The organism is Paenibacillus sanfengchensis (assembly GCF_036864765.1).
Lineage (GTDB): Bacteria > Bacillota > Bacilli > Paenibacillales > Paenibacillaceae > Fontibacillus > Fontibacillus sanfengchensis.
This window is the reverse complement of sequence record NZ_JBAGJC010000001.1, coordinates 1-230,686: the sequence shown is the minus strand read 5'-3', so window position 1 is coordinate 230,686 and position 230,686 is coordinate 1. Positions and strand designations below refer to the sequence as shown.

General features: G+C 53.4%; 206 protein-coding genes, 2 pseudogenes and 2 riboswitches (1 of these 210 cut by a window edge). Of the genes and pseudogenes, 167 read left to right on the top strand and 41 right to left on the bottom strand.

The genetic code is table 11. The annotated features are described in order from the left end of the window. The 29 genes from dpsA to pduL form a co-directional block, all read left to right on the top strand. Positions 1-606, top strand: the 3' portion of a protein-coding gene (gene dpsA / locus V4U84_RS01035) for a dipicolinate synthase subunit DpsA (RefSeq protein ID WP_334073370.1). It extends 294 nt beyond the left edge of the window; only the last 606 of its 900 coding nucleotides appear in the window; its start codon lies beyond the left edge, outside the window; it ends in the stop codon at positions 604-606. Continuing rightward, the gene (locus V4U84_RS01030) at positions 603-1,196 is read left to right on the top strand and encodes a dipicolinate synthase subunit B (protein WP_334072938.1); all 594 of its coding nucleotides are present in this window, start codon (positions 603-605) and stop codon (positions 1,194-1,196) included. Before dpsA ends, V4U84_RS01030 begins: the two co-directional genes overlap by 4 nt. Before the next feature lie 71 nt (positions 1,197-1,267). Beyond that, on the top strand, positions 1,268-2,305 hold the full coding sequence (locus tag V4U84_RS01025; protein WP_334072937.1) for an aspartate-semialdehyde dehydrogenase: 1,038 nt from the start codon (positions 1,268-1,270) through the stop codon (positions 2,303-2,305). A gap of 50 nt (positions 2,306-2,355) precedes the next feature. Continuing rightward, entirely contained in the window at positions 2,356-3,576 is a 1,221-nt protein-coding gene (dapG, locus tag V4U84_RS01020; RefSeq protein WP_334072936.1) for an aspartate kinase, read from the top strand. A gap of 46 nt (positions 3,577-3,622) precedes the next feature. After that, on the top strand, positions 3,623-4,486 hold the full coding sequence (gene dapA, locus V4U84_RS01015; protein WP_334072935.1) for a 4-hydroxy-tetrahydrodipicolinate synthase: 864 nt from the start codon (positions 3,623-3,625) through the stop codon (positions 4,484-4,486). A gap of 262 nt (positions 4,487-4,748) precedes the next feature. Further along, a complete protein-coding gene (locus V4U84_RS01010) occupies positions 4,749-6,428 on the top strand; it encodes a ribonuclease J (protein WP_334072934.1) in 1,680 nt (559 codons plus the stop codon). 286 nt (positions 6,429-6,714) lie between these two features. Further along, the gene (locus tag V4U84_RS01005) at positions 6,715-7,482 is read left to right on the top strand and encodes a ClpP family protease (protein WP_334072933.1); all 768 of its coding nucleotides are present in this window, start codon (positions 6,715-6,717) and stop codon (positions 7,480-7,482) included. Beyond that, positions 7,479-7,703, top strand: coding sequence for a YlzJ-like family protein (locus V4U84_RS01000; RefSeq protein WP_334072932.1), 225 nt, complete (start codon positions 7,479-7,481; stop codon positions 7,701-7,703). Before V4U84_RS01005 ends, V4U84_RS01000 begins: the two co-directional genes overlap by 4 nt. Positions 7,704-7,771: 68 nt before the next feature. Continuing rightward, positions 7,772-10,438 carry an FtsK/SpoIIIE family DNA translocase gene (locus V4U84_RS00995; RefSeq protein ID WP_334072931.1) on the top strand — a complete coding sequence of 889 codons (2,667 nt, stop codon included), beginning with the start codon at positions 7,772-7,774 and terminating at the stop codon, positions 10,436-10,438. A 220-nt stretch (positions 10,439-10,658) separates the two neighbouring features. Continuing rightward, positions 10,659-11,537, top strand: coding sequence for a spore cortex-lytic enzyme (sleB, locus tag V4U84_RS00990; protein WP_334072930.1), 879 nt, complete (start codon positions 10,659-10,661; stop codon positions 11,535-11,537). 123 nt (positions 11,538-11,660) lie between these two features. Then, entirely contained in the window at positions 11,661-12,941 is a 1,281-nt protein-coding gene (yfmF, locus tag V4U84_RS00985; protein WP_334072929.1) for an EF-P 5-aminopentanol modification-associated protein YfmF, read from the top strand. 3 nt (positions 12,942-12,944) lie between these two features. Beyond that, entirely contained in the window at positions 12,945-14,225 is a 1,281-nt protein-coding gene (gene yfmH, locus V4U84_RS00980) for an EF-P 5-aminopentanol modification-associated protein YfmH (RefSeq protein WP_334072928.1), read from the top strand. A 1-nt stretch (position 14,226) separates the two neighbouring features. Further along, complete coding sequence (ymfI, locus tag V4U84_RS00975) at positions 14,227-14,994, top strand: elongation factor P 5-aminopentanone reductase (protein ID WP_334072927.1); 768 nt, start codon at positions 14,227-14,229, stop codon at positions 14,992-14,994. Positions 14,995-15,089: 95 nt separating this feature from the next. Beyond that, complete coding sequence (locus tag V4U84_RS00970) at positions 15,090-15,344, top strand: DUF3243 domain-containing protein (protein ID WP_334072926.1); 255 nt, start codon at positions 15,090-15,092, stop codon at positions 15,342-15,344. A gap of 208 nt (positions 15,345-15,552) precedes the next feature. Continuing rightward, on the top strand, positions 15,553-16,320 hold the full coding sequence (locus V4U84_RS00965; RefSeq protein WP_334072925.1) for a DUF3388 domain-containing protein: 768 nt from the start codon (positions 15,553-15,555) through the stop codon (positions 16,318-16,320). Positions 16,321-16,382: 62 nt separating this feature from the next. Next, positions 16,383-17,423: a RodZ family helix-turn-helix domain-containing protein gene (locus tag V4U84_RS00960; RefSeq protein WP_334072924.1), complete on the top strand. Its 1,041-nt coding sequence runs from the start codon at positions 16,383-16,385 to the stop codon at positions 17,421-17,423. 129 nt (positions 17,424-17,552) lie between these two features. After that, complete coding sequence (locus V4U84_RS00955; RefSeq protein ID WP_334072923.1) at positions 17,553-18,044, top strand: YajQ family cyclic di-GMP-binding protein; 492 nt, start codon at positions 17,553-17,555, stop codon at positions 18,042-18,044. Between the two features lie 150 nt (positions 18,045-18,194). Beyond that, a complete protein-coding gene (gene rimO / locus V4U84_RS00950) occupies positions 18,195-19,523 on the top strand; it encodes a 30S ribosomal protein S12 methylthiotransferase RimO (RefSeq protein ID WP_334072922.1) in 1,329 nt (442 codons plus the stop codon). After that, a complete protein-coding gene (pgsA, locus tag V4U84_RS00945; RefSeq protein WP_334072921.1) occupies positions 19,520-20,107 on the top strand; it encodes a CDP-diacylglycerol--glycerol-3-phosphate 3-phosphatidyltransferase in 588 nt (195 codons plus the stop codon). Before rimO ends, pgsA begins: the two co-directional genes overlap by 4 nt. Before the next feature lie 33 nt (positions 20,108-20,140). Next, the gene (locus tag V4U84_RS00940; RefSeq protein WP_334072920.1) at positions 20,141-21,406 is read left to right on the top strand and encodes a competence/damage-inducible protein A; all 1,266 of its coding nucleotides are present in this window, start codon (positions 20,141-20,143) and stop codon (positions 21,404-21,406) included. Between the two features lie 519 nt (positions 21,407-21,925). Continuing rightward, complete coding sequence (recA, locus tag V4U84_RS00935; RefSeq protein ID WP_334072919.1) at positions 21,926-22,984, top strand: recombinase RecA; 1,059 nt, start codon at positions 21,926-21,928, stop codon at positions 22,982-22,984. Between the two features lie 100 nt (positions 22,985-23,084). Next, positions 23,085-23,939 carry a regulatory protein RecX gene (locus V4U84_RS00930; RefSeq protein ID WP_334072918.1) on the top strand — a complete coding sequence of 285 codons (855 nt, stop codon included), beginning with the start codon at positions 23,085-23,087 and terminating at the stop codon, positions 23,937-23,939. Between the two features lie 302 nt (positions 23,940-24,241). After that, on the top strand, positions 24,242-25,783 hold the full coding sequence (gene rny / locus V4U84_RS00925) for a ribonuclease Y (RefSeq protein ID WP_334072917.1): 1,542 nt from the start codon (positions 24,242-24,244) through the stop codon (positions 25,781-25,783). A gap of 77 nt (positions 25,784-25,860) precedes the next feature. Beyond that, the gene (locus V4U84_RS00920; RefSeq protein ID WP_334073369.1) at positions 25,861-26,655 is read left to right on the top strand and encodes a TIGR00282 family metallophosphoesterase; all 795 of its coding nucleotides are present in this window, start codon (positions 25,861-25,863) and stop codon (positions 26,653-26,655) included. Between the two features lie 106 nt (positions 26,656-26,761). Continuing rightward, the gene (locus tag V4U84_RS00915) at positions 26,762-27,022 is read left to right on the top strand and encodes a stage V sporulation protein S (RefSeq protein WP_006286829.1); all 261 of its coding nucleotides are present in this window, start codon (positions 26,762-26,764) and stop codon (positions 27,020-27,022) included. A 108-nt stretch (positions 27,023-27,130) separates the two neighbouring features. Then, positions 27,131-28,084: a dipeptidase gene (locus V4U84_RS00910; RefSeq protein ID WP_334072916.1), complete on the top strand. Its 954-nt coding sequence runs from the start codon at positions 27,131-27,133 to the stop codon at positions 28,082-28,084. 226 nt (positions 28,085-28,310) lie between these two features. Then, positions 28,311-30,086, top strand: coding sequence for a 2-oxoacid:acceptor oxidoreductase subunit alpha (locus V4U84_RS00905; protein WP_334072915.1), 1,776 nt, complete (start codon positions 28,311-28,313; stop codon positions 30,084-30,086). After that, the gene (locus V4U84_RS00900; protein ID WP_334072914.1) at positions 30,073-30,939 is read left to right on the top strand and encodes a 2-oxoacid:ferredoxin oxidoreductase subunit beta; all 867 of its coding nucleotides are present in this window, start codon (positions 30,073-30,075) and stop codon (positions 30,937-30,939) included. Before V4U84_RS00905 ends, V4U84_RS00900 begins: the two co-directional genes overlap by 14 nt. Positions 30,940-31,058: 119 nt before the next feature. Further along, positions 31,059-31,631 (top strand): phosphate propanoyltransferase, encoded by a 573-nt coding sequence (pduL, locus tag V4U84_RS00895; RefSeq protein WP_334072913.1) that lies wholly within the window; start codon positions 31,059-31,061, stop codon positions 31,629-31,631. A 65-nt stretch (positions 31,632-31,696) separates the two neighbouring features. Here the strand turns inward: pduL and V4U84_RS00890 are convergent, their stop codons facing one another. Beyond that, positions 31,697-32,404 carry a DUF421 domain-containing protein gene (locus tag V4U84_RS00890; RefSeq protein WP_334076599.1) on the bottom strand — a complete coding sequence of 236 codons (708 nt, stop codon included), beginning with the start codon at positions 32,402-32,404 and terminating at the stop codon, positions 31,697-31,699. A 227-nt stretch (positions 32,405-32,631) separates the two neighbouring features. Between V4U84_RS00890 and miaB the strand changes: the two genes are divergently transcribed. From miaB to V4U84_RS00845, 9 genes are all read left to right on the top strand, one after another. Next, positions 32,632-34,182, top strand: coding sequence for a tRNA (N6-isopentenyl adenosine(37)-C2)-methylthiotransferase MiaB (gene miaB / locus V4U84_RS00885; protein WP_334072911.1), 1,551 nt, complete (start codon positions 32,632-32,634; stop codon positions 34,180-34,182). A 48-nt stretch (positions 34,183-34,230) separates the two neighbouring features. After that, positions 34,231-34,692 (top strand): YlbF/YmcA family competence regulator, encoded by a 462-nt coding sequence (locus tag V4U84_RS00880; protein WP_334072910.1) that lies wholly within the window; start codon positions 34,231-34,233, stop codon positions 34,690-34,692. 142 nt (positions 34,693-34,834) lie between these two features. Then, on the top strand, positions 34,835-35,239 hold the full coding sequence (locus V4U84_RS00875; RefSeq protein WP_334076598.1) for a PaaI family thioesterase: 405 nt from the start codon (positions 34,835-34,837) through the stop codon (positions 35,237-35,239). Positions 35,240-35,342: 103 nt separating this feature from the next. Beyond that, a complete protein-coding gene (locus V4U84_RS00870) occupies positions 35,343-36,122 on the top strand; it encodes an NUDIX domain-containing protein (protein ID WP_334076597.1) in 780 nt (259 codons plus the stop codon). Positions 36,123-36,171: 49 nt separating this feature from the next. After that, the gene (locus tag V4U84_RS00865; protein WP_334072907.1) at positions 36,172-37,626 is read left to right on the top strand and encodes a nicotinate phosphoribosyltransferase; all 1,455 of its coding nucleotides are present in this window, start codon (positions 36,172-36,174) and stop codon (positions 37,624-37,626) included. Between the two features lie 365 nt (positions 37,627-37,991). Continuing rightward, positions 37,992-38,999, top strand: coding sequence for a 2-oxoacid:acceptor oxidoreductase family protein (locus V4U84_RS00860; protein WP_334072906.1), 1,008 nt, complete (start codon positions 37,992-37,994; stop codon positions 38,997-38,999). A gap of 28 nt (positions 39,000-39,027) precedes the next feature. Continuing rightward, complete coding sequence (locus V4U84_RS00855; protein ID WP_334072905.1) at positions 39,028-41,334, top strand: thiamine pyrophosphate-dependent enzyme; 2,307 nt, start codon at positions 39,028-39,030, stop codon at positions 41,332-41,334. 50 nt (positions 41,335-41,384) lie between these two features. After that, on the top strand, positions 41,385-42,377 hold the full coding sequence (locus V4U84_RS00850; RefSeq protein ID WP_416367195.1) for an acrylyl-CoA reductase family protein: 993 nt from the start codon (positions 41,385-41,387) through the stop codon (positions 42,375-42,377). A gap of 71 nt (positions 42,378-42,448) precedes the next feature. After that, positions 42,449-42,985, top strand: coding sequence for a hypothetical protein (locus tag V4U84_RS00845; RefSeq protein WP_334072904.1), 537 nt, complete (start codon positions 42,449-42,451; stop codon positions 42,983-42,985). A gap of 86 nt (positions 42,986-43,071) precedes the next feature. Here V4U84_RS00845 and V4U84_RS00840 read toward each other — a convergent pair whose 3' ends face one another. Further along, complete coding sequence (locus V4U84_RS00840; RefSeq protein WP_334072903.1) at positions 43,072-43,584, bottom strand: MogA/MoaB family molybdenum cofactor biosynthesis protein; 513 nt, start codon at positions 43,582-43,584, stop codon at positions 43,072-43,074. A gap of 171 nt (positions 43,585-43,755) precedes the next feature. On the opposite strand from V4U84_RS00840, the gene V4U84_RS00835 reads away from it, so the two are divergent. From V4U84_RS00835 to V4U84_RS00825, 3 genes are all read left to right on the top strand, one after another. Further along, positions 43,756-44,778 carry a CobW family GTP-binding protein gene (locus V4U84_RS00835; RefSeq protein ID WP_334072902.1) on the top strand — a complete coding sequence of 341 codons (1,023 nt, stop codon included), beginning with the start codon at positions 43,756-43,758 and terminating at the stop codon, positions 44,776-44,778. 94 nt (positions 44,779-44,872) lie between these two features. Further along, positions 44,873-45,211 (top strand): four-helix bundle copper-binding protein, encoded by a 339-nt coding sequence (locus V4U84_RS00830; RefSeq protein ID WP_334072901.1) that lies wholly within the window; start codon positions 44,873-44,875, stop codon positions 45,209-45,211. Between the two features lie 68 nt (positions 45,212-45,279). After that, entirely contained in the window at positions 45,280-46,167 is an 888-nt protein-coding gene (locus tag V4U84_RS00825) for a protease complex subunit PrcB family protein (RefSeq protein WP_334072900.1), read from the top strand. A 110-nt stretch (positions 46,168-46,277) separates the two neighbouring features. Here V4U84_RS00825 and V4U84_RS00820 read toward each other — a convergent pair whose 3' ends face one another. Beyond that, positions 46,278-48,764 carry a hypothetical protein gene (locus V4U84_RS00820; protein ID WP_334076596.1) on the bottom strand — a complete coding sequence of 829 codons (2,487 nt, stop codon included), beginning with the start codon at positions 48,762-48,764 and terminating at the stop codon, positions 46,278-46,280. A 300-nt stretch (positions 48,765-49,064) separates the two neighbouring features. On the opposite strand from V4U84_RS00820, the gene V4U84_RS00815 reads away from it, so the two are divergent. The 3 genes from V4U84_RS00815 (at position 49,065) to V4U84_RS00805 (ending at position 53,228) form a co-directional block, all read left to right on the top strand. After that, positions 49,065-49,841 carry an AraC family transcriptional regulator gene (locus V4U84_RS00815; protein ID WP_334076595.1) on the top strand — a complete coding sequence of 259 codons (777 nt, stop codon included), beginning with the start codon at positions 49,065-49,067 and terminating at the stop codon, positions 49,839-49,841. 154 nt (positions 49,842-49,995) lie between these two features. Next, on the top strand, positions 49,996-51,603 hold the full coding sequence (locus V4U84_RS00810; RefSeq protein WP_334076594.1) for an ATP-binding protein: 1,608 nt from the start codon (positions 49,996-49,998) through the stop codon (positions 51,601-51,603). Next, positions 51,600-53,228, top strand: a complete 1,629-nt coding sequence (locus V4U84_RS00805) for a thiamine pyrophosphate-binding protein (RefSeq protein ID WP_334076593.1) — start codon at positions 51,600-51,602, stop codon at positions 53,226-53,228. Before V4U84_RS00810 ends, V4U84_RS00805 begins: the two co-directional genes overlap by 4 nt. 98 nt (positions 53,229-53,326) lie before the next feature. Here V4U84_RS00805 and V4U84_RS00800 read toward each other — a convergent pair whose 3' ends face one another. Continuing rightward, positions 53,327-55,396 (bottom strand): ABC transporter ATP-binding protein, encoded by a 2,070-nt coding sequence (locus tag V4U84_RS00800; RefSeq protein WP_334076592.1) that lies wholly within the window; start codon positions 55,394-55,396, stop codon positions 53,327-53,329. A 15-nt stretch (positions 55,397-55,411) separates the two neighbouring features. Next, positions 55,412-57,157 (bottom strand): ABC transporter ATP-binding protein, encoded by a 1,746-nt coding sequence (locus V4U84_RS00795; RefSeq protein WP_334076591.1) that lies wholly within the window; start codon positions 57,155-57,157, stop codon positions 55,412-55,414. A gap of 471 nt (positions 57,158-57,628) precedes the next feature. Between V4U84_RS00795 and V4U84_RS00790 the strand changes: the two genes are divergently transcribed. Next, positions 57,629-57,922, top strand: coding sequence for a HesB/YadR/YfhF family protein (locus V4U84_RS00790; protein ID WP_334072893.1), 294 nt, complete (start codon positions 57,629-57,631; stop codon positions 57,920-57,922). Positions 57,923-57,977: 55 nt separating this feature from the next. On the opposite strand, the gene V4U84_RS00785 is transcribed toward V4U84_RS00790, so the two are convergent. Next, positions 57,978-58,493 carry an ADP-heptose synthase gene (locus tag V4U84_RS00785; RefSeq protein WP_334072892.1) on the bottom strand — a complete coding sequence of 172 codons (516 nt, stop codon included), beginning with the start codon at positions 58,491-58,493 and terminating at the stop codon, positions 57,978-57,980. Positions 58,494-58,727: 234 nt separating this feature from the next. Between V4U84_RS00785 and V4U84_RS00780 the strand changes: the two genes are divergently transcribed. Continuing rightward, a complete protein-coding gene (locus V4U84_RS00780) occupies positions 58,728-60,485 on the top strand; it encodes an ABC transporter ATP-binding protein (protein WP_334072891.1) in 1,758 nt (585 codons plus the stop codon). A gap of 119 nt (positions 60,486-60,604) precedes the next feature. Here V4U84_RS00780 and V4U84_RS00775 read toward each other — a convergent pair whose 3' ends face one another. Both V4U84_RS00775 and V4U84_RS00770 read right to left on the bottom strand, forming a co-directional pair. Beyond that, on the bottom strand, positions 60,605-61,057 hold the full coding sequence (locus V4U84_RS00775; RefSeq protein ID WP_334072890.1) for a DUF441 domain-containing protein: 453 nt from the start codon (positions 61,055-61,057) through the stop codon (positions 60,605-60,607). A 49-nt stretch (positions 61,058-61,106) separates the two neighbouring features. Then, the gene (locus V4U84_RS00770; RefSeq protein WP_334072889.1) at positions 61,107-62,099 is read right to left on the bottom strand and encodes a YpdA family putative bacillithiol disulfide reductase; all 993 of its coding nucleotides are present in this window, start codon (positions 62,097-62,099) and stop codon (positions 61,107-61,109) included. A 221-nt stretch (positions 62,100-62,320) separates the two neighbouring features. Here V4U84_RS00770 and V4U84_RS00765 point away from each other — a divergent pair, with 221 nt between their 5' ends. The 3 genes from V4U84_RS00765 to rsgA all read left to right on the top strand — a co-directional run bounded on the left by V4U84_RS00765 (position 62,321) and on the right by rsgA (position 65,072). Then, positions 62,321-62,794: a DUF3939 domain-containing protein gene (locus tag V4U84_RS00765; protein ID WP_334072888.1), complete on the top strand. Its 474-nt coding sequence runs from the start codon at positions 62,321-62,323 to the stop codon at positions 62,792-62,794. Positions 62,795-62,868: 74 nt separating this feature from the next. Continuing rightward, entirely contained in the window at positions 62,869-63,573 is a 705-nt protein-coding gene (locus V4U84_RS00760) for an HAD family hydrolase (protein WP_334072887.1), read from the top strand. A 368-nt stretch (positions 63,574-63,941) separates the two neighbouring features. Beyond that, positions 63,942-65,072, top strand: a complete 1,131-nt coding sequence (gene rsgA, locus V4U84_RS00755) for a ribosome small subunit-dependent GTPase A (RefSeq protein WP_334072886.1) — start codon at positions 63,942-63,944, stop codon at positions 65,070-65,072. 18 nt (positions 65,073-65,090) lie between these two features. Here rsgA and V4U84_RS00750 read toward each other — a convergent pair whose 3' ends face one another. Next, the gene (locus V4U84_RS00750) at positions 65,091-65,885 is read right to left on the bottom strand and encodes an alpha/beta hydrolase (protein WP_334072885.1); all 795 of its coding nucleotides are present in this window, start codon (positions 65,883-65,885) and stop codon (positions 65,091-65,093) included. Positions 65,886-66,069: 184 nt separating this feature from the next. Here V4U84_RS00750 and V4U84_RS00745 point away from each other — a divergent pair, with 184 nt between their 5' ends. Beyond that, positions 66,070-67,302 carry an MFS transporter gene (locus V4U84_RS00745; RefSeq protein WP_334073367.1) on the top strand — a complete coding sequence of 411 codons (1,233 nt, stop codon included), beginning with the start codon at positions 66,070-66,072 and terminating at the stop codon, positions 67,300-67,302. A 309-nt stretch (positions 67,303-67,611) separates the two neighbouring features. On the opposite strand, the gene V4U84_RS00740 is transcribed toward V4U84_RS00745, so the two are convergent. Next, positions 67,612-67,851: a hypothetical protein gene (locus V4U84_RS00740; protein ID WP_334072884.1), complete on the bottom strand. Its 240-nt coding sequence runs from the start codon at positions 67,849-67,851 to the stop codon at positions 67,612-67,614. A gap of 358 nt (positions 67,852-68,209) precedes the next feature. Between V4U84_RS00740 and V4U84_RS00735 the strand changes: the two genes are divergently transcribed. The 5 genes from V4U84_RS00735 (at position 68,210) to V4U84_RS00715 (ending at position 71,958) form a co-directional block, all read left to right on the top strand. Beyond that, complete coding sequence (locus tag V4U84_RS00735) at positions 68,210-69,058, top strand: hypothetical protein (RefSeq protein ID WP_334072883.1); 849 nt, start codon at positions 68,210-68,212, stop codon at positions 69,056-69,058. A gap of 119 nt (positions 69,059-69,177) precedes the next feature. After that, on the top strand, positions 69,178-69,564 hold the full coding sequence (locus V4U84_RS00730) for a GntR family transcriptional regulator (RefSeq protein WP_334072882.1): 387 nt from the start codon (positions 69,178-69,180) through the stop codon (positions 69,562-69,564). After that, entirely contained in the window at positions 69,561-70,430 is an 870-nt protein-coding gene (locus tag V4U84_RS00725; protein WP_334072881.1) for an ABC transporter ATP-binding protein, read from the top strand. Before V4U84_RS00730 ends, V4U84_RS00725 begins: the two co-directional genes overlap by 4 nt. Next, positions 70,423-71,061: an ABC-2 transporter permease gene (locus tag V4U84_RS00720; protein WP_334072880.1), complete on the top strand. Its 639-nt coding sequence runs from the start codon at positions 70,423-70,425 to the stop codon at positions 71,059-71,061. The genes V4U84_RS00725 and V4U84_RS00720 overlap by 8 nt, the downstream gene beginning before the upstream one ends. Positions 71,062-71,151: 90 nt before the next feature. After that, entirely contained in the window at positions 71,152-71,958 is an 807-nt protein-coding gene (locus V4U84_RS00715; RefSeq protein ID WP_334072879.1) for an SDR family oxidoreductase, read from the top strand. Positions 71,959-72,047: 89 nt separating this feature from the next. Here V4U84_RS00715 and gluQRS read toward each other — a convergent pair whose 3' ends face one another. Further along, positions 72,048-73,010, bottom strand: a complete 963-nt coding sequence (gene gluQRS, locus V4U84_RS00710) for a tRNA glutamyl-Q(34) synthetase GluQRS (protein ID WP_334072878.1) — start codon at positions 73,008-73,010, stop codon at positions 72,048-72,050. Positions 73,011-73,034: 24 nt separating this feature from the next. Continuing rightward, a complete protein-coding gene (locus V4U84_RS00705; protein WP_334072877.1) occupies positions 73,035-74,369 on the bottom strand; it encodes a hemolysin family protein in 1,335 nt (444 codons plus the stop codon). A gap of 171 nt (positions 74,370-74,540) precedes the next feature. Here V4U84_RS00705 and hrpB point away from each other — a divergent pair, with 171 nt between their 5' ends. From hrpB to V4U84_RS00675, 6 genes are all read left to right on the top strand, one after another. Continuing rightward, a complete protein-coding gene (hrpB, locus tag V4U84_RS00700; RefSeq protein ID WP_334072876.1) occupies positions 74,541-77,096 on the top strand; it encodes an ATP-dependent helicase HrpB in 2,556 nt (851 codons plus the stop codon). Positions 77,097-77,167: 71 nt separating this feature from the next. After that, complete coding sequence (locus V4U84_RS00695; protein ID WP_334072875.1) at positions 77,168-77,710, top strand: general stress protein; 543 nt, start codon at positions 77,168-77,170, stop codon at positions 77,708-77,710. 386 nt (positions 77,711-78,096) lie between these two features. Beyond that, the gene (locus V4U84_RS00690; RefSeq protein WP_334072874.1) at positions 78,097-78,849 is read left to right on the top strand and encodes an MBL fold metallo-hydrolase; all 753 of its coding nucleotides are present in this window, start codon (positions 78,097-78,099) and stop codon (positions 78,847-78,849) included. 864 nt (positions 78,850-79,713) lie between these two features. Next, on the top strand, positions 79,714-80,214 hold the full coding sequence (locus V4U84_RS00685; RefSeq protein WP_334072873.1) for a PTS sugar transporter subunit IIA: 501 nt from the start codon (positions 79,714-79,716) through the stop codon (positions 80,212-80,214). Positions 80,215-80,238: 24 nt separating this feature from the next. Beyond that, entirely contained in the window at positions 80,239-81,696 is a 1,458-nt protein-coding gene (gene nagE, locus V4U84_RS00680; RefSeq protein ID WP_334072872.1) for an N-acetylglucosamine-specific PTS transporter subunit IIBC, read from the top strand. A gap of 144 nt (positions 81,697-81,840) precedes the next feature. Continuing rightward, positions 81,841-82,209 carry a cupredoxin domain-containing protein gene (locus V4U84_RS00675; RefSeq protein WP_334072871.1) on the top strand — a complete coding sequence of 123 codons (369 nt, stop codon included), beginning with the start codon at positions 81,841-81,843 and terminating at the stop codon, positions 82,207-82,209. A 100-nt stretch (positions 82,210-82,309) separates the two neighbouring features. Here the strand turns inward: V4U84_RS00675 and V4U84_RS00670 are convergent, their stop codons facing one another. The 4 genes from V4U84_RS00670 to V4U84_RS00655 form a co-directional block, all read right to left on the bottom strand. After that, complete coding sequence (locus V4U84_RS00670) at positions 82,310-82,606, bottom strand: metal-sulfur cluster assembly factor (RefSeq protein ID WP_416367202.1); 297 nt, start codon at positions 82,604-82,606, stop codon at positions 82,310-82,312. 18 nt (positions 82,607-82,624) lie between these two features. Next, positions 82,625-83,866, bottom strand: a complete 1,242-nt coding sequence (locus tag V4U84_RS00665; RefSeq protein WP_334072869.1) for a hypothetical protein — start codon at positions 83,864-83,866, stop codon at positions 82,625-82,627. Between the two features lie 13 nt (positions 83,867-83,879). Then, positions 83,880-84,446 carry a DUF2249 domain-containing protein gene (locus tag V4U84_RS00660; protein WP_334072868.1) on the bottom strand — a complete coding sequence of 189 codons (567 nt, stop codon included), beginning with the start codon at positions 84,444-84,446 and terminating at the stop codon, positions 83,880-83,882. 95 nt (positions 84,447-84,541) lie between these two features. Then, entirely contained in the window at positions 84,542-85,525 is a 984-nt protein-coding gene (locus tag V4U84_RS00655) for a multicopper oxidase domain-containing protein (protein ID WP_334072867.1), read from the bottom strand. Between the two features lie 305 nt (positions 85,526-85,830). Here V4U84_RS00655 and V4U84_RS00650 point away from each other — a divergent pair, with 305 nt between their 5' ends. The 4 genes from V4U84_RS00650 to V4U84_RS00635 all read left to right on the top strand — a co-directional run bounded on the left by V4U84_RS00650 (position 85,831) and on the right by V4U84_RS00635 (position 90,302). Next, entirely contained in the window at positions 85,831-86,193 is a 363-nt protein-coding gene (locus V4U84_RS00650; RefSeq protein WP_334072866.1) for a helix-turn-helix transcriptional regulator, read from the top strand. A gap of 83 nt (positions 86,194-86,276) precedes the next feature. Next, a riboswitch (cobalamin riboswitch) is annotated at positions 86,277-86,475 on the top strand. 152 nt (positions 86,476-86,627) lie between these two features. Further along, a complete protein-coding gene (gene metE, locus V4U84_RS00645; RefSeq protein ID WP_334072865.1) occupies positions 86,628-88,922 on the top strand; it encodes a 5-methyltetrahydropteroyltriglutamate--homocysteine S-methyltransferase in 2,295 nt (764 codons plus the stop codon). Between the two features lie 110 nt (positions 88,923-89,032). Then, positions 89,033-89,659, top strand: a complete 627-nt coding sequence (locus V4U84_RS00640; RefSeq protein WP_334072864.1) for an FMN-dependent NADH-azoreductase — start codon at positions 89,033-89,035, stop codon at positions 89,657-89,659. 142 nt (positions 89,660-89,801) lie between these two features. Further along, positions 89,802-90,302: a metal-dependent hydrolase gene (locus tag V4U84_RS00635; RefSeq protein WP_334072863.1), complete on the top strand. Its 501-nt coding sequence runs from the start codon at positions 89,802-89,804 to the stop codon at positions 90,300-90,302. On the opposite strand, the gene V4U84_RS00630 is transcribed toward V4U84_RS00635, so the two are convergent. Beyond that, complete coding sequence (locus V4U84_RS00630; RefSeq protein WP_334072862.1) at positions 90,280-91,170, bottom strand: putative RNA methyltransferase; 891 nt, start codon at positions 91,168-91,170, stop codon at positions 90,280-90,282. The two genes, V4U84_RS00635 and V4U84_RS00630, sit on opposite strands and share 23 nt — an antisense overlap. 374 nt (positions 91,171-91,544) lie before the next feature. On the opposite strand from V4U84_RS00630, the gene V4U84_RS00625 reads away from it, so the two are divergent. The 32 genes from V4U84_RS00625 to V4U84_RS00470 all read left to right on the top strand — a co-directional run bounded on the left by V4U84_RS00625 (position 91,545) and on the right by V4U84_RS00470 (position 124,315). Continuing rightward, positions 91,545-91,760, top strand: a complete 216-nt coding sequence (locus V4U84_RS00625) for a hypothetical protein (protein ID WP_334072861.1) — start codon at positions 91,545-91,547, stop codon at positions 91,758-91,760. Positions 91,761-91,783: 23 nt separating this feature from the next. After that, positions 91,784-92,494, top strand: a complete 711-nt coding sequence (locus V4U84_RS00620) for a hypothetical protein (RefSeq protein WP_334072860.1) — start codon at positions 91,784-91,786, stop codon at positions 92,492-92,494. Next, entirely contained in the window at positions 92,491-93,687 is a 1,197-nt protein-coding gene (locus V4U84_RS00615) for a glutathionylspermidine synthase family protein (RefSeq protein WP_334072859.1), read from the top strand. The genes V4U84_RS00620 and V4U84_RS00615 overlap by 4 nt, the downstream gene beginning before the upstream one ends. Further along, entirely contained in the window at positions 93,688-94,314 is a 627-nt protein-coding gene (locus tag V4U84_RS00610; RefSeq protein ID WP_334072858.1) for a signal peptide protein, read from the top strand. It begins immediately after the preceding gene. Next, entirely contained in the window at positions 94,311-94,706 is a 396-nt protein-coding gene (locus V4U84_RS00605) for a DUF350 domain-containing protein (protein WP_416367194.1), read from the top strand. The genes V4U84_RS00610 and V4U84_RS00605 overlap by 4 nt, the downstream gene beginning before the upstream one ends. A 27-nt stretch (positions 94,707-94,733) precedes the next feature. Further along, positions 94,734-95,762: a potassium channel family protein gene (locus V4U84_RS00600; protein ID WP_334076590.1), complete on the top strand. Its 1,029-nt coding sequence runs from the start codon at positions 94,734-94,736 to the stop codon at positions 95,760-95,762. Between the two features lie 155 nt (positions 95,763-95,917). Next, entirely contained in the window at positions 95,918-96,637 is a 720-nt protein-coding gene (locus tag V4U84_RS00595; RefSeq protein ID WP_334072855.1) for an MgtC/SapB family protein, read from the top strand. Between the two features lie 102 nt (positions 96,638-96,739). After that, positions 96,740-98,506: an ABC transporter ATP-binding protein gene (locus tag V4U84_RS00590; RefSeq protein WP_334072854.1), complete on the top strand. Its 1,767-nt coding sequence runs from the start codon at positions 96,740-96,742 to the stop codon at positions 98,504-98,506. Positions 98,507-98,511: 5 nt separating this feature from the next. Beyond that, positions 98,512-99,189, top strand: coding sequence for a response regulator transcription factor (locus V4U84_RS00585; RefSeq protein WP_334072853.1), 678 nt, complete (start codon positions 98,512-98,514; stop codon positions 99,187-99,189). Then, complete coding sequence (locus V4U84_RS00580; RefSeq protein ID WP_334072852.1) at positions 99,186-100,289, top strand: sensor histidine kinase; 1,104 nt, start codon at positions 99,186-99,188, stop codon at positions 100,287-100,289. Before V4U84_RS00585 ends, V4U84_RS00580 begins: the two co-directional genes overlap by 4 nt. Positions 100,290-100,409: 120 nt before the next feature. Further along, positions 100,410-101,105 (top strand): response regulator transcription factor, encoded by a 696-nt coding sequence (locus V4U84_RS00575; protein WP_334072851.1) that lies wholly within the window; start codon positions 100,410-100,412, stop codon positions 101,103-101,105. Continuing rightward, positions 101,095-102,222 carry a sensor histidine kinase gene (locus V4U84_RS00570; protein ID WP_334076589.1) on the top strand — a complete coding sequence of 376 codons (1,128 nt, stop codon included), beginning with the start codon at positions 101,095-101,097 and terminating at the stop codon, positions 102,220-102,222. Before V4U84_RS00575 ends, V4U84_RS00570 begins: the two co-directional genes overlap by 11 nt. A gap of 234 nt (positions 102,223-102,456) precedes the next feature. Continuing rightward, positions 102,457-103,389: a D-alanyl-D-alanine carboxypeptidase family protein gene (locus V4U84_RS00565; protein ID WP_334072849.1), complete on the top strand. Its 933-nt coding sequence runs from the start codon at positions 102,457-102,459 to the stop codon at positions 103,387-103,389. An 11-nt stretch (positions 103,390-103,400) separates the two neighbouring features. Next, positions 103,401-103,892 (top strand): RNA polymerase sigma factor, encoded by a 492-nt coding sequence (locus V4U84_RS00560; RefSeq protein WP_334072848.1) that lies wholly within the window; start codon positions 103,401-103,403, stop codon positions 103,890-103,892. Positions 103,893-104,070: 178 nt separating this feature from the next. Continuing rightward, entirely contained in the window at positions 104,071-105,087 is a 1,017-nt protein-coding gene (locus tag V4U84_RS00555; protein WP_334072847.1) for an NAD-dependent epimerase/dehydratase family protein, read from the top strand. Beyond that, a complete protein-coding gene (locus tag V4U84_RS00550) occupies positions 105,087-106,175 on the top strand; it encodes a dihydrodipicolinate synthase family protein (protein ID WP_334072846.1) in 1,089 nt (362 codons plus the stop codon). The genes V4U84_RS00555 and V4U84_RS00550 overlap by 1 nt, the downstream gene beginning before the upstream one ends. After that, entirely contained in the window at positions 106,172-108,217 is a 2,046-nt protein-coding gene (locus V4U84_RS00545) for an alginate lyase family protein (RefSeq protein ID WP_334072845.1), read from the top strand. The genes V4U84_RS00550 and V4U84_RS00545 overlap by 4 nt, the downstream gene beginning before the upstream one ends. Positions 108,218-108,391: 174 nt before the next feature. Continuing rightward, entirely contained in the window at positions 108,392-109,780 is a 1,389-nt protein-coding gene (locus tag V4U84_RS00540) for an ABC transporter substrate-binding protein (RefSeq protein WP_334072844.1), read from the top strand. Between the two features lie 120 nt (positions 109,781-109,900). Further along, positions 109,901-110,866 (top strand): carbohydrate ABC transporter permease, encoded by a 966-nt coding sequence (locus V4U84_RS00535; RefSeq protein WP_334073366.1) that lies wholly within the window; start codon positions 109,901-109,903, stop codon positions 110,864-110,866. Positions 110,867-110,891: 25 nt separating this feature from the next. Further along, positions 110,892-111,716 (top strand): carbohydrate ABC transporter permease, encoded by an 825-nt coding sequence (locus V4U84_RS00530; protein ID WP_334072843.1) that lies wholly within the window; start codon positions 110,892-110,894, stop codon positions 111,714-111,716. Between the two features lie 107 nt (positions 111,717-111,823). After that, positions 111,824-112,804 (top strand): Gfo/Idh/MocA family protein, encoded by a 981-nt coding sequence (locus tag V4U84_RS00525; protein ID WP_334072842.1) that lies wholly within the window; start codon positions 111,824-111,826, stop codon positions 112,802-112,804. Continuing rightward, positions 112,791-113,663: a sugar phosphate isomerase/epimerase family protein gene (locus tag V4U84_RS00520; RefSeq protein WP_334072841.1), complete on the top strand. Its 873-nt coding sequence runs from the start codon at positions 112,791-112,793 to the stop codon at positions 113,661-113,663. Before V4U84_RS00525 ends, V4U84_RS00520 begins: the two co-directional genes overlap by 14 nt. Before the next feature lie 19 nt (positions 113,664-113,682). Beyond that, positions 113,683-115,017: a helix-turn-helix domain-containing protein gene (locus tag V4U84_RS00515; RefSeq protein ID WP_334072840.1), complete on the top strand. Its 1,335-nt coding sequence runs from the start codon at positions 113,683-113,685 to the stop codon at positions 115,015-115,017. Beyond that, positions 115,010-116,194 (top strand): M20 metallopeptidase family protein, encoded by a 1,185-nt coding sequence (locus V4U84_RS00510; protein WP_334072839.1) that lies wholly within the window; start codon positions 115,010-115,012, stop codon positions 116,192-116,194. The genes V4U84_RS00515 and V4U84_RS00510 overlap by 8 nt, the downstream gene beginning before the upstream one ends. A gap of 87 nt (positions 116,195-116,281) precedes the next feature. Further along, positions 116,282-117,580 (top strand): hypothetical protein, encoded by a 1,299-nt coding sequence (locus tag V4U84_RS00505; protein WP_334076588.1) that lies wholly within the window; start codon positions 116,282-116,284, stop codon positions 117,578-117,580. A gap of 45 nt (positions 117,581-117,625) precedes the next feature. Beyond that, the gene (locus V4U84_RS00500) at positions 117,626-118,624 is read left to right on the top strand and encodes a dihydrodipicolinate synthase family protein (RefSeq protein ID WP_334076587.1); all 999 of its coding nucleotides are present in this window, start codon (positions 117,626-117,628) and stop codon (positions 118,622-118,624) included. Between the two features lie 92 nt (positions 118,625-118,716). Beyond that, positions 118,717-119,559, top strand: a complete 843-nt coding sequence (locus tag V4U84_RS00495; RefSeq protein WP_334072836.1) for an aldo/keto reductase — start codon at positions 118,717-118,719, stop codon at positions 119,557-119,559. Between the two features lie 635 nt (positions 119,560-120,194). Further along, on the top strand, positions 120,195-121,412 hold the full coding sequence (locus V4U84_RS00490) for an MFS transporter (RefSeq protein WP_334072835.1): 1,218 nt from the start codon (positions 120,195-120,197) through the stop codon (positions 121,410-121,412). Between the two features lie 176 nt (positions 121,413-121,588). Further along, positions 121,589-122,143: a nucleotidyltransferase family protein gene (locus tag V4U84_RS00485; RefSeq protein WP_334072834.1), complete on the top strand. Its 555-nt coding sequence runs from the start codon at positions 121,589-121,591 to the stop codon at positions 122,141-122,143. Positions 122,144-122,211: 68 nt separating this feature from the next. Next, entirely contained in the window at positions 122,212-122,985 is a 774-nt protein-coding gene (locus V4U84_RS00480; protein WP_334072833.1) for a DUF817 domain-containing protein, read from the top strand. A gap of 16 nt (positions 122,986-123,001) precedes the next feature. After that, positions 123,002-123,400, top strand: coding sequence for a hypothetical protein (locus V4U84_RS00475; RefSeq protein WP_334072832.1), 399 nt, complete (start codon positions 123,002-123,004; stop codon positions 123,398-123,400). Between the two features lie 30 nt (positions 123,401-123,430). Beyond that, positions 123,431-124,315 (top strand): NAD-dependent epimerase/dehydratase family protein, encoded by an 885-nt coding sequence (locus V4U84_RS00470; protein WP_334072831.1) that lies wholly within the window; start codon positions 123,431-123,433, stop codon positions 124,313-124,315. 39 nt (positions 124,316-124,354) lie between these two features. Here V4U84_RS00470 and V4U84_RS00465 read toward each other — a convergent pair whose 3' ends face one another. Next, positions 124,355-125,164, bottom strand: coding sequence for an alpha/beta fold hydrolase (locus V4U84_RS00465; RefSeq protein ID WP_334072830.1), 810 nt, complete (start codon positions 125,162-125,164; stop codon positions 124,355-124,357). Positions 125,165-125,902: 738 nt separating this feature from the next. Continuing rightward, positions 125,903-127,162 carry a chromate efflux transporter gene (gene chrA / locus V4U84_RS00460; RefSeq protein ID WP_334072829.1) on the bottom strand — a complete coding sequence of 420 codons (1,260 nt, stop codon included), beginning with the start codon at positions 127,160-127,162 and terminating at the stop codon, positions 125,903-125,905. A 208-nt stretch (positions 127,163-127,370) separates the two neighbouring features. Between chrA and V4U84_RS00455 the strand changes: the two genes are divergently transcribed. The 28 genes and pseudogenes from V4U84_RS00455 to V4U84_RS00325 all read left to right on the top strand — a co-directional run bounded on the left by V4U84_RS00455 (position 127,371) and on the right by V4U84_RS00325 (position 161,371). Continuing rightward, the gene (locus tag V4U84_RS00455; RefSeq protein ID WP_334072828.1) at positions 127,371-128,630 is read left to right on the top strand and encodes an MFS transporter; all 1,260 of its coding nucleotides are present in this window, start codon (positions 127,371-127,373) and stop codon (positions 128,628-128,630) included. A gap of 118 nt (positions 128,631-128,748) precedes the next feature. Then, the gene (locus V4U84_RS00450; protein ID WP_334076774.1) at positions 128,749-129,057 is read left to right on the top strand and encodes an ArsR/SmtB family transcription factor; all 309 of its coding nucleotides are present in this window, start codon (positions 128,749-128,751) and stop codon (positions 129,055-129,057) included. 18 nt (positions 129,058-129,075) lie between these two features. Beyond that, a complete protein-coding gene (locus tag V4U84_RS00445) occupies positions 129,076-130,368 on the top strand; it encodes an arsenic transporter (protein WP_334072826.1) in 1,293 nt (430 codons plus the stop codon). A 32-nt stretch (positions 130,369-130,400) separates the two neighbouring features. Then, the gene (gene arsC, locus V4U84_RS00440; protein ID WP_334072825.1) at positions 130,401-130,823 is read left to right on the top strand and encodes an arsenate reductase (thioredoxin); all 423 of its coding nucleotides are present in this window, start codon (positions 130,401-130,403) and stop codon (positions 130,821-130,823) included. A 181-nt stretch (positions 130,824-131,004) separates the two neighbouring features. Further along, complete coding sequence (locus tag V4U84_RS00435) at positions 131,005-131,952, top strand: Gfo/Idh/MocA family protein (protein ID WP_334072824.1); 948 nt, start codon at positions 131,005-131,007, stop codon at positions 131,950-131,952. A 21-nt stretch (positions 131,953-131,973) separates the two neighbouring features. Then, positions 131,974-132,906 (top strand): hypothetical protein, encoded by a 933-nt coding sequence (locus tag V4U84_RS00430; protein ID WP_334072823.1) that lies wholly within the window; start codon positions 131,974-131,976, stop codon positions 132,904-132,906. A 44-nt stretch (positions 132,907-132,950) separates the two neighbouring features. Continuing rightward, positions 132,951-134,738, top strand: coding sequence for a sensor histidine kinase (locus V4U84_RS00425; RefSeq protein WP_334072822.1), 1,788 nt, complete (start codon positions 132,951-132,953; stop codon positions 134,736-134,738). Next, the gene (locus tag V4U84_RS26875) at positions 134,713-135,474 is read left to right on the top strand and encodes a response regulator (RefSeq protein WP_416367193.1); all 762 of its coding nucleotides are present in this window, start codon (positions 134,713-134,715) and stop codon (positions 135,472-135,474) included. The genes V4U84_RS00425 and V4U84_RS26875 overlap by 26 nt, the downstream gene beginning before the upstream one ends. Beyond that, positions 135,471-135,950: a helix-turn-helix transcriptional regulator gene (locus V4U84_RS26870; RefSeq protein WP_416367192.1), complete on the top strand. Its 480-nt coding sequence runs from the start codon at positions 135,471-135,473 to the stop codon at positions 135,948-135,950. The genes V4U84_RS26875 and V4U84_RS26870 overlap by 4 nt, the downstream gene beginning before the upstream one ends. 137 nt (positions 135,951-136,087) lie before the next feature. Continuing rightward, positions 136,088-137,371, top strand: coding sequence for an ABC transporter substrate-binding protein (locus V4U84_RS00415; protein WP_334072821.1), 1,284 nt, complete (start codon positions 136,088-136,090; stop codon positions 137,369-137,371). A gap of 48 nt (positions 137,372-137,419) precedes the next feature. Beyond that, on the top strand, positions 137,420-138,322 hold the full coding sequence (locus V4U84_RS00410; protein WP_334072820.1) for a carbohydrate ABC transporter permease: 903 nt from the start codon (positions 137,420-137,422) through the stop codon (positions 138,320-138,322). Positions 138,323-138,324: 2 nt separating this feature from the next. Then, positions 138,325-139,167: a carbohydrate ABC transporter permease gene (locus V4U84_RS00405; protein WP_334072819.1), complete on the top strand. Its 843-nt coding sequence runs from the start codon at positions 138,325-138,327 to the stop codon at positions 139,165-139,167. 30 nt (positions 139,168-139,197) lie between these two features. Beyond that, positions 139,198-139,797 (top strand): annotated as a pseudogene (locus V4U84_RS00400) (rhamnogalacturonan acetylesterase); the annotation flags it as partial. 42 nt (positions 139,798-139,839) lie between these two features. Next, on the top strand, positions 139,840-140,874 hold the full coding sequence (locus V4U84_RS00395) for a glycoside hydrolase family 88/105 protein (RefSeq protein WP_334072817.1): 1,035 nt from the start codon (positions 139,840-139,842) through the stop codon (positions 140,872-140,874). After that, positions 140,867-141,253, top strand: a complete 387-nt coding sequence (locus V4U84_RS00390) for a sensory rhodopsin transducer (RefSeq protein ID WP_334072816.1) — start codon at positions 140,867-140,869, stop codon at positions 141,251-141,253. The genes V4U84_RS00395 and V4U84_RS00390 overlap by 8 nt, the downstream gene beginning before the upstream one ends. A gap of 440 nt (positions 141,254-141,693) precedes the next feature. Next, positions 141,694-143,613, top strand: coding sequence for a cache domain-containing sensor histidine kinase (locus V4U84_RS00385; RefSeq protein WP_334072815.1), 1,920 nt, complete (start codon positions 141,694-141,696; stop codon positions 143,611-143,613). Continuing rightward, positions 143,610-145,148, top strand: coding sequence for a response regulator transcription factor (locus V4U84_RS00380; RefSeq protein ID WP_334072814.1), 1,539 nt, complete (start codon positions 143,610-143,612; stop codon positions 145,146-145,148). The genes V4U84_RS00385 and V4U84_RS00380 overlap by 4 nt, the downstream gene beginning before the upstream one ends. A gap of 161 nt (positions 145,149-145,309) precedes the next feature. Continuing rightward, the gene (locus tag V4U84_RS00375) at positions 145,310-146,239 is read left to right on the top strand and encodes an ABC transporter permease (RefSeq protein WP_334072813.1); all 930 of its coding nucleotides are present in this window, start codon (positions 145,310-145,312) and stop codon (positions 146,237-146,239) included. A gap of 20 nt (positions 146,240-146,259) precedes the next feature. Beyond that, a complete protein-coding gene (locus tag V4U84_RS00370) occupies positions 146,260-147,213 on the top strand; it encodes a carbohydrate ABC transporter permease (RefSeq protein ID WP_334072812.1) in 954 nt (317 codons plus the stop codon). A 55-nt stretch (positions 147,214-147,268) separates the two neighbouring features. Then, on the top strand, positions 147,269-148,789 hold the full coding sequence (locus V4U84_RS00365; protein WP_334072811.1) for an ABC transporter substrate-binding protein: 1,521 nt from the start codon (positions 147,269-147,271) through the stop codon (positions 148,787-148,789). Between the two features lie 31 nt (positions 148,790-148,820). Beyond that, positions 148,821-151,565 carry an endo-beta-N-acetylglucosaminidase gene (locus V4U84_RS00360; RefSeq protein WP_334072810.1) on the top strand — a complete coding sequence of 915 codons (2,745 nt, stop codon included), beginning with the start codon at positions 148,821-148,823 and terminating at the stop codon, positions 151,563-151,565. Between the two features lie 150 nt (positions 151,566-151,715). After that, positions 151,716-153,662: a BglG family transcription antiterminator gene (locus V4U84_RS00355; RefSeq protein ID WP_334072809.1), complete on the top strand. Its 1,947-nt coding sequence runs from the start codon at positions 151,716-151,718 to the stop codon at positions 153,660-153,662. 123 nt (positions 153,663-153,785) lie between these two features. Further along, entirely contained in the window at positions 153,786-155,756 is a 1,971-nt protein-coding gene (locus V4U84_RS00350) for a PTS fructose transporter subunit IIABC (RefSeq protein ID WP_334072808.1), read from the top strand. A 379-nt stretch (positions 155,757-156,135) separates the two neighbouring features. Further along, a complete protein-coding gene (locus V4U84_RS00345; RefSeq protein WP_334072807.1) occupies positions 156,136-157,824 on the top strand; it encodes a glycoside hydrolase family 13 protein in 1,689 nt (562 codons plus the stop codon). A 20-nt stretch (positions 157,825-157,844) separates the two neighbouring features. Further along, positions 157,845-158,354, top strand: coding sequence for a metallophosphoesterase family protein (locus V4U84_RS00340; RefSeq protein WP_334072806.1), 510 nt, complete (start codon positions 157,845-157,847; stop codon positions 158,352-158,354). 190 nt (positions 158,355-158,544) lie between these two features. Next, the gene (locus V4U84_RS00335; RefSeq protein WP_334072805.1) at positions 158,545-159,621 is read left to right on the top strand and encodes an ABC transporter substrate-binding protein; all 1,077 of its coding nucleotides are present in this window, start codon (positions 158,545-158,547) and stop codon (positions 159,619-159,621) included. 38 nt (positions 159,622-159,659) lie between these two features. Continuing rightward, positions 159,660-160,574 carry an ABC transporter permease gene (locus V4U84_RS00330; protein ID WP_334072804.1) on the top strand — a complete coding sequence of 305 codons (915 nt, stop codon included), beginning with the start codon at positions 159,660-159,662 and terminating at the stop codon, positions 160,572-160,574. Next, positions 160,574-161,371, top strand: a complete 798-nt coding sequence (locus V4U84_RS00325) for an ABC transporter ATP-binding protein (protein WP_334072803.1) — start codon at positions 160,574-160,576, stop codon at positions 161,369-161,371. Before V4U84_RS00330 ends, V4U84_RS00325 begins: the two co-directional genes overlap by 1 nt. 81 nt (positions 161,372-161,452) lie before the next feature. Here the strand turns inward: V4U84_RS00325 and V4U84_RS00320 are convergent, their stop codons facing one another. Next, complete coding sequence (locus tag V4U84_RS00320; protein WP_334072802.1) at positions 161,453-161,809, bottom strand: DUF2512 family protein; 357 nt, start codon at positions 161,807-161,809, stop codon at positions 161,453-161,455. Between the two features lie 157 nt (positions 161,810-161,966). On the opposite strand from V4U84_RS00320, the gene V4U84_RS00315 reads away from it, so the two are divergent. The 5 genes from V4U84_RS00315 to V4U84_RS00295 all read left to right on the top strand — a co-directional run bounded on the left by V4U84_RS00315 (position 161,967) and on the right by V4U84_RS00295 (position 165,686). After that, positions 161,967-162,866 carry an NAD(P)/FAD-dependent oxidoreductase gene (locus V4U84_RS00315; protein WP_334072801.1) on the top strand — a complete coding sequence of 300 codons (900 nt, stop codon included), beginning with the start codon at positions 161,967-161,969 and terminating at the stop codon, positions 162,864-162,866. A 27-nt stretch (positions 162,867-162,893) separates the two neighbouring features. Further along, positions 162,894-163,187, top strand: coding sequence for an antibiotic biosynthesis monooxygenase family protein (locus tag V4U84_RS00310; RefSeq protein WP_334072800.1), 294 nt, complete (start codon positions 162,894-162,896; stop codon positions 163,185-163,187). Beyond that, positions 163,168-163,725, top strand: coding sequence for a GNAT family N-acetyltransferase (locus V4U84_RS00305; protein WP_334072799.1), 558 nt, complete (start codon positions 163,168-163,170; stop codon positions 163,723-163,725). Before V4U84_RS00310 ends, V4U84_RS00305 begins: the two co-directional genes overlap by 20 nt. Next, positions 163,709-164,320 (top strand): TVP38/TMEM64 family protein, encoded by a 612-nt coding sequence (locus tag V4U84_RS00300; protein ID WP_334072798.1) that lies wholly within the window; start codon positions 163,709-163,711, stop codon positions 164,318-164,320. The genes V4U84_RS00305 and V4U84_RS00300 overlap by 17 nt, the downstream gene beginning before the upstream one ends. A gap of 139 nt (positions 164,321-164,459) precedes the next feature. Further along, positions 164,460-165,686, top strand: coding sequence for an MFS transporter (locus V4U84_RS00295; protein WP_334072797.1), 1,227 nt, complete (start codon positions 164,460-164,462; stop codon positions 165,684-165,686). 67 nt (positions 165,687-165,753) lie between these two features. Here the strand turns inward: V4U84_RS00295 and V4U84_RS00290 are convergent, their stop codons facing one another. The 3 genes from V4U84_RS00290 to V4U84_RS00280 form a co-directional block, all read right to left on the bottom strand. Continuing rightward, positions 165,754-166,449, bottom strand: a complete 696-nt coding sequence (locus V4U84_RS00290; protein WP_416367201.1) for a metal-dependent hydrolase — start codon at positions 166,447-166,449, stop codon at positions 165,754-165,756. 91 nt (positions 166,450-166,540) lie between these two features. Further along, positions 166,541-168,841 (bottom strand): Ig-like domain-containing protein, encoded by a 2,301-nt coding sequence (locus V4U84_RS00285; RefSeq protein WP_334076586.1) that lies wholly within the window; start codon positions 168,839-168,841, stop codon positions 166,541-166,543. 218 nt (positions 168,842-169,059) lie between these two features. Beyond that, positions 169,060-169,965: a hypothetical protein gene (locus V4U84_RS00280; RefSeq protein WP_334076585.1), complete on the bottom strand. Its 906-nt coding sequence runs from the start codon at positions 169,963-169,965 to the stop codon at positions 169,060-169,062. 399 nt (positions 169,966-170,364) lie between these two features. Between V4U84_RS00280 and V4U84_RS00275 the strand changes: the two genes are divergently transcribed. Together V4U84_RS00275 and rpoD are read left to right on the top strand one after the other, a co-directional pair. Then, the gene (locus V4U84_RS00275) at positions 170,365-170,520 is read left to right on the top strand and encodes a hypothetical protein (protein ID WP_334072793.1); all 156 of its coding nucleotides are present in this window, start codon (positions 170,365-170,367) and stop codon (positions 170,518-170,520) included. Positions 170,521-170,796: 276 nt separating this feature from the next. Next, positions 170,797-171,693, top strand: a complete 897-nt coding sequence (rpoD, locus tag V4U84_RS00270; RefSeq protein WP_334072792.1) for an RNA polymerase sigma factor RpoD — start codon at positions 170,797-170,799, stop codon at positions 171,691-171,693. A gap of 68 nt (positions 171,694-171,761) precedes the next feature. On the opposite strand, the gene V4U84_RS00265 is transcribed toward rpoD, so the two are convergent. Then, positions 171,762-172,856 carry a hypothetical protein gene (locus tag V4U84_RS00265; protein ID WP_334076584.1) on the bottom strand — a complete coding sequence of 365 codons (1,095 nt, stop codon included), beginning with the start codon at positions 172,854-172,856 and terminating at the stop codon, positions 171,762-171,764. A gap of 161 nt (positions 172,857-173,017) precedes the next feature. Between V4U84_RS00265 and V4U84_RS00260 the strand changes: the two genes are divergently transcribed. Further along, positions 173,018-174,343 (top strand): voltage-gated chloride channel family protein, encoded by a 1,326-nt coding sequence (locus V4U84_RS00260; RefSeq protein WP_334072791.1) that lies wholly within the window; start codon positions 173,018-173,020, stop codon positions 174,341-174,343. Between the two features lie 66 nt (positions 174,344-174,409). On the opposite strand, the gene V4U84_RS00255 is transcribed toward V4U84_RS00260, so the two are convergent. Continuing rightward, the gene (locus V4U84_RS00255; protein ID WP_334072790.1) at positions 174,410-174,823 is read right to left on the bottom strand and encodes a DUF4183 domain-containing protein; all 414 of its coding nucleotides are present in this window, start codon (positions 174,821-174,823) and stop codon (positions 174,410-174,412) included. Positions 174,824-175,021: 198 nt separating this feature from the next. Here V4U84_RS00255 and V4U84_RS00250 point away from each other — a divergent pair, with 198 nt between their 5' ends. From V4U84_RS00250 to V4U84_RS00240, 3 genes are all read left to right on the top strand, one after another. Next, the gene (locus V4U84_RS00250; RefSeq protein ID WP_334076583.1) at positions 175,022-176,251 is read left to right on the top strand and encodes a DUF4183 domain-containing protein; all 1,230 of its coding nucleotides are present in this window, start codon (positions 175,022-175,024) and stop codon (positions 176,249-176,251) included. A 67-nt stretch (positions 176,252-176,318) separates the two neighbouring features. Next, complete coding sequence (gene fosB / locus V4U84_RS00245) at positions 176,319-176,738, top strand: metallothiol transferase FosB (protein WP_334072788.1); 420 nt, start codon at positions 176,319-176,321, stop codon at positions 176,736-176,738. Between the two features lie 111 nt (positions 176,739-176,849). After that, positions 176,850-177,734 carry a radical SAM/SPASM domain-containing protein gene (locus tag V4U84_RS00240; protein WP_334072787.1) on the top strand — a complete coding sequence of 295 codons (885 nt, stop codon included), beginning with the start codon at positions 176,850-176,852 and terminating at the stop codon, positions 177,732-177,734. 824 nt (positions 177,735-178,558) lie between these two features. On the opposite strand, the gene V4U84_RS00235 is transcribed toward V4U84_RS00240, so the two are convergent. Next, complete coding sequence (locus V4U84_RS00235; RefSeq protein ID WP_334076582.1) at positions 178,559-179,389, bottom strand: 1,4-dihydroxy-6-naphthoate synthase; 831 nt, start codon at positions 179,387-179,389, stop codon at positions 178,559-178,561. Further along, the gene (locus V4U84_RS00230) at positions 179,386-180,117 is read right to left on the bottom strand and encodes a futalosine hydrolase (RefSeq protein WP_334076581.1); all 732 of its coding nucleotides are present in this window, start codon (positions 180,115-180,117) and stop codon (positions 179,386-179,388) included. Before V4U84_RS00230 ends, V4U84_RS00235 begins: the two co-directional genes overlap by 4 nt. Positions 180,118-180,259: 142 nt before the next feature. Then, positions 180,260-180,365: riboswitch (guanidine-I (ykkC/yxkD leader) on the top strand. 81 nt (positions 180,366-180,446) lie between these two features. Here V4U84_RS00230 and V4U84_RS00225 point away from each other — a divergent pair. Next, entirely contained in the window at positions 180,447-180,809 is a 363-nt protein-coding gene (locus tag V4U84_RS00225) for a DMT family transporter (protein ID WP_334076580.1), read from the top strand. Position 180,810: 1 nt separating this feature from the next. Further along, positions 180,811-181,125, top strand: a complete 315-nt coding sequence (locus V4U84_RS00220; protein WP_334076579.1) for a DMT family transporter — start codon at positions 180,811-180,813, stop codon at positions 181,123-181,125. Between the two features lie 84 nt (positions 181,126-181,209). Here V4U84_RS00220 and V4U84_RS00215 read toward each other — a convergent pair whose 3' ends face one another. Together V4U84_RS00215 and V4U84_RS00210 are read right to left on the bottom strand one after the other, a co-directional pair. Then, on the bottom strand, positions 181,210-181,401 hold the full coding sequence (locus tag V4U84_RS00215) for a hypothetical protein (protein WP_148449589.1): 192 nt from the start codon (positions 181,399-181,401) through the stop codon (positions 181,210-181,212). Then, on the bottom strand, positions 181,398-182,552 hold the full coding sequence (locus tag V4U84_RS00210) for a DUF4062 domain-containing protein (RefSeq protein ID WP_334076578.1): 1,155 nt from the start codon (positions 182,550-182,552) through the stop codon (positions 181,398-181,400). The genes V4U84_RS00215 and V4U84_RS00210 overlap by 4 nt, the downstream gene beginning before the upstream one ends. A 231-nt stretch (positions 182,553-182,783) precedes the next feature. Here V4U84_RS00210 and V4U84_RS00205 point away from each other — a divergent pair, with 231 nt between their 5' ends. Next, the gene (locus tag V4U84_RS00205; protein WP_334076577.1) at positions 182,784-183,380 is read left to right on the top strand and encodes a nitroreductase family protein; all 597 of its coding nucleotides are present in this window, start codon (positions 182,784-182,786) and stop codon (positions 183,378-183,380) included. A 50-nt stretch (positions 183,381-183,430) separates the two neighbouring features. Here V4U84_RS00205 and V4U84_RS00200 read toward each other — a convergent pair whose 3' ends face one another. Then, a complete protein-coding gene (locus tag V4U84_RS00200; protein ID WP_334076576.1) occupies positions 183,431-185,257 on the bottom strand; it encodes an ABC transporter substrate-binding protein in 1,827 nt (608 codons plus the stop codon). Between the two features lie 133 nt (positions 185,258-185,390). Between V4U84_RS00200 and V4U84_RS00195 the strand changes: the two genes are divergently transcribed. Beyond that, positions 185,391-185,570, top strand: coding sequence for a hypothetical protein (locus tag V4U84_RS00195; RefSeq protein ID WP_334072779.1), 180 nt, complete (start codon positions 185,391-185,393; stop codon positions 185,568-185,570). On the opposite strand, the gene V4U84_RS00190 is transcribed toward V4U84_RS00195, so the two are convergent. The 3 genes from V4U84_RS00190 to V4U84_RS00180 are packed head-to-tail and all read right to left on the bottom strand — an operon-like array spanning position 185,545 to position 187,958. Further along, positions 185,545-186,528 carry an electron transfer flavoprotein subunit alpha/FixB family protein gene (locus V4U84_RS00190; RefSeq protein WP_334076575.1) on the bottom strand — a complete coding sequence of 328 codons (984 nt, stop codon included), beginning with the start codon at positions 186,526-186,528 and terminating at the stop codon, positions 185,545-185,547. The two genes, V4U84_RS00195 and V4U84_RS00190, sit on opposite strands and share 26 nt — an antisense overlap. Positions 186,529-186,570: 42 nt before the next feature. Beyond that, complete coding sequence (locus V4U84_RS00185; RefSeq protein ID WP_334076574.1) at positions 186,571-187,338, bottom strand: electron transfer flavoprotein subunit beta/FixA family protein; 768 nt, start codon at positions 187,336-187,338, stop codon at positions 186,571-186,573. Between the two features lie 38 nt (positions 187,339-187,376). After that, on the bottom strand, positions 187,377-187,958 hold the full coding sequence (locus V4U84_RS00180) for a TetR/AcrR family transcriptional regulator (protein WP_334072776.1): 582 nt from the start codon (positions 187,956-187,958) through the stop codon (positions 187,377-187,379). A gap of 203 nt (positions 187,959-188,161) precedes the next feature. On the opposite strand from V4U84_RS00180, the gene V4U84_RS00175 reads away from it, so the two are divergent. From V4U84_RS00175 to V4U84_RS00140, 8 genes are all read left to right on the top strand, one after another. After that, positions 188,162-190,339, top strand: a complete 2,178-nt coding sequence (locus V4U84_RS00175; protein ID WP_334076573.1) for a (Fe-S)-binding protein — start codon at positions 188,162-188,164, stop codon at positions 190,337-190,339. A gap of 18 nt (positions 190,340-190,357) precedes the next feature. After that, positions 190,358-192,754 (top strand): 3-hydroxyacyl-CoA dehydrogenase/enoyl-CoA hydratase family protein, encoded by a 2,397-nt coding sequence (locus tag V4U84_RS00170; RefSeq protein ID WP_334076572.1) that lies wholly within the window; start codon positions 190,358-190,360, stop codon positions 192,752-192,754. Between the two features lie 24 nt (positions 192,755-192,778). Next, entirely contained in the window at positions 192,779-193,960 is a 1,182-nt protein-coding gene (locus V4U84_RS00165; protein WP_334076571.1) for an acetyl-CoA C-acyltransferase, read from the top strand. Positions 193,961-193,984: 24 nt separating this feature from the next. Next, positions 193,985-195,769 (top strand): acyl-CoA dehydrogenase family protein, encoded by a 1,785-nt coding sequence (locus V4U84_RS00160; RefSeq protein WP_334076570.1) that lies wholly within the window; start codon positions 193,985-193,987, stop codon positions 195,767-195,769. A gap of 29 nt (positions 195,770-195,798) precedes the next feature. Next, complete coding sequence (locus V4U84_RS00155) at positions 195,799-197,514, top strand: AMP-binding protein (RefSeq protein ID WP_334076569.1); 1,716 nt, start codon at positions 195,799-195,801, stop codon at positions 197,512-197,514. 4 nt (positions 197,515-197,518) lie between these two features. After that, on the top strand, positions 197,519-197,941 hold the full coding sequence (locus tag V4U84_RS00150; protein WP_334076568.1) for a PaaI family thioesterase: 423 nt from the start codon (positions 197,519-197,521) through the stop codon (positions 197,939-197,941). Between the two features lie 151 nt (positions 197,942-198,092). After that, on the top strand, positions 198,093-198,548 hold the full coding sequence (locus V4U84_RS00145; protein WP_334076567.1) for a MarR family winged helix-turn-helix transcriptional regulator: 456 nt from the start codon (positions 198,093-198,095) through the stop codon (positions 198,546-198,548). Between the two features lie 25 nt (positions 198,549-198,573). Further along, positions 198,574-199,764: an MFS transporter gene (locus tag V4U84_RS00140; protein WP_334076566.1), complete on the top strand. Its 1,191-nt coding sequence runs from the start codon at positions 198,574-198,576 to the stop codon at positions 199,762-199,764. A gap of 8 nt (positions 199,765-199,772) precedes the next feature. On the opposite strand, the gene V4U84_RS00135 is transcribed toward V4U84_RS00140, so the two are convergent. Then, positions 199,773-200,918 carry a hypothetical protein gene (locus V4U84_RS00135; RefSeq protein ID WP_334076565.1) on the bottom strand — a complete coding sequence of 382 codons (1,146 nt, stop codon included), beginning with the start codon at positions 200,916-200,918 and terminating at the stop codon, positions 199,773-199,775. Between the two features lie 133 nt (positions 200,919-201,051). Here V4U84_RS00135 and V4U84_RS00130 point away from each other — a divergent pair, with 133 nt between their 5' ends. Genes V4U84_RS00130 through V4U84_RS00120 form a run of 3 tightly spaced genes read left to right on the top strand, consistent with a single transcriptional unit; the run spans position 201,052 to position 204,933 of the window. Further along, positions 201,052-202,563 (top strand): spore germination protein, encoded by a 1,512-nt coding sequence (locus tag V4U84_RS00130; RefSeq protein WP_334072767.1) that lies wholly within the window; start codon positions 201,052-201,054, stop codon positions 202,561-202,563. Between the two features lie 11 nt (positions 202,564-202,574). Continuing rightward, on the top strand, positions 202,575-203,816 hold the full coding sequence (locus tag V4U84_RS00125) for a Ger(x)C family spore germination protein (protein ID WP_334076564.1): 1,242 nt from the start codon (positions 202,575-202,577) through the stop codon (positions 203,814-203,816). A gap of 22 nt (positions 203,817-203,838) precedes the next feature. Next, positions 203,839-204,933: a GerAB/ArcD/ProY family transporter gene (locus V4U84_RS00120; protein WP_334076563.1), complete on the top strand. Its 1,095-nt coding sequence runs from the start codon at positions 203,839-203,841 to the stop codon at positions 204,931-204,933. Between the two features lie 20 nt (positions 204,934-204,953). Here V4U84_RS00120 and V4U84_RS00115 read toward each other — a convergent pair whose 3' ends face one another. Together V4U84_RS00115 and V4U84_RS00110 are read right to left on the bottom strand one after the other, a co-directional pair. Continuing rightward, positions 204,954-205,811 (bottom strand): SDR family oxidoreductase, encoded by an 858-nt coding sequence (locus V4U84_RS00115; RefSeq protein ID WP_334076562.1) that lies wholly within the window; start codon positions 205,809-205,811, stop codon positions 204,954-204,956. Positions 205,812-205,945: 134 nt separating this feature from the next. After that, entirely contained in the window at positions 205,946-206,125 is a 180-nt protein-coding gene (locus tag V4U84_RS00110; protein ID WP_334072763.1) for a hypothetical protein, read from the bottom strand. Positions 206,126-206,440: 315 nt separating this feature from the next. Between V4U84_RS00110 and V4U84_RS00105 the strand changes: the two are divergent. Continuing rightward, positions 206,441-207,610, top strand: a pseudogene (locus tag V4U84_RS00105) (glycosyl hydrolase family 8); the annotation flags it as partial. A 51-nt stretch (positions 207,611-207,661) separates the two neighbouring features. Next, complete coding sequence (locus V4U84_RS00100; RefSeq protein WP_334073363.1) at positions 207,662-208,039, top strand: discoidin domain-containing protein; 378 nt, start codon at positions 207,662-207,664, stop codon at positions 208,037-208,039. 30 nt (positions 208,040-208,069) lie between these two features. Here the strand turns inward: V4U84_RS00100 and V4U84_RS00095 are convergent, their stop codons facing one another. Both V4U84_RS00095 and V4U84_RS00090 read right to left on the bottom strand, forming a co-directional pair. Next, positions 208,070-208,921 carry an AraC family transcriptional regulator gene (locus V4U84_RS00095; RefSeq protein ID WP_334072762.1) on the bottom strand — a complete coding sequence of 284 codons (852 nt, stop codon included), beginning with the start codon at positions 208,919-208,921 and terminating at the stop codon, positions 208,070-208,072. Positions 208,922-209,077: 156 nt separating this feature from the next. Next, positions 209,078-212,404 (bottom strand): DEAD/DEAH box helicase, encoded by a 3,327-nt coding sequence (locus tag V4U84_RS00090; protein ID WP_334072761.1) that lies wholly within the window; start codon positions 212,402-212,404, stop codon positions 209,078-209,080. Between the two features lie 151 nt (positions 212,405-212,555). Here V4U84_RS00090 and V4U84_RS00085 point away from each other — a divergent pair, with 151 nt between their 5' ends. The 7 genes from V4U84_RS00085 to V4U84_RS00055 all read left to right on the top strand — a co-directional run bounded on the left by V4U84_RS00085 (position 212,556) and on the right by V4U84_RS00055 (position 219,994). Next, the gene (locus V4U84_RS00085; protein WP_334072760.1) at positions 212,556-213,536 is read left to right on the top strand and encodes an aldo/keto reductase; all 981 of its coding nucleotides are present in this window, start codon (positions 212,556-212,558) and stop codon (positions 213,534-213,536) included. Between the two features lie 166 nt (positions 213,537-213,702). After that, positions 213,703-214,467, top strand: coding sequence for a MerR family transcriptional regulator (locus tag V4U84_RS00080; RefSeq protein WP_334072759.1), 765 nt, complete (start codon positions 213,703-213,705; stop codon positions 214,465-214,467). 113 nt (positions 214,468-214,580) lie between these two features. Continuing rightward, positions 214,581-215,984 (top strand): protoporphyrinogen oxidase, encoded by a 1,404-nt coding sequence (locus V4U84_RS00075; RefSeq protein WP_334072758.1) that lies wholly within the window; start codon positions 214,581-214,583, stop codon positions 215,982-215,984. Positions 215,985-216,399: 415 nt separating this feature from the next. Continuing rightward, the gene (locus V4U84_RS00070) at positions 216,400-217,341 is read left to right on the top strand and encodes a glycosyltransferase family 4 protein (protein WP_334072757.1); all 942 of its coding nucleotides are present in this window, start codon (positions 216,400-216,402) and stop codon (positions 217,339-217,341) included. 42 nt (positions 217,342-217,383) lie between these two features. Then, positions 217,384-218,493 carry a class I SAM-dependent methyltransferase gene (locus tag V4U84_RS00065; protein ID WP_334072756.1) on the top strand — a complete coding sequence of 370 codons (1,110 nt, stop codon included), beginning with the start codon at positions 217,384-217,386 and terminating at the stop codon, positions 218,491-218,493. 18 nt (positions 218,494-218,511) lie between these two features. Next, on the top strand, positions 218,512-219,267 hold the full coding sequence (locus tag V4U84_RS00060; protein ID WP_334072755.1) for a galactosyltransferase-related protein: 756 nt from the start codon (positions 218,512-218,514) through the stop codon (positions 219,265-219,267). After that, positions 219,236-219,994, top strand: coding sequence for a glycosyltransferase (locus tag V4U84_RS00055; protein WP_334072754.1), 759 nt, complete (start codon positions 219,236-219,238; stop codon positions 219,992-219,994). Before V4U84_RS00060 ends, V4U84_RS00055 begins: the two co-directional genes overlap by 32 nt. A 77-nt stretch (positions 219,995-220,071) precedes the next feature. Here V4U84_RS00055 and V4U84_RS00050 read toward each other — a convergent pair whose 3' ends face one another. Continuing rightward, positions 220,072-222,621 carry a glycosyltransferase gene (locus V4U84_RS00050; protein WP_334072753.1) on the bottom strand — a complete coding sequence of 850 codons (2,550 nt, stop codon included), beginning with the start codon at positions 222,619-222,621 and terminating at the stop codon, positions 220,072-220,074. A gap of 198 nt (positions 222,622-222,819) precedes the next feature. Between V4U84_RS00050 and V4U84_RS00045 the strand changes: the two genes are divergently transcribed. Continuing rightward, entirely contained in the window at positions 222,820-223,569 is a 750-nt protein-coding gene (locus V4U84_RS00045; protein WP_334072752.1) for a hypothetical protein, read from the top strand. 29 nt (positions 223,570-223,598) lie between these two features. Next, positions 223,599-223,799, top strand: a complete 201-nt coding sequence (locus tag V4U84_RS00040) for a hypothetical protein (protein WP_334072751.1) — start codon at positions 223,599-223,601, stop codon at positions 223,797-223,799. A 3-nt stretch (positions 223,800-223,802) separates the two neighbouring features. Here V4U84_RS00040 and V4U84_RS00035 read toward each other — a convergent pair whose 3' ends face one another. Further along, entirely contained in the window at positions 223,803-225,134 is a 1,332-nt protein-coding gene (locus V4U84_RS00035) for a glycosyltransferase family 2 protein (protein ID WP_334072750.1), read from the bottom strand. Positions 225,135-225,295: 161 nt separating this feature from the next. Beyond that, entirely contained in the window at positions 225,296-226,528 is a 1,233-nt protein-coding gene (locus V4U84_RS00030; protein ID WP_334072749.1) for an aminopeptidase, read from the bottom strand. Between the two features lie 356 nt (positions 226,529-226,884). Between V4U84_RS00030 and V4U84_RS00025 the strand changes: the two genes are divergently transcribed. From V4U84_RS00025 to V4U84_RS00005, 5 genes are all read left to right on the top strand, one after another. Next, positions 226,885-227,685, top strand: a complete 801-nt coding sequence (locus V4U84_RS00025) for a sulfite exporter TauE/SafE family protein (protein ID WP_334073362.1) — start codon at positions 226,885-226,887, stop codon at positions 227,683-227,685. A gap of 74 nt (positions 227,686-227,759) precedes the next feature. Then, positions 227,760-228,029 (top strand): hypothetical protein, encoded by a 270-nt coding sequence (locus tag V4U84_RS00020; protein ID WP_334072748.1) that lies wholly within the window; start codon positions 227,760-227,762, stop codon positions 228,027-228,029. A gap of 50 nt (positions 228,030-228,079) precedes the next feature. Then, a complete protein-coding gene (locus V4U84_RS00015) occupies positions 228,080-228,505 on the top strand; it encodes a VOC family protein (RefSeq protein WP_334072747.1) in 426 nt (141 codons plus the stop codon). A 221-nt stretch (positions 228,506-228,726) separates the two neighbouring features. Beyond that, positions 228,727-229,251 (top strand): TetR/AcrR family transcriptional regulator, encoded by a 525-nt coding sequence (locus V4U84_RS00010; RefSeq protein WP_334072746.1) that lies wholly within the window; start codon positions 228,727-228,729, stop codon positions 229,249-229,251. 80 nt (positions 229,252-229,331) lie between these two features. Continuing rightward, a complete protein-coding gene (locus tag V4U84_RS00005; RefSeq protein WP_334073361.1) occupies positions 229,332-230,303 on the top strand; it encodes an SDR family NAD(P)-dependent oxidoreductase in 972 nt (323 codons plus the stop codon). The last annotated feature ends 383 nt before the right edge of the window (positions 230,304-230,686 follow it).

The following is a 230,686-nucleotide window of genomic DNA, read 5'->3' as shown; positions in this document are numbered from 1 at the left end:
GTATATACGGGAATGGCCAAAGCATATTTGAAACAGATCGGGGCCGAGTGCGGTTTTCGGATTATCGAGCTTTTGGAACGGGACGATGTGGCCATTTACAATTCCATACCTACCGCCGAGGGCGCGGTGATGATGGCAATTCAAAATACGGACACGACGATTCATGGTTCGAACTGTGTCGTGCTCGGGATAGGAAGGACAGGGTTTACATTGGCAAGGACGCTTCAAGGTTTGGGAGCGAACGTGAAGGTGGGCTTGCGCCGAAAAGCCGATGAGGCAAGGGCGGTTCAAATGGGCTGGAAGCCTTTTGTAGCAACGGATTTGACCGCTTATACCAGCGATATCGACTTGATTTTTAATACGATTCCGACTATGATAGTCACAGCGCAAATGATCTCTAAATTGCCTCGGCATGCCGTGATCATTGACCTTGCCTCGGCCCCCGGCGGAACGGATTTCCGTTTTGCCGAGAAGCGCGGGATTAAAGCGCTGCTTGCTCCCGGTTTACCCGGAATCGTCGCTCCCAAGACGGCTGGTATCATCATAGCGAATGCGCTTAGTCAGTCGGTTCTGGAAGAGTTTCAATTACGGGGGGATGAAGGATGAACTGGCAAGGGAAAACTGTAGGTTATGCCGTGACGGGATCGCATTGCACATTGGAAGAGGTCATGCCTCAAGTACAGCGGTTTGTCGACGGTGGAGCCAACGTGGTGCCGATCATTTCACATTCCGTGAAGATGACCGACACGCGGTTCGGCCAGGCGGAAGACTGGCAGAAACAGTTGAAAGATATAACGGGGAATGATATTATTTCATCAATTGTCGATGCCGAACCTTTGGGGCCGAAGAAACTGCTGGATGTGTTGGCTATCGCTCCCTGCACGGGAACGACGACCAGTAAGCTGGCCAATGCGGTGACCGACAGCCCGGTCCTGATGGCAGCCAAGGCGACGCTTCGTAACGGATGTCCGGTTGTATTGGCGGTGTCGACCAATGACGGTTTGGGTTTTAATATGGCGAACATTGCCAAGTTGATCGTGGCCAAGAATATTTATTTTGTACCGTTCGGACAGGACAATCCGCTCAACAAACCGAATTCGCTCGTAGCCCGAATGGAGCTGGTTCCGGAAACCTGCTATGCCGCGCTTGAAGGAAAGCAACTGCAACCGGTCATTATAGAGCGCTTCCGGGATTAAGCCATCTTCATACCAAGAGATTCATACTATTTACTATAAATCGTTATATTAGAGAAGGAGAGACGTGCCAGATGAGTAACAGGAAATTTAATGTCGCCGTTGTCGGAGCAACGGGAGCCGTGGGGGAACAAATCATCGGATTATTGGAGAAAAGGGACTTTCCGGTTGAGAAGCTGAAGCTGCTGTCTTCGGCCCGTTCCGCAGGTACCGTTCTTTGTTATAAGGGACAGGAAATTACCGTTGAAGAAGCTGGCCCGGATAGCTTTGCAGGCATCGATATCGCCCTCTTCAGCGCGGGCGGGGACGTCAGCAAGGCACTTGCTCCTCATGCCGTCCGACACGGTGCCGTTGTGATTGACAACACCAATGCGTTCCGCATGGATGAAACGGCTCCGCTTGTCGTGCCGGAAGTAAACGAGCACATGATCGGCAAACATCAAGGAATTATCGCCAATCCGAACTGCTCGACCATCCAAATGGTGACAGCTCTTAAACCGCTGCATGACCGTTTTGGCGTTTCGCGCGTTATCGTTTCGACATACCAAGCGGTATCCGGAGCGGGGGCCAAAGCGATCGACGAAATGCTGCGTCAAAGCAAGGAAGTGCTCGAGGGTAACGAGGTTAAACCGGATATCCTGCCGGTTTCATCGCTGCCGGTGAAACATCAAATCGCCTTTAACGCGGTACCGCAGATCGACAAGTTCCAGGACAACGGTTATACCTTGGAAGAAATGAAAATGGTTCGTGAGACCAAAAAAATCTTTGGCGACGATTCCATCCAAGTCACCGCAACCTGTGTTCGCATTCCGGTCGTTTACGGCCATTCCGAATCGGTTTACGTCGAATTAAAGAACGATTATGATTTGGAAGAGGTTCGCAGCCTGCTGTCCGCTGCACCGGGCGTTACTTTGGTCGATGACCCGACTGCTCAGAGCTACCCGCTCGCGACGGATGCGGCAGGTAAGAACGATGTTTTTGTCGGACGACTGCGGCGGGACCTGGACAATCCTCGCGGATTGAATATGTGGATCGTTTCGGATAACCTGCTCAAAGGAGCTGCCTGGAATGCGGTGCAGATCGCCGAAATTGTTGCAGCGGGCAAGGAATAAATCATAATTAAAGGCTTTCGGGTTGTTTTACTTAAATTGGAGGAATATCCATGCGCATTTTAGTGCAAAAATTCGGTGGCACATCTCTCTCGACAACGGAAGCGAGAGAGAAGGTCATCTCACATATCCGCCGGGAACTGGATAACGGTTACCGGCTTGTCGTTGTGGTCTCCGCGATGGGCCGCAGGGGAGACCCGTATGCAACGGACACGCTGCTCGATTTGATCGCTTCCGGCGGCGGTTCACTTCCGCCCCGGGAGCAAGATCTGCTGCTCTCATGCGGAGAGATCATCTCCGCATCCATGCTTTGCAGTCTCCTTCAAAAAGTGTCGGTCAGTTCCGTCGTTCTGACGGGTGCCCAATCAGGTTTTCGGACGGACAGCCAATACGGTAACGCCAGAATTCTCGACATTGTGCCAACGCGGGTGCTTGAGGAACTGGAGTCTAACGATGTCGTTATCGTTACCGGCTTTCAAGGGCAGAATCAGAATGGCGATTTCACCACGCTGGGACGCGGGGGCAGCGATACCTCTGCGACAGCGCTGGGTGCGGCGCTCCATGCAGAGATGGTCGATATTTATACCGATGTGGACGGTATCCTGACAGCCGATCCGAGAATTGTCGAAGACGCCAAGCCGTTGGATTACGTCAGCTATGCCGAAATTTGCAATATGGCTCATCAAGGGGCCAAGGTGATTCACCCACGAGCTGTGGAGATTGCGATGCAATCCGGTATCCCGGTGCGTGTGCGCTCTACTTTTTCCCAGAGTGAAGGTACGCTGGTGGCCAATCCCGAAGGCTTTAAGGATGTGCAAATCGGCATTGTCGATCGCTATGTGACCGGGATCGCTTACGTAGCCAATGTGACGCAAATCAAGGTTGAATCTTCCGGCAAGGTTGCGGATAACCTGCAATTACAGGTTTTTAAAGCGATGGCGGAGAATGCAATCAGTGTCGATTTTATTAATGTGACCCCTTCGGGCGCGGTTTATACCGTATTTGACAGCGATGCGGCAAAGGCGCGCACGGTTCTGGAGGGATTAGGCTTTGAGCCTCGGATTCTAAGCGGGTGCGCCAAAGTGTCCGTCATCGGCGGAGGGATCAACGGAGTGCCAGGCATCATGGCGAGGATTGTCGAGGCGCTGACGGAGCAAAATATTCAAATTCTCCAGTCCGCTGACTCCAACACGACGATTTGGGTTCTGGTCAACAAAGAGGATATGGTGCAAGCTCTCCGCGCTTTGCATGCCAAATTTGAGCTGGGCAAGTAGACGGAATGACGCTAATGAATGCAGATGAGCCAAAGGAGGAGACAGCGTGGATTTCGGAAGACTGATTACGGCGATGGTGACTCCCTTCGACAGCGAGGAACGAATCGATTGGGAGCAAACCGGACGCTTAATGGATTATTTGATCGAAGAACAGAAGTCTGACAGCCTGGTGATTTGTGGAACGACAGGCGAGTCTCCAACGTTAACGGACGAGGAAAAACTGGAGATGTTCGAATTTGCCGTCAAGCATGCGGCGGGACGATGCAAAATTATTGCCGGAACGGGGAGCAACCATACGGCTCATTCGATCCATTTGTCTAAGCAAGCCGAAAAGCTCGGGGTTGACGCTCTTTTGCTCGTAGCCCCTTACTATAACAAGCCGAGCCAAGAAGGTTTATATCGGCACTTTGAAAGTATCGCGAATGCGACCAAGCTCCCGGTCATGCTGTACAATGTACCAAGCAGGACGGTCATCAGCCTCAGCAAAGAAACTACGCTGCGGTTGGCCCAAATCCCGAACGTGGTAGCCACTAAGGAATGCGCCTCGCTGGAGCAGGTGGCAGGGATCGCTGCCGAGGCTCCGGCCGGTTTCAAAGTGTATTCCGGAGACGATTCGGCCGCGCTTCCGGCTCTGTCGGTCGGCGCCTACGGGATCGTCAGCGTAGCGAGTCATATCGTTGGTCCGGAGATGAAGGAAATGGTGCATTCGTTCCTGGCCGGCCGGGTGGAGACTGCAGCCAAGCTGCACCAAAAACTTTTGCCGGTGTTCAAAGGTTTATTTGAATGTCCGAATCCGGTGGCGGTGAAATTCGCTTTGAATGAGTTGGGCCACAAGGTCGGATCCGTGCGCTTGCCATTGGTACCGCCGAGTGAAGCGGAAGCCGAAGGAATTAGAAAACTGCTGAAATAACAATAAATTGCTGGATTTCCAAAAAACGATGCCCCCGCGGGAGGCATCGTTTTTTCGCTATAGAGCAACGTAACAGTAGGAGGCGGTAGGCGGCTCACTTGTTTTTTGCCATTTTAATCATGTATAATGATTTCAAGTGACTGGGTGCGGTGAATTTTATTTGGAAGATATAAATGGGTGAGAAGCACTGATCGGTGCGTTTTCCTTTACAAATTTACAAAAAAATTACGACGTCCAAAACATTTAGGAGGGTTAGATTCACTTGTCCAAAAAAATGAATAATGATAAACTGATGATCTTTGCCCTGGGCGGCGTCGCAGAAATCGGGAAGAACATGTACGTTGTTCAGTATGCCAACGACATCGTGGTCATCGATGCCGGACTGAAATTTCCGGAAGAGGACATGCTGGGCATCGACATTGTGATTCCCGATATTACCTACTTGACGGAAAACCGCGACAAAGTAAGGGGCATCGTATTAACGCATGGTCATGAGGACCATATCGGCGGCTTGCCTTATGTGCTCAAGAATTTGAACGTTCCGGTTTACGGAACCAAATTGACTTTGGGCCTGGTGGAGAACAAGCTGAAGGAAGCGGGGTTGCTCGGTGATACCAAACGGGTGTTGATCCATGCGGATTCCGAGATTCAGTTGGGTTCAACGATGAAGGCAACTTTCTTCCGCACGAACCACAGCATTCCGGATTCCGTGGGCGTGTGTATTGAAACGCCGGAAGGCAATGTCGTTCATACCGGTGACTTTAAATTCGATCATACACCAGTCAATGATCAATTTGCGGATTTGCACCGGATGGGCGAAATCGGGAAGAAAGGCGTACTTGCTCTTCTTTCGGACAGTACCAACGCAGAGAAGCCCGGCTTCACCCCATCGGAAAAAAATGTCGGCCTTGTTCTTGATGATATTTTCCGCAAGGCGGAGCAGCGGGTCGTGGTGGCTACGTTCGCCTCGAACGTGCACCGGATTCAGCAGGTGATCGATGCGGCGTTCTCGACGGGACGCAAAGTGACGATCATCGGCCGGAGCATGGTCAATGTCGTGACGATCGCTTCGGAGCTGGGTTATTTGAATGTGCCGGACGGAATTATCATCGAGCCCGAAGAAGTAAACAAAATGTCGGCTGACCGCGTAGTTATTCTGTGTACAGGCAGTCAGGGCGAACCGATGTCCGCCTTGACGAGAATGGCTCGTTCCACCCACCGGAAGGTGGATATTCTGCCGGGGGATACCGTAATTATCGCGGCGACGCCGGTACCCGGTAACGAGAAATACGTGGGCCGTACGATCGATGAGTTGTTCCGTCTCGGCGCGGAAGTGATTTACAGCGGCTCCAACTCGGGCGTCCACGTCTCCGGTCACGGTAGTCAGGAAGAACTGAAGCTTATGTTGAACCTGATGCGTCCGAAGTATTTCATTCCGATTCACGGGGAATATCGGATGCTGCGCAAACACGCGTTACTGGGCCAATCGGTCGGCGTGGAGCCGGACAATATTTTCCTCGTGGATATCGGGGATATCGTGGAAATTCAAGGCGGCGTCGCCCGCAAGGCAGGGAAAGTTCCGGCCGGTAACGTCCTGATCGACGGACTCGGCGTCGGGGACGTCGGCAACATTGTACTCCGCGACCGCAAGCTGCTGTCCCAGGACGGTATTCTGGTCGTGGTCGTCACCTTGAGCAAGCAGGACGGTACGATCGTATCCGGACCGGACATCATTTCGCGCGGTTTCGTATATGTTCGGGAATCCGAGGGGCTTCTGGATGAGGCCAACCGAATCGTTTCCAGTACTCTGGAGAAATTGATGAACGACAACGTGAATGAATGGGCATCGCTAAAAACCAGTGTGAAGGATGCGCTGGGTCGATTCCTTTACGAACAAACGCGCCGCAGACCGATGATTCTTCCGATTATTATGGAAGTCTAATCGGTTCGGAAGCATAAAGTACAACAAAAAAAGTTAATAACTGGGCACACAGTCGCCCCTTCTCCTGCCGGTAATATTGGACGGTTCCTTGCGGGAGAGGGGGCTTTTTTTGCGTTTCGCCAATGATATTGGGGGCTCTCAAGAATAGAGGTTGACGGAAAGTCGGCATACTAGCAGATGACAGGCAGGGGAGCAGCACAAACGCAGTAACAAAAAAGGCAGCACTCCACAAAAAACAGTAAGAGTCGATACCGCCCAGGCGGATGAAAGGAAGCGTGATGAGAACATGAATAATCAGATCGGCAAAGGATCCTCGGAGGATCAGGAGAACGATATTCCGCCGGTTCAACCTGACGGGGAGAGAAAGCCGCCGGCCGTAACCGACATGATCCAGCAATTGGGGCAAACGGCCGTTCCTACCCAGGGAGAGTCCAATGTATATTGCTTGACGATCATCGGTCAAATCGAAGGTCATCTCGTCCTTCCTCCGCAAAATAAAACGACGAAATATGAACACTTGATCCCCCAATTGGTGGCGGCGGAGCAAAATCCGCGGATCGAAGGGCTGCTCATTATTTTAAATACCGTCGGCGGTGATGTGGAGGCGGGTCTGGCGATTGCGGAAATGATCGCGTCCCTGTCGAAGCCGACGGTTACGGTCGTCATCGGCGGCGGCCACAGTATCGGGGTGCCGATCGCCGTTGCGTCGGATTTTTCGTTTATCGCGGAAAGCGCCACGATGACGATCCATCCGATCCGGATGACCGGGCTGGTGATCGGGGTTCCGCAGACTTTTGAATATATCGAGAAAATGCAGGAGCGCGTCGTTCGGTTTGTCACCACCCATTCGCGGATTCCGGAAGAAACCTTTAAGGAATTGATGTTCAAGACCGGAGAACTGAATCGGGATATCGGTACGGCGGTAGGGGGCAATGATGCCGTGAGGTACGGACTGATCGATGGTATCGGCGGGATCGGAGAAGGGCTGGGCAAGCTGAATACCCTGATCGAATCGCGGAGAGCAAAGATACCGGCAGGAGGGATGACACAGTGACCCACTACACGATTCTTCCGGAGGAGGCCTATTGGGAGCAGCCCGAGGTAGCCGACATGTACTCTGAAATCGAGATCGGCGGCGTGTTGATGCAGGTACGGATGGAATCCGGCAACCGGGCCACGATCGTAAGACTCCTTCGCTGCGGATTGGATGATTATCTGAATCCCGCTTATGCACCGGGTCGGCAAGTTGTATTCTTACCGCTGTTGTTGAAGTAAAAAAGAGAACATCTGTATGGTACCCTTCAGTGAATATGGTATAATATTCAACTGGGGGGTGTTCCTGTTTGGCACGCAAACGTAAGAAGAAAAAGGCAGCAATAGGCAGTATGCTCAAATATGAAATTTATGGGATCATCCTGATCACCTTATCCGTCATCGCCTTGTCCGGGGAGGCGGCGGTTGGACGAACTTTGTCCAAAATGTCCGCGCTGCTCCTCGGCAAGTTTTATTTTGTCATTCCTTTAATTGGTATTTACGTCGGACTGGCGGTTATGATCGGACGAAAATGGCCGAATCGGTGGTCCACGCGAAAAACCGGACTGCTGCTTGCCACACTGGCCTTCGTTCTCATGAGCACGATCGCGGCGATGAGCCAGAAGCTGGCACCGGTCGTTCCGATGACATTCGGCAATATCCTGGGCCAGATCCATCGGGATCTGCAGGGTTCCTTGTTTCATCCGTCTGCGGGAGATTCGGGTTTCAGCCTTCTCCAGTTAAACATCAGCGGAGGATACATAGGCGGGCTGGAATTCGCACTGCTTTACTCCTTATTTGGTCTGGCCGGAGCCAAGTTGATTATGATCGTGATGCTGGCGATCAGCTTTATGCTGGTGACCGGGTTATCCTATGTGGATCTGGGCCGGATGCTGCGGGGCAAAATGGGGGGCTTGGGCGAACTGCTGGGCAAGAAGATCCGCATGCTCCGTCCGGTGCCCGTACCGAGCCAGGGAAAACGGGCCACAAAATCGGTGATTCGCGAGGAGGAAGAGGAGGAGGAATTGGCAGCGGATGTACCTACCGCTCCGCCGGCCCCACTTCGAAAGAAGCCGGTATTTTTTCAACTGTTTGGGTATAAGGGGCAAGCCTCAAAGATACCGGACGAGACGGTTGTCGAAGAGGCCGAGGCTCCGCCTGCCGCATCGATTCACGACGGTAACGCCGAGGTGAATTGGAACGAAGTCGAATACGCGGGAAGCGGCAGAGCGGGCAGCCATCAAGGGGGTTATTCCGGACATGGGGAGGAGGCCGGCTCTTTCGCCGACACCGGCCCGATCATCCGTAACTTTTTCGATCACATCCAGCGGGAGGGTGAAGAGCAATCCGCAGAGGAGGAGGCCGATTGGGACGAGCCGCAGTCGTTTGAAGGCGAGCCTGCTGCCGGTGATAGCGACCCGGTCACGACGGAGCAAGGCGGAGGTCCGTTGGAAGACGGCCTGGATGCGCCATTAGAGGACAATGGCTCGTCTAAGGCAGCGCCGACCGCTGAGGCGGCCGAAATGCCGCCGGCTCCGCCCAAACCGGCCCCGAAGCCGTACAAGATGCCGCCGTTCCGGCTCCTGTCCAAGCCAGCCGGCGGGGGCAAATCCGGCGATCAGGCGGATTATATGCAAACGGCAAGGAAGTTGGAAGCCACGCTGGAGAGCTTTGGCGTACGGGCCCGCGTGCTGGAAGTCGTACGCGGACCGGCGGTGACACGGTACGAAATACAGCCTGACATCGGCGTCAAGGTGAGCCGGATTGTGAATTTGACCGATGACATCGCGCTGGCGCTGGCTGCCAAGGACATTCGGATGGAGGCCCCGATCCCGGGGAAATCGGCCATCGGGATCGAGGTGCCGAATAATGAGGTTTCGCTGGTGACGATGCGAGAGGTCATGGAGACGCCGACGTTCGTGGAGGCCGAATCAAAGTTGTCCATCGCCTTCGGACGCGATATTTCCGGACAGACGATCGTCGGCAACCTGGCAAAAATGCCCCACCTCCTCGTCGCCGGAGCTACCGGGTCCGGGAAATCCGTCTGTATTAACGGGATTATCACCAGTATCTTATACAAGGCCAAACCGGATGAAGTGAAGTTTATGATGGTCGACCCGAAAATGGTCGAATTGAATGTCTATAATGGCATCCCTCATCTGCTGACCCCTGTGGTCACTGATCCCAGACGCGCTTCGCTCGCGCTGAAGAAGATTGTGGTCGAGATGGAAAAACGCTACGAGCTCTTCTCCAAATCGGGCTCGCGCAATATCGAGGGTTATAACTTGATGATGAAGGACAATCCGGACGCCGTCTTGCCTTACATTGTCGTCATCGTGGACGAGCTCGCCGATTTGATGATGGTTGCCGCCAATGATGTGGAGGATGCGATTGCCCGGCTCGCCCAAATGGCGCGGGCGGCGGGGATTCACCTGATCATCGCGACGCAACGTCCGTCCGTGGATGTCATCACGGGGGTCATTAAGGCGAACATTCCGTCGCGGATCGCTTTTGGGGTATCTTCCCAAGTGGACTCCCGCACCATCCTCGATATGGCCGGTGCCGAAAAGCTGCTCGGGCGCGGCGACATGCTGTTCATGCCGATGGGCGCCTCCAAGCCGGTTCGCGTTCAAGGCGCGTTCATGAGCGATCAGGAGGTTGAAGCGATCGTCAATTATGTTCGCGAGCAGGGACAAGCGGAATATGACGAAAGTCTGGTGCCCGAGGTCGAAGAGGAGATGGCGGACCACGAAGAAGTCCTGGACGAATTGTATGATCAGGCCGTGCAGATTGTTCTCGAAGCCAAACAGGCTTCAGTGTCGCTTCTACAACGGCGCATGCGCGTCGGTTATACCCGTGCTGCCCGCCTGATCGATTCCATGGAGGCGCGGGGGGTTGTCGGCCCTTACGAAGGCAGCAAGCCGCGTGAGGTGCTGATGACGATCGACCAATTTAAGCAAGGCAAAATTCCTTCTTAGTGTTACGCTAAGATAGCATCAACATTATATCCATTTCATGTAACTAAAGCTTCCGTCCTGCTGGCGGAGGCTTTTTTTCGGATATCGCATCTTCTTAAAGTCTTGAGGCGATTTTCACGCTGAAGCCTTTATGTTTGTGGTGAATAGGAAGAGCCTGCTCTTGTCATAATAAGGTCAGCCAACTATGTTAATTCCACAAAAGAAAGGTAGAGCTAAACATATGAAGAACATGAAAATATGGTTTGCCGCCGGTTTAGTGCTGCTTTTGTTCGGAATCGTTTATGGGGTCAGCCAGTTCGGGCGAACGAACGATGATGTAAGCACCCATGAAGATAAGCCAAAGCATGCCTTACCCGTTTTCAGCGAACAGGTAATCGATTATGGTGCGTTTGGCAAGGACGTTTACGAGCTTCAAGGGCGGCTAAAGTTTCTCGGTTTTTATTACGGGAAACTTGACAGCTACTTTGGTCCAAAAACGAGAGAATCGCTAAAATGGTTTCAGTCGGAGTTCGGCATGAAGGTTGACGGACTGGCCGGTCCGAAGACAAAGCTCAAACTGTACAACGCTACAAAAGATTGGAAACCGGGCATGGAGTATGCGACAGGCCAAGGCCAAGGTCAAGGCCAAGGCCAAGGCGAAGGTCAGGGCCAAACTGCCGGGAATGAGAAGGCGAAGGCCGGCAATAATCAGGGACAAGCGGGAGGCGACAATAATGATTTGGCGCCGGCCAGCGCCATGGGATTATCCGAAAACGATTTGAAAATTATGGCCAACGCCGTTTACGGGGAATCCCGCGGGGAACCATTTGAAGGACAGGTTGCGGTCGCTGCCGTTATTTTGAACCGGGTCAAATCGCCGAGTTTTCCCAATACGGCTTCCGGCGTTATTTTTCAACCCGGCGCATTTACAGCGGTAGCGGACGGACAAATTTGGCTGGAGCCCAACGAAACGGCCCGAAAGGCAGTACAGCAGGCCTTGAACGGCTGGGATCCTTCCGGGGGCTGTCTGTACTACTTCAACCCCGAGACCGCGACTTCGAAGTGGATCTGGACCCGCGCGCAAGTGAAAACGATCGGTAAGCATATCTTCTGCATGTAATTCAAGAATCCAAGGAAGCAGCCTCGTTGCGCCAGGTTGCTTCTTTCCTTTGGATTGGTATAGAATGGAACTGAATTTCATTTGATTCGTGCAAACTCAGTCTCTCGTAAAGGAGTTTTGGTCTTGAACAAGACGATATTTCAACGCGGCAGCGCGGGCCATATTCGGGTTCACGTTTTGCCAACCACCCGTTTCAAGACGTTCGCCGTTTCCCTCTATGCGGGTATTCCGCTGGATAGCGAGACGGTTACCGCGACGGCGTTGACCCCATTCGTATTGAGAAGGGGGACGGTTTCTTATCCGGAAACGATTCAGTTCCGGGAACAGCTTGAGCTGATGTACGGCGCCGGATTCGGTTTTGATATTTATAAACGCGGCAATTATCAAATCGTCCAAATCCGGATGGATACGATCAATGATTCTTTTGTGCAAAGTCAGGAGTCGCTGCTGGCCAAAACCTTTGCCTTTTTGGGAGAGGTCGTAACTAAGCCCGTATTGGAGAATAGCGGTTTCCGTGCCGCTTATGTGAATACGGAACGGGAAAATGTCCGCAAGAAGCTGGAAAGCATCATTAACGATAAAATCCGCTACGCTGCTGAGCGCTGTATAGAGGTCATGTTTGAGGGCGATCCTTACCGGCTTCATCCGCTTGGGCAACGCAGCGATCTGGATACTATTACGCCTGAAACGCTGTACGAAGCCTATCGGAATTGGCTGCGCCAGGCCAGTCTGGATCTCTATGTGGTCGGTGACACTACGCTCGCCGAGGTGCAGGAACTGGTGGAGAACATGTTCGACCTGGACCGGTCGGATTCGCCGAACTACGCTCCGGAGCAGAAGAATACGCCGCCTAAAGAACTCCGTACGGTGCAAGAGCGCTTGGATGTCAATCAGGGCAAGCTCAACCTCGGGCTGCGGACGTCGATTACTTACAGGGATGATCAGTATGCGGCCGCGCTTTTGTACAGCGGAATATTGGGAAGTTATCCGCATTCCAAGCTGTTTATGAATGTGCGCGAAAAAGAAAGCCTCGCTTATTATGCCGCTTCCCGATACGACGGACATAAAGGCTTGATGACGATCCAATCGGGCATCGAGATCGCCAACTATGAGAAGGCGCTCCGAATTATTCAGGCGCAGTTGGACAGTATGCGCGCCGGGGAGATCAGCGATCTGGAAATGACGCAGACCAAGGCGATGATACGTAACAGTCTGCAGGAGATGCAAGATTCGGCGTTTGAGATGATCGCCTATGATTTCAACCGGGTTCTCTCCGGCAAAGAGCGTCCGGTCGAGGATTTGCTCGCCCAGGTGGAGAAGGTCACTGCGGCGGATGTCGTCAAAGCGGCTGAGACGTTCCAACTGGATACGATTTACTTTCTGACAGGGCCAAAGGAGGAATGACCGGTGGAAGAAATCCGCTATGATGCATTACAAGAAACACTATACCGGGAAACGATGAATAATGGGCTGCAGGTCTATGTTTTGCCGAAACCGGGATTTCAGAGAACCTACGCCACTTTCTCCACGAAATACGGCTCCATCGACAACCGATTTCAGGTGGCGGGCCAGGAAGAAGTATCGGTACCGGACGGCATCGCCCATTTTCTGGAGCATAAAATGTTTGAGGAGCCCGAAGGTGACATCTTTGCCAAATTCGCTTCCCAGGGGGCTTCGGCGAATGCGTTCACGAGCTTTGACCAGACGGTCTATCTGTTCTCGGCCACCGAGAACATATCCGCCAACCTGGAAACGTTGATCAATTTTGTGCAGCATCCCTACTTTACGGATCAGAACGTGGAGAAGGAGAAAGGAATTATCGGCCAGGAGATCGGCATGTACCGCGATAATCCGGATTGGAGAGTGTATTTTGGCTTGATCGAAGCCATGTACAAGGATCACCCGGTGCATATCGACATTGCGGGGACGGTCGAGTCCATCGGGACGATTACGAAAGAGACGCTTTATACTTGTTACAATGCGTTTTATCATCCCAGCAATATGCTGCTGTTCGTGGTCGGGGGCGTGGATCCGGAGGAGGTGTTCCGTCTTGTTCGGGATAACCAGGCCAAAAAGGAATATTCGCCGCAAGGCGCGATCGAAAGAAAATTTGATCCGGAACCGAGCGGCGTAAATGAGGTTCGCAGGGAATCCAAACTGCCGGTTTCACTGCCGAAATGCCTGTTCGGGTTTAAGGAAACCAAACTCGGCTTTAGCGGGGCGGAACTGCTCCGTCGGGATCTGGCCACCAAAGTGGCGCTCGATTTGCTGCTGGGGCCAAGTACGAAATTGTACCAGAAGCTGTATGATATGGATCTGATCTCCGACAGTTTTTCGCACGAATACAACAGCAATCCCAATTACGCGTTTTCCGCGATCGGCGGGGATACGAAGGATCCGGAAAAACTGCTGCAAATGATAACCGAGGAGATCAAGAGCGTGACTGCCTCCGGTTACCGGGAAGAAGATTTCGAACGGGCCCGCAAGAAAAAAATCGGCGGCTATTTAAGAATGCTGAATTCGCCGGAGAACATCGCCCATGAGTTCACGCGTTACCGGTTCCGGGGCGGGGACCTTTTCGACGTGCTGCCGGTTTATGAATCGCTATCGCTCGATGAGGTGAATGCGCGGCTGCGCGAGCACATCGATTGGAACCAGCTTGCCGTATCGCTGGTGGTGAGCCCTTAGCATGGCTTGGCAACATGGGATTGAGAAGAACATCGGAGAAATGACGGTGCTTATTACCGGGGCAAGCCGGGGAATCGGCGCGGAAATCGCGCAGCGTTTCGCCTCCGTCGGAATGAATGTCGTGATTCACTACATGAACTCGCACGAAGCCGCCAATGAAGTCGCCCGCAAATGTTTGGAGCTGGGGTCCAGAGTCTACACGGTATCCGCTGATTTGAGAAGCAAGGAACAGATTCTGCGGATGAAGGAAAAGCTGGAGAGCCATGGTTTCCGGCCCGATATCCTGGTCAATAACGCGGGAATTTCCCACTACGGCATGCTGGCCGATGTGGAAGAAACAGCGTGGGATGACGTCATGAACGTCAACTTGAAAAGCGTGTTCCTGTGCAGCCAGGCGTTCATGCCCTACATGGTCGCGCAGCGGTTCGGCCGAATTATCAACGTTTCGTCGATTTGGGGCATATCCGGCGGCTCTTGCGAGGTGGTTTACTCCGCGGCCAAAGGCGGCGTCAACGCATTTACCAAAGCGTTGGCCAAAGAACTGGCCCCGTCCGGAGTAACGGTGAACGCCGTTGCCCCCGGGGCGGTAAAAACGGAAATGATGGCCCGTTTCGACGCGGAGGAAATGAGACAGCTCGAGGAAGAAATTCCTGCGGGAAGACTCGCTACTCCCGAAGAGATCGCCTCGTTGGTCTATTTTCTTGCGCTGCCTGAATCCGGCTATATTACGGGACAGATCATCAGCCCGAACGGCGGCTGGGTCACCTGATGTTGTCCCCTTGTGTGTACATGAATAAAGCTCGATGAAAAGTGACATATTACGACTGTTGATTTTAAATCGCCAACCGAAGGAGGATTTAAAAAATGTCAACAGTACTCAAAAATTTCGATACTTGGAAAAAGTTCCTCGGCGATCGCGTGAAGCACGCGGAAAACGCGGGAATGAGCGAGGAAGCGATCTCTAACCTCGCCTATGAAATCGGCGGATTTCTTGACGACAAGGTCGATCCTCAAAACGAATCCAACCGCGCCCTAAAGGAAATTTGGGACGTGGGGGATGAGGAGGAGCGCAAAACCATCGCTCGTCTGATGGTCAAATTGGCGAAGAAAAACGCATAGTCTGGCTTTGAAAAGCTCCCTTGACGGGAGCTTTTCTCCCATTTCCCCCCTCGGCTTGCCTTTCATTTCTATTTTATATATCATAAAACACGTATTGATTATTTTTTTCTTCGCGGGATCGACGGAAAAGGAAAACAAGTTCACAGAAAAAGCAGGAAAATAGACCTATTTTGTCGAATGACGGTAAAGAGAGTAACGAGGTGGGAGTATGGAGCCGAAACAATGGTATTTAGAATATAGAATACATAATAACCGCCCTGGGCTGCTCGGGGATATTGCCTCCATGCTGGGGATGCTGGAGGTTAACATCTTGACTATCAACGGAGTCGAGGGGGAGACTCGCGGTCTTCTTCTGGAGTGCGATGACGACGACAAAATCACCCTGATCGACCAGATGCTGCGCAAAGCGGACAGCATTACGGTGACCGCCCTACGCAGCCCGCGTTTGGTCGATTTGTTGGCGGTCCGGCACGGCCGGTATATCGTCAGGGACTCCGACGATCGCAAAACGTTCCGCTTCACGCGGGATGAGCTTGGATTGCTTGTCGATTTTTTGGGTGAATTATTTAAAAGGGAAGGACACCAGGTCATCGGCCTTCGCGGGATGCCTCGAGTCGGCAAGACGGAATCCATTATCGCCGGAAGCGTCTGTGCGATGAAACGCTGGACTTTCGTGTCTTCTACCCTGTTGAGACAGACCGTGCGGAGTCAACTCTCCGAGGAGGAGATGAATCCGCACAATGTGTTTATTATCGATGGCATCATCAGCACTTTGCGTTCAAATGAAAAGCACTATCAGCTTTTGCAGGATCTGATGGAAAGCCCGTCCACGATCGTCATTGAACACCCGGATGTATTCGTGAAGGAAACGGAATATACTTATGACAATTTTGACATAATTATCGAATTGCGAAACAATCCTGATGAGCAAATCGTTTATGATACGTTTACGACAATTTATACCGACGATTTATAAGCGGCCGTGAGGCTGCTCCATATAGCAAACTTTAAGATGAATTACTACAGGAGGTGATGGTTGTGTCGGATTTGGGCCAGCAATTAAAGGAAGCCCGCCTAGCCAGAGGACTGTCTCTGGACGACGTTCAGGAAATGACAAAAATTCGAAAAAGGTACTTGGAAGCCATCGAATCAGGGGATTATAAGGTGCTTCCGGGGAGTTTCTATGTTCGTGCGTTTATCAAAACCTATGCCGAGACGGTCGGGGTCGATGCGGATGAACTGCTGACGGAACACAAGCAGCAGGTTCCGGACGTCGACCCGGAGCCGACAATGGAACCGGTGCTGCAGAAGCGGAGAAGTTCCCGTGTGGCGGAGCGGAATTCCAAATGGTTATCAACGACATTGATGTGGTCGTTCGCCGTTATGATCCTGGCCGTTATTTACATGTATTTTGCCGTGTGGGGAAAAAGCGACCAAGCGAAAGGGGAAGAGCCGGATCCGACTCCAGTAACCGATGTTCGCCAGGAGGGAAAAACCAATAATGCCGCTGGCCAGAACGGAAATGACAGCACAGCCGGCGGGGACACTCCGGGTGGAGGCGCCGCGACACCGAATGCCGGCGGTAATGGCGTACCCGAGGACAACGGTACGGAGGCAGGGAACGAAGGTACCGGGACGGATGGGGAAACCGGAAACACCGGCCAGCAAGGAATTGTGGTGACGCCTGACGGTAAAGACGGGAGCACGACCAAATTTTTGGTTCAGGCTTCAGGAAGCGAGCCGGTGAAGGTGGTTATTACAGCGTCCGGAAAAAGCTGGGTGGAAGTCCGCAAGGGCGATCGCCGCGGAGAGAAGCTGTACTATAGTAATACGTCCGAAGGCGACGTTTTGACGTATGACCTCGGTCCGGAAGGCCTGTATATCAAGTCTGGCGCTTCATCGAACACTGTCATCACGGTCGGTGGGCAAGTCGTGGAGGACGGCAAATCCACCACCAAAATTCAGCTCAACCTTGGTAATGCGAATGGGGATCAGGGCACCGCTTTGAACGAAGGCGCCGATGGCACCGGCGTTCAAGGCGGCGAGGAAGGTTTGAACAGCGAAGGAACCGTCGAATAACCCTTAGGAGCGTCTAGCCGAAAGCGGCAAAGGCGCTCCTTCTTTTTTTGCAAGAGGGCTCTTGCTCGACTTTGTAATTTATTTTACATATAATTAAGAAATATAAGATATGGGAAAGGATTGTGGATTATGGCTTCCGAAAGCTCATTCGATATTGTTTCCAAAATGGACATGCAGGAATTAACGAACGCCATTGACCAAACGGAACGGGAAATTGCCAACCGCTTCGACTTCAAGGGGACCAAGAGCGAGTTGAAGGTCGAAAAGGATGTCTTGGTGATTGTCTCGGATGACGAGTATAAACTGGGTGCGGTCATTGACATTTTACAATCGAAAATGATCAAGCGCGGTCTGCCGATTAAAAACCTGGACTACGGAAAAGTGGAGCCCGCTTCCTTGGGTACCGTGCGCCAGCGGATTAATTTGAAACAAGGCATCGATCAGGAGAACGCCAAGAAGATCAACGTACTGATTCGGGATTCGAAGCTTAAAGTCAAGAGTCAGATTCAAGGCGACCAAATCCGCGTGACCGGGAAAAGTCGGGATGATTTGCAGCAAATTATCCAAATGCTCAAAAAAGCCGATCTAACCGTCGATCTGCAGTTTACCAATTTTAAATAACACCGCCAGAGTCTCACGCCGCTCCCCGGATGCCGCGCGGGACTTTTTCATGATTTTGACAGGGCTGATGCATAAATATTATACTTAATTAGGTTTTAATCAATGGAAATCAACGGCAGTAAGGCGCTATTGCAATGGGGGATCGAACTCATGACGGAAAAAGTGAAAATCGTTACACTAGGCTGTGAGAAAAATCTCGTTGACTCGGAAATTATGTCGGGGCTGATCGATGAGCGGGGATACAGGTTGGTGGAACAGCCGGAGGAAGCCACGGTGATCATCGTCAACACCTGCGGTTTTATCGATGCCGCCAAAGAAGAATCCGTGAATACGATTCTGGATCTTGCGGAATTGAAGGAAACGGCAAAGCTGAAAGCACTGATCGTGTCCGGTTGCCTGACGCAGCGTTACAAGCAAGCCTTGATGGAGGAAATGCCGGAAATCGACGGGATTGTCGGGACGGGGGATTTTTATAATATCAACCAAATTGTGGATGAAGCTCTGAAAGGGAAAAAACCGATTCAAGTCGGAAACCCTGTGTTTAATTATGAAGAGAGCTTGCCGCGTAAATTGTCCACGGCACGGCATACGACATATGTAAAAATAGCCGAGGGTTGCGATAACAATTGTACGTTTTGCAGCATTCCCATCATGCGCGGGAAATTTCGAAGCCGTTCCATCGAATCGATTTTGGCCGAAGTGAAGCAGTTGGCCGGGCAGGGCGTGAAAGAAGTCAGTCTGATCGCCCAGGACTCCACCAACTACGGAAGTGATCTCTACGGGGAATACAAATTGGCCGAATTGATGAACCGGGTAACTGAAGTGCCGGGAATTGAGTGGGTCAGACTGCATTATGCTTATCCCGGTTTTTTTACGGACGAGTTGATCGAAACGATGGCTTCCAACCCGAAGATTTGCAAGTACGTGGACATGCCGCTGCAGCATAGCGAAGATGCCGTTTTGAAGCGGATGCGCCGACCTGGCCGGAATCGGGATATTCGGGAATTGATCGCCAAAATCAGGGACAGAATCCCGGGGGTATCGCTTCGTACATCTCTCATTGTCGGATTCCCGGGGGAGACGGAAGAAGAATTTAAGGCCTTGTGCAATTTTGTCCGCGAGATTAAGTTTGACAGATTGGGTGTATTTACATACTCCAAGGAGGAGGATACTCCCGCATCGCGTTTGCTTGGCCAGATTGACGAGGAAGTCAAAGAATGGCGGGCCAACACGTTGATGGAAATCCAACGCGCCATCGCGAACGAAAACAGCGGCAAATACGTCGGCCAGGTTCTCGATGTATTGGTGGAACGCTATGATGGACGCACCGACGTCTATGTGGGACGTTCCCAATATGACGCTCCGGAAATCGACGGGGAGGTTTTTGTTACCAATTATTCCTCCGGTATCGGGGAAATCACCAAGGTGCGCATTACGCACGCCTATGAATACGATCTGTCAGGGGAGGCTGTCTCGTGAATCTGCCGAATCGGATTACACTGGCCCGGATTTTTATGATCCCGCTGATGCTGTTGTTTTTGCTTCTCGATGTGGAATGGCTGAGTTATGAACTTAGCATCGGTACTTTTTCGCTTCCGCTGAATCAGCTTATCGGGGCGTTTCTGTTCATTGTGGCCGCCAGCACCGACGGCATCGACGGGTATATCGCCCGCAAGCACAATTTAGTGACGAATCTCGGCAAGTTGCTCGACCCGCTGGCGGACAAGCTGCTCGTGGCGGCCGTGCTTATTTCGCTGGTGGCGATGGGCAAGTGCGACGCCTGGATTGCGGTCGTCATCATCAGCCGGGAGTTTGCGGTGACGGGCCTTCGCGAGGTGGCGCTGCTTGAAGGTTCCGTGATTGCCGCCAGCAATTGGGGAAAAGCGAAGACAATTACGCAAATTGTGGCGATTTCGGCGCTTTTGCTGAACAATTTTCCGTTCGAATGGGTTCATTTCCCGTTCGATGAGGTTGCAATCTGGCTCGCGGCGATCATTACGATTTACTCGGGCATCGATTATTTTGTAAAGAACAGAAATGTGCTCAATTTTTCCAAGATGTAAACGGACAGGCACCCTCCCGAAGGAGATATGAGAATGAAAGCAGAAATCATCGCAGTCGGCACCGAGCTGCTGCTCGGTCAAATCGTAAATACGAATGCGCAGTACTTGTCCCAGGAGCTGGCCGCTCTCGGGGTCGATGTTTATTATCAAACCGTGGTCGGCGATAATTTGAGCCGGCTCTCCCATGCGATCACTACCGCTTTGGGGCGGGCGGATCTGCTGATTTTAACCGGCGGACTCGGCCCCACCCAGGATGACTTGACGAAGGACGCGGTCGCCGCGGTTTTGGGCAGATCGCTGCACATCGACCGGATGGCGATGGACCACGTGGACCGGTATTTTGAGGGACGGGGCATCCCGATGACGGAAAACAACCGGCGCCAGGCGCTGGTTGTTGACGGCGGAACCCCGCTGCCGAATGAAACCGGCCTTGCCGTCGGCAACGCCATCGCCCATGACGGGAAGTTTTACATTTTGCTGCCGGGTCCGCCGTCGGAGCTGAAGCCGATGTTCGAACGGCAGGCCAGGCCGTGGATACTGCAGCATGCTTTGACGCAGGAGGAGCCGTTATATTCCAAAATGCTGAAGTTCGCCGGGATTGGAGAATCCGGGCTTGAGACCAAGCTGATGGATTTGGTGGAAAATCAGACCGATCCGACGCTCGCTCCTTATGCCAAGGAGAGCGAAGTGACGGTCCGCATCTCCACCAAAGCCCGCACGGAAAGCGAGGCGATGGCGAAGCTGGACAAGCTGGAAGCCGAGATTGCCTCGCGGCTGCCCGAGCACTTGTATGCGAACGAAGATGTAACGATCGAAAAAACAATCGTAGATCTGATGACCGAAATGGGCTTGACGGTTAGTGCCGCCGAGAGCTGCACGGGCGGGCTGCTGATGCAATCCATCACCAGCGTCCCGGGCAGCGCCACCGTTTTTCTCGGCGGCATCGTCTGCTATTCCAATGGGATGAAGGAGAAGTTGCTGAACGTTCCGCACGATCTTCTTGAAGGCGAGAACGCACCCGGTGCCGTCAGCGCCGAAACCGCCCAGGTACTGGCGGAACAGGTGCGGATGATCGTGGACACCGATTTCGGTTTGTCCATTACCGGGGTAGCCGGCCCGGGGTACTCGGAGCGGAAGCCCGTGGGTCTCGTCTATATCGGCATTTCCCGCCGCGGCGGAGAAACCGAGGTTTACGAGCTCAACCTGAAAGGAAATCGCGATACGATCCGTTTGCGTTCGGCCAAAACGGTGCTGTACCACCTTTGGAAGCGGCTAAAAGCCGAGCGGGCTGCCAAGTAAGCCAGGTTTTAGGTTGGACTCGTCCCCTTGCCATTCCTTGGGCGGGGATATATAATGGGTGTACGGAAGAACCGTAGCAAACTGTTAAGTTGTGCTGCGGTTCTTTTTCGTTCTTTAGCCTTCCATCGGGTGATGAAAAGTGCTACTTCACTGCTACTCCCACCCAAAGCGGGGAATTTCCGGCGAATTGGCGCTGACTTACAAATCGGCAATAGAGAGGGCAGTACGCCTTACACCGCTGCCTTATTTAGAGTTTAAAAGGCAACCAATGCTTCATGGAAAGGAGAGGAGCTCAACGTTTCCCTTACAGGAAGAAGCCGGCAATGGAAGGATGCGCTGAGGATGCCCTCATTCGCCGGTACCTTCCAACGGACATTCCGGTTGGGTCAGAGGGCCTTTATAGGGAACAGAAAAAATTACGAATGTATGTTCGAAAAAACGCTTGGCAAACGTTCCAAAACAAGGTACAATTATAAATGTAAGAATTCCTTTATAATTATATTTAAGGATGTGAGCTGATTGTCAGATCGTCGTGCTGCGCTTGAAATGGCGCTTCGTCAAATAGAAAAACAATTCGGTAAAGGTTCGATCATGAAGCTGGGAGAATCCACCCATATGCAGGTGGAAATCGTCCCTAGTGGATCGTTGGCATTAGATATAGCACTCGGTACGGGAGGGCTTCCTCGCGGCCGGATTATCGAAGTATACGGGCCGGAATCTTCCGGTAAAACGACGGTGGCGCTTCATGCGATCGCCGAAGTTCAGAAAATCGGCGGACAAGCCGCGTTTATCGACGCGGAGCATGCGCTTGATCCCTCTTATGCCAACAAGCTTGGCGTAAACATTGACGAGTTGCTGCTGTCCCAGCCGGATACGGGCGAACAGGCGCTTGAAATCGCCGAGGCGCTCGTGCGCAGCGGCGCCGTGGATGTTATTGTTATTGACTCCGTAGCCGCGTTGGTTCCAAAGGCGGAAATCGAAGGTGAAATGGGGGATTCCCATGTCGGTCTTCAAGCCCGCCTCATGTCCCAGGCTCTCCGCAAATTGTCCGGTGCGATCAGCAAATCGAAGACGATCGCGATTTTCATTAACCAGTTGCGCGAGAAGGTTGGCGTTATGTTCGGTAACCCCGAGACCACACCAGGGGGCCGCGCCCTGAAATTCTACTCAACGGTACGCCTTGACGTGCGCCGGGTGGAAACGATCAAGATGGGCAATGATATGGTAGGTAACCGCACACGGATTAAAGTCGTCAAGAATAAAGTCGCACCTCCTTTCAAACAGGCGGAAATCGATATTATGTACGGCGAAGGGATCTCCAGGGAAGGCAGCATTATCGATATCGGCGTAGAGTTGGATATTGTGGACAAGAGTGGCGCCTGGTATTCCTATGCGGGTGAGCGCTTGGGCCAGGGGCGCGAGAATGCGAAGCAATATCTTAAAGAGCATGCGGAAATCGCCAATGCGATCGAACAAAAGATTCGTGAAGCCAGCAACCTGACGACTGCGGTGGCTCCTGCTTCGTCTAGCGACCTTGAAGCTGAAGCGCAAGAAGAGCAGGCGCTTTTCGAAGAATAATACATTTTTGCTGATGAAGCGCTCTGAGACCGGTATTTGCCGGAACAGAGCGCTTTTGTTTGGGATAGAGTTAAACATGGAGTAGGGGGCGGAACAGAAGATGCAGAGACGCTGGGGCGGAGGGGGAAGCCGGCATTCCCAAAACAGGGGGAAGGAAGAAGCAAGCGGGATCGTAGACATCTCGGAGGAAGGATTTTGGGAAGAAGACCGAGGCCGGCATTCCATAGAGCCGAAAACGGGTGGGGCTCAGACTTCCGGATCGGAAGCAGGCGGCATCGATAGCTTTCCGGAGGGTACCGAGCTGACGATTACTTCCGTATTGCTGCTGAAACGTCCCAAATTCCGTTACCGGATATCGTTCGGTCCTTACGCGCTGGAAGTCCATGAGGATGTCATGATTAAATACAGGATGATCAAGGGCGCGGTTTTTACCAAAAGCGAGCTGGAAGAGATCGTCCTCGCCGATGAAAGGCAGCGCGCCTATGCGGATGCGCTTCAATATCTCGGCCGGAAGCCGCGGACGGCTTATGAAATGACCATCCGATTAGGCGAAAAGGGATGGAACGAAGAGACAGTCGCCGGGGTCGTTGGCCGACTGACGGAAGAAGGGCTGTTGAACGATGCCGCATACGCCCAGGAATGGGCCGGACAGCGTGTTCGCAACCGCGGCAAGGGAAAGATGTGGGTCAAGCATGAACTACGCCAGAAAGGGATATCCAAGCCGCTGATCGAGGACGCCCTCGGGGCTGTCAGCGAAGAGGACGAATATGCGAGCGCCAAGGAGCTGGCCGTCAAGAAATGGCGGACGTCCACGGGGGAGGCGGCCGACAAGAAGCGGAAGACCGGTGCGTTTTTGCTGCGGCGAGGTTTTTCGGGCTCGTTGGTTTCCAGGGTGGTCCGCGAGCTTGCCCAGGGTGACGGACTGCACGAAGAAGAGGAGTGGGAGGATATCTAAGCGGGACGAGGAATGTGACATTCGCTTGACAATATCTTTCGCCAAATAATAAAATGAACATGAATCTATTTTTGTCGGGACCTTTTTTTCCTTCCAAAAATTCGGGGCCCGGAATGGATTCATTTTTTCAAACATGAAGGCCAATGTTCCGTTTGTGGCTGTTGTGGAATATGCATCATTCACACATGGAGAGCTTCGCCTAATCGGCCTGTAATGAATTCTTTGTATGATGATGATTGAGAAAATTACAACTGCAAACATCCCAAGGAATGCCTTGGAGGAAACAACGAGGAGGTGAACAGATGAATGCAGGAATCTGGATCGTTCTCGTTGCAGCCGCTTTATTCTTTGGGTTCGGGATCGGGTATTTTATTCGCAAATCTCTTGTTGAAGCTAAAATTTCCAGTGCGGAGAAAGATGCGGACTTAATCCTGGAGAATGCCAGGAAGGACGCGGAAGCACTGAAAAAGGAAACGGTTCTGGAAGCGAAGGACGAAGTCCATAAGCTGAGAACCGAAGCTGATAAAGACATTCGTGAACGTCGGAATGAAATTCAACGACAAGAAAGACGATTGTTGCAAAAAGAAGAGTCGCTGGATAAAAAATTGGAATCGCTGGAACGTAAAGAAGAGCAAGTGGCCGGCAAAGAGAAACGAATTGAAGAAACACAGCAGCAGATTGATCAGATTTACAAGAGTCAGGTTCAGGAACTGGAACGGATTTCGAATTTGACGATGGAGGATGCCCGCACCATTATTTTGAACAATGTGGAGCAGGAAGTTCGCCATGAAACGGCTCAGATGATCAAGGATATCGAACAGCAAGCGAAGGAAGAAGCGGATAAGAAATCACGCGAAATCATTACGCTGGCCATTCAACGCTGCGCGGCGGATCACGTTGCGGAGACGACGGTCTCGGTCGTTACCTTGCCGAATGAGGAAATGAAGGGACGGATCATCGGCCGGGAGGGCCGTAACATCCGGGCGCTGGAAACCCTCACGGGGATCGACCTGATCATCGACGATACGCCGGAAGCCGTCATTCTGTCGGGCTTTGACCCGATTCGTCGGGAAATCGCGCGCACGGCACTGGAGAAACTGGTGGCGGACGGCAGAATTCATCCGGCGCGGATCGAAGAGATGGTGGAGAAATCCCGTCGTGAAGTCGACGAACGGATTCGTGAATACGGGGAGCAGGCCACCTTTGAGGTCGGCGTGCATGCCTTGCATCCGGATTTGATCAAAATCCTGGGTCGTCTGAAGTTCCGGACAAGCTACGGACAGAATGTGTTGAAGCACTCCATGGAGGTGGCTTATCTGGCCGGTTTGATGGCTGGAGAGCTTGGTGAAGATATTACGCTCGCCAAACGCGCCGGGTTGCTTCACGATATCGGTAAAGCGCTTGATCATGAAGTGGAAGGATCTCATGTCGAAATCGGCGTGGAACTGGCTAAGAAATACAAAGAGCATCCGGTTGTCATCAACAGTATCGCCTCCCATCACGGAGATTGCGAAGCGACCTCGGTCATCGCCATGCTGGTCGGTGCGGCTGACGCCCTGTCGGCGGCAAGACCAGGCGCGCGCCGGGAAACGCTGGAAACGTATATCCGGCGTTTGGAGAAGCTCGAAGAAATATCCGAATCGTTCGAAGGCGTGGAGAAATCCTTTGCCATTCAAGCGGGCCGCGAGGTTCGCGTTATGGTGCAGCCTGAGAAGATCGATGACGCGGAAGCGTTCCGCCTGGCGAGAGACATTACGAAGACCATTGAGAGTGAACTGGATTATCCGGGACATATCAAGGTTACCGTGATTCGCGAGACGCGGGCGGTTGAATACGCCAAGTAAAGGTTATGCTGAAAAGTGGCCCCCTGCGGGCCGCTTTTTCATTCTAACGAGTATACGAAGACAGAGGAGGAAATACCATTAAAGTTCTGTTTATCGGAGATATAGTAGGGAACACGGGGCGAAAAGCCCTCAAAGAGACGCTTCCTCATTTAAAATCCAAATATAACCCGGATATCATTATCGCGAATGGGGAAAACGCCGCTTCCGGACGAGGCATCACGGCCAAAATCGCCAAGGAGTTTTTTGAGCTGGGCATTCACGGCCTGACGATGGGGAACCACACTTGGGACAATAAAGAAATTTTTGATTTTATCGATGATGAAGCGCGCATGGTGCGGCCCGCGAATTATCCGCCCGGAACGCCCGGGCAGGGACATACGGTAATCAAGGCAAATGGAAAAGAGCTGGCCCTTGTCAACTTGATGGGCCGCACCTTCCTGCCTCCGCTCGAAGATCCGTTCCGGATGGCGGACGAAATCGTGGGGAGCTTGTCCAAGAAAACGAAGTGCATCTTGGTTGACTTCCATGCGGAAGCCACCTCCGAGAAAATTGCGATGGGCTGGCATTTGGACGGGCGTGTGTCGCTGGTCGTAGGGACCCATACTCATGTGCAGAGCAACGATGATACCATTTTGCCGCAAGGAACGGCCTATCTAACGGATGCGGGGATGGTCGGTTCCCGGGAAGGGATTTTGGGGATGGAAAGGACGGCCGTATTGCGGAAGTTCACGACCCAATTGCCGGTTCGTTTTCAGGTATGTGAGGGCAAGTGGCAATTTCATGGATGCTTCGTTGAACTCGACGAGTCGACGGGCCGGGCCAAAAGCATCCAAAAGATACGCCTGCTGGAAGATGAGTGGATCATGAGCTGAACCGGTCGTAGTGACCCTGGGAAAAAAGAAGGAATTTTTTGAATTCCCCCGAATATCTTCTAAGTAGTGGGATCAATCAAACCATTATTCCCAGGAGGTACTTACCATGGAAGTATTAAAAGTTTCAGCAAAATCCAATCCTAACTCCGTCGCCGGTGCGCTTGCTGGAGTGTTAAGAGAACGTGGCGCTGCTGAACTACAGGCCATTGGAGCGGGTGCACTCAACCAAGCCATAAAAGCGGTAGCGATTGCCCGGGGATTTGTGGCGCCTAGCGGCGTCGATTTGATTTGCATCCCGGCCTTTACGGATATCGTCATCGACGGGGAAGACCGAACCGCGATTAAATTGATTGTAGAACCTAGATAATATAAGAAGTTTACGAATGAGGCCTGTTTACGCTAGAGTAAACAGGTTTTTTTGCATTGGTACGGCAAAAGAGGGTCATAGATTCGTGAGGGAGCGGAGGAGAAGGAAATGAAACCGGAAATATGGGATTTTCATTGTGATGTCCTTTGCAAAATGCAGATGGATGCGAGCTTGGATTTTCTCGGGGACAACCGGCTGGATGTGAATCTTGCGCGCATGGGTCAGGGCGGAGTGAAAATGCAATGTTTTGCGATTTTTTTATCGGAAAAACGGGGAAAGCCCAAGTTTGAATCCATTCTGGAGCAGCTCGAAATCTTCCGGCAAAAGGTCGTACCCAGAGGTCTGATGCCCATAACCACGGTTCAGGACCTCGATAGGGTGGAGGCGTCGGGGCAGCTTGGCGCCCTGCTCGCTTTGGAAGGGGTGGACGGCCTGGAAGCCAATATGCATTACCTGCAGCTGTGCTATGAACGGGGCGTGAGGCTTCTCGGGCTGACCTGGAATTATGGCAATTGGGCGGCCGACGGAATTCTGGAGCCCCGAGGGGGAGGGCTTACGCCGCAAGGCGTGGAACTGGTTAAAGCTTGCCACAGGTTAGGGATCATACTGGATGTATCGCATCTGTCGGTAAAAGGATTTTGGGAGGTGGCCGAACTGGCGGAAGAGGCCGGAATTCCCTTCCTCGCCTCCCATTCCAACGCCTACAGCGTCTGTCCGCATGTGAGGAACCTGCGGGATGATCAAATCAGAGCGATCATCTCCCTCGAGGGAAGAATCGGGCTAACATTTGTCCCCTGGTTTGTTAAGAAGGCGCCTCAAGTGAGCGCATCCGATCTTTTGCCGCACATCGATCATATTTGCAGTCTGGGTGGGGAGAACATCCTGATGCTCGGCTCGGATTTCGACGGGATCGATACCCATATCGAAGGTTTGAGACATGCCGGCCAGCTGAGGGAATTTGCCAATCTTCTTTTAAAGCACTATCCTGAAAACCTGGTTTATGGGTGGTTGTCCGGGAACGGGCGGACGTTTTTAAAAAAGTGGCTCCCTCAAAATAAGTAAGCGCTTTAATTGATCCAATTACGAGATTGATTTCATCGAAAACTACTATACGAAAAAGGGTAGAAAACGCTTGCTTTTTACACCCCGGAGACATAAAATTGACATGACTCTGAAACAGAATGTTCACAAATATCGGGGATTTCTATATGATCTCTCATAGGTTTTCATTCTGTTAGCACTACTATTCACTAAACTATGGTGCGATACATTAAAGGGGTGGGCGATCTTGATTAGTCAATTGTCTTGGAAGATCGGTGGACAGCAAGGGGAAGGCGTTGAAAGTACGGACCGGATTTTTTCGACGGCCTTGAACCGGTTGGGCTATTATCTGTACGGTTATCGGCATTTTTCTTCCCGTATTAAAGGCGGACATACGAATAATAAAATCCGGATCAGTACCAAGCCGATTCGCGCGATTTCCGACGACTTGGACATTTTAGTCGCTTTTGACCAGGAAAGTATCGATCTAAACGCGCATGAGCTCCGCAGCGGCGGGGTGATTGTAGCGGATGCCAAATTTAATCCGGTCGTTCCGGAAGGGACGGACGCGAAGTTGTTTGCGGTTCCGATTACGAGCATTGCGGAAGAACTGGGCACTTCGCTAATGAAGAATATGGTTGCTTCCGGGGCATCCTGGGCTCTCCTGGGATTGCCGCTCGAAGTATTCAATAAAGCGGTTGAGGAAGAGTTCGGCCGGAAAGGTCCGGCCATCGTCGAGAAGAACATCGAGGCGGTCAAGCGCGGTGCGGACTACGTTCTCGAGCTTGCGGGCGGGCCGCTGGAGGAATTTAAGCTGGAGCCGGCCGACGGCAAACAGAAGCTGTTTATGATCGGCAACGATGCGATCGGCTTGGGAGCCGTGGCGGCGGGATGCCGCATCATGAGCGCCTACCCGATCACACCGGCTTCGGAAATTATGGAGTATCTGATTAAGAAGCTGCCGAAATTCGGCGGCACGGTAGTCCAGACGGAAGATGAAATTGCGGCCATCACGATGGCGATCGGCTCCAGTTATGCTGGCGTACGTACGATGACCGCTTCGGCCGGACCGGGGCTCTCGCTGATGATGGAAGCGATCGGTCTTGCGGGGATGACGGAAATTCCGGTCGTGATCGTGGATACGCAGCGCGGCGGCCCGAGTACGGGTCTTCCGACGAAGCAGGAGCAGAGCGACATCAGCGCGCTCATTTACGGCACGCACGGGGAAATACCGAAGATCGTGCTGGCTCCGAGCTCCATCGAGGAGTGTTTCTACGATACGGTTCAGGCGTTTAACCTTGCGGATAAATACCAGGTTCCGGTCATTCTGGCTACGGATCTGCAGCTGTCGCTGGGCAAGCAATCCTGTGAAGGCCTCGATTTCGACAAGGTTCAAATCGACCGCGGGTACATCGTCAAGGATATCCCGGACCGCGAGGACTCCAGCATGTTTAACCGTTACGCCTTTACGGAAAACGGGATCTCCCCTCGGGTTCTCCCCGGTGAGAAGAACGGCATTCACCATGTGACCGGCGTGGAGCACGATGAAGCGGGACGTCCGTCGGAGAGTCCGATCAACCGGAAGAAGATGATGGATAAACGTCTCCGCAAGCTGGCGAAGCTGGAAGTGGAGAATCCGATCCATCTGCATGCGCCGCATGCCGAGCCGGATCTGCTGATCGTAGGTATGGGTTCGACGGGAGGAACGATCGATCAAGCTCGGTTGCGCCTGAACGGCGAGGGCATCACTTCGAATCATATGACGATCCGGCTGTTGCACCCGTTCCCGGTCGACGAGGTTCGGGAGCAAATGGAGAAGGCCAAGAAGATCGTGGTCATCGAAAATAACGCCACAGGTCAATTGGCCAATCTGATCAAATTGAATGTCGGACATCACGACAAAGTCGTAAATGTTCTTAAATACGACGGGAATCCGTTCCTGCCAGCGGAAGTGTTCGAAAGATGCAAAAACGCAGCCGGCAACAAAGCACAGGAGGAGTTGGTGAAGAATGGCAACCTTTAAAGAGTTCCGCAATAACATCAAACCGAACTGGTGCCCGGGATGCGGCGATTTCTCCATCCAGGCGGCTATCCAGCGTGCGGCCGCGGCGGTCGGGCTGGAGCCGGAAAACCTGGCTGTAATTTCGGGGATCGGCTGCTCCGGCCGCATCTCCGGTTACATTAACGCCTATGGTCTTCACGGCATTCATGGCCGCGCTCTTCCGATTGCCCAAGGCGTGAAGCTGGCAAACCGCGATTTGACGGTGATCGCTTCCGGCGGGGACGGCGACGGGTTTGCAATCGGCATGGGCCATACTGTCCATGCAATCCGCCGCAACATCAACATCACATACATCGTTATGGATAATCAGATTTACGGGCTGACCAAAGGGCAAACTTCTCCCCGCAGCGGAGAAGGCTTCAAAACGAAAAGCACCCCGGAAGGTTCGGTGGAATCTACACTTTCGCCGCTTGAAATCGCGCTGGCGTCCGGAGCGACTTTCGTGGCACAATCGTTTTCAAGCGATCTGAAGCAGTTGACTTCCCTCATTGAACAGGGGATTCAGCACGAGGGGTTCTCTTTGATCAATGTATTCAGTCCATGCGTCACTTTCAACAAGGTGAACACGTATGACTGGTTCAAAGAGAATATCATCAACCTGGATACAGTTCCGGATTATGATCCAAGCAACCGTGCCATGGCGATGGCTAAGCTGATGGAAACGGGCAGCATGATTACCGGTCTCATTTACCAGAACAAAGAGAAGAAGAGCTATGAGAATATGGTGCACGGCTTCAAACCCGAGCCGCTGGCCCATCAGTCCCTTCCTCTGGAGAAGAGCGAGTTTGACAATCTTGTTGCAGAATTCGTATAAGCGCAAAAAAGATGTCCTGCACCTGCGGACATCTTTTTGTTTTTGTTTGAAATAGGTGTATAATGGGTAACGATGTGAATCGTCATCGATATAGAGAATATACGAGGAGTGTTATAAACATGAGCAAAACTGTACCAGTCGGCGTTTCGGCACGTCATATCCATCTGACTCAAGAGCATATCGAAGCTTTGTTCGGAGCCGGTTATCAACTCACTGAGTTCAAACCGTTGTCCCAACCCGGACAATTTGCGGCAAATGAGACGGTTGCGGTCATCGGGCCAAAAGGGCAGTTCGACAAAGTTCGCATTCTGGGACCGGCACGTCCGGCTTCGCAATTGGAAATTTCCCGTACGGACTCATTTGCCATCGGCGTGAAAGCTCCGGTTCGTGAATCCGGGAATATTGAAGGAACACCGGGAATCAAGGTGAAAGGCCCAGCCGGTGAAATCGAACTCGAAAAAGGCGTGATCGTTGCGGCGCGTCATATTCACTTCCATACCTCCGATGCCGAAAAATGGGGCATCGCCGACAAGCAACTGCTGAAAGTGCGTCTGGGCGGAGAGCGCGGCCTTGTGCTGGAGAATGTCATTGCCCGCGTTTCGGATTCGTTTGCCTTAGACATGCATATCGACACGGATGAAGCCAATGCTGCCGGTGCCAACAATGGCGACACGGCCGAAATCGTTGAATAAATCTATAAGCATAAGCCTCCAAGGCTCGGAAGACCTCACTTTTCACAGCAGTGGGGTCTTTTTTACTATTCCGGCGATTCAGTAGACTTTATTTGATCCTCAAACAAGTCTATATATAACTCTCCATTTGCTTGGACTTGACATAGATTGACCTGTTCCGGGGATAATCCTTGTTGCTTCAACTGTTCGAAAAGCCAAGGCCGTTCCTTTCCGCTAGCCGCTAACTGAGCGTCCAGAATCTTTCCGTCCATAATGACGGTTTGAGGTTCGGAGGAAGCCGGCAGCTTGAGGCCAAGGTCGGAGGCGGTGAGGGGCTGATATTCTTTTTTTAACTTCATGTTGATACTCCCGTCGGGTTCGATCAGCGCAAATTCCACCTGGGCGGCCTCAAAAACATTCTTTTTTCTCAGTTGCTCGAGCAGCTCATCGTTTGTCAGTTTCTCCTTCCTCAGATTGCCCTCCAACACCTTCCCGTCTTTGATAAGAACCGTTGATGTGCTCTCAATCCAGGCGCGGGCTTTTTTGCTCTTGATTTGAATGTACTCGATGCCCAGCGAAACAAGAAACCAGACCACCATCGAAACGAGGCCCAAATACCAATCGGTGTCTACGTCCAGCGAAAGATAAGCGGTGATGCTTCCGATCGTAATCCCCGTAATATACTCAAAGAAGGACAATTGCGAAATCTGTCTCTTGCCGAGCAGTCGGGTCAAAATAAATAGAATTACAGCCGATGACAATGTTCTTAGAACGACTTCCAGCCATAGGGGCATTAGAGTTCCTCCGTTCTTTTTTTCGTAAGTAATTGATTTTACTTCAATTATGTACAATCGGCATGATTTTATTTAGGCAATACCTACCATACGCCCCTTGTTTCTGAGCCATCATCTGGATATCAACCATGAATCATGATATAATTTGGTGTAATGCATTTTTTGAAGTGTAAGTTGCGTATGAAGTGTGACAGTGAGATAGATAGGTAAGGGAGTGAGCCGACACCATGGCTAAGGAGACGAAGGATTACTCCAAGTATTTTGATTTCTCGGACGCCAAAGTCATTTCGGAGGACGAGCGGGGAAAGAAAATCAGAATTCGCGGAAGAGAGATCCAGATTCTTTCAGAACCGAATCACCGCGTCGAGAAGCAGCGCGGTAAAGAAGAAGTGCAAGTCTTATACGAGAACGCGGTTCCGGAGGAAATGAAGACGGTCGGAATCGGCAAACATTATATCGTATATACATTCGGCTGCCAGATGAACGAGCATGATTCGGAGACGATCAAAGGGCTTCTGGAACAGATGGGTTACACGCCTACGGAAGACCGCAAGGAAGCCGATATTATTCTTTTGAACACGTGCGCGATCCGTGAAAACGCCGAGGATAAAGTGTTTGGCGAACTGGGGCATCTGAAAGGATTGAAAACGGAAAAGCCCGGTCTTCTGCTCGGGGTATGCGGATGTATGTCACAGGAGGAAGGCGTCGTTAACCGGATTTTGCAGAAGCACGGTTTCGTCGATCTGATCTTTGGTACGCACAATATCCACAGGCTGCCTCACTTGATCCAAGAGGCCTTGTTCAGCAAAGAACTGGTGGTCGAAGTCTGGTCCAAGGAAGGCGACATTATCGAGAATCTGCCGAAGAAACGCGAAGGCATGCGCGCTTGGGTCAATATTATGTACGGCTGCGATAAGTTCTGCACCTATTGCATCGTGCCGTTTACCCGGGGCAAGGAACGCAGCCGACGTCCTGAGGATGTTATTGCCGAGGTGCGCGAGCTCGCCCGTCAGGGCTTCAAGGAAATAACGCTGCTGGGGCAGAATGTGAACGCTTATGGCAAGGATTTTACCGATATCAAATACACGTTCGCCAACCTGATGGACGATATCCGCAAAATCGATATTCCGCGCGTCCGGTTTACGACCTCGCATCCGCGGGATTTTGACGATCACCTGATTGAGGTGCTTGCCAAGGGCGGCAATTTGGTCGAGCATATTCATTTGCCGGTACAGTCCGGCAGCAGCGAAGTGCTCAAGAAGATGAGCCGGAAATATACGCGCGAGCAATACCTGGAACTTGCCCGAAAAATCAAAGCGGCGATTCCGAACGCCGTGCTGACGACGGACATCATCGTGGGTTTCCCCGGAGAAACGGAGGAGCAGTTCCAAGAAACGTTATCCCTGGTCCGGGAAGTACGTTACGATTCCGCCTACACCTTCATTTATTCGCCTCGGGAAGGTACGCCGGCGGCCGTGATGGAGGACAATGTACCAATGGAAGTGAAGAAGGAACGCTTGCAGCGGCTAAATGAAGTGATCAACGAATACAGCCGCCTGAGCAACGATACGATGCTTGGACAAGTGGTTGAAGTGCTGGTGGAAGGCGAAAGCAAGAACAATGCCGAGGTGCTGGCCGGACGGACGCGCAGCAACAAACTTGTTCACTTTGAAGGCGGCAAGGAGCTTATCGGCCAGTTTGTCAAGGTGGAAATCACAGACCCCATGACCTGGTATATCAAGGGGAATATCGTACCAGAGGCGGTCTCTCTGGCTTAACAGGCAGTCTTGTTCAGCGAATTTGTTTCTGTATGAGGAGGGAGAACCTTGGGAGAACAGCATCAGCATCATGATCATACGGATTGCGGGATACCGAAATTCGATTCCCGCGACCTCGTCATCCGTGAGGACATTATGTCGAAGGCAAAGGAATTGGCCAGCCTGATCGGCACCAGTGAAGAGGTCCGGCAATTTCAAAAAGCCGAGAAAATGATTCAGAATCACGAACGGGTACAGAATCTGATCAGTGCGATCAAGAAGAAGCAGAAAGAGATCGTGGCCTTCGAGTCGTTTCAGAACAAGGCGATGGTCGAAAAAATCGAACACGAAATCGAGGAACTCCAGGATGAGCTGGACAATATTCCACTGGTGTCCGAGTTCCAGCAAAGTCAAAGCGATATCAATTATTTGCTGCAGCTTGTCATCTCGGTCATTCGGGATACGGTTTCCGAAAAAGTGAATGTGGAGCAAGGCAGCGAGCCGGCAACGACTTCCGGCTATGGCGATTAATGAGGCAAGTCGGTGCGGGGGATTACTTCCGCACCTTTTTATTCATTCAGCGGTTGAATCGATGCCGGACATAATATAGGAATCCAAGGGGCAAGGTTCTACTCTACATAGCTGCCCAAATCAAGACGGAGGTATGCGATTCATGGATTGGAATGAAATTTTGCGTAAAGAAGAAAATTCGTTTTGGGGGCTGCTCGGCATGCGTATGATCTCGGCCGATCGCAACCGCGTAGAGCTTGGACTTACGGCGGGAGATTCCCATTTAAACTCGATGGGCATCGTTCATGGCGGAGTGTTGTCCTCCTTGATGGATCAAGCGATGGGCACATTGGTTGCCGTGATCAAGGACGGCGTCTTTGGCGTAACCACTCATTTGAACGTGAACTTTTTAAGCGCCATGCGTAAAGGGGAACTCGTGGCCTTGGCCTTTCCCGTACATGAAAGCCACCGGACGATGACGGTAAGAGCCGAGGTTCGTAATACCGAGGGAGTGCTTGGCTGTATGGCTACGGCTACCTTCCGGCTGCCCCGCCATACCGGAGCGTAATACACACTTTAGGCAATAAATTATTAATTGCATGAAATAGATGGAACGCCAGCTCGGTTAACCTGCGGGGCGGGCGTTATCAAATACTGATGTGGTGATTCGTATGAGCAATGAGGGACAGCAAGCCCAATCGAATGATGAAGTTAAGACCTACCGGACACCGGACGGCATTCCGGCGGATATCGTGATGTTTACGCTGACGAGGCAGGAACGTAAAGCTTCGACCAAATCGCTGCCGCGCTTCGATCTCAAAGTGATGCTGATCCGCCGCCGGAGCTGGCCTTTTGCCGGAGCTTGGGCGCTGCCGGGCGGCTTTTCCCAGGAGGATGAATCCTTATATGAAACGGCCCGGCGCGAACTGAAGGAGGAGACGGGCGTCGACGGGCGCCATCTGGAATATTTGGGCGTATACAGCAAGCCGGGACGGGATCCGCGGGGCTGGATCATTTCGCACGCTTTTTTTGCCTTGGTCGAGGAATGGGTGCTCGAGAAACGCCAGTCCGCCGATGACGCTCAAGAGGTCGGGCTGTTCACCGTTGAGGAAGCGTTGGAGGAACTTGACCTGGCGTTCGATCACCGTGAAATCTTGGAGGATGCTTACCGGAGGATTCAGCAGCAAATGTTGCAAACGACGATCGCCAAGCAATTTTTGCCTCCTCATTTTACGCTGGGAGAACTATACCAGGTGATTCAAACCGTCGTGCCCGATTTCGCCGAACTGAATTTTATCCGGAAGATCACCTCGACCCGAAGCCGCCAGGGAATCCTGGAGGAAGTGCGGGACGAGAACGGCAAGCCGATGCTCTCCAACCAATATTCACAGCGGCCGGCACAGTTATACCGTTTTACCGACTACACGCCTCGGCTTTCCATTTACACCTAGAGCTCAGGCACTTCACGTTTTACACGCCAGGAGAGGAAGAGAGAGAACCATGCGAAATGAACATTTGGCGCTCCATACCGATAAATACCAGATCAATATGATTTACGCCCACTGGATCAACGGTACCCATGAGCGCAGAACTGTCTTTGAGGCCTATTTTCGCAAGCTGCCCTTCGGCAACGGATATGCGGTGTTTGCGGGCCTGGAGCGGATCGTGGAGTACATCCGCCATCTTCGCTTTACGGAGCGCGATCTGGGTTATCTCGCCCGGCAGGAAGAGAATTACAGGCCGGAATTTTTGGAGCTGCTGCGGAATTTCCGGTTTAAAGGCACGCTGTTATCCTATCAAGAAGGGGACCTCTGTTTTCCCAATGAACCGTTGATCCGGGTGGAAGGCTCGATCATGGAGACGCAGCTGGTGGAGACGGCTCTGCTTAATTTTATGAATTTTCAGACGCTCATCGCCACCAAGGCCTCGCGGGTCAAACGGGTCGCGGAGCGGGACGTGCTGCTGGAATTCGGCTCGCGCCGGGCCCAAGAGGCCGATGCGGCGGTTTGGGGAGCCCGGGCCGCTTATATCTCCGGCTTCGATGCAACCTCGAATCTGCTGGCCGGCGAGACGTTCGGGATTCCGACGAAAGGAACGCATGCGCATTCCTGGGTGCAGATCTTCGATTCCGAGCAGGAAGCGTTCGAACTCTATGCCAAGGCGCTGCCGGATTATGTTTCCCTGCTCGTGGATACGTTTGACACGCTGGAAAGCGGGGTTCCGCACGCCATCAAGACGGCCAAACAGCTCGAAGCGATCGGCAAACGGCTGAGCAGCATCCGGCTCGACAGCGGCGACCTGGCGTATCTCTCGATCCAGGCCCGGAAAATGCTGGATGACGCGGGCTTGGATTACGTAAAAATCGTGGCGTCCAACGACCTGGACGAAAACACGATTTTTAACCTGAAGGCCCAGGGAGCGAAAATCGATATTTGGGGCGTGGGAACCCAGCTCATCACGGCGGCGGATCAGCCGGCATTAGGTGGGGTTTATAAACTGGTGGAGCGCGAGCGGAACGGGGTGATGGAACCGACCATCAAAATCTCCGGCAATCCCGAGAAAGTGACCTCGCCGGGCAAGAAGGATGTTCTTCGCATCGTAAGCAAGGAGAGCGGGAAAGCGATTGCGGATTACGTCTGCTTCCCTCATGAGGAGCAGGCCCGGAAGGGCGGAAAGCTGAGATTGTTCGATCCGGTCCATCCTTATCTGAAAAAATCGGTCAATAATTACGAAGCGGTGCCGATGCTGCAGCCGATTTTCGTGGAGGGAGAATTAATTTACGAACTTCCGACACTGGAAGAAATCCGCAATCATCACAAGGCCCAGTTGAACATGTTTTGGCCCGAATATTTGCGCAAGTTGAATCCGGAAATCTACCGGGTCAACCTGAGCCAGGAAGCTTGGGAACTCAAACAGAAAATGATCGAGGAACGTATGAACAATTTGGATGAATGAGATACATGGGAACAAAACAAAATAATGGAGCGGCTTCATACCAAGCCGGCTATACCCATAAAGCGAGTTAGACGGGATTGTCTCCCGTTCGGACTCGCTTTTTTTCGTATATAAATATTTCTCGGGAAAGCGCAGAAATCGAGTTTTTAGGAGCGGTTTTTCCCGCCTGTTTCGACAATGAGAGCTTTTCGTGACAACCCGTTGCAAACAGCCTGTTTGAGATTGTCCATATGACATTTGTTACATTCATCACACCCTTACTGTGATAAATTGAAACATTAAGCAAGGCTTATTTTTTTGTGACTTATTTTACTATTTCAATGTCGTTATGATTTCGAAAGACCGCGAAGAAGGGAGTCAAGCGCGTGGTACAATTGCCGAAACTGAACGAATTGGGTTTTTATGAAATCCGCCTGGAATCTATTGGAGGGCTGGGGGCCAACCTGGCCGGAAAAATGCTGGCCGAAGCCGGTGTGGAAGGTGAGGGACTGAACGGGGTCAGCTTTTCTTCCTACGGCTCGGAGAAGAAGGGATCTCCGGTCAAGGCGCATATCCGCTTTTGCGATTTGGACACGCCGATCCGCGATACCTCCCCGGTGGAAAGGCCGCATCTTGTAGGAATTTTTCAAGAAGCGCTGGCGAAAACGGTCAACGTGATCAGCGGGATTTACGAGGACAGCACCGTACTGGTGAACTCCCGCAAAACGCCGGAGCAGCTCAAGGAAGTTATGAAGCTTGCGGGCGGCACGATTGCGGTAGTGGATGCTACGGGAATCGCGCTCGAGGAGAAGAATCGGGTCAACATGGCCATGCTCGGCGCCTTGTTCCGTCTGTGCCCATTCCTCGATCCCGAGACGATGAAGAGCGTCATTCGCAAATCGTTGGAGAAAAAATACCCGCAAACGGTGGCTCCGGCTTTGGCGACATTCGACCGGGGATACCAGGAAGTGGCTTTTCAGACTTTCGCACTGCCGGAAGGCGTGACTATGCCGGAATTCGTCCGCGCCGACACACCGGTGCTGGGCTACGAAACCCAACCGCTGGGCGGGCTCGTTTCCAATCCGGGAAACAGCATTCTGAAGGATCTGAGCATCTCCCGTTCCGGAATGATGCCGCATTTCAAAGAGGAATCCTGCATCCATTGCGCCCAGTGCGATAACGTCTGCCCCGACAATTGTTTTGTTTGGAAGGAGCTTCCCGACAAGAAGGGGCGTTTGCAAATGTTTTTACAGGGGATCGATTATCAATACTGCAAGGGCTGCCTGAAGTGCATCCACGCCTGCCCGACGGACGCGTTATCCGGCGAGCGGGAAGAGGACGGGTACGCGGAGGAGCACCGGGTTCCTCATATATTTGATTTAGCGGTTCAATAATTTTTTTTGGAAAGGGCGGTATACCTAGATGGCGATAAACATGGAAAAAGAACGCAAGCAGGCCAAAGTGGAGCAACGCGTCGTTTACGAGTCGGGTAACGAGATGGCGGCTTACGCCGCCCATCAGATTAACTATCATATCATGGGGTACTTTCCGATTTCCCCCTCCACGGAGGTTGCCCAATTCCTCGATTTGATGAAGGCGAGCGGACAGCATGATATCAAGTTGATCCCGTCGGACGGTGAACATAGCTCCGCGGGGATCTGCTACGGGGCATCGACGGCCGGCGGGCGCGTATTTAACGCCACCAGCGCCAACGGCTATATGTATATGCTCGAGCAAATGCCGGTGCAATCCGGAACACGGTTTCCGATGGTCATGAACCTGGTCTGCCGTTCCGTATCGGGACCGCTGGACATTCACGGGGATCATTCGGACCTGTATTTTGCCTTGAACACGGGTTGGCCGATTTTGATGTGCCGGGATCCGCAGGCCGTTTATGACATGAATATTCTGGCGCTCAAGCTGGCGGAAGATCCGGAAGTCCGGCTCCCCGTGCTCGTCGCCTCGGACGGCTATTTTACGTCGCACCAGAAACGTCGGGTTCACACCTTTGCCCACCGGGAAGACGTGCTGAAATTTGTGGGAGAGCGGCCGCCGGCCGGATTCCCGCAGACACTGGACCGGAACAACCCGATCACGGTAGGTCCTTACATGAATGAACCGGATTATATCAACAACAAATACCAACAGTCCCAAGCGATGTACAAAGCGGAGGCCGTGTTCGAGCGGATCGCCGGTGAATATGCCGAATTGACCGGGCGCGAATATCCGATGCTGGATTTGTACCGGATGGAGGATGCGGAGGTCGCTGTATTTCTTATGAACTCCGCCTCCGAGATCATCAAAGATGTGGTGGACGAATTGCGGAGCCAAGGCATCAAGGCGGGATCGATCGCGCCGAACGTAATCCGTCCGTTCCCGCAGCGGCAAATCGCGGAGGCGCTTAAATCGGTCAAAGCCGTTACCATCGGCGACCGGGCTGATTCTTACGGGGCGTACGGCGGCAATATGAGCAATGAAATCAAGGCGGCGCTGTTTACTTTCGGCAACCGGACCACGCAGGTCATCAGCCGGGTGTATGGGCTGGGCGGCAAAGAGTTCTATGCCGAAGACGGGCTCCACTTCTTCTCGCTGGCCATGGAGGCGGCCGAGAAAGACCGGGTTGACGTGCCGTTTGATTATTACGGACATACGCCGGGCGATGCGAGCAAAACTCCGAAGCGGGTCCTCCAACCGCTGCGCTTCGAGGATCTGAAAACCGGGCTGATTACCGTGACGCGCAATGAGGAGACCGGAAAGCTCGGCGTGCGTATTCCTCCGCTCCGGGCGTTGACCAAGAAGCCGAAACGGATTGCGCCGGGCCACGGCGCCTGTCCGGGCTGCGGTATTTTCTCCGGGCTGGAGCTATTCTTTAAAGGGATTGAGGGTGACATCGTGGCTTTGTTCCATACCGGCTGCGCCATGGTTACGACCACCGGATATCCGTACTCTTCCCACAAGGCGACCTATATCCATAACCTGTTCCAAAATGGGGCGGCCACCTTGTCGGGCGTGGTGGAGATGTTCTGGGAACGCAAGCGCAGGGGGGAACTGGACGATCTCGGGCTGAAGGATGATTTCACCTTTGTCATGGTCACCGGAGACGGCGGCATGGATATCGGCATGGGCCCGGCGATCGGGGCGGCGCTCCGCAATCACCGGATGATTATCATCGAGTACGATAACGAAGGCTATATGAATACGGGGGCTCAACTGTCCTATTCCACACCGCTTGGTCACCGGACCTCGACATCCAATATCGGGGGAGCGCAGCAGGGCAAGGTGTTCCACCATAAGGATACGGCGCAAATTATGGCGGCAACCAACATTCCGTACGTGTTCACGGGCAGCGAGGCTTATCCCCAGGACCTGGTGAAAAAAGCGGCCAAAGCCCAATGGTACGCGCAAAATGAAGGCCTGGTTTATGGTAAAATATTGATAGCCTGTCCGCTCAACTGGATCAGCAAGGATGACGAAGGCACGAACATTGTGGACGCGGCCGTAAGTTCCTGCTTTTTCCCGCTCTACGAAGTGGAACATGGGCAAACAAGTATCACATATAATCCGGAGGAAAAGGGCAAGCGGGTTCCGTTGACCGACTGGCTGAAAACGATGGGCAAGACCCGTCATTTGCTAAAGCCGGAAAACGCGGAAGCGCTCCGGGCTATAGAAGGGGAAGTGGAACGGCGCTGGCAGATTCTGCTGGCGAAGCATGAACATCCGTTCCTGTGAGTATCGATTCAAAATTTACAAGGACAGGTATGACTCGAGGAGGAAGCACCTTGGAGAAATTTCAAGCTTTTCGTGTGCATCAGGATGAACAAGGCTTTCGGTCGGGGGTGGAATGGATTACCCTGGAGGATCTTCCGGAAAGCGACGTCACGGTGGAAGTACATTACTCCAGCGTGAACTATAAAGACGGGCTGGCTTCGATTCTGGACGGAAAAATCGTCCGCAGGTACCCGTTTATCCCCGGCATCGATCTGGCCGGGGAGGTCAAGGAATCCCGGGACGAGCGGTTTCGCCCGGGAGACCTTGTGCTCTGCACGGGCTATGGGCTGGGGGTAAGCCATGAAGGCGGCTATGCCAAATATGCCCGAGTCCCCGGCGAATGGCTGGTACGGCTGCCGGAGAGATTGTCGCCGCTGGAGGCGATGGCCATCGGCACAGCAGGATTTACGGCGGCGCTGTCGATCGAGCGGCTGCTGGCGAATGGGCTTCGCCCGTCCGGCGGACCGGTGCTGGTCGCCGGGGCCACGGGCGGCGTCGGCAGCATGGCCGTGAGTATGCTGGCCAAACTCGGCTTTGAGGTGACCGCCGTCACGGGCAAAACGGACGTAGCCGGGAAGCTGCAATCTCTCGGTGCCGCCGAGGCGTTGAGTCGCGAGGAAGCGGCTTCCGGCGCCAAAGGTGCCCTCGGCAAGGAACGGTGGGCCGCCGTGGTTGACCCCGTAGGCGGGGAGGTCACCGGCGACCTGCTCAAAAGCGTGAAGTACGGCGGTTCCGCCGCCTTGTCCGGGATGGCTGCGGGCGGGAGTTTCGACGCCACTGTTTATCCGTTTATTTTGCGGGGAGTGAACCTGCTGGGGATCGACTCCGTCTTTTGTCCGATGGATCTCAGACAAGAGCTTTGGAGTAAGCTGGCGGGCGAGTGGAAGCCGGAGTCGGCCTTTAAGGACTGGGTTACGGTATCCCCGCTTGACGGCCTTCCGGGGGCTTTGACCACCATACTGGGCGGCAAGGCCATCGGGCGCCAGGTGATCAAGCTGGTATAATCCGCCCAAGGCCGAGCCATTCTAACACCATCTATAGCAACCGATCCATGGAAAAAGGAGAAGGAATAGCGATGAGATGGTGTGCTTTGGGCTTGAGTGTGTTGACGGCCTTCGCCTTCACCGCCGGATGCAGTGAGAGTCATCAGCGGATGGTGCGTGAAGAGGTGGATAAGTACAATATGAAATCCTACAATGAAGGGAACGCCCGGCAGTTGAACCGGGGAGCGACACTGAATGTGCCCCTTCTAAAAGCGCTGAAAAACGAGTGCTCCGCACGCGGCATTCGATTGACCCATGAGACCTACGCGGAAGGGCTGAACGGAAATATTACGTACAGCTATTTTATCAACGGCGATGCCCGTCATTTTATCTTGGTCCATGTGTATCCCAGCCAGAGTGAGCGGGTAAAGGAAATCAAGGAAATGTACGGAGCCAGAAACGGCTCGGTCGAAATCGCGGCGGCGGAGAAAACCTCGGTGGTGGCCCAAAAAGGCAAGGCCGCGCTCATTTATACCTCCAGCGGAAACAGGATGAACCTGTACCAAGGAGATCTTGAAGAAGTGTTTGACAATGTTTTGGCCCGCATGAATGTGCAGGAACCGTCATAGGAAAGCCCCTTCGCCGGGTGATGAAGCTTGATTCCAAGCTTGGTCCCTGCTGAAGGGGCTTTTTGATGAGGCCTCCTGTGGAAAAATTACTTATAAATTTCCCGCATGACATGACGCAGTTCGGGCAGAATGATTTTCTCCATCGCGAGTTGGACCGCTCCCTGGGAACCGGGCATGGAGAACACGGCCATATTCCCGATCGTGCCGGCAATGGCGCGGCTCAGAATCGCTGCCGGACCGATATCTTCGGTGTAACTGAGAAAGCGGAAAATTTCGCCGAAGCCGGGTAGCTCTTTGTTGAGCAGGCTGCGGACCGCTTCATAAGTCGTATCGCGGGGAGCGATCCCCGTTCCCCCGCTGAGCAGAACCGCCTCAACTCCCCGGCTGGATACCGCTTCGCGCAGAAGCTGGCGGATCCCGTCATAGTCATCTTTGACGATCGCATATTTGACGACGTTATAGCCTGCTTCCTTCAGCAGCCGCATCATCAATTGACCGCTTGAATCGGTTTCTTCCGTGCGGGTATCCGACACGGTGATCACCATGCAGGCTACCTTTTTTGGGGCTTCATTACGGTGTTCGTCTACGGATCTGATCATCGCTCGTAATCCTTTCTGTTTCGGGATTTATCTATACTATACTTTACCACAAATCCTTCCATTCCTTCATTGTTGCCCAAGCCGTTTGTTTCGGTACAAAGTTGCGCGATCGTTCCGGTTGGTGTAAACTCGCTTTCATGGAAAAAGAGCGAAAGATGGAGGAAACTTGAGATGGAGAAACGGAGTAAAGCTACACCTATATATATGCTGTCCGGTTTTTTGGGCAGCGGAAAAACAACGCTGCTGCAGCGTCTTTTGGCCTTTTGGAAGGAACAAGGCCTGCGTCCGGCCGTGGTCATGAACGAGTTGGGAGAAGTGAATCTGGACGGGATGATGGTCGGTGAAGAAGTACCGATGACCGAGATGCTGGGCGGTTGTATTTGCTGCTCGATCCGCTCGGATCTCAGTACCCAGCTGTACGAGCTGATCAAGCAGGAACAACCGGATCTGGTCGTGATCGAAGCGACCGGGGCCGCCAATCCTTTGGAAATGTTCGACGCTGTGACGGAGTCGTCCCTCTACTTGGAGCTGGATATCCGCCCGATGATCACGGTCGTGGATGCGGCTCATTTGGCGGAACTGTATGCGAAGCAGCAGGGAAAAACGTATCGTTTGATGCTGGAGCAAATACGCTGCGGCTCCGACCTCATTCTGAACAAAATCGATCGGATTGGCCAGGAGCAACAGCGGGAAATGCGGGACCTGTTGGAGAGGTTGAATCCTTACGCCAGAATCATACCGGCCGTCCGCTGCGAGGTGGACCCGGTTTACCTGCTGCATGACGGGGAGCGGGCTGAGGAAGGACATCCGGCAATGGATTTATCCGGACGGAGACACGATTCGCTCCACTTCAGCGATGGGCATACTCATGATTCTGCCGACGAAACACATCCGCATCACCACTCGCATGAACATGTGACGGTTTATACGCATTATTTTACCGGACCGGTAGACAGCGTCGAGTTTGAGCGTTTTATCACCGAATTGCCCCGTGAAATTTACCGCGGAAAAGGGATACTGTCTTTCTCCGACACCGCCAGCCGATTTTTGTTTCAATATGCCTACAGGGAAGCCGACTATCTTAAAATAACGCCGCAAGGACAGGTACCCGATGTGGTGGTATTCATCGGGGAGCATTTCGACAAAACGAAGCTGGCCGAAAAATTGTCAGCTCTAGAGGGACGAACCGCTTAAAGCTGACTTTGCTGTTTCATCAAGCCGGGTTCATGGTAATACATCGAAGAGCATGTTTACAATTGCAAACTCTGGATAGGGAGGTATTGAAACGATGATCCAGGAAAAATACCGGGAGTGCATCGAAGCTTGTATATCCTGTATGAACGCTTGTAATTATTGCTATGTTTCCAGCTTGAAGGAGTATGAACTGGCCATGCTGCGAGATTGCATCCGGCTCGACCGGGAATGCGCGGAAATTTGTGCCTTTACTGCCGAGGCGTTATCCAGAAGCACCCTATTCGCCAAAGAAATCTGCGAGTTGTGCGCTAAAGCGTGCGAAACTTGCGCCGAGGAATGCTCGAAGCATGGGCACCAGCATTGTAAGGACTGCGCGGCAGCCTGCCGCCGTTGTGCGGAAATTTGCCGCAAGATGAGCGCTTCGGCTGCCTGATGTCTTTTTCGAACGCAAAAAAAGCTGCAACCTTTAGTGTGGTATCTGCGTCTAGGGGGGCAGAGGTGATGAGAATGAAAAATAAAAAATTCAAGGCGGCTGCTGCTTTGCTCATGTCCGGCTCCATGCTGCTCGCGTCTTCGGCTTCGGCCTTCAGCGACGTGGAGGGACAGGACGCCAAAATTACCGAGTCGCTGCAGAAAAAAGGAATTATCCAAGGGATTACGGCGGAGAAATTCGCTCCACGCAGCAAGTTGACGGGCGCACAGGGCGTTTATATGGCCGTTCACGCGCTGGGACTTACGCCCAAAGACAACGGCGGGAAAAAGGGGAAAGGGAAGGCACCTTGGTACACAACCGCGCAAAAGATTGCCGAAGACCACGGCATCAAGCTGCCCGATGACTTTAAGTGGACCGGAGAAATCACGAAGGAGCAGTTTGCTTACATTTTGGATCAAGCGATCTCCGCAACCGGGAATTATCCGATGATCAAGATGTATATCGATGTGGCCGATGCGGACCAAGGGAACGCGCTCTATTCCGGGAGCATACAAAGACTCTTGCTGATGAAAATTACCGAGCTGGACAAGGACCGGAATTTCCAGCCGAAAGCGTCGATGATGCGGATCGAAGCAGCCCGCATGGTTTATAAAGCGGCCGAATTCGTAGAGGCCCATAAGGACGATACGCAGCAGGTGAATGACAACGTATCGTTCAAGCTTCAAAAAGTGAACGACGAGGTGAACAAAGTCGAATTGACCCGTCATGATCAGCCGAATCCGGGCTACGGCATCCGGGTAGCCAAGATAGAGTTTACGGAGCAGAAGAAGGCGGTCGTCCACTACGAGCTGACTTCTCCTAAACCGGACAGCGCCTATGCCCAAGTCATCACGGATTCGAAAACCGAGACATATGTTCCAAGCAGTTACACCGTTGAAATTGCCCCGTTGAAATAAACGCGCCGAAAAAGAGGGTGTCCCCAAAGTAAACGTTGGAACACCCTCACCAGCAAAATTCGTAAAAAACCAAGGAGCTAAGCGGTCGGTTCTCGCCTAGCTCCTTCAAATTATCTGCCCATCGGTGTAAAGCTATTTTTCAGCGAAATACTTGAGAACTTCGCGTAATTCAGTTGTTCGATCTTATTGGCAACATCATTGCTGTCGACGGAAAATCCGACAAATACCGAACCTTCCATGGCAATATTTCTCTCGCCGATCCGCGACCATTCCTTTCCATCGGTTGAACCATACGCAAAGAACTTATCTCCCTGACGGCCCAGTTTAAGCCAATACCCTTGCGGAACCCCGTTCAACTTGAACGGTACATCCGGAAGCAGTTGAATCCCGGCTTTTTCGGCGGCGGATACGCTGTCTAAGGTTTCCGTCAATTCATCAAATGCTCCGCCCTTATCGTTTCTTCCGGCCAGATAAGATGACCAGCTGGTTTCTTTGGACAACTTCACCCAGGAGAGACCCAGGGCCGCGGCGGCACTGTCTTCTTTCAAGTCGTCCCGGATCATCAGCCCGGTAAAGGCATGATTGTCGACGGCTCCCATCTCCTCAAGTTTTGCGGTAAATTCGAAGTCACCGTCCACTTCCTTATATACGAAATGAAAATCGTCTTTGGCGGCAGAATACAGGTCGGATCCTTTCACGCTGCTTTCGCTCTTTCCAAGCTTTCCGTTACCTTTAACGGTGATCGCATCGCCATTCATGCTTTCGGAACCCTTAATGTCCGGGTCGCCGATATCCGCGGATGTCCAACTCGCCTTAGCCAAGGTAGCGGGGGAGTTATTGACATGGATGTTGGCGGCGGAAGTTTGCGTCTCATTTCCTTCCGTATCCGTCACTCTTGCTGAGATATAGTACGAAGCTTCCTTTAATCCCTTGATCTTATACGTATAATGGCTTCCTATTTTGACGGCGTCCCCAAGATATTCGGATCCGTTAAAAACAGCCACTTTCTTGATTTTGTGTCCGAATTTGGAGGATGCTTTGATCTTGACTTCGATTTCTTTCCCTGAAACAAATAGGTCATTATTATTAGGGGCCATCAGCAGGGCTTCAGGGTTTTCGGCGGCATGGTTCATATCGACAAGACCGTTAATATATAGCTCTAACCAGGTATAACCGCTGTCTGTCACCGTCTTATATGCGTCTTTGATATCCCAGATCTTATTTTCCTTTTCCCATTTGTCGCCGATACCGTTCAGATTCGTGTCGAATTGATCGTCACGCCGTTCCTCTACGGCCCCAAAATCGGAGATATAGCCGCCGACCTCATGTTCCGTGTTGATATATCTGCCCAAGCCTTGTTCCACTTCCGCCACAATTCTTGCATCGATCGCGTCGCGACGGGGATAGGTGGCGCCCGCTTGTTGCAGAATGCTTCTCATCAGGGGTTCATTGGCCTGTTTTATGCCGGTCTTCACGTAATCGTCGAATGCTTTATTGGTGATGCCGTGATTAACCCCCCGGCTGTCCGCCGATAGGTACGGCTTGGACGCAAAGGTGGTGATATGTTCGCCGCTGTCGGCACCGGAAAATTTTACGTACTCCGAAGACCCATCCAGCAATCCCGTAAGTTTGCCGTTAATTCGGTTCCCGTCGATGTAAAACCCCCCGACCTTCGTGGATTCTCCGGCATCAAGCACCCGGTTCAGCACGTTATCCCTTGTTCCAGGACCGGCCATTTCGATATTGTTCATAAAATTCGTAAACGTGAAGCCCCCGCCGTAAGTGCCGTTAAAACCCCAGTTATAAATGACGTTGTTGGAGAACTGAACCACCGCCACATGATCGGCATCCGCGGAACCGGCATAGCCGCCGCCGAGTCTGGGATTTCGGGAAGTATGGTTCGCGTACAAATTGTGATGGAACGTCGTTTTATCACCGCCGGCAATGCCGCCATACCCATGTCTCCCTTTGGAGTGCCCGGAAAGCGTCAGGCTTTCCGAAATGATGGACCATTGGATCGTTCCATTCTCGCCTCTGTATAAGGACAAGGTTTCATCCGTATTCCAACTGAAGGAACAATGGTCGATGATAAAAGTGTCGTTGTCTCTTCCCCAAAGCGCATCCATCGAATCGCTGCCGTTATAAACATGGGTAGCGCCCGGACGGAAGGCGAGATACCTGAGGATGATATTTTCCGAATTGCTGATGTTGGTATCCCAGCCGGCGATGGTGATTCCGTTACCCGGCGCGGTTTGCCCGGCGATGGTCAGGTTTTTAATATCTTTAAATCCCAGGGTGCTTTTCAGTTCGATCGTTCCGGAAACATGAAAAACGATAGTACGCCCTTCTTTAGGCGTAGATAAAACCCCATACCGCAGCGATCCTTCAATAGGTTTGTCCTTTTCGCCGTAATCCTCGAGCGTCTTTACAATGTAAACATCGCCGCCCCGGCCTCCGCTGGCATAGGCACCGCCGCCTTCAGCACCCGGAAAGGCAACGATAGGGGTACCTCCGGAAGGTTTCTTTTCCGGATTCGCCTGTCCTGCGGCCTCGAGCGGCGGGTGCCCCAAAGTTGAAAACGCTATCGAAAAACTCAATAAAACGGCTGCCGCCTTCATGAACCTTTTACCTTTCCATTTCATGTTTGACGTATAACAAAGATACACGCGAATCGATCGACGAGGATCCTGTTATACTTCCTCCTTCCAGTGGAATGTTGTTGGTACTCGGCTATACTTTAAAACTTTTAGGACTTTATTACCTGCCAAAAACAATTCTTTTTTGTGCCAATTATTGCTCTTAGTCCTTGTGTTACAGTGAGCAAATCCATAATATGTTCTTAATAGTGCAGAACTTCGCCGCTTGGTGTTAGGCATTATGCCGATAGGGAGGAAGCTATGAAAATAAAATTTCAGCATCGCGACCAGGCGTTTCATTCCTTTATTTCCACCAATAACACCTATCCTCTTCATCTCCATAAGAATGTAGAAATCGCGATGGCCTTGACAGGCAAAATTCATATCAATATCAATGGCAAAGAATATGTTTTATCCGAAGGAGACGTAGCGATCATTTTCCCCAATCAGCCTCATAGCTACAAAACCATAGAGAAGAACCAAATCTTATTGATCTTTTTTGATGCCACATTTCCCGGAGATTTTACGGGGGACTTGCTTCACCATATCCCGGACCATTCCGTAGTCGCCAATCATCAGGTGCTGCCTGATCTCATGACAACGTTGTATAAACTATATAAAGAACAGTGCGATCAGCGTTTGCTCAAGGCTTACACTTCGGTAATATTAGGACATGCTTTGCCATTATTGTTCATGAGAAAAATAGATTACAAGAAAGACATGGAGCTCATCCCCAAAATTCTGACGTATATCGATATGCATTTTTTAGAACCCATAAACCTGAATATGCTGTCCATCGAGCTCGGTGTCAGCAAGTTCATGATTTCCCGAATCTTCTCCGAACAGTTCCGCATCTCATTTCGCGATTACATCAACGGCCAACGGGCTGCCTTTGCACATATGCTGCTGTTATCCACTACCAATCCGGTCACCGATATCGCGTTCGATTCCGGCTTCAACAGCCTGCGCTCATTCTATCGCGTTTTTAAAAAGGAATACGGGGTAACCCCCAATGAATTCCGTCGTAAGGAGTTCTAAAAAGTAATTTTCGGAATTGAAGAAAATGGTGGATTCGCAACTTATTTGTAGGATCAAGTCGAAATGAAGAAGGGGTTCGGGCAGGAAGCGGAGAACTATTTACTGTAGCTGCTGGGAATATAGTACAATTCGTAATTCTGGGGGGGACGATCATATGGAAAACTTCTTCCTTGCGGAAATTCATCGGCGTTGTTTGGCAAACGGAATGCAACCAACTGATATCCCTTCTCCCTTAACGACTGTGACTGAAGATCATCTACAGAAGCAAAAAAGGCTTTATGCCGATATTTTAGAGGTGACGAAGGTTTTTGGAGAGAACACAATTAAGTTGCTCAATGGTCAAATGGTGTTATTTCTGGTCACAGATGATGAAGGGGTGGTGATTGATTCCTTCGGTGATCGGATCATGAAAGAAAATCTATCGCAGCTAAACATTAAAGAAGGGAGTTTGATGCTCGAGCGGGAAGTAGGCATTTGTGCAACGCTGATCGCACTGGACAAGAAGGTTCCTTTTCAAACCGTGGGCACGGATCATTTCCATCTGGTATTGCACGATTCCGCCTGCCAAAGCGTTCCTTTTTCATTTCCAAGCGATCATGGGGTGTTGGAAGGAACCATATCTCTAATGACGCGCGTAGCCGATTTCAGCAATTATCAGCTTGCTATGTTGGTCAATATGGTGGAATCGATGAGGCGGGAGCTAATCCTCAGAAAAACGAACCAGCGCCAATTAAATTTGCACCATCTCATGGTAAATAACCTGGATACCGGTATTCTCTTGGCCGATCAATGCGGCGTGATTGTAGATGTTAACCATATCGCGCAATCCATGATTCCGGACTTGGTTGCGGTAGGACAGTCCGCTCTTCCTATCGCGGAGCTTGGACCGCATATCGCGGAAACTATTGCGAAGGGACGGCGGCAGCGGGGCATCGAGGTCCACTATAATGTCAAAGGGAGCCATACCGTATGTCTTGTTGACATTATACCTATTTTTGAAAATGGCAGGATTCAAGGAGCTTATGCTCAGCTTCGTGATATCACCGAGCGCTATTTACTGGAGCAGCAGGTGATTGTCAGCGAGAAACTTTCTGCTATCGGGAAGTTGGCGGCCGGTTTGGCGCACGAAATACGCAACCCGCTTACCGTAATTATGGGCTTTGTGCAAATGATTCGGTCACAACAACTTGATCCCTTAACCACGAAGTATATGGGATTTGTTCATGAAGAATTGGAGCGCGTCAAGAACCTGGTTTCCGACTTTGTCACGATGTCCAAACCTTCTGTTCCGATCGTGAAGCCGATTAAAATCAATGAGTTTCTTGATAATGTGCTTCGTGTGATGGAAGGACAGGCTGCGCTGCATGATATTCGGTATGTCCGGGATTATCAAACCACCGACGAGGATATTTTATTTGCGGATGCCGCGCAGATCAAACAGGTCTTGATCAATATTTTGCAAAACGCCGTCGAAGCTTCGCAGCCTAATGAGGCCGTAACCTTAAAAACGCGGAAAAACCGTAACCATTTAATCATAACGATTTCAGACAATGGCAGCGGGATTAGTCCAGAGAATCTGACCAAAATACAAAATCCTTTTTTTACCACGAAGGAACATGGAACGGGACTGGGGCTGTCGGTCTCATACCGGATTATCAATAATCATCACGGAGAAATTACTATCGATTCTATATTGGGTACAGGGACGGATTTCAATATTCAATTACCTTTGACAAGTATATTAAAGGAGTGTTCGTTGTGAAAAACGTTGTACAGCTCTTAGTTGAGACCTTAGTCAATCTTGGCATAAAACACGCTTTTGGAATTCCGGGGAAATCGATAGCTCCTTTAGTATTGGAATTCGGGAACCAGGATATCGAATTTATTTTGGGAAGGCATGAGAGCGGGGCAGGATTTAGTGCCGGAGGCTATGCATTCACGAACCATAATTTAGGCGTGGTCGTCGCAACTTCCGGCCCGGGAGGCACCAATCTGGTCACTGCCGCGGCGCACGCAAAAATGAACTGTTTACCCGTGCTCTTTATAACAGGTCATCAATCGGCAGCCGAATTAGGGATTCCGCAATGCCAAGATTCCTCGCAATATGGCATCGATTTGGCGGAAATCATGAAGCCGGTTACTTTGTTCAGTACGATGGTTACGCGTAGCGATACTTTTCCCGCCATCCTGACCTATGCTTTGCGCGAGGCGATGACCGGCAGAAAAGGACCGGTTCACCTCTGCATTCCTTTTGATGTTATGATCTCCCCCGTCAGCGACGCATTGGTTCAGTTACCATCCGGGAATGTGAGTTACATAGCCACCAATCTGGAGGAGATGATTCTTCAGCTTCGAAATGCCCGTAAACCGGTAATTCTTGCAGGTAAGGGTGTAGTGCTTTCCGGTGCGCAGAAGGAATTGGCGGCATTTGCCGAGACTTTTCATATCCCCATTGTCACGACTCCCGGAGGAAAGGGAAGTGTTTATTCCTCGCACCCCCTTTATTACGGGCCCTTTGGTTTAGGCGGACATCAAAAGGCTATGGACCTGTTGGAATCCGGCGTCGACTTGCTTTTGGTGATGGGGTCGCGCCTTAGCGATACAGCTTTAGCAGGCTTGGACCGTTCCCATTATCCCGGGAAAATCATCCAATTCGATATTGCTCATGAGTTTATGGGGGGAATCATAAAATCGGAATACCTTCATGTTTTCGGAGATTTACGAACAAATCTGGAGGAGATTTTACGTTTATATCCTAAAGAACCCGCCAATTTACATACAGCGAAGCCCTATCATGACCCGTTGCCTGTGTTGCAAAATCTCTCCGTTGCCGAAGTCTGCCAAGCGGTTGGTGATATGATCCCCGAAAACACGACGGTTTTCGCCGATGACGGCGCCCACGGTTATCATGCCGTCCGTTGGCTGGATTTAAAGCCCGGCGTGAAATTTTTCTTCGATTCCTATTTTGCTTCCATGGCCAATGCCATCGGAATGGCGATTGGGGCGAAATTCGCCGATCAAGACCAAAACGTCATCTGTCTGACGGGGGATGGCTGTCTATTTATGTTGGGCTCCGAAATAAACACCTGTGTGGCTGAGCGGTTGCCGGTCATTTTTATTGTCATCAATAACGGACAACTGGATATGGCATTGAAAGGGATGAGGCAGTTTACCGGTCGAACGGATGGCACTATTTTCAAACAGCCTCTTGATGTTGCCGCATATGCGGCTTCGATGGGGGCGGACAGTGCATCTTGTTCGACTCGGGGCGAATTTATACAGGTGTTTAAACAGGCATTGGGTTCCAACAAGCCTTACGTGATCGAAGTCATCGTGGATAAAGAAGAAATTCCTTCCTCGTTGGCACGTGAAATGAAGCTGGACTAGGAAAAATCAAAAGGGGTTTCTTTTTGTAGGACATAATGAAGAAGAGGGTCGTCCCCCGGTCATCTATGATGACTTTAGGGACACCCTCTTTTATTTCGTTAAATGCGGCCTGTAGCCGGTTCCGTTATATGTCCGGGCATCGCGCCGAGCGCCGGGGCATCGCCGCCCGCTTGCAGCCGGTACATTTGATAATACCGGCCGCCGAGCGCCAGCAATTCCTCGTGCGTCCCGCGCTCCACGATTTCGCCCCGATGCAGCACGAGGATGAGATCCGCGCTGCGGATCGTGGACAGCCGGTGGGCGATAATGAAGGTGGTCCGCCCCCGCTTGAGCACCTCGAGCGCCGACTGGATCAGCGCCTCGGTCTCCGTGTCGATGTTGGCGGTCGCCTCATCGAGGATCAAGATCGCCGGATCGAAGGCAAGCGCCCGGGCGAAGGAGATCAGTTGGCGTTCCCCTGCGGACAAGGTGCTGCCTTTCTCCACCACGGGTTCATCCAGCCCCTTGGGCAAATGCCCGAGGATCCGGTCGGCCCCGACATCCCTCAGCGCTTTTTCGATCGTCTCCCGGGAAATACGTTCATCGCCCAGGCTGACATTGGAAGCGATCGTTCCGGTAAACAGGTACGGGTCCTGCAGGACGATCCCCATGTGCTGCCGGATCCACTGTTTAGGCAGATCCTTGACAGGTCTGCCATCGATCGTGATCGTTCCTTTTTGCGGGTCATAAAACCGGAACAGCAGGTTGATGATCGAGCTTTTCCCCGATCCGGTATGGCCCACAAGCGCTACGGTCTGGCCTTGTTGCGCCTCGAAGGAGATATTCTTCAACACATCATCCTTCTTGTAAGCGAAGGAGACATTTTTAAACTCGACGTTCCCTTGATAACGCGGCATGGAACCGTCGGTAACGGATTCGCCCGGTTCATCCATCAGGGCGAACACGCGGCCCGCGGATACCATCGACGAATCGAGGGCCGCCAATTGGTTCACCATCCCGGTAATCGGCTGGAACAGCCGTCCCAGCACATCGACGAAAGCGTACAGGACGCCCAGCGAGATTACGCTTGAACCCGTGATCTGCGCCGATCCGAAATACCAGAGCACGAGGGCAAAGGCGAGGTTGCGGATGACATTGACCAGGTTATGCGAGGTAAAAGCGTTCAAATTCAGCATTTTGTTCTGATAGGTCATGTAATCGTCGTTCAACTTCTCGAACTCCGCCTTGGTCTGAGATTGCCGGCGGAAAATCCGGATGATCGACATCCCTTGAATCGACTCGTTGATAATTGCGTTGATTTCGCTGAGCCGGGAACGAATAATCGTGTTGTACTTCGTGGCGAACTTCCGGTAAAGCACGACCCAAGCCCAGATAATCGGCACGACAAACAAACAGATTATGCCGAGCCGGACGTCGAGCAGGAAGAGGGCCACATAGACCCCGAGCATGTTGATCACGCCCGAGAAGAAGTTGGACAGCACGGCGATGAATAAATCTTTTACGGCCTCCGTGTCGTTGGTAACGCGGGAGACGACCTTCCCGGCGGGCAGATTGTCGAAGTAGTTCACCGGGAGCCGCGAGATGTGCGCGTAGACGTCGATCCGCAGCTTCTGGATCACTTTGTTCGCCGAGGATTGCAGCCAGTAGGTCTTCCCGAATTCCATCACGATGGAGATGGCCAGGAACACGAAGTACCAGCCGACCAGTGTCAAAATGCCCGGGATTTCGGGGCGGTAAAACGCGAACACTTCCGCAGCGTTCAGCTTCCGTGCCGGATATTCGGTGACCTGATCGGACTTCGACAAGACCAGCGTGCCGTCCCGGTAGCTTCGGTCGCCGGACACGTCGTCCAACTCCGCTTCCACGAAGACGAAGGAGGTCCCTACCTGAAGAATTCGGATTTCGGCTCCGCGCGCCTCTCCTTCAGCGAACCTGTCGCTGCGTTTGAAATATCGTCCGTCATAGTTGACGGTGGATTCCCCGGCAGCGGCGGTTTCGTAGAAAGGTTTCTCGATGGCCAGCATATGATCGTCGATCATAGACCGGGCGATAAACGGCCCGGCCAGTTCGGCGGCCACGCCGATGGCCAGCATGACCAGGGCCAGAATAAAGGTGTTTTTCGCCGTCAAGGCGTATTTGAGCAGTGATTTTCCCGTTTGTGATTGCATCCCAAGGACACCTCCTTAGTCTGTCAGATTGGATTCAACCTGTTGGCGTTCGTATTGTTCACGGTACCAGCCGCCGCGCTGCAGCAGCGTTTCATGGGTACCTTCTTCGATAATGCGCCCTTTCTCCAGAACGACGATCCAGTCGGCATGTTCGATCGCCGACAAGCGGTGCGTGGAGATGAGCGTCGTTTTGCCGGAACGCTTGCTCCGGATATTCTCGATAATGCGCGCTTCCGTCCGGGCGTCGACCGCGGACAAGGCGTCATCGAGAATCAGGATGTCGGGATCGGCGATAAAGGCGCGAGCCAGCGATACGCGCTGCTTCTGGCCGCCCGAGAGGGCGACGCCTTTTTCGCCGACCAGCGTATCCAGACCGTCGGACAACGTACCGAGGTCCTGATCGAAGGCGGCGGTCCGGATCGCCTCCATGATGACCTCATCCGGCGCGTCGGGACGGCCGAACTGGATATTCTGCCGGACCGTTTTGGAGAAGAGCACCTGCTCCTGCGGAACGTAGCCGATCCAGCTGTGCAGCCGGTCCAGCGCGATCCGGTCGATCGGCGCGCCGGAGATGGTGAGCTCTCCGGTGCCCAGAGGGTACTCGTGGAGCAGTTGCTTAAGCAGCGTCGATTTGCCGCTTCCGGTCCGGCCGACGACGCCGAGCGTGGCTCCCCGGGGAATGCTCAGATGAACGTTCTCCAGATTGTTCACGGTCGAAGTCGGATAACGGAACGTGAAATCTGTAAACTCAATCGCGTCGGGCTGCCGGATATCGGCAGGCTCCGCCGGGTCCGCCACGTCGGGGCGGACGTTCAGCGTTTCGTTTACCCGATCCAGCGAGGCGCCACCCCGCTGCATAATGTTGATGAGCTCGCCGATCGCGAACATCGGCCAAATCATCATCCCCAGGTACATGTTAAAGGATACGAGATCGCCCAGGGTCAATTCATTGTGAAACACGAGATAAATCCCGTAGGTCAGGCCGATCGCATAGCTGAGCCCGACGCAGAGGCGGATCGTCGGTTCGAAATAGGCGTCGACCTTGGCAACCGCCAGATTTTTCCGGTACACATCGTTCGTAATGGCTTCGAACCGCTTTTCGTCGTTGCGTTCCTGGACGTAGGCGCGGATGACCCGAACGCCGGCAACCGATTCCAGCACCTGGTCGTTCATATCGCCGAAGGCGTCCTGCGCCTCGGTGTAACGTTCGTGGATAATCTTCCCGTAAATTTTCATCGCCAAGGCGATGAAAGGGAGCGGGATGACCGCGGCCAGGGTCAGCTTCCAACTGATCAGGGTGCTCATGGCGACGAAGATGACCGTCAGATAGGCCGTGGAATCCGTCAGCGTCAGCATGCCGAAGCCCACGGTACCCGCCACGGAGCGAAGATCGTTCGTGGCCCGCGCCATCAGGTCGCCGGTACGGTTGCGTTCGAAGAAGGGCGGGGTCATGCCGAGCAAATGGTTCATAAACCGGGTGCGCAGCAAGCGTTCCACCAGATTCGAGCCGCCGAACAGCGAATGCATCCATATGTACGTGATAAAGTAGATCAGGGCCAGGATAGCGATAATCAGCGCAATATAGGTGGTCAGCGACCCCCAGGTGATCGTGCCGGCTACGATGCTGTCGATCGCGTTGCCGATCAGCCTCGGCGGAGCAAGCTCCACGATGCCGACCAAAATAAGCAAGACAAGACCGATGGTGTACCGCTTCTTTTCCCGGCTAAAAAACCAGCCGAGATTTTTCAGAACAGAAAACATGCGAAGGTTTCCTCCTTTTTCTCTTGACTTCGAGTGGACTGGATCGACTGTGCAGGATCGGTACGGACCGTTTTTCGGCCCCGTGAAAACAGCAAAAAAGGCATAGCGTCCGTGAACGTATGCCTTAAGTTTGTTTACCTATGTCGCGTACGCTACTTGACTTTCGCAAGTAACCGCCGCAAAATCGTGAAAGCTGCTTCCAATCGCGTCAAACGGCGCGAAGGGGATCAACAAAAAACTCGCTTGAAACCTGCAGGGTTACTACGGTATTCAGTTGTTTGCGGTCTGCATCGCGAAATGCAGTCAAGTACACAATCGTAAACACCGTATTCACCCCTTTCAAATGGTAATTAATGCAAAATGCGATCTCGTATGTTGACGATTTTATCACCGGGTTCGGGAAGGTGTCAATTTATTTTTGCAAAATCCGTGCTTTCGTCTAAAATAAGGAGTGTATAGGAGGGGATGCATATGATCGAAATAACGAAAGAAGCCGCCCTTTGGTTCAAAAAGGAGCTGGGGCTGCAGGAGGGGGAAGCGATTCGTTTGTTTGCCCGGTATAGTGCGGGAGGACAAATCCATCCGGGTTTCTCCCTCGGCATCCAGTCGGACATACCCGTGTCGCCGGGCATTTCCGCCAAAGAAGAAGGCATTACCTTCTTTATGGAGGAACAGGATAAGTGGTACCTGGAAGGCTATCGGCTAAAAGTGACCTATAATGCGGCGGAAGACGATATCGATTACCTGTATGAACCTTTGGTATAGAATTCAAAAAAGCACGGGATTACAGACCTTGGATCTGTAGTTCCGTGCTTTTGCATCAGTTTTGATTAAAAAAGATATTGTCCTCCATCGCAAATTCGAAATCGCCGATATCGTAAATTTGCACCGGGGCTTCGGCTTCAAGAATCCGGCGGATCAGCTCCAGCTGGTCCGTCAGAATCGGCGCATTCTCACGCTGGGCGGCAAGCACGATTTCCGTTTCGATCGGATCGAGCAGTTCCCCATACTGCTCGTTGTCCACGGCATTGACGACGGTCCAGGAAACATGGTCGCCGAACAAAATGGCCGGACTTTTGGACCAGGGAACCGTCAGGGCGCGCTCAAGCTTTTTCCGGTTGAGCGGTTCCTCAAGGTAAGCGATCAATTCACCGATTTTACGTTTGACATGGTTGTCATCCAGCGGATCATTCATCAGCGGTTCCGGGCTTTTCTGAAATTCATAGAGCTCCATGACGGTGGTGTAAGGGACGATATATTCCACAGGTGCGGATGGCACCAATAATTCACCGTAAATTGCCACCATCACGGCTTCAATCACAAATCGACGTGACATGGTTATCCTCCTAAAGCGGCTGTTGCTATTCGTGCCTGCGTTCGGTAACACTGCCTCCAGATTTTGCTTGGGCAACTTTATTCCGCAGTGACAGGCAGTGACATGTTAATATGGAGTATATCATTAATGGGGTTACAAATACAGCGTTACGCTAAAAACAAGCGTCTGTCCCGTCGTTCAGAGGGTCGCCGGACCTTGGTTTTTAATAAAGAAGAAGAGGGATGTGCAGCCAAGTTGAAGCATTGGAAAGCTTATTTTAGGTTTGTTAGGCCTTATGCGAAATGGATCGTTCTAACGTTGATCATCGGGATTTTAAAGTTCGGCATTCCGTCTTTGCTGCCGCTCGTGCAAAAATACGTGGTAGACGACATTCTGCTAAACACGGCGGCCGATTTCGGCCAAAAGGTGGACCGGCTGTTGATCGTGCTCGGCGGTACATTATTTTTGTTTGTTATTGTCCGCGGTCCGGTGGAATACGCCAGGCAGTATTTTGCCCAACTGATCACGGCGCGGATTTTGTATGATCTTCGCAACAAATTGTATGGGCACCTCCAGCGGTTATCGCTAAGGTATTACCAGAATACGAAAGTCGGCGAGGTGATTTCGCGGTTTATCAACGATGCCGAACAGACGAAGAATATCGTGGAAGTCGGGATGATGAACATCTGGCTGGATCTGTTTACGCTGATTTTTGTCCTGGGCTTTATGTTCTTTTTAAATCCGCTCCTTACGCTGGTGGCGATTGCGATCTTTCCGCTTTATGCCATCGCGGTGAAAGTGCTCTACAAACGGCTGAAGAAGCTCACAAAGGACCGCTCGGCCGCGCTCGCCGGCATCCAGGCTTATTTGCATGAGCGCATTCAGGGCATCTCCGTTATCCGCAGCTTTGCCCTGGAGCGGCATGAGGCCCGCCAATTTGAAGGCATCAACGGTACGTATTTGAAAAAAGCGATGGCCCACAGCCGCTGGAACGCCTGGACGTTCGCCGTGATCAACACCCTGACGGATATCGCCCCGCTGCTTGTCATCGGGTATGGCGGTTATCAAGTCATTCAGCACCATCTGACCCTCGGCACCTTCGTCGCCTTTTTTGGATATCTGGACAGGCTTTACGCACCGCTCAAGCGGCTGATTAATTCGTCCACCGTGCTGACGCAGGCTTCGGCCTCGTGGGAGCGGGTGCTCGAACTGTTTGAGGAACCGTACGATATGACCGACCGGAAGGATGCGGAAATCATGCCGGGCGGGATGCACGGGATCGGCTTTCGCAACGTGTGGTTTAAATACCAGGAGGAAGGGAATTGGGTGCTGAAAAATATTTCACTGCAGGTGCACCCCGGCCAAACGGTCGCGTTCGTCGGCATGAGCGGAGGCGGGAAGTCCTCGCTGGTGGGGCTGATCCCCCGTTTCTATGATGTTCAGAAAGGGATGATCGCGGTCGGCGGGAAGGATGTGCGCGACTGGACGATGGAGAGCCTGCGCAGCCGGATCGGCATGGTGCTGCAGGACAACTTCCTGTTTAGCGGCAGTGTCCGCGACAACATCAAATTGGGGGACCCTGATGCCGATGATGAAGCGGTTATCGCCGCGGCGAGGGCGGCGAACGCGCATGATTTCATCATGGAGCTGCCGCAGGGGTATGACACCGAGGTCGGGGAGCGGGGGGTGAAACTTTCCGGCGGGCAAAAGCAGCGGATCGCCATCGCCCGCGTGTTCTTGAAAGACCCGCCGATTCTTATTCTGGACGAAGCGACGTCGGCGCTGGATCTCGAATCGGAGCACCTGATCCAGCAGTCTTTGCAGGACCTTTCGCAAAGCCGGACGACGCTCATCGTCGCCCACCGGCTGTCCACGATTACCCATGCCGACATGATTATCGTGATGAAGAACGGCTCGGTGGCCGAACGCGGCACGCATGAGGAATTAATGGCCAAAGAGGACGGGGTTTACGCGCAATTATATAATATTCAAAATCTGAACCCTGTACATTAACGGGAGGTTTTCCCGTTATCCACACCTCCTCCTTGATTCGATCCCAAAAAAGAGGTTTCCCTTTCCGCAGCGCGGGAGGGAAACCTCTTTGTGCATAAATCGTCAGATTGGCTTTACGGTCACAGCTTTCCGATAAATAGAGACAGAATACCGGCCGCGATCAGGGGGCCGACGGGTACGCCGCGGAACAGGGCGACGCCGAGCACGGTGCCGATCAGCAGACCGGCGACCACGGTCGGCTGGTTGCCCATCAGCGTCGCCCCGCGGCCGCCGAGCCAGGCGACCAGCATCCCCACGGCGATAGCAAGCAGGGACTTCCAGTGAAGGAAGGAGGCCCATAGGGTTTGCAGCGTAAGCTTGCCGCTGGCCAGCGGCGTCATAACGCCGATCGTCAGAATAATGATCCCGACGGTCAGGCCGTATTTTTCCAGCCAGGGAAAAGCGAAGTGCAAATGCAGGACGCGGATGAGCAGCAGTACGATCATGGCGACGGTAATCGGCATGTTGCTGCTGAAAATCCCGAGTGCCGCCAGGAAGAGCAGGACCAGAGATATCGTATCGAATTGGTTCATGGGTTAAATTAAACTCCTTGTTTCGGCTGGAACTACCGCTTTTTCAAAATTAGGCGAGTTCTTTCAGCAGTTCGGAAATATGCTCCGCGATCAGCCGGCCATGTCCGCGGCCGCTTTCGATGAATACCTCGTTGGCGTTACGGCCGGAGGCGATGACGCCTGCGACGTAAATGCCGGGCACGTTCGTTTCCATCGTCTCCGGGTTGAACACCGGCTTCTCCATCTCCCCGGACATCTCTACGCCGGCCTCGAGCATCAGCTTGCGGTCCGGCCGGAACCCGGTGAGGGCGAGCACGAAATCGTTCGGCACGGAGCTTGTCTTCGCATCGTTCACGGACTCGACCACAATTTCTTTTTCTTTGATCTGGATCACTCTGGATTCCAGCAGAAGCTTGATTTTTCCTTTATTCACCATGCTCTCGAAAACCGGTTTCACCCAGGGCTTGACCGACTCGGACATAGCCTCGCCGCGGTATACCACGGTAACTTCCGCATCGACGCGAACAAGCTCCATCGCGGCGTCTACAGCGGAATTGCTGCCGCCGATCACGGTGACCTTCATCCCCGCGTACGGGTGGGCTTCCTGAAAATAGTGGGAGACTTTATCCGTTTCTTCCCCGGGAATTCCCAACATATTGGGATGGTCAAAATATCCCGTAGAGATTACGACGTAGCGCGCCGGGTACTCCCATTTTTCCCCGCTGCGCGTGACGGAATGCACGATGAAGGTTCCGTCCGCCTTTCGTTCAATGCGAGTAGCTTCTTCATAGGAAGCGATCTGGACGCCATAATGGGCGCTAACTCTGCGGTAGTAGGCGAGCGCTTCATGACGGTAGGGCTTCTCGTTCGGCGAGACAAAAGGAATGTCGCCGATTTCGAGCATCTCCGGCGTGCTGAAGAATTGCATATACGTAGGGTAGGAATAAATGGAGTGAACGAGGCAATTTTTTTCGATAATGAGCGTATGTAAACCGCGCCGCTGGCATTCGATGGCTGCGGACAGTCCGCAAGGACCCGCTCCGATGATGATAACGTCTTGCATGAGAGTCCTCCTAAATTTTTTGGGGTTACCTGTACTGAACATTATTCATCCTACCGCAAAAAGAAAAGAATATCCAGAGACAGGCAGGTGAGCCGGGCATGTCCCGATTATGACGAAAGTATGAAATATGGTCGGAATCGCGTTCAAAATCCGAGAATAAAGATATAATAATATTGTAAGCGCTTCCTGTTAACCGACTATGAAGTTGGGAGGTTATGCTCATGCTGTTATGGTTGAAAAATCTCCGCAAGCAACGCCAGGCTGCCCATGTCCCTTCTTCCGTGCAGGTCTCGCTGGAAGAGGTTAAGAAGGCGGTGCTGCAATACGAAGCCGAAATGCCTGACGGCATCAACCGCAAAACGCTTGTCCTGCCTGACGGAAGTTTGGATTTGAAACGATTGGCCCGCTATATGGGCGGGTCCAGTGAACAGAAGTTTTATTTATCCCGGGAAACGTATGAAATTTTTGCAGAAGCCGACCGTGAGATTCCTTATTACTTGGATATGGTGCAGGTGGCGGTGGATCATTATGTGGAACAGACCGGCAAGCTGCCCGTGCTGGGACCAAACCAACCGGATCAGGTAGATTTCCGGCTTCTCATCAGAGAGCGCTATCTGAAAGAAATCCCGCCGTTTCCCCTCTATATTACGGATCAGGAAATGCTTCTCACCCATCGGCAGAAACATGTGATGTGACTCGTGCCCCCGTCCTCGTCATTGACAGCTCCTATACAATAGATATGGGAGATAGATGAGAACGGGGGAGAATTATGGAACGGATAAAAGCGGTTTTGTTTGATTTGGACAACACGTTAATGGATCGGGACTGGACCTTTCGGCGATTCGCCGAGCAGCTTGTCCGTGAGTGCTTGCGGGTTGCCGGACCGGAGGAGCAGAAATCCATCATCGAATATATGATTGAGAGCGATGCGGACGGTTATCGGCCGAAGGAAGGCTTTTTTCGGGAACTGATCGACCGATTGCCCTGGGCTTCCAAACCGGATCTGACCGAACTAAAAGCGTACTATGACCGAAATTATATGTCTCACGCGCGGATTATGAATCATGCGGAAGAAGCGCTGGCGGCATGTAAATCGCTCGGCTTGAAGCTGGGGATCATCACCAACGGCTTCAGCCATTTGCAGTATGGCAAAATCGACCGCCTTGCGCTGCGGGGACATTTTGATGAGATTGTCGTTTCCGGTGATCTCGGCATCAAGAAGCCGGATGAACGGATTTACCGCATCGCGCTCGAGCGCCTCGGCACCAAGAGCGAGGAGACCCTTATCATCGGTGACCACCCCGTTAACGATATATGGGGGGCTGCGCAGGTCGGTATCCGCGGAATTTGGCTGTTGCGCAAACACGCCTGGCCTGACCATCTGGAAGGCGGCAAGCCATGGCGGACCATAAGGGAACTGAACGAGGTCGAGTCCTGCCTCAGGGAGTTCGCTTCGGACTGTATCGTAAAATAGTCTCATCCCGGGTTGACAAATGTTGCCTGATACCCTATGATGTAAACAAATCTTTTGAAGGAGGCTGGTAATTATGTACGAAGTATACGGAAATGTTTCTTTCGCTGCTCAACATAAGTTTACGGTCTCCGATCGGGCTTTGTTTATTTAAGGCACACACATTCCATTCATGTCAATAATGGAGTGATGATTCGTCTTGAATGAAGGAATATTGCCGTGGGACCGTAAAGGTCCTGCGGTTTTTTTCGTCCCGTGAGTGTTATTTACTGTGGGCGTAAAAGGTTATTAAGACGCAGGCTGATGCCTTGCGTCTTTTTTTACCCCAGAAAGGAATTTTGTTGAAATTTACCAAATGGAGGAATTCAAATTTGACGTTGACAACGAATCAAGACGTATATGATGAAAATGAAAAAACGGGTCTCTCCGCCTTTGGCTGGAACTCCGATTGGCAAACGGCTTTTGACGGGCTGGAGCTGGAGGACGTGCACCCGGGACGGGTGATTGCCGATTACGGTCATAAATACCGGATTGTGACAAAGCGTGGAGAAGGCTGGGCGGAGCTGTCGGGCCGGATCCAACATGAACTCGGTGACCGAAGCGCCTATCCGGCTGTAGGCGATTGGATTGCGGTGCGATTTATGGCGGAGGAGCAAAACGAAGGTATCATCCACGGCATATTGCCCAGGGCGAGCCGGATTTCCCGCCGGGCGGCCGGCTCGGTGCCGACGGAACAAATGATCGCGGCGAATGTGGATGTATTGCTGCTGGTGGCCGCCTTAAACTTCGATTTTAATTTGCGGCGGCTGGAGCGCTACCTCGTTATGGCATGGAACAGCGGGGCGAATCCGGTCATTCTGCTCAGCAAGGCCGACCTTTGCGAAGATCCCGGGCACCACGTCCGGGAAACGGAGAGCATTGCTCCCGGCGTCCCGGTCATCGCGGTCAGCGCCAAGGAGGACCAGGGCCGGGAGGAACTGGAGGCCCTGCTTCGGCCGGGGATGACCGTGGCGCTAACGGGTTCCTCGGGGGCGGGCAAATCGACGATTCTCAATTGGCTGGCGGGCAAGGAAATTCAGCTTACGCAGGGAATTCGCGAGAGCGATAGCCGCGGCCGCCATACAACCACGCACCGGGAGCTGTTTATCCTGCCGCAAGGCGCGGTGATGATCGATACGCCCGGAATGCGCGAACTCGGGCTTTGGGAGGACGGCGGCGGGTGGTCCGAAGCGTTTACCGACATCGAAGAGCTCGGCCGAAAGTGCCGGTTTGGCGATTGCCGTCATGAGCGGGAAGAAGGCTGTGCGGTAAAAGCGGCGGTAAACCGCGGGGAACTGGATCCGAAGAGGCTGGAGAATTACCGCAAAACGGAACGGGAACTGAAATTCCAGGCGTCCAAAGAACAGATACGGCAGCGAAACGACCGCAAGAGCAAAGGAAAAAAAGACGCCCGCCGCGGCAAAGGCGAGCAGCGGAGGCGTCTGACCCTGGACATGGATTAGCCATCCGAGGCTAATCCTTTATCTTTTTAGTGGAAGCCACTCCAAAACGTCTTGAATTTTAGCGTCCCAGTAAGCCCAATCATGATCCCCCGGACCTTCTTCGTAAGTCAATGTCAAGCCGGCTTGAAGACAGGTATCCCGAAAAACGAGATTGTCCTGGTACAAGAAATCTTCGGTTCCGCAGCATTGATACAGACGCGGCGCCTGATCCTGCGATCCGCTTTCCTGATACTGCCGCAGCAATGCGAGCAAATCATTCTCGGAACCGAGCGGCCCTTGCTCACCGAAGATCCGCCGGAATAATGCACTGAGTTCCCGGGGACCGTGGACATGATCGATAAAATCATGGTGAATGTCCAGGGCACCCGACAGGCTCGCCGCCGCGGCGAACATCTCCGGCTTGCGCAGCGCCAGCTTAAACGCGCCGTAGCCGCCCATAGACAAGCCGGCGACGAAATTATCCTCCCTGCGGTCGGATAAAGGGAAGAACGAGCGGCAAATGCTAGGCAGTTCTTCGCTGATGAACGTCCAATACCGGTTCCCCTGCGCCATATCGGTATAAAAGCTAAGGTCCGCCTGAGGCATAACCACGGCGAGACCGAGGTCGGCGACATAGCGCTCGATCGAGGTTCTCCGCAGCCAAATCGTATCATCGTCAGACATGCCGTGCAGCAAATAGAGGGTTGGATAGGGGCCGGACCGGGCGGTCCCGGGCATGCCGATTTGTGAAGGGGCGGACTGGGGCAAAATGACGGTCATAGAAGTGCTGAGCCCAAGCACTTCAGAAAAGAAACGGCATTGCAGAAGAGCCATGATGAAAACTCCCTTTCCTAATTTAAGTTGAAGTCTGAAAGCGTAACCAGGAAACACTATGTACAGTATATCGTGTTTTGGTATGCCAGGGGCAGATGTTTCATCGCGATTTCCCGTAAAGTGGTACAATAAAACAATAGCTGTCCATTCGGGGAAAAAACGATGCTGGGTGGGGGTGGAACATTTGGAATTTCCCTGGAAACGAAATTTATACGTGTTGTGGTTAGGTGTCTTTTTTTGCAGTACGGCCTATTCGATGGCCATTCCGTTCATGTCTCTTTTTTTGGCCCATGACCTCGGCGTGACCAAGAATGTAGCGCTTTGGTCGGGCTTCGCGTTCGGCATTACATTTTTGGCCGGCGCATTGATTTCGCCTTACTGGGGCTCGCTGGCCGATAAATACGGCCGCAAACCGATGCTCTTGCGGTCGGGCTTTGCGCTTTGCGCCGTTTATATTCTAAACTCGCTGGTTCAGACGCCGCTTCAGTTGATCGTCGTTCGGATTTTATCGGGGCTTCTGGCCGGTTATGTACCCGCGGCCATCGCGCTTGTTGCGACGAATACGCCGGAGAAGCGTGTCGGCTTCTCCCTGGGTATCATGTCGACGGCAGGTGCGGCGGGCGGCATTATCGGCCCTATGATCGGCGGCGTTGTCAGCAAGTTTTTCGGGTATCGGGAGTCTTTCTTGATGGCCGGGGCCGTGGTGTTTATCTCCGCGATGATCGCACTCATCTTCGTCAAGGAACAGAACTTTGACCGCACCAAGGAGCGGTCCCATGTTCTGGACGATCTGAAGCAGGCGAAGGCCAACGGGCCTTTTATGCGTTACCTGGGCATCGTGATGATCGTTACGGCCTCCGTCATGGTTCTCGAACCGTTGTTGTCCCTGTATGTGCTCGATTTGGGGGCTACCGAGTCGGACGCTTCATTGAGTTCCGGCATTATTTTCTCGGCGGTGGGAATCGCCACCGTGCTGGCGGCACCGGTTTGGGGGAAGATCGGGGAAAAAATCGGTTACCAGAACACCCTGCTGATCGGTCTGCTCGGCGGAGCGCTCGGCAATATGCTGCAATTGTTTTTCCATAACCTTGCGGGCTTCGGAATTTTGCGATTTATCTACGGTTTGTTCTTTGCGGCTGTTTTTCCGGCGCTTAACGCGCTGATCGTCAAGGCAACGGACCCCGAGTTCCGGGGCAGGGCCTTCAGTTTGAACCAATCGTCCAGCCAACTGGGGAATATGGCGGGTCCGATCGCCGGAGGAGCGATGGCGGGTTGGGTGGCCATTCCGGTCGTGTTTGTGCTGAATGGAGTGCTTTTGGCCGGTGTAGCCGCCTATATGCTCGCGAGTCGGGGGCGATTATCGAGAAATAAGGGAACTTCTGTCGAACCTGTGGAAACCTTGTCAGACCGGGGTTAAAGGTGAGTTTAATCCTCCCGAAAGTGGTTTATTTAGAAGTAAGAAAGGCCGACAGGAAAAAAGTTCCTGCGCGCCTTTCAAATGACCTCGTGGAGGTAGGGGATTATGGCGATAGACCGGTTTATCATTAAAAAGATTCAAACCTGTACCTATGAACCCATGCGGCAAAACCTGCTCAGACTTTTATTGATTCGGATTCAAAAGGCTATGAACGAAGAAGAGGCCATGACGTCAGTTTTATAACCGTCGTCATGGCCTCTCTATTTAGGCGATGCGAAATTTGCTGGTTTAACGAGCAGGGAAGCGTTATTAATAGAGCGAAAGCGCCAATGAATCAAATTCGCTCTTGCTGTGCAGGATCGCCTCCGAGCCTTCGATTTCAATGCTGATCAAGGAGTTCAAACATTTCTTCAAGGCTTGTTTACCGTTGCGGAATTTGTTCTCCAGCGCGCTGGTCAGCAATTTCAGGGTACGCTGAACCGGTTGTTTGGTATCGGTGTTGAAATATACGGGAACTTGATTGTTTTGGAAAGTAATGATAATTCTCATAGTTAATCACCTCTATACAGTGGTCTCATAATGCCATTCTAATGTACTTAGCTTAAAAATAGATTAAGATAACATTATAATTCAATTAAGGATTTGTAACACGCAGAATGACAGGGTTTCATTGTCATTCTGCTTTTCTATTTTATCTACGATTTTATGAGGAAATAAGTTTCAAATCGAAAAAAAAACTGATTCACCTCATTATTTTTTGGGTAGATGGTATTAGATTACCATTTTTTACAAACCGTCTTCGCGTTTGAAGAGTGGTATGATTACAACAAACCTTTATATCAACGGGATAAGTCGAAAATATACAGAGAGAAACGGAGATAAATCCATGCATGGAGGAGGTAAGCGAATGTTCTTGGCTGACACATTACATCAAAGCGCCTGGACGCTGGAAGCGAATGAAATATTTTATTTGGCCGATATGCTGGGAGCGAAGAGCCTGCTTGACATGGACAATCCACTGATTGGATATTTGCGGAGCGGAGAGAACGAAGGCTGGAATAAAGCGGAATATTCGTTAAAGTCAAAAGGGGTCCTTAACGCAGCCGCGGATTGCGAAGCAACTGCCGTTGCGGAACCTCTGCTGTCCAGCTTGTCGGCTGCCTTCGACGCGGATAAAGCTTGCTGGGTGAAATATTATGCCGAAAACAGGGTGCATGAGCAATTTTTGCACATCACCGAGGAACGGGTAGTGTCTTTGGAGCGCCTGCACGAGAATCCGGCCTTGCATCGCATCGATGAGTTTGGCTGTCTCTACCAGGCTTGCGGCATTCTTGCCGGGAAAATGAAGTGGAACACGCACAACTTGGGGGACATCCCCGCATTACTGCTTTCTAAGCGCAACTTTAAGGAGATTCTTGTCCGTCTGGACGAGATGGGGTTAAACGAAATTATGTCCCGGCTGGCCAAAGTATCCGATGATCAAGAAGGAATCATAGCCCTGGCAAAATGTATGAAAACCCGGGTAGCGCACGGAAGCTTGCGATTATATACCCGAGGAACGGACGGATGGGAGAGCCAAAGCGCCCAGTTTATTAACAATCACCATATGAATTGGCTGATTCGCAGCAGCACCAGGAAAGAGGAGGATTGGCTGATTGCCACGCCAACGCCGAATGAAGCGTTTCAGGATATGATGCGGCACTGGTTTGAGCATCCCAAAGAAGCTTTGGCAGCCGTTAAACAGAATACGAATTGAGCAGTAAGCTCCGCGATCGGAGCTTATTTTTTTTGCTTATCTATTGAACTTATCGTATACATTGTGTATATTGTATATATACATTAGCGACAGGGATTGGGCAAAAAGGAAGGTGAATTATGAAAATTTTGCTGTCCCCTTCATCGGGGGAGCCGATTTATATGCAGATTGTAAGGCAAATCCGGGGGAGCATTTTACAAGGAGAACTCCCCGCCGGTACTCCATTGCCTTCCATACGCCAACTGGCGAAGGAGCTTCAGATCAGCGTTATTACCACGAAACGGGCATATAACGAATTGGAGCAGGAGGGACTGATCGATTCGGTCGTGGGTAAAGGCTCTTTTGTATCCGGGGGGAACCAGGAATTTATCCGGGAACAGAGGATGCGCATGGTGGAGGAGAAAATTAGAGAGCTGCTCACGGAATGTCGGAATATCCCGGTTAGTGTAGATGAATTGATCGATTGGATCAAGATGTTGGATCACGATGGAGGTCATGAGGAATGAATGCGGTCGATGTGCAAGGATTATCGAAAAACTACGGGTCTTTTTACAAGCTGACGGATGTTTCTTTCTCGGTACCGAAGGGGTACATCACCGGGCTGATCGGCCCGAACGGCGCCGGGAAAAGTACCATAATCAAGGCGATCATGGGGATGGTCGTTCCTAACGCGGGGAAAATTGACGTGTTTGGTCAAAGCGCGGGCTCTGCGGCGGGGGAATACAAGCAGGAGATCGGTTATATTTCGGATGAAAATATCTATTACGACTACTTGTCACTGGAAGAAATGAAACGGATTATCGCTCCTTTCTATCCTAACTGGAATGAGGAAGTCTATCGGAAGTACATGGAGATGTTTGAGCTCCCTTCGCGTAAAAAAATCAAAGATTGCTCGAAGGGGATGAAAACGAAGTACTCGATCGCCATTGCCTTGGCTCATCACCCCTCCCTTCTGATCATGGATGAGCCTACGGCCGGGCTGGACCCGGTCTTTCGGCGGGAACTGCTTGATCTGTTGGCGGAATACATTTTGGAGGAAGCCAATACGGTGCTGTTCTCGACGCATTTGACGACGGATCTGGACAGGGTGGCGGATTTCGTGACGTTTATTCATCAGGGGCGAATCGTGTTTACCGATAATAAGGAGGATGTACTGGAAAGATATGTGATCATTAAGGGAGGAGGGGAACTGCTGGACCAGGACATTCGCCGCGAACTTTTGGGGCTCCGCGAAACGAGTTTCGGGTTTGAAGGGCTCTCGCCGAATCGGGCCAAAGCGACGGAATTGTTCGGAGACAAGGTGCTTTATCAGCAGCCTACCCTTGAGGACATTATGTATTTTACCGCCAAAGGAGGAAAACTGCGTGCCTAAACTAATTTGCCTCGTACGAAAAGATCTTCTGCTTGTCCGCCGTTACTTGTGGCTCCTGTTGATCTATGCGGTCATTTTTTCGGGATTTATTCAAAATAGCAACTCTACGCTGATCTACGGCATCTTGCCCGGTATGGTGATGATTCTGGCGATCGGTTCGGATATGCGGCAAACCAACCAGCAATTTCTGGTCAGTTTGCCGGTACAACGAGGGTATCTGGTCTTATCGAAATATGTATCTTCCCTGGTGCTGCTGGTCGTGTCCATCGTATTGTGCGTGCTGATCAGCGGAGCCGCGGATCAGGTTCATTATGGAGCTTTTCAAATCGATAAAGTCCTTGTCCTCGGTACATTGGTTTCCATGATCCTGTTTCTGTCCGTCTATTTGCCTCTTTACTTCTGGCTCGGGATCAAAGGAGCTCAATATCTGAACGTGGCTATGATGGTCATCATTTTGGGCGGCAACGGTGTGATTGCGAGTTTATTGAACAGCAGCGATATGGCATTCGTCATAAATTGGTTCTCGGGGCATCCCGTGGCCAGCGGGGTATTTGCGGTTGGCGTACTGGCGCTGGCGGGGATCGTTTCATATTTCATCTCCCGAGCCATCTTCGTCAAACGGGATTTGTAATTAGAAAGTGATTAAAACGCCCCTCTTTTTGGGTAATCTTGAGACAGGTACTTACCAGGTCCTTAACCCATGAATAGGAGCGTGTGTCATATGGCTGAAAATCACTACAACCGCCAGCGATTTCAAGGGAAGACGGCGATCGTTACCGGGGCGGGCTCCGGCATAGGCAAAGCGGCGGCGATCAGGCTGGCAAAGGAAGGGGCCAAAGTCGCGCTCTTTGATCTGATGAATGAACGCACGAAAAGCACGGAGCACCAAATTAACAATATTTATCGAGGGATTTCCCGATCCTTTGATGTCGATGTTTCGGATCCCGAGCGGATGGAGAAGGCGGTGGACGAAGTTGCCAAAGTCTTCGGCGGCATAGATATCGTATTCGCGAACGCCGGCATCAACGGCGTGCTGGCTCCTGTTGATGAGATGACGCTGGACGATTGGGAAAAAACGCTGAAAGTCAATCTCAACGGGACATTTCTGACCGTAAAATATACTGTTCCTCACTTGAAGAAACGGGGGGGCGGCAGCATTATTATCACCAGCTCCATCAACGGAAACGACCGGTTTTCCGGCTTTGGTATGTCGGCCTACAGCACGACCAAAGCCGGCCAGGTGGCTTTCACGAAGATGACCGCGCTGGAACTGGCCAAATTCAAAATTAGAGTCAACGCGATTTGTCCCGGAGCCATCGCCACCAACATCGATTCCTCGACGGAAGTCAGCGGGGAACTGGAGGAGATCATCATCCCGGTGGAATATCCGGAAGGGGCCCAGCCGCTGGCGGACGGGCCCGGACAACCGGAGAATGTCGCAGATTTGGTGGCGTTCTTGGCCTCGGACGATTCCGTTCATGTCACGGGCGCGCGGATTGTGATCGACGGTGCCGAATCCTTGCTCTAATGCAAAAAAGAAGTGTGAGTTGCCGCGGTTTGTTTCCCCGGCGATCACACTTCTTTTTATTTTTGAGTGGGGCTGTGGAAAATAAGGAATTAGGTCGAAATAAAAAAATCGAAATCTTTTTTACTTAAGTAATAGGGCTGCTTTGCGATCCGGTCCAGAGAGAAACTCCTAATCAGTTCTTTGGCGGCAACCGGCTCATACCGGTCGATCAATCCGCTGGTCTTGGCGAGCCACCCGATGATCGCCTCCGGCTGTTTTCCCGCTGCCCGCAGGGAAGCCAGGCTTAAATCTCCATGCCGTTTGGCCAGCCGCCGGCCGTCTTCGCCGAGCAGGAGGGGGGCATGCGAAAAATCCGGTGGAGCGCAGCCGAGAGCGAGGTAAAGTTCCAGTTGCCGCGGCGTAGAATCCAGCAGGTCCCCGCCCCGAAGCACATCGGTAATCCCCATCAATGCATCGTCGACGGTAACGGCCAACTGATAAGAGAACAGCCCGTCCGCACGCCGGACGACAAAATCGCCGCCGCTGCCGGGCGGAAACGATTGGGGACCGGCGATGCCGTCGTCAAAGCGGATCGGATCCTCTCCAATGGCAAACCGCAGCGAAGGGGATTTGCGTTTTTCGCGTTCTTTCCGCTCCTCGGGGTCAAGATTCCGGCAGGTGCCCGCGTACGGGGCTCCTTCCGAAGCCAGACCGTGCGGCGCTCCGGCCATGGACAATAATTCCGCCCTGCTGCAATAACAGGGATAGAGCCTCCCGGTTTGTTCAAGCTGGGCCAAAGCGTCTTCGTAATAAGACAAGCGCATGCTTTGCGTATACGGGCCCAGGCGGTCATCGGCTGCCGGTCCGAAATCCCAGTCGAGGCCCAGCCACCGAAGGTCTTCCGGGATTCTCTCCGCGATGTCGGCTCTGGACCGCTGCGTATCGATATCCTCGATGCGGAGGACAAACTCTCCCAGTACGGCGCGCATCTGCAGCCATGACAGCAGGGCGATCTTGGCATTGCCCAGATGCATCTCGCCGGAGGGAGTAGGGGCAAATCGCCCGCGTTTCATAACATTCACTTCCTTAACTAATCGTTAGGTATGGCTATATTCGTCGTTAAATTCTCCGGATTCCTCCCGTTTTTCGATCTCGATCTTCCGAATCCGGCTGCCTTCGCTTTCGAGCACCGTGAACGAAAAATCGCCATGGTTAAGCCGGGTGCCTTCCGCGATATCGATATCGTGACCGTACACCCAGCCGCCGATCGTGTCGGTTTCCTCATCTTCCAGTTCCGTGGACAGCAGGTCATTGATTCGGACGATCGACACTTTGCCGTCCACGATGAGATGATTCTCGTTCAGCACGGTTATTTCCTGCTCTTCCTCAAGATCAAATTCATCGCGGATATCCCCGACGATCTCCTCCAAAAGATCCTCGATCGTCACCATGCCGGAGGTGCCTCCGTATTCATCGATCAGCAGGGCGATATGGGAGCGTTCTTTCTGCATCCGGGAAAGGAGGGAGGTCAGCGGGATATTTTCCGGAGCCGTCATCACGGGACGAACCAAAGAAGCGAGCGGCATCTCCGGTTGATCGCCATGGGTCAGGAACAACTGCTTCGTATTGATGACCCCGATGATGTCGTCCTTGTTTTCCCGAATGACCGGAAAGCGCGTATATTGTTCGGTTTTAATGATCTCCAGGTTTTCCTCCCGGCTTTTGTGGACGTACAGGCAGACCATGTCCGTGCGGGGAACCATGATGTCCTTGGCAGTGAGTTCGTCAAAAGCAAAGATCCGGTTCAAATAGCGGTATTCATGGCTGGTGATTTCCCCGTGCTTTAAACTTTGGCTAAGCAGGGCTTGAAGTTCCGCTTCGGAATGCGCCTCTCCATCCCCGGGCCCCCCTCTGAGCCCCAGCAGGGAGACGATCCGGCCGGAAGAGGCGTTAAGCAGCCAGACCAACGGGGACATGAGACCCGTGAACCACAGCAATGGGCGCGAGGCAGCCAGAGCGAAGGTTTCGCCCTTTTGGGCGGCGAGAACCCGCGGGACCAGTTCGCCGAGCACAACATGCAGGTACGTGATCACGAGAAAGGCAAAAATAAAGGATAAAATACTTTCCAGCCGGTTCGGTAGAGGGAAGAGCCGGAAGAGCGGATGGAGCCATGCTTTCGCCAGCGGCTGCGCCAGCCAGCCAAGGATCAGCGAAGTCATGGTCACCCCCAATTGGCAGGCCGATAGCGCCTGCTGCGGCCGTTCCATCAGCCGGGCGAGCGGAACCGCGGATCTTCGGTTCTCCCGGACCAGGGAACTGGCCCGGCCGGGAGGAAGTCCGCGGAGGGAATATTCCGTAACGACAAAAAAGGAAGTCAGCGCCACCAGTAAAAGAATGAGCAAAAGATTGGCCCATGTTCCGTCCGGATTCATAATTGTTCGGATACCCTCCCAGATGTTCAGAGAACCTTTTTATTATACTAAGGGGAGTTCCCCGCTTCAAAACACGCCTTCCAAGGAAGGGGTATGTTAAAATTGAATCAACGCAGGGACGTTAAGCAAAAAAACGGCTTGGATTATAGTGTAACCCGATAGGAGAGAAAGATGAGAAATCAAGCGATGCCTATAGATGAGGTTCTTCCGGATTTGAAAAATGCATTGCGGACCAAAGGGGCGGCGGTCCTGCTGGCCGAACCGGGAGCGGGGAAAACGACGAGGACGCCGTTGGAACTTCTCCGGGAGCCCTGGCTCGAAAGTCAGCAAATTTTGATGCTGGAGCCCCGGCGGCTGGCCGCGAGGTCGGCCGCCTTCTACATGGCGAAACAACTGGGCGAAGCCGTGGGTGAAACGGTAGGGTACCGGATCCGGACGGAGTCCCGCACTTCTTCGCAGACCCGGATCACGGTCGTGACGGAAGGGATTCTGACCCGGATGCTGCAGCGCGATCCGGCTTTGGCCGGAACAGGGCTCGTGATCTTCGATGAATTCCACGAGCGCAGCATTCATGCCGACTTGGGCTTGGCCTTGGCGCTGCAGAGCCGGGAACTGCTGCGCGAGGATTTGCGCGTCCTCGTCATGTCCGCCACGCTGGACGGCGATCCGGTGGCGGCGCTGCTCGGCGGCGCGCCGGTGGTGCGAAGCCGGGGACGGATGTACCCGGTGGAAACGGTGTTTGCCGCCCGTTCGCGGGAGGAAACGCCGGAGGCGGCGGCAGTGCGGACGGTGCAGCGGGCGCTGGCCGAGCGGGATGGCGGCCTGCTCGTGTTTCTGCCCGGCGCGCGGGAAATCCGCCGGGTCCAATCGGCCCTGGCGGGGCGCGTTCCGGGGAATGTGATCGTCGCCCCGCTGTTCGGGGCGCTGCCGCAGGAGGAGCAGCAGCGTGCGATCGAGCCGGCACCGGCCGGGCAGCGCAAGGTCGTCCTGGCGACGTCGATCGCCGAGACGAGCCTGACCGTGTCCGGCATTACGGTCGTCATCGACACCGGGCAGCGCCGGACCTCGTTGTTCTCGCCGCGCACCGGAATGAGCCGGCTCGTCACGGTGCGCGCGGCCCGCGACGCGGCCGATCAGCGGCGCGGCCGCGCGGGGCGCACGGCACCCGGGGTTTGCTACCGCCTGTGGAGCGAGGCGGAGGACCGGGCGCTGCCCGGGAGCACGCCTCCGGAAATGCTGGAGGCGGATCTGACGCCGCTGGCGCTGGAGCTGGCGGCCTGGGGCGCGGCTGCGCCGGCCGAGCTGGCCTGGCTCGACCCGCCGCCGGCCGCGCCGTACGCGGAGGCGGTCCGGCTGCTGCGGCAGCTCGGCGCGCTGGACGAGGCCGGCCGCATCACCGCCCACGGCCGGCGCATGGCCGAGCTCGCCCTGCACCCGCGGCTCGCGCATATGCTGCTGCGCGCGCAGCCGCTCGGCCTCGGGCGGGCCGCCTGCCGCCTGGCCGCGTTGCTGGAGGAGCCCGGTCTGTTCAAGGACCGGGCCTCCGGGAGCGGCGGCGACCTGCGCAGCCGGCTCGCCGAGTTCATGGCCGCGGCCGGAGAGACCGGCCCGCGGGGAAGCGGCGCGTCCACCGGCGCCGAGGCGGCCGACCGCGGGGATCTCGAGCGGTTGCTGACGATCAGCCGCCAGTGGGAGCGCCTCCTGGCGTCCTTCTTCGCCGGAACCCCTAATCCCGGCGAGGAACGGGACTTCGGAGGCTATTGCGGGCTGCTCGTTTCCTTCGCTTACCCCGATCGGATCGCCATGCGCCGAACGGACGGACGCTACCTGCTGCGAAGCGGAAGGGGCGCTGTTTTCACCCGGCCGCCGCAGAGCTTGGCGGGAGAAGCGTTTTTGGCGATTGCCGATGTGGACGACGAAGGGACCGAGGGCCGGATTCGGTTGGCCGCCCCGTTTGAAGAAAGCTGGCTGGCCGACTATTACGGTGATGATCTTCGGGTCGAGCGAACAGCCGAATGGGACGACGCGGCCGGCGCGGTACGCGCCCGGATCCGCCATTTCTTCGGCGCCATCGTTTTAAAGGAGTTACCGGATCCCCGGCCTTCATCCGAAATGATCGCCATGGCGCTCCTGCGCGTGGTAGCGGAACAAGGGCCGCGGATTTTACCGTGGAACGCCAAATCCCGGCAGATCCAGGCCAGAATCCTGTTTCTTCGCCGACTTGATGAAAGCTGGCCGGATGTCTCGGACGAAGCGCTTGCCGCGGAGGCTGAGGATTGGTTTGCCCCGTATGTTGCCGGCTTCCGAAAAAAATCCGATCTTCAGGCCCTGTCCCTAACCGGCATATTGGAAAACCGGTTAGGCTGGCAGCGAACGCAGGAATTGAACCAAGAGGCTCCCACACATCTCGTCGTCCCGAGCGGATCAAAAATTCCGATTCAATACGAAGGGCCGCAAGCTCCTTATGTTGCCGTTCGCCTGCAGGAGGTCTTCGGCCTGATGGAGACGCCGCGGATTGGTTACGGAAAAGTGCCCATAACCCTGCATCTTCTATCTCCCGCCAGCAGGCCCGTACAGGTTACCTCGGATTTGAGAAGCTTTTGGCAAGGGACCTACTTTGACGTCAAAAAGGATCTCAAGGGACGGTATCCGAAGCATTATTGGCCGGATGATCCCTTTGCGGCAATCGCGACCCGGCGGGTCAGACCGGAAGGCGGCGGCAAATAGCCGCATGTGGTTAGAATCCCTGTTCCTCGGGTAATGAAATGGAAACCAGGAACATAAGGAGGCTGATCACAATGAGCAAAAAAATAGTTGGCGTATTCGAAAACGAAAGAGAAGCGACGGCAGCGATCGAGTCCTTACAACAGCAAGGGTTTTCGGCGGAAGAAATCTCCGTGCTTTCCCGCGATCGCCGGGACAGCGAAGCGATTCAGGATGAGACCGGAAGCAAAGCGCCGGAAGGGGTGGCCGTGGGGGCCACGACAGGCGGTGTGCTTGGCGGTGTCGCAGGCTTGTTGGCGGGGATCGGAGCGTTGGCGATTCCCGGCATCGGTCCGGTGGTGGCGGCGGGACCGATCGCGGCCGCATTGACCGGCATGGCGGCCGGCGCCGGCGCCGGAGGTCTGGCCGGCGGTTTGATCGGCCTCGGCATCCCGGAAGATGAGGCCAAAACCTACGAAAGCTATCTCGACGAAGGGAAGATTCTTGTCCTGGTCGATGAGGATGACCGCAGTACAGGCGTCTACGACACGTTCCGGACCAACCGGTCCTTGAATTCCGATATCTATGCTTCCGGCTTGGCGGATCCGTATCGCGAAGACCCTTCCAGCCGTTTGTAATTTTTTTGGCTTCCATGCGATATTCCATAAATGACTAAAGCGGGGCGGTGCTCAGTGGATCAAATGGCCGGATTTGGCCTTCCGAATTCACTTGGCAGCCGCCTTGTTTACGTGCCGCTTCAAATCTAACCCTAAAATCAGGGACAGTGCGGCAAAAAGGAGCAGGGCCATAATATCCCGGGTCATGATGTCCACAACGCTTCCGCCAACCGCTTCCCGGCCGGCTACCTGTACTTAACCCCTTAATTTAAAAGAGTTCGACCTGTAAAAACCGGTTGAGCTCATAATATGAACTGGGATTTAAAAACTATACATAAATGTAGAGTATCTTTTTAAACTACTCCTTCGTTTTCTATTATGAGGAACTTGGAGAGGAGATAGAAAAAATGAAAATCAGTAATGGTGTGGAAATGCTCGAAATACAAATTGATTCTTTTGGAAACCCAGCCATGATAAACCCAACCTTGATTTGGGATGATGATACTACCATTCTGATTGATACAGGCACCCCAGGAAGCCTGGAGCAAATAAGGATTGCTATGAATGAGATCGGAATCCCTCTGAACAGGCTTAAAGTTATTATATTGACACATCAAGATATTGATCATATCGGTACACTACCAGATTTAATCCATGAAAAAGGAGTAGAAATTGAAGTTTATGCTCATGAAGCAGATAAGCCCTATATTGAAGGCACTCTGCCTTTATTAAAATTAAACGCCGAGAGTATGGCTTGGCAGATGGAAGCCATTCCCGATGAAGTACGCAGAAGCTTCTTGGAAGAATTAACGAATAATCGACCGAAGGCAAAGGTCACACAAACATTGGTCGATAATCAGGAACTTCCTTATTGTGGGGGAATTCGAGTGATCTCTACGCCTGGGCATACACCCGGCCATATCAGTCTTTATTTTCAGGAAAGTAAAACATTGGTGGCTGGTGACGCGGTATTCAGTGTGGATGGAGTTTTGTATGGACCTCATCCAGAGTCAACTCCGGATATGCAGACCGCATTACATTCTCTAGAGAAGTTCCTCTACTTCGACATTGATACGATGATTTGCTATCACGGTGGAGTAAGCCGGCACAATGTAAACAAGCAACTTAAGGAACTTGTCGCAAGAAGAACATCCTCTTAACAGTTGAAGTTAACTGCAGGCTCTTACAAGATTTGATTTGGATTTTTGATTTATATAGGTTGAACTAAAGAATTGGCGTTGGGCAAGGATGTGATAGGGTTTCGGATATACGTTGCCAACATCCACATTTGTAGATATAAAGTCCCATCGTCGGAGTCTACATCATTAACGGGAAAATTTCCCGTTAATGTACCGCTCTTAGCTCCTCAACCGGATTTAGCTGGAAAAGCTCCATCTATTTCGCGGGCCTATTGCTGATATACACAATTTCAGGCGAATTAGCGGGAGGTTTTCCGGCTAACTCGCCTCTGCAGCCGCATATGTACCAAATTAACGGTAAGAATTCCCTTTAATTCGAACCAAACCATTAGTTGCAGGTCAAGAGTTTGAAGAGAGCTCTTTACACCGCTGTCTAATATGCAAATCAATAGTTCAACCTATATAGGATTAATAATATAATGGACCAGTAAGGGGTGGAATCATAATTCATTGAAAAGTCGATAAGCTATTGAAAAAACCAGTAGTACAGCAATTTTTTAAGTAGGTTCAATGCCGTCGAACCTATGGACAGCGCTTTCAAAAAAACGGTTGACGAGATGCGCTCCCATGATCTAAGATTTAAACAAAATCATAAAACCGATTTCATACGGCGTGTTACCGTTAAGATTTAATGGGCATAAGCCAAGAGAGGATAACCTGATTTTCTCAGGTTTCTTTTCTTGGCCTTTTTTATTGCCTCCGCCAATGCATACCGGAAACCGCCGGGCATAATACTAATTCATGTCATGTGTGAATCGGGATCAAGCTTACGGAGATGGAGCGGGAACCGCCTTCTTGAACCGTTTGGGATAGGAGAGATTTCATATGTTCGCAAAATGGAGAAAAAAAACTGCTGAGAGCAAGACGGTTGAGGTATTTGCACCGTTGACGGGCCGGGCCGTTCCCTTGACCGAGGTTCCGGATGAGGCCTTTGCCGGAGGGCATATGGGCCAGGGAATAGCTATCGTACCAACGGAAGGGGTGCTCATCGCACCGTTTGACGGGAAAGTGGCGCATGTGATTAAAACGAGCCATGCCGTCATGCTCGAAAACGAAGCGGGCCTGCAATTTCTGTTCCACCTTGGCATTAATACGGTTTCTTTGAAAGGAGTGGGATTTAAATCTCATGTTTCTGTGGGGGATCGCGTGAAAGCCGGTGACGTCCTGATCGAATTTGAACTCGACACCATTAGAGGAGCCGGCTTTCCTGTGATTTCACCGATTATCGTGACGAACGCCGGGGAGACGACAAACGGTTTGGAAATGGTCACCGGACCTGTGACGGCAGGCAGAGACCTCGTGCTGAAGGCAGTTTTGAAATCCTAAAATAAAGGGAAGGATGATTGCTTTATGCTGGCTTTTCTCCAAAAGATAGGGAAGTCATTAATGCTGCCCGTCGCCACCTTGCCGGCGGCGGCTATATTGCTTCGATTCGGGAGTATCGATTACATTAAAGACTTTCATATGGGGGAAGGGGTAGGAGGATTTATAAACACCTACATTGCCCCATTTCTGGCAGCCGGCGGAGGAACCATCTTTGATAACTTGCCTTTAATTTTTGCCGTAGGAGTAGCGATAGGCTTGGCGGGCGACGCGGTTGCGGCGCTTTCGGCCGTGATCGGTCAACTAATTTTGCTGAATGTTCTGGAGAGAGTTCCGGGCATTTTTCCGAAACTCATGGCTTCCCCCGATACGAAACTGAATATGGGGGTGCTTGGGGGAATATTGGTCGGCTGCATCGCCGCTTATCTTTACAAAAAGTATCATAATATCAAGCTGCCGGATTGGCTCGGCTTCTTTGGCGGAAAACGGTTTGTGCCTATGATTACCGCGCTGACCATGGTTGTGGTCGGCTTGATTTGCGGTCTGATATGGGGGCCGATTCAAAGTGCGCTCGACGTCTTCGGCAATTGGGTGACCGGACTCGGGGGGATCGGCTCGGCGGTTCATATTGTCGCCAATCGCCTGATTGTTCCTTTCGGTTTACATCACATTATCAACTCGATTGTCTGGTTTCAAATCGGCGATTTCACGAACGCGGCCGGAGAAGTGGTACACGGCGACCTGACCCGCTTCTTTGCGGGAGATAAAACCGCCGGAATGTTTATGACCGGATTCTTCCCCGTCATGATGTTCGGTCTTCCGGCGGCCGCCTTTGCCATCATCCATACCGCTAAACCGGAAAAACGCAAAACCGTGGCCTCGATTTTTATCGGCACAGCCTTTGCTTCGTTCCTCACGGGGATCACGGAACCGCTCGAATTCGCGTTTATGTTCGTAGCCCCTGTCCTGTACGGGGTGCATGTGGTGCTTTCGGGGCTTGCCGCCTACGTGACCTACGCGCTCGGGATGAAGCTCGGTTTTGGCTTCTCGGCCGGGTTTATCGACTACGCGATCAACTACCAGATTTCGACCAAGCCGCTGTTGTTGATTCCGGTAGGTCTGGGTTTTGCCCTCTTGTACTATGTACTTTTCAGGTTATTCATTGTTAAAATGGATTTGAAAACACCAGGCCGGGAGGACGAAGCTTTGGAATCGGAAATGGAGCAAAATACAACAACATCAGCAACCGGGGACAGCCGCGCCGCTAAAATTTTGACGCAGATCGGCGGGCCCTCCAATATTGAATCCGTAGATGCGTGCATTACCCGTCTGCGGTTGGTGGTGAAGGACGACAAGGCGGTCAACGATGCCGCATTGAAACAGCTGGGCGCCTCCGGGGTTATGAGACTCGGTAAGGGAGCGGTCCAGGTGGTCTTCGGACCGCAGTCCGAAGCGATCAAAGACGAAATCAAAAAAATGCTTTAACATGAAAAAGCGGGGAGAGGATCAATCTTCCCGCTTTTTCATGTTGTGAGGGGAATCACCTTTCTCCCGGCCTATTGGATTTACACTAAAATCAGGTCAATGAGGATCATTAAATCAGCCCAGGCCAGAACCGGGAGGGAATATATGAATAAAATCAAATACGTATTATATATTTGGCTTATCGCGCTAATGGTGTTGCCGGCTTGCGGCAAAATCGGTGATCCGGCGGCGGACGTGAAGGGAAGCGGACCGGTCAAGGAATTTACCGTTCAGGCCCAAAGTAGCGGTTATGACATTCAAGAGATCAAGGTCAAACAAGGGGACACCGTGAAGATCACCCTCAAGAATATGCAAGGCATGCATTCGCTGAAAATCAAAGGCTATAACAAGGAGGTCCGAGGCAACAAAACGATTACGTTTGTGGCGGATCGCGCCGGAACATTTGAGTATGCCTGCAATATTTCCTGCGGAAAGAATCATAAAGAAATGGTCGGTAAATTGATTGTGCAATAATCATTGGCCGCCAATAGTACGGTTTAATAAAAAAGCGCGGGTCGCTAAGGAAGAATCCTTGCAACCCACGCTTTTTGGTTTGCGTCGTTGGTTTGCATCGTTAGAAATGTCCCAGCTCTCTTTTGGCTTGATCGGACATCATAAGGGGAGACCAGCGGGGCTCCCAGACGAGGTCGATTTCGACGTCGGAGATCCCCTGTGCCATCAGGGTTTGTCTGACGCCTTCGATCATGGTGTCGTGCATCGGGCAGCCGGGGGTGGTCAGGGTCATCTGTACGTAAATACGGTCCGGCTCCTCCCGGATATCATAAACCAGGCCAAGGTCCACGATATTGACGCCCAGTTCGGGGTCAACGACGTCGGACAGCCACGCGCGGATTTGATCGATTCGGTTCATCATGAATAACCTCCTTAATTATCGTGAGAAAACGAGCCCGACAAGCGAAATATAACCTATGGAGACGAGCGAGAACAGCATGCCGGCAATCATCACGACCGGCTGGCTTTCCAAAGCCAGGCCCGCCATGACGGCCAGGGTGGTTGCGGCGATGCAAGCCAGTCCAATGCCGGCTTTTCGTTCATCCAGCAGATCGGCCATCACCGGTGTGCCGGGCTTGCCGACCATTTTCCCGTATTTATGCGTCCACCAAAGGAAAGGAACGATTTTTGAAGCATAGCAGAGCACCATAAACGAAACCCAGCCGCTTAAATAGGTCCATCCGATGATCAGTATCGTCTTTTCGGCTAACATTTGTTCGGGCGCAAAGAACAGTTTAATCATCAACGCCAGGGCAAATAGGGCAAAGATTTGATTGCCATGGACGGACCAGGCGATGCCGACCCCCGGGCTGCGCTTATGTCTTTTACTGCGAATTTGCCAAAGATGGACGTTATAGATCAACAATGCGGCTACGACCAGCGGCAGCGAAATGCGGGCCACCAGAGAATCGGCTCCCGTCAAAAATAGAACGGTACCGGACAGAACGCCCGCATTCCAAACCGTGAAGGTGATGTATTGAAGCCGGGTTTTGTAATCATGCGACAGGTAAAACATCGGCAGCAATTTATAGCTGAACCCGGTAATCAATGATCCGAACCAGCCCAGCGTTCCCAGCCAAATATGGGCGTGAAACAGGTTCTCGTGAGCGTCTCCCAACCAGCCTGTGCCGAAATCGATTCCCATGAGCATGCCGGTCAGTCCGGTGAGCAGCAGATAAAATACTGCACAAGCGGTGCTGAGCGTGATGGAGTTCCACTTGCCGGCCCTAAGCAGCGTAACTGCCAGATTTACGGAAAACATCAGGATTCCGGTAAAGGCCAGGGTGGCAAAGCCGGCGATCCATAAAATATCGCCCTGAATAAAACCGAACAGCAGTCCGAACAAACCTACCGTAAAGAACAGAAAGTGCAGGTAACCCAGACGTTCGCTAAAAACGATCGATTGCAGAATGACATGGATCAGCTGGTATACCGCCCCCATGGCAAGCATGGTGGCCCAACCGAGAACAAAAATATGCGTTTGAAACCATCCGGCCGGTCCGCGTATTCCGTCTCCCAGCCAGCCGGTCAGTGACAAGAGGGACGTAGCATGAAAAAGGATGAACCCGAAGATGGCGGTTGCGATGAAGAGGAAGGGAAGACGGGATACGCTCGACATGGTACTTGCCTCCTTACGCCTTGATGATATACACTTTGGCGGTTCCGTCCGTCTGTTCTTCCACCGTAAAGGTGCAGCCTAATGTGTTCAGTTCCTCGATCAAGAATACGGGCACCCGGTCATTATGAATATGGACCTCGTCCCCCGGGCGGCATTTGCCCAAGGCGGCCAGGGTGCGGACCATCGGTTGCGGCGGCTCCAGGCCGCGATTGTCCAGCTCTATCGTTTTGCGCTTGGCCTGGTCATCCGGCTCATCCGTCGGCAAATCCGCCGGACAGGAGGCTGCGGCTGGCGTCTGCGCCGCTCCGGGCTTCGGCGCATCCAGCCAATCCTTATTTTTTTTGCTGACAAACGTAGTAATCCAGTGATCTTTGTCTTCCTGCTGTTCGGATTTGCCGACAAAGCCTTTCATTTTGAGCAGCCCCAGAAGGGGAGTGGGTTTAAAAGTGGCATGCAGAACGAGAATATCGTCCTGTCCCAGCGTTTTAACGGTATCCATGATGATTTGGAACGGCTCCAGCTTGTTTCGCAGCTGCTCCCTTACATCCAGTTCAACTACTTTAGCTTCATTTCGGTTCATATCAATTCACCTCGATCTCATTATAAAAGTCCGGCAGGATAACCTTGTGATTTCTATCACATTGGTTTTGAATTAAAATCGTTGATTTTTGCGGACTAATGCGCCATGGCGGGTTCGTTCGTATCTTTGCCGTCCGCGGTTACCCGCAAGATCGCGGTTGCGCCTTTGGAGGCATGCTTCAATTGATGGCTTAAAATGGGGTAATCGCCTTCCTCCTCCACGGTAAACTCGACGACCGCCGAGCCGCCCGCGGGAATGAGCACCGTTTGCAGGCCATACATCCCGTTCTTGGGGTGCCCGTTCATATAGACAATATCAAACGTGGCGCCGACGACATGAAACGAGGAAACCTCGTTCGGTCCGGAGTTGGAGACGTACAGTCGGACCCGGTCGCCGACCTTGGCCAGCAGCGGATGATTTTTCAAGGAAAAATCATCTCCGTTGAACACCACATATTCCGGTTCCTCATGCAGAAAAGCCTCTTCGTCATGCTCCCTGTACCATTCGCTTTGGACGAGCGTATATTCCTTATCGATCAGCGAATCCGTCGCATAACCGTTTTTCGGCTCCACGATGATAAGGCCATGCATTCCGTTAGCGACGTGCATCAGAACGGGGCTTGTGCCGCAGTGGTACATAAACACCCCCGGCGTCGCCGCAGTATAGGTGAAGCTGCCCTTTTCATTCGGCATCACATCGATAAATTTCTTGCTGGGAGCCGCATGCACCGCGTGAAAATCCATCGAGTGGGGCATATTGGGGTCCAAATTCGACAAAGTGAACTGCAGCATATCCCCCTCTTTGACCCGGAGGACGGGACCCGGAACAGTGCCGTTGAAGGTCCAGGCGTTATATTCGACGCCTTCGGAAATCTCCACATTCGATACTTGGGCGGTGAGTTCGATATGAACGACCTGACCGTCGCGGCGGACCACCGGCTCGACCGGAGGCTGATCGAGAGTCTTTGCTTCCTGGGCGGGTTCGGCCTCTCGAACGGGCTGAGCGGAACCCGAAAACCAAACGGTCAACAGCACGAGGAGACTGGCCAGGACGAAAAAAGCGGGCTTTAGAAACTTCATGGATCGATTCCTCCTCTTATCCGATAAGTCAAGGGTACAAGGGAATTGAACACTCAATTGTGATATAAATCACATAAGTAAAAATAGTTCATTTGGCTACGACCAAAACCTTAATTATGCAATTTCAATATATGAAAAATTCACAATAGAAAAAGCATTTTGCGCGTACCCAGATCCTCACAATTTTAAGTTAAGACCACCGTATCTTGTTCTTTTACCAATCCAGTAAAACAGGGGAAGATGGTCCGGTTGTACAAATTTTAGACTTCAGTTATATTGATCTATAAGAAACAGGGGGGACGGCTATGGCATTTATGCTTGCGCAGCGGGCTTATCTGAAGCTATTTCTGATCACGAAAGTGGAACAGCGCAGGGGTTACGGCTATCAAATGCTGGAGGAATTGAAAGAAGAGTTCAAGCCGTTCGGCTACGTACCGCCGCAGAGCGAAATCTACCGGGCCCTCCACGAACTGGTGCAGGAAGGGATTCTATACAGGACCAAGCATTTGAAAGGCAATGACCCCAGCGTCGATTTTCAAGAGATCGTGCTGTACCATTTTACCGACGATGGAGCGGAAAAAGCCAAACTCTACAAAAAGCAGGTCAAAGCGGATCTTGACCGCTGCATCGGCATGCTGAACAAAGCGGTAGCGGATAACTTTAATTAATTTTAGTTGAAACTAGTAGATCCCGATAAGATTACTGTTGAATTATCCGGCGACATCCGTTAGTATTGAGTTCATACTTAAAACTGCATAATGTGGGAAGAGGTGCTTCAGCCGCGGCTGAAGCTTAAAAGGGAAGTCCGGTGAAACGCCGGCGCGGTCCCGCCACTGTAACGGAGGAGCCGTCATGCGAGAAATGGCCACTGATGTCGAAAGACACTGGGAAGGCAGCGTGATCGGCGATGACTCCGAAGCCAGGAGACCTGCCTTTTCCGGCAACACTGCTGTACCTACGGGAGATAGGGAGGTGTTAGAGATTCGATCCATCGGACAATTATACGAAGGTCTTCTTTAGCATTGCCTAAAGAGGGCCTTTTTGATTTCTTGCCGCATTTATTGCTATTTTCGAAAGACATATGTTGAGGAGGCTTATAATTATGGGTAAAATATCGAGCGGAAATTTGGGTTTCCCCAGAATCGGCAAACAGCGGGAATGGAAAAAAGCGATCGAAGCGTACTGGAGCGGAAAATTGGAGGAGGCGGAGCTTCACCGCCAGTTAGCCGAAATTCGCAGCGAACATTGGAAATTGCAAAAGGGGAAAGGGATCGATTGGATTCCGGTGGGGGATTTTTCCTACTATGATCAGGTTTTGGATACGGCCGTAATGTTCGGACTTGTGCCCGAACGCTTTGAATACAGCGGCGGACCTGTTCCGCTCGAAACATACTACGCGGTGGCCAGAGGCAGCAAAACCGCTGCTGCCAGCGAAATGACCAAATGGTTTAACACGAACTACCATTACATCGTCCCCGAGCTGGGAAACAGGGAGCCGGAGCTTACGGCGAATCTCCCGCTCCAAGCCTACCGTGAAGCCAAAGAGAAGCTGGGAATCGCCGGCAAGCCGGTCGTTCTCGGATTATATTCTTTTCTGAAGCTGTCCAAAGGCGCGTCCGGAAGTCTTCGGGAATGGAGCCAAAAGCTTTTGCCTTTGTACGTCACCGTTTTGCGCGAACTGGACCAGGAAGGTGCGGCATGGATTCAAGTCGATGAACCGGCGCTCGTTACTTTCGTATCGGATGAGGATTTGGCGCTGCTTCAGGAAATCTATAGTGCGATTTCGGCAGAGCTGCCGCAAGCCGGGATCTTGCTGCAAACGTATTTCGATGCCGTCGAACGGTACGAGGAGATTATTGCACTGCCGGTTCGCGGGATTGGCCTGGATTTCGTGCATGGGCGGGAAGGCAACTTGCAAGCCCTTCGGCAACACGGTTTCCCGGCCGGCAAGACGTTGGCTGCGGGAGTGGTGGACGGCCGCAACATTTGGCGGTCCGATCTGCCCGCGGTCCAGGATTTCATCGGCGAGATTGCGGGGCTGCTGTCTGCGGATTCCGATCTGATTGTCCAGCCTTCCTGCAGCCTGCTGCATGTGCCGGTTTCGGCCCAGGGAGAGGAGGGATTGCCGGAGGTGCTCAAGGATGCCCTGGCCTTCGCGGAAGAGAAGCTGGATGAAGTCGCGGCGTTGCATCAGGCGCTGCAAGGCGAAACCCCGGCCCTGCTGGCGGAAAGCCGTCAGGCCCTGGAACGCTTGAACGCGGACCCGTCGCGCAGCCGCAAAAACGTCCAGGAGGCGGTTCGAAGCATCGCGGAGCAGCCTTCCGAACGGATTAGTCCGTTTGAGGTACGTCGGGGGGAGCAGCAGCGCGTGTGGAACCTGCCGCTTCTTCCGACAACGACGATCGGAAGCTTTCCGCAAACCGCCGAAGTTCGTGCGGCCCGTCAAAAATGGCGCAAAGGCGAATGGACGGCCGAACGGTATGACGAATTCATTCGCGAAGAGATCCGCACCTGGATCGACATCCAGGAGGAAATCGGCCTGGACGTGCTGGTTCACGGCGAATTTGAGCGGACGGATATGGTTGAGTTTTTCGGGGAAAAGCTGCCTGGCTTTGCGTTCACCAAAGGAGGATGGGTCCAATCGTACGGCACCCGCTGCGTGAAGCCTCCGCTCATTTATGGCGACGTGGAATTCGATCGCCCGATGACGGTGAAGGAGACGGCTTTTGCCCAGTCCTTGACGAAGAAACCGGTCAAAGGCATGTTGACGGGTCCGGTGACGGTATTAAATTGGTCGTTTGTCCGCAGCGACTTGCCGCGGGAGACTGTAACCTACCAAATCGCCTTGGCGCTGCGTAAAGAAGTAGAGGCGTTGGAAGAAGCGGGCATAACGATGATTCAGGTTGACGAGCCTGCGCTGCGGGAAGGGTTCCCGCTAAAGCCGGCTGACCGTGAGGCCTATATCGATTGGGCGGTCAAGGCCTTCAAAATCACGACATCCTCGGTCCGTGACACTACGCAAATTCATACGCATATGTGTTATTGCGAGTTCCACGACATGATCGATGCGATTCGGGATCTGGATGCCGACGTGATCTCGATCGAGACGTCACGCAGCCACGGGGAGCTGATCCAGAGCTTCGAGGAGAATACGTATCCGCTCGGCATCGGGCTCGGCGTGTATGATATCCACAGTCCGCGGGTGCCTGCCGAAGAGGAAATGATGGCGATGGTCCGCAGGGCGCTGCAAGTCCTCGATCCGGAGCTGTTCTGGATCAATCCGGACTGCGGACTGAAAACCCGCGGGCGGGAAGAAACCGTCGCCGCTCTAAAAAATATGGTTTCGGCCGCCAAGCGCAGCCGGGAAGCGATCGGTTCGTCCGTTTCCGCCAAATAAATAGGGTTTGGCAAACAACATTTGACATAGTGGATATTCCTTTGTTACTATACTAAATATAGTACGAGAATATTAGTTAGCTAAAATAAACTTTTTGGAGGAAAACCGCTATGTCACATGTTTTGTTTATTAAAGCCAATAACCGCCCGGTCGAGCAATCGGCAACGGTCAAGCTGTATGAAAGCTTCCTGAAAACGTACAGAGAAACTCATCCCGATGATCTGATCACCGAGCTGAATCTGTTCGAAGCCGAGCTCCCTTACTACGATAACGATATGCTGAACGGACTGTTCAAGCTGGGCAAAGGGTTGTCGGTTACGCCGGAAGAGCAAAAAGCGGCCGATCTGGCAAACACATACCTGGATCAGTTTTTGAACGCCGATAAAGTCGTTTTCGCTTTCCCGCTGTGGAACTTTACGATTCCGGCGCAACTACTGACCTACCTGTTCTATTTGAATCAAGCGGGCAAAACGTTTAAATACACGGAGCAAGGGCCGGTTGGCCTGATTGGCGACAAGAAGGTTGCCCTGCTGCAGGCGCGCGGCGGCGTTTATTCCGAAGGTCCGGCGGCGGCCGCCGAAATGTCGATGAAGTACATGCTGACCACGCTGGGCTTCTGGGGCATTCAAAACCCGGAAACCGTGATTGTGGAAGGGCATAATCAATTCCCGGATCGCGCGGAGTCCATTATTCAGGACGGCGTGAAACGTGCGGCTGATCTGGCTGCCAAATTCTAATTTCTATACATTGAAAAGGCCTGTCCGACCGAGATTTTGATCTCGGCGGATAGGCCTTTTTTAAATTTGGACGAGACAATGCGATCATATGTTTGGTATAATCCGTTTTACAATCATGGATAAGCTTGGAGGAACTTGTTGTATGCTGCAAAAAACCCATAGTCTTGCCGGTCTGCTCGCCGCCGAAGGTGTGCTGGTCTATTATCATCAGCCGCTGTTGAGCTGGGAGAGCGCGGCGGCGCTGACGATCGGCTGTCTTGCCGGACCGCTGGCCGATATCGACAAGAAAGGATCGACGATGGCCAAGCTGCTGCTGCCTTTGTCCTGGATTCTTCAATTGACGAAGATCAAACACAGGACGCTGACGCACTCGCTTCTGTTCATTTTGGCGCTGGGCAGCCTTTTGTCCGCTTTGCCTGCGTTATTTTTCTGGACTCTTATTCTTGCTTATGCTTCCCACACTTTGATCGACATGTTCAATGACCAGGGCGTGGCGCTATTATGGCCTTGGCACCGGAAATTTCGGCTTGTGCCCAAATTCCTGGCGATTGAGACGGGATCTTTCGCCGAAGGCGTATTCCGTTTGCTGCTCGGAGCGGCGGTTCTGATCTACCCGATTCTCAGCTACGCTTCCGTCCTATGAGCAGGATGAAATCGACGGTTACCATGAGCTGAGCCAGATGGGCGGCTATTCGGCGAGCTTCGGAATCCGCGCCCCAGGACAACGGGGTCATGGCGATCAGGTGTCCAAGCAGAGGTTGTTGAACCTCCCGTTGATACGTCAAACGGGGGGAGTCCTCCAGCCGGAAGCCGTGTTGCATGCGTTGCCGGGTTTCCGCCGCTACGCCGGTTTCCTTGCGGCTGCCCGGATGGAGAAGTTCCCTGAGCTCCCGAAGATAGTCGGGGCCGGGAATCACTTTAACCAGCAGGCCGTCCTTGGACAGAATCCGATGAAATTCCCCATAATTGGAAGGGGAGAGGATGTTGAGGATTCCGTCGAAGCTGTGGTCGGAGAGCGGGCTTTTTGTTAAATCGGCCACGAACCAGGAAAGCCGGCTATGCCGCTTGGCGGCAAGCGCGATGCCTTCTTTGGAGATGTCCAGTCCGACTCCGTCAACCTGGCGGCTGCTAAAGGCGGTAATCCGCTCGGCGATGGCAGCCAAATGCGAGCCTTCCCCGCAGCCGGCGTCGAGAAGCGGTAGGCTCCGGCGTTCGGACGGCAGGGCCCCGAGGAGTTTTGCCGAGATACGCTCGGTTAACGGAGCAAACCATCCGCTGCGGCAAACCTCGGTCCGCGATGTGAACAAGGCGGTTCCGTATTTGCTTTCTATAGGTTTGTGCAAAAAGTTCACATAACCTTGTTTGGATATATCAAAGGTATGCCTTTGTTGACAGATCATACTTTTTCCGCCGGCGACTTGAAGCGGCCCCTGACAGAACGGGCAGCGGAAAAGCGAAACTTGGCGGGAGAGCCGTCTGGCGGCTAACTCCAGTTTATTCGATGGACTCATGTATACACCTCATTCATTCATTTATCCCAATGAAAAAGGCATAGACAAACAAACCAGGCATCAATTTACAAAAATACCCAGTTGTTCGACCATGCCTTCATTAACGATAACGAATGAATTGAATAATCATGACAGAGCCCCTTGTCTTCATCATATGGAGGAAATTAACCTCCTCAAAAATTATATCACGGACCTGAGAAATAATCTCCTTGGCAAGCCCTCCCAATTTGACTATGATGAAAAAGGGCTTTCGCCCATTAGCGCGCGATGTAAGTTTTGGGGATCGTGTCAGGTCCTGAAACCATCCGGCATGATTTTCGTAACATAACATAGTTTAACGAAAGGAATTTAACGAAAGGAAAGGGGAACTGTGTATGGAAAACAACATGAGTGTCAAAATGTTCGAGAAAATGGCTGACGGCCAGATTCAGCAAATCGACGAGCGAGTTTGGACTCCGGTTATGATTACCGCCTTGGAGCATGCGAATTATATCGTGGTTGGCGGCAGGGAGTTTGAAGCCGTCGAGGGACGGCTGAATGTCGATGAAGGAAAACTGGAACTTTTGCTGGTTCCGATCCGAAACGAGTAGGCTTTTGAAAGGAGGAATTCGTTTTGGCAGAAGACAAAAAAAAGACAGGGGAAACCGGCGAATCGAAGCTTTTTGCGCCGGACGGCAAACCGCTGCGCGTCTTATCGACATCGCTTGGGATCGCGCTTTTGGCCAATGCGTTTCTCGCTCCAGCGGGTACCGCTGAGGCAACCGGAACGGGGAGCGGCGCTGAACCGAAGCTCGTGGCCTGGTCGACCGAGGAAGTCAAAGCGTACTTTGACAAGAATGTCGACTGGAATCTTCCGATTCCGTTCGAGAAGGAGGAAGAGCAGCAGACGCAGGCGGGCACAGGCGATAACGGTTCCGGCGGAACAACGATCGTAAACAATTATGGAGGATATGGAACCGGGTTCGGCTGGGACGATATGCTCCTTTATCACCTGCTGTTTAACAGCGGGTCCAATTACTCGTCAAGCGGTTGGCACAAGAAACATGGAGGCTATTACGCGGGAACTTCGACACCTTACAAACCGCGCACTTATTCCAGCGGGACCTTCCAGAACAAGCCCGTAGCCGGTTCGGTGGTCCCTCCGAAAACGTCGACCTCGACGAAGGGATCGATCGTACGGCGTTCGACCTCTTCGAGCCCGGGTGGAATCGGCGGCAAATCCAGCGGCCTCGGCTCATCTTCCAGTTCGAAATCAAGCAGTAGCAGCTCCATATCGGGATCCTCCAGCAGATCAAGCTCCGGCAAAGGATTTTTTGGCGGATGACCGACAGGGTGTTTGAAGTAGCGGGCGTGCCGGATCCCGATCGGGCCGGACGGGTGAAACAGCTTTACGAGCTTGGCTTTACCTGGGCGGATTTGGAGGACGAAGCTTACTGGATCGACCAGATCGTATGGATGAAGCAATCCGCTTATGATGAACTGCTGCATGCCTCCCGCATGCTCTGGATGATCCTTGATAAAACGGTCAGATATGTGCACCGCAGACCGGATCTTTACGAGCTCCTGGGCATCCCGCCTTTGTTGTGGGAGATGCTTGACGGAGAGCTCCTTGCGGAACCCGGATTAATCAGCAGGTATGCTAGATTCGATTTTGCCGTGTCCCAGGATGGCAGTATCCGGCTGTTGGAGCTGAATGCGGATACGCCGACCGGCTATGTGGAGGCTTCAATTGCCACGCCTTGGGTGCTGGAACAGGCCGGTCACTCCTCTCCGAACGCGGGAATGAAAGACCAGGTAGCGGCGGCATGGGCCGTGGAGCAACCGGAAAGCGCGGCGTGCGTCGACTATGGCAGCCACCTGGAGGACTCCGGAACGATCGAGGCCTTGGTTCGGCACAGCGGAAGAACGATGACTTGTGAGGATTGTCTGGAATTATGGTTTGATAACTGCTACCTAAAGAATAAGGACGGGAAAGTAATAAACCGTCTGTTCGCTTTATATCCCAAAGAATGGATGGCGGTGGACGACGCCGGGGAAGCGATGGCCTATGCGATCGAATCGGGCCGGTTGACCTTGTTTAACCCGCCGCACAGCTTGCTGCTCCAATCCAAGGGCTTGCTTGCCGCGGTCTGGGGGCTCTACGAGCTGGGGCTGCTCTTTGACGAAGCCGAGCGCAAAGCCATCGAGGCTTATATGCTGCCAACATACAACAAGCCGGTATTCTCCGGAAACTTCGTATCCAAATCGATGTTTGGGCGCGAGGGCGGTTCCGTACGTATGTTTGACGAAGGCGGGCATTTGGAGATTGAGGACGAAGAAGGGTTTGACAGCAGCGTGCTGTTTCCTTCGGTCTATCAGAAGCGGACGGAGCTCGCCAGGATTGAGACAGCGGTAGGAGAATTGCATTTGTTGACCGGCATGTTTGTAATTAATGGCACTCCTTGCGGTTTGCTTGGCCGTGCAGGCGGTCCTATTACGGGTAATGCCAGTCATTTTATTGCGATAGGAGTGAAATAAATGAGAATCAAGCGTTTGCTGGGATGGGTCCTGGCCGGATGTATGTCCCTGGTTCTGCTCAGCGCCTGCGGAGCGCAATCCAGCGTCTTCCATACGGATTCGGGTGCCGATGCCGCTTTGACTGAGGCCCGTGTCCCTTGGGATTATCGGATTCAGGAAGGGACTGTCGGAGATCTGGTGGGCAGCGATATGACAATACTCCCCGACAACGAGCTGCTGCCGAACGACAATAACTACGGAACAGGGGATAAAGTCTGGATTCTGCAGTTTATGGATGCCGAACTGACAACGGATGAGAATCAGAAGAATGAAGTCCGTTTGTCCGCCTGGAATACGATCAAGTCCTATCCGGATAAGGCGGCCGCCGATAAAGATCTTGCGGAGCTCAAAGTATCCGTCACGACGGACGTGAAACTGGTCGGTGTGTACAAGACCGAGTACAAGGGCAAAACCAGAAATTTTGCCGTCCTGGAGCTGCCTACGGGCAACCGGATCAAACAGCCGATCGACGACGCCAGATATAAAGCTTTGGAAAAAGCAAAAACAGCATCGGTAATTCTGGAGGAAGTTCACGATTTTGCCGATTACGATTCGGCTTTTGCGAAATTTAGGGGGTGGGCAAAGTGACGACGATTATTGTTAATATTCTCGTAAGCGTGGTTGTGATCATCGGGCTGCAATTGCTCGGCATGCTGATTTTCAGCTGGATGACACCATATAAAGATATGGAAGAGTTGAAGAAGGGGAATAAAGCGGCCGCACTGGCGATGGGCGGAAAATTCATGGGTACGGCGATCATTTTGGGAGTCGCCGCTTATACGAACACCTCCATTTGGTTCATGATCATGTGGTTTGCCGTAGGATACGTTTGTCTGATTGCGGCCTATTGGATCTTCGAACTGGCTACGCCGGGATTCAAGATATCCGATCACTTGCAGCAAGGTAATGTGGCTGTAGGAATTTTGCTCTGCCTGGTGTTTGTCGGAACCGCGTTTGCGGTCAGCAGCCTCATTATCTGACGGAAGCATCCGGGGAGGGGGCAGGACGTGCACTTTTTTCTTCGAATAACTACGAAACTGATGCGCATGCCCAAGACATCTCTCGGGATGGTAATTCTGGGCTTTGTTCTAATTAGCGCTACCGTAGCCTTTCTGCTGGAGCCGGGAACATTCGGAACATGGTTCAATGCGATATATTGGGTCTTAACGACCATGGCTACGGTGGGGTACGGGGATTATTTTGCGGAAACCGTTCCCGGGAAGGTATTTACGATCTTTTTGTATATCTTCGGAATCGGACTGCTCAGTCTGGTGATCGGAAAGATTATCGATTCGCTGGGCGCGGTTCAGCGGCAGAGAGGAGCCGGCACTTTGAGCTTTCGGGGCAATCATCATATCATTCTGATTAATTGGAACAAAAAGGCGCAATCGGCGGTAGAGGAAATCATGAGTTACTCGCCAAACGCCCATATCGTCATCATAGATGAAAGCAGTCGACACCCTTTGGAGCATCTGCATCATGTTCATTTTATCAGCGGAGACCCGTCGTCCGACGAGGTTCTGGGTAAGGCGAATCTGGCGGAAGCCAGGGCGGCGATTATTTTTGCGGATTCGAGAATTGAGGAAGCATCGTTGATTGACGGGAAGTCCTTGCTGGTCGCGTCCAGCATTGAGCGCATTGCCCCTCATGTACATACCACCGTAGAAATCACCCAAGAGAAACATATTCAAAATTTCAGGCATGTTCAGATCAACGAATTCGTCTTGTCGCATGATGCGATTTCCCGTTTGGCGGTGAGGTCGGCCCTTCAAGAAGGCAATCCGGAGGTGATCAGGCAATTGCTCAGCCGCCAGCATGGCGCCGATATTTATGAAGTCCCCGGGAACGAGAAATGGAAGACGTACAGGGATGCTTTCCTGGACTTGCTGGGCCAGGGAGCGACCTTACTGGCGGACCGCAATGATTTGGCTATCAACCGTAAACTGGATCAGCCGATTCCTCCCGAAGCGAGGCTATATATCGTTTCGGATGAACCGACTTACCGCCGGATTTCGGGTACTCAGCGCAAGTCATAAATAATAGTGTGCTCTTCACCCCCGGCAAAAAGCCGGGGGTATTTTGCTGAAATTTATGAAGCAAATTGGGTAAAAGTAGAGGGAGCCAAATGAATTTGCACCTAAATACCGAATACAATTATACTCACTCTATATGCTTAAGGAGATGTACTACTATGGAACAAGTCGACTACGAAATGATTTTTAAACTCTGTATGGCCCTATTGTTCGGCCTGTTTATCGGGATTGACCGCCAGCTTAAACAAAAGCCGCTGGGGATCAAAACATGCATGGTCATTTGTATCGCGAGCTGCCTCGTTACGATCGTCTCAATCGAAGCCTTTGAAAAATTCGCCGGGCCGGATCATCCCAATATGGACCCGATGCGTCTCGCTGCCCAGGTCGTCAGCGGGATCGGTTTTTTGGGTGCCGGCGCCATTCTCCGCCGAAGTAACGAGGGCATTTCGGGGCTGACCTCGGCCGCCATGATCTGGGCGGCTTCCGGGATCGGGATCGCTATCGGCACAGGGTTTTATTTGGAAGCGGCTCTAGCCGTCGTCTTATTGATGCTGTCCGTCAATTTCATCCCTTCCGTGATCAAGTGGATCGGCCCCTATAAGCTGAATCAGCGGGACGTTTCGATTAAAGTCATCATGGAAGACCATGGCGATGTGGCGGAACTGATCCGGATAATCGGGGGGAAGGATCAGGAGGCGGAAACCAAACGGAAACGGAACCAGCACCGGATTCGCCGCCTTAAAATCAAAGATCTTGAGGAAGGACGCCAGCGCGTGGATATGGTCATCACCGCCTCCGAGAAAGAATACACCACCGAACTGTACCGCTTTATCCGGCATATCGATCATGTCGTCAGCGTTGAAGTGGAAAATCTTTAGGTCTTTCGGAGCCTTCAGTTTATTTAAAGTTTAAAAAGCGTTGCTATTCTTTTTCCTGAGCTTGAGGCTGGCGAAAGCTCCGAACAGGAAAGGGGAAGAAGCATGCAAACAGGAGAAATTAAAAAAGGATCTTTTTATCGTTTAATGCGCGAAACCAAGCCTTCGGTCGGCTTGATGATCTTGGCTATTTTTTTGAGTGTCGTCTCGACGCTGGTAGGTCTGGTCATTCCGATGTTTACGAAAAACTTGGTGGACGGTTTTTCGCTCACCGACTTGGACAGAAATCAAATCCTGGCGCTGGTTGGCGCGTTTGCCGCTCAGACGGTCGCATCGGGTGCGGGGATCTTCCTGCTGAACTATATCGGCCAAAAGATGGTGGCTTCGTTGCGGGACCGGCTGTGGAAAAAGCTGCTTCGCTTGCCGGTAGCTTTTTTTGACAACAACCGGACAGGCGAATCGGTCAGCCGAATGACGAATGATACCGGAGTGATCAAATCGCTGATTTCGGAGCATGTCGCCGGCTTTTTTAGCGGAATTATTTCCGTGATCGGGTCGATCGCCGTACTGCTGTACTTGAACTGGAAGATGACGCTGATTATGTTTATCGTGATCCCGCTGGCGGCGCTGGTACTGTACCCGCTGGGCCGGAAAATGTACAAGATTTCACTCGGCATGCAGGATGAGACCGCTACGTTTACCGCCACCTTAAGCCAGGTAATTTCGGAAATTCGCCTCGTGAAATCGTCCAACGCGGAAGAAAGGGAATACGACACCGGCAGGAAAGGGATTTTAAACCTGCTGAAATTCGGTGTTCAGGAAGGGCTGGTCATGGCCTGGATCAGTCCGCTTATTTCGGTAGTTCTGATGATGCTTCTCGTGGTAGTCATCGGGTACGGCGGGATGCAGGTTTCTTCCGGGGCGCTGACGGCGGGAGAACTGGTGGCGTTTATTCTCTATCTCATTCAAATCGTCATGCCAATGACGCAGCTGTCGACCTTTTTCACGCAATTGCAAAAGGCGAAAGGGGCCACCGAGCGGATTATGGAGACGCTGGATTCCGATGAAGAGGCGTTCCACACGGGCAAAGAAGTGACCGCTACCCATCTTCCGGTCCAGATTGACCGTCTTTCGTTTGGATATAAGCCGGATGAGCCGGTGTTGAAGGAGGTCAGCTTCCGGATGGATCCGGGTACCGTTACCGCGGTCGTAGGGCCGAGCGGCAGCGGGAAAACGACGCTGTTCTCCATGCTCGAGCGCTTCTATCTCCCGCAGACGGGAGAGATCCGGCTGGGAGATGAGCCGATTGACGCCTTTTCGATCAAATCTTGGCGCGGGGTGATCGGGTACGTGTCTCAGGACAGCCCGATGATCGCGGGAACGATTCGGGAAAACCTCTGTTACGGGGTGGAGCGGCAAGTCAGCGACGACGAGCTGGTGAAGGCGGCCAAAATGGCGTACGCCGACGGATTTATCGCCGAGCTGCCGCAGGGCTATGATACGGATGTCGGCGAGCGGGGCGTTAAGCTGTCCGGCGGACAACGGCAACGAATCGCGATCGCCCGCGCGCTGCTCCGGGATCCGAAAATTCTGATGCTGGACGAGGCGACCTCCAGCCTGGACAGCCGTTCGGAGCACGTGGTCCAGCAGGCTCTTAACAATTTGATGGCGGGCAGAACGACCATCGTGATTGCGCACAGACTTTCCACGGTGGTGGGAGCGAATCAGATTATTTTTATAGACAAAGGAAGAGTAACCGGCCGCGGCAAGCATGAAGAACTGCTGCAAAACCATGAGATGTACCGGGAATTTGCCGCTCAGCAGTTGCAAATCGCCGAAGAGCATGGAGATGAACATGAAACCGGGGAATGAGGCATATGGCTAAAATTCTAATCGTGGACGATGACCCGCATATTCGCGAGCTAGTGCGGGTCTTTCTGGAAGAAGCGGGGATGAAAACGGAGGAGGCCGTCGACGGTATGGACGCTTTAAGGAGGCTGGAACAGAGCAAATCCGATCTGGCCATCCTGGACGTCATGATGCCGAATATGGACGGCTGGGAACTCTGCCGTGAACTGCGCCGTCTATATGAGATGCCCGTCCTGATGCTGACGGCCAAAGGAGAAACGCGCCAGATTGTCAAGGGCTTCGATCTGGGGGCCGATGATTATCTGGTCAAACCTTTTCAGCCGGCGGAATTGGTGGTAAGGGTCCGGGCGCTGCTGAAAAGGTACCAGATTATCGCGTCACAGACGGTGGGGATCGGCAATCTCCGCATGAACCGGCGGACATTCGAAGCGGGAACCGCCGATGAGACGTATCATCTGCCGTTGAAAGAGTTCGAGCTCTTGTTCCGGCTCGGCAGCAATTCGGGAAGAACGCTGACAAGGGAGCAACTGATCGAGGAAATTTGGGGATATGACTACGAGGGAAACGAGCGGACGCTGGATGTTCACATTAACCGGCTCCGCGAGAAGTTTCCCGAGGAAAAACACGGATTTCGCATTCGGACGGTGCGCGGCCTCGGCTACCGGCTGGAGGTGAGCGGAGGTTGAATCCCCGGGTGCGCCATGCGCTGAAGCTTGCATGGAAAGTGATCAGCAACACGCTGCAGTTGATCGGGATCACGGTCTGTCTGGCCGTTTGCTGGACGGGAGCCACTTATATCAGTAAATTTTTTTATAGGTATGCGGGCAGCCCTTCGGCCTATTTTGTACAGCTGATTGACGTTATTTTGGGCGTCACGCTCTTCATCGTTTTCTTGTCCATCCTGGCCATGTATTTCCGCCATAAGGAGCTGGCCCTGCTGGCTGCGATTATCGATGCGATGCGGCGGATTTCCAAGGGGGACTTTTCGGTCAAGCTCGAGTTTCCGACCAGGCAGTCGGAATTTCAGAAAATCGTGGAAAGTATTAATGAAATGGCCGGTGAGCTGAACCGGATGGAGACGATGCGTCAGGATTTTATCTCCAATGTATCCCATGAAATACAGTCGCCTCTGACTTCGATTCAAGGCTTTACTGCGGCTTTGAGGAATTCCGCTCTGACCGCGGACAAAAAGGATCATTACCTCGATATCATCGAGCGGGAGAGCCGCCGGTTATCGCAGATGAGTGAGAACCTCCTGAAACTGTCCTCTCTGGAGAGCGACCGTTCCGATTTTGAAACGACCCGCTTCAGGATGGACCGCCAATGGCGAACCGTCGTGCTGGCCAGCGAGCCGCAGTGGTTGGCCAAGGAGCTCCAGGTCGATCTGGAGCTGGAGGCTGTCGAGGTCGAAGGAGTTGAGGATTTGCTGGGCCAGGTATGGGTGAACCTGCTGCATAACAGCATCAAATTTACTCCGGACGGGGGAAGGATCAGCATTTCCCTCGCCAGGGCAAACGACGGTGCCGCCGAGATTATCGTTTCGGACACGGGGATCGGGATTTGCGAAAAAGATCTGCCGCATTTGTTCGAACGTTTTTATAAGGCCGACCGCTCCCGGAACCGCAGCGACGGAGGCAGCGGCTTGGGCTTGTCGATCGTCAAGCGGATTGTCGATATTCACTCGGGAGACGTTAGCGTAAGATCGGTTCCGGGGCAGGGGACGAGCTTTATGGTTACAATTCCTTGTACTTGGGCAGACGACCCCAGGATCGCAAAAAAAGGTTAAAGGCATGATCGTCATCACTTCGTAATCCTTTTTTAACCTTTTAGTTGGTTTTTAAGCCTAAACGCCATGATATGATGTATAAGGTGAGACTAGCTTGCGTTAAAAAAGGATGAGATTCCAATGAGCAAACAGATATTGATTGTCGATGACGATGAGAAAATCGCGAAGTTGATTGAAATTTATATGCTGAACGAAGGTTATGCCGTGCACGGGGCGGATAATGGGCTGTTGGCCCTGGAGATGATGGAGAAGGAAGCGATCGATCTGGTCATTCTGGATGTCATGATGCCCGGGCTTGACGGCATATCGGTCTGCCTGAAAATTCGGGAGACTCGAACAACCCCGATTTTGATGCTGAGCGCGAAGGATGGGGATATGGATAAAATCACCGGTCTGATGACCGGGGCGGACGATTATATGGTCAAACCATTTAATCCGCTGGAATTGGTCGCCAGAGTAAAATCCTTGCTGCGGCGGTCCTCCTACTCGGCCCAACCTCAACAGGCTCCGCAGGATCACTTGATCAAGCTGGGATCCCTTCAAATCGACAAGGAGACGCATACGGCAACGGTCGACGGCCGGCCGGTGAAGCTGACACCGATCGAATTCGGTATTTTGTTCTTGTTGGCCAGCCATCCCGGAAGGGTCTTCGGGTCGGAGGAAATCTTTGAGCTGATCTGGAAGGACAAATATTTCGAAAGCAGCAATTCGGTCACCGTACATATCAGCCGACTTCGGGACAAGCTGGAGAAGGAAATGGACGGGGAGAAGCCGATCCGTACGGTATGGGGGGTAGGCTATAAAATTGAAAGCTAGTCTCCGCTTTTTGGCTTGGTTGTGCTGGACGATCGTGGCTTCGCTTGCGTCTTTGCTGGTGCTGGTTCTTTTGGCGCGGGCGTTTTACTTGTTCTATCCGACTGTCACTTTCTACACATTTATCTATTGGATAAATCGCAATATCGGATTTCCCGATGCCTATTACCTGACCGGCGTACCGCTGATGCTGTTGTTTTCTCTATACTTCTATCGGCGTTCCGTGCGGCGACATGAGCAAAAATATCTTAAACTGCTGATCGAGGAAGTCCATAAGATCGAGGAGGGTTCCGCTTCCAAGATCCCTGTGGAGAACGTCGGACAGCTGGGGCAGCTGGCCACGGACATCAACCGGATGCTTGAGCGGCTTCGCACCTCCATGGAGGAAGAGCGGAGGGCCGAGCAGACCAAAAATGATCTCATCACGAATGTATCCCATGATTTGCGGACGCCGCTGACCTCGATTACCGGTTATTTGGGCTTGATCGAACAGGACCGCTACCGGGACGAGGTGGAACTCCGCTATTATGTCAATATGGCGTATGAGGAATCGCTGCGGTTGAAGCAGCTGCTTCAGGATTTGTTCGAGTATACCCGGATGCAGAACAAGGAAATGAAACTTCACAAGAGTCGGATTAATCTCGCGGAGATGCTGTACCAAATTTCCGCCCATTTCGGGTGGCAGCTGCAGGAGGGTGGCATGGAATGCCGGCTATTCTTCAAGGACCAGCAAGGGCTGTCCGTCATCGGAGACGGTGACAAGCTGCGGCGGGTCTACGAAAATCTCATGACCAACGCGATTCGCTACGGCAGTGAAGGCCGGCTTCTGGACATTCGCGGATGGGTCGAAGACGACGAAGTCATCACACAGATCATCAATTACGGCGAGCGTATTCCGGAGTCGGACTTGCCGCATTTGTTCGAACGTTTTTACCGCGTGGAGAAATCGCGGGCCGTTAATACCGGAGGCTCCGGGATCGGCCTGGCCATTGCGAAACATATCGTTGATTTGCACGGCGGTGTCATTTCCGCCGATAGCGATGAGGACCGAACCGTATTCACGGTCCGGTTAAAGCAAGAGGATGCCGAGGCAAAGGTCAATCATCGAAATCGAACATAAAGGCTGGATCAAGGATAACCTTGAATCCGGCTTTTTTTATATTAGAAGAGAATAGCGCTCCGGCAGATTATAAGATTATAGGCGGTGCTCTACCCGAACATAAGTTTGTTTATTAAGAAAATTTCATTGAAATCTTAAGATAATCTTAAGGTTTTCTTATCCGTGGCGAAAGTTATGAACTTCATAATAAAGAGGTACTCACGGAAAAAGAGCAATCTGAAGGAGCTGTCGGTTTTGAAGAAGACAAAATGGGTCATCGGATTGCTTGTGTTGGCATTGATCTTGATAGCGGCGGAGAAACGGCCGCTGGAACAGATACGGGAAAAAGGGGCGGTCCTGGTTGCCTTGGTGGAGGAAGAAATCCGCAGCCTCCGTCATTCGGACATCCCCGGGCTGGAGGGCCAGGCCGTGCTGGTTATGGACCGGAACACAGGTGAAGTTATATACAGTGAGCAGGGGAAGAAAAAAATGTACCCGGCAAGTACAACGAAAATATTAACAGCCGTCATTTTACTCGAAAATAGCCGTCCGGACGCGTCGGTTACGGTCGGAAATGAGGTGCTTCGGCGCGCCGCGGACGAAAGCTCGGCGGGACTCGTTCCCGGAGAAACGCTGACGGTGAAGGAACTTGCGGCGGCGATGCTGCTGCCTTCGGGAAACGATGCGGCCAGAACGGCGGCCGCTTATGTGGCGCGGCTGAAATCCGGAAAAGATCTGGAGCCGGAGGAAGCAAACGCTGTTTTTGCGGAACTGATGAATGAACGGGCCAAAGCGATAGGGGCTAAAAGGAGTCATTTCGTCAACCCGCATGGTCTGCATGATCCGAATCATTACACCACGGCCAATGATATGGCGTTAATAGCGCGGGAAGCGATGGATAACGCCGATTTTCGGGCGATCGTGTCGGAAAGCCAGTACGACGCGACATCCGACGAACGGCATGTCCGGCACTTTGAAAACCGCAATAAGTTGTTGGACCGCGGCGGGGATTGGTATTTCCAAGGCGCCAACGGCATCAAAACCGGGTACACCGAAAAGGCCGGGTACTGCTTCGTCGGCTCGGCGGTTCAAGACGGCAAGGAACTGATTACGGTAGTACTGAATTCCAGCGAACAAGGCGTATGGTCCGACACAGTCAAGCTGCTGGAGTACGGCTTCACATTTTGAGGAGGTTCATCATGAAGAAATCATCCATGGATATGATCTATCGTGAATATAAGAATGACGTTTACCGGTATTTGTTTTATTTGTGCCGGGATCATCACAACGCCGAGGATCTGATGCAGGAGACGTTTTGCAGAGCCTGCGGGAAGCTAAGCGACTTTGAAGGCAAGAAGACGAAAGCCTGGCTGCTGCGGGTAGCCCGTAATGCTTACATCGACCGGCTGCGGAAAGAAAGCCGCACTTCCTCTTACGAGAACGAGTTCTTCTACAATGTGGCGAGCGAGGATACACCCGAGGAGTGCCTGCTTTCCGTGGAGAGCCGTGAGGAACTGTTGAAAATGCTGTCCCTGCTCCCTCCCAATCAGCAGCATGCCGTGTTGTTGTACGACGTCCACGGGTTTACATATCAGGAGTCGGCCGACCTGATGGGGGTGGCGCTTTCCCATTTTAAAATTTTGCTGTACCGGGCCAGACAAAGATTGCGGAAGGAAAAACAAACGGCATAATTCCCTTTATGAACCGGGCCGGGAGAGAAATCTCCCGGTCTTTTTGGCATGCTCGTACACTTTTGGAAACGCTTTTAAGGACGTTTTAAAGTCGTTGTCTTTTAATCGGACGCCGCCTACCATGGGAACTGTAAAACCATAGCCGTAACAGCATTCAACGATCTAATGAGGTGATGGGATGAAAACGGTAATCGAACTGGAAGACGTACTTAGCACGCCCTCCGAGCGATTGATCGGGGATTTGGCGGGACTGGACGGGGACATTCTTGTTCTGGGCGTCGGGGGAAAAATGGGGCCCAGCCTGGCAAAACTGGCGAAACGGGGGATGAAGGCCGCCGGGAAATCGGGCAGGGTCATCGGCGTATCGCGGTTTTCCTCGGGCGGATTGCAGCAGGAGCTCGAAGCCGAAGGCATCGAGACCATTGCGGCCGACCTGTTGTCGGAAGAAGCGCTGAATCAGCTACCGGACGTGCGGAACGTCATTTACATGGCCGGCAATAAATTCGGCACCACCGGAAGGGAGTATTTCACCTGGGCGATGAATGCCTATTTGCCGGGACGCGTCGCCGAAAAATTCAAGGATTCGCGAATTGTGGCTTTTTCCTCCGGCAATATTTATCCGTTCACCCCATTGTCGCGGGGAGGCGCCACGGAATCAACGCCGCCTTCGCCGGTCGGCGAGTATGCGCAGTCCTGCCTTGGACGGGAACGGGTCTTCGAATATTTTTCCCGGAAAAACGGAACCCCGCTACTGAACTTCCGGCTAAATTACGCCATCGACCTGCGTTATGGCATTCTGCTGGAGGTAGCCACCGCGGTGAAGGAGGGGCGGCCGATCGATTTGAACATGGGGTTGGTCAATGTCATCTGGCAGGGCGATGCGAACGAGATGGCGATCCGGTCCCTGCTGCTTTGCGATTCGCCGCCGGTCACGCTGAACGTGACGGGGCCGGAAACGGTGTCGATCCGCTGGCTGGCCGAACGGTTCGGCGAAATGTTGGGGACCCGGCCGGTATTGGCCGGCGAAGAAGGTCCGACGGCTCTGCTCAACAACGCCTCCTTCGGCCATCGGCTGCTCGGCTATCCTCGGGTGACGCTCCGGCAGATGATGGAGTGGACGGCCGGTTGGGTGGAGTCGGACGGGGAGACGTTGGGAAAACCGACGCATTTCCAGGAAAGGGAGGGGGCGTTCTGATGAATGAGGTCAAGGAACTAAGCCGGGAAGCCCGCGATCTGCTGATGAGCGGCACCGTCATTCCCGCGCATCCGCTGGCGCTCGACGCTTCGCGCCAGCTGGATGAGATAAGGCAGCGGGCCTTGACGAAGTATTATCTCGCCTCCGGGGCCGGCGGGATCGCGGTGGGTGTCCATACGACCCAGTTCGAAATTCGCGAGCCGGAGATCGGCTTATATGAACCGGTGCTGCGGCTTGCCGCGGAGGAGGTGCAGGCGGCAAACCTGGATCGGCCCTTTCTGAAGATTGCCGGTATTTGCGGCCCGACGAAGCAGGCGCTCTCCGAAGCGGAGCTGGCGGCCTCGCTCGGGTACGATCTCGGTTTGGTGAGCATGGGCGGTTTGGACGGTTGGAGCGAAGAACAACTGTTGGAACGGATTCAAGCGATCACGGAAGTTATACCGGTGTTCGGATTTTACTTGCAGCCTGCGGTCGGGGGGCGGCTGCTGTCTTTTTCCTTCTGGCGCAGCCTGGCGGACCTTCCGGGTGTCGCGGCGATCAAAATCGCCCCGTTTAACCGCTATCAGACCGTGGATGTAGTACGGGCGGTTTGCGAATCGGAGCGGCGGGACGAAATCGCCTTGTACACGGGCAATGACGATAACATCGTAGCCGATTTGTTGACGAAATTCTCCTTTCGCGTCGACGGCGTAACGGTGGAGAAAGAAATCGCCGGCGGGCTCCTCGGCCATTGGGCGGTTTGGACCTCCAAGGCGGTCGAACTGCTGAAGGAAATCAAGGAGCTTCGGAGTCGGGGCGAGGGCGCCGGGATTCCGCCCGGGCTGCTGACGCGCGGCCAGGAGATTACGGACGTTAATGCGGCGCTGTTCGATCCGTGGCATCAATTTCGCGGCAGCATTGCGGGCATCCATGAAGTTTTGCGGCGCCAAGGCTTGTTGGAAGGCCGCTGGTGCCTGAATCCGCAGGAGGTGCTATCGCCAGGTCAGTTGGAGGAAATCGACCGGGTATATGCGGCATACCCCCATCTGAACGATGATGCGTTTGTCCGCCGTCGTCTCGGGGAGTGGCTGGAGGGAGTGAAGCGATGAGATTGTCCGAAACACGATCCCGCCGCTTTTTTTGGGAGCCGCAGGATCGCGGGTTTATCGTGGCGACGGTAACGAGGGATTGGCCGGACGAAGTGAAGGAAGTTTTGCATCGCGCCGACCAGGCTTGTGAACGCACTTTTATTTTTACGCATCGCTGGGATATGGAGCGCTGTGAAACGGAGGTTTCGTTTCCGGACGGCATCGATTGGACTTACCGGTACCGGGGGGACATCGAATGGATGGTTATGCTGAACCGGGCCCGGTATATGAGCGAATTGGGGCAGGCCTACTGGCTGACGGGGGACGAGAAGTACGTTCAAGGCTTCATTGCGTTAATGAAAGATTGGTTGAAACAGAATCCGCTCACGGAAGAGGAGGTCCGGGCCAGCGCGGACAGGGCCTACAATGTGAAGGACACGTGGCGCAAGCTGGACAGCGGGATCCGGATCGCCAACTGGCTGAAGGGATATCACTGCGTCAAAATATCGGCACTATGGCGGGACGAAGAAGAAACGTTGTTCCGGGAAGCCGTCAAGCTTCACGGCATGTATTTAAATATCGCCTATACCCCGCATGACACGCAGAGCAATTGGGGATTCCTCGAAACGAACGGGTTGTTCCAAATCGCACTGCTGTACCCGGAATTCGAAGCCTCGAGAGCCTGGCTGGACACCGCGGTGAAGCGGCTTACCGAAATGTGCCGGGTTCAGGTGTTTGAGGACGGCATGCACAACGAGCAATGCACCATGTACCATCATGAAGTTCTGCACTGCCTTTTCGAACCGGTTTTGCTCGCCGAGCTGAATGAGTGCGAGCTGCCTGCCGAACTGAAGCGGACGCTTCAGCGCATGTACACGGCATCCTTGGCGCTGGTTCAGCCGGATGGCCGTCAGCCGATGCTCGGGGACAGCGACGGGACCGATATCCGCGATGTACTGAGCCGTGGGGCAGTATTGTTCGGGCGGGGCGATTTAAAGAAAATGGGGTATGGCACGCTCGATTATGAAGGGATTTGGTTTTTCGGCGTAACGGGTTACGAGCGCTATGCACGCCTTCAGGCGGCGAATCCGGCGTTCGACTCTCTGGAACTTCCGCAAAGCGGCTATGCCGTGATGCGGACCGGCTGGACCCCGGAGGCCGGCTACATGCTGTTTGATGCCGGACATATGGACGCTATCCGGGCACATGGTCATGATGATTTGCTTCATATCAGTCTGTTTGCGGGCGGCCGGGAATTTTTGACCGATCCCGGGCGGTTCACCTATATGGAGAACGAATTCAGGCGTTACTTTAAAGAATCTTTGCAGCACAACACCGTCTCCGTCGACGGAGAGACGATCTCCACCTATCTCGATTCCTGGAAGTGGGCCAATGTGGCTAATCCGCTGGACCGCGGGTGGTTGGCGACGGATCATTTCGATTACGCTCAAGGCTGCCATGACGGCTATTTCAAGCTCGGCGATCCGGTACAGGTCAGGCGTCAAATTTTGTTTGTCAAACCCGACTACTGGATTGTCGTTGATACTTGCAGATCACGGGGAGAGCATTTTTATGCGCTGCCTTTTCATTTTGCCGAAGATCTTGAGGTCCGGCTGGGAGCGGATGGGAGCGTGACGGCGGAAGCGAACGACAGCGAATCCCTATTGCGGATTATCCCGGTCATGCCAACCGATGTGAAAATCGAATCCGCCTGGGTATCCCGCCATTACAATCGGAAAGTGCCTTCCGTCAAAGCGGTGTTTACGCAAAAAGGGTACGGCCTTACCCGATTCGTATCGATCCTGTATCCGCAAAAACGTCGGGAGGAGCAGGCACCGCAGATCGAAGCGATCGAGGTGCTTGACAGCTATGGCCATCCGGTCCCTTCCGACAAAGTTACGGCGATTTTCGTCCGGCGGGGGGAGAAGCGCGATTATGTGGTTTTTTCCCACCAAGGGGTGTGCGGATACCGGTTTGCCGGCAGCCATCTCACCGGAGAAGTGCTGTTTGTCAAGCAAGACGGCGAGAAAGGAAAGGCCCAGTCATACGTTGTCAAAGTCTAGAATAAGGTCTTATTAAGGACATTGACCTTTAATTCCTTATCCCTTAATTTAAGAATGAGTTCACAATTTAGACACATCGTGGACTAATCTTGCATTTCGGAGGAGAGAAACGATACCTGACATGTTTTGTTAGCGCTTTATTTTTGAGGATGATTATTTATGGGGGGTCATGCGATGAAAGGCAAGCTGAAATCATGGGGAACATTACTGCTGAGTCTTACGCTGGTGACAGCCATGCTCTTGACGGCGTGTTCCGGTGGGAATAACGGCAAGGCGAACGGAGGAAATGCCGGAAATCCAGGGGAAGGCGGGAACGGAGGAGGGAAAGCGGGGCAGACGGAAAAAGTGGAGCTTAAGCTCGGTTTCTATTCCTCGGCTCAGTCCGATGCCAAAATGCAGGAACTGATCGACAAGTTCCAAGCAAAACATCCCAACATAACGATCAAAACGGAATCTTCCCCCTATAATCAGTTTTTTCAAAAGCTGGATACCCAAATCGCCGCTGAAAGCGCCCCGGATCTCTGGCTCTCCGATGGCGTGCTCGTTCCGAAATACGCGGAGCGCGGCGTGCTGAAAGATTTGACGCCCCTCATCGAAAAAGACCTGAACAAAGACGATTATTTCGGGCTGGATTTCAACAAGGACGCGAGCGGAAAGTATTGGGGGGTTCCGCAAGGCATTCAGATCGCGGTCCTTTACTATAACAAGGATATGTTTGATGAGGCCAAAGTGGAATATCCGACGGAGGATTGGACCTGGGACGATCTGAAGACCGCCGCCGAGAAGCTGACGAAGGATTCCGCCGGCAAGTATGCAACCGATCCTTCCTTTGACAAGAACAAGATCAACCAATACGGGTTAACGTTCTTCAGCATCACGGAAGGCTGGATGACAGTGCTCAAGTCGTACGGAGGCGGCGTGCTGGACGAAACGTTGACGAAATCGGTCATCAACAGCCCGGAAAACAAAAAGGCGCTGGACTGGATCGTCGATGGCATGAAAAGGGAGCTGTTGACGACGCCTTCGGATCTCAAGAGCTTCCAGAGCAATATGGTTCCGTTCCCCAGCAAAGCGGCTGCCATGCGGATCGGCATCTACGCGCGTACGATCGACGCCAATGCGGCCGGACTGAACTACGATGTGACCGTGCTGCCCAAGGGCCCGGAAGGGAAGCGATTTTCTCCGGTGATCGCCAACTCCTGGGTCATCAACAAAAAAGCGGAAGGCGCCAAGGGCGACGCGGCCTGGGAATGGATCAAATTCTGGGCCACCGAGGATGAAGTGCAGAAGGAATGGGCCTCCCTGGGAGAAGCGGTTCCGGTTAAAAAGTCCGTCGCCAATTCCAGCGAGTTTTTAAGCGGCAAGCCCGAGAACAAGCAGGCGTTTCTCGACAGCTTCGAATTCGCGGGGACCCTGGATGTCAATGCCGTCTGGAGCGAATGGGTGGGCAAATTTAACGACAACATCAACCGGGCGTTCGAAGGGGAAGTCTCCGTGGACGAAGCCATGAAGAAGGCGGACGCCGAAGTGCAGCAAGTGCTGGACGAATTCTATAAAAAATAGTTGGAGACCCGTTCACTGATGGCAGGCATGGGCGGGACTTCGCCGGTAGGACAGCGGTCGTAAAGAGACCGGCGGCGATCGTCCCCGCCTCCTAAATCGCTAACAGAAAGTGTGATGACCATGGTGGAAAACACGGAAACTGTCTTGTCCAAAAGAGCAAGCGGCGATGTGCCGATAAAGCGGCGGAAAAAGCGGCTGGATAACGACGGCAAGTGGGGGCTCCTGATGGTGACCCCTTATCTTGTTCACTTTATCGTTTTTGTATTGGGCTCTCTGCTGGCCTCGTTATATTTCAGCTTCTCGGAGTACGATATTTTGAACCCGCCAAAATGGACGGGGTTGGATAACTACGCCAAACTCTTCAATGAATCGGTATTTTGGAAAGCGCTCTGGAATACCGTCTATTTTACCATCTTGTTCGTGCCGCTGCAGACGATTCTCGCCCTCATTCTGGCCGTGGCCTTAAATCAGAAGCTGCGGGCGCTCAAGCTGTTCCGGCTGGCGCATTTTTTGCCGGTTATTTCTTCCTGGACCGTCATTATGTACGTGTCGGATGCGATTTTTAACCCCCGGTTCGGGTTTGCCAATGCGTTCCTGATCAAGCTGGGGTTCGACCCGCAAAAATGGCTGCAGGATGAGCATCTTGTAATTCCGATGCTGGTCATGATCGCGGTGTGGAAAGGGATCGGCTATATCATGGTGATCTTTCTCGCGGGGCTGCAAAATGTGCCGTCCGATGTATACGAAGCCGCTGAAATCGATGGGGCCGGGACATTACGGAAGTTTCGGCATATTACTGTCCCGTTGATTTCCGGGACGACCTTTCTCGTGCTCATTCTAAGCACCATATCCACCTTTCAGGCGTTTGAGCAGATCTATGTCATGACCGGCGGAGCGATGGACGCTTCTTCCGCGGGCGGTCCCAACAAAGCGAGCCTGGTGCTGATGATTTATTTGTACCAGGAAGGATTCTCGTTCCTGCGGATGGGATACGCTTCGGCGATCGCCTGGGTGCTGTTCGTGATCTTGTTCCTGCTGACGGTAGTTCAAGTCGCGCTGCAGAAAAAATGGGTGCATTACGAATGACACGAAGGAGAAAGGAGGAACCGGTATGAAGATAAACCGGATGCGAAAGATCGCCGGATATACGGTAATCATTATTAGCTCGCTCGTCATGACCATGCCTTTTTTAACGACGATTTTCAATTCACTGAAATCCTACCCCCAATATACACGCGTGCCGCCGGAGTGGATCCCTAGTCCGGTCAAGTGGGAAAACTACGCCGAGGTCTGGAAATTGGGCCCGTTCGGACAATACACGACCAATAGTGTTATCGTAACCGTGCTGTCCGTCGTCGGAGCCCTGATCTCTTGTTCCATGGTGGCCTATGCGTTTGCAAGATTGAGATTTCCGCTGAAAAACACGTTGTTCCTGGTGGTGCTCGGCACGATGATGATCCCCCCGGTGGTGCTGATTATCCCGCAATTCGTTATCTTCAAGTCGCTGCATATGCTGGATACGCTCACTCCGCTGTGGCTGATCGAATGGCTGGCCCAGCCCTTCGGCATCTTCCTGATGCGGCAGGCGTTTCTCGCGATCCCGAAGGATTACGAGGAATCGGCCAAGCTGGACGGGTGCAATCCGTTCCAGATCTACTGGCGGATCTTCCTGCCGATGTGCAAGCCGACGTTCGCGACGCTGGCCGTGTTTACGTTTATGACCAAATGGAACGAAATTTTGTCCCCGGCCATCTTTCTGACCTCCAAGGAGAATTTCACCTTGCCGATCGGAATTTTGTCCATGGCGGGACAATGGTCCGGCAATGAGCAATATATGGTCGCCGCCGCGCTGATGAGCCTGATCCCGATCCTGCTCGTCTTCCTGTTCGCGGAGAAATACTTTGTGCAGGGCAGCAACTCCGCAGGGATCAAATAACCCGAGGAAGTTCTGCCAAGGCAGCAACTCCGCAGGGATCAAGTGACCCGAGGAAGTTCTGCCAGGCAGCCGGGTGCGATGGCAATATAGCTAGAGGAGGAATCGACATGAGATACCGCGTAGCTCTGATCGGGGGCGGCATTATTGCGCGCAACCATCTGGAGGCGGTCAAACGGATCGATAAGCTGGAAGTGGCGGCCGTGGTCGATACGGATGAGGCCAAGGGAAGGGCGCTCGCCGAGGAATACGACATTCCTTTTTACCGCGATTACCGGGAAATGGTGCTGCGGGAGAGACCCGAGATCGCCGTCATCGCCCTCCCGCATTACTTGCATGCCCCCTGTGCGGTATGGTGCGCGGAGCAGGGTTGCCACTTGCTCCTGGAAAAACCGATGGCGCTCAATACCGCACAGTGTGACGACATCTTGGCGGCGGTTTCGAATGCCGGCGTCAAGCTGATGGTTGGGCATACCCAGCACTACAAATCGGCCAATATTCTGGCCAAGCGGCTGATCCAAAGCGGTGAGCTCGGGCGGCTGCTGGCGATTCACGACACGCGGCATCAGTATTACTACCGGGATAACCGGCCGGGGTGGTTTCTCGAAAAAGAAAAATCCGGCGGCGGCATTCTTATGAATCTTGGCGCCCACTCGATCGACAAGGTTCAGTGGCTGACCGACAGCCGGGTACGGCGCGTGAAAGCCAAAGTGACGTACGAAGGTCCCCGGGGAAATGTGGAAGGCAGCGGCTGTTTGTTTTTGGAAACGGACAGCGGCTTGAGTGCGGTCATCCTCCAGTCGGGCTACGAGGGGGTGGCCCGGGACGAAACGGAGCTGATTTTTACGCGGGGCATGGCAAAGCTGGTTTCCTCCGAAGGACTGTGGGTGAACGCAGGCGGCAAATATGAGCAGGTGCAGCCACTGCCCGAGGAAGACCCGTTTGTCCTGCAATTCGAGGATTTGCTGCGGGCGATCGAACACGGCGGGGAGCCGGACAGCGGTGGCGAGTACGCGAGGTCCGTGATTGCTACGCTGGAGGCCGTATATTTGTCGGACCGGACGGGGGTGGAGCAGGATGTCGGGCGATGACAAAGCGAGTGAAAGGAACAGCCGGATCGCGCCGGGCCTGAAATTCAGCCTTTGTTCCACCGGACTGAAGGGGGAAACTTTGGAGAATGTGTTGAACCTGGCTGCGGACATCGGACTCCAGGGGGTGGAACTGTGGACGGGGCATATCCAAAGTTATCTGGAGCGGGGCGGTTCCTCCGGCCAATTGCGCGGGCTGCTGGAACAGCGCGGACTCCGGGTTCCGGCGATCAGCGAATACACCTATTTTTCGAAGGGGGCCGAGGAGACGTCAGGCGAGCTCCGCCGCATACAATCGGCCGCCGTTTGGGCGAGGGAGCTTGGCTGTCCGCGGATTCGGAGCTTCGCCGGACATCGTCCGTCGCGTTCCACCCTGGCGGAGGAATGGGACGCGGTCGTCTCCGGTCTGACGGAAGCGGTCAAGATATGCAGCTCCGAGGGAGTCCGGCTGGCGGTGGAAATCCATAACCATACGCTGGCCGATACGTCCGAAAGCTTGGCGGTCCTGGTCCGCGACGTTCCCGCTCCCGGCATCGAACTAATCTACGACGGATTTAATTTGTTCGTGGACCACTTGGATCCGATACCGGTGCTGGAGCGGTTTTTTACAGACATCGGCCATGTCCACTTCAAGGATTACCATTGGGATCATCAAGACTGGAGCCGGAGCGTGCCGGTGCCTATTTTGCAGGGGGACGCCGATCATAAAGCGATTTTGCGGAAGCTTCTGGAGCTGGGGTACAACGGGTTTATTTCATTTGAATACATGGGGAATCCGGAACAGGTGGTCAGCAACACAAAAAGGTCACTGGCGGAAATTCGACACTTTGCCAATGAGCAGCAACCGGAACTGAACGGGTAAAAAAGCGGGAGGTGCGGACATGACGATCAAGCTGCGCGTCGCGGTAGTCGGTCCACTGGATTTGGTGGAGACGGTGCTGGAATTCGGGTATTATTTTGCGGAGCTGGCGATATTTCCGGCCCCTTACCGGCATGAACGGGAAACGCTCGAGATCATCGACCGGGTGAGGGACAAGGCGGATATTCTGCTGTTTACCGGGCCGATTCCTTACCGGATCGCGCTCGCGGCCGCCCCCGACAAACCGATGGTTCATGTGTACTACTCCGGAACCGCCCTTTACAAGGTGCTGTTCGACTTATATCGGCATGGGGCTCATGGATTGGAAGACCATTTGCGCATCAGTGTGGACGTTCTTCAGCGCAAGGAGGTGGAGGAGCCATTAAATGAACTCGGCCTGCCTGCCGGAGACCTGCACGTTTTTCCGTATGAATTCGGCATGAGCAACGAGGATCTGGTGGCTTACCATCACGAGCTTTGGGAACAGGGACGGGTATCCGCGACGGTCACCTGCGTAACCTCGGTCTACCACCGATTGAAGGAATTGGGCGTTCCGGCCTATCGGGTGGTGCCGACCCATTCCGCGATCCGCGATTGTCTGAACCGGGCTCTCCTCGAAGGGAAAAGCCTGCGCTTTTTAAATTCGCAAATCGCCGTAGGCATTATTAATATCGACAATTTCGCCAAAGTGGCCAAGGAGGCGGCCTCCGAATACGAAATCCAGCGCAAAAAGATCATCCTCCAGCAAATCCTCGTGGATTTCGGGGAAGAGACGCAGTCGCTGATCAAATGGAGCGACTCGGATGAAGTCTCCTTCGTGACAACGAGGGGGATTATCGAGCAGGTGACCCGCAAATTTCGGGATGCCCCCCTGCTCCTGGAAATTATGGAACGGCTGCAGTGGCATGCCAGCATCGGGATCGGCATCGGCCGCACCGCCAACGAGGCCGAGGGCAAGGCGCGCGAGGCGTTGATGAAGGGCAAATCGGGCGGTGGCGGCAACTGTTATTTGATTATGCAAGACGGGATCGTGTACGGGCCGATGGGCTCCGAGATGACGCTGGAATACTCGGCCCGCAGCGAAAATCCCGAGCTGATCTCCATGGCCAAAAAAGCCGGTCTCAGCGTGGGGACGATCAACAAGCTGATGTCGCTGTGCCGGCGTCTGGGGACGTCCACCTTCACCGCGTCCCAGCTCGCCGAAGGATTCGGGATCACCCTTCGCAGTGCGAGGCGGATTATGGCCGCGCTGGAGCGATACGAAATGGCGAGCATCGTCGGGGAGGAGCAGCCGGCCGGCCGGGGACGGCCGAGACAGATTTATACTCTGAACCTGGAGGAAGCGCACTATGACTGAAATTAACTTTCGAGAGCTGGCCGCTGCCCAAAGCGAAGAGATCATCCGGGTCCGCCGGCATCTGCACCGGTATCCCGAGCTGGGCTTTCAGGAGCGGCTCACCTCCGACTTTGTCGCCGACGCCTTGGCGCGCATGGGGCTGAACGTGCAGCGGGGCGTGGCGGAGACGGGAGTCGTCGCTCTGCTGGACACGGGAAGACCGGGACCCTGCCTCGCGGTACGGGCCGATATGGATGCGCTTCCACTGACGGAGGCGACGGGTCTGCCCTTTGCTTCGCGCCATGACGGCGTCATGCACGCCTGCGGCCATGACGGGCATATGGCCATGGTGCTCGGCGCGGCCGGGATGCTGACCGCCGCCCGGGAGGAGCTGTGCGGGACGGTCAAGTTCATCTTCCAGCCGGCCGAGGAGATGCTGGGCGGAGCACGGCACATGGTCGAGGCCGGGGTGCTGGAATCGCCGCGTGTGGACGGCATCGTTGGCCTCCATCTGTGGCCGGACCTTGCCACCGGGCGCTTCGGCGTCCGATCCGGGACCGTGATGGCGAGCATGGATCATGTCGACATCACGGTCCACGGCAAAGCCGGGCACGGCGCCGCCCCGCATCAGGGCGTCGACGCCGTCCTCGCCGCCGCGCATGTGCTCACCGCGCTGCAGGCGCTGGTCAGCCGCGAGAGCGATCCCGCCGAGCCCGTCGTGCTCAGCATGGGCTCGATCCGCGGCGGCAGCCTGCCCAACATCATCGCGGATCGCGTCGAGATCCGCGGCACCGTGCGCGCCGTCAGCGGCGCGGCGCGCGAGCACATGCAGCGCCGGATCACGGCGCTGGCCGAGGCGGTCGCCGGCGGGCTAAACGCCCGGGCCGAGGTCGCTTACGAGCTCGGCTACCCGCCGACCGTCAACGATCCCGGCCTGATCCGGCGCGCCGAATCCTGCCTCCTGAACCTGTTCGGCCAGGAGGCGGTGGCCGTGCTGGACCGGTCCCCGATGACCAGCGAGGATATGGCGTTTTACATGGAGAAAGTGCCGGGCGCCTTTTTGCTCGTCGGAGCCAAAGGGGCGGGGGAGGGAAACTACCCGCTTCACCATCCGCAGATGACGATCGATGAGCGGGCGCTGGAGTACGGCGCGGCTTTTCTGGCGGAATTCGCCCGGGATTTTTTGCGCTCCCGCTGAAAAAACGGGTCTTTCGGGCAGGACAGTTCCAAGCGGCTGTTGAATAAAATCTTCATGGGAGATCATGAACAGCATGGGGGGATGAAGATGCGTAACAGCCTGATACTGCCCGACCGTCCTTTGCTGGATAGCAGGGACGTTTCCCGGATCCGCGAGGATTACGAACGTTTCCGCGAGGGACTGCCGGAGCGGATCGAAGCTTATTTGTTTGAAACCTATGGCCTGGACGTCTCTGCCCGATACGGTCTCCGTGCGATTCGGAATCCGTTCGGCAAGGCGTCGGGCCAATTGTCGTTAAACGTCCGTCAGGTTCAGGAGGACTGCCGCGCCCGGCTCGGGTTTGTCGTGCTCAAAACGGTCATCGCCGAGGATGCCGACGGAGGGCGGTCCATGAAAGAATGGGCCGTGAAAGAGACCCGGATGGTGGTCGGACGGATTACCGGCAAAGAAACCGGGGAAACCGGCTGGAACGTCACATGGCAAGGACGCGGGTGGCATGGATCGTTCGGCGATTATCTCGCGTTTTTTCGCAAAGCCTTGGACATCGGGAATGAGAACGGTACGGTGGTTGTCCCCTCCTGTAAATACCACCTGCCCGGCGGCGAAGACGAGGAATTCCGGCTGGAGGAATATGAATATACGACCCGCCGGCTGCATGGGGTTTGGAGGCAATCCGGTGCGGAGGGACCTCTGCAAATGGAAAAAGACTTCAGTCCGACGCTGGCCGGTTCGGGACGGGCCCGGCAGCAAACCGCAGTCCTCCGTTGGCTGCGCGAGGTCCCGGACAAGATCAAATCGTCGCTTCCTCCGGGAGAAGTCGCACTCGGGATAAAGCTGATGAATACGATTTTTGATGACGAATTCCAAATCCGGGCTTTGCGAACCTTGATTGAGGAAAGTTCCACCCCGCCGGACTATATCACCTATGCGAACCGGCTGTACGATCAAGTCCGCGAATTCGGCGGGAAGATCGGAGCCGCCTATGGAGGGCCTGATTTAAGCCGGAGAAATCTGCGGATTCTCTCCTTGCTACGAAAGCTGGAGCTGGAGGGGGAGCTTGCCTGTTCGCTCCCTCCGTTGTCCGGGACGGGAAATGTCTGCACGGGCAAAATAGCGCTGGAATACGCGCTGCGCGGCGTACAGAGCTTACAGATGCATACGGTTTTTCAGAAACCGGCCGGCGCTTACAGTATGCGTAGAGGCGGGAAAACGGAACGCGCATTACATGATCTGTTTTTCCATCCGGAGCATGGGCTGGTCCCCTGGATGCTGCATTTGCGTCATGCGCAGGAAATTCGCGATCCGGAAGGAATCACTTCCTTTTTGGACATTACGGAATGGTACCGGGACCGGGGAAGAAGCTGGTTTTTAGGACAAGATGAATAAAAATAGACGGGACGAGATACATAGAGCGGGAAAGGGGAGTCGATGATGACGGAGATACGGCAAAAGGTCCTCCGGGTTAAGGAACGGCTATATGGCGGCTTGATTCCGGCGGTTCCGGTGCCCAGATACCGGAACGGAAAAATTCACGCCGAGGCTCAGCGCAGCTATGCGGCGTATCTGTGCGCACAGAACATCGCCGGCGTTTCGGTGTGGGTTCATACCGGGCGGGGGCTGCACCTGTCCCGGGAAGAAAGAGCGCTTGTCATCGGGACATGGAAAGAATGCTTGGGCCCGGATCAATTGCTGATTGCCGGGGCAGGGGCACGGCCCGATCCGGCGCTCAATGGAGCAGACCGTGTGGAGGCTTGGCGGCGGGACAGTTTGTTCATGGCCGAAGAGGCCCGCCGGGCGGGGGCGGACGCGCTGCTGGTGTTTCCCCCGGCTATTCTTAATGGGCTGGAAGAGCGGGAACGGAACGATGCGATAGTGGAGTACCACCGCGAGCTGGCGGAGGCGGGGTTGCCGCTGATTCTTTTTTATTTGTACGAGGAAGCGGGCGGAGTGAAATATCCGGCAGCGCTGCTCCGGGAACTGCTGACTTTTCCTCAGGTGGCCGGGATAAAAATGGCTGCGCTCGACAGCGTGATGACGCTGCAGGAGGTGGCCTTCCTGCTCAGGAACGAGTTTCCCGATAAGCTGCTGATTACCGGGGAAGACCGCATGTTCGGCTACTCCCTGATGTGCGGAGCGACCGCAGCGCTGGTCGGTTTGGGCGCCGCTTACCCGAACATTCAGAGCGATTTGATTTCCGCTTATTTGACGCGGGATTACGCGCGATTCATGGATTTGTCCGCCCGGGTGGACGGCTATGCCCGGACGGTCTTTACACCGCCCATGGACAAATATATACTGCGGCTGCTGACTTGTCTCGGTGCGGGCGGCATGCTTCCCAGTGAGGCTTTTTATGATATCGCCGGCTTTGATATGCGGGAAGACGAGGCGGAGCGGCTGCGCTCGGCCATCCATGAATACGGAGTTTATTAAGCGGCTTTCCATTTGTAACAAAGTCGTTCATAATATATATTTGGAAAAAGTTAACCCGAAAGTGAACCCAGAACCTAAGGAGGAAATGATTCATGCCCAAAAATTTGCAGGATACTGTAAAGCTCAACAATGGTGTGCACATGCCGTGGTTTGGTTTAGGGGTCTACAAAGCCCGGGAAGGCGAAGAAGTCATTTCGGCGGTCAAAGCGGCGATTCGCGCCGGTTACCGCAGCATCGATACCGCCGCCGCCTACAACAATGAAGAAGGCGTCGGACAAGCGGTAAGGGAAGCGCTGGAGGAGAACGGCCTCAGCCGGGATCAATTGTTCATCACCTCCAAGGTGTGGAACTCAAATCAAGGTTATGAGACGACGCTGCAGGCGTTCGAAGCGAGCCTGAACAAATTAAACCTGGAATATATCGATCTTTTCCTCGTTCATTGGCCCGTCAAAGGCAAGTACAAAGATACCTGGCGCGCCCTCGAAAAAGTGTATAGGGAAGGGAAAGTCCGCGCGATCGGCGTCAGCAACTTCCAGATTCATCATTTGGAGGACTTGCTGCCGGAGGCCGAAGTGGTGCCCGCCGTCAACCAGGTGGAACTGCATCCGCAGCTGACGCAAAAAGAACTGCTGACCTACTGCCAGGAGAAAGGCATTCAGCTTGAAGCCTGGTCCCCGCTTGGCCAAGGAAACCTGCTGACGCACGATACTTTGGTCTCCATCGGCCAAAAATACGGCAAAACCGCAGCTCAGGTCATTTTGCGCTGGGACCTGCAAGTCGGCGTCATCACGATTCCAAAGTCGGTCAACGAAGGGCGGATAATCGAAAACGCCGATATTTTTGATTTCGAGCTGAGAGCCGAGGACATCGCGGCTATCGATGGCCTGAATCAAAACAAACGGTTCGGTTCCGACCCGGATAATTTCAATTTCTAAAATTTCTAGGGTTATATCTGAGATGTTTTTCTTAATTAACGGGAAAACCTCCTGTTATTTTACCGCTATAGGTCCATGAATCGGATTTAGCTGGAAAAACTCCATCTATTTCGCGGCCTTATTGCCAATATACACAATTTCAGGCGAATTAGCGGGAGGTTCTCCAGCTAATTGGCCTCTACAGCAGCATACGCGCCAAATTAACGGGAAGAATTCCTTTTAATTCAATGAGCTGCAGGTGAAGAATGTGAAAGAACCCTCTCCACCGCTGCCTTTTGCCCCCATGGGACATCGTTGTAAGAGAAAGTGAGAATCCGCTGCGAAAATTATAAATTGAAGTGAGTGGGATGCTCGAAAAAGTACGCAGTCTCAAGCTCACAGACATCCAAATTCGTATTAAGCCCACTGCGATCAAGGTGCCTAGTGCACTTCCAACTCCAAAAGATGCAAATCTGCAGGAATTCTTGTTAGTCAAGGTTGTCTGACGGGGCACCTAGTATGCAAATCAATAGTTCACCTCTCCTGCTGGATGTGCAGCCAATTAACGGGAGAAATTCCTGTTAACTGCGACTGCGTTAATAGGTACCGGGCGAGACTGCGTTCAACTTATATAGAGACGGATGGGGAGATAAAAAATGAGTCAGGCCACAGCAGACAAGTCCATACCGCGGACGGCAACGGTATTTCCCATTCTGTTTGCCATCAGCATGGTACATTTACTGAACGATACGATGCAGTCGGCTATCCCCGCCTTGTTTCCGATTTTGCGGGATTCGCTGACGCTCAGCTACGGACAGATCGGCTGGATCTCGTTCGCCATGAACATTACGGCTTCGGTGTTCCAACCTCTGGTGGGACTGTATTCGGACATACGTCCGCGTCCCTACATCCTGCCGCTCGGGGTTTGCTTTACGCTGGTCGGGATCGTCATGCTGGCTTTTGCGCCCGCTTACAGTATCATCCTGTTGGCCGTTACGTGCATCGGGCTCGGTTCTTCGATCTTTCATCCGGAATCGTCCCGTGTCGCATACCTTGCGGCGGGGGAACGCCGGGGGCTGGCTCAGTCGATTTTTCAGGTCGGCGGGAATATCGGGACCTCGCTCGGACCGCTGATGACGGCGTTGATTTTTATTCCGCTCGGTCAGCACAGCGTCGTCTGGTTCGCATTAGCGGCGATCGCGGCGATCGTGATTCAGTTTTTCGTCGCCCGTTGGTATGCTTCGCTTGAGATTCGCCCGCGGCCGCGGAAATCCGCGGGAAGCCCCGCGGCGGAACCGCGGACCGGCTTGAGCCGAGGGAAGGTAGGCTTGGCCATCACGGTATTGGTGCTGCTGCTGTTTTCCAAAAATGTCTACTCCATCAGCATTTCCAGCTTTTATGCGTTCTTCATGATCGACCACTACGGCGTCGGCAAAAGCGCGGCGCAATGGTATGTGTTCGCGTTTCTTGCCGCGGCCGCCGTCGGAACGTTTTTCGGCGGGCCGATGGCCGACCGCTACGGACGCAAGAACATCATCTGGCTTTCGATTCTCGGCGCGGCTCCGTTCTCGCTGCTGCTGCCGTACGCCAACCTGTTCTGGTCCGGCGTCCTCGTCGTGTTGGCCGGCTTCATCATGTCCTCCTCGTTTTCGATCATCGTCGTTTACGCGCAGGAATTGCTGCCGGGCAAAGTGGGGCTGGTGTCCGGACTGTTCTTCGGCCTTTCCTTCGGGCTGGGCGGACTGGGCTCCGCCATACTCGGCCACTTTGCCGACCAATGGGGCATCCAGTTCATCATGCAGTTGTGCTCGTATCTACCGCTGATCGGTCTGTTGACCGTCCTGCTTCCGAAGGATGCGGCGCTCAGAGCCTGAGGACAGACGGCGAGCTAAGCGCGGAGAAGCAAGGAACCAAGAGTCACATATGTTGTGGCTCTTTTTTCTGCCTGAAAGCAGCGTAATGGTGCAACTGAGCCCAGCCGGTTACTGAGTACTAAACCGTGCCGTGACAAACGTTATTGTTAAAGCAGGTTGATGAGGAGGTGAGAAACATGATTTCTATGGCCAATTCGGAATTTTTAGCTTCCAAAATTTGTGCCCGGCCGGAAATGATCCAGGATTTAAAGGCGGTAGCCGATCTGGATCTCCCCGAAGGCTGCATCGCTGCGGGGTACTTGCGCAACTTCGTTTGGGATGTGCTGCACGGGTATGAGGAAAGAACTCCGCTTCAGGATGTCGATGTCCTTTATTACGATCCCTATTGCCTGGATGAGGAAGCCGAGAAGGAATACGATAAACAGCTGCGCCTAAAGGTGCCCGAACGTAACTGGTCGGTAAAAAACCAGGCCCGGATGCATATCAGAAACGGAAACCCGCCTTACGCATCCGTGGAGGATGCGATGCGGTATTGGCCGGAAACCGCAACGGCGGTGAGCGCACGCTGGAATCGGACGGGGCGGCCGGAGTTCCTGGCTCCGTACGACTTGGAAGATCTTTTACAATTGAGGGTGCGGCAAAGTCCCTTGTTCTCAGACCGGAATTTTTTTCTAAAGCGGGTTCATGACAAAGCCTGGCTGCGGATCTGGCCCCGCCTTACCTTGATATAGTCGCCTACGGCAAAGGTATGGTATCTTAGAAAAAAGACCGCGAGCGCGGCGGAATACGGGGAGGTCCTATGCTTTTTATCCGCAGTTTGCTGCAATTCGCCTGGCTTCAGGCGCTGTCATGCATTTTTCCGGTGATCATTTTCGGCACCCTAGGCTTGACCAAAATCGTGGAAATTCCCGGTGTGCCCCGCTATGATTTGATTCTGATCGTTTGTCTGCTGGCCCAAGTCGGCATGGTTGTCTTTAAATTGGAAACGATGGATGAGCTGAAGGTCATCTGCGTATTTCACCTGATCGGCTTGGCTCTCGAACTTTATAAAGTTCATATGGGTTCTTGGTCTTATCCCGGCGCTGGCTGGAGCAAAGTGTTCGGGGTGCCGCTGTACAGCGGGTTCATGTACGCCAGTGTGGCGAGTTACATTTGCCAGGCCTGGCGGAGGCTGGACCTGCAGATGACCGGCTGGCCCGCGGCCTACTATGTCGTTCCGCTGTGCGCGGCGATTTATTTCAATTTTTTCACGCATCATTTTATCGGGGACTACCGCTGGTGGCTGACGGCGTTATTGATTATCGTTTTTTTCAAGACCCGGGTTTATTTCACCCTGCTCGGAAGAACGTATTGGCTGCCGATGACCCTGTCCTTTTTGCTGATCGCTTTCTTTATCTGGGTTGCCGAAAATATATCGACGTTTCTCGGGGCCTGGAGCTATCCCGACCAAGAGCAGATCTGGCGGGTGGTGCACCTCGGCAAAATCAGTTCCTGGTTTCTGCTGGTGGTCATCAGCATCATTATCGTCGCCCAATTAAAGCGGGTGAAAGCGGGGATTAGCGAAAATCCATAGATAGAGGAGTCAGGTTATGAATAAATCCAAGGGGTATTTTTACTACGCGCTATGGACGCTCGGCGCGCTTGTGCTGCTCTATTACGGAAATCGCTTCGTGGGGATGATGGAGCAAAATCCCGATAAGCTTCTTAAAATCAGCTACAAGCAACTGGGCAATTTGCTTTATGGGTTGGTGCTCGGCGCTTACGTAAGCTTGCTGGGCGGATTGCCGAACCGCCGGACTTTTACGCGCCCGCTGTTTTTTTTCGTATTTCTCCCGGCGCTCCTTCTGCTGCTTTACCCGGTGGCGGACCTGTATCTAAACATGCCTTATTCCTCGTTATATAAAAGTATAGCGGCTCATGAAGGGCAATTTTATATAGCCATGCTGTGTGGACTCAGTCTGATGAAAAGTCTGTTCGGCAGCCGCTGAGAAAACGGAATTTACAGGAGGACGACACGTATGGGCAAAGTGTTGGTGCTTGGCGGAACGCGGTATTTCGGCAAAAAGTTGGTGAATCTGCTCTTGCAAGAAGGCGTTCACGAGGTTACGGTGGCGACCCGGGGAACAACGATGGCGGAGTTTGACCGCACGGTCACCCGGATAGCCGCAGACCGCACGGATGAGGGCGCGCTTCGGAGCGTGGCCGCGGCCGGACCTTGGGATATGGTGTTCGATAATATCTGCTATTCGCCCGGTGAAGCCGAAGCGGCGATTCGGGCATTTGACGGGCACGTGAGGCGATACATATTAACGTCCACCTTGTCGGTTTACGGGTCTGGGACATCCCCGCTGGCGGAGGAGGACTTCGACCCGTATACCTATAAACGGAAGACGGGTAAGCGGGAAGACTTCGATTACGGGGAAGGAAAAAGACAAGCGGAAACCGCCTTTTTCCAGCTGGCGGACTTCCCGGTGGCCGCGATGCGGATTCCGATCGTTCTCGGTCCGGATGATTACACGCGGAGGCTGCATTTCCACATCGAGCGGGTGATGAAGGGAACGCCGATCGGGATGCCGAATGCGGAGGCGGCGATGTCGTTTGTTTCTTCGGACGAGACGGCTTCCTTTATGCAATGGCTCGGCAGCTCGGACCTACGGGGGCCGATCAATGCAAGTTCGGAAGGGACGATCACTTTGCGCAGCTTAATGGAGCTGATCGAGCGGGAAACCGGCAAGACGGCGCTGATCCAAAAAGAAACGGAGCCGGACGACGCATCGCCATTCGGGGTTACCGCCTCCTGGTATATGGATATTTCCAAAGCCCGGGCGGCGGGTTACCGTTTCAGTTCGCTGCTGGACTGGCTGCCGGGCCTGATTCGCGATATTGCCCAAGGTCGGGCTTGACCTGGAAGGGGGGGCTTTGCGTCGGCAAAGCGCCCTTTTTTAGTTCAGCGATTTTTTTGACAGAAAACCAAGAACCGCTTGATTAAATTCATTCGATGCCTCAATAAATGGGAGGTGACCGCAGTCTTCCATAATTATTTTTGATGAGGATTTAATATTTTTATGTAAAGTTTCCGCAGTCTTCTTGTTGAATGAATGATCCTGGTCCGAAATGATGATAAGAGTCGGTATGCTTATTTCATGCAATCGATGAAAAGCATAGGGCTTAACTGCAATTGAAAGACTGGGGGAGAATCTGCAGAAGTTGTTAGGGTTATTGACATTATGGATCGATTTTGTTCGGGCCTCTTTTTTTCTTGCGGAAGGAAATAAGTATTGCCAGTAAGGATTGGCTATGAATGAATCAATGGCCTTCTTCCGTCCTTTCAAGCGCAGGTTGATAAAATTTTTTGTTCCTTGCCACATCATCATTTTTGGATATGGAAGACCGTTTATGGAAGGTGCAACCAAAATCAGGTTTTTGACTAAATGAGGATAAGTCAGCGTAAAGTCTGTAGCAATGCCACCCCCCATGGAAGAGCCAACCAATGTAATGTTACGGAGCTCCAGAAAATCAATCAGTGTCTTTAAATCTTCTATATTGGAGAAGGTGGTATTTGGCGTACTGGAAAGACCGTATCCTCTTAAATCATACCGGACTAATTTGTAATGTGCGGAAAAAAAGTCAGCTTGTTCATTCCAGATGTGATGATCATTAAAGTTTCCATGGATCAGGACAACGGGATCACCTTCTCCGGAAACCTGGTAAAAAAGGTGCCCGCCATCCATGGTTAAAATGTTTTCTATCATTACATGAACCTCCTCCTACCACGAGTTCATAACAGATCGGCATTATGAAGGTTGTCTTCGATAATGGACCGTAATACTTCGGAGACAGAATAATCTCCTCTGTGACAGTACCGGTCTATTTCTTCCCAGCAATTCTGCGGTAAAGTCAATGAAATTTTTCTAGTTACGCCTATGGGCTTGCGGCCTGCCCCTTTCCGGTTACCTCCTCTATTGCTAGCGGAACGATCCGTATTTTCCGTATTCACTAACTTCGTCATTTCATCACCCCATTTCATGATTCCACAATCATATTTCATAGTCAATTTGTGCTACTTTAATCAAACCTCATTTCTTCGAATCCATCACTTCTATATAGGTCCGTCGGAGTCTACACCATTAACGGGAAAATTTCCTGTTAATGTACCGCGCTTGGCCGTTCGATCGGATTTAGCTGGAAAAGCTCCAGCTATTTTGCGGCCTATTGCCGATATACACCATTTCAGGCGAATTAGCGGGCGGTTTTCCAGCTAATTCGCCTCTCCAGCCGCTTACGCACCAAATTAACGGGAAGAATTCCCTTTAATTCGAACCAAACCATTAGTTTCAGGTCAAGAGTGTGATAAGAACCCCTTACACCGCTGTCTAATATGCAAATCAATAGTTCAACCTATATGGTTATAAAAACACGTTTGTGACCGGCGCCCACCTGATGGTGGACGGCGGCATGACGCGCAAGATGATCTACGAGGAGTAAAGGGATCAAAGGGAAGGCAGCAGGCTTAGCAGCAGGCCGCCCGCGGCGCCGGCTACGACGGCGGTCCAGGGCGGCAGCTTCCACCAGGCCAGCATGGCGAACAGCAGCAAGGCCAGGCTGAAATCGCCGGCATTCCGGACCGAGGTCGTCCAGATCGGATCATACAGCGCGGCGAGAAGCAGGCCTACCACGGCGGCGTTAATGCCGTGCAGGGCGCTTTGGGCCCGCGCATGCCGGGACAGGCGGCTCCAGAACGGGAGCGCGCCGAGGATCAGCAGGAACGCGGGCAGGAAGATGGCCAGGGTGGCGAGCAGCGCACCCGGGATGCCGCCCCACACGGCGCCGAGATACGAGGCGAACGTGAACAAAGGGCCAGGCATGGCCTGCACCATGCCGTACCCGGCCAGGAAATCGTCCCCGCCGACTGCTCCGGCGGGGACGATTTCGCTTTCCAGCAGCGGCAGGACAACATGGCCGCCGCCAAACACGAGCGCGCCCGCGCGGTAGAAGCTGTCGAACAGCTGCAGCGCCTCGCCGCCCGCTCCTGCTCCCGCGCCCGCCAGCCGCACGAAGAGCGGCAGCAGCAGGAGCAGGGCGAAGAACAGCGCCAGGCTGAACAGCGCCGCTCCGCGGCTCCGCAGCGGTTGCGGCTCGGGCGCGTCAGCGCCGCCGTCCGGGCGCGCGGCTTCCGTTGCGCCGCGGCGGAACAGCCACAGCCCGGCCAGCCCCGCCGCGGCGATCGCGGCCACCTGGCCGAAAGCGCCCGGCCAGAGCAGCGTCAGCGCGCAGGCCAGCACGGCGATCGCGGCGCGGCTCGGCCCGGCCGCGAGCTTGCGGCCCATGCTCCACACGGCATGGGCCACAACCGCCACGGCGGTCAGCTTCAGGCCGTGCAGCCAGGCGGAGCCGCTCACGTCCGCGCCCCGCAGCGCCAGGGCGAACACGGCCATGGCCGCCGCCGACGGCAAGGTGAAGCCGAGCCAGGCGGCGACTGCTCCGCCCAGCCCGCCGCGCTGCAGGCCGACGCCGATTCCGACCTGGCTGCTCGCCGGTCCCGGCAGAAACTGGGCCAGCGCGACCAGCTCGGCATAGCTTTCCTCGCTCATCCATTTGCGTTTATTCACGTATTCTTCGTGAAAGTAACCCAAATGCGCGATCGGCCCGCCGAAAGAGGTCAGCCCCAACTTGGCGGAGACCGCCAGTATTTCGCCGTAACGGCGGATTTTCTGCGGTAACGGGATACGGGGTGAAGTGATTTTGTCCATGAGTGGCTCCTTTAAGGTCAAGATCCGAATTATTATAGCACTGGACTGTAAACGCAGATCCAAGTTATAGTAAGATTAATATCATTAATATAATCTGAATTACTAGAAAGGGTTTTACGATGAGACCGATTTGATGTTCTAGTTGCGACTCTTGGCAATTGGATTTAGAAAATTAGACAACTGAAAATGCATAAGGAGCGACATAGAAATGTTCAAACGGTCTTTTTACGTTTTGTGGGGATCTCAGACGCTGTCGAACAGCGCGGATGTGCTCTATTTAGTTGCGCTTACCACCTTCGTACTGGAACGGACGAATTCGGTCGTGTTCGCCACGCTGGTCCCTTTTTTGAGAGTCACCTCGCAATTATTTAGCGGGTTCGCCGCCCCGCTGATGATCGACAAGTATAGGCTGCCCTTTTTGCTGACCTTGTCGCAGTTCGGGCAATTTGTTCTCTTCGGTTTGCTGGCGGGCTATATTTCTCCATGGTTTGGCGGGGAAGAGATGCTCCCGGTATATGGGCTCATCATCGGCATTTCGTTTCTGGACGGTTGGACGACACCGGCTCGGAATGCGCTGATTCCGCGGCTTACCGACGACCGGGTTCTTATGAAAGCCAACGGTTTGATCGCCACGACCGATCAGATCGTTCAGTTCGCGGGTTGGGCGATCAGCGGCGTCCTGGTCGCCTCATTCGGAGCTTATCCGGTTCTGCTTGGCGTTGCGCTATGTTACGGGGCGGCAATGTTAGCTACGATCTGGATCGAGGATCCGATCGAACCCGCCCGTCGGAATTTCTGGGATATCCGAACAGGGGCTCGTTCGAACGGAGGGGCTGAAGACGAATCCGCTTCCCGGTGGGATACTTTAAAGGAAGGATGGGTGACGCTGTGGAAATCTCCGCGGCTTCGTTCGCTGACTTTTATGGATGCCACGGATATGCTGGGAGGTTCGGTTTGGGCCGGCGCGTTTCTGCTGGTGTTCGTTAACGAAATTCTGATGAAGGATGAGAAGTGGTGGGGCTATATTAACGCGAGTTATTTTGCCGGGGCCGTACTCGGCGGGCTGGTCGTCGTCGCTCTCGTGGAGCGGCTGGAGAAGCGGATATTTCCGGCGATGCTGGCGGGAATGCTGGGCTATGCCGCGTTTACGGCATGGTTCGCGCTCAATCAGTATGCTCCGTTGACACTGCTGATCGTTCTGCTGACCGGGCCGTTTACGGAGCTGGCCGCCGTGTCCCGGAGAACGCTCATTCAGCGCAGTGTGGGAGCGGAGATGCTGCCCAAAGTTTTTTCGGCGCAATCGACACTGCTGAATACGGTTTTTGGCCTGTCGCTGCTGTTTATGAGCGGTGTAGCCGAATGGTTCGGCATCGTGAATATGTATCTGTTCGCTGCGGTCATAAGCTTGCTGGCGGCCGGAGTGGGCTGGATGCATCGGAAATCCTTTGAAACGGCGCCGAATGCTTAATTGGGAAGGAACGGGCATGCTGCGGCATGCCTGTTTTTTTATTTCAAATAAGTTATTGATTATATAATTGTTTGATTATATAATGAGCAAGCGGAAAGGGGATGATCGGTTGGATGAAATGGTCAAAATACTAAAACTGCTTGCCGATAAAACACGGCTTACCCTACTGGATATCTTGGGGGATGGCGAACGCTGTGTTTGCGATTTGGTAGAGGCGCTGCAGACGACGCAACCCAATATTAGTCAGCATCTTCGAAAGCTGCGGGAAGCGGGTCTGGTTCAGGAAACGCGCCGGGGACATTGGGCTTATTACAAATTAACGGTGGATCATTTGCCTTATGTCAAAGCAACTCTGGAAGCGGTGCCGACGACAGAAGCGCGGCGAAAGCTGCAAAAACCGAGTACGGACAGTAGCTGCTGTAATTGATGGGAGAGAGAAATTAGAGTGGAGTATATCGCAGGGGGCGTTTTTTTACTTACTTTGGTGTTTGTCATTTGGCAGCCGAAGGGGCTTGGCATCGGCTGGTCTGCCGCCGGTGGGGCTGCATTGGCTTTGATTTTTGGGGTTGTCAGTTTCGCCGATGTCGGCGACGTGACCCGGATTGTCTGGAATGCGACGCTGGCTTTTGTGGCCATTATCATCATCTCCATTCTGCTGGATGAGATCGGCTTATTCGAATGGTCGGCGCTGCACATGGCAAGGTTGGCTCGAGGAAGCGGGCGGCGTATGTTTGTTTACGTGATTCTGCTTGGTGCGGCCGTCGCGGCCTTGTTCGCCAATGACGGGGCGGCTTTGATCCTGACCCCGATCGTCCTGGCGATGGTTCGGGCCTTAAACTTTGATGACCGGAAAGTGCTGCCGTTTATTATGGCGGGCGGGTTTATCGCCGATACGACCTCTTTGCCGCTAGTAGTCAGCAACCTGGTCAATATCGTTTCCGCCGACTTTTTCGGCATCGGGTTTATGGAGTATGCTTCACGCATGATTGTGCCCAATCTGGTCTCCTTGGGTGCGAGTATGCTGGTGCTGTATTTGTTTTTCCGGAAAGACATTCCGGTCGACTATGATCTGCGGCAATTGAGAAAACCGCGCGAAGCCGTCAAGGATCCGGCGATGTTTCGGTTGTCTTGGTTCATCCTGGGATTGCTGGTGGCCGCATATTTGTCCGCCGAGTTTATCGGCCTTCCCGTTTCACTGGCCGCAGGGGCCGTAGCGCTGTTTTTCGTATTGGCAACCCGGCGCAGCCCCGCGGTGCAAACCCGCCGTGTGATCAAGGAGGCCCCTTGGTCGATCGTTGTGTTCTCTATCGGGATGTATGTCGTAGTGTACGGGCTCCGGAATGCGGGTTTAACCGATTATCTTGGAGCCGGAATTCAGTGGGTTGCCGAAGGCGGTATGTATGCCGCAACGGTAGGAATGGGCTTTATCGCCGCGCTTTTATCCTCCGTCATGAATAATTTGCCTACCGTAATGATCGACGCGCTGGCGATCGAGAGCACACAAACCTCCGGCATGGTCAGGGAAGCCTTGGTCTATGCCAATGTGATCGGCTCCGATCTCGGGCCGAAAATTACGCCGATCGGATCGCTGGCGACCTTGCTGTGGCTCCACGTTCTGGCCAAAAAAGGAGTCCGTATCTCATGGGGGCGTTATTTTAAAACCGGTCTGCTGCTGACGGTCCCCACCCTTTTTATCACGTTAACCGGGCTTTATATATGGCTGGTCATCGTCTCATAACAAGTTGGTAATTTTAAAGGAGGAGAACATCCATGAACAAACAGACGGTATACTTTCTTTGCACAGGCAACTCCTGCCGCAGCCAGATGGCGGACGGCTTTCTCAAGCAACTCGGCGGTGACCGCTATGAAGTGCTCAGCGCCGGTTTGGAGGCGCACGGTCTGAACCCGCGGGCGGTAAAGGTGATGGAGGAAGCCGGGGTTGATATCAGCGGGCACCGGTCCGAGGTAATCGATCCGACCGTTCTGGAGCGGGCGGAGTACATTATTACTTTGTGCGGGCATGCGGACGAGCACTGTCCGGCCGTCTCCAACCCGAACGCCACCCGGTGGCATTGGGGATTTGACGATCCGGCGAAGGCTGCCGGCACCGAGGAGGAAATTCTCGCCGAGTTCCGACGGGTCCGGGATGAAATTCGCGAGCGGATCGGACGGTTTGTAGCGGAAAGCAAATAAATCCTATAGCCGGAAATAACGGAAGAGGTTTATAATTCCAGTTATTCCGGCTTTTTTTAATCCTTAATCATTTTTATGCGCATACGAACGTGCAGCGAATATTACCGCACGAGTTTACACGGATACCCCCGTATGCCAAAATGAAAAAGGATTAGGAATTTTTTACATAGGAGGAATCTTCATGCGAATCGGAGTTATCGGGCTCGGCGATATCGCCCAAAAGGCATACCTGCCGGTCATTGCCGCAATGGAGGACATCCAGCCGGTACTATGCACGCGACATCGGGAGACGTTGCGGAGGCTTGCGGCCAAGTATCGGGTAGCGGAGGCCGTTCAGAGCGTGGAGGAATTAATCGGATTAAATATCGATGCGGCATTTATTCATTCGTCGACGGAGTCGCATGCCCTTATTGCGGAACAATTGCTGCGAAGCGGCATTCACGTGTACATTGACAAGCCGATATCCTATGACTATGAGGAGTCGGAACGGCTAACGGCGCTCGCGGAGCAGGCCGGCCGCATCCTGATGGTCGGGTTCAACCGCCGTTTTGCGCCGATGGTTGCCGCGTTGGAGGAGCAAAGGGACAGGCACGCGATTTTGCTGCAAAAGAACAGGCTGTTCTCGCCGGACTTCGCCCGCCGCTTCATATATGACGATTTTATCCATGTCGTGGATACGATCCGCTTTTTGGCCCCGGGACCTATCACCGGGGAACCCCGGATATATACCCGCGTCCGGGAAGGGAAACTGGTGCACACGCAGCTGCAGCTGGAGGGCGACGGCTTTATCTGTACGGGGATGATGAACCGGGATTCGGGAGTTAACGACGAGATTGTGGAAGTGATGAGCCCGGGGAATAAATGGGTGGTGCAAGGGCTTAACACAACGGTGCATTTTTCCGCGGGAGAGGAGCGGCACCACCACTTCAAGGATTGGGACCCGGTTCTGTTCCGCAGGGGATTTGTCCAGATCGTCGAGCATTTTATCGGCTGCGTTCGCGAGAACAGACCGCCATCCATTTCGCTGAAGGATGCTCTGGAAAGCCATTGGGTTTGTGAGCTTATCGTGCGGCGGGCGGAAGCGGCCGGTTCTTTGCGTTTGATCAACAGGAGTAGGGCGGGACTATGAATCCGGAAGGTGGAGGAAACCATGTTTGAAGATCTGAACGAACGTTTGGCGGAAGTGAAGGAGAAGGGGCGCCGCAAAGAAAAATGGGAGCTTATGCTCCAAAAGTTGAAGGAAGAGTTATCCGGTTTGGAGCAGGCCAGGGAGGCCGCGGCAAGCCGGCTTGCCGGTGAAGAGGAGGATGTTGCACGTTTCACGCGAATGTCGTTCTCCAATTTGCTGTTTACGTTGACGGGTAAAAAAGCGGAGAAACTGGAGCAGGAAGAGCGCGAGGTCATCTCGGCCCGGTTGATATATGAACAAACCGACCGCGCCGTTCGGGATACGCGGCAGCAAATCGAATCCCTCGAACGCCGGTTGGGCGAGATCTGCAACTGGAGGCGGGAATACGACACGATTTTTGGAGCCAAAGAGAAGATTGTGCTCGATAACAACGAGCCGCTTCGGGAACTGGCCGAACGGCAAGCGGTTCTGACCGTGGAAGTGAAGGAACTGGATGAAGCGATCCGGGCGGGGCAATCCGTACAGCACGACTTGGAGCGTGCGGAGGAAAGTTTGCAATCCGCGAAGAATTGGGGGACTTACGACATGTTTGGCGGGGGGATGTTGTCCACCCATATCAAGCATAGCCGGCTGGACGAAGCCATGGAGCGTATCTATGCCGCCCAGACCAATTTGCGCCGCTTCGAGAAAGAGCTTCAGGATGTAGGCGGCAGTGATTTCACCTCCGGATTGGAGATTTCGGGAATGCTCCGCTTCTCCGATTATTTCTTTGATGGGCTGATCGCCGACTGGCTTGTGCAGGGCCGAATCACAGAGATGCATGATCAGGTGACGCAGCGTCTGACCGAAGTGAGTAGTGTGGTTTACGAACTGGAGACGGCCAGACGCCGGGCGGAACAGGAACTGGGTGACGTGCGGCGGAACTACGCGCAGGAAGTGGAGACTTATTTGTAAGCAGGAGAGTGTTCCAATTTCAATCCGTCAAAGGAGCAATTGGGATGATCAATATTAAAAGCGCTTTCACTCGTTTGCCGATTCATCGCAAAATGATATTTCTTATTTCGATTTTAATGCTGTTTTGTTTTGGCTTCTACATATCCGTCCTTCAATACGTATTCAAGATTTACGACAAACAAATCTACGAGAAATCCTCCCAGGTTTTGAATCTGTCCTCGGTGGGGATCGAGAATCAACTGCGCGAGATGGCGAATCTGTCGTTTAAAGTCATGTCCGACGAGCAGCTGCAGAGTTATTTGCTGGAGCTCGAGAAAGCCGGCACGGTATATGCCAAAACGGCGCTGCGCAAAAAGATCACAAACCGCCTTGTCGCTTACGCGGGGTCGGAGAAATACGTCTATTCCATGCTGCTTATCGATAATGAAAATACGGTCATGGCCGCGGGCAACCGGGAAGGACTCCCGGTCTCCATGCTTCCTGAACTGGTATCGCTCGGACAGAGGAACGACGGTTCCAATTCCTGGTACACCGGGGGAGACCGCCAGGCCCGGCTGCTGTCGGTCCGGCAAATCCGGTCGTTTACGGAAGGCGCCTTCACGCTGGAGAAGCTAGGCACGCTGGTGATCCGAATCCGGGTCGACCGGATTGTGCAGGATCAGATGCAGGAGCCGGGGGAAGGTTCCCGGCTGGTCATCAGCGACGGCGCGGAGGTGCTCTATCCGTCGGACCCTCCCGTGGAGCAACGGGAAATCATGTCCGAAATGAAGCGGACGGAACCGTACGGGATCGCGCATTTTGAGCAGGGACGTTACTTTGTGGCGCGGGCTTTTTCCACGTATACGAATTGGGTGTATTTTTACATGACGCCCTACGACGAAATGTTCAAGCAGACCCAGTGGGTGAAGCGGCTGGTGATGGTTATTTTCGTGCTGATTTTGTTGACGGCCCTGATGGTCGGCGCCCGATTTGCCCGCAGCATCACCAGTCCGATCGCTCAATTGATCAAGAAGATGCGCAAGATTGAAAAAGGGGATCTGGACAACCTTGAGGAGGCGGCCTTTGGAACCCTCCCGGTCTCCCTTCAGGACGAAGTCGGCCAGCTATACCGCACCTTTACGATGATGATTCAGCGGATCCGCGAGCTGATCTTCGAGAATTACGCCAAGCAGCTGGTCATCCGTGAGACGGAGCTTAAGGCGCTGCAGGCCCAGATTAATCCGCACTTTTTGTACAATACCCTTGAATCGATTAACTGGCTGGCCAAAATGCAGAAGCAGCGTCAAATCTCCGAAATGGTGGAAGCCTTGGGTTTCCTGTTGAGGCATTCCTCCAATATGTCCGAGAAATGGATCACGCTGGAGCAAGAGCTGGAAATTGTACGCAATTATGTGACCATTCAGCGTTTTCGCTATGAGTATAGGCTGGATTTCGGCATGGAGGTCGCCCCCGGTTCCACCTGTGTCCTCATCCCTAAGCTTATATTGCAGCCGCTCGTGGAGAATTCGATTCATTACGGATTGGAGCCCCGGGTGGAGCCCTGCAGGATTCGGATTCGGGTAACGACCGAAGGTAAGCGGGTCATTTTAGAGGTGATGGACAACGGACCGGGCATGACCGCCGAATTTATGGAGCAATTGCGTGTCGGAAACGTCCAAACTCGGGGACAGGGAATCGGCTTGACCAACATTCGGGAACGCCTCAAGCTGGCCTACGGCAAAGAAGGGGCGTTTAGCATCGAAAGCCGCTCTGGAGAGGGGACGACCGTGAAGATCAGCATACCTTGGATCGAGGAGAGAGATACCGATGTACAAAGTCATGTTGGTGGATGATGAGCGCGTCATTTTGGAGGGCATGTCCCAGGTGGTGGACTGGGGAGCCGTCGGCGCCGAACTGGTGGATACGGCCAAAAACGGTCTGGAGGCTTTGGACAAAATGAGCGCTTCACGGCCGGATGTCGTGATCACGGACATTTCCATGCCGGGTCTGGACGGGCTTGGCCTGATCGAGCAGGCCTCGGCCGCTTATCCGCAGACGCGGTTTATCATGCTGTCCGGCTACAAGGAGTTTGATTACGCCCGCCGGGCGATGCGGTATGGGGTCAAGCATTATTTACTCAAGCCCTGCAACGAGCAGCAGATTCAGAGCGCCTTGTCGGAGCTGCTTCAGGAACGGCGGCGAATGGAGCGGCAGGAGCAGGCGGCGGGAGTGATCAAGCAGCGTCTGCAGCGCGTCCTTCCCCATGTGAAAGAGCAGTTTTTGCTCGAGTTCATCACCAACCAGACGTACGGTCCCTTGGAGGTCAAGTATTATCAGGAACTGTTCAATCTCGAGCTGGAGGATCATCCGATCCGGCTGCTGCTCTTGCGGATTGCCGGCGGTTACGACTACAATCATTTGTTCGCTCTTAAAAATATCGCCGGCGATCTGCTGCAAAGCGCACTGCTGAGCACGACGCTGGAGGGAAAATTGCTGTTGCTGCTGGCCGACCACAGCGGCCTGGACCGGCTGAAGACGGAGATCGAGCTTACGAGAACTACGTTCTCGCAGCTCTATAGCTGGAGGTGACGGCGGTTTTAAGCGAGGCGGACCGCATCGTCCACTCCCGGATGCTGTATAAACAGGCGCTGCTGTGTCTGGACCGTTATTACGGACTCGGCGGGGGGCGACTGATCATGCAGGAAGACACCGTGTTGAGCCGTCATACTTCAGTGGTGGAGAAAATGATCGACATTGTGGCCCGCCACTACCGGGAGGCGGATCTCACCCTGAACGGAGTAGCCCATCAAATGCTTTACATGAACCCGGATTACCTCGGAAAGATGTTCAAAAAAGGGACGGGCGAGACCTTCTCCAACTACTTGAACCGCTACCGGATCGAACGGGCCTGCGAGCAAATCCGCAGAGACGGGGATGTCAAGGTGTTCGAGCTGGCCGAAAAGTACGGGTTTGATGGAAATGCCCAGTATTTTAGCCAGGTTTTTAAAAAATGGACCGGCATGACCCCGACCGAATACCGAAAAGGCGGAATGGAGGAGAGGTAAGCGACACCTCTGTTTTTTGAACGATCAAGCCGGTTTTTTGTATTCAACCGGACGCGTACTTTTGCGAAAATGACGGTATCACCAAATTGGAAGCGCTGTCAAAAAACGCGAAAATCGACGTGAAAGGAAGAGATGGCATGAGGAAGAAAGGAAGTTGGATTGTATTGGCTCTTTTGTTGGCGGTGACCACAGCCTGCAGCTCGGGCGGCGGAAAGGGCGCCACGTCCGCCAATGGTCAGACCACCCTGCGGATCGCCTGGTGGGGTTCGGACGCGCGGCATGAATATACGCAGAAGGTCATCGATCTTTACAATGAGAAGAACCCGAATGTCAAAGTGGATGTCGAGTATGCTTCGTTCGATGATTACTGGAAAAAGTTGGCTCCTCAAGCGGCGGCCAACCAACTGCCCGATATCGTTCAGATGGATATTTCCTATATTAGCCAGTACGCGAAAAACGGCCAGTTGGAGGATCTGGCTCCTTATGTCGGCAAGCAGATCAACCTCGGCGATGTCAGCGAGAACGTGATCAGCACGGGATTGGTGAACGGCAAACAGTACGGCATTCCTTCCGGAGTGAATGTGCTCGGTTTTCATTATGACCCGGCTATCCTGAAAAAGGCGGGAATCGACGCGCTGCCGGAAAATATGAGCTGGGACACCTATGAAGAGACCGCGCTTAAGGCGGCCGCGAACAAGATCTATTTTGACGGCGGGGTGGCCCCCGATATCTTTTTCCATTATTATCTCCGTACCAAGGGACAATCCCTGTATAACGCCGAGGGAACGGCTCTAGGGTATGAGGACGACGCCTTGTTTGTGGATTTCTTCGGGCGCATGGCCCGTCTGATCGAAAAGGGGGCCGTTCCGTCTCCGGATCTGACCAACCAGACCAAAGGCATTATTGAAGAGTCGGACCTGGTCAAAGGCAAAGGAATCGGGATCTGGCAGTGGTCCAATCAATTCGTCGCCCTGCAGCAGGTCGCGAACCGTCCGCTTGAAATCGCGCCGATGCCGGGACCGGATATGGAGAAAGGGCTGTACATGCAGCCAAGTATGTACTGGGCGTTGACCTCCAACTCCAAGCAAAAGGAAGAGGCGGCCAAGTTTATCGATTTTTGGGTGAATGACGTGGAAGCCAACAAGCTGATTAAAGGAGAACGCGGGGTGCCGATCTCCGGCAAAATCAAGGAGGCCATCGCATCGGAACTAAGCGAACCGACCCGCCAGGTCTTCGACTTCGTAGCGGCCATGGAACCTAAGGCTTCGCCGATGAGTCCGCCGCCGCCGGTCGGTTCCCCCGAGGTGATCGCTTCCCTGACGGATATCGTGGAGGAGCTGAACTTCGGAAAGATCACGGTGGAGCAGGCGGCCAAGACATTCCGCGACAGCGCGAACGCCATCCTGGCCAAAAACAAATAGCGCAGCGGCTCCCGGAAACGGGAGCCCTCCGCAGGGGAGGGATTCGACTTGAGGCGGTATTCTTCTTTGCGAAGCGATCTGACGGGATATGCTTTTATCAGTCCGTTTATCATCGGCTTCATTGCGTTCACGCTCATTCCGATGTTCGTTTCGCTGTATATGTCATTTACCAGCTATAACTTGTTTACCGCGCCGGAATGGATCGGCCTGGAGAATTTCAAGCAGATGTTTTTGGGCGACCCGAAGTACTGGAATTCGGTCCGCGTCACGCTGCTGTATGTTTTTGTCGGTGTCCCGCTAAGGCTGGTATTTGCCTTGTTCGTCGCCATGATTTTGAATACGGGCTCCAGAATGGTGGGCACGTACCGAACGCTCTATTATCTGCCGTCCATCATCGGAGGAAGCGTCGCCGTGTCCATCATGTGGCGGAACATTTTCAGCAATGAAGGAGTCATTAACAGCGCCTTGACGGTCATCGGCATCGGTCCGGTCAGTTGGTTCGGAGACCCCGGCGCGGCCCTGGTTATGCTGATTTCCTTGTCGGTGTGGCAGTTCGGCTCGTCCATGTTGATTTTTTTGGCGGGGCTGAAAAATATCTCTCCCGAGATGTACGAGGCGGCCAGCGTCGACGGCGCGAACCCGGTACGCAAGTTTTTCCGCATTACACTGCCGCTCCTGAGCCCGATTATATTGTTCAATCTGATCATGCAGACGATCAGCGCCTTTATGACGTTCGTCCCGGCCTATATCATTTCCAAAGGGGAAGGCGGGCCGATGGACGGAACGATGCTGTATTCGCTTTATTTGTTCCGGCAGGCCTTTATGTTCAACAATATGGGCTACGCGTCTGCCATGGCTTGGGTGATGCTGTTGATCGTCAGTTTGTTGACGGCGGTTTTGTTCCTGACGTCCCGGTTCTGGGTGTTCTATGAAAATGAGGGAGGGAAGTGACGATGCGTACCTGGAAAAACATCAAATGGCCGGTATACCACGTGTTCGTTGCGGCCCTCGCTTTTCTGATGCTGTATCCCGTGCTCTGGATGTTGTTCAGTTCCTTCAAGGAAAGCCGGACCATCTTCGTCACGTCCGGCCGGTTGATTCCGGATAGCTGGATCTGGAGCAACTATGCCACAGGCTGGGCGGGAACGGCGGGATACCCGTTTTGGCATTACATTGGCAACTCTCTGGTCATTGTGGTCATCTCCACAATCGGGGCGGTCCTCTCTTCCTCGCTGATCGCCTTCGGCTTCGGCAGGTTGAAATTCCGGGGGCGCGGCCTCTGGTTTGCTCTCATGATGATGACCCTGATGCTGCCGCATGATGTCGTACTGGTGCCGCAATATATCATTTTCACCAAGCTGGGCTGGCTGAATACGATTTTACCGATCGTGGTCCCTACCTTTTTCGGCATGCCGTTCTTCATATTTCTGATGGTGCAGTTTATCCGGACGATTCCCAAGGAACTGGACGAAGCGGCCACGATCGACGGGTGCGGGAAGTTCAGATTGTATCTGCAAATCATAATGCCGCTCATTAAATCATCTTTGGCGACCGCCGCCATTTTCTCGTTCTACTGGCGCTGGGAGGATTTGCTCGGCCCGGTCTTGTACCTAAACTCGCCGGAGAAATATACCGTTTCGATGGCTCTAAAAATGTTCCTCGACAGCGAGTCCGCCTCTAACTGGGGCGCGATGTTCGCCATGTCCATCGTGAGCCTGGTTCCGGTCGTGACGGTATTCTTCATCTTCCAAAAGCAAATTGTCCAAGGGATGAGCACCAGCGGTCTGAAGGGATAAACCCGGGAGTTCCCGCGTTTATATTATAGGGGGCGAATGCTTCCGGCCTTTTTTAAGCATGACGTGGCCGTCGACAACCATGCCCGCTCGGGCCAAAGTTCATTGAGTTTTGTGAAGGAGGGGCTTCTGGATCTCATCATGGAACGGATCAAGCCCGGAGATTTCCTGTTTGTCCAATTCGGGCACAACGATGAGAAACCGGACGCGTCCCGCCGCACGGAGCCGTTTGGCACCTTTCAGGACCAGCTTAACATGTATTTGAAGGCCGCCCGGAGCAAACAGGCGACTCCCGTGCTGATCACCCCCGTCCACCGGCGGTACTTTCAGGAAGACGGTACGCTGCAGGATACGCACGGGGACTACATCACGGCGATCCGCGAACTGGCCGCCCAGGAGGCGGTTCCTTTGATCGATCTCGCCGAGCGCAGCCGCCGCCTGTTCGAGGAAGCCGGAGTTGAAGGCAGCAAGGATGACTTCATGTGGGTGCTTCCCGGGGAGTTTATGAACTTTCCGGCCGGCGTGGAGGATAACACACACTTTCAGGAGCGGGGTGCCCGGCGCCTGGCCGTGCAGGTAGCGGAAGCCATCCGTGAGCTGCGCCTGCAGCCGCTGCATATGTTTTTGCGGTAATTCGGGATATGCAATCTTGTACTTAGGGAAGGAGAAGATGGAATGCCTGCACTTCAATTTGACGAAGAAGAAATCAAGCAGATCATCGACCGCGTCGTAGACCGTACCTTTCGGATGGACTTCAGCTGGGATTGGCCGGGGGGCGTCGCTTTTTACGGGGTTTGCGAAGCTTATGACGCTACGGGGAACAAAGCCTACCTGGATCGGCTCAAGGCCTGGGTGGACGAAAACATCGAGGACGGGTTGCCGAAGCTGTCGGTGAACGGCGTGTCCATCGGGCATTGCTTGCTGACGCTGCACGAGGCTACCGGGGAAGAGAAGTACATGGATATCGCCAAAGAGATGGCCGAATTTCTGACGCATCAAGCGGAGCGGTTTGCCGAGGGGGTTTTTCAGCATACCGTGAATTCGCTGCATGATGTTTTTCCGCAGCAGGCCTGGGTGGATACGATGTTTATGGCCGGGTACTTTCTGTTGCGAATCGGTAAACGTCTCGGCAATAAGGAGTATTTCGAGGACGGATTAAACCAGTATCACGGGCATGAGAAATACCTGCAAGATCCCGATACCAATCTGTACTATCACGGGTGGGATCATGTGAATCAGAACTGGATGTCCGGCATGTATTGGGCCAGGGGAAATTCCTGGGCCGCGCTGACGATGTCCAAGGCGCTGCAATTGATCGAGGTCCAGCATCCGTCCTATATGATCATCGACGGCTCCCTGCGAGACCAATTAAGTGCGCTGGTCCGGCTGCAGTCGCCGGAAGGTCTCTGGTACACCATCGTCAATGACGAGGAATCCTACCTGGAAACCTCCGGCTCCGCCGGAATTGCGACCGCTTTGCTGATGCAGGGACGTTTGTACAACAAGTACGCCCAAAAGGCGATCGACGGCATCCTTGCCCGGATCAAGCCGGACGGCACGGTGACCGGCGTGTCCGCAGGCACCGCGGTCATGCATGATGCGGAAGGGTACCGAAACGTGCCTTGCAAACGTATTCAGGGATGGGGGCAAGGGCTGGCGCTGGCTTTTCTGGCCCAATTGCTGCGAACAAAGGAGAATCCGTATGGATAAAGGATACAGGGCAAGTGGCCACACGTACTGGGTGATCCCAGACGGGTACATCCCCCCGGACAGCAGCGGGAGCCTGGAAAGCCATGAAAGCGTATGCGTGCTGAATACGGGGGCGGAGGAGGCCGTGCTTCAAGTGACGGTATACTTCGAGGACCGCGAACCGCTCGAAAGGATCGAATGTGTAGTCCCGGGCCGGCGCACCAAGCATATCCGCACCGCCTCCCTTCAAGCCGGGGAGGAACGCATTCCGGCCGGGGTGCCGTATGCGATGACCTTCACCAGCAATGTTCCGGTGATCGTGCAGTACAGCCGGCTCGATACGACGCAGCCCGAGCTGGCCTTGATGAGCGTAATGGCGTATCCGGTTGCAGAAGGATAAGGCGAGGGACGTTGCCGCCGCAATAGAGAGCCGCTGAGGGGAGAGCACCTCAGCGGCTTTTCCATGGCTCGCTCAGTAACAGGAAAATCTCCCGATATTTTTCCGCTTTTGCCCTTTGGATCCGAAATAGAGGGAAAAGCTCCATCTATTTCTCGGCACAACCGGTGATATCTGCATTTTCGGGCGAATTAGCGGGAGTTTTTCCAGGTAATTGTCTATGCAGCCGCATGTGCGTACGATTACCGGGAAGAATTCCCGTTAATCGGGTCGACCCCTGGCAAATTCCATGTCATGGGACCGAAATAGCCCCTACGATTTCCGTTAGAGTTTGAATCCCCTCTTTTTGATGCAAATAGCGGCTATTAGGTCCGAGTAAACGGCGTTTCAGGCGAGGGACGACCGCCTACCGCCAGTCTGATCCGGAGCGGTGCAAAAATGGATTGCGCCCCAAGAAAGGCAGTGATACACTGGTACGCGTATCCAAATTGTCAGGACAGGACGTGTCCCGCCAGATGAATGCCATTCTCCGTTTCTATCGGAATCATTTAAAGCGCAAAATGTTTAACCGGATCATTTTGCTGTATTCCGCCATCATCGTGATACTGTTTCTGATTGCGGCCGTTATGGTTTACCAGTACCAGGTGCAGCGCGTCATTCGGGAGGAAACAGAAGCGAATTTGAAAACCGCGCATATGTTGAGCATCTATTTGAACCGCCAGTATGAGAACATCCAAAACATGGTGGAACACATATACGGGGATGCCGCACTAAGCGATGATCTGGTTTATTTTTTGAATAACCGATACGAAGCCTATTTAAGTCACAGGCTGAACCTGTTCAGCAGGCCGGGGGAGCCGCGGACGTCTTCGTTTGCGAGCTTGTTGAAATCCTATCTGGAACAGAACCCCGAGGCTAAGGGGGCGACGGTGTTCAGTTATTCCGAGAACTTCTATATGCAAATACGGGAGGAGAATCAGCAGCTCCAATATGAAAACGGTTCCAAAACGGACTGGGAGGCCTGGTACGCACGCCGCCGGAGTTTTTCGTGGGATACGTTTCAAGCTTATGGCGCTTTTCCGGGGCAACCTGGCGAGAACTATCCACGAAGCTATTCCTACACACGCGAGCTTCAGGACCCATGGACCTTGAAAAAGGTAGGGATGCTGATGATCGATTTCGACACCGAAGCTTTGACGAGCTGGCTTAACAGCCGGGCAACGGATGGACGCGGTCGGTTTTTGGTCATCACGGGGGAGGGGATCGTCATTTATGATTCGCAGGCCACAGGAGGGTACTTCGGCCGAAAATACCCGCACTTGTCCAGGCTGGATCCTACAGCGAAATGGGTGGAGCTGGATGAGAAATCCAGAGTGAATGTGCTAAGTGCCGGGAATGCGGCTTTGTCCGTGGTCGGCGTTGTCTCCGAGTCCGTGATTCAGGGAAACCTCAAGAAATTAAGGAACGCCCTGACGGTTGCGGCCCTGTTGTTTATGACGGTCGGATTTTCGGTCACGTTTACGATGATGAGACGGTACTCCAAAAAGGTGGGGCGTATTATCCGATCCATGAGCCGGATCGGGGAGGGAGATCTGTCCACCCGAATCCATATGCCCGGCGAGGATGAATTGCAGCAAATTTCCGTAAGAGTGAACGACATGTGTGAGCGGCTGGAGAGTTACATCGACAAAGTGTACAGTTCCGAAATCAGGCAAAAGCATGCCGAGTTGGTAGCCCTGCAATCCCAAATCAATCCGCACTTTTTGTACAACACCTTGGAATCTATCAGGATGAAGGCATATACCCAGGGAGCCGGGGAGGTGGGGAGGATGATTTACAGTCTATCCGTCATGTTCAAAAGTATGGTTAAAAAAGATACGGTCGTATCGCTGGAGGAAGAGATCGAGTTGTGTTCCTTGTATCTGGATCTCCTGCGGATCAGGTATGAGGGGCGCCTGAAGGTAAACATCGCCGCGGAACCGGATATTGCCGACTGCCGAATGATGAAATTGCTCGTTCAGCCGTTGATCGAGAACTATATCGTCCACGGGTTCCGATCGCTCGACGATGACAATGAGATTTCGATTGATGCCGGAGAGGACGGGGGCCGAATCGTCATTACCGTGCGGGATAACGGCAAGGGAATCGCGGAGGAGCGGCTCGCCGGAATTCATCAAAGCCTGTCTTCATCACCCTCCTCGCGGCTCGCTGGGGGGGCCGGGTCCATCGGACTGGTGAACGTGCATGAGCGAATCCGGATGAATTACGGGGAAGAGTACGGTCTTACGCTCCATAGCAAGGAAGGGCAGGGGACCTTGGTGCGGATGGAACTGCCGATGATCAGAGAGGGAGTTGTGCGATGAAAAAAGCGCTGTTTGTCGACGATGAGCCATTGATCGCGCAAGGGCTGAGTTCGATTCTGGACTGGCGGCAATACGGGATCGAGATCGCCGGAAGCGCCAATGATGGAGTGAGCGCCCTTGAGCTAATCCGAAAACAACCGGTCGATTTGCTGGTAACGGACATTATGATGCCCCGGATGAACGGATTGGAGTTAATCCGGGAGGTCAAGGAGTCGGGAGCTCATACCAAGTTTATTGTATTGAGCGGGTATGAGGAATTCGAGTACGTCAAGGCCGGCATTCGGCTAGGCATTGAAAATTATATTTTAAAACCGATTAATCTCGACGAGTTCGAAGGTACGATCCGGCAAATCCGAACGGAATGGGACATGGACGATCAGCGCAGAACCCGGTTTCATACAGACTGGGAGGTTTTGCGAAGCCATGTTTTTCAGCGCTGGGTTGCGGGAGAGATCGGGAGCCGGGAATTTAAACAGCGGGCGGAACTGTTGGGCCTGTCTTTGGAAAGTACGGGGTTTACCCTGTACGCGGTAAGCCCCCTTTCTGCCGATGATCCGGACTTTTACACATATAGTAACCATCTCGGCTCCGGACGGATGCTGGAGAGTGCGCAATCCGGAGAAACCGTCTGTTTTATGGACGCTGACGGGGATCTGATTCTCATTGAGGTCTCCCGGGAGCCGGCTTTGGGAGGCATCGTGCCGGGCGGGCTGCGGGAAGCGGCCGAACAAGAGGACTCGCCGGGTAAGCCGCGATTCTGGATCGCTAAAGCCAAGACCGTTAGCGATTATAAAAGCGTGCCCGCCGCCTATGAACAAGCCAAGTCGGTTTTTCGTCATTATTTGCTGCCGGGCGGTGAACCGGGCTGTATCACCGAGGCCGGCAACCTATCGGGGGAAACGGAACCGGTCGGAAGAGTATGGGATCCGGGCGCTTACCTCCAGCTGTTGGCGGAAGGATGGACAGAGCGGGTGCGGCAATTTATCGAGGAGGCATTTCCCGCAGCGGGCGGCGGAGAGCCTGTCTTCAGGAAACACTGCATCAATACAGCGATTCAGCTTATGATAGCCGCTAAGGAAAGGGAGGGGAATCCCGATTACAGCGAGATCTTTTCCCCGCTGGGACGGATTCGCACTTTGCCGGGACTGATTCGGCATGTGAAGGAGGTCGTGAAGCAAACGCTCGGGAAGCAGGAGGACAGGCGCAGCCGCTACACTCCGCACGTGGCTTTTCTGGTGGAGCAGGTGCAGCGGCGTTACGCCGAGGAACTGTCTTTAAAAACGCTAAGCCAAAAAGCCGGACTGCATCCGTATTATTTGGGGCAGCTCTTTCAGCAGGAGGTCGGGACCCGCTTTCCGGATTACGTCAACACCTACCGGATCGAGGTAGCGGCCCGGCTTCTGGTGCATACAGAGCAAAAAACCTCGGACATCGCACGAGCGGTCGGCTATCCGGACACCTCTTATTTCTATCGCCAGTTTAAAAAATATACGGGGGTATCCCCGACGGAACTCCGACAAATGTACAATAAATAAATTCCCGATCGTGATTTTCGCAGCGGGCGCAGCTTACCAAGCTGGCCCGCTTTTTTTGATCCTTTAATTTCTCCATAGAAATTTAAGGTTTTTCAACTTGTTAATGATAGCGCTTACTTGCGACAATGGAGGTAGTTCGGACGGCGAAGGAGGAAGAGAACGTGTCGGCATTTTGGAAGAAAGTCGTCAGAAATCGGACGCTGCTGTTATTGGTTTTCCCGGGAACCTTGTGGTTCCTCATTTTTGCTTACTTGCCGATGTTCGGGTCGGTCCTGGCCTTTAAGGATTTCCGGATCAGCAGGGACGGTTTCTTTGCCAGCGTGTTCCACAGCGAATGGGTCGGGTTCAAAAATTTCGAGTATTTGTTTACGACCAGCGATGCCTATGTCATCACCAGAAATACCATTCTGTACAATGTGGCCTTTATTTTTCTCGGGCTTGTCATCTCGGTCGGTTTCGCCATCCTGTTGAGCGAACTGCTGAACAAGCGGCTCGCGAAAATATATCAAACCGGGATGTTCCTCCCGCATTTCCTGTCCTGGGTCATTATCAGCTACTTTGCTTTCACATTCCTGAGCGTGGACAAGGGAACTTTGAATCAGCTTCTCGTTCATTTCGGCGGGGAACGGGTCAGCTGGTACGCGGAGCCCCGGTTCTGGCCCTTTATTCTTGTGTTTGTTGGCATCTGGAAAGGAGTGGGCTATAACAGCGTGATCTATCTTGCCGCCATTACGGGAATCGACAAGTCCTATTATGAAGCGGCTGTCATCGACGGGGCGACCAAATGGAAGCAGATCCGCTACATTACGGTACCCTTGCTTAAGCCGCTTATGATCATTTTGACGATTTTGGCGATCGGCGGAATTTTCCGCTCCGACTTCGGATTGTTTTATCAACTGCCGAAAGACGCGGGGGCTTTGTATCCGGTGACCAATGTCATCGATACGTTCGTTTATCGCAGTCTGATTAATATGGGGGATATCGGGATGAGTACCGCCGCTGGTCTATACCAATCCCTGGTGGGTCTTATTCTGATCCTAACCGCCAATGCCATCGTCCGAAAGATTGAAAAAGAGCATGCCATTTTTTAAATCGCGGGAGGATGATCCTCATGACCACACTACCATCGATGCGAAGTGAAAACCCGCAGGGTACCCGAGCACGTCGGGATCGGGACTATAACGCCATTTCTCCTTTTTGGAATGGAGTGTTTAACGCGGTGATCGGACTTTTTTCCTTCTCCTGCGTCTTTCCGTTTCTGTTCGTGATCCTTATCTCGCTGACCGATGAACAGACGTTGGCGTTGGAAGGATTCAGTCTCTGGCCGAGCAAATTCAGTACGGAGGCCTACCGTTACATTTTTCAAAGCGGAAATGAACTTTTGGCTTCGTTCGGCGTCACTCTGCTGGTTACGGTCGTCGGTACGCTGCTAAGCCTCGCACTCGTAACGACTTACGCCTACGCCGTTTCCAGACGCAGCTTTGAATTTCGGGGAATATTCAGTTTTTTGGCGTTTTTTACGATGCTGTTTTCGGGCGGGATGGTGCCCGGCTATATTGTCATGACCCAGTATCTGCATCTGCAAAATACGATCGGGGCGCTGATCCTGCCGCTTTCGCTGAGCGCCTTTTCGATCATTGTGATGCGCACGTTCTTTCAGACGACGGTTCCCGAAGAGATCATCGAGTCCGCAAAAATGGACGGAGCCGGGGAACTGCGTACATTTGCGGGCATAGTGCTTCCCGTATCGCTGCCGGGCATCGCCACGATCGGATTATTCAGCTCGCTCGGCTACTGGAATGACTGGTTTAATGCCCTGCTTTACTACAACAAACCGGAGTTAACTCCGCCGCTGCAATACATGCTGATGCAGATTGAGAAGAACATGGACTTTTTAACGAAAAATGCTCAAAACTTGGGTGGCTTTGATGCGGCTGCCGGCCTTCCGACCGAAACGGTTCGAATGGCTATGGTGGTGCTGGCTACTCTTCCGATCGTGCTGGCATATCCGTTTTTCCAGCGGTATTTCGTGCAAGGTCTGACCGTAGGGTCAGTGAAAGGATAATGGTTTAGGTGCGGTACCCATGATGACAATCAAATGATGTGGAGGGGGAAAAAGAATGAAGCGCAGAAAGTCGATGTTGTTATCTTTGTTAACATTGATGTTCCTAGCGTCCGTTGTCCTGACGGGGTGTGGCGGCGGGAAGGAGAGCCGCGGCGGTCCGGCCAAAGAACAGGAAGCCGTTCAGAGCGACGGGACCGTGGATGTCTCCAAACTGGATCCGGTAACCTTGAAGCTGTATTTGATCGGTCCCACGCAGAAAGATCTGCCCAAAGTGCAGGAGGAAATCAATAAATACCTCACCGAAAAGATCAATGCCAAGGTGGAAATCACCATGATCGATTGGGGCGACTATAGTCAGCGCATGCAGGTTATTACCAGCTCAGGCGAGGATTACGATATCGCGTTTACTTCATCGTGGGCTTTCGATTATTTGCCGAATGCGGCCAAAGGGGCATTTATGCCGCTCAATGATCTGCTGGATCAATATGGGCAAGGAATCAAAGAGGTATTGGACCCGCGTTTTCTGGAAGGCACGAAAGTAAAGGGAGTCAATTATGGGGTTCCCGCCAATAAGGAATTGGCCCAACAATTCGTCTGGCGGTTCAACAAGAAGTACTTGGATAAATACCATCTCGATATCTCCGGTGTTACGACACTGGAGGACCTGGAGCCGCTGCTCCAAACGATCAAAGACAACGAACCCGCGGACATTACGCCGCTGGCGGTACCCAAAACGTTTAAGCCCTACCTGCCGTTTGACTTTATTTTGGGCGACGAAGTACCGGTAGGGATGTATATCGATACGAAGGATCATAAGTATGTTAATATCCTGGAATCACCGGAATTAAAGGCGGCCCTGAAGACGATGCGGAAGTATTATCGGGCCGGCTATGTCCGGGAAGATATCGCCACGCTGGAGGGCATCGATAACATGAAGACCGGCAAATGGCTGGTCGACCGGGAAATTACACAGCCGTATGCCGAGCTCGGATGGTCAAGAAGCGCCGGATACGACATTGTTACGAGGCCGATGCACCAGCCGATTATCTACACCAGTTCCGCCGCAGGCTCCATGCATGCCATCTCGTCTTACTCAAAAAATCCCGAACGGGCGATGATGTTTCTGAACTTGCTGAATACCGACGCTTATTTGCGCAATCTGATTCAATACGGCATAGAAGGCGTGCACTACAAAAAGCAAGATGCCCCCTATATCGAAGACCTTCCGGCCATGCACGAAAATTATGCCATGCCGGGTTTTGCGCTCGGGAATATGTTTCTGACCTACCTGCATGAAGGCGAACCGAAGGATAAATGGGATGCGTTCGAGGAGTTCAATAGCTCCGCCATCGTGGCGCCTACGTTTGGTTTTAATTTTGATACGGCTCCGGTGAAGACGGAGGTGGCCGCGGTCACCAATGTGGCTAAAGAATTTATTCCTGCCCTGTATACCGGTTCGGTGGACCCGGACGAATATCTGCCCAAAGCGCTGCAGAAATTCAAAGACGCGGGAATCGACAAGGTCATCGCGGAGGCGCAAAAGCAATTTGATGCCTGGAAAGCCGAGCAAAAATAAACTTTTAACGCGAAAAGGGAGGCCAGGATGAATGAGAAAGCGAAGAGCAGGTTGGGCAAAAAAGGCCGGCATCACGCTGCTGGCGGTAGCGATTCTTGGAGTTCCGACACCCGCGCAGGCGGCGCAGCCCCACTCGTCCTACTGGTATCCGGACACGCTGCTGGAATGGTCGCCGGCCGCGGATCCGGACGCGGCATTCAACCGGGGGACAGTGAAACTGCAAAATGGCCGTTTTATCGGGGAACGCGTCAATCCCCATGCCAGACCCGAGGCAAAAGTCATCGCTCTTTCCTCCATGTACCCGAGCACGAGCGGAGCTCCGTCACAGGGTTCGGACCAGTTTCATACCTATACCTTCGGTTTTTGGCAGTACATCGACAAGCTTGTCATGTGGGGCGGCTCGGCCGGAGAAGGACTGATTGTCCCGCCCAGTGCGGATGTGATCGATGCCGCTCACAAAAATGGGGTTCCCGTTTACGGCACCGTGTTCTTACCGCAGACCGAGCATGGTGGGAAGATCGAATGGATGCGCGATCTTCTGCGTCAGCGGGAAGACGGTACATTCCCGGTGGCGGATAAGCTGATTGAGGTCGCCCGTTATTATGGTTTCGACGGTTGGTTTATCAATCAGGAGACACAGGGAGGCACGCCGGAGGACGCCCGGAACATGCAGTCGTTTCTCACCTATTTGCAACGGATCAAGGATCCGGGGATGGAAATCATTTGGTACGATTCGATGATTGACGAAGGTCGGATTGGGTGGCAGGGAGCTCTGACGGGGAAGAATGAAATGTTCTTCCAAGACGGGAAGAACAGGGTCTCTGATGCGATGTTCCTGGATTTCCGGTGGCAGCGCCAGAACCATGCTTCCGGGAATCATGGAGAGCGGAGCGCTTACCAGAGCTCTCCGGCCAAAGCGGCTGAGCTCGGACGCAGCCCTTATGATCTTTACGCAGGTATCGATGTTGAGGCGAGAGGCTATGAAGGCACTTACAATTGGCCGGTCCTGTTTCCGGACGGGGCGAAGGCTGTGACATCCCTTGGCATTTACCGCCCGGATTGGGCGTTTAATGGAGCCGGCGATCATGAACAATATCTTGAACGGGAGGAACGGTTCTGGGTGGGGATGGATAACACTCCGGCCGCATCCGCCGGTAAGCCGGCGGGTGCGGCATGGGACGGAATCGCTCACTTTATCGTCGATAAGAGTGTCATTGCCGGTCCCGAGTTCATCACCCATTTTAATACGGGGAATGGGCACAGGTTTGCGGTGAACGGCAAACCCGTCAGAGAACAAGATTGGAGCAACCGCAGCCTTCAGGACATTTTGCCTACATGGCGCTGGATTACGGAGTCCATAGGCTCCGGGAAGACGCTCCAACCTTCCTTCGATTTCTCGACATCTTTCTATGGAGGAAGCTCGTTGAAGGTGGCGGGAACCTTGGAGCAGGACACCGCGACTCATGTGAAGCTGTACAAGACCGCAATTCCGCTAGAAGCAGCCACGGAGTTGTCGGTGATCTATCAAGCGGACGGGAACGCGGGACGGATTGAAATTGGAGCCGCCTTTTCGGACCAACCCGATAAAGTGATCTTCTTTCAACCGACCCGGCTGACGGCGGTAAGTGAAGACGGCACCTGGAAAAAGGGAACCGTCCGGCTCAAGAAGTACAAGGGGCGAACGATCAGCAGCCTGTCGCTTAAGTTTTCGGCCGATACCACGATTGCGGAGTACCGGGTGAATATCGGCCAGTTGGCCGTGACACGGAAACAGGAGCCTGGGAAGCCGCTCCGGCCGGTTCACGGATTGAAGGTCACGGACAACGATTTCCGGGACGGCATCTACGGGGACACGCGGCTGGCGTGGGAAGCTCCCAAACAGGAAGAGGCGGTGCTGCACTATGAAATTTATCGCGTTCGTCCGGATGGGCGCCGGGAATTGATGGGGGTAACGGGGAACACGGTTTATTATGTACCGGAAATGAAGCGGCTGGAAAAAGAAAGCGAGACGAAGCTTGAGGTGATTCCGGTAAACCGGCGATATGAGCGGGGCAAATCCGCCTTCGTCAACTTTGCGTGGCCGAGTTATCCGAAACCGGTCGCGGCCTTTGAGGCGGACCATACCTTGATTGCACCAGGCGGGCGGGTCCGGTTTACCGACCGGTCCTCCGAAGTCACGGAAAGCTGGGCATGGAGCTTTCCCGGCGGCGAGCCGTCCTCCAGCACCGACCGAAACCCGCAGGTCACCTATTCGCAGGAAGGCACGTATGAGGTGATTCTGCGGGCGGCAAATGAAGTCGGGGAGGATGTGGCCAAACGGCAGTACATTACCGTGACGCGGGAAGCCGCCGGCGGCGTTACCGATCTGGCACGAGGAAAGGAGGCTACCGCTTCCAGTTATGTTAACGAGAAAGAAGCGCCCCCGTTTGCCCTGGATGGAGACGACAAAACGAAATGGTGTGCGGTGGGCGAGCCCCCGCATACGCTGACCGTTGATTTTGGGGCAGCCCGGAAGGTGAGTCAGTTCATCGTGAAGCACGCCGAGGCGGGGGGCGAACCCGCGGCTTTCAATACCCGTTCGTTCCGTATCCGGCTCAGCCTGGACGGAACGAACTGGACCGATGCCGTCGAGGTCGCCGATAACAAGTCCGGCGTAAGCAAGCATGCGATCACGCTGACGGAAGCCCGCTATGCCCGCCTGATCGTGGAAAAACCGACTCAAGGCGGCGACACCGCCGCGCGAATCTATGGGTTTGAAGTGATGGGTTTGGAGTGAAACTTGAACGGGCCGCTGTAGGAAGTCTACAGCGGCCCGTTCAGTCTGTCTCACTACGGGGATTGACTTCTCGGCAAGTGTGCTATAATAAGAGCGATTTTTCATTGACATCCTTAAGAAGATATGAAATGAAGGTGCTGATGCTTAGCTATGAATAACCGTCAAAAAGAGATTCTCCGCATGTTGCTCTCCGAACCCCGTACCTCCTTCGTAGTACGGGACATTGCCGTACGGTTAAATTGTTCGGAGAAGACGATCCGCAACGATTTCGATGAAATCGAGCGGGATTTATCCGAGGTCTCCCATGCCAGAATCATCCGGAAACCCGGGATCGGGGTGGTCTTGGAGGCGGAGGAGCAGGAAAGGGCGAAAATCGCAGATTATTTCCTTTGGTCGGCCCGGGGTAAGGAATACCCGGAGGACAAAAACCGGACGGCCGCTATCGCTTATCGGCTTTTGATGGAGACGAAGCCGGTGACTCTGCAGGAGCTTGCTGACGCACACTTTGTTAACAAATCGGTCATCAAGAAAGAATTGGACAGCCTGGGCCCCTGGCTGGAACAGTATTGCCTTGCCGCCGTTTCCAAGCAAAAGGTAGGGGTTACGCTCGAAGGGAAGGAAAGGGACAGACGTGCCGCACTGTCCAGGCTATCCCAGTTGACAACCGGCACGGGCCATTCTTTTATCAAAGAACAATTCTCCGCCCATGAGGTTGAGCTCGTTGCCGGGGCGCTCAAGGAGCTGGAACAAGACGCTCAACTGTCTTTTACGGATGAGGCGTTCGATAATTTGCTGGTTCATACTCTGCTGATGATTCGGCGAACCAAGCTGAAGCAGCCGATCAATTTTTCCGATCAAGAGAAGAGGTTTGCCCAAGGCAAAAAAGAGTTCAGCAGAATGGAGGAATTCACCGGGAAACTGGAGCGCAGGTTCGCCGTTCGCTTCAATGAAGACGAAGTCGCTTATTTGACGGCGCATATGATGGGCGCCAAAATCCGGTCCCAGGCCCGTATCGACGCTGTGGATCCCGGGGAGGATTCGGCCCGGGACAGAACTCAGGCAAGAGAGTTTGCGGAGAGATTAATCAGAAAAGTATCCGCTTTAACTTTGATCGAATTTGCCGGTGATGCCGACTTGGCGGAAGGTCTGAGCATTCATTTGTATTCCACAATCAACCGGCTGGTTTACGGGCTTACCGTTTCCAACCCGATGGTTCACGATATCAAGAAAATGTACCCTTACATGTTCGATATGGTGATTTACGCGGCAAAAGAAATCGGCGGAGGCTACCCATTCATACTTCCCGAGGAAGAAGCGGCGTATCTGACGCTCCATTTCCAGGCGGCGGCCGAACGTATAAACAAGCCGGTAAATCGGGTAAAACAAGTGATAACCGTTTGCCATATGGGCGTAGGGATGTCACAAATTTTGCGGAGCAAACTGGAACGCAAGTTTCCCGAATTGCTCGTATTGGATTCGGTCCGCAAAGCCGATTTGCCGCAGTATTTGCCCCGCCACCGGGTTGATTTTATCGTCTCTACAACGCCCTTGGAAAATACAAGCGTGCCTTACATCCAAGTGTCCCCCCTGCTGGAAGCGGGCGAGGTGAAGAAAATCGCTAATTTTATCGGAGCGTTGGAGGAATCCGCGGTTCCGACAAACTCATCGGGCTCCATATTGCAAATGTATACCTCTCCGTCGTTGATCTTCCCGCATGTACAGGTGGACCACCGATACGAGTTGATCGAAATGTTGGCGAACGAGCTATATTCCCAGGGATTTGTCGAGCAGGACTATGCCCATCAGGCGCTGCTAAGGGAAAGACTTTCGTCCACGTCCATCGGCGGAGGCATCGCGATTCCTCATGGGGACCCGAAATTGATCAGAGAGTCGCGGATCGCGGTCGCTACTTTAAAGGAGCCGTTGGATTGGAAGGAAGAGAAAGTGTCCGTTGTGTTCATGCTCGCGCTTGGGCCAGGGGATCAGGAACATTTAAAGAAATTGTTTCAGCGCTTATCCTTGCTCAGCGAACAGCCCTCAACGATCGAGCGGTTGGTACAGGCCGCCACCCCCGAAGAATTGATACGTTCTCTTTGAACATCCGGCAAAAAAAACGTTTTTTTCCGGAGCTGCGGTAATAATAAAAGATTTTCAGCTGATTTTTCTGCGGTATTATAACATTGCAAGCGGTTACTATTATGTGAATAAGGGGATAGAGATATGAAACTGTTGTCCATTACCTCATGTCCGAATGGGATTGCCCACACGTATATGGCGGCGGAAAATTTGCAAAAAGCCGCAGATAAATTAGGCGTAAGCATGAAGGTCGAAACGCAAGGTTCGATCGGGGTGGAAAATCAATTTACCGCAGAAGAAATCCGCGAGGCGGACGCTATCATTATCGCCGCGGATAAATCGGTCGACAAAAGCCGGTTTGTCGGAAAAAAACTGCTGGTCACCGGCGTGCAGGAGGGGATTCGCAACCCGGAAGCGCTCATTCAAAAAGTGATGAACGGCGAGGTGCCGGTGTATCGCGGTCAAGGAGACGGGGAGAAAGGAAGTGCCCCGCAGGCCGCCGCGAAACAGCAGAATACATTCTACCGGCATTTGATGAGCGGCGTGTCCTACATGATTCCGTTCATCGTGGTCGGAGGGCTGCTGATCGCGATCGCGCTCTCGATCGGCGGCGTACCTACGCCGGGCGGGTTGCAAATTCCGGAAGATTCCTTCTGGAAAACGATTGAAAAGCTGGGCGCTGCGTCTTTCGCGTTCATGGTTCCTATGCTGGCCGGATTCATCGCCTTTAGTATCGCGGACAGACCCGGGCTGGCGCCGGGGATTATCGGCGGTTACATCGCCGCGAACGGCAGTTTCTACGGCAGTGAAGCCGGAGCCGGTTTTCTCGGCGGGATTGTCGCCGGGTTTCTCGCGGGCTATGTAGCTTTGTGGATCAAGAAATGGAAAGTTCCAAAGGCGATTACCCCGATTATGCCGATCATCATTATTCCGGTTCTGTCTTCGTTAATCGTCGGGTTGGCTTTCATTTACCTGCTGGGCGGTTCGATTGCGCAAGTATTCGAAATGTTAACCAACTGGCTGGCCGGTATGCAGGGAACGAGTTCCATTCTGCTGGCCTTGATTTTGGGAGCGATGATTTCGTTCGACATGGGCGGACCGGTCAACAAGGTGGCGTTTATGTTCGGCTCCGCCATGATTGCGGAAGGCAACTATGAGATCATGGGTCCGATCGCCGTGGCGATCTGTATCCCGCCGATCGGTCTGGGTCTGGCTACGTTTCTGTTCAAACGTAAGTTCCATAATGCGGAAAGAGAGTCCGGCAAGGCGGCGTTTACGATGGGCCTGTTCGGGATTACCGAGGGAGCGATTCCGTTTGCGACGCAAGATCCTTTGCGCGTTATCCCGAGTATCATGATCGGGTCCATGACAGGCTCCGTGATTGCCATGTTCGGCAATGTCGGAGACCGGGTGGCGCATGGCGGACCGATCGTTGCCGTCCTGGGCGCGGTGGATAATATCATCATGTTCTTTGTGGCGGTAATTGTCGGTTCGATTGTGACGGCCTTGATGATTAAGTTGCTGAAAAAAGACCAAGTGGAACTTCAACCGGCCGGGATTGAAGAGGCCGTGGTTGAACCTGCCAAGTTTGAACCTGCAGTAGAGGTGAAAACAGAACGCACGAGCACTGTTATATCCGATGAGCCGCATCAGCCGGTTAAAAAGCTGACGGATATCATCAACCTGGATCTGATTGAAACATCCCTCGCGGCGGAAACCCGCGACGGAGTGATCGATGAAATGATTGCGAAATTGGATGCTCAGGGAGTGCTCACATCGCCTGCCGAGTTCAAGACCGCCATTTTGAACCGTGAGGCGGAAAGCTCTACGGGCATCGGAATGAGCGTAGCTGTCCCTCACGGGAAATCGGCCGCGGTACTGAAGCCGAGTGTGGTATTCGGGCTGAAGCCGGAGGGCGTGGATTGGAGCAGTGCGGACGGCGAGCCCGCCAAGCTGGTCTTTATGATCGCCGTTCCTGCCGAGAACAAAGGCAATGAGCATTTGAAAATTTTGCAGATGCTGTCCCGTAAGCTGATGGATGATGATTTTAGAGAACAGCTCATAAAAGTGAAGTCAAAACAGGAAGCTTTCAGCTTGTTGGATCAGATTCATTAAAAAGAGGGACCGTGCCAAGCCGTAAAAGCGGCTGGGCGCGGTCCTTTTCTTTGATCGTTGAGCTAATGCACCTTCAAAAAAACTGATAACAGCGAAATTCCAGCATATGAAATTAACTTGATTTGCATCTTTTCCCGCATTCCTTCGGGGATCGGCTTAAATACCTGCAGATTTGCATCTTTTTGGAGTTGGGAGTGTTGGCCAGGAGATGCAGGGGTCCAAACCGCCTGAGGCGACACCTTTGTAATTCGGTTATTCATCCATTATAAACCCGTTTTTTTGCTCCGGGAAGCGGTCGGTTTCCAAAGAAATGCAGGATATCGGGCTGTTTCGGGTATGTTATACATATGGAATCCGAGACGAAGGAGGCGTTGCGGCAATGAACCCGAAATGGTGGAAAGAGAGCGTGGCATACCAGATTTATCCGATCAGCTTCATGGACTCCAATGGGGACGGGATCGGGGATCTTCGCGGCATTATCTCCAAGCTGGATTATTTGAAAGACCTTGGCGTCGATGTCATCTGGGTATGCCCGATCTATAAATCCCCCAATCATGACAACGGTTACGACATTAGCGATTATTGCGACATCATGAAGGAATTCGGCACGATGGAGGATTTTGACCTGATGCTGAAAGAAATCCATATCCGCGACATGAAGCTGATGATGGACCTGGTGCTGAATCACACGTCCCACGAACATCCCTGGTTTCAGGAGTCCCGGAAATCCAAGGATAATCCGAAGCGGGATTTCTACATATGGCGCAAAGGAAAGCACGGAGCTCCACCGAACAACTGGGAATCTTATTTCAGCGGTTCGGTTTGGGAGTATGATGAAGCTACGGATGAATACTATTTGCACCTGTACTCCAAGTATCAGCCGGATTTAAACTGGGAAAATTCCGAAGTCGTCGATAAGCTTCACGATATGGTCGAGTGGTGGCTGAAAAAGGGCGTGGACGGCTTCCGTTTCGATGCCATCGCGCACATTGTGAAGCAGCAGGGGCTTCCCGATGCCGAAAATCCGCATCAGACCACGACGGTGCGGGCGTACGAGATGTTCTCCAATCTGGATGATGTGCATACCCTGCTGCAAAATTTGTATGACAAAGTGCTCTATTTTTACGATATTATGACGGTGGGCGAAACTTCCGGATTAGGTCCCGAACAGGCGCTGGATTATGTGGGCGACGGACGCCGCGAGCTGAATATGACCTTCCAGTTTGAGCACATGTTCCTCGACGCCGCTTCCGCGGGCAGCGGGAAATGGGACGCCGTTCCCTGGAGTCTGATCGAGCTGAAAAAAGTAATGAGCAGTTGGCAAACGGTGCTCCATAACCGGGGATGGAACGCCAACTATCTCTGCAACCATGACCAGCCGCGTTCGGTCTCCCGATTTGGCAACGATATGACATGCCGCGTACCTTCGGCAAAAATGCTTGCCACCTTTATTCATACGCTGGAAGGTACGCCGTATATATATCAGGGAGAAGAAATCGGTATGACCAATGTGGCTTTCGATTCCATCGATGAATACCGGGATGTCGAAACTCTGAATTACTATGAAGAGAAGCGGCAGAGCGGAGTGCCCGAAGAAGAAATCATGCGAGCGATTCACAGGAAAAGCCGGGATAACGCCCGGACGCCGATGCAATGGGACGCCACGGAGCATGCGGGTTTCACGACGGGGACGCCATGGATCAAGGTGAACTCCAACCACATGGAAATCAATGTGGTTCAAGCCATGAAAGAGCCGGATTCAATCTATCATTATTACAAAAAACTGATCCAACTGCGCAAGAAGCACAAGGTGATCGTTTACGGGCAGTATAATCTGCTTTTACCGCTGCATGAAGAGATTTACGCCTATACGCGCACGCTCGAAAATGAGGTGATGCTGGTCATTTTGAATTTCTTCGGCAAAGAGCCGATCTTCGAAATGCCCGAAGGACTCGATCCCCGGGGGGTGGAACTGTTGATCGCCAATTACGAGCCGAGAAAGGGAGAGGACTTGGCCCGATTGAAACTGCGCCCGTTCGAGGCGCGGGTTTATTTGCAAAAGCTATGAAGAGTTTATAGGGGGTGCGTATGAAAATCGGAGTTGTTTCTGACACGCATATGCCGAAAAAAGGAAAGATGCTGCCGCCTGCGCTTATTGCGGCATTTCGGCACGTCGATCTTATCATTCATCTGGGCGATTGGACCTCGCTCATGGTGTATGATCAGTTGGCGGCTCTGGCCCCGGTCGAAGGAATCGCGGGCAACAACGACCCCATAGAAATCGTCGCGCGCTTCGGCTACCGGAAGATTCTAACTTTGGGCCCCGGCCGGGTGAGGGTCGGCTTGACCCACGGGCATTTGCCGGAAGGGCGGGGGACGGCCCGGGAAAAAGCGGTGCGGGCGTTTCCGAACGAACGCCTGGACGCGGTCTTGTTCGGGCATTCCCACAAGCCGCTGCTGGAGCGGGCGAACGGGATGCTGCTGTTTAATCCGGGATCTCCGACGGACAAACGGAGGCAGAAATACTATTCGGCCGGAATTCTACATTTGACGGATTCGGGATTAACGGCCAAGCATCTCTATTTTGAAGCGAAGTAACAGGGCCCTGGCGGGGCTCTTTTTTCTTATGATATGAATAAGCAAACCCGTTGACGGATAATTGACCACCATTTAATATAGGAATAATACTTGCTTTAATACTTTCATCTATAAAAGCGGTGATAGGGTCATGCTTCTACAGTCTAAACGATTGAAGCGACAAATTTCCACAAAGGAGAGGGGATCTAGAATGAAATTCAGGAAGAAGCTCAGCATGTTTCTGGCGGTATCGGCTTTGTTGGTAGGTGTGGTAGGGTGCGGCAACAATGGTGGAAACACGGCGAATACCCCGGGAGGTTCGGGCGGAGAATCGGCTCCGGCGAACACCGGGACCGCGGCGGAGACGGAAGGCAAAACGTACAAAATAGCGATTTCGCAATATGTGGAACACCCGTCCCTGGACGCTACGCGCGAGGGTTTCATGGCGGCGCTTAAGGATGCCGGGCTGGTTGAGAACGAAAACCTGAAGGTGGATTACAACAACGCCCAGGCCGACTCGACCAACAATATGTCCATCGCGCAAAAAATCGCCGGAGAAAAGTATGATCTGGTGCTGGCCATCGCCACGCCGCCGGCCATTGCGGTAGCCAGTCAGGTTAAAGAATCGCCGATCCTTTTTGCGGCGGTCACCGATCCGCTCGATGCCAAGCTTGTCGATAATTTGGAGAAGCCGGGCGGCAACATTTCCGGCGCTTCCGATACAAACCCGGAGGCGATTTCCAAACTCATGGATTTTATCGCCGCGAACTTCAAAGATGTCAAAAATGTCGGCGTCATTATGAATCAAGGGGAGCCGAACGCCGTCGTCATGACCGGTTTGGCCGAGAAGGCGCTGGAGAAGCACGGGATCAAGCTCGTCAAAGCTTCCGTTACCAACACGTCCGAGGTCAAACAAGCGGCCGAATCGCTCGTGGGGCGCGTGGACGCTATCTATATAACCCTCGATAACACCGTTGTTGAAGCGGTCAATACGGTCATTCAGGTCGCCAACGAGCACGATCTTCCTTTCTTCTCCAGCGATCGCGATACGGTTGAGAACGGAGCGTTTGCCACCGTCGGATTCAAGTATTACGATCACGGCTACCAGGTCGGCCAAATGGCGGTGGAAGCCTTGAAGAACGGCAAGAAAGTCGGTGATATGAAAGTAACGGTGCCGGATAAGCTGGACGTGATTATGAACCTGAAAGCGGCCTCCGAACAAGGCATTGAAGTGACCGACGCCATGAAAGACCAGGTACAGGACAAGGAGAATAACATCATCGAATAGGTGTGGATGTTTGGCTGAACTTTTAGGAGGTAATCAACATGATGAACTCATTACTTGGAGCCGTCGAATCCGGCTTGATTTATGCGCTGATGGCACTTGGCGTATATATTACCTTCCGGATTCTGGACTTTCCGGATTTGACGGTGGACGGCAGTTTTACGACCGGCGGCGCGATCGCCGCGGTCATGATCTCGGGGGGCAGCTCCCCCTGGATCGCTTCTATCGGCGCTATGTTAGGAGGACTTGCGGCCGGAGCGCTGACGGGTCTTTTGCACACAAAAGGCAAGATTAACGGTCTGTTGTCCGGGATCCTCATGATGATTGCCCTCCATTCCATCAATATGCGGATCATGGACAGTCCGAATGTCAGCCTGCTTGGGGAGAGCACGGTTTTTGAATCGATGAAGCCGCTCATTCTGATGCCGGTGATCGTCATCCTCGTCAAAGTGCTGCTCGACCTGTTTCTCCGCACGGAGCTGGGGCTTGCACTTCGGGCCACCGGCGATAATCAGCGGATGATCCGCAGCTTCGGCACGCATACGGATAACACGATCATTCTGGGTCTTAGTCTTTCCAACGGACTGGTCGCTTTGTCCGGCGCATTGATTGCCCAGCAATCCGGCTTTGCCGACATCTCTTCCGGGATCGGCATGATCGTTATCGGGCTGGCTTCCGTCATTATCGGCGAAGCGATATTCGGTGCCAGAACGGTATTCTTCGCTACGCTTGCTGTGGTGCTGGGCTCGATCGTGTACCGCGTCGTCGTGGCTTTGGCCTTACGGATCGAATGGATGGAGCAGACCGACTTGAAGCTGATTACAGCCGTTATCGTCGTGTTCGCTCTCGTACTGCCGACCATCCGCCGCTCCTGGAAACAAAAAGGCCTGGCCCGCAAGCGAACGTTGGAAATCGTGTCCGGCGCGGAGCAAAAACAAGCTGGAGGTGGTCTCTGATGCTGCGGCTTTCGAATGTTTCCAAGCTGTTTCATCCCGGTTCACCGGATGAGAAGATCGCCCTGGTCAACGTGAACCTGCATTTGCGGCCGGGTGATTTTGTGACCGTCATCGGCAGCAACGGGGCCGGCAAGTCGACGCTCATGAACATGATCTCCGGCGTTCTGAGGCCGGATGCCGGACAGATCGCGATCGACGGTCAGGACATCGGCCATCTGCCGGAATACAAGCGGAGCCGCTGGATCGGCCGTGTGTTCCAGGATCCGATGGCCGGGACGGCCCCGCACATGACGATCGAGGAGAATCTCGCGATGGCTTATTCCCGGGGCAGATCCCGCGGCCTGCGGATCGGCGTCTCGGCCAAGCGCCGCGGCATGTTCCGCGATGAGCTCAGCCGCCTGGGGATCGGCCTCGAAGGTCGCCTCAAGGCGAAGGTCGGCACGTTATCGGGCGGGGAACGCCAGGCGCTAAGCCTGCTGATGGCGACGTTCACGAAGCCGGAAATTTTACTCCTTGACGAGCATACGGCCGCGCTCGATCCGGCCCGGGCCGAGCTGGTCACGCGATTGACCCAGTCGATCGTCAGCGAGATGCAGTTGACGACGCTGATGGTAACCCACAACATGGAGCAGGCCATCCGGCTCGGCAACCGCCTCATTATGATGGACCGCGGTCGCATCATCCTCGATATCGATGAGAAGACGAAGCGCGATTTGACGATGGAGCGCTTGATCGGGGAGTTTGAACGGATCAGCGGTCACAAGCTGTCCGACGATCGCGTCGTTCTCGGCACCTGAGAACACAAACAAGCCTATTATATGCGAGGGGGAATCCCTCCGCATACGATAGGCTTGTTTTTATCGTTTAAGCCGGAATCCTTAACGGACACGCACATTTTCATCACGCCGGATCCCGTCTTTGAGCAGCCAGATATGGAAAGCATATTCAAACAATCCCAAGACCAGAGCAATCGAGAAAATTTCGCCCATGGAGAGCGTCCAGTCCGCGTTGGCCGAAATCGCCCAAATAAAAGCGAACGCGAGGACAAAGTCACACAGGGTAGCGACGATATTGTTGGTGCGCGGCAGCACGAACAAATCGCCCAACAAATAAGCCAATGCAGACAGCGCAAGGGCCGTAAGGAGCGAACCGATAAAAGAGGCATTGCTGAGAACCATCAACATGGCGACGACGATGACTCCGTTTCCGAGCAGCTTTACCAAAATTTTATCCATAATTTCACCTCCTTTAATTCAGCCGAAGTCTATTTAAACATAGGCTTCCCTGCTACATTACCTCGTATACGGGATGCATGAAACAGGGCGGAGAAAAACAATATTAGTAAAGTCAAATAGACTTTGCGGCAATATGATCTTATGAGGAGCGGATAATATGGAACACGATTGCATCATCGTTGGAGGCGGCATTGCCGGATTGCAGGCGGCGATTCAACTGGGGCGCTACGACACTCATCGGATACTTGTACTTGACGCTGAAAGGGGGAGATCCGTGCTCTGCCGGAATTACCGGAATATTCTCGGGTTCCCGGAAGGGATTTCAGGTGCGGATCTTCGGAAAAGAGGCCGGCGGCAGGCCGAATCGCTGGGAGTGCTTTTCCAAAGAGCCGAGGTGATCAAGGCGGAGCGTATGGAGGAGACGTTCAAACTGACCGATGAGGCGGGAAACACTTACAGCGCGCGAACGCTGCTGCTCGCCACCGGGATCACCGATTGTATCCCCGAGATTGCCGGTATAACCGATGTGCTGGGCTCCACGGTGTATATTTGCCCGGACTGCGACGGCCATGAGATTCAGGACCGGGATACGGTTCTAATGGGCGCCGGAGATGCCGGAGCCGACATGGCCTTGATTTTGGCGGAACGTGCCCGGTCGTTAGTATATATTAACCACGAAGCCATTCCGGTTACGGCGGACCGCATGGCAAGGCTAAGAGCGGCCGGGGTACAATATGAGACCGGGAGAATTTCGGAAGTCGTGGCGAAGGAGGGGGACAGGATCCATACGGTTGTGCTTGAGGATGGCCGCTGCTTCGCGGCCGAGCGGGGTTTTATAGCATTTGGAGGCAACCGGGTTCACTCGGAATTGGCGGGGCAACTCGGCGTTGAGCTTAGCGGGAACCGGCATGCGGTGACCGATCCGCGAAGCAAGAAAACAAACATTAAAGGCGTTTATGCTGCCGGGGATCTGGGCATTCACGCGGAGCAGGTCACCGTCGCCATGGGGGAGGGCTCGCTTGCCGCAATTTGGATTCATAAAGCGCTGCGTCCGTGATATAATCAGAAATCGGAGGGGATGACCATGATATTGGAAGTAGCCGTGCTGCATGTCAAGCCGGGTTTGATCAATGAATTTGAGAGCAATTTCCGCAAAGCTTCCAAAATCATTTCACAAATGCCCGGATACATAGAGCATGAGCTCCACAAATGTGTGGAAACGGCGGATAAGTATCTGCTGCTCGTAAAATGGCACTCTATTACCGATCACGAAGTAGGCTTTCGAAAATCGCCGCAATATGAAGAGTGGAAAGCGCTGTTGCATCATTTTTACGACCCTTTCCCGACGGTGGAACACTATGTACAGATACGAAATTAACGACTACATTATTGAAGACGCGACGCTGGACGATTTAAAAGAGATCGTAAGAATTTATAACGAAACGATCGCAAGCCGGATGGTGACCGCCGATTTGGAACCGGTTACGGTGGAGAAGCGATTGGGCTGGTTTGAGGAGCATTCTCCCGAAAGACGCCCGCTGTGGGTGATGAGATCGGACGGACGGACAATAGCCTGGCTCAGTTTTCAATCTTTCTACGGGAGGCCGGCTTATTCGGCAACGGCGGAAATCAGCATATATATTTCGAATGAATACCGTTCCCGCGGGATCGGCAGTATCCTGTTGGAGCGAGCGTTGGCGCATTGTCCCCGCATCGCCGTGAAAACGGTACTGGGCTTTGTGTTTGCGCATAACGGGCCGAGCCTGGCGCTCCTGCGGAAATTCGGCTTTGAAGACTGGGCGTTTTTGCCCCGGGTAGCCAATTTGGATGGGGTGGAACGAGATTTGGTCATTTTGGGGAGACGGGTCGAACCGGATAACGAAATGGAGAGCGAAGGCGTTGAACGAATTCATTGAACAATTCAACGGCTGGCTGTTGGATATCACGGGACTTACGGGCTACGGCATTCTGCTGATCACGCTTCCCTTGACCTTGGTTCAAGGAACCGTCGGTATTTTTCCGTTTGCCACTCTAGTGATGCTGCACATCTCCGTGCTGGGTGTCAAAGAGGGCTTACTGGTAAGTTGGGTTGCCGGATCTTTCGCCGGAATGGTCGTATACCTGCTGTGCAAATTTCTGCTTACCGACTGGTTTCAGCGGAGGTGGTTTTCCAAACTGAACAAATATGGGAAATGGCAAAAAAGCATAGACCGGTATGGCGTGTGGGCTATTATTTTTCTGCGTACCATCCCGATCATGCCCAACAACCTGATCTCGTTCATGTCCGCCATATCCAACATCAAGACACGTTCTTACACCTGGTCCAATATCGTCGGCAATCTGTCGAGCATCTGGTTGTTCGGTATTCTTAGCGCCTCCATCGTTTTTCCGGGTATGGATTTGCGCGTTCTGATTCTTTCTTACGTCGTTTTTTTGATCGTCCTGCTGATGCTGTTCTTTGTGCGGCAGCGGTTGCTGGTGAAGAAAGATCAAGTCCGTGGAATAGAATAGCCGGTGCGTTCCGTGAAGCGGGACGTGCCTTTTTATTTGACCGGGTGTATTTTTTTGTGAAGATAATAGCATTATTTGTTAAAATAAGTAGCAAGCTATACATACCTTTACAACATGTTGACAAGTGGGGGAGACAATTATGGATTCTGCAGAAAAGCCGGCTAAGCCGGCCCAGCGAAAACTGCTGTTCAGCGCCGGCCTCAGCTGGATGTTCGATGCGATGGATGTAGGTATCATTTCATTTATTGCGGCCGCTCTGGCGACCGAGTGGAGCTTGACGCCCCAGCAAACCGGTTTATTCACCAGTATGAACTCCGTAGGGATGGCCGTCGGAGCGGCGTTCGCCGGAATTATGGCCGATAAATACGGGAGAAGAGCGGTGCTGCTCTGGACGCTGCTGATTTTCTCCATAGCCAGCGGATTATCCGCAGCGGCCACCAGCTTCGCGGTACTGTTGCTGCTTCGCTTCATTGCCGGGTTTGGTCTTGGCGGGGAGCTGCCGGTAGCTTCCACGCTCGTCTCCGAATCCGTCCCGGCGAAAGACCGGGGGAGGGCGGTAGTGCTGCTGGAAAGCTATTGGGCCGCGGGATGGATCGCCGCCGCTTTAATCGCCTATTTCGTCATTCCGAGATATGGATGGCAGGCCGCCTTTATCATCGGTGCCGTTCCCGCACTCTATGCGCTTTATCTGCGCAAATCGATTCAAGACCCGCCGCGGTTTAAGGAACAAGCCCGTTCTGGGTCTGCGGCAAGTTTGTCCGTCCGGGAGCGCTTCATGTCGGTATGGGCCAGCCCACACCGGAAATCGACGATCATGCTGTGGATTCTCTGGTTTACTGTGGTCTTTTCCTATTACGGCATGTTTCTGTGGCTGCCCAATGTGATGCTGCTTAAAGGCTTCAGTCTGGTAAAAAGCTTCGAGTACGTGCTCATCATGACGCTGGCCCAATTGCCGGGTTACTTTACGGCGGCTTACTTTATCGAGAAATTTGGCCGCAAATTCGTCCTGGTCGTTTACTTGATCCTCACGGCGGCCAGCGCCGCATGGTTCGGCAATGCGACCAGCGAGGGGATGCTGATCGCCGCGGGCATCTGCCTGTCCTTCTTCAACCTGGGGGCATGGGGCGGCATGTATGCCTATACCCCGGAGCTGTACCCGACCCGCGTGCGATCCACGGGAGTGGGCTTGGCCGCCTCCTTTGGCCGGATTGGCGGGATTATCGGGCCTTACCTGGTCGGCATGCTCGTGGCCCGGCAGGTGGCGATCGGGGCGATCTTCTGGCTCTTCTTCGGCACGATTCTTATTGGGGCAGCGGCGGTGCTGTGGCTCGGGACCGAGACTAAAGGCCGGGAGTTGGCCGATTAAAAAAGAAATGCTAAAAAGTCTCCATCGCTCATATAAAAAGGAGCGTGGAGACTTTTTACATGTGATGTTATTTCAAGGAGCCTGTATCGAGGCTCTCGCCCGGCTTTAGAGCGTGACCCTCAATATTGAGCATGCCGAGGCGGCTCACAAACTGTTCTCCGTCTTGGGCGATCAAGCCGAACGTGTTGTAATGAACGGGGACGACGTGCTTGGGCTCCAGCCATTCGGCCGCAATGAGCGCTTCTTCCGGCCCCATGGTGAAGTAGTCGCCGATCGGGAGAAAAGCGAGATTGATCGAACGGCGCATCCTGATCAGCTTCATGTCGCTGAACAAAGCGGTGTCTCCCGCGTGATAAATGATAAAGCCGTTCAGGTCAAGCACGATGCCCGCCGCAACGCCAAGGTAAACGTTCGTCTCGTTTATCACTACGGAGGAACTATGCAGGGCGGGTGTGAATGTCAATCGGCCAAAGGGAAACTGAAACGATCCGCCAAGGTTCATGCCGACCGCGGTCACTCCCTTCGCCTCAAAAAAGTTTGCCAGCTCCACGATGCCCACGATCGTAGCTCCGGTGCGTTTGGCGATGGCCTCGGCATCCCCGAGATGGTCGAAGTGACCGTGAGTGAGCAGCACGTAATCCGCTTCGATCTCCTCAGCCTTGGTTTTGGCGGCAGGATTTCCGGTCAGGAAAGGATCGATAATCAACCGGTACTGCCCTGTGTCGATGTGCACGCAGGAATGGCCGAAATAGGTCAATTTCATCATGGATCGCTCCTTTGAGAAAAATGATTACACTCTTTTCCATTATAAACGGAGCGATCCAAACTCTCAAAATATAGGATTACACGATGGGTCAGTTTTCCGGCCAAGATACCGTCGCGATCCGCGGACGGTCATAGGCGGAGGCCCAATAATATCCGCCGGCCACGATCCGCTGCGGCCAGAAACCGACCATGCCGGAGGCTGGCGGAAGCGCTTCGGATGTCGCCGTCGCTGCCCCATCGGCATCGGTCTTCAGATCCACATATTTACCGCCGTTATAAACAAACCGGCCATGCACCTCGGCAGGAATGCCCTCGCCGGTTTCCAGATCGATAACCTGGAGAGTGACTTTGGCCCGGGTTCCGTCAAACGTCAAATTCATATCGCCGACGATCATCGGGCGCAGATAGGTGGAGGCGGTGACGGATGCAACTTCGGCGGAAACCGGGCCGATATTGCCGCTGATGTCCACCGCCGCCACTTTATAGTAATACGTGGTGTCCGGAAGAAGTCCGGAATCCCGGTAAGACAGATTGCGGGACCTGCCCCCGACGTTGGATTCATCCGGTACGAATCCGGGCTCTGTGCCGCGATAGATAATATATTCTTCGATATCGGAATCGTCGGTGGCTCGCCCATAGCTCAAGTCGATGGAGCTGTAATCGACCGTCGTCGCAGCAGGTTCTCCGTTAAGAGAAGATGGCGGCGAGACGTCGCGGGGATCCATCATCCATTTGAAGCCGCCGGGCCCCCACTCGGAGGGAAGCCAGCGAATGGAATCGTAATGGTGCATGGCGATTCCGCCAAACGCCGGATGATCCGCAAATGCAGCGTAGACCTTATCCAGCTCCGCTTCCATATACGTTCTGCCTTCCTCGCGGAACGTTATCGTTTCGGGGTCCCCGCTGTTGGCGATATCTAGCGTTTCCACGCCGACTACGACCGAACCGGGTTTCCCGATGGAAGCCGCATAATCCAGTTCGCCTTGCGCTTGAATGATAATGCCCGCGCTGCCGTCCGCGGTGTCCCGGTAATCCATGATCGAGATGTAATCGCTCATATCCTGAACATGTTCGGAGAGCCATTTAGTCTCCCCGTTCCAGGTAATATCCTGGGCCACGTCGCTGCTGTCGAACCAGCGGGGAATAGCGGGCCCGAAGGGAAGATCGATCCCGGCCGTATCTCTGCGCTCGATCATTTTTTGCAGAATGTCCAGGTATTGAAGCTGCACTTCCGGTTTTTGCGCACGGAATTCGGGCAAAATGTAAGGCTCGATATCGACATTCACCCCGTCAAACCGTTCTTCGGGGGCGGAGGAAAGATTATAGTTGATCACCTTCTCCATCTCGCGGATGGCATAGCCATGAAACGGAGCGAGCGCGCCATAGTAGGGAGGTACGGTACCTCCGGCGATACAGGCATGAACCTGATAGCCGTTCTCATGGGCCCATTTCACAAATTCCCGGACCCGTTCCGGTTCATCCTCAAGAATATCCATCCCCTCATACGTGAAAACTCCGATGTAAAACGTGGTGATCGGATCGGACCCAAAGGTATCCGTGTCGTCCGCAAGCGCTTTCAAGGCGTTTTTCGAGCCGGGATTCAAAAAGAGATTATACGCGGCTTTTTCCCAAATCCACATCGCCCGGTCTTGAGGGTCGAGCGTAATAGGTTCTTGATTCTTTTGTCCCGTGTAAACATAAGCGGTCGTGCTACGGCCTTCGTTTTCGTATTCATCGATTGCCCTGGCTTCAATGCTGAAGGTTTCGTTCTTGAATTTCTTGGTATTCCATAGGTACTCGTACTGCCCTTTACGTTGTACGGCAGATTCCCAGGGACCGCCGTTGATTCGGACCTCGACACGATCGATGTCGTTCTTGGCGTCTACCCGGATTTTAACGGGGAACTTCGTGGATCTTTTGATTTTTGATCCGTCTTCGGGACTGACGATTCGGACCTGAGGGACGCTGACCTGCGGATTATCCACGTAAACGGAGGTGGTGACGCTGGATACGCCGTAACGGGTTGAAGTCTGCGTACCTTTGGCAACCAGGGAGACCGTTCCGTCGAACCTGGAGGTGTCGAGATCGGCAAACCAGGTGCCGCTTTCCGGACCATATGTCGCTTCCATGACGGTCGGGATTTGCCGGATCCCGTTAACGAGTAGCTTGATATCATAGGCTTCGGAATATTGTCCGCTAATCCTGACTATGCCGGGGGACACCTCTTCTCCCTCCAAGGGGGAATCAAGAGTCAGACTGGATTCGGCAAAAACGCTTGGAGCAGGCATCGCGATCAGAGGGACGAAACAGAGGAAAAGAAAAGCCGACAACCACCTGAACCGAAAGACGCCGGAGAAACGGTGAAGTGGAACCTGTTCACGTCTTGGCATAGGAACCCTCTCTTTCCGGAGCGGCAGCATGGGTTGTTTGCGTTAAGGGGGATATGAAAGATAGTGGATACGCTCCAACATCTAATTTTGTAATATTGTGCTGTACTTTTTTTGTTGATGCAATATCCTTAAATTGTCCTTTTTTTGTCAAGCATAGATAATAATATAAACCCCGCTCCCGCCGGAAGGTCCGGCCCTAGGAACGGGGATGGGTTAGCTTATTGTGCCAGTTCTTGATTGGAAAGATCCATCCAACCCACAAGATCATGGACGGCGATTCCGGCGTATGAGGATTGCGAACTGCCCAATTGCTCCAGTTGGACGAGCTGGTCGTTCAAAACGTCGATCCCTTCTTCATAAAAAGTAATGAGACTCCCTTCTTGGGAAGGTTTCGTTTCCACGCCGGTGTAGATTGTCTTGTTCATGCTTTCGCCTTCGGCAAATTCCGTTTTGGCCGTATCGTAAACCGCCTTGGCATTGTCCCGGTAGGACATCAGGGTAACGGAGTCAAACTTTGAGATCATCCAGGAGCTCAAGGTTTGCTCACTGTTCGGTACTTTATAATTATCAAGCCAGAAGGGAAGCGCGGCCGAGAGCGGGAGGCCTAAGTCCGAAGCCTGTTTAACCAGCGCATCGACATTGGCCTGCCACTGGGTTACCAGAGTGGTGTAGTCCGTTTTCCAAATCGGCAGCAAGTAAGGTTCAATGTCGACATGGATGCCTGTCAGCTTTTCTTGCGGAGCGGCAGTTTGTTGATAATCACGAACCCATTTCATAAAGGCATCCAATTTCGGACGGCTTGTGGTCAGGGCCCAGTCGGGGGCGCCGTTCAAGGCGTGAATCTCGATGCCCATTTCCGTGGCCTGGCGGATAAAGCTGCGGTAGGAAGCCAGATCGACTTTCGTACTGACCTGCAAATATAAGATCCCGACGCCTTGGGACTTGGCGAAATCAAGCAATTCCGATGAGTTTGTTTGTATAAGTGCGGTATGCCATAACCAAGTGGTTCTCGATTTGGAGGCAGCGCCGGTTTCCGCACGGGCGGACGGGCCGCACAAAAGCGTAAAAAGAAGAACGAAGGCAAGCAACATAGCGGACTTACGGGGGGCAGTGTTAGTTTTCACGTAGGTGTACACTCCTTTGAGATTCGGGTTGTTGGTAATTGCTTGTAGGAGTAGCGGACGACACGGATCAGAACATATGGAACTCCAGGCCTTACCTCCCGCAAAATAAACTAATCCGCGCATTAGGTCGGAAATCCCGGTAATACAGGATGATTTGCGACTTAAGAAAGGGATATGATCATATTTTCGTCGCAAATGTCGAATTTTGACATAGGACTATAGGATTATTTTTGCTAAAAAAGTAGCAATATTAACAGCGGTATCCAGTTTTTGGTCTGGTTGTCTGGAAAAGTGGGTCGGTGGTCCGGTTGATGCCGACATCCTGAAAAATCAGCTTCAAAGGCGCACAGGCCGGTTATACATGGAGGTAAAGGATCATAAAAGGAGCGGCGATGAAATATGAAAATTATCATCACCCAAAGCGAAGCGGTGGAAAGAGGGATTTGGAACCAGGTGATGAAAGCCTTTGGGATCACTTCCGAGGATGAGGTTTGGGAGACGGAACAGTTTATTCTGACAGAGGAACAGGCCCGGGAGTTGGGGTTGATTCGGTAATAGTTCGTTGTAAAATGGACCTCCCGTACAGGGAGACGAAGGAAGGCTTAAACAAAAAAACGCTGGCCCGGAGGACCAGCGTACATTATTATTCATAAAAAATAATCTTGTAAAATAACATTAAATGTGATAAAATGACGGATAGCCAAATCAAAGACAAATCAATTCAACATTGCTTATATAATAGCATAATAGCACTAATTTGTCAAATAGCGTATGCCGTTGTTAGAGAAAAATTTGTTACTGTTTTCCATTATTAGGGTGGGGGTCTGAGCCATGACAGAGGATTTGACAAAAGGCAATGAACTTGATTTTACAGATGACCTGACGCTGCCGCCGGGCGTCAAAATTGATGATCCGGTTCGAATGTATCTTAAAGAAATCGGGCGTGTCCCCCTTTTGTCCGCGGATGAGGAAATCCAGCTTGCCCAGCGCATCGAGCAGGGGGACGAGGAAGCCAAACGGCGTCTCGCCGAGGCGAATCTCCGGCTTGTTGTCAGCATCGCCCGGCGCTATGTTGGCCGGGGCATGGTATTTTTGGATTTGATCCAAGAGGGGAATATGGGATTGATTAAAGCTGTGGAGAAGTTTGACTACTCCAAAGGCTTTAAATTCAGTACCTATGCCACTTGGTGGATTCGTCAGGCGATCACGCGGGCCATTGCGGACCAGGCCAGAACGATCCGGATTCCGGTTCATATGGTGGAGACCATCAATAAACTGATCCGGGTATCCCGTCAATTGCTGCAGGAAATCGGCCGGGAGCCGACACCGGAGGAAATCGCCAAGGAGATGGAACTTACCCCGGAGAAAGTGCGTGAAATTATGAAAATCGCTCAGGAACCGGTATCGCTGGAAACGCCGATCGGCGAGGAGAACGATTCCAATTTGGGTGATTTTATCGAGGATCACGATGCTCCGGCTCCCGCGGAAGCGGCCGCTTACGAACTGTTGAAGGAACAGCTTGAGGAAGTGCTGGACACGTTGACCGAGCGGGAAGAAAATGTACTCCGCCTGCGGTTCGGCATGGATGACGGACGGACCCGCACACTCGAGGAAGTCGGTAAAGAGTTTGGAGTTACCCGCGAACGGATCCGCCAGATAGAGGCCAAAGCGCTGCGGAAGCTGAGACATCCGAGCCGCAGCAAGCGGCTGAAGGATTTTATGGAATAACCCGTAAGTTTTGATAGGAAAAAAGCTTCTCCCGCGGACAAGACCACAGGAGAAGCTTTTTCCTTTTTTTATTTTGTTTTTTTGCCTCCTAACCGGCATTTCCGCGGACGGAGGGATTTGAGGGCCTTCGCGGATAGGGGCTGCACGCACATGAATTTATGCTTGCCGCCCCGTCCCGGGGCGTTGAGCCGGCGTTTGCCGGCGGAGGCGACGCGGGTATTAAACACCCGCATGAACCAATCCACCGGGTAAGCTATCGATAACCGTCCCTCATCCGACCCGGCAAAGTTGACCGCAGCAGCCAGATTCCCGGACTTTGTCAGCCAGACGGACCCGGAGTCCCCGCCCAAGGAGACGGGGTATTTTCCGCGGATGACGCTTTGATTTTTGAAGGTAATAGTTCCGAGCCCTCCGTAATCCCCATAATCGACCCGGATATCCGTATGGATCGATTCCACTGTTCCTGTGACGGCTCCGGTCGTGCGGCCGACCTTTTTAAATTTGTCTCCGATTTTGTAGGTCCGCACATGACCGGGGACTCGCCCGTAGACGGCGTATGCCGGGCGAAGCAGGCTGCGGCGGAAAGGTTTCGAAGTGGCCGCGTCGAGAAAGTTGGGGCGGGTTTTCCGCAGCCGGACAAACCGGTCCATTACGCCGATTTGATCGCGGGGCACCGTTCCGCCATCGGCGCCACCGGGTTGCAGCGTTGCGGAGGAACGGTCCGTGTTCTCATTGACGAGTACATGATTATTGCTAAGAATATAACGGCTCCCCGGGCAGCCTATGTCGCTGATGATGAGTCCCGCCGTGCCGGAAACGTTGGGAGAGCCGACGCTGTATCCGGCAATCACCGGGCGGATGCGCCGCCTAAATTTTAATCCGCCTGTGCCGTTCTTACGAAACCGGCTCGCGCGCACGATACGAACCGGGACCGTCGATTTCAACTTGGAGGGCAAGACCACCGCGGGAGCGGATCTGGATTTTCTCCGTTTTCTCCCGGCGGAGGCGGCGGTGGCGGCATCCGCATATACGATAATCGCCGCCCCTTTCCGAGGCTTGGTCGGATCTTTAAAACCGACGCCGATCCCGTGTACACCACGCTGTTTCAGCATCCGCGCGGCGTAACGCTGTTTGAGCAAGTAAGCTTTTCGATAGCTGGTCAATTGCATCACCTTTTCTTTGGAGTTGCTTTATTCTATGCTTGGAGAGCAGTGGAGGTAAGAAGGGAGCAAGTTTATTGACGGGTCGGAAGGCTTGGGATAAACTATTCTGGTTTACTGCGCTATTATGAATTTAATTTTGAGGGATACGAAGGGGCGTTTGTATGAACCGCAGCAAATGGCTTGCCTGGGGAAGGAAAGTGACGGACAAAATTCCATATGCGGCTTACCCCGGCTCGTTTATAAAATGGCTGTTGCTTGGAAGCGCCGTAGGGGTGATGGCGGGGAGCGCATCGGCGTTTTTTCTGCTCAGTCTGGATTTTGTTACCGGACAACGGTTGACGCATGGTTGGCTGCTTTATCTGCTCCCGGCGGGCGGCGCGCTGATCAGCCATATGTATATGAAATTCGGAGAAAATAGCGGCAAGGGAAATAATTTGATCCTTGAACGTATTCAAAATGGAACGGAACGGATTCCGCTGCGCATGGCTCCATTGGTGCTGATCGGTACGCTCGGGACCCACCTGTTCGGCGGATCGGCGGGAAGGGAAGGAACAGCGGTGCAGATGGGCGGAAGTCTGGCCGAATGGTTCGGGAACGTCATAAGGATTGATGAGACTGAACGGAAAATTCTTTTGATGTGCGGCATTAGCGGGGGGTTCGGCTCGGTATTCGGCACGCCGCTCGCCGGAACCGTTTTTGGGCTGGAGGTGGCTGTGTTCGGGCTGATTAGCCATCGTGCCTTAATTCCTTGCTTTGCTGCCAGTTTTGTGGGTGACCTAGTCGCTATAAAAGTTTGGGGAGTGCATCACCTGCACTACGCAATGGGGCCCGTCCCTGCCCTGTCTGGAGCGGTACTGCTGAAAGTGGTCTTGGCTTCGATCCTTTTCGGCCTCGCGGCTTTATGTTTTAGCGGGCTTACCCACGCTTTAAAGCGCCAGTTTACCCGGCTGCTGCCGAATCCGGTGTTAAAAAGCGCGTTAGGCGGTCTGCTGATTATCGGCTTCGTTTATGTACTGGGTACCCGCGACTATCTGGGGCTGGGGATTCCGTTGATCTCAGATTCGTTCCATAGCGAGGGTGAGGGCATATCCCCGCTCGCATTTCTTTGGAAGCTTCTGTTTACTGCGTTAACCTTGGGCACCGGATACCAAGGGGGAGAAGTAACTCCGCTGTTTGCCATCGGATCGACCCTGGGTCATACCTTGGCGGGGTGGCTGCATTTATATGCTCCATTTCTCGCCGGATTAGGGTTTGTGGCGGTATTTAGCGGGGCCGCAAATACACCGCTGGCCTGTTTTATTATGGGGATCGAGCTGTTCGGTTCCGAAGGGGCGCTCTATCTTTTCATCGCATGCATGGTCAGTTATGCGTTCTCCGGACACAGCGGGATTTACAGTTCGCAGCAAATCGGTACCCCCAAGAGCGGACGATGGCCGCTGGCAGAGGGAATTACCCTGGCCGCCTGGAAAAGCAGAAAAGATAAATAAAGCTTTGAAAAAAGGATCCGATCGAGACCGGATCCTTTTTTATTACCGTACTTTGACGTCATCCATTCAAGTAATAATGGTAATCGTAGGGGCTGAGATGGTCGGCTGCGTCGTAATCGCCGAGGTTACGCCGGCAAAGCTGGAGATTTCCAGTTGAACCGGGACCCCGGGAGTCAGATCCGTCGTTGCCAATACCAGGCTTGCCGTAGTCAATGTCGAAAGGGAAGATTGCTGAAGGACGCCGTTGATATACACATTGAAGTAATCGCTGGCCGTCAATGCAGGGAGTGTCGTAACGGCCCCGTCCGCATCGTCGACAAAGCTGGCGGCGGGAATGGTCGTCTCCGTGGCTCCAATCATTCCCGCCGTGATCGTTACAAAAAATCGGCTGGTTTCGGGAGCTACCGTAGTGGTGACAGCTCCGCCGGTTGCTACCGGAGCGGTTGCTACGGCCGTAAAAACGGGTTTGATTACAGGCATTGTCATTCACCTCCTTGTCGGGGGATATCGAAGGGTAATTCGATTCCCTTTATTTTAGTGATTCTTTCCTGGCTGTGAGACGGCGGTTCCCCCTCGCCAGGAGTCCTTTTCTTTCTTAACGTATGGTACCCCCGCCTAATTCGTAGTCGGGTGACCCGCATATGATAACCATCAGAAGACACATATGGAGGTGGCCACATGTTAAGAAAGAGCACGAGATGCAGGATGAAACAGCCCCGCAAGCGCCGTCGGCGCCGCTGCCCCAAAATGCGTAATCCGAAAAAGACGGGATCATGCCGTGTCAGACGATCCCGAAAAAATTTGGGAGGTCCGGCGGGAGCGCCGAACAGTGGCGAAGGACAAGGTGCTGTCGGCCATTACGCCCCTCCCGGCGTTCCGGGTTCTCCGGGGAGCAGAGGGTCCGAGGGGCAGCCGGGAAACGCGGGGCCGACGGGAGAGGCGGGTCTGCCGGGACCACAAGGGCCACCGGGAGTCGCGGGGTCGGTGGGAGGGGTAGGCCTGGGAGGACCGCAAGGCCTGCCGGGAGTCGGGGGGCCGACGGGAGAGGGGGGCCTGCCGGGACCCCAGGGGCCACCGGGAATGGCCGGGCCGACGGGAGCCGCGGGTTTGCCGGGACCGCAAGGGCCACCGGGAATGGCCGGGCCGACGGGAGCCGCGGGTTTGCCGGGACCGCAAGGGCCACCGGGAATGGCCGGGCCGACGGGAGCCGCGGGTTTGCCGGGACCGCAAGGGCCACCGGGAATGGCCGGGCCGACGGGAGCCGCGGGTTTGCCGGGACCGCAAGGGCCACCGGGAATGGCCGGGCCGACGGGAGCCGCGGGTTTGCCGGGACCGCAAGGGCCACCGGGAATGGCCGGGCCGACGGGAGCCGCGGGTTTGCCGGGACCGCAAGGGCCACCGGGAATGGCCGGGCCGACGGGAGCCGCGGGTTTGCCGGGACCGCAAGGGCCACCGGGAATGGCCGGGCCGACGGGAGCCGCGGGTCTGCCGGGACCGCAAGGGCCACCGGGAGTCGCGGGTCAGTCCGGGCCGCAAGGAGCGCCTGGGCCGCAAGGCCCTGAAGGTCCAACGGGACCACCCGGACCGCCCGGTTCGCCGGGAAGTGATTTCAGCGTTGTGCCTGTCGTCTACAGGTACTTTTACTTGCCGGAGGAAAATCTTCAATCCCAAGTAACTATCGAAGCCAGTCAATTTACGGATGATGAAGGGAAGACAGCCTTGGATTTTGCCGGGTTATCCGAAAGCAGTTACACTAATTTATTTATCAATGGCGTATTGCAGGAACAACGCCTGTATACCATCTCTTCCACCACTTTGACGCTGGACCTCGGTTCGGATATCATACTCGCAGGGACTCCTGTTATTATAGAGAACGTGGAATTGAAAGTGCTTGTTAAATCAGGTTAACCGATACAGACTCCGGCGGCCGGGGGTTTCCCGGTCCTGGAGAAGACAAGGAGATTCACAGTAAACGATGAGCATTCAGGGCATCAATCATTTTTGCTTTTCCGTCTCCGACTTGGAGGCGTCCATCAGGTTTTACCGGCAGGTATTTGAGGCTAAGCTTCTCGCGAAGGGGAGGTCGCTGGCTTATTTCGACCTGAACGGCCTTTGGCTGGCGCTCAACCAGGAGGACGTAGAACGGAACGGAAGCCCGCGCACTTATACACATATCGCTTTTTCCGTTAAAGAGGCAGACTGGGCGGTTATGTTGGAACGGCTCCAGAGAGCGGGGGCGGAAGTCCTGCCCGGACGAACGCGGGACGAGCGGGATGGCAAGTCGGTCTATTTTTTGGATCCGGACGGGCATATGTTCGAGTTTCACACAGGGACCCTTGCCGACAGGCTCGCCTATTACCAAGCGGACAAGCCGCATATTGAGCTTTTCGATTAGACGCTGGGACAAGCGGAAAAAATAAGCTAAACTATATAAGGTTGAACGTTCAAATTAGATAGTAAAGTAACAGTCTACCACCCATTATGAAAGAAGCAGGTTATTGCCATCATGAAAAAGTTCAAAAAGTTCTATATCGAGACGACCAGCGTTTGCAATTTGGCGTGCAGCTTTTGTCCGCCGACACAGCGTCAGGCCCAATTTATCAAGCTTGAGGATTTCCGCAAAATTTTGGACGACATCAGGCCTCATACCGATTATATTTATTTTCACGTCAAAGGGGAGCCGCTGCTGCATCCCAAAATCGATCAACTGCTGGATATCAGCCATGAAAAAGGGTTTAAAGTCAATATTACGACAAACGGAACGCTGCTGCATAAAGCTGCCCATAAACTGCTGGGCAAGCCTGCCCTTAGGCAGATCAACTTTTCACTGCATAGCTTTGACGGGCATGAAGGCTCCACGGACCGGGAAGGGTATATTACAAGCGTCTTGTCCTTTGTACGGGAGGCTACGGCCATATCCGATCTTATCGTTTCATTCCGGTTATGGAATCTGACGCAGGATAATGAAACCAACCTGCAGCGGAGCCGAAACCGCGCCACGTTGGAGATGATTGAACGGGAATTTGGACTGGACTTTCACATTGAAGAAAAAGTCACCCCCGGCAGCGGCATCAGACTGGCCGAACGCGTCTACTTGAACCAGGACCACGAATTTGATTGGCCGAGTTTAAGCGCCCCAGAAGACGACGGACGGGGATTCTGCCACGCGCTTCGCAATCAGGCGGGAATCCTGGTGGACGGTACGGTCATCCCCTGCTGTCTGGACGGGGAGGGCGTGATCAATTTGGGGAATGTGCACAATACCCCGTTCTCCGAAATTATCGAAGGCGAGCGTGCCAACCGCTTGTATGACGGCTTTTCCCAGCGAATTGCCGTGGAGGAATTATGCCGGAAGTGCGGATATCGCAAGCGTTTTGGGGGAGCCGAGTGAAGGGAATTACCGTAAGAGTAAGACCGCTGGCAGCAGCCGACAAATAACGGGAAAACCTCCCGGTAATTTCGGCTGTGGCGCCCGAAATTCGCTTTTAGCTGGAAAACTTCCAGCTAATCAACGAGGCGATGGCCTTGTTCGGCCCTTCCGGCGGATTTAACTGGAGAAATTACAGCTAAAATATGCCAAGTGGGCTGAATGAGCTAATTTAACGGGAGAAATTCCCGTTAAAATAAGTTGAACTAAAGAATTGGCGTTGGGTAAGGATATGAAATGGTTTCGGAGATACGTTGCCCACATCCACAATTGTAGATATAAAGCCTCATCGTCAGAGTCTACATCATTAACGGGAAGAATTCCCTTTAATTCAATGAGTTGCAGGTGAAGAGTGTGAAAAGTCTAGTGCCCCGTCAGACATCGTAGTAGGAGAAAATGAGAATCCGCTACTTCAACTATAATTTGGAGTGAGTGAGGTACCCGAATACGCATTCTCAAGCCGGACAGATATCCGAATCCGTATTAGGCCCACGCTATCAAGGTGCCTAGCGAACTACCAACTCCAACTCCAAAAGATGCAAATCTGCAGGTATTTCTAGCGATTTTAGAGAAACGAGCCGGTTTCGTCGGAAATTCCTGCAGAATTGCAGGAATCTTCAAATTTTTGTTCCGAACAGGAAAAAAACTGATATGCAGGAATTCTTGTTAGTCAAGATTGTCTGACGGGGCATTAGTATGCAAATCAATACTTTAAACTATATAATGCCAAAAGGTTAATCGAAATGAAATTCCCCCTGGATATCTAACATCTAAGGGGAATTTTTAATTTACTTTAACAAGGCGAGGTCCACTTCAGGCACCAAACCCTCCCGTGCGGCCCGTTCCAACAACGCGGTTACCGCCGCATAGCCGTCTTCTCCGAGGTTTGCCGTGTATTCGTTGACGTACAAGTTAATGTGCGCACGGGTCACGTCCGGCGACATTTCCTGGGCATGCTCCAGCACGTAAGCCGCGGAGGCTTCAGGATGAGCCCAGGCATATTCCACGGAAGCGTGAATCCAGGCGGAAAGGGACGCGAGATCCAGGTCCCGGCGGGCGATAATCGCGCCGAGCGGGATGGGCAGCCCCGTATCGGTCTCCCACCAGTTGCCGAGGTCGGCAAGCATTTGGAGACCGTACGACGGATAGGTGAACCGTGCCTCGTGGATGACCAGGCCGACGTCGATCAATCCGTTTTGCACGGCGGGCATGATTTCGTCGAAAGGAAGGACGACGATTTCTCCGATCCCGCCGGGTACATGCTGTGCGGCCCAGAGCCGGAACAGCAGGTAAGCGGTGGACCGCTCGCTTGGTACCGCTACGCGTTTTCCGGCAAGCGCCTCCGCTCCTTGCCCGCTCTCCCGGGTCAGGACGAGCGGGCCGCAGCCGCGGCCCAGCGCGCCGCCGCAGGGGAGAAGGGCGTATTTGTCCAGCACCCAGGGGAGGGCGGCATAAGAGATCTTAAGGATTTCGGGACCTTGGCCTTCCGCCGCCAGGCCGTTGGTAATGTCGATATCCGCATAGGTCACATGGAACTCCGGGGCATCAGGGATTAGCCCGTGCACCAGGGCATGAAAAACAAACGTGTCGTTAGGACACGGGGAAAACGCGATATTCATGATTGCAGCACCTCCGGTAAGTATGAGCAGGCCCGTTCCAGCGCCTGCAGGGCGTCGCCGATCTTCCACAACTCACGCTGGCGCGGGCCGACGGCATTGGAAACCGCGCGGATTTCCAGCACGGGGAGGTTTAGACGCCGGGCCGCAACGGCCACGCCGAAGCCCTCCATGGCTTCGGCCGCCGCGCCGGGCACCCGCGCGGCCAGCAGTTCGGCGGTCGCGGCCGTGCCGGTGACCGTCGACAGCGTCAGCACCGGCCCGCTGCAGACGGGCAGGCCGGCGGCTTGCAGCGCCGCCGTCCAGCGCGCCGCCAGCGCTTCGGCGACCGGCACGCGGGCCGTGCCGAAGCCGAGCTCGTCCACGCCGGCGAAGCCGTCCGGCGTCTCCGCGCCGAGATCGGCGGCGACGATGTCGCTCGCGACGACGAGCGAGCCTACGGGCGCGCGGCCGGGGAAGCCGCCGCCGATGCCGGCGCTGACGACGAGCTCGTAGCCGCCGTCCGCGGCGAGCTCGGCGGCCGTGGATGCGGCCGCCAGCGCGGGACCGACGCCGGCGAGCCGCACGTCGAAGGCGGGCCCCCCGAGCAGGCCGGGGGCCGCCGATGCGCCGCCGCGGCTCAGCCCGCGCAGCACCGCGCTCCGCTCCGCTTCGACCGCGGTCATGATCAGCACGCGCCGCGGGCAAATGCCTTGCGGGGCTGCCGTCTCCTGCGTTGTGGAATCCTTCATCAGTCTAACACTCCTTCGTCTTCTTCTCCTTGTACTATGTTAGATCAAACCTAATGCTTGCACAAGTCGCAGGGTTGGCTGCCCGAAAGAAGACTGTCCGAAAGGCCTTGACCTTCGATGCCCATTTGTGTAAAATAAAGCTCAATTTGTTCCCTAGGGTTCCGTGGCGCCGGTTCGCGCCGGTCTGGTCCGAGAGGGAGCGCGCGGCGAATACGCCGCGGACACGGAGGGATAAAAGCCCGGGAGGATATCGAAGGAGATATCTTCCCGGGTTTTTAGGTGTTCTGCGCTACAGAACAATCCCCAAAAACAACAAGGAGAGAGAGCAAATGAATCGATACTGGAATTTGATCTGGATCGCGGGCGCTTTAGAGATCGGATGGGTGATTGGACTCAAGCATTCCTATAACGTTTGGACTTGGGTGGGCACGATTCTCGCCTTGGGGTTTAGCACTTATCTGTTGATTCGGTCGACCGCCAAGCTGCCTGTGGGGACCGCGTACGCAGTGTTTACCGGGATCGGCACGGCCGGGACGGTGTTGGCGGAAATGGTGCTTTTCGGCGAGCCGTTCCGAATTCTGAAAATTTTACTGATATTGCTGCTCGTATCCGGGGTGATCGGGTTGAAAATCGTTACCTCCGAAAGCGGTGGGGAAGCGGGCCCTGAGGTTGATTCGGGAGGAGGAAGATAAGATGGCTTGGTTGTTGTTGGTTTTGGCGGGCATGGGTGAGGTGATCGGCGTAGCCGGGATCAGCCGATTGAACCGTTCCCGCGATCTGCTCTCGTTTATTCTGCTGATTGGCGGTTTTGTTCTAAGCTTGTCGCTCCTGTCCATCGCCATGCAGTTCATTTCGATGGGAACCGCTTATGCGATTTGGACCGGCATGGGAACGGTGGGGAGCACGCTGGTCGGGATGTTTTTGTACGGCGAATCCAAAGACGTAAAAAGACTGCTGTTCATCGCTATGGTATTGTCTGCGGCGGTAGGGTTGAAATTAATCGCCTAAAGTCCTGCATAATATTATCTTGTCGTTAAGGGCAAAAATAACCCGTCCAGGATGTTTCCCGGACGGGTTATTATATGGCTGCGGCTAGGCTCGCTTCGTGGCCTGGGCGAACCGGTCCTTGATTTGCTTGTTATTGCGCTTCATCGCCGTGCGCTGCTCGCGAAGGATTTGCGACGAATTCTTCGACGCGGGAGCGAACAATAGCGCCTCTTTAGGTTGGGCTCCAACGGCCTTGCTCACCCGACCGTTTTTGGATACGAATACTCCGGCACTCATGGCTGCATTCCTCCCAAGCATAATTTGATCAATTCGATGAGGAGCGGATTTTTACTCATTATAGCATGGTTAATACTCTCTTTGTAGTGGATGAATTTCTTATAATTCCAGTCCGGATCGGCCGGATAGTGCAGGGTGATCACATAGGAGCCCGACCGGATGCAATGATAGAACATTTTTTTCGCTTCTTTGAAGAACACTTGCTCACCGGGGTCCCCTAGATCCAGCGTCAATACGGCGTACGAACTTTTATCGTCCAGCGAAAAAATCGGTATGGATGCCGCATCGCCCGTTTTGGCGACCAGATGTAGCTCTTTTTCCCGCAGGGCATAAAGGGTTGCGGCATTGCAATCCTCATAATGGCCGACACATTCGGACAAATAAGGGCCGTAACGCTGCTCGATGTCTCCGCCCTCCAGTGTGTCGACGACGAGTTCAAGGAATTTATCCGGTTGCCTAAGCCCGGTGATATTCAGGCAGGGGAGCAAGGCGGTCATCAATTCAAAGGCGGCGTCAAAACCATCCAGCCTGGCGGCATTCTGCTCGATCGATTCCTCCAAAGGAAGCAGGAGGGCGCCACGGCGAAGCAAGTCGCTGAAGTAAGCTTTCCAGTCAATCGTTACGCCAAGCGACAAGTCATCAATATAGACCTTTCGCATCGTCATATCATGGAGAAAATACCATACGTACGGATCGATTTCTTTAGGAACGCGTTCATCCCGCATTAGCATTTCCATCATATGAGGCGGAGAGGGAAAAAGGTTCTCCTTGGCAATATAATGATCGATGTACTGGTCCAGCAGCGGCTTAACCCGCCCGAAAAAAGCGGACTTTACCTCGACATCGCCGAATACGAGAATAGTCTTCTCCTGTTCGTAAGCTTTAATGAACTCCATGTGGGTTATCGTTCTCATCGCCTTTGCATCATATGTACCCGCCTTGCCGCCGATAAACAGCAGATAAATGTCGCACTCCGCCACCGCTTCCAGGCAGCGGACGACCGGATCGACATGGGCCGGCCAGGGTCCGAGATTCTCCTCCCACATCAGCGGTTCATGCCCCATCGCTTCCAATTCCTTGAATACCTTGCGGCGAAGCGGTTTAAGACCATCTTCATTGACGGAGCTGATGAATATTTTAGTTCTTGCCACCCAGCATGCTCCCTTCCATGGCTATTTCTCCCATTATAACCCAAATGAACCAATCGTCGTTTAAGATTAAGAAATTTCAAAATTTTGCTTGCAAACCAAAATATTTTTATGTAATATAATAACGTCAGCTACTAAATAAATGTAAGTATAAATTATCCGACTGAGTTCATCCGATTAAATCAGGGTTCAGCGGATAAACTAACCTAAAATATCAAAGGAGAGATTGAAGAAATGAGCGAATTTTTGAACGCGATCAAGAAAAGACGCAGCGTGTATGCATTGAACCAGGAAATCCCGGTTTCCGAAGAGCGTGTCGAAGAAATTGTAAAGGAAGCCGTGCTGCATTCCCCGTCTTCCTTTAACTCGCAAAGCGCAAGAGCGGTCGTACTGTTCGGCGGGCAGCACCATAAGCTGTGGGATTTGACGAAAGAAACGCTGCGCAAGGTTGTACCGGCCGACAGCTTCGCACCGACGGAAGAAAAAATGGCCTCTTTCCGCAATGCCCGCGGAACGGTTTTGTTCTTTGAAGACCAAACCGTCATCAAAGGACTTCAGGATCAGTTTGCGGCCTACGCCGAAAACTTCCCGATCTGGGCGCAGCAATCCAACGGTATGCTTCAGTATGTGGTATGGACGGCATTGGCGCAAGAGGGCGTAGGGGCTTCCCTGCAGCACTACAACCCGCTGATTGACGAAGAAGTGAGCAAAGAATGGAACGTGCCGGCAAGCTGGAAGCTGATCGCGCAAATGCCTTTCGGCGGAATCGCCGCAGCGCCGGGCGACAAAGAGTTTGCACCGCTGGATTCTCGTTTGAAAGTGTTCAAATAAATCATAAAAAGTACGAGCCTGCAAGGATCCGTAAAGATCCTGCAGGCTCTTTATTTGCGTTCGGAGGCGATTTCCTCCGCAGGCGTAAGCCAAATATCCTTAAAATCCATCCACCCCAAGTTGTTGATGACGATTCCCCGGATGGAAGGGTGGACATAAGTGTTCAATTGCTGGTGAATGAGGAATAAAATCTGTGCCTCTTCCTGCAGGCGGATTTCAATCTGCTCCAGAAGAGCCCGGCGTTTCTCTTTGATGGGACTCGCGTAAATATCGTCCACCACCTGATGAATCCATCTGCGGAGCCCAGGGTCAAGATGCTGGAAAATAATGCTGTTTCTTTGCAGCACGGTCTCCAGCTCGCAGATCTCATCATCGGCAAAAACGAGGCACATCAGCAGGGCGTCGGCTTCCTGGGCCGTTTCGATCCGCGACAGAATCCCCCTGTTCCCGTAACGGATACGGACCGGAATCCCGATCGAGGCACATTGGCGGGCGATCCATTCGGCGTCTTCACACTCCGCTTCGGCTGCGACCAGAAGGATGGGGGTGCCGTCGTAACCCGATTGCGCCAGCAGCTGCCTGGCTGCTTCAGGATCAGGCCTGCGGTGGCCGTGTGCGGCTTCCTCCATGGGCAGGAAGCCGCGGGCGGGGTAGCCGGGTTTCCCCGTGCACCGGATCAAATCGGAACGGTCGATGATCAGATTGACGGCCTGACGAAACGAAAGGGATTGCTGCGGTCCGCCTTTGTTCCGGTTCCAGCTGATCAGACTGCACCCCTGGCTGAGCGTTTCGATCCGCTGCCAGTCGCCTCCCGCATCGGCCGGTATTCTGGCGTCATTGGCGATCAACTGCTCCCACTTTAGTCTGGAAAGGTTCGGGATACTCTCCGGCATAAAAATCAATTTGACGCCATCCAGATAAGGCCTGCCGAGAAAATAGCGCGCATGGACCTCCAACTCGATTCCATTGCCGCCCCAATGTGTAATCCGAAAAGGGCCCGTTCCGCTCGGGAGCTGCCAGAAGCGGCTCTCATCCAGCCCGTTTAGGTCCGACGGGATAATAGAGGCGCAGGAAGAGCAGAGCAGGCGGGGGAACAGCCAATTCGGCCGGCTCAGCATGATGCGAACCGTCCGCGAATCCAGCGCTGTCGCGGATTCCATCGTCTCCATCATCCAGGAGTTCATGGCTCCATTCCGCAACCGTTCCAGCGTAAAGACGACATCCTCCGCTGTCAACGTTTTTCCGTGGTGAAACAGAACCCCTTTGCGAAGGTAAAACGTCCATTGTCTGCCCGAGGCATCGCTTTCCCAATAGTGCGCCAGCTTCGGCAGGATCTTCTGCTGTTCCGAGTCATACTCGATCAGGCGATCAAACAATTGCCTCACCAGATGGGAATCGAATCCGAAGTATAGCTCCGACGGATCGAGCGTGAGCGGTGCGCGATAGACCGGGAGGCGGAACACATCTTTCGCATGAAGTTCGGCCCCGAATTTTTCCATGCCGAACTGTCCGTTCAGCCATTGGAGGAACTGATCCAATACTGTCCGGTCCTCCTCGTATTGATGCAGGAATTCAAAAGCGGAGCGGTATTCCCCTTTTTCCGCCAGCCGCTTGGCGAATTCGAGCAAGAAATGGTCGCGTTTGACCAGAAAACGGATCCTTGATTTGTTTCCCCGCCCTCTTCCGGGCAGCCATGTGATCCAGCTTTCATCCTGAAGCTTGCGGACGATCAATTTGACATTCCGTTCCGTGCAGTGGAAGAGCTTCGTTAACTCCTCGAGCGCCACTTCGTACTCTTCCTGCTCCCGTGGCGCCGGCCCGACGTAATGATTGATCAAGGCCATGTAGCGTTCGGCCGACAGCATGGCATACTTCACCTCCGGTACACCGCCTTTTCTCCTTAAAAGGGGAAAGGCGTTTTTCATACTGTACACTTTTTCTTCCCTTTTTTAAAGCGGATAATGGGGACGTCAATCACACCCGGCCGGTAAAAGAAGGGGAGGGGCAGCAATGAGCTACGACGAGTATTTTCGAAGGGAACTGGAGCTAAAGAAATTCCATAATGCCATCAATCAGCCGTTTGCTTTTGATATTGTAAAGATCGGGAAGGACAGGCCCGGGCCGAAAAAAAAGAAAACCTGGATCACCAGGTTTCGGGATACGGTTATTGGCGTGAAAGGGCCTGTTTGAATTCTTGGGTTAAAAGGGGTACGACTTCAAAAAGGTCGCCGACGATCCCGTAGTCGGCCATTTTGAAAATCGGGGCTTCGGGATCTTTGTTTATGGCGATGATTATTCGTGACTGGCTCATTCCGGCTAAATGCTGGATGGCGCCGCTGATGCCGCAGGCGATGTAAAGCTCCGGGGTCACAACCTTGCCCGTCTGTCCGATTTGCATCGCATAGTCGCAGTAGCCGGCGTCGCAGGCGCCGCGGGAGGCTCCGACCGCGCCTTGCAGCACTTCGGCAAGTTCCTCCAGGGGCTTGAAGCCGTCCGCGCTCTTCACGCCCCGGCCGCCCGACACGACAACCTTGGCCTCGCTGAGGTCGACCCGGCCCGACGCCTTGCGGACGACATCCCGGATCGCGGTGCGAAGCGAGGTTTCCGGCGTTGTGTAATCGAAAGGCACGATTTCTGCCGAAGCGTTGACCGGCGCGGCAGGAGGAAGATTATTGGTCCGCAGCGTAACGACACCCCGGCTGCCGAGGAGCCGCTTTTTCTCGAACGCTTTACCGGCAAACAGCGGGCGGGTGAACAGGGCACCCTCATCCGTCATTTCGAGCGCGGTCACATCGGAGATTTGACCGGCATCGAGACGCGAAGCGAGCTGGGGAGCGAGATCCCGCCCGACCGCCGTATGCCCGAGCAGCACGAGATCGGGCTGAAGGTCGTCGATCAGCCGGGAGAAGGCGAAGCCGTAGGCTTCGGCAAGGTAAGTTTTCAAATCGGGGTGTTCCAGCGTGATCACCCGGCCTTCGACGTGCCCGGCGAGTTCATGAGCCGCATCGGTCAGCTCATATCCGGGGAGGACGGCGATGATTTCATCGTCTTCCTCTTTTAGAGTGTAAGCAGTCTGAAGCGCTTCTAAAGAAACCTGACGCAGTTTTCCGCCCTGCGCCTCCGCCACGACCATCATCACTTTACCCATCGTAACTCCCTCCTTGATTATCGCTAAAGTCCGTAAATCGGCTCATATGAATTTGGCTTCGGTTTGCAGCAGCGAAACCAGCTCGGCAGCCTGTTCGTTCAGCGTTCCCTGCAGCACCCGTCCGGCCTGCCGTTTCGGGGGAGCGAAGAGGAGCGTGCGCTCCGTTTTCGGGGCGAGGTCCGCCGTACTTACCCCAAGGTCATCCGGTTCGAGTTGGCGGAACGACTTCTTCTTGGCCTTCATAATCCCGGGCAGGGAAGGGTAGCGCGGTTCGTTGAGCCCTTGCTGGGCGGTAAGCAGCGCCGGCAGCGGCAGTTCGACCGTTTCCGTATCCCCCTCCGCGTCGCGGACCGCGACCGCTAGGCCGTCGGAAACGTCAAGTTTGACGACCGCCGAGACATGGGGGACGCCGAGCAGCCGGGCCAACCGGACGGCTACCTGACCGGCGCCGTTGTCGACCGAGAAATAGCCGCCAAGAATGAAATCGAAGGGCCGATCGCGGAAGTAGGCGGCTAACAATGCGGCGATTCCGGATTCGTCGGTCCGGAAACCATCGTCCGAGATCAGCACGGCTTCATCCGCGCCCATCGCGAGAGCCGTGCGCAGCGCTTCCGCGGCGCGTTCGGGGCCGACGGATACCGCCGTCACGGTTCCGCCGTGCTTTTCCTTCAAGCGGAGCGCTTCCTCCACGGCGTATTCATCATAGGGATTGATGATATACTTCACGCCGTCTTCGCGGATTTCGCCGCTTTCTATCGCAATCTTTTCCTCCGTGTCAAAGGTTTGCTTCAGGATTACGTAAAGATCCATCGCCAATTCTCCTCTCAACCTCGTTTGGAGGGACCGGGTTATTTCAAGCCCCTCAGGAAAAAATCCACCGTCTTGTCGACCTGGGCGGACAGGGAGTATTTCCGTCCGGAAATCAGCCAGGAGGTCACAACCTCGTCCATCGCGCCGAAAACAAGATGCCGGGTCAGCTTCGTATCGAGATCGGCGCGAAAGCTCTTTTCCTCGATCCCCCGGATTAAAATCTGCTCGATCAACTGGATATAAGGCTTCACCGACAAACCGATCGCCTTGCGCAGCTCCAGGGAACTTTGGCGAAGCTCGATCTGTGTCACATAGGCCAGATTGACATTTTGCTCGAGCCGGGTGAAGTGGATTTCGCACACTTTGCGCAGCGCCTCGTCCGCCGTGCCGGATTCCTCGATGCTGGCGTTAAACAAAGCGACCAGTTTACCCAGCCGATCTTCGAACAGCGAAATCAGAATGTCTTCTTTTTTCTTGAAGTACAAATAAATCGTACCGTCCGCAACCCCAGCCTCCTTGGCGATTTTGGATACCTGTGAGCCGTGAAACCCGTTTTCGGCGATGACTTTCTCCGCGGCATCCAAAATCATTTCAAATTTTTCTTGTTTTCTACTTGTCATGACGACACCTCAATGCTAAAATTTAAAGCAACTGAATGAATACTCATTCATTTTTCTATATCTTAGGAGAAACCGAGCGCTTTGTCAATAGAATGCGCTTTATAAAACCAAGGGATTGTAAACGCTTACTATGGCTTGGCTATCTCAGTGTCCACTTGCATTCATTTTTGTCGGCTTATTTTCAGGGAAAGGCGGGAGCAAAAATGGTGTGGCCGTTGATTCATCTGGCGCTGTTTTTGGGCGTTACGGGAGTTGGGATTTATCTATTCTGGAGGGTCGTTTATCACCGCTATCTATATGTGCGTCTGGGGCGGCCAATTGGTTTCCGCAGTCGAATGAAAGGAGGGGGGATGGAGTTCGTTTCCCAGGTTTTCGGTCAAAGAAAGCTGTTAAAAGACCCCAAGAGCGGGATCATGCACGCCGTGATTTTTTACGGATTCATTATTTTGCAGTTTGGGGCGGTCGACCTGATCGTCAAGGGATTAACGGAAGGCGGGCATCTCCCGCTTCCGGCCTACGATGTATTCGGGTTATTGCAGGAGATCACCGTCCTGCTTGTTTTGGCGGCCATGGGCTACGCCGCTTATCGCCGCTACGGGGAGAAGCTTCCCCGGTTAAAAAGAGGCTGGAAACCCAGCATCGTCGTCCTCTTCATTTTCTTCTTGATGCTCACTGTCATTTTGTCGCTGGGTTTTGAACGCCTGTGGCTTGGATTGGAGCACTCCGCGCTCGCACCGACTTCATCACTCATTGCAGAACTCTTCTCCGGAATTTCCGCACACGGCGCCGAAATCGGGTTTTATGTTTTCTGGTGGCTGCATCTGCTGGTTCTACTCTCTTTTCTCGTTTATGTCCCGCAATCCAAACACTTTCATCTCATCACGGCTCCGCTCAATATCTGGCTCCGGCGGAGAGAACCGGCCGGCCGATTGGCCTCCCTCGATCTCGAGGATGAGGAAGCGGAGAGCTTCGGCGCAGGAAAAATCGAGAATTTCACCCAAAAGCAAATGCTTGACTTCTACGCTTGTGTGGAATGCGGGCGATGTACCAACGTGTGTCCCGCTTCAAACACCGGGAAGACGCTGTCCCCGATGCACCTGATCACGAAGCTGCGGGATCATTTGACGGAAAAGGGCGCGGTGATGACTGGTAAGCCGCCGTGGTCGCCCGGATTTGTATTCTCGCCGGAGGGAGCCGTCACGCACGGCGTTTCGGTGGGAAACGCCGCGGCCGCAGAGTGGGCAGAGCCGGCGGGGATGACGGGTATCGGGCCGACGCTCGCCTGGCAGAAGCAAACCTGGACGGCACGGGAACCCGGCACCGATCCCGCCGGTCTGGAACTGATCGGCGATGTGATGACGGAGGACGAAATCTGGTCCTGCACCACCTGCCGAAACTGCGAAGATCAATGCCCCGTCGGCAATGAGCATGTCGACAAAATCATCGATCTGCGCCGTCATCTCATATTGATGCAGGGGAGCGTCCCCCAGGAAGGGCAGCGTGCGCTTATGAATATCGAGCGCCAGGGCAACCCCTGGGGCATCAGCCGGGGCGGCAGGGCCGAGTGGACGGGAGAAGTGGAAGGCGTCAAAGTGCCGACTGTCAAAGAACGCCCGGATTTTGAGTATCTGTTTTTCGTCGGTTCCATGGGCTCCTATGACCTGCGCAGCCGCAAAGTCGCCCGGGCGTTTGTCCGGCTTCTGCAACGGGCGAATGTGAGTTTCGCCATCCTCGGAAACGAGGAGAAGAACTCGGGCGATACGCCGCGGCGGATGGGCAATGAACTGCTGTTCCAACAGCTGTGCCGGGAGAACATCGATCTTTTCCGGAAATACGGCGTCAAAAAGATCGTCACGGCCTGCCCGCATACCTTTAATACGTTCAAAAACGAATATCCCGAATTTGGCTTGGAGGAGGTGGAAGTGCTGCATCATTCGCAGCTGCTGGAACAGCTCATCCGGGAAGGCCAGCTGCGTCCCGATTATGCAGTGAAAGAGCGGATTACCTATCATGATTCCTGTTACCTGGGGCGTTATAACGGCATCTATGAACAGCCGCGAAACGTCCTGCGGGCGATCCCCGGCGTCGAATTGGTCGAGATGGCCCGCACCAGGGAAAACGCTATGTGCTGCGGGGCCGGCGGCGGATTGATGTGGATGGAAGAAACCGGCGGCAAACGGATCAATCTGGCCCGCACGGAGCAAGCCCTGGAAGTGAACCCTGGCGTTATCAGCAGCGCCTGTCCTTACTGTCTGACCATGCTGGAGGACGGGACAAAGATGAAGGAGGTGGAAATGAAAGTTCAAGCGAAGGATATCGCCGAACTGCTGGAATTATCCGTATTCGGTGAAAGCGCCAAACCAAATGAGTCCATTCATTAGAACGGAGGGTTCATGAATATGATGAGAACAATTCGTCAAGCCGCCGTTATCGGATCCGGCATTATGGGTTCGGGCATCGCCGCCCAGTTTGCGAACGCGGGCATCCCCTGCCTGCTGCTCGATCTTGTACCGTCGCGGCTCACCCCAGAGGAGACGGCCCGGGGATACACGAAGGAGCATCCCGCCGTGCGAAACCGGCTGGCTATCTCGGCGATCGAGCGATTGACAAAGACATCCCCCGCTCCCTTGTACGACAACGATTTTGCCGGACGCATCACCCCGGGGAATCTGGAGGACGATCTTGACCGGATCGGAGAAGCGGATTGGGTCGTCGAAGCGGTGGTGGAAAACCTAAACGCCAAAAAGGAGCTCTTGGCCAAACTGGAACCGCACCTGCGCCCGGGCACGATCGTCAGCACCAACACTTCGGGCATTTCCGTCAATGCCATGGCGGAAGGGAGGTCCCCGGAATTCCGCAAGCATTTTCTCGGGACGCATTTTTTTAATCCGCCCAGATATATGCAACTGCTCGAAATCATTCCCGGGGAGTCGACCGATCCCGGCCTGGTCAAGGAATTGAGCGCTTTTTGCGAATCGAGGCTGGGAAAAACCGTGGTGCGGGCCAAAGACACCCCGAATTTCATCGCCAACCGGATCGGCACCTACGGCTTGTTGATGACGCTCAAAATCATGCTGGAAAAAGGCTACACCGTGGAGGAGGTCGATGCGGTTACCGGTCCGGCACTGGGGCGGCCCAAAAGCGCGACCTTCCGCACGCTGGATTTGGTCGGGCTCGATACGTTTCTTCATGTAGCGGATAATGTGCACACGAATACAGCCGACCCGGGCGAGAAAGATGCATTTGCGGTCCCGGAGCTGCTCAAGGTCATGGTATCGCAGGGAAGGCTTGGGGAGAAAGCGGGGCAAGGGTTTTACCGGAAGGAAAAGGGATCGGGCGGAAGCCGGATCCTGGCGCTCGATTTGAACAGCATGGAATACCGGCCGCAATCCAGGCCGGCCTCGGGGTCTCTGGAAGCAGCCAAATTGGCGAAAGGAGCCGCGGCCAAAACCGCCGCATTGCTGGCCGGAAAAGACCGCTATGCGGACTTGGCCTGGGAAGTGCTAAAGCCGGTGCTGATTTATGCCGCCGGGAAACTCGGAGAAATCGCGGACAGCATCCGGGATATCGATGAAGCGATGAAGTGGGGGTTCAACTGGGAAATGGGTCCGTTCGAACTGTGGGACGCTATCGGCCTGGAGCGTTCCGCCGCGCGAATGGAAGCGGAAGGGGCGGTCCTTCCCGCCTGGGTGAAGGAATGGATGGCTGCTGGCAACCGTTCGTTCTACAAACGGGAGGACGGCAAGCTGTTCCACGTCAGTGAAGGCCGCTACACCAGTGTGGAATTTCCGCCGGAAGTCATCTCTTTGCGGGAACTGAGAGAGCGGAACAAGGTGGTCAAAGCGAATAGCGGCGCGAGTCTCATCGACTTGGGCGACGGGGTGGCCTGCCTGGAGTTTCACTCGCCGAACAATGCGATCGGAGCGGATATCCTGACGATGATCTCGCATAGCGTGGAGGAGGTTCGGCGGAATTTTACGGGCCTGGTCATCGCCAACCAGGGCAGAAATTTCTGCGTCGGCGCCAACTTGATGCTGCTGCTGATGGAGGCCCAGGATGAAGAATGGGATGAGGTGGATGAGATCATCCGGCTGTTCCAGAACACGATGTACCGGCTGAAGCGGTTCGAGAAGCCGGTCGTGGCCGCCCCGCACCGCATGACCCTGGGCGGCGGCGTCGAAGCCTGTATGCCGGCGGATCAGGTGATCGCGGCAGCCGAGACTTACTACGGCTTGGTGGAGGTCGGCGTCGGTCTCATCCCCGCGGGAGGCGGCTGTAAAGAAATGGCGCTGCGGGCCAGCGAGCGGGTCGGGCTTCCGGAAGCGGATCTGCAGCCCTACCTCAGCCGGATTTTCGAGACGATCGGGACGGCGAAGGTGTCCGCCAGCGGTCATGATGCCATCAAGCTCGGTTACCTGCGGGAAACCGACCGGGTCGTGATGCATCCGGATCACCGTATTTACGAGGCGAAGCGGGCGGTGCTGCGGATGGCCGCTTCGGGTTACGAGCCGATCCCCGAGAAGAAGATCCGCGTTATCGGTTCCGAAGGCAAAGCGGTGCTTCGCCTCGGCGCACTCGGCATGAGAGAAGCCGGGTTTATCACCGACCATGATTTGCTGATCGCGGGCAAGCTGGCGCATGTGTTAGCCGGAGGGGATGTGCCCGCGGGTTCCCTGGTGACGGAGCAGTATTTGCTCGATCTGGAGCGGGAGGCGTTTTTGAGTCTTTGCGGCGAACCGAAAACAAGAGAGCGCATGCAGCATATGCTCACCAAGGGGAAGCCGCTGCGGAATTAATTGAGTCTTGGGGAGGGTGATGAGATGAAGGAAGCGGTTATTGTTTCGCTGGCCCGGACCGCGGTGGGGAAAGCCAAGCGGGGCAGCCTGGCGCAGACGCGGGCGGACGATTTGGGGAAAGCGGTACTGGAAGCGGTGATCGACCGGGCGCCGGGTTTGGAGAAGGCTGACGTGGAGGATATCATCATCGGCTGCGCGATGCCGGAAGGAGAGCAGGGACTTAATTTCGCCCGGATCATGTCGCTGTATGCCGGGTTCCCGGTCACCGTACCGGCGATGACGATCAACCGGTTTTGCTGCTCGGGTCTGCAATCGATCGCGCTCGCGGCCGAGCGGATTATGCTGGGGCATGCGGAGGTCGTTATTGCCGGCGGAGTGGAAAGCATGAGCCACGTGCCGATGACGGGGTTCAAAGCGTCGCCAAATCCGAAAATCGTGGACGACATGCCGGAAGTTTATATGGCGATGGGGCATACCGCGGAACGGGTGGCGGAGCGCTTCGGCATCTCCCGCGAGGATCAGGACCGGTTCGCGCTCCGCTCGCACCAGAAGGCCGCCACGGCGATTGCCGAAGGCAAGTTCAAGGAGGAGGTCGTGCCGTTTCAAGCGGAGTATACGCAAATCGGCGATGACGGAAAGCCGGTCAAGAATACGTTGATGTTCGACACGGATGAAGGCGTTCGCCCGGACACCTCCTTGGAAGCCCTGACGAAGCTAAAGCCGGGGTTCAAGGCGGGCGGAACGGTGACGGCGGGCAATACGTCGCAGATGAGCGACGGCGCCGCGGCGGTCGCCGTGATGAGCCGGGAACGGGCCGATTGGCTGGGTCTCCGGCCGCTGGCGACCTTCCGTTCCTTCGCCTTGTCCGGGGTGGAGCCGGAACTGATGGGCGTCGGGCCGGTCGAAGCGATTCCCAAGGCGCTGCGGCTGGCGGGCATCGGGCTACAAGACGTTTCGCTGTTCGAAATTAACGAGGCTTTTGCTTCCCAATGCCTGCATATTATCCGCGAGTTAAACCTTGACGAGGACAAAGTCAATGTCAACGGCGGAGCGATTGCGCTCGGTCATCCGCTCGGATGTACCGGCACGAAGCTGAGCGCCACCCTGATTCAGGAGCTGCGCCGCCGCGGGGGCGGTTACGGCGTGGTGTCCATGTGCATCGGCGGAGGTATGGGAGCGGCCGGCGTGTTTGAGGTTCATAGTTAATCGGAAACGAAGGAGAGGATCACGATGAATTATGAGACGATGAGCAAGGTGCTAGGCGGTAGCTTTGTCATTGAAGAAGGCGATTACCGCAGTGTGGTCACCCCCGAGGATTTTACCGAGGAGCAGCGTATGATTGCGGATACGACGGTGCAGTTTGTCGAGGGGGAGATCGTCCCCAGGGACGAGGAGATCGAGAACCTCGACTATGGACTGACGGTCGAACTGCTCCGCAAGGCCGGGGATTTGGGGCTGCTCGGCGCCGACGTTCCCGAGGCCTATGGCGGGCTCGGATTGGATAAGGTCAGCACCACGCTGATCAACGAGAAGCTGACCAGGGGCTCCTCGTTCGCGTTATCCTTCGGCGCCCATGTCGGCATCGGCACGCTTCCGATCGTGTATTTCGGGACGGAGGCGCAGAAACGGAAATACTTGCCGGAGCTTGCCAGCGGCGCCAAAATCGCCGCCTACTGCCTGACCGAGCCTTCTTCCGGCTCGGATGCGCTCGGGGCCAAAGCGACGGCGAAGCTGGCCGAAGACGGCTCCCATTACGTGCTGAACGGAACGAAGCAGTTCATTACGAACGCGGGATTTGCCGATATTTTTATCGTTTATGCCAAAGTGGACGGGAAGGACTTCAGTACGTTTATCGTCGAGCGGGAGATGGAAGGCGTCAGCATCGGACCGGAGGAAAAGAAAATGGGCATCAAGGGTTCGTCCACGTGCCCGCTGATTCTGGAAGATGTCAAAGTGCCTGCGGAGAACCTGCTGTGGGAGGTCGGCAAAGGTCATTTGATCGCCTTCAACATCCTGAACATCGGCCGTTTTAAGCTGGCGGCGGGCTGTGTGGGCGCGGCGAAGGACGCCATCGAGCTCAGCGCCGCATATGCTAATGAACGGGCCCAGTTCGGCCGGAGTCTCTCGACATTCCCGCTCGTCGGAAAAAAACTGGCCGAGATGAATATCCGTACCTTCGTGATGGAAAGCATGGTCTACCGGACCGCCGGTCTGTTCGATATCGGGCTGGCCGAGGTGAATTATGAAAGCCCGGACGTCGGGTACCAGTCCGCAAAAGCGATTGCGGAATATCAGCTCGAGTGCTCGATCAATAAAGTGTTCGCTTCGGAAGCGCTGGATTTCGTGGCGGACGAGGGCGTTCAAATCCATGGGGGATACGGGTTTACCCGGGAATACCGCATTGAGCGGATCTACCGCGATTCCAGGATCAACCGGATCTTCGAAGGGACGAATGAGATCAATCGTCTGCTGATCCCCGGGGCCCTAATCAAACGGGCGATGAAAGGGGAACTTCCGCTGATGGAAAAGGCTCTGAAACTGCAGGCCGAACTGATGGAGCCGTTGCCCGCCAAGTCCTTTGAAGGAACGCTGGAGCAGGAAACGCATCTGCTGGCCATGGCGAAAAAGATCTTCCTGATGGCCGGCGCCCAAGCGGTCCAGAAATACCAGACGAAACTGGATCAGGAGCAGGAGATTCTGGCGCATCTGGCGGATATGATGATTGAGATCTACGCGATGGAAAGCGCTCTCTTCCGCACCCGGAAAATGATCGACCGGTCCGGAGAGGATAAGGCGCGGCTGGCCATTGAGATGACGACCGCCTTCGTTCATGATCAATTCGGGCTGATCGCAAACGGAGCAAGGGAGGTGCTGTCGGCCATGGAAAGCGGGGATACCTTACGGACCCAATTGTCCATCCTCAAAAAACTGGCGAAACAGCCGGCTGTGGACCTCCTGCATTTGAAACGTTCGATCGCCGAGCGGGTCATCCGCGCGGAGAAATATGTGGTGTAGAAGGAAGCTAATCTACGGGAGGGAAGGCGATGTTGTCCGACAAGCCATGGTTAAGACATTATCCCGCCGAAGTACCACCGACCTACACTTATCCTCAGCAAAACTTGGCCCAGTTTCTTGTGCAATCCGCCGCAGACCATCCGAAAGGATGCGCGCTTGATTTTTTCGGTAAAAAAATCACTTACGCCCGTCTGCTGGAGCAGAGTTACCGTTTTGCCCGGGCGCTGCTGCGCCTCGGAATAGTCAAAGGGGACCGGGTTGCCGTGATGCTCCCGAATTGCCCGCAAGCTGTGATCGCTTATTACGGCACCTTGCTGATGGGCGGCATCGTCGTCATGACGAATCCGCTGTATATGCCCCGGGAACTGGAGCATCAGCTCACGGATTCGGGGGCACGCCTCATCGTGACGCTCGACGTTCTGGTCGCCAGAGTGAAGTCGTCCATGGAGCACCGTCCGCTGGAGAAAATCATCGTTACCCGTTTGCAGGACTATCTGCCTTTTCCCAAGAATGCCCTATATCCGATCAAGGCCCGTAAAGAAGGAATGAAGCCCGAAGTTGCTTACGGCGATTATGTACTCTCTTTCACGGCCCTGTTGAGGCAGTCCTCGCCCGACCCTGTCGAGGCGGCGCTGAAGCCGGACGAGGACCTGGCTCTTCTGCAGTATACGGGCGGAACGACCGGGTATGCCAAGGGGGTCATGCTGACCCACAGCAACCTGGTCGCCAACACTTTGCAGAGCCGGCTATGGTTCTACCGCTCCCGGGCGGGACACGAACGGTATATGGCGGCGCTTCCCTTTTTTCATGTATTTGGGATGACCGTTCTCCTAAATCAGGCCATTTCGCTGGGCTGTACCCTCCTGCTTGTCCCGAGATTCGAAGTCGGGCAGGTGCTGCGGATGATCGACCGCAAGAAACCGACGGTTTTTCCCGGGGCGCCCACCATGTACGTGGCCATGATCAATCGCCCCGACATCGCCCGCTATAATTTGTCGTCGATTCGGGTGTGCATCAGCGGGGCGGCATCGCTGCCCCTCGAGGTGCAGTCCCGGTTCGAGGCGCTGTCTGGGGGCAAGCTGATCGAAGGATATGGATTGACGGAGGCCTCGCCGGTCACGCATGCCAATAATATTTGGGAGAAGCGGAGGAATGGATCTATCGGTATTCCTTTCCCCGACACGGAGGCGAAAATCGTCGAGCCGGATACGTTAACGGAAGTGATGCCCGGCGAGATCGGCGAATTGGCCGTGAAAGGCCCGCAAGTGATGAAGGGGTACTGGAACCAGCCGGAGGAAACTTACAAATGCCTGAAGGACGGTTGGCTGCTGACCGGGGATCTGGGCAGGATGGATGAGGACGGGTTTTTCTATATTTTGGACCGGAGAAAGGATCTCATTATTGCCGGCGGCTACAACATCTACCCCCGAGAAGTGGAGGAAGTGCTGTTCGAGCATCCCGGCGTAGCGGAAGCCATCGTGGCAGGGGTGTATGACCCCTATCGCGGAGAGACGGTCAAAGCATATATCGTACCGCGGGCCGGCGCCGTTCCCGATGAAGAAGAGTTGAAGCTGTGGTGCAAAGGCAAGCTTGCGGCTTACAAGGTCCCCAAAATCTACGAGTTTCGGGAGAGCCTTCCCAAGACGCTGGCCGGAAAGGTGCTCCGCCGTAAACTGGTCGAAGAAGAGGCCGCAAGGCTGCAAAGCAGACCAGTCGACGATGAGACGGGGCGGAAAGGAGGGTGATGAAATGAAAGCGAATACAGAGGAACGGCATCCGGAATGGGAGGCATGGAGCCAGTCCGCAAAGGGGACTTTATGGGATTTGCTCGGCTGCAAGCTGGAAGCCGCGGATGACCGGAAAGTTGTCGCTACGCTCGAGATTCAGCCGCATCACTTGAACATGATCGGGATTTTACACGGCGGGGTTCACGCGGCGATGATGGACTCGGCCATGGGGCTGCTGGCCATGATCTTAAAACCGGGCGCGAGCGTGGTGACGACCAATCTCAATCTTAACTATGTGGCCAAGGCGGAGTCCGGACAGGGGCCGGTTACCGTAACGGCCGAGGCGATCCATGTTTCGCGCAAATCGGTTACCGCCCAAGCATCGCTGCTTACGAGGGATGGGGACTTGTGCGCCTTTGGTACGGGGACGTTTCGGATAACCTAGATCCGATTATGGTCACTATCCGTTTATTCATTCGTTGCAAGACTCGTCGGTAGTATACCGTACGGGTCTTTTTTTGGCATTTCCGTCATTGACGTAATTAGTTGTCTTTGTTATAGTTGTTTAAGCAACTAATAAAGAGAGGAAGTGCTATATGGAAGCGCAGGATACCCATCTGGCCATTGGCTTTATTATGGGCGTTACATACCGGAAAATTGCCGGCCTCCTGCAAAGCAGGTTGCGGGAGTACGACATTACTCCGGAGCAGTGGTCCGTGTTGTTTCAGATCGACCGTTCCGCAGGGTTGATCCAGCGGGAAATCGCCCGCCGCACGGGGAAAGACAAGCCGACCACGACCCGGATCCTCGATCATCTGGAGAAGAAAGGGCTCGTGTACAAGGAAGCGGGGAAACAGGATCGCCGCTCTTTTCTCGTCTTCAGCACGGAACAGGGCAAGACGATGATCCGAGAAACCCTCTCCATAGAGGCCGGAGTTACCGAGGACGTGAAGGAGTGTATGACCGGGGAGGAATACGGGTTGCTTTTGGAACTTCTTATGCGGATTAATTGCCATGTCGGCAGCTTGTTGGATGCCGAAAGTACATTATAGAAATGATAGAGTGGGGGAAATCATCTTGAATCAGGAACTTAACGGGGACAGGTTATGGGGCAAATCGTTCATATCCTTGACGATATGCTCCTTTTTACTGTTCTTGAATTTGCAAATGCTGTTGTCGTCGTTTCCCGCCTACGTCAAAAATGAGTTTCAAGCCGGGGACTTGCAGGTTAGTCTGGTGACGAGCGTTTTTGCGCTTTCCGCCATCCTTACCCGTTTCTTGACGGCTGCGCTCTTAAAAAAATGGTCCAGAAACCTGCTGCTATATGCCGGTCTGGTCATCGCCGCCATCACGACGGGCATTTATGTGTTGGCCGGCTCGGTCGGAAGCCTGCTGCTGATGCGCGCCGGTTACGGAATCGGGTTCGGGATGGCCAGCACCATTTTGCCGACCCTCGTCTCCCAAATCATTCCTCTCCGTCGAATGGGGGAGGGAATCGGATATTTTGGTTTGTCCACGAGCCTGGCGATGTCGATCGGACCGATGATCGGATTAAATATGATGAAGCAGGCCGGATTCGGTATGCTTAGCGCGGCCGGTGCGGTCACGGTCGCTTTGATTCTGCCGATTTTGCTGCTCAGCCGTTCGATTCCGCCAGCCCCGCAAATCCAGAGCCCCGGCGGGGAGGCGGGTGAAAAGAAGTCTGCCAAATTCAACACAAAGCTGCTGTTGCCGGCCCTGCTCAATGTGACGTTATCGATTACTTATAGCGGTTTGTTAAGCTTTATCGCTTTATTTGGAGAATTCATGCACCTCGCGCAGGTTGGATTATTCTTTCTATTCAATGCGGTGACGGTCATCGTGATTCGCCCGATTTCGGGACGCGTGTTTGACCGCAGAGGCCCCGCGGCCGTGTTGATTCCGGCAGCTATCCTGGTTGTGGCGAGCATGACCGTGCTGTCGTATGCGGCATCGATGCCGCTGTTGATTCTGTCGGCGCTCCTATACGGCCTAGGCTTCGGAGCTATCCAGCCGACGATACAAGCCTGGATGCTTCGTTCTTGCGCACCCGAGCAGTACGGCACGGCTAACAGCATGTTTTACAATTCCACAGATTTTGGAGTGGCCATTGGCGCAATAATCCTGGGGGCGATCGCTTCCGCGACCAATTATGCGATTATGTACCGTTATTCCGCCGGATTTATGATTCTTTTCCTCGTGTTGTTTGTTATTTTCCATGTGTTTACATTGAGAAGAAAGTCCTCTTGATTTTAAGATCACCCGCCCGTCGTGTGCCTGTCGTTCTTGGCCCGGCGGGCCTTGCTTCGTCTCGCGCCGAGTTGGGCCATGGCGAAGAAGATGCAGATAAACACGCCGATGGTCAGCGTGTCGATCCATACGGCCTCATAATAAATCGGAGGAAATTTCCGGAACAGCCCGGAGACAGCAAGACCCGCAGCCTGGAAGGCATAAAGCAGCAGTGTATCCAAGAGAGGGCGGAACCAGCGCCGTGTTATCCTCCAATACCTGCCGAAGATAAATAGGGCAGCCACATTGATCATAATGAACGTGAAGGATGGCGAATGGTCCGAAAAAAGATCACCCTCCAAATCCCAGTTCGGCATCCATACGGCGGCGATCAGCAGGTTGAACAGAAGAAGCCCCCCGTACAAAGGTTTAAACCATTTCTTATCGTTTTGTTCTTGTTTTATTTCCCTGGCGCGCTCCATTTCCGGGCTGCGCCAAGCCGGAGGCTCTTTTCTTGTCGTAGTTCCGATGTCACTCAAAGAACCTTCTCCCATGTAGGGTTCTTTCTCCAATTGCCCGTAACCGGTTTGGTAATCCGCAGGAGCGACCAGGGAGACATTTGCGGTGGAAGTCATCACGGTCACCTCTTGGCTCAAAAATCGCCCGACCCATTGAAGAACCTCCTCTTTGTTCTCCATCCCGAAAAAAGCATAATCCGTTTCCCCACGCTCATTCTCCCACTGGATGATCATCTGGGCGCCTATGCAGTAAGATCCCGGCCTGTTCCCGGCGGTGGGGATATAGCGTGTTTTTCTGGCAACCAGAACTTCTCTCATGCTGCCATAGGGAATCAGCCGCTTCGTTTCCGTTCCTTTTTTCAGATCTTTATAATTGCTGAAGAATCCCTCGTCATTCAGCCCCGTCTCAAACTGATGATCGGTGTATAATTTGCTGTTCTTCCATGTGAACCAGGCTGCCCAGGAGATAACGGCACCGGTAAACAGGGACAGCAGCGCGCCGCCCCACAACCCCGTCCACAGCAGATAAGCGCCTAGTCCGAAGCCGCCGAGACTCAACAGGGCCAGAAAGAAGAAAATCACGAGATGTGCGATTTTCGCCCAGCCCGGAATCTGATTGGAGTAATTCAAACTGTCGCCTTTGCGCATTTCAATCACGGATCATTCTCTCCCTTTGACTTATGTTGTTTCCATCTGATTATAACATTGATAGAGCTTAACTTATGAAGAATACCGTTGAAAGAGTAGGGTATATTACAAAATACGACAAATACGGAAAGGGTAAGGGGTAATGGTGGACAAAGGAAACCAAGGTTCCGACAAAAACCTTCCTTCGGATCTATCGCAGAGCGTGGAGATTGTCCGGAATCGTTTGGGCAAAAGCTCCGATTTCAAAGCGCGGGAGATCATATTGCCCGGGCAAAGCTCTCCTGTCGCGGCGATTTGTTATTTCAACGGGCTGGTGGATCTGAAGAGCATCAACAAAATGATAGCCACCGTCAACGATTACTTACTGGGAGAAAAGCAGGGGGATCCTTCGCCTTCTTCCATTGAGGATATCATTCCAGGGGATTTGAGAAAGTCGGGCAATATCGATAACCTGATCCAAGCTTTGCTTGATGGTTCAACGGTGATGCTGATCGACGGGCTCCCTAGCGCGGCGATCGTTTCACTTCCCGGGGGAAAGAGGAGAGCCGTGGAGGAGCCTTCCTCGCAAACGGTGATTCGCGGACCTAAGGAAGGCTTTACGGAGGACGTTGCGACCAACATTGCGTTAATCCGGCGAAAAATTCGATCCCCGGAGTTAAGATTTGAAGACCGCACGATCGGACGCGTTACAAAAACGCGGGTCTCGGTGGCTTATATCAAGGGGATCGCTAAAGATGAAGTCGTAAAAGAGGTGTTCACACGGCTCGATCGTATTGATGTCGATAGTATTCTGGAAAGCGGGTATATCGAGGAGTATATCCAAGACACGACGGCTACGCCTTTTCCGACCCTTATTAACACGGAGCGTCCGGATGCCGTCGCGGGAAATCTCCTGGACGGCCAGGTCGCCATTCTGGTGGACGGTAGTCCATTTGTGTTGGTTGCTCCCGTAACTTTCTTCAAGTTCTTTCTTGCGAGTGAAGACTATTACCAACGGTATGATATTTCCAGCTTTCTCCGTCTGATCCGGCTATTTTCCTTCTTGATGGCTTTGCTGCTGCCCTCGCTCTATATCGCGGTGACGACATTCCAGCAGGAAATGATTCCGACCACGCTGCTGATCAGTCTCGCCGCCCAACGGGAGGGGACGCCGTTGCCGGCTTTGCTTGAAGCTCTGCTGATGGAACTGACTTTCGAGGTCATCCGCGAAGCCGGCGTGCGCATGCCTAGGGTGGTCGGGCCGGCCATCTCCATTGTCGGCGCGCTCGTTTTAGGGCAGGCCGCCGTACAGGCTGGGCTCGTGTCCGCTGCGATGGTCATTATCGTTTCCTTTACGGCGATCTCAAATTTTGTGATCCCGTACTTCAGTATGTCTGCGGCGGTTCGGCTCGTTCGTTTCGGGCTGATGCTGCTTGCCGGCACTTTCGGACTGTACGGAATTCTGGCGGGAGGAATTCCCTTGTTGGTGCACATGATTTCGCTAAGATCGTTTGGAGTTCCTTATTTTCTGCCCCTTTCTCCGTTAAGCTTCAACAATTTGAAGGATGTGTTGATTAGGGCGCCATGGCCCTTGCTTAAAACACGGCCGTCCCATTTCAGTGCCAACAATCGGGTTCGTCAATCCTCCACGAAGAGAGAGAAGAAAACGAACTAAGGAGAACCGAGATGCGTAAGTTAAAAGCTTGCTTTTTGTTATTGTTATTGTCTTTGTTTCTGGCAGGATGCTGGAACCGTACGGAGCTGAATGAATTGGGCATTACCGTCGCGACAGGATTTGACCGGGAGAACGGAAAATGGTCAATGTCCTATCAAATGGTCGTACCTTCGGCAATGGGAACGGGGCAAGGCGGAAGCGGGGGAAGTGGGGGCGGCGGCAGGCCAAGCGTGCATGTATTTACGACGGAAGGTACTTCAATTAGAGAGGCTGCTGATATGGGTTATGTCGAAAATCCGCGAAGACTCTATTTCGCGCATACGGATATTCTCATCATTGGCCGGGAAGCGGCCGAGTACGGTATCAATCAGATTTTGGGGCTTTATTTTCGAAACAACGATGCGCGGGAAACCGTGCTGGTCGCATTGACGGACGGAAAAGCAAGAGACATTTTATTAAAGCTGGTTCCCGCGGAGAAGATGCCGGGTCCGGCCCTGGCCGATATTATCCAGAAAGAAAGCACCTTCTCTTCGATTTTTCCCAAGATCAGAGTATATGAGCTGGCCCAAAAAATACTGTCGGATGCCGGAGGAGCGGGAGTTCCCGCAATCCAGTTTAGCGGTAAGGATGATCATGGGATGGAGTCCATGGAAACCGAAAAAACGATTTCATCGTCAAGTAAGCTTAAACTGACCAAGTTAGGCGTTTTTCGCCGCAACCAATTTATCGGATGGATGAACCGTGAGGAAAGCTTCGGGATCTCCTGGCTCTCCAATCAAGTGAAAGGCAGTACTTTGGCGTTCGGCTGCCCGGAAACCGATAATAAAAGCAGACAATCGGCCTTTCGGGTTACCAATGCCAAAACAACCGTCAAACCGGTGAAATCCGGGGAGCATTTTAAAATGAAAATTAAGGTGAGGGTCAAGGGGGACTTGTTGGAATTCCAGTGTAAAGGGGATTTGACCAAACCTGAAGAGATCCGCAAGATCGAGAAAACATTGGAAGAAGAAATTCAGTCGATAATTCAAAGCGGTTGGAAGGCAGCGCAAAAGATGCGTGTTGATCTTCCCGGATTTGCCGATAAGGTTCACCGCAAATATCCGAAGGCATGGAAAGAGAAAAAAGCCTCTTGGGAAGAGGAGCTGGCAAGCATCGAGCTTGATTTGGATATCAAAGTGTCCGTGCAGCGGCCGGGTTTAACAAATAAATCGTTCGATCAGCTTCAAAAAGAAACCGTCGAGCAGGACAGTTAACAAAATAGAGAGGAGAGGGAGCATGAAAAACGAAGAGAGCCGATTAACCGAGCTGATCGCCTGTTTTGTCCTCTTTGAGATCGGCAGCACCACTCTGTTCCAGATTGCTGCGGATGCCGGCCAGGACGCCTGGCTTGCCATGCTGATCGGGTCTGCCGTCGGTTTTATGCTGCTCCTTCTATACCTCTGGATCCATAAGATGAATCCGAATCGAAGCCTTTACGAGATGTGCGTCCATTTTTACGGAAAGTGGCTGGGTAAGGGCGTGGGTTTTATATTGGTGTTCTACTTTGCTTACGAATCCTCACGGAACTTACGGGACCTCGGAGAACTTGCCGCGTTTGCGCTATTGAATCGGACTCCCTTGGCGGTCCTCATGTTAATCGGTATTCTTGTCGTGGGCAACAGCGTTCGTTATGGGGCCCACATTGTGTTTTTAGTCTGTCTTGCCATGCTGCCTACCGTTCTTCTAAGCTATTTGCTGCTCATCTTTATGATCATAGGAAAAGGGATGCTTCATTTTGAATATATGCAGCCGGTTCTGGAAAACGGGTTCGGCCCTGTCATATCGGCCGCCTTGCCCGAGACGGTTTCCTTTCCTTTCGGGCAAAGCCTGCTGTTTCTTGTCTTTTTCCCGATGGTAAGAAAGGATAAAAACCTGGGAAAAGCCATGCTGATCTCATATATCTGCACTGCGGTTGTTTTAACGGTGATCAATCAGATCAATATTTTGGTGTTGGGTCCGACGTTGACCAAGTTAACGTTATTTCCGCTGCTTCAAGTCGTGCAATTAATCGAGGCGGCGGAGGTTTTTGAGCGGATGGACGTGCTGTTTGTCATTGTTTTATTTGTCGGGTTAGGGACCAAAATCATTATGTTTTACATCGGAGCAGTCACCGGACTCGCCCAGATCACAAAAATCGGATACAGGAAATGGGTTCTTCCCATAGGAGCGCTTATCTTTGGTGCGAGTTTCCTTTCCCCTAATTTCTCCCACCATCTTTGGGTCGGAATCGATGTGATTTTAAACAAGTTGGATCCATACTTCCAGTTCGGATTACCGCTTGTTCTGCTTACCGTCATGCTGCTGCGGCGGAAAAAAAGAATGCAGGAATAACGGGCGCCTTGCCCGGTTAGTTATTTGCCTTTTCGGGTGAGTTCCGTGAGGCGGTCCCACTCTTCTTTGGTCAGCTCGGCGAGGTCGTTGAACTGGCCCGCCCCCCTCAACCATTCGCCGCCGTCGATGGCGATAACTTCGCCATTGATATAAGAAGCGGCGTCGGACACGAGAAAAGCGGCGAGATCCGCCAATTCGCCGGGAGAGCCGGTCCGGCCGAGGGGAAGGCGCGCCATCATTTTGGCCTCAAGCTCCGGGGTCGGGGAGAGGCGGGAGCCCGCGCCTTCCGTCGGGAAGACCCCGGGAGCGATCGCGGCTTGACGGATGCCGTAGGGCGCCCACTCGACGGCGAGCGACCGGGTCAGCGCGAGTACGCCGGCTTTGGCGGCGGCGGAGGGGGCAACATAGCCCGAGCCGGTCAGGGCATAGGTCGTGACGATGTTCAGCATCACGCCTTTGCGCTTTTGCTCAACCCAGCGTTTGCCGACTTCCAGTGTCATATAAAAAGTTCCGTGCAGCACGATGCCGAGCACAGCGTCCACCGCTCTGGGGGACAGGCGCTCCGTCGGACTGATGAAATTGCCCGCCGCATTGTTCACGAGCACATCCACACCGCCGTAATGCCGTTCCACCGCCTCCACCAATTCCCGGACCTGCTCCGGATCCCTCACATCGCACGTCTTATAGAATACGGGGCTGCCATTTCTTTTTTCCAGCCCTGCAGCCGCTTGCCGAAGAATCTCTTCACGGCGGCCGCAGATCGCAAGCTTCGCCCCCAGCTCCAAAAAACGGCTGCCCATCGCCAGACCAAGCCCGGTTCCGCCTCCGGTCACCAAGATAATTTTTCCTTCCAACAGTTGTTCCTGAAAGATCCCCATCCCCAAGCTCTCCTTTCGGAATCGATTTCGCATATCCTAGAGGTATTCGCGCACACGACGCTTTAAACCTTTTAGCGGCATTTTGCTGCGACGAAAAAACCGCCCCGAATCTCCGGGGCGGCTTGGCGAAAGGCTTATTCTTTTGCCGATTTGGAATCTGTAAATGCTGCCGGTTTGGCAACCCACTCATCGGCTTCCGGTTCGATATCAACGCCGTTTTCCATTTTCTTCTTCTCGGCCAAAGAATCTCCTTCATGCGGTTTGTTGCGCAGTTCGGCTTCATCGCGGTATTGGTTATTGTCCTGATTAGGCATGGTCAAATCCTCCTTTAGATGTCGGTTTCTGGGGTGATTCCTTATTTATAGTTACCCGTTACCGCTATTTACAAACATTTTTTCGATAGAATATAAAAGCGCTTTAACTTTTAATAAAAATGGTATATAATGCCTTTGTAGGACATCCTTGCTAACACAGAATTCCGGCCTGCAGTTTCTATTATGAAGACTTAAGGAGGAATGATCATGGTAAGGTCAAGGACGATTCGCGCAAGACACGGCAAGAGGCAATGGAAGTGGATCAACTTTTTGCTGATGGTGGTGCTGCTCGTGCCTACGGTATCTTTTTTACCCGACAGCGAGGTTTATGCGGCTTCGCCAAACCGGCCGTTTCCCCAGCAAGTGGATTACCCCGGCGTCATCAAACCCTCCCACGTCAGTCAGGACAACATGAATCAATCCGTTTCCGCTTACTATGATTACTGGAAGTCCAAGTATTTAAAGCATGATTTGAAGTCTTTACCCGGCGGGTATTACGTTAAAGGAAATATTACCGGAAATCCCGACGGATTTAAAGCTTTGGGCTCATCCGAAGGCCAAGGCTACGGGATGGTCATCTCCGCCCTGATGGCGGGATACGATCCCCAGGCGCAGACGATTTATAATGGATTATTCAAAACTGCACGCGCTTATAAAAGCTCCGGAAATTCGAATCTGATGGGTTGGGTCGTGGCCGATGATGTTCGGGCCCAGGGCCATTTCGGTTCAGCGACAGATGGTGACCTGGATATCGCCTATTCGTTAATCCTGGCTCATCATCAATGGGGATCGGACGGCGAGGTCAACTATTTGAACGAAGCCCGGAAAATGATTAACAGCGGGATCAAAGCGAGCTATGTGACGAATCAGCGCCGGATCAATCTGGGGGATTGGGACAGCAAGAATGCGTTAAATACCCGCCCATCCGATTGGATGTTGAGCCATTTCCGGGCTTTTCATGAGGTCACCGGGGACCAGGTTTGGATCGATGTGATCGACAATCTCTACCGGGTATACAATCAGTTCAGCACGAAATATTCTTCTTCTACCGGACTGATTTCCGATTTTGTCGTCGAGGATCCGCCCAAACCAGCCCCGGAATATTACTTGGATGAATTTAAGGAAACAAACCAATATTACTATAACGCGAGCCGCTTCCCGCTTCGGATTGTGATGGATTACGCCTTATACGGCGACTCCAGGGGCAAGGCCGCGGCCGATAAACTGGCGAAGTGGATCAAGTCCAAGAGCAACAATAACCCGGCGAATATCAAGAACGGATACAAGATGGATGGAACGCCGATCGGCGACTACGCGACCGCCGTGTTCGTCGCCCCGCTGATCGCCGCGGGAACGGCGGACGGTGCCAATCAAGCCTGGGTGAACGCGGGTTGGGATTGGATCAAGAATAAGAAAGAGGATTATTTTAGCGACACTTATAATCTTTTATGCATGCTGTATCTTTCCGGTAACTGGTGGATTCCGTCCGGACAAGCTCCGGAGCCGGCAGTCAACCTGGGACTGAATAAACCGGCGGTGTCCAGCTCGATCGAGGGAATGGGTTTTGAGGCGGGTAAAGCGTTTGACGGTAACCTGGTTTCCCGCTGGGCCAGCAACGAAGGGACGGATCCCGAATGGATATATGTCGATTTGGGCAGTGTTCAGTCCGTTTCCGGAGTAAAGCTGAAATGGGAGGATGCCCACGCCACCCAATTCAAAATTCAGGTTTCTTCCGAGACCGGCGGAAATCCGGTCAACTGGACCGATGTCGCAACGGTCACCAACGGGGATGGAGGAGAAGATTCTTTCACTTTCGCCCCCCAGAACGCCAGATACGTAAGAATGTACGGGACGCAGCGGGGGACATCGTACGGTTATTCTTTGTACGAGTTTGAAGTATACGGTGAAAACTGAGGTCATTTTAAAAAAAAGGAAGCCGGACGCTTATCGTCCGGCTTCCTTGGCATGTGCGGCAATGTTTCCGGGTTTTGTACTCACCCGAGTGCCACGATATTGGGACGGAGACAAACCGGTCACGCGCTTAAACATTTTTGAAAAGAGCAGCGGGTCGCTGTAGCCGACGGAGCGCGCCACGTCGGCGACCGACAGGCTGAGGGACTCCAGCAGTTCCCTCGCTTTGTTCATGCGAAATTGCAGCAGATATTTTTGCGGCGACAGGTTCATTCTCTCTTTGAACAACGTGGAGAGGTAAACCCGATCGATCCCGATCATCCGGGCAAGCTCGGTGATGCTGACCGGATTGGAGTAATTCATCCGGATATATTCGATCGTCCGGTCCACGTAACGTGTTTTGAGAGCCGGTTGGGAGGAGGCCCCGCGGTTTGAGAGCATCTCTCCCAGCCAGTCGGCCAAAAACCGGTATAACCCGCTGCGCAGGGCCAATCCGCAGATCGGTTCAGGCCGGCCTAAGGTCTGCTCAAACTCGTCCAAATACGTATCGAACCAGGTGGGACGGGAGCATTCGAACACGGGCCGATCCCGGTTCAATCCCGCAGTTTCGAGCAAAGTTTCCGCATCTTCACCCTCGAACGCGATCCAGGAGTACACCCAAGGTTCGGCTTCGTCCGCCTTCATGCAGCAGATCTGCCCGGGATAAACGGCAAAGCCGCCCCCTTTTTCAAGCTCGTATTGTTGACCGTTTAAATCGTACCGGCCTTTACCCTCATGGATAAACAGCAGCTTATACTGTTCTTTGATGCCCGGGCCCCAGCAGTATCCCCGTTCACAATGCTGCTTGCCGTGATAACAGTAAGATATCGAGTATTGGGTCGTCATTATATTTTGCTCCTGTTCTCAAAGTACAATTACATTATGCCATGAAAATACAACATCCGGGTATTTATTTTGGGGCTGATTGCTCAGTATAATCAGGATGTAATCGCTAGTTCCTCTTAATATGATTACATATAAAAAAGGCCCTCCCAAGAGGACCTAAATCATCAGAATTTCACGGATTTCCTGTTCCGTCAGACTGGACAGCGCTTCTTGTCCGGGCTCGATCACTTCATCGATAAGATCTCTTTTCTTTTGCTGAAGCTCGTACATTTTCTCTTCAACGGTATTTTCGGTGATGAGCCGAATGACCTGTACGACACTTTTTTGTCCCATGCGATGCGCCCGATCGGCCGCTTGCTGCTCGACCGCCGGATTCCACCAGAGATCGTAAAGGATCACCGTATCGGCGCCGGTCAAATTGAGCCCGGTACCTCCGGCTTTCAAAGAGATCAGAAACAAATCGCGTTCGCCGTCATTGAAACGGGAGCACAATTGAACGCGCTCGGAAGGCGGCGTTTTACCATCCAGATAGAAAAAGGGGACACCGCGATAACCCAGTTCCTTGCCGATCAAGCCGAGCATTTCGGTGAACTGCGAGAAAATCAGCAAGCGTCTGCCGGAGCTGAGACATTCCTCCGTGATTTCCAGCAGTTGCTCGAACTTGGCCGAACTGCCTCCGTAATCCTCGACGAACAAGGCGGGATGGCAGCATATCTGGCGAAGACGGGTCAGTCCAGCCAAGATGCGGATCCGGTTCTTCTGGAAGCTCTCTTCGTTCAGATGTTTTAGAGTTTCCTGTTGCAGTTGGGCCAGAAGGGCGGCATAGAGCTTCTTCTGCTCCGGAAGCAATTCCGAGGTCTGCACGGTTTCGATTTTTTCGGGAAGCTCTTTAAGAACATCGGTCTTTAAGCGCCGGAGCAAGAACGGGCGGATCATTTTGGCGATCTGCTCCCGGCTTAACTCGTGAAACTGCTGGCGGTTTTGGAACAGGGCCGGGAAAACGACGTCATAAATCGACCAAAGCTCCTCCAGTTTGTTTTCCACCGGCGTTCCGGTCAAGGCAAAGCGGTGCTTGGCCTGCAGCGCCTTAACCGCCTGCGCCGTTTGGGTAGCGTAATTCTTAAACGTTTGCGCTTCATCGAGAAACATGGTGTGAAACGCGTGTTTGGCGAAATGCTCAATATCCATACGCAGCACCGGATAGGAGACGATCAGCACGTCGGTTGCCGCGGCCTGCTTCAGCACCTGCAGCCTGTCGCTTTTACTGCCGTCGGCCACGGCGCAACGGATATCCGGAGCGAATTTTCGCAGTTCGTTCCTCCAGTTATAAACGAGGGAAGACGGAGCTACGATGAGAGCCGGCTGCTGCTGGTCCCGAATTTCCGGCAGGACCGAGAGGAGGAAGGCGATGCTTTGCAGGGTTTTGCCAAGGCCCATATCATCGGCGAGAATGCCGCCGAAACGGTAATGGGCCAGCATCTTCATCCACTGGTATCCGTACGCCTGATAATCGCGGAGAACGGATGCCAACTGCCGCGGCACCGGGAAATCCAGGCCGTCAGGATTTTTGATGTGATGCAGAAGCAGGCGGAAGCTTTTGTCCAGCTTGATGGAACTGCCGTACTTGTGCTCGTCCAGCAGATGAAGGCCTTTGGTCACCGGGACCCGAAATCCGTTTCCGGCCTCGCCTACCATATGCGGACCCAAATCGTTCATCAAGTTGACGATCTGCTTGAATTCTTCATTGTCGAGCGGCAGCAGGGCGCCTTCGGGAAGCCGGTAGTATTTCCTTTTTACTTCCAGGGCCTGAATCACTCCGCGGATTTCCTGTTCCGAGATCCCGCTCAGGTCAAAGGAGATTTCCAGCCAATCCGTTCGTTCTCCCAGTTGGACCGAAACCTTCGGCGGGGCGGAAACCGGAACGATCCGGGTCTTGACCGCCGAAGTGGCATAAACATCGAGCAGTTGTTCAAGCCGGGGGACGATATGCACCAGGAAATCGTATTCGGCCTCTTCTTCATCCAGAAAGTAGCCGCTTTCCGTCTTGACGAAAGAGCTTTCCTCCATAATCTCAAGGATCCGGCTTTCCTGTTCTTCGTCGCGCATTAGGATGAGATCGCTGCCTCGGGCGGTTCCGCTTTCGAGCGGGTTGAGGACGATATCGCCGTACTGGAATTCCAATCCGGCCAGAAGACGGTTGCGCACCCGGTCCAGATAAAGCCGGGCTTTCAGCGGGGATCTAACCATCCGCTCGGTGACGGTTTCCGCGATTTGTACGGAGCCCATTCTTTGCAAACCCGGGAGAACCTTCTGCATAAACGGCTCCATTTGATCGGCGGCGATATAGATATGATTTCTGCGGGAAGCATCCAGCATGTTTTTGAATTCCCGCAATCGCCGGCACCGGTCGACCGGCAGCTTCCGAAGTACGTCGTCCGTAAGAACCAGCCCGTAGTTTTCCAGGATTTTTAAATCGGCGAGCCCGTCGACATCCAGACGATAGCCGCCATCTTCGGCCCGGTCGAACCTGTATTTAACCGGGAGCGGTTCGTCCGAAATCGCGAACGGCCGAGGTTTTCCGAACCCGAGATCCAGCTTGACGGATGGGGCGGACGCTTGGAAGCTGCGGAGCAGTTCGGCCCAAGCGTAAGGAGGCAGAAGCAGGGTCCTTGTCTCTTTGTTTCGCCTTGAGGCTCCAACGCTCAATCTGGCATCTTCCTGATAAAGCCGCTCGTTTCGCGATACCTCGACCAGTTGGCGCAGAATGCTATCCTGTGCCGGTTCGAAACTATGAATCGCCGGATCATAAGTGAACTGTTCGGAGAAAGGGTAGTTTTCTCCACGTTCAAGATTGTTTAGAAAGTCGCGGATATGCTTGACAATATAGAGCCGGTTGCCGCCGATCTTAAGTTCGACGCCGAAGACGTACTGATTGGGGCCGACAGGCGATGGTTTGAGTATAAATTCGGCTTGCAGGCGGGTCCGGGAGTCAAAGCGGGACCCTGCGCTTTTTCTGCGTATTCCGCCTTCTGCAAATAGACCCATCACGTCCCGGGTTAGCCAAACGTCCCGGGAGGAGCCCCCGGATCGTAGTCTTGGCGAGGCGTGACGGTCCGCCAATTCGTTGAAGGACTCATCGGCGGGGCGGCCCTCGGGATACAACAGCGAGACGGAACGCGTCGGAAAGCCGGAGCCGGCTTGTTGTTCCCGAATCCCTAACAGGACGGCGGCGATATGTTTACAATTGTTGTTATATAGAGCGTAAGCGGGACATTGACATTCGGCGGATACATCGCCGTTGAGGTCGATGTGAACGAATACGCGGTAACTGTCGGTTCCGCGGACGATGGCCTGGTAGTGGCCGGCTTCCGGATCGGTGTGGGTGAAAGTAACTCTTTTTTGCCGGAAGTAGGCCTCGCCGCGATCGTACGCGATGCGTCCGCACAGCAGCTTGATCAGCCGCTCGGTTAAGGGTGAGCTCATGGGCGTACCCTCCTTAAAACCAGAAATTTTGACACTATATCATATTACCAGAAACACGGCGAGATGGAAGGGTGGTGATGTCAGCAGTTTGTCCTAACGAAAGATAGCATGGGCATTTTGTTTTCATTCAATTGATGAGGAGTGAACAAGTATGAAATATAGCTATTTGGGCCGTTCCGGGTTAAAAGTCAGCCGGCTTTGTTTGGGGACGATGAATTTCGGCGTGGATACGGAAGAACGCGAAGCGTTTAAAATAATGGATGCCGCCGTGGATGCGGGGATTAATTTTTTTGATACGGCCAATATCTATGGTTGGGGTGAAAATGCGGGCAGAACCGAGGAAATTATCGGGAAATGGTTCGCCCAAGGAGGGGGCCGGAGAGAGAAAGTCGTTCTGGCCACCAAGTTTTACGGGGAGATGAGCGACTCGAACGATGGGCCCAACAATGCTCCCGGGCTGTCCGCCTACAAGATGCGCCGCCATCTGGAGGGATCGCTCCGGCGGCTGCAAACCGATCACATCGAGCTGTATCAAATGCACCATGTGGACCGCAACGTGTCTTGGGACGAACTTTGGGAAGGTTTCAGCATAGCGCTGTACCAGGGGAAAATCGGGTACATCGGTTCCAGCAACTTCGCCGGCCGGGATCTGGTGAAGTCGCAATACGAAGCGAAGGCGAAAGGCATGCTCGGTCTGATTTCCGAGCAGCATAAATTCAGCCTGCTCTGCAGGTTGCCGGAGCTGGAGGTGCTTCCGGCCGCCGAGGAGCACGGCATCGGCGTGATCGCCTGGAGCCCGCTGGACGGCGGCCTGCTGAGCGGCCATGCGCTGCGCCCGGCGCCGGGCTCGAAACGCGCGAACAATCCCGCCCGCGTGGAGAAGCATCGCGGGCAGCTCGAGGCGTTCGAGCGTTTTTGCCGCGAGCTCGGCGAAAGCGAGGCCAATGTGGCGCTGGCCTGGACGCTTACGCGTCCGGCGATGACCGCGCCGATCATCGGCCCGCGGACGCTCGGGCAGCTGGAGACCGCGCTGCGCGCGGTTGACATTCAGCTGGGCGAAGCGGAGCTCCAGCGGCTGGATGAAATTTTCCCGGGGCCGGGCGGGGAAGCGCCACAGGCGTACGCCTGGTAGGCGATAATCCCGGCAGACAGAACTAGCGCGTGTCAGGAAGCCCTTTCCCGGCCATCCTTATGGATGACGGAAGGGGCTTCTTATTTTTTTTGCCGTCACAGCTTAAAACGGGGTTGACCTTCACGCGGCGTTAAGGTGTACATTGGATTCGTCAGGAGGAGATTCTATGGAATACACGATTCAAAAGCTGGGGCAGTTGGCGGGAGTCAGCACCCGGACCTTAAGGTACTATGATGAAATCGGGATTCTCAAGCCGGCGAGGATCAATTCATCGGGATACCGGATTTACGGTCAGGATGAAGTGGATCGGCTGCAGCAGATTTTGTTCTACCGGGAACTCGGGTTTTCCCTGGAACAGATCGGATCGATCGTCAATGACCCGTCATTCGACGGGGCCCGCGCTTTGAAGGAGCACCGTGAACGACTCCTGGAAAGAAGACAGCAACTGGACGCATTGATTGCCAATGTGGACAAAACGATTGCGATGAAGGAAGGGAGAACGAAGATGACGGATCGGGAAAAATTCGAGGGCTTTAAACAGAAGCTGGTTGAGGATAATGAAGTGAAATTTGGCAAGGAAATTCGCGAAAAATACGGAGAAGATGCGGTGAACCGTTCCAATGCCAAGGTTCTAAATATGACGGAAGAGGAGCATCAAGAACTGCAGCGTCTGGAGCGGGAGATGTTCTCGGCCTTGCAAACGGGAATGGCGGCCGGGGATCCAGCAGGCGAGGCGGCGCAACAAGCGGCGGATTTGCATAAGCGGTGGCTTACGTTTTACTGGGACCAGTATTCCGCGGAAGCGCATGTCGGATTGGCAGAGATGTACGTGGCCGATGAACGTTTTAAAACTTACTATGATAAAAATGGTCCCGGAACGGCCGAGTTTCTGCGCGATGCCGTGCTCATTTACACCGGGAAAAAAAGCTGACGATTCGGTAACCCGCCGACGGATTGTTCGCCAAATCATTGTTTCCGCCTCCTTACTTGGGTTATCATTATAATTATATTGTGAAAGAGTTCTCTAATCGAGGTGGAAGTCAATTGAAAACGGTCGTGATCATCGGCGGCGGAATCACAGGTCTGTCCGCGGCTTATTATTTGCAGAAAGAGATACGGTCCCGGCGGCTTGAGACCCGGATTACGCTGATCGAATCGAGCGAACGGCTTGGCGGGAAGATCCATACGGTCCGCCAAGACGGCTTTATTATGGAAGCCGGCGCCGATTCCATCGTCGCCCGGAAGAAGAATGTGGCCCCTCTTGTGGAAGAACTGGGCCTGAGCGAAGAGGTCGTCTATAACGCAACTGGCAAATCCTATATTTATACGGAAGGCCGGTTGAAGCTGATTCCGGAAGACGCGGTTTTCGGCATTCCGCTCAGCCTGGAATCGCTGGCCAAGAGCGAATTGATCTCGGCTGAGGGCAAGGTTGAAGCGCTGAAGGATTTTTACACCCCGAACGGGACGTTTACGGTAAATGACTCGGTGGGCGGCTTTCTGGAGGCCTTCCTCGGCAAGGAAATCGTCGAGAAGCAGATCGCTCCGGTGCTGTCCGGCGTGTATTCCGGCAACCTGAGCGATCTCACACTCGCTTCCACTTTACCATACTTGCTGGATTATAAGAACGAGTACGGGAGCATTATAAAAGGTCTGGCCGAAAACCGTCAGACCTTCAAAGGAACCGGGGACAAGAAATTCTTCTCCTTTCAAGACGGCGTTTCCGCGTTGGTGGATCGGATTGAATCCAGGCTGGAGGATGTGGAATTGCTGAAGGAAATCTCGGCTGAAGCGCTATCCCGTACCGGAGGCCGATATCAAGTCCAACTTTCCGACGGGAGCAAAAAGGAAGCCGATTTCGTGGTGATCGCCACGCCGCATACCGCGGCACAGGCTTTGCTTAAGGACGCCATGCTTGACGAAGATTTCGCGGGGATGCGCAGCAGCTCTATGATCAGCGTCTATTTGGGCTTCGATCTCTCCGACGGGGAGCTGAAGGCCGACGGCACCGGCTTTATCGTGTCGCAGTCCCCGGATGTCGTTTGCGATGCCTGCACATGGACCAGCCGGAAATGGAAGCATACTTCCGGGACGAGCCGTCTGCTGGTAAGATTGTTTTACAAAAGTTCGGGACCGTCCTTTGCATGGCTTCAAGGTCTTTCGGAGAACGAACTTCTTGACGTAGCCCTTAAAGATGTAGCCGCCAGCCTGGGGATTCATAGCGAACCGGTCACCCACGTCGTTACCAAATGGCTGGATTCCATGCCGAATTATCATATTCGTCATCACGAACTGGTGCAGTCGCTGGAGCAAAAACTTTCCTCCGCCTATCCCGGGGTTTATTTGGCGGGATGCTCTTATTACGGGGTCGGTATTCCGGATTGCATTGCGAACGGGGAACAGATCGCCGGGAAGATCGCCGGGCGGATGGCTGAGCAGGCGGCAATCTGAGATTTTTAATAAAATTTTGGGTTCTTCCGTTTCAATCCCCATAGGCCGGGTAAAGTAATAACAAGTGGGAAGTGGTAAAAGGAAAACACCAGACGGATGTCATGTTCCATGTCGATCCGGAAAGGCAGCTGATTTACCATGAACTCTCTTGCAAAAAGGAAGAGACGAAAGAAACTGCTTCGTTTCTTGTCAGGTAGAATACCCTAGCCTTTGGAAGATTGCTTAACATTTAAATATCGCTTCCCACAACAGAGGACTCCGCGGTTTTCAATCGCGGGGTCTTCTTCTTGTTTGGGCAGAAGAGCAGGACGAGGCAAATGCATCAATTTCGCCGCTCCCGTAACTTGGCGGGGCAAGCTCGAATATGATCAAATATGGCGGTTCAGACGGAAGCGGGAGGTGAGTATCAAGGGAGATGAAAGATCTTTTATTATATGACGTGGAGTGGTGGATCCTAGGAAAAACGGCAAAAATGATCCAACGGTATCATCCCGCCCTCGATATCATGTCCGCCAGAGAATTGGACGACTATATCCGGGAAAAGGGCACCACCGCTTTAAATGCGGAGTATCGGACGATTTCCGCTATGTGTCTCGGCATCGCCGCTTACGCTATCTTCAAGCATGTCCGGATCGATTCCGCCGCAGCGGTCTCCTATTACTATTTCAGTAAAAATTACGACACTTACCGGGAATGGCAGGATGAACTGGTTCCGGATCCGGAATTTTTGCGGCTGCTGATTCCGAGAATCCGTAAGATCGGCAGCATGAACCGCAGGCTCACGGATAAGCTGAAGCAGCTCGCGCCCAAGGCGGACATCGAGTATATCGGTCATTTCGTGGACCATTGCCTGTTTCATCCCGCCGAGCGTCTTCGGGCTTCGGACGAACCTTTGGTCGTCGGGTGGGCGGGGGACCGGAATAAACGATCCAAGAACTATGATACCTTGTTCCTCCCCATACGCAGCCATTTTGAGCAGGATGCCGAGGTTCGATTTTTAGATACCCCCGGGCGGTATGCCCATGAGGATATGCCCTCCTTTTATCATTCCATCGACCTTCTTCTCATCACGTCTTCGAACGAGGGCGGCGGGGCCACGGCGCTGGAAGCGTTCGCCTGCGGCAAGCCGGTCCTCTCAACGGATGTCGGTTACATCAGGGAAGCGGCGCCTTCCGAGGCTCACGAACTGATTCTTCAAAGTGACAGCCCCGAGGCTTTTATCCGGGTGGTAGACCGGTATAAGAAAGAGAGAACGGCACTTCAAAGCCTGGGATTAAAATGCCGGCAGCAGATCGAAGACCATTGGAGGATAGATCAAGGGGTGGCCCGATGGTTCCGGGTCCTGTTCGGTTTATGACGGCTAACGACGTATAACGATAAGGAAACGGGGAGGATGACATTGACTGCCGAACTATACGTTACGACCGAAGTACCTATAGAGCTGATTTTTACGGATGTGGATGTACGCACGGCGAATAAGGAGCACACAATTCCCTCTTTTACGGAAGAATGGTTTGCCCACCATAAGGTCTACTCCGATGTATCGCTCATGCGGATGGAGCCGCATCAAGAGTTGTTCCGCTATTTTTACGGAGAGACCTTAGCCTCTCCCGAACCTTATTTGGATTGGTACGAAGGCATTCATCGCCTTAGAGGCATCGTGCCGCCGATGGAACGGGAAGGCCTGCTGAACCAGAAACGGATGGAATTTGAAAATATGCGTTTCTATTTGCAGAACGACCCAAGCTATTTTACGGATCATCCCCCGCAGGTCACCTATCGGACGCCGGGGAGATTTAATATTCAGGACGGACATCATCGGGCTGCTTTTCTGTACTGTTCCGGTTTAAGGCGGATTCCCGTCCGGATGCCGCGTGCGGATTATGAGCGCTGGATGAACCCGGAGGCGCTGGAGGACACGTTGCATACGATGGCAGTGCAGCAACGGGACCTCATTTATACGCCGATCCTGCATCCCCGTTTCTACGAAATGAGAAGTGAGCGGGATGAATTTTATAAAACCAGGCTGGATGTGATCCTGGAGTATTTGGGCCCCCGGAACTTGAAACGATTGAAGGTGCTTGATATCGGCTGCAATATCGGCTACTATGCCCGTCACTTCACGCGTGAAGGTGCTCGGGTTACCGGCATCGAGCCGGACCCGCAGCATACGGATTTGCTGATGCAATTGAACCGGCTGGAGCGGGCCGATTTTGAACTGGTTTGCGAGCCGTTGGAGCGTCTCGTGGGACTTCAGGGATATGAGGTCGGGCTTCTGCTGACGGTGTTTTACCATTTCATGGGGGATCCCGACCTCAGCGAACGATTTCTTGGTATTGTAGATTGTGCGGTTCAAGGATTATTGTTCTGGGAATCCGGCGACCGGATCGAGGAAGAGAAGTCCCTGCTGTTCAAGCATACGGGGTTTGAGGATTACGTAAAGCTGGCGGATACGTTCGGAACGGGAAAATACCGCGAACTCGGTGTCTTTTTGAAGCGGCCGAGATAAGTTTGGAGGTGTGGACATATGTTTCAGGAAGTATCCGTACTGATGCCGTATAAGCCGGATGACGGACCTAGAGATCGGGCCTTTCATTATATCAGGCGGTTTTACGAACGCATGCTGCCGGGGGCGCAGTTATGCATCGGTGAAGATTTGGATGAACCTTTCAGCAGATCGAAGGCGATTAACCGCGCCGCTTCTCAAGCCACAGGACGTGTTTTTGTCATCGCGGACAATGATCTGATTTATCATCCCGCGCTGTTGCTCCAGTCGATTCAACGGCTTGGCAAAGACCGCTGGGTTATTCCGTTTGCGCGGATCAATCGTCTGTCCGAGGCCGTCTCCCACCGAATCGTGCAGGAAGGGAGCGGCAGTTGGCCGCTGCCGGTTCAGCCGGACACGAAGCCGGCCGAAGCGACTTATTTCGTAGGCGGGATGAACGTGCTGCTGCGGCAATCTTTTGAAAGCGTTGGCGGGTATGATGAGCGATTTATCGGTTGGGGCGGTGAGGATGAAGCATTCGCCTATTCCTTGGATACGATGGTAGGGAAGCATGTCCGGCTGGAAGGGGAGCTGTTTCATTTCTGGCACCCTTTTGTCGGACCGAGCGGGAATCCGCATTATGACGAGAATTACAAGCTTTACTTACGCTATAAGGCCGCGTGGGGCAACCCTGAGGAAATGTACCGGCTGCTCGAGGAGAAACGTAAAATATGTAAAGGAAAAGGGGCAGATGGAGAAGATGGGAATGAAATTGTCGGTGATTGTTCCTGTCCTTAATGAAGCTACATTCGTTCCGCTATATTTGGAGAGTGTAGGTGCCTATGCCTATGAGATCATCATGGTGGATGGAGGCAGCACGGACGGGACGCTTGAAATGATAGAAGCTTTCCAACAACGGGGTTATCCGATCAAACTGTTTACCATGCCGCAAACCGGTCTTCCTTATTCGGAGGATTGGGATGAATCGCGGGTGCGCAATTTTTTGATCGAGCAGGCTTCCGGAGACTGGATTATGAATTTGGATATCGATGAAATTGTGGAGGACCGCTTTAAAGAGTTGCTTCCGGAATTGATGAGCCGCCATGGTGTGCATATCTACCAGTTTCCCTTTGTGAATTTCTGGAGAGATCCCAAAACGCTCCGCGTGAATAGTCCCGGGGATGAAAGATGGTCGAATGACATTACCCGGATGTGGCGTTCCGGCATCGGTATCCGATATCGCGACGAGAAGCATCATTGCACGCTGGAAGGGCCGGGAGGTCAAAGCATTTGGCAGATTCCCAGAGGCAGAGTGGATATCAATATTTACCATTACCATTATGCCTTGGGAAAAAAAATCAAGTTTAACGATAACCGGCGAGGCGACGTCAATTTGCCTGAAAATGAAGGCGAAGCGGATTGGAATTACGCCCATCCCGAATATGCGATCGCCACAAACAAGTTTAAAGGGGAGCATCCGGCAGTGATTCAGCGTTATTTGCAGCAGACGAAGCCCTCCTCCTGATCGAAAAAACAATAAGCCCTCTACGTTCCATTTGCCGCATGGCGAGTAGGCACTAGAGGGCTTTCGCATTTTCGCATTTAAGTGGAACTTTGAAGCAGTGGGCATGAACCGAGCACTTCTTCCTTCAGCCGCCGGGCAAATTCGGCCGGATCCCGGAACGTCCACCGCTCCAAGTCGGGCAGGGCCGCCGAGAGCTGTCCAAGCTGATCCTCCGGATAGGCAAAGCTATCGGCTATGCGGCGTTTGGCGTTGACGGGGACCGGTGCTGATTCGCCGCAATAGATCACGGCGTCCAGTTCCGCTTCCGCCAGCAAATCCACCCGGTTCGTCAAATATAGCAGATACCCTCCTTTACGGAAGCCCGTGATGGGCCGGTTATAATGGCGGAGGGCGTTTATGATCAGGAGGAAGTTCTGGCTCGAAGCGAGCTCCCTGACCACGTATTGCCAGCGCGAGGCATACGCCGTCCATTTTTTTTCGCCCAAAATCAGAATGCAGGGAACCCCGGCTTCCTGGATTCGCTCGGCCGCCTGCCGGGGCGTTTCCGTTATCGAGAAGAGGTTGTCTGGCCGCAAAGGAGTTCGCCAGGATTTCCCCCATTTTTGCTCGAAATACCCCTTGTTTTTTTCCCAAAGCTCTTTATATACCTCAGGCTGCATTTTGCGTATGGTGGCGCTCCCGTGGTGATACACGAAGGCGTCTTCAACGACGAGCAGCCGGTATCCGGCAGCCCTCACCCGTTCGCAGTAATCGTCGTCCTCAAACATCCCGATGCCGTAGCCGGTGTCCAGCGGACCGATTTTCTCCCAAACCTCCTTTTTCATGGCGACGCAAAAAAATCCCAACAATTCGGTGGTCCTGACGCGTCCTTGATTAAACCGGTAAAAATCCTGCAGCCAATCGGGATGGGCTCCGGATACCGGGTCCGCGACAAAATGGTCCAACGCCTGATCATTGCCGACAAAGTTGGACATCGGACCGGTCATCCCGACTGAAGGATTTTCTTGCATGGGGCGAAGTAGGCGGGAAATCCAACTGCCGTCCGGCACGATCGTATCGTTATTGAGCAAAATGTAATACTCGCCAGTCGCCTGCTCGATCCCCTGTGAATTGCCTGCTGCGAAGCCCAAATTCCGCTCCGAAAGAATTATTTTGATTCTGCTGTCCCGGATTCTTCTTAATCGCAGTGAAGTTTGATCGGTGGAAGCATTGTCAACTATGACGATCTCCAGATTCGGATAATGTCCGGGACGGAGCAGGCTACGCAAACACTGCTGGGTATACGTCCAATTGTTATGGGTCACGACAATGACGCTTACTTTGGGATACAGCCGCTTAAGAATGAGTTCGTGGATATCCAGGTAACGCTGCTCCCAGGAATGTTGACGGGCAAATTCCCTCCGCTTCTCCTCCAATTCTGGGGCTTTGCTTCTTAGAGCGGATTCGATGGCTTGCTCGAAAGAAACCGGGTCCGAAGCCATCCCGACAAGATGGGGAGACACCGAAGCGACCTCGGGCAGTTCCGTGGAAACGACCGGTTTGCCTGCCGCCAGATACTCATAAAGCTTGACGGGGTTGGTCGCCTCCGTCAGTCGGTTCTGTCTGAAAGGGATCAACGCAACATCAAATCGGCGCAAATAACCGGGGAGCTGCTGATAAGGTTTTTCGCCGAGCAGCAAGACATTCTTCAAATGTTCGACCTTCGAAATATCGCAGCCGAAGGTGTGCCCAATCAGGACGAAGGTCCAATCTTTTCTTTTTTCCGCTAGTTCCCGAATCAGATCAATGTCGAACCAGTCGGAGATGGCACCGTAGTAGCCGATCACCGGGCCGCGGAGCTTCTCCAGTTCGGCCGCCGTCGGAACTTGGGCGGACCTTGCGAAATGGCTGACATCCGCCGCATTGCGAAGCAAAGATACATCGGGGCGGAGTCTTTGAAGCTTCTCCTGAAGTCCTTGAGAAGAGGCAAGCACCAGATCCGCACGGAGGATCATTCTTTCTTCCTGATGCAGCATGGATGAAGCGTTTGTGGAAAAACCGGCGTGGTCATCCATGCAATCGTAAACGATCGTGTGCTCAGTCAAATTTTCAACGAGCGGTGACCAAAACGGAAGATCTACGATGGATACCATCTCGGTAATGGCGAATTTTTCTTTGACGACTTCGACGGACAGGCTCAAAAACTCCACATCCCGCGGACTCATTTGATCTTGGTACAGATTGAGCCTGGAACTTGAGCAAAGGGTTACGTTCCACACCCTCGGCGCGATTTTTTTGATTTTGACATAGCGCGCAATATCTTCTTTACCTCCGGCATCCATAGGCAGTGGATTCATCTCGGTCGTTACATAAAAGACGCGATGCCCCCGGTCGGCAAATTGCCGGGATATCTGCTGCGGACGCTGCCATCTGAAATGCCAATCAATGACCGGAAAACGAAATATATCATATAATTCACCGGTACGGCTCGGGGAATGGGGGGGAGATTTTACCGGAGGAGCGGCGAGCGCGGCGTTCTCCCGCGGAAACATTTCTCCGGCACCTTCCCTTAAAGGTGTTGATGGTCCGGCATTCAATAACGCTAGGCTTCGAATCGGTTTTTCGATGCGAGTTCCTGTTTTTTTCAACAGAGCTCTCCTCCCTAAGCAAATGTCTATGGTTAGAGTATGAGAGAAGCTGCCGCTCCGCATGGGGCGAAAGCCCGCCTGCCTAAAATTATGGAATTCCGTTCCTCAAATAGGCCTTTTTCTTATCTTTGCGAAGATAGGTTGCCGCACGGAGGCGAATGACATAAGTTACCGTATCAAAGTGAGGAGGTAGGGAACGTGAGGATTTTATGGGGGAACACTCAACTGCCGGATTACGAAAAACCGGTACAAAAAAAGTGGAAAGTAAAACGAAAACCCAAACTAGGGACTTGGACGGGAAAACGCGGCAAGGTACGCCATAGTCTTAAACGCAAAATCGTCCGCCTAAAGCTGCAAGTCGGTCGGCTCACCGGCAATGTGAGCGAATTGACCGTTCGGATAAACACCTTGCAAACGCAGGTCAACCAGCTTGCATCCCAAGCCGCAGCCAAACCGCAGCCGCCGTCTCCTCCAGCCCCTGGAGCAGGTCCGGGGGGCGGGACAGGAACCGGAGTGGGGACGTCTACCGGCGGAAACGCCGCTCAACATACGGTTACAACGATTCATAAAACAGTGAACGACAGCTCGGCCCGTGGAGACGGGACCCTGGATTCGCTGGAAAGTGCGCATGCCCGGATTACCGCCCTGCATCAACTAGTCGACGGTATTCTGCGCCAAATCAATTCGCAGCAGCGGCAAATCGATGACGCTTTTTCCAACATTAACGCCTTGAGACAACAGGTTCAGCAATATGTCGGGCCAACGGAAAATTATGAGGGTATCATTAATTTGTTGACCCCTTTGTTAAACACGAGCGTAACAATCGATACCGCCGCCGGCCCGATTTTCGGTACATTGGTGGCTATCGGATTGGACTATATAGAAATTGTGGAACCGGACGGCAGCATTGTTCTCATTCCGCTCGATCAAGTTTTATCCGTATCTTAAGCAAATGGAGTATAGGAGGGCATTAAGCGATGGATTTTGAACAGAGGTTAAGTGCATTTATCGGAAGGTTCATTGAAGTGGTTTTTGCTAACCAGTTTTTGCAGGGCCAGCTTCTGAGCGTTTCCGACGACTCGTTTGTCGTCCAGGCGGAGAGCTCCAATTATATTCCCGAGCCCCGTCAAGTAACCGTGTTCTCGGATAACGTCATTTTCGTGCGCATTCCGCAGTAGCCCCTAATGAAGGCTCGTCATCGGCGATTTCAATTGTTCCCGCATCCAGGACTTCCATATTTCGTACGTCTCCTTTTGCTGACGGTGCGTAATGCTGCCGCCTCTAATCCGTCTGTGATAAAGGGGTCTGGGTACAAAAGCAAAGGGGAATTGGCGCGCGATTCGAATGAGCAGCTCCAAATCTTCGTACAGTCTTCCGGCAAAGGGTGCTGCCGTATTCCAGCCGCCTAATTCTTTTAGAACCGCGGTTTTTAGCAGTCGCGGAGCCAGCGGTTCCGCCCGGCTCAATAGATCGTCAGGGGTCATGACGGGAGCGTGCCGGGAAACGGTCTGCAACAGCAATTGCCGGTTCGCCCGTTCCTGCCATTGAGCATATTGGGCCCAAATGACGGCAGCCTCCGGCATAGTCTCGGCTCCTTCAAGCAGAGCGGCGCAGCATTCGGGTGCGAGCCAATCGTCGGCATCGAGTTCAAGGAGCCATTCTCCCCGCGCCATCCGGAGAGCTTGATTCAGTGCATACGATTTGCCCTGGTTTTCATTTAGGATAAGACTGCGGATTCTGGAGCTTCGGGAAAACCGCTCTATGACTTGCGTCGTATCGTCGGTCGATCCGTCATCCACGAGGATTAGCTCCCACTCCAAAAAGGATTGAGCCATTACGGAACGTACGGCCCAAGGCAAATAGTCGCTGTCGTTGTAGGAGGCGATGACGATGGTGATCCGCGGAGGCTGTCGGGTGAAGTCCGGGCGCTCCGTCTCCTCTTCGTGGTGCTTCGCGAACAGAAGCGGGAGAATAAACCTCCGCGTCTCAGGTTCTTTAAGCCAGGGAGGCGGCTGCATCGGACTCGGGATAAGCACCTCTCCACCGAGCGGATGCCATTTCCATGTTTGTGCGAGTTGATATTGTTTATCAATCAAAAGGTATTGATCGAACGGGCATTCGGGCCAGGTTGGAAATCCGGGGAAACTCCCGGTGCAAACCGCTTCTTTGCGCCATAGTATAGGGCCGCGGGGAGCGGGGGAGCCGGGAAGGAAATTAGCGGAACCGGCCGAAGCGTCGTCCAGAACGGCTCCGGCCGTATCGTCCGGAACAGTCCGAAACCAGTGCTCCAATTGCCGGGCCAGCTCCGGTTTAACGACTTCGCCGGCGATCAGTGTAAGGAACCAGTCTTCCGGGATGGCAGCCAAGGCGCTGTTGATAAGTTCCGCGGCGCCCCTTCCAGGACCCGTCGAAAGGGTCATGATCGTGACCTGAGGCAATACGGAAAGCAGGGAGCGCTCGGTTTGCCGACAAAGGTAAGGTGGGGTGTCTTTGGAGAATATAAACGCTAGCATCGATATCACCTTTGCATTTGTTTTTCTCAGGATATGCATAAGCCGACCCGGATGCACCAACGGGTTCAAATCGGGTCATATAAAAAAGATCATGGTTAACGGGAAGTCCGGCGGGATCAGGCGTCAATCATGATCTTTTTGTTAGAACAACGACTTAAGCATTATGCCCAGTTTCCTTTGCGGAAAACGGGTTCGATCGTTCCATCCTGAAGCTCGCCGTCGATTTCGAGCTCGGCCGAGCCAATCATAAAATCTACATGAGTCAGACTGACGTTGGCGCCTTTTTGGAGCAGCTCATCTTTGGAGAGCTTTGTGCCCCCTTCGATATTGACGGGATAGGAGCTGCCCAGGGCGAAGTGACAGGATGCATTCTCGTCGATCCCCGTATTGTAAAAAATCCGATTCATCAAAGAAATCGGAGAGTTATGAGGCACCAGGGCCATTTCGCCCAGGTAGGAGGCTCCCTCATCCGTAGCCAACAGGGCGGTAAGATGTTCTCGCCCGGATTCGGCGTGATATTCCGTAACCTTTCCGTCCTTGAAGGTCAGACGAATGCCTTCGACCAATCGCCCGTTCAAATTCAGGGGGAGCGTGCTCGTAACTGTCCCGTTTACCCCGGTGCGAAGCGGCATCGTGTAAATTTCCTCCGTAGGCATGTTGGCCACGAAGTACACGCCGGATTCATTATGGTCTCCTCCGCCGAGCCAAAGATGTCTTTCGGGCAGTTCAACCTTCAGGTCCGTACCCGGTGCGCGGTAATGCAAGCTTTTATACCGCTTTTTGTTCATATACTCCTGCTTTTCCTTCAGTTTGCCGATATGTTTCCGCCAAGCATCAACGGGATCTTCATTCCCGTTAACCCGGTTCATCTGGAATACGGCCTCCCACATCGCCTCGATCCGACCGTTTTCGGGCAGGTCGGCGAACACTTTGTCGGCCCAGGCTCGTGTCGGAGCCTTGATCAGCGACCAACTGATTTTATTCGTCCGGATATAGCCCTGGAATTTCTCGCGGGCCACCGCGGCCGCCTTCACAGCGGTAGCTACTTTGTTGCCGTCCACACCGCTGAGCAGCATCGGATCGGGCACTTTGATGTGCAGTAGAGCACCGCCTCCCTCAGCGAGCTGCTCAACCATATCCGCCTGCCATTTCGGGTAAAAACCGAAGGAATCGTCCGGTGCTTTCTCATACCGAATCTTGGCAATCGTCTCGTCGTCCCATTCTACCTGAACGTATTTGGCCCCGGCTTCATAAGCTTTGGCGACGATCAGACGGGTGAATTCCACGGTCTCGAGCGGTGCCTGCACAATCAAAACCTGGCCGGGCTGTATGTTAACGCCCACTTTTACGACCAGTTCGGCATATTTCTCCAGTAAAACCTCAAAATTTTTCAAAGTTCTGTCCTCCCCGATAATTGCTCTATCCAATCCATTATATCGGAAAGGGAAAACACGGAGCAAAAAGGGACATTTAGTAATTACTCCTGTTGTTGATTGGAGTTATAATGGTAAGTAACCCTGACACCGAGCGTGTAGTAACTTTCCTCGCGGTAATGGCCATCGGGGCATTTTTTGACGTGGCAATCGGGTTCCCGGTCTGCTGCGAGCGGCTTTTGGCATACGGGACATTTGGGAGTAAACCATTTTTTAAACAGACCGGCCATCCATTAATTCCTCTTTTCAGATTAATTTACTTGGTATTATTATAACGGATTTGATCCGGTTCGTATACGGGTTTTATGAAGGACGTGATCAGCATTTTATTACTACTTGTCATGGTTCTGCTTGGCTTGGCGGGATCTTTTCTGGCGGGCATGTTTGGAATTGGGGGAGCGATTATCAACTATCCTTTGCTGCTTTTTGTTCCTCCGGCTCTGGGGCTTGCCGGGTTCACTACGCTGGAAGTGTCGGCGATCAGTATGTTTCAGGTGTTCTTTTCCGCCTTGTCGGGAGTTTTGACCACGCAATTGACGCGCAAAAGAAAGCCGGATGCTCCCGGAGTTCACCGAAAACTAGTGTTTTATATGGGAGGTAGTATTCTGGCCGGAAGCTTGTTGGGCGGACTAGCCTCCGGATATATCGCCGGAAATCTAATCAATATAACATATGGTGGACTCGCGATTTTGGCCATCGTTTTGATGCTCGTTCCACCAAGGGGAACCGCTCCGGAGACCGGGGAAAACGCGGGTTTTCCCGCAATTTTAGCCGTTGTTTTGGCCTTTCTCGTGGGGATCGTCTCAGGGATCGTCGGGGCTGGCGGTGCCTTTCTGTTAATTCCGATCATGCTGACTGTTCTGAACATTCCGGTTCGGACGGCGATCGTCTCCTCGCTGGCAATTGTCTTGTTGTCGGCCGTAGGTGGTGTTGCCGGGAAACTCGCAACGGGCGGGCTACCCGTCCTGCCCACTCTATTTACGGTGATCGGCTGTCTGATCGGCGCACCGCTCGGCTCCCGGGTTGCGGCCAAAATGGATACCCGCGCCCTTCGGTACGGCCTGGTGGCCATCATCGCTGCCACCGCGGTTAAAGTGTGGTTCACTGTACTGTTTTAAAGGGTATAATCCGGGCATGTTTGCCTCAAATTAGGACTGCAGGATGAATTAGATCATTTCCTAAGGAGGCTAAGATGAAAGAAAATCCCTTCTCCAGTTTGCAGTCGCAAAATCCAATCTCTCAAGCGCAGGAATCCGCGGAAAATGTGCGCCGTGCCGTGAATCAGGCCCAATCCCATCCAAGGGAGGAAACGATTCAAAACGCCCGTAACGCTATTAAGAAAGCGGAAAATGCCATCGCGCAGGCCGAAGGGCGCATGAACCAGGAACCGATCGAGCGGGCGAAGGAAAGTCTGGAACAAGACCGCGCCGATTTGGAACAGGTGGAAAATCAGTTTAAATAAATGTATGATAGCCGTGGAAACTTTACTTTAAAAGAAGGAGGGTAAAATTCATGGCTTTACATTTAAATTCCTATTTAACGATGGATGGCAATGCGAGAGAAGCGATCGAATTTTACAAACAAGCGTTGGGAGCCGAGGTGCTTTTCGCCCAAAGCTTTGGAGAGATGCCGGAAAACCCTGAGTTCCCGCTGCCCGAAGGAATGAAGGACCGTATCTCCCATGCGACCTTAAAGGTAGGAGATTCTGTACTGATGTTTTCCGACTCTTTTCCCGGCAATTCCCCGCAAAAAGGAAGCATGCTCTCGATTTGTGTTACAACGGATGATCTGGCTGAATCCGAACGGATCTTTAGTGCGCTCCAAGAAGGCGGCGAGGTGGAAATGCCGCTGCAGGATACATTTTTCAGCCCTGGATATGGCATGGTCACCGATAAGTTCGGCGTTCTGTTTCAAATTTTCACCAAGGGCCTCCAGTAAGACAGGACGGCAGGACAAGTTATTAGGGCTTTTCTGAAATTGATGTAAGGAAATCCGCGGACACCGCGGATTTTTGATTTGGCGATTTTTTTTGAATAACAAGGAAAAATAAGGCTTGATAAAACAGGTAGGATGCGATAGACTAAGTTCAGTTAGTAATTGGTCAATCAATAACATTTGTTGTGCAGATAGTCTACAACGGGTGAAGGGGGCACCAACCTATGACAAAGAGAGCAGCCTCGGCCAATCGGCGAACCGACATTGTCAACGCTGCGATTGAGGTGTTCGCGGAAATCGGATATTACCGAGCAACTACCGCGCAAGTGGCGGAGCGGGCCGAAATTTCGCAGCCGTATGTTTTTCGTTTTTTTAATAAAGAGACATTGATGGTCGCGGCATTGGAAGTTTCGTTTCAAAGGATTCAGCAGGCGTTCGACCGCATCATTCGATCGGCGGATCAGGAGCATCTGGAGGCGGGTTTGATCCGGGAATACGAAGGGATTATGGAGTTGCACCGGAACGAAATCTTGCTTCAGATGCAAGCGCAGACCATTCAGGAAGAGCCGATTCGCGAGGCCATGAGAAAAGGGATGGCAGAAATACATCAAATGGTGCTAAATGCGTTTGAGAAAGCGGGGATCGGGAATCCTCAACGGCGAACCGAAAATTTTATAGCCAGAGGTCTGCTGTGCAATGTGACGATGGCTTTGAATCTGCCTCAGCTTATGAAAAAAGATCTTGGTTGAGGGAGATCTTTTTCGAGTATTTGTGATTGATCAATCAATAACAAAAATAATATTATTAATTTGGAGGGAGTATTAAAATGATGAAAAAGGCGATCGTATTGGGTGCAACCGGGGGTGTAGGCCATCCATTAACCGTTGAGTTGGTCAAAAGGGGAGTAGAGACGATTGCATTCGGGAGATCCATGGATAAATTGAAGAAATTAGCGGATGAGATCGGTCACAACCGGTTGTTACGTCTTTATGCAGGGGATGCTTTTCATCCTGAGGACATTGTGAAAGCCGCCGAGGGGGCGGATGTTATTTTTCATAGTGCCAACATTCCTTATCACGAGATGGAGACCCGGCTTCTCCCTTTGGGCGAGGCGGTGATGCAGGCGGCCGAACGTTTGGGGACCAAAGTGGTAGTGGTGGATGGAATATACCCTTATGGGAGGAGAACCGTGGAGAAAGCGACGGAAGATCATCCTAAAACTCCGCATACTCGTAAAGGGAAAACCCGTCTCGCTTATGAAAAGATGATCCTGAGTTCGCGGTGGAAAAAAGCCCGCCCGTTGATCGTCCGGCTCCCCGATTATTACGGGCCTTCGGCCCAGGCTTCTTACCTTTCATTGACCATGCAGGCGATTGCGGCCGGTAAGGGCACCGCTTTTATCGGAAACATGAAGGTTCCCCGGGAATATGTATATCTGCCAGACGCGGCCAATATGATTGTAAATATTGCGGAACGGGATAGCTCTTATGGACAAAACTGGCACATCCCCGGCCCGGGACTGCTTTCGGGGCACGAGTTGGTCCGGATTGCCCAGCAAGCCAGCGGGCGGAAGAAAACGGTGATTCCAATGGGGAAGGTTAGTCTGACTATGGCGGGATGGTTTAATCCGGTGATGAAAGAGGTTGTCGAGATGCTATATTTGACGGAAGAGCCGTTTGTGTTGAGCGGGGAGAAATACGAAAGACACATCGGACCTCTCATCTGGACGCCTCACGAAAAAGCGATTCGCGATACCATCGTGAAGCTGCAGGAGGAAGATGAGAAAGCAAAGTCCCAATAAATAAAGAAGCTTTTTCCTTGGATATCTTTATATATGGATATCCTTTTTTCTTCGTGGTAAGATAAGTGTCCAGTCGGTTTTGGCGAGGCTTATAGCAACTTGAAGCATGAAAGCTGAAATCCTGGAACAATTTATCACTTGTAAGCATTAGCTGAATATGTTATATTATTATTCCTGCCGCTTCGACGGTATGGTGGCAAGCGAAATGGTAAGAATTAGTTCTTGCAATCTAGCTTGCTCATATGATAAGATATAAAAGTTGCCGATGATGAGGCGATAACGAAATGAATGAAGTTGATCTTTGAAAACTGAACAACGAGTGAGTATTAAAATGAGAAGTAAAATTCTCGTCAGATTCAAAATGAGCTATCAGCTTATTCAAT

What these genes read in the sequence shown, in the direction of transcription:
- V4U84_RS01030 (WP_334072938.1), top strand. Translation starts at nt 603, where the DNA reads ATGAACTGGCAAGGGAAAACTGTAGGTTATGCCGTGACGGGATCGCAT.
- V4U84_RS01025 (WP_334072937.1), top strand. Translation starts at nt 1,268, where the DNA reads ATGAGTAACAGGAAATTTAATGTCGCCGTTGTCGGAGCAACGGGAGCC.
- dapG (WP_334072936.1), top strand. Translation starts at nt 2,356, where the DNA reads ATGCGCATTTTAGTGCAAAAATTCGGTGGCACATCTCTCTCGACAACG.
- V4U84_RS01005 (WP_334072933.1), top strand. Translation starts at nt 6,715, where the DNA reads ATGAATAATCAGATCGGCAAAGGATCCTCGGAGGATCAGGAGAACGAT.
- sleB (WP_334072930.1), top strand. Translation starts at nt 10,659, where the DNA reads ATGAAGAACATGAAAATATGGTTTGCCGCCGGTTTAGTGCTGCTTTTG.
- ymfI (WP_334072927.1), top strand. Translation starts at nt 14,227, where the DNA reads ATGGCTTGGCAACATGGGATTGAGAAGAACATCGGAGAAATGACGGTG.
- V4U84_RS00970 (WP_334072926.1), top strand. Translation starts at nt 15,090, where the DNA reads ATGTCAACAGTACTCAAAAATTTCGATACTTGGAAAAAGTTCCTCGGC.
- V4U84_RS00965 (WP_334072925.1), top strand. Translation starts at nt 15,553, where the DNA reads ATGGAGCCGAAACAATGGTATTTAGAATATAGAATACATAATAACCGC.
- V4U84_RS00955 (WP_334072923.1), top strand. Translation starts at nt 17,553, where the DNA reads ATGGCTTCCGAAAGCTCATTCGATATTGTTTCCAAAATGGACATGCAG.
- rimO (WP_334072922.1), top strand. Translation starts at nt 18,195, where the DNA reads ATGACGGAAAAAGTGAAAATCGTTACACTAGGCTGTGAGAAAAATCTC.
- V4U84_RS00940 (WP_334072920.1), top strand. Translation starts at nt 20,141, where the DNA reads ATGAAAGCAGAAATCATCGCAGTCGGCACCGAGCTGCTGCTCGGTCAA.
- V4U84_RS00930 (WP_334072918.1), top strand. Translation starts at nt 23,085, where the DNA reads ATGCAGAGACGCTGGGGCGGAGGGGGAAGCCGGCATTCCCAAAACAGG.
- rny (WP_334072917.1), top strand. Translation starts at nt 24,242, where the DNA reads ATGAATGCAGGAATCTGGATCGTTCTCGTTGCAGCCGCTTTATTCTTT.
- V4U84_RS00915 (WP_006286829.1), top strand. Translation starts at nt 26,762, where the DNA reads ATGGAAGTATTAAAAGTTTCAGCAAAATCCAATCCTAACTCCGTCGCC.
- V4U84_RS00910 (WP_334072916.1), top strand. Translation starts at nt 27,131, where the DNA reads ATGAAACCGGAAATATGGGATTTTCATTGTGATGTCCTTTGCAAAATG.
- V4U84_RS00900 (WP_334072914.1), top strand. Translation starts at nt 30,073, where the DNA reads ATGGCAACCTTTAAAGAGTTCCGCAATAACATCAAACCGAACTGGTGC.
- pduL (WP_334072913.1), top strand. Translation starts at nt 31,059, where the DNA reads ATGAGCAAAACTGTACCAGTCGGCGTTTCGGCACGTCATATCCATCTG.
- V4U84_RS00890 (WP_334076599.1), bottom strand. Translation starts at nt 32,404, where the DNA reads ATGCCCCTATGGCTGGAAGTCGTTCTAAGAACATTGTCATCGGCTGTA.
- miaB (WP_334072911.1), top strand. Translation starts at nt 32,632, where the DNA reads ATGGCTAAGGAGACGAAGGATTACTCCAAGTATTTTGATTTCTCGGAC.
- V4U84_RS00875 (WP_334076598.1), top strand. Translation starts at nt 34,835, where the DNA reads ATGGATTGGAATGAAATTTTGCGTAAAGAAGAAAATTCGTTTTGGGGG.
- V4U84_RS00870 (WP_334076597.1), top strand. Translation starts at nt 35,343, where the DNA reads ATGAGCAATGAGGGACAGCAAGCCCAATCGAATGATGAAGTTAAGACC.
- V4U84_RS00865 (WP_334072907.1), top strand. Translation starts at nt 36,172, where the DNA reads ATGCGAAATGAACATTTGGCGCTCCATACCGATAAATACCAGATCAAT.
- V4U84_RS00855 (WP_334072905.1), top strand. Translation starts at nt 39,028, where the DNA reads ATGGCGATAAACATGGAAAAAGAACGCAAGCAGGCCAAAGTGGAGCAA.
- V4U84_RS00845 (WP_334072904.1), top strand. Translation starts at nt 42,449, where the DNA reads ATGAGATGGTGTGCTTTGGGCTTGAGTGTGTTGACGGCCTTCGCCTTC.
- V4U84_RS00840 (WP_334072903.1), bottom strand. Translation starts at nt 43,584, where the DNA reads ATGATCAGATCCGTAGACGAACACCGTAATGAAGCCCCAAAAAAGGTA.
- V4U84_RS00835 (WP_334072902.1), top strand. Translation starts at nt 43,756, where the DNA reads ATGGAGAAACGGAGTAAAGCTACACCTATATATATGCTGTCCGGTTTT.
- V4U84_RS00830 (WP_334072901.1), top strand. Translation starts at nt 44,873, where the DNA reads ATGATCCAGGAAAAATACCGGGAGTGCATCGAAGCTTGTATATCCTGT.
- V4U84_RS00825 (WP_334072900.1), top strand. Translation starts at nt 45,280, where the DNA reads ATGAGAATGAAAAATAAAAAATTCAAGGCGGCTGCTGCTTTGCTCATG.
- V4U84_RS00815 (WP_334076595.1), top strand. Translation starts at nt 49,065, where the DNA reads ATGAAAATAAAATTTCAGCATCGCGACCAGGCGTTTCATTCCTTTATT.
- V4U84_RS00810 (WP_334076594.1), top strand. Translation starts at nt 49,996, where the DNA reads ATGGAAAACTTCTTCCTTGCGGAAATTCATCGGCGTTGTTTGGCAAAC.
- V4U84_RS00800 (WP_334076592.1), bottom strand. Translation starts at nt 55,396, where the DNA reads ATGCAATCACAAACGGGAAAATCACTGCTCAAATACGCCTTGACGGCG.
- V4U84_RS00795 (WP_334076591.1), bottom strand. Translation starts at nt 57,157, where the DNA reads ATGTTTTCTGTTCTGAAAAATCTCGGCTGGTTTTTTAGCCGGGAAAAG.
- V4U84_RS00790 (WP_334072893.1), top strand. Translation starts at nt 57,629, where the DNA reads ATGATCGAAATAACGAAAGAAGCCGCCCTTTGGTTCAAAAAGGAGCTG.
- V4U84_RS00785 (WP_334072892.1), bottom strand. Translation starts at nt 58,493, where the DNA reads ATGTCACGTCGATTTGTGATTGAAGCCGTGATGGTGGCAATTTACGGT.
- V4U84_RS00775 (WP_334072890.1), bottom strand. Translation starts at nt 61,057, where the DNA reads ATGAACCAATTCGATACGATATCTCTGGTCCTGCTCTTCCTGGCGGCA.
- V4U84_RS00770 (WP_334072889.1), bottom strand. Translation starts at nt 62,099, where the DNA reads ATGCAAGACGTTATCATCATCGGAGCGGGTCCTTGCGGACTGTCCGCA.
- V4U84_RS00765 (WP_334072888.1), top strand. Translation starts at nt 62,321, where the DNA reads ATGCTGTTATGGTTGAAAAATCTCCGCAAGCAACGCCAGGCTGCCCAT.
- V4U84_RS00760 (WP_334072887.1), top strand. Translation starts at nt 62,869, where the DNA reads ATGGAACGGATAAAAGCGGTTTTGTTTGATTTGGACAACACGTTAATG.
- V4U84_RS00750 (WP_334072885.1), bottom strand. Translation starts at nt 65,885, where the DNA reads ATGGCTCTTCTGCAATGCCGTTTCTTTTCTGAAGTGCTTGGGCTCAGC.
- V4U84_RS00740 (WP_334072884.1), bottom strand. Translation starts at nt 67,851, where the DNA reads ATGAGAATTATCATTACTTTCCAAAACAATCAAGTTCCCGTATATTTC.
- V4U84_RS00735 (WP_334072883.1), top strand. Translation starts at nt 68,210, where the DNA reads ATGTTCTTGGCTGACACATTACATCAAAGCGCCTGGACGCTGGAAGCG.
- V4U84_RS00730 (WP_334072882.1), top strand. Translation starts at nt 69,178, where the DNA reads ATGAAAATTTTGCTGTCCCCTTCATCGGGGGAGCCGATTTATATGCAG.
- V4U84_RS00725 (WP_334072881.1), top strand. Translation starts at nt 69,561, where the DNA reads ATGAATGCGGTCGATGTGCAAGGATTATCGAAAAACTACGGGTCTTTT.
- V4U84_RS00715 (WP_334072879.1), top strand. Translation starts at nt 71,152, where the DNA reads ATGGCTGAAAATCACTACAACCGCCAGCGATTTCAAGGGAAGACGGCG.
- gluQRS (WP_334072878.1), bottom strand. Translation starts at nt 73,010, where the DNA reads ATGAAACGCGGGCGATTTGCCCCTACTCCCTCCGGCGAGATGCATCTG.
- V4U84_RS00705 (WP_334072877.1), bottom strand. Translation starts at nt 74,369, where the DNA reads ATGAATCCGGACGGAACATGGGCCAATCTTTTGCTCATTCTTTTACTG.
- hrpB (WP_334072876.1), top strand. Translation starts at nt 74,541, where the DNA reads ATGAGAAATCAAGCGATGCCTATAGATGAGGTTCTTCCGGATTTGAAA.
- V4U84_RS00695 (WP_334072875.1), top strand. Translation starts at nt 77,168, where the DNA reads ATGAGCAAAAAAATAGTTGGCGTATTCGAAAACGAAAGAGAAGCGACG.
- V4U84_RS00690 (WP_334072874.1), top strand. Translation starts at nt 78,097, where the DNA reads ATGAAAATCAGTAATGGTGTGGAAATGCTCGAAATACAAATTGATTCT.
- V4U84_RS00685 (WP_334072873.1), top strand. Translation starts at nt 79,714, where the DNA reads ATGTTCGCAAAATGGAGAAAAAAAACTGCTGAGAGCAAGACGGTTGAG.
- nagE (WP_334072872.1), top strand. Translation starts at nt 80,239, where the DNA reads ATGCTGGCTTTTCTCCAAAAGATAGGGAAGTCATTAATGCTGCCCGTC.
- V4U84_RS00675 (WP_334072871.1), top strand. Translation starts at nt 81,841, where the DNA reads ATGAATAAAATCAAATACGTATTATATATTTGGCTTATCGCGCTAATG.
- V4U84_RS00670 (WP_416367202.1), bottom strand. Translation starts at nt 82,606, where the DNA reads ATGAACCGAATCGATCAAATCCGCGCGTGGCTGTCCGACGTCGTTGAC.
- V4U84_RS00665 (WP_334072869.1), bottom strand. Translation starts at nt 83,866, where the DNA reads ATGTCGAGCGTATCCCGTCTTCCCTTCCTCTTCATCGCAACCGCCATC.
- V4U84_RS00660 (WP_334072868.1), bottom strand. Translation starts at nt 84,446, where the DNA reads ATGAACCGAAATGAAGCTAAAGTAGTTGAACTGGATGTAAGGGAGCAG.
- V4U84_RS00655 (WP_334072867.1), bottom strand. Translation starts at nt 85,525, where the DNA reads ATGAAGTTTCTAAAGCCCGCTTTTTTCGTCCTGGCCAGTCTCCTCGTG.
- V4U84_RS00650 (WP_334072866.1), top strand. Translation starts at nt 85,831, where the DNA reads ATGGCATTTATGCTTGCGCAGCGGGCTTATCTGAAGCTATTTCTGATC.
- metE (WP_334072865.1), top strand. Translation starts at nt 86,628, where the DNA reads ATGGGTAAAATATCGAGCGGAAATTTGGGTTTCCCCAGAATCGGCAAA.
- V4U84_RS00640 (WP_334072864.1), top strand. Translation starts at nt 89,033, where the DNA reads ATGTCACATGTTTTGTTTATTAAAGCCAATAACCGCCCGGTCGAGCAA.
- V4U84_RS00635 (WP_334072863.1), top strand. Translation starts at nt 89,802, where the DNA reads ATGCTGCAAAAAACCCATAGTCTTGCCGGTCTGCTCGCCGCCGAAGGT.
- V4U84_RS00630 (WP_334072862.1), bottom strand. Translation starts at nt 91,170, where the DNA reads ATGAGTCCATCGAATAAACTGGAGTTAGCCGCCAGACGGCTCTCCCGC.
- V4U84_RS00625 (WP_334072861.1), top strand. Translation starts at nt 91,545, where the DNA reads ATGGAAAACAACATGAGTGTCAAAATGTTCGAGAAAATGGCTGACGGC.
- V4U84_RS00615 (WP_334072859.1), top strand. Translation starts at nt 92,491, where the DNA reads ATGACCGACAGGGTGTTTGAAGTAGCGGGCGTGCCGGATCCCGATCGG.
- V4U84_RS00610 (WP_334072858.1), top strand. Translation starts at nt 93,688, where the DNA reads ATGAGAATCAAGCGTTTGCTGGGATGGGTCCTGGCCGGATGTATGTCC.
- V4U84_RS00595 (WP_334072855.1), top strand. Translation starts at nt 95,918, where the DNA reads ATGGAACAAGTCGACTACGAAATGATTTTTAAACTCTGTATGGCCCTA.
- V4U84_RS00590 (WP_334072854.1), top strand. Translation starts at nt 96,740, where the DNA reads ATGCAAACAGGAGAAATTAAAAAAGGATCTTTTTATCGTTTAATGCGC.
- V4U84_RS00585 (WP_334072853.1), top strand. Translation starts at nt 98,512, where the DNA reads ATGGCTAAAATTCTAATCGTGGACGATGACCCGCATATTCGCGAGCTA.
- V4U84_RS00575 (WP_334072851.1), top strand. Translation starts at nt 100,410, where the DNA reads ATGAGCAAACAGATATTGATTGTCGATGACGATGAGAAAATCGCGAAG.
- V4U84_RS00560 (WP_334072848.1), top strand. Translation starts at nt 103,401, where the DNA reads ATGAAGAAATCATCCATGGATATGATCTATCGTGAATATAAGAATGAC.
- V4U84_RS00555 (WP_334072847.1), top strand. Translation starts at nt 104,071, where the DNA reads ATGAAAACGGTAATCGAACTGGAAGACGTACTTAGCACGCCCTCCGAG.
- V4U84_RS00550 (WP_334072846.1), top strand. Translation starts at nt 105,087, where the DNA reads ATGAATGAGGTCAAGGAACTAAGCCGGGAAGCCCGCGATCTGCTGATG.
- V4U84_RS00545 (WP_334072845.1), top strand. Translation starts at nt 106,172, where the DNA reads ATGAGATTGTCCGAAACACGATCCCGCCGCTTTTTTTGGGAGCCGCAG.
- V4U84_RS00540 (WP_334072844.1), top strand. Translation starts at nt 108,392, where the DNA reads ATGAAAGGCAAGCTGAAATCATGGGGAACATTACTGCTGAGTCTTACG.
- V4U84_RS00535 (WP_334073366.1), top strand. Translation starts at nt 109,901, where the DNA reads ATGGTGGAAAACACGGAAACTGTCTTGTCCAAAAGAGCAAGCGGCGAT.
- V4U84_RS00530 (WP_334072843.1), top strand. Translation starts at nt 110,892, where the DNA reads ATGAAGATAAACCGGATGCGAAAGATCGCCGGATATACGGTAATCATT.
- V4U84_RS00525 (WP_334072842.1), top strand. Translation starts at nt 111,824, where the DNA reads ATGAGATACCGCGTAGCTCTGATCGGGGGCGGCATTATTGCGCGCAAC.
- V4U84_RS00520 (WP_334072841.1), top strand. Translation starts at nt 112,791, where the DNA reads ATGTCGGGCGATGACAAAGCGAGTGAAAGGAACAGCCGGATCGCGCCG.
- V4U84_RS00515 (WP_334072840.1), top strand. Translation starts at nt 113,683, where the DNA reads ATGACGATCAAGCTGCGCGTCGCGGTAGTCGGTCCACTGGATTTGGTG.
- V4U84_RS00510 (WP_334072839.1), top strand. Translation starts at nt 115,010, where the DNA reads ATGACTGAAATTAACTTTCGAGAGCTGGCCGCTGCCCAAAGCGAAGAG.
- V4U84_RS00505 (WP_334076588.1), top strand. Translation starts at nt 116,282, where the DNA reads ATGCGTAACAGCCTGATACTGCCCGACCGTCCTTTGCTGGATAGCAGG.
- V4U84_RS00500 (WP_334076587.1), top strand. Translation starts at nt 117,626, where the DNA reads ATGACGGAGATACGGCAAAAGGTCCTCCGGGTTAAGGAACGGCTATAT.
- V4U84_RS00495 (WP_334072836.1), top strand. Translation starts at nt 118,717, where the DNA reads ATGCCCAAAAATTTGCAGGATACTGTAAAGCTCAACAATGGTGTGCAC.
- V4U84_RS00490 (WP_334072835.1), top strand. Translation starts at nt 120,195, where the DNA reads ATGAGTCAGGCCACAGCAGACAAGTCCATACCGCGGACGGCAACGGTA.
- V4U84_RS00485 (WP_334072834.1), top strand. Translation starts at nt 121,589, where the DNA reads ATGATTTCTATGGCCAATTCGGAATTTTTAGCTTCCAAAATTTGTGCC.
- V4U84_RS00480 (WP_334072833.1), top strand. Translation starts at nt 122,212, where the DNA reads ATGCTTTTTATCCGCAGTTTGCTGCAATTCGCCTGGCTTCAGGCGCTG.
- V4U84_RS00475 (WP_334072832.1), top strand. Translation starts at nt 123,002, where the DNA reads ATGAATAAATCCAAGGGGTATTTTTACTACGCGCTATGGACGCTCGGC.
- V4U84_RS00470 (WP_334072831.1), top strand. Translation starts at nt 123,431, where the DNA reads ATGGGCAAAGTGTTGGTGCTTGGCGGAACGCGGTATTTCGGCAAAAAG.
- V4U84_RS00465 (WP_334072830.1), bottom strand. Translation starts at nt 125,164, where the DNA reads ATGATAGAAAACATTTTAACCATGGATGGCGGGCACCTTTTTTACCAG.
- chrA (WP_334072829.1), bottom strand. Translation starts at nt 127,162, where the DNA reads ATGGACAAAATCACTTCACCCCGTATCCCGTTACCGCAGAAAATCCGC.
- V4U84_RS00455 (WP_334072828.1), top strand. Translation starts at nt 127,371, where the DNA reads ATGTTCAAACGGTCTTTTTACGTTTTGTGGGGATCTCAGACGCTGTCG.
- V4U84_RS00450 (WP_334076774.1), top strand. Translation starts at nt 128,749, where the DNA reads ATGGTCAAAATACTAAAACTGCTTGCCGATAAAACACGGCTTACCCTA.
- arsC (WP_334072825.1), top strand. Translation starts at nt 130,401, where the DNA reads ATGAACAAACAGACGGTATACTTTCTTTGCACAGGCAACTCCTGCCGC.
- V4U84_RS00435 (WP_334072824.1), top strand. Translation starts at nt 131,005, where the DNA reads ATGCGAATCGGAGTTATCGGGCTCGGCGATATCGCCCAAAAGGCATAC.
- V4U84_RS00430 (WP_334072823.1), top strand. Translation starts at nt 131,974, where the DNA reads ATGTTTGAAGATCTGAACGAACGTTTGGCGGAAGTGAAGGAGAAGGGG.
- V4U84_RS00425 (WP_334072822.1), top strand. Translation starts at nt 132,951, where the DNA reads ATGATCAATATTAAAAGCGCTTTCACTCGTTTGCCGATTCATCGCAAA.
- V4U84_RS26875 (WP_416367193.1), top strand. Translation starts at nt 134,713, where the DNA reads ATGTACAAAGTCATGTTGGTGGATGATGAGCGCGTCATTTTGGAGGGC.
- V4U84_RS00415 (WP_334072821.1), top strand. Translation starts at nt 136,088, where the DNA reads ATGAGGAAGAAAGGAAGTTGGATTGTATTGGCTCTTTTGTTGGCGGTG.
- V4U84_RS00405 (WP_334072819.1), top strand. Translation starts at nt 138,325, where the DNA reads ATGCGTACCTGGAAAAACATCAAATGGCCGGTATACCACGTGTTCGTT.
- V4U84_RS00395 (WP_334072817.1), top strand. Translation starts at nt 139,840, where the DNA reads ATGCCTGCACTTCAATTTGACGAAGAAGAAATCAAGCAGATCATCGAC.
- V4U84_RS00390 (WP_334072816.1), top strand. Translation starts at nt 140,867, where the DNA reads ATGGATAAAGGATACAGGGCAAGTGGCCACACGTACTGGGTGATCCCA.
- V4U84_RS00380 (WP_334072814.1), top strand. Translation starts at nt 143,610, where the DNA reads ATGAAAAAAGCGCTGTTTGTCGACGATGAGCCATTGATCGCGCAAGGG.
- V4U84_RS00370 (WP_334072812.1), top strand. Translation starts at nt 146,260, where the DNA reads ATGACCACACTACCATCGATGCGAAGTGAAAACCCGCAGGGTACCCGA.
- V4U84_RS00365 (WP_334072811.1), top strand. Translation starts at nt 147,269, where the DNA reads ATGAAGCGCAGAAAGTCGATGTTGTTATCTTTGTTAACATTGATGTTC.
- V4U84_RS00360 (WP_334072810.1), top strand. Translation starts at nt 148,821, where the DNA reads ATGAGAAAGCGAAGAGCAGGTTGGGCAAAAAAGGCCGGCATCACGCTG.
- V4U84_RS00355 (WP_334072809.1), top strand. Translation starts at nt 151,716, where the DNA reads ATGAATAACCGTCAAAAAGAGATTCTCCGCATGTTGCTCTCCGAACCC.
- V4U84_RS00350 (WP_334072808.1), top strand. Translation starts at nt 153,786, where the DNA reads ATGAAACTGTTGTCCATTACCTCATGTCCGAATGGGATTGCCCACACG.
- V4U84_RS00345 (WP_334072807.1), top strand. Translation starts at nt 156,136, where the DNA reads ATGAACCCGAAATGGTGGAAAGAGAGCGTGGCATACCAGATTTATCCG.
- V4U84_RS00340 (WP_334072806.1), top strand. Translation starts at nt 157,845, where the DNA reads ATGAAAATCGGAGTTGTTTCTGACACGCATATGCCGAAAAAAGGAAAG.
- V4U84_RS00335 (WP_334072805.1), top strand. Translation starts at nt 158,545, where the DNA reads ATGAAATTCAGGAAGAAGCTCAGCATGTTTCTGGCGGTATCGGCTTTG.
- V4U84_RS00330 (WP_334072804.1), top strand. Translation starts at nt 159,660, where the DNA reads ATGATGAACTCATTACTTGGAGCCGTCGAATCCGGCTTGATTTATGCG.
- V4U84_RS00325 (WP_334072803.1), top strand. Translation starts at nt 160,574, where the DNA reads ATGCTGCGGCTTTCGAATGTTTCCAAGCTGTTTCATCCCGGTTCACCG.
- V4U84_RS00320 (WP_334072802.1), bottom strand. Translation starts at nt 161,809, where the DNA reads ATGGATAAAATTTTGGTAAAGCTGCTCGGAAACGGAGTCATCGTCGTC.
- V4U84_RS00315 (WP_334072801.1), top strand. Translation starts at nt 161,967, where the DNA reads ATGGAACACGATTGCATCATCGTTGGAGGCGGCATTGCCGGATTGCAG.
- V4U84_RS00310 (WP_334072800.1), top strand. Translation starts at nt 162,894, where the DNA reads ATGATATTGGAAGTAGCCGTGCTGCATGTCAAGCCGGGTTTGATCAAT.
- V4U84_RS00305 (WP_334072799.1), top strand. Translation starts at nt 163,168, where the DNA reads ATGTACAGATACGAAATTAACGACTACATTATTGAAGACGCGACGCTG.
- V4U84_RS00295 (WP_334072797.1), top strand. Translation starts at nt 164,460, where the DNA reads ATGGATTCTGCAGAAAAGCCGGCTAAGCCGGCCCAGCGAAAACTGCTG.
- V4U84_RS00290 (WP_416367201.1), bottom strand. Translation starts at nt 166,449, where the DNA reads ATGAAATTGACCTATTTCGGCCATTCCTGCGTGCACATCGACACAGGG.
- V4U84_RS00285 (WP_334076586.1), bottom strand. Translation starts at nt 168,841, where the DNA reads ATGCCAAGACGTGAACAGGTTCCACTTCACCGTTTCTCCGGCGTCTTT.
- V4U84_RS00275 (WP_334072793.1), top strand. Translation starts at nt 170,365, where the DNA reads ATGAAAATTATCATCACCCAAAGCGAAGCGGTGGAAAGAGGGATTTGG.
- rpoD (WP_334072792.1), top strand. Translation starts at nt 170,797, where the DNA reads ATGACAGAGGATTTGACAAAAGGCAATGAACTTGATTTTACAGATGAC.
- V4U84_RS00260 (WP_334072791.1), top strand. Translation starts at nt 173,018, where the DNA reads ATGAACCGCAGCAAATGGCTTGCCTGGGGAAGGAAAGTGACGGACAAA.
- V4U84_RS00255 (WP_334072790.1), bottom strand. Translation starts at nt 174,823, where the DNA reads ATGCCTGTAATCAAACCCGTTTTTACGGCCGTAGCAACCGCTCCGGTA.
- V4U84_RS00250 (WP_334076583.1), top strand. Translation starts at nt 175,022, where the DNA reads ATGTTAAGAAAGAGCACGAGATGCAGGATGAAACAGCCCCGCAAGCGC.
- fosB (WP_334072788.1), top strand. Translation starts at nt 176,319, where the DNA reads ATGAGCATTCAGGGCATCAATCATTTTTGCTTTTCCGTCTCCGACTTG.
- V4U84_RS00240 (WP_334072787.1), top strand. Translation starts at nt 176,850, where the DNA reads ATGAAAAAGTTCAAAAAGTTCTATATCGAGACGACCAGCGTTTGCAAT.
- V4U84_RS00235 (WP_334076582.1), bottom strand. Translation starts at nt 179,389, where the DNA reads ATGAATATCGCGTTTTCCCCGTGTCCTAACGACACGTTTGTTTTTCAT.
- V4U84_RS00230 (WP_334076581.1), bottom strand. Translation starts at nt 180,117, where the DNA reads ATGAAGGATTCCACAACGCAGGAGACGGCAGCCCCGCAAGGCATTTGC.
- V4U84_RS00225 (WP_334076580.1), top strand. Translation starts at nt 180,447, where the DNA reads ATGAATCGATACTGGAATTTGATCTGGATCGCGGGCGCTTTAGAGATC.
- V4U84_RS00220 (WP_334076579.1), top strand. Translation starts at nt 180,811, where the DNA reads ATGGCTTGGTTGTTGTTGGTTTTGGCGGGCATGGGTGAGGTGATCGGC.
- V4U84_RS00215 (WP_148449589.1), bottom strand. Translation starts at nt 181,401, where the DNA reads ATGAGTGCCGGAGTATTCGTATCCAAAAACGGTCGGGTGAGCAAGGCC.
- V4U84_RS00205 (WP_334076577.1), top strand. Translation starts at nt 182,784, where the DNA reads ATGAGCGAATTTTTGAACGCGATCAAGAAAAGACGCAGCGTGTATGCA.
- V4U84_RS00195 (WP_334072779.1), top strand. Translation starts at nt 185,391, where the DNA reads ATGAGCTACGACGAGTATTTTCGAAGGGAACTGGAGCTAAAGAAATTC.
- V4U84_RS00190 (WP_334076575.1), bottom strand. Translation starts at nt 186,528, where the DNA reads ATGGGTAAAGTGATGATGGTCGTGGCGGAGGCGCAGGGCGGAAAACTG.
- V4U84_RS00185 (WP_334076574.1), bottom strand. Translation starts at nt 187,338, where the DNA reads ATGGATCTTTACGTAATCCTGAAGCAAACCTTTGACACGGAGGAAAAG.
- V4U84_RS00180 (WP_334072776.1), bottom strand. Translation starts at nt 187,958, where the DNA reads ATGACAAGTAGAAAACAAGAAAAATTTGAAATGATTTTGGATGCCGCG.
- V4U84_RS00175 (WP_334076573.1), top strand. Translation starts at nt 188,162, where the DNA reads ATGGTGTGGCCGTTGATTCATCTGGCGCTGTTTTTGGGCGTTACGGGA.
- V4U84_RS00170 (WP_334076572.1), top strand. Translation starts at nt 190,358, where the DNA reads ATGATGAGAACAATTCGTCAAGCCGCCGTTATCGGATCCGGCATTATG.
- V4U84_RS00165 (WP_334076571.1), top strand. Translation starts at nt 192,779, where the DNA reads ATGAAGGAAGCGGTTATTGTTTCGCTGGCCCGGACCGCGGTGGGGAAA.
- V4U84_RS00160 (WP_334076570.1), top strand. Translation starts at nt 193,985, where the DNA reads ATGAATTATGAGACGATGAGCAAGGTGCTAGGCGGTAGCTTTGTCATT.
- V4U84_RS00155 (WP_334076569.1), top strand. Translation starts at nt 195,799, where the DNA reads ATGTTGTCCGACAAGCCATGGTTAAGACATTATCCCGCCGAAGTACCA.
- V4U84_RS00150 (WP_334076568.1), top strand. Translation starts at nt 197,519, where the DNA reads ATGAAAGCGAATACAGAGGAACGGCATCCGGAATGGGAGGCATGGAGC.
- V4U84_RS00145 (WP_334076567.1), top strand. Translation starts at nt 198,093, where the DNA reads ATGGAAGCGCAGGATACCCATCTGGCCATTGGCTTTATTATGGGCGTT.
- V4U84_RS00130 (WP_334072767.1), top strand. Translation starts at nt 201,052, where the DNA reads ATGGTGGACAAAGGAAACCAAGGTTCCGACAAAAACCTTCCTTCGGAT.
- V4U84_RS00125 (WP_334076564.1), top strand. Translation starts at nt 202,575, where the DNA reads ATGCGTAAGTTAAAAGCTTGCTTTTTGTTATTGTTATTGTCTTTGTTT.
- V4U84_RS00120 (WP_334076563.1), top strand. Translation starts at nt 203,839, where the DNA reads ATGAAAAACGAAGAGAGCCGATTAACCGAGCTGATCGCCTGTTTTGTC.
- V4U84_RS00115 (WP_334076562.1), bottom strand. Translation starts at nt 205,811, where the DNA reads ATGGGGATCTTTCAGGAACAACTGTTGGAAGGAAAAATTATCTTGGTG.
- V4U84_RS00110 (WP_334072763.1), bottom strand. Translation starts at nt 206,125, where the DNA reads ATGCCTAATCAGGACAATAACCAATACCGCGATGAAGCCGAACTGCGC.
- V4U84_RS00095 (WP_334072762.1), bottom strand. Translation starts at nt 208,921, where the DNA reads ATGACGACCCAATACTCGATATCTTACTGTTATCACGGCAAGCAGCAT.
- V4U84_RS00090 (WP_334072761.1), bottom strand. Translation starts at nt 212,404, where the DNA reads ATGAGCTCACCCTTAACCGAGCGGCTGATCAAGCTGCTGTGCGGACGC.
- V4U84_RS00085 (WP_334072760.1), top strand. Translation starts at nt 212,556, where the DNA reads ATGAAATATAGCTATTTGGGCCGTTCCGGGTTAAAAGTCAGCCGGCTT.
- V4U84_RS00080 (WP_334072759.1), top strand. Translation starts at nt 213,703, where the DNA reads ATGGAATACACGATTCAAAAGCTGGGGCAGTTGGCGGGAGTCAGCACC.
- V4U84_RS00070 (WP_334072757.1), top strand. Translation starts at nt 216,400, where the DNA reads ATGAAAGATCTTTTATTATATGACGTGGAGTGGTGGATCCTAGGAAAA.
- V4U84_RS00060 (WP_334072755.1), top strand. Translation starts at nt 218,512, where the DNA reads ATGTTTCAGGAAGTATCCGTACTGATGCCGTATAAGCCGGATGACGGA.
- V4U84_RS00055 (WP_334072754.1), top strand. Translation starts at nt 219,236, where the DNA reads ATGAAATTGTCGGTGATTGTTCCTGTCCTTAATGAAGCTACATTCGTT.
- V4U84_RS00040 (WP_334072751.1), top strand. Translation starts at nt 223,599, where the DNA reads ATGGATTTTGAACAGAGGTTAAGTGCATTTATCGGAAGGTTCATTGAA.
- V4U84_RS00035 (WP_334072750.1), bottom strand. Translation starts at nt 225,134, where the DNA reads ATGCTAGCGTTTATATTCTCCAAAGACACCCCACCTTACCTTTGTCGG.
- V4U84_RS00020 (WP_334072748.1), top strand. Translation starts at nt 227,760, where the DNA reads ATGAAAGAAAATCCCTTCTCCAGTTTGCAGTCGCAAAATCCAATCTCT.
- V4U84_RS00015 (WP_334072747.1), top strand. Translation starts at nt 228,080, where the DNA reads ATGGCTTTACATTTAAATTCCTATTTAACGATGGATGGCAATGCGAGA.
- V4U84_RS00010 (WP_334072746.1), top strand. Translation starts at nt 228,727, where the DNA reads ATGACAAAGAGAGCAGCCTCGGCCAATCGGCGAACCGACATTGTCAAC.
- V4U84_RS00005 (WP_334073361.1), top strand. Translation starts at nt 229,332, where the DNA reads ATGAAAAAGGCGATCGTATTGGGTGCAACCGGGGGTGTAGGCCATCCA.